Origin of the sequence: Candidatus Pelagibacter sp. HIMB1517 (assembly GCF_052047895.1) — a bacterium.
Classification (GTDB): domain Bacteria; phylum Pseudomonadota; class Alphaproteobacteria; order Pelagibacterales; family Pelagibacteraceae; genus HIMB114.
The window spans coordinates 57672-267052 of the sequence record NZ_JBNAIW010000001.1; the positions used below are offsets into that span (position 1 = coordinate 57672).

General features: G+C 30.7%; 248 protein-coding genes, 2 tRNA genes, 1 other RNA gene and 1 pseudogene (1 of these 252 only partly in view). 110 read left to right on the forward strand and 142 right to left on the reverse strand.

Going from position 1 to position 209381, the window contains the following annotated elements:
* On the reverse strand, nucleotides 1-4368 hold the 5' portion of the coding sequence (gene gltB, locus ACTTAT_RS00305; protein WP_440679048.1) for a glutamate synthase large subunit. Its footprint begins 141 nt before the window's first position; only the first 4368 of its 4509 coding nucleotides appear in the window; its start codon is at nucleotides 4366-4368; the stop codon falls past the left edge of the window.
* Nucleotides 4368-5807: an NAD(P)-dependent oxidoreductase gene (locus ACTTAT_RS00310; protein WP_440679049.1), complete on the reverse strand. Its 1440-nt coding sequence runs from the start codon at nucleotides 5805-5807 to the stop codon at nucleotides 4368-4370. Before ACTTAT_RS00310 ends, gltB begins: the two co-directional genes overlap by 1 nt.
* Before the next feature lie 225 nt (nucleotides 5808-6032).
* Between ACTTAT_RS00310 and ACTTAT_RS00315 the strand changes: the two genes are divergently transcribed.
* Complete coding sequence (locus ACTTAT_RS00315) at nucleotides 6033-6812, forward strand: undecaprenyl-diphosphate phosphatase (protein ID WP_440679050.1); 780 nt, start codon at nucleotides 6033-6035, stop codon at nucleotides 6810-6812.
* Here ACTTAT_RS00315 and ACTTAT_RS00320 read toward each other — a convergent pair.
* Nucleotides 6809-7762, reverse strand: a complete 954-nt coding sequence (locus tag ACTTAT_RS00320) for a complex I NDUFA9 subunit family protein (protein WP_440679051.1) — start codon at nucleotides 7760-7762, stop codon at nucleotides 6809-6811. The two genes, ACTTAT_RS00315 and ACTTAT_RS00320, sit on opposite strands and share 4 nt — an antisense overlap.
* Nucleotides 7763-7784: 22 nt before the next feature.
* Between ACTTAT_RS00320 and ACTTAT_RS00325 the strand changes: the two genes are divergently transcribed.
* Genes ACTTAT_RS00325 through ACTTAT_RS00340 form a run of 4 tightly spaced genes read left to right on the forward strand, consistent with a single transcriptional unit; the run spans nucleotide 7785 to nucleotide 10914 of the window.
* Nucleotides 7785-8405 (forward strand): ribonuclease D, encoded by a 621-nt coding sequence (locus ACTTAT_RS00325; RefSeq protein WP_440679052.1) that lies wholly within the window; start codon nucleotides 7785-7787, stop codon nucleotides 8403-8405.
* 1 nt (nucleotide 8406) lies between these two features.
* Entirely contained in the window at nucleotides 8407-9381 is a 975-nt protein-coding gene (locus ACTTAT_RS00330; protein ID WP_440679053.1) for an SIS domain-containing protein, read from the forward strand.
* Complete coding sequence (locus tag ACTTAT_RS00335; protein ID WP_440679054.1) at nucleotides 9378-9968, forward strand: hypothetical protein; 591 nt, start codon at nucleotides 9378-9380, stop codon at nucleotides 9966-9968. The genes ACTTAT_RS00330 and ACTTAT_RS00335 overlap by 4 nt, the downstream gene beginning before the upstream one ends.
* Nucleotides 9949-10914: an ATP-binding cassette domain-containing protein gene (locus ACTTAT_RS00340; RefSeq protein ID WP_440679055.1), complete on the forward strand. Its 966-nt coding sequence runs from the start codon at nucleotides 9949-9951 to the stop codon at nucleotides 10912-10914. The genes ACTTAT_RS00335 and ACTTAT_RS00340 overlap by 20 nt, the downstream gene beginning before the upstream one ends.
* Here the strand turns inward: ACTTAT_RS00340 and ACTTAT_RS00345 are convergent.
* A complete protein-coding gene (locus tag ACTTAT_RS00345) occupies nucleotides 10911-11198 on the reverse strand; it encodes a TIGR02300 family protein (protein WP_440679056.1) in 288 nt (95 codons plus the stop codon). The genes ACTTAT_RS00340 and ACTTAT_RS00345 overlap by 4 nt on opposite strands.
* A 54-nt stretch (nucleotides 11199-11252) precedes the next feature.
* On the opposite strand from ACTTAT_RS00345, the gene ACTTAT_RS00350 reads away from it, so the two are divergent.
* The 10 genes from ACTTAT_RS00350 to ACTTAT_RS00395 all read left to right on the forward strand — a co-directional run bounded on the left by ACTTAT_RS00350 (nucleotide 11253) and on the right by ACTTAT_RS00395 (nucleotide 21486).
* A complete protein-coding gene (locus tag ACTTAT_RS00350) occupies nucleotides 11253-13250 on the forward strand; it encodes a (d)CMP kinase (RefSeq protein WP_440679057.1) in 1998 nt (665 codons plus the stop codon).
* A complete protein-coding gene (locus ACTTAT_RS00355) occupies nucleotides 13250-14962 on the forward strand; it encodes a S1 RNA-binding domain-containing protein (RefSeq protein WP_440679058.1) in 1713 nt (570 codons plus the stop codon). Before ACTTAT_RS00350 ends, ACTTAT_RS00355 begins: the two co-directional genes overlap by 1 nt.
* A 52-nt stretch (nucleotides 14963-15014) precedes the next feature.
* On the forward strand, nucleotides 15015-15326 hold the full coding sequence (locus tag ACTTAT_RS00360; RefSeq protein WP_440679059.1) for an HU family DNA-binding protein: 312 nt from the start codon (nucleotides 15015-15017) through the stop codon (nucleotides 15324-15326).
* A complete protein-coding gene (gene pyrF, locus ACTTAT_RS00365) occupies nucleotides 15316-16002 on the forward strand; it encodes an orotidine-5'-phosphate decarboxylase (RefSeq protein ID WP_440679060.1) in 687 nt (228 codons plus the stop codon). Before ACTTAT_RS00360 ends, pyrF begins: the two co-directional genes overlap by 11 nt.
* Entirely contained in the window at nucleotides 15999-16613 is a 615-nt protein-coding gene (locus tag ACTTAT_RS00370) for a phosphoribosylanthranilate isomerase (RefSeq protein ID WP_440679061.1), read from the forward strand. Before pyrF ends, ACTTAT_RS00370 begins: the two co-directional genes overlap by 4 nt.
* Entirely contained in the window at nucleotides 16603-17835 is a 1233-nt protein-coding gene (locus ACTTAT_RS00375; RefSeq protein WP_440679062.1) for a tryptophan synthase subunit beta, read from the forward strand. Before ACTTAT_RS00370 ends, ACTTAT_RS00375 begins: the two co-directional genes overlap by 11 nt.
* Nucleotide 17836: 1 nt before the next feature.
* Complete coding sequence (gene trpA, locus ACTTAT_RS00380; RefSeq protein ID WP_440679063.1) at nucleotides 17837-18634, forward strand: tryptophan synthase subunit alpha; 798 nt, start codon at nucleotides 17837-17839, stop codon at nucleotides 18632-18634.
* A gap of 71 nt (nucleotides 18635-18705) precedes the next feature.
* Nucleotides 18706-19644 carry an acetyl-CoA carboxylase carboxyltransferase subunit beta gene (locus ACTTAT_RS00385; RefSeq protein WP_440679064.1) on the forward strand — a complete coding sequence of 313 codons (939 nt, stop codon included), beginning with the start codon at nucleotides 18706-18708 and terminating at the stop codon, nucleotides 19642-19644.
* Between the two features lie 4 nt (nucleotides 19645-19648).
* A complete protein-coding gene (locus tag ACTTAT_RS00390) occupies nucleotides 19649-20938 on the forward strand; it encodes a bifunctional folylpolyglutamate synthase/dihydrofolate synthase (protein ID WP_440679065.1) in 1290 nt (429 codons plus the stop codon).
* Complete coding sequence (locus tag ACTTAT_RS00395; RefSeq protein WP_440679066.1) at nucleotides 20935-21486, forward strand: histidine phosphatase family protein; 552 nt, start codon at nucleotides 20935-20937, stop codon at nucleotides 21484-21486. The genes ACTTAT_RS00390 and ACTTAT_RS00395 overlap by 4 nt, the downstream gene beginning before the upstream one ends.
* 32 nt (nucleotides 21487-21518) lie before the next feature.
* Here ACTTAT_RS00395 and trxA read toward each other — a convergent pair whose 3' ends face one another.
* The 5 genes from trxA to ACTTAT_RS00420 all read right to left on the reverse strand — a co-directional run bounded on the left by trxA (nucleotide 21519) and on the right by ACTTAT_RS00420 (nucleotide 27022).
* Nucleotides 21519-21842, reverse strand: coding sequence for a thioredoxin (gene trxA, locus ACTTAT_RS00400; RefSeq protein ID WP_440679067.1), 324 nt, complete (start codon nucleotides 21840-21842; stop codon nucleotides 21519-21521).
* A gap of 55 nt (nucleotides 21843-21897) precedes the next feature.
* Nucleotides 21898-23319: an exonuclease domain-containing protein gene (locus ACTTAT_RS00405; protein WP_440679068.1), complete on the reverse strand. Its 1422-nt coding sequence runs from the start codon at nucleotides 23317-23319 to the stop codon at nucleotides 21898-21900.
* On the reverse strand, nucleotides 23319-24224 hold the full coding sequence (gene rmuC, locus ACTTAT_RS00410; RefSeq protein WP_440679069.1) for a DNA recombination protein RmuC: 906 nt from the start codon (nucleotides 24222-24224) through the stop codon (nucleotides 23319-23321). Before rmuC ends, ACTTAT_RS00405 begins: the two co-directional genes overlap by 1 nt.
* Before the next feature lie 116 nt (nucleotides 24225-24340).
* The gene (locus tag ACTTAT_RS00415; RefSeq protein WP_440679070.1) at nucleotides 24341-25201 is read right to left on the reverse strand and encodes a DMT family transporter; all 861 of its coding nucleotides are present in this window, start codon (nucleotides 25199-25201) and stop codon (nucleotides 24341-24343) included.
* A gap of 42 nt (nucleotides 25202-25243) precedes the next feature.
* Nucleotides 25244-27022 (reverse strand): ABCB family ABC transporter ATP-binding protein/permease, encoded by a 1779-nt coding sequence (locus ACTTAT_RS00420; protein WP_440679071.1) that lies wholly within the window; start codon nucleotides 27020-27022, stop codon nucleotides 25244-25246.
* 45 nt (nucleotides 27023-27067) lie between these two features.
* Between ACTTAT_RS00420 and ACTTAT_RS00425 the strand changes: the two genes are divergently transcribed.
* The gene (locus ACTTAT_RS00425) at nucleotides 27068-27211 is read left to right on the forward strand and encodes a hypothetical protein (RefSeq protein WP_440679072.1); all 144 of its coding nucleotides are present in this window, start codon (nucleotides 27068-27070) and stop codon (nucleotides 27209-27211) included.
* An 11-nt stretch (nucleotides 27212-27222) separates the two neighbouring features.
* Here ACTTAT_RS00425 and ACTTAT_RS00430 read toward each other — a convergent pair whose 3' ends face one another.
* From ACTTAT_RS00430 to ACTTAT_RS00440, 3 genes are all read right to left on the reverse strand, one after another.
* Nucleotides 27223-28143 carry a pirin family protein gene (locus ACTTAT_RS00430; protein ID WP_440679073.1) on the reverse strand — a complete coding sequence of 307 codons (921 nt, stop codon included), beginning with the start codon at nucleotides 28141-28143 and terminating at the stop codon, nucleotides 27223-27225.
* Nucleotides 28144-28220: 77 nt separating this feature from the next.
* Nucleotides 28221-28868, reverse strand: coding sequence for a membrane protein YczE (gene yczE, locus ACTTAT_RS00435; protein WP_440679074.1), 648 nt, complete (start codon nucleotides 28866-28868; stop codon nucleotides 28221-28223).
* Between the two features lie 9 nt (nucleotides 28869-28877).
* Nucleotides 28878-29105, reverse strand: coding sequence for a hypothetical protein (locus ACTTAT_RS00440; protein WP_440679076.1), 228 nt, complete (start codon nucleotides 29103-29105; stop codon nucleotides 28878-28880).
* Nucleotides 29106-29164: 59 nt separating this feature from the next.
* Here ACTTAT_RS00440 and ACTTAT_RS00445 point away from each other — a divergent pair, with 59 nt between their 5' ends.
* From ACTTAT_RS00445 to ACTTAT_RS00455, 3 genes are all read left to right on the forward strand, one after another.
* On the forward strand, nucleotides 29165-29632 hold the full coding sequence (locus tag ACTTAT_RS00445; RefSeq protein ID WP_440679077.1) for a hypothetical protein: 468 nt from the start codon (nucleotides 29165-29167) through the stop codon (nucleotides 29630-29632).
* A gap of 215 nt (nucleotides 29633-29847) precedes the next feature.
* A complete protein-coding gene (locus ACTTAT_RS00450; RefSeq protein WP_440679078.1) occupies nucleotides 29848-29997 on the forward strand; it encodes a hypothetical protein in 150 nt (49 codons plus the stop codon).
* A gap of 63 nt (nucleotides 29998-30060) precedes the next feature.
* Entirely contained in the window at nucleotides 30061-30231 is a 171-nt protein-coding gene (locus ACTTAT_RS00455) for a hypothetical protein (RefSeq protein ID WP_009359728.1), read from the forward strand.
* A 4-nt stretch (nucleotides 30232-30235) separates the two neighbouring features.
* On the opposite strand, the gene ACTTAT_RS00460 is transcribed toward ACTTAT_RS00455, so the two are convergent.
* Nucleotides 30236-30475 carry a DUF6552 family protein gene (locus ACTTAT_RS00460; protein WP_009359727.1) on the reverse strand — a complete coding sequence of 80 codons (240 nt, stop codon included), beginning with the start codon at nucleotides 30473-30475 and terminating at the stop codon, nucleotides 30236-30238.
* Between the two features lie 50 nt (nucleotides 30476-30525).
* On the opposite strand from ACTTAT_RS00460, the gene ACTTAT_RS00465 reads away from it, so the two are divergent.
* A complete protein-coding gene (locus tag ACTTAT_RS00465; protein WP_440679079.1) occupies nucleotides 30526-31257 on the forward strand; it encodes a hypothetical protein in 732 nt (243 codons plus the stop codon).
* On the opposite strand, the gene ACTTAT_RS00470 is transcribed toward ACTTAT_RS00465, so the two are convergent.
* From ACTTAT_RS00470 to ACTTAT_RS00520, 11 genes are all read right to left on the reverse strand, one after another.
* Complete coding sequence (locus ACTTAT_RS00470) at nucleotides 31254-31853, reverse strand: CBS domain-containing protein (RefSeq protein WP_440679080.1); 600 nt, start codon at nucleotides 31851-31853, stop codon at nucleotides 31254-31256. The genes ACTTAT_RS00465 and ACTTAT_RS00470 overlap by 4 nt on opposite strands.
* 4 nt (nucleotides 31854-31857) lie before the next feature.
* Nucleotides 31858-31983: a hypothetical protein gene (locus ACTTAT_RS00475; RefSeq protein WP_440679081.1), complete on the reverse strand. Its 126-nt coding sequence runs from the start codon at nucleotides 31981-31983 to the stop codon at nucleotides 31858-31860.
* 37 nt (nucleotides 31984-32020) lie between these two features.
* A complete protein-coding gene (locus ACTTAT_RS00480) occupies nucleotides 32021-33592 on the reverse strand; it encodes a hypothetical protein (RefSeq protein WP_440679082.1) in 1572 nt (523 codons plus the stop codon).
* Nucleotides 33585-33914, reverse strand: coding sequence for a gamma-glutamylcyclotransferase family protein (locus tag ACTTAT_RS00485; protein ID WP_440679083.1), 330 nt, complete (start codon nucleotides 33912-33914; stop codon nucleotides 33585-33587). The genes ACTTAT_RS00480 and ACTTAT_RS00485 overlap by 8 nt, the downstream gene beginning before the upstream one ends.
* A gap of 32 nt (nucleotides 33915-33946) precedes the next feature.
* Nucleotides 33947-35041, reverse strand: coding sequence for a hypothetical protein (locus ACTTAT_RS00490; protein WP_440679084.1), 1095 nt, complete (start codon nucleotides 35039-35041; stop codon nucleotides 33947-33949).
* Between the two features lie 68 nt (nucleotides 35042-35109).
* On the reverse strand, nucleotides 35110-35613 hold the full coding sequence (locus ACTTAT_RS00495) for a cupredoxin domain-containing protein (RefSeq protein WP_440679085.1): 504 nt from the start codon (nucleotides 35611-35613) through the stop codon (nucleotides 35110-35112).
* Nucleotide 35614: 1 nt separating this feature from the next.
* Nucleotides 35615-36052, reverse strand: a complete 438-nt coding sequence (locus ACTTAT_RS00500) for a c-type cytochrome (protein ID WP_440679086.1) — start codon at nucleotides 36050-36052, stop codon at nucleotides 35615-35617.
* A 12-nt stretch (nucleotides 36053-36064) separates the two neighbouring features.
* Entirely contained in the window at nucleotides 36065-36790 is a 726-nt protein-coding gene (locus tag ACTTAT_RS00505; RefSeq protein ID WP_440679087.1) for an LrgB family protein, read from the reverse strand.
* A complete protein-coding gene (locus tag ACTTAT_RS00510; protein WP_440679088.1) occupies nucleotides 36787-37164 on the reverse strand; it encodes a CidA/LrgA family protein in 378 nt (125 codons plus the stop codon). The genes ACTTAT_RS00505 and ACTTAT_RS00510 overlap by 4 nt, the downstream gene beginning before the upstream one ends.
* Before the next feature lie 12 nt (nucleotides 37165-37176).
* Nucleotides 37177-37485, reverse strand: coding sequence for a DUF1476 domain-containing protein (locus tag ACTTAT_RS00515; protein ID WP_440679089.1), 309 nt, complete (start codon nucleotides 37483-37485; stop codon nucleotides 37177-37179).
* A gap of 283 nt (nucleotides 37486-37768) precedes the next feature.
* Entirely contained in the window at nucleotides 37769-38206 is a 438-nt protein-coding gene (locus ACTTAT_RS00520) for a hypothetical protein (protein ID WP_440679090.1), read from the reverse strand.
* Between the two features lie 134 nt (nucleotides 38207-38340).
* Here ACTTAT_RS00520 and ACTTAT_RS00525 point away from each other — a divergent pair, with 134 nt between their 5' ends.
* From ACTTAT_RS00525 to ACTTAT_RS00550, 6 genes are all read left to right on the forward strand, one after another.
* Nucleotides 38341-38547: a hypothetical protein gene (locus ACTTAT_RS00525; RefSeq protein ID WP_440679091.1), complete on the forward strand. Its 207-nt coding sequence runs from the start codon at nucleotides 38341-38343 to the stop codon at nucleotides 38545-38547.
* A gap of 47 nt (nucleotides 38548-38594) precedes the next feature.
* Nucleotides 38595-38792 carry a hypothetical protein gene (locus tag ACTTAT_RS00530; protein WP_440679092.1) on the forward strand — a complete coding sequence of 66 codons (198 nt, stop codon included), beginning with the start codon at nucleotides 38595-38597 and terminating at the stop codon, nucleotides 38790-38792.
* Between the two features lie 84 nt (nucleotides 38793-38876).
* On the forward strand, nucleotides 38877-39290 hold the full coding sequence (locus tag ACTTAT_RS00535; protein WP_440679093.1) for a SprT-like domain-containing protein: 414 nt from the start codon (nucleotides 38877-38879) through the stop codon (nucleotides 39288-39290).
* 246 nt (nucleotides 39291-39536) lie between these two features.
* On the forward strand, nucleotides 39537-39743 hold the full coding sequence (locus tag ACTTAT_RS00540) for a cold-shock protein (protein ID WP_440679094.1): 207 nt from the start codon (nucleotides 39537-39539) through the stop codon (nucleotides 39741-39743).
* A gap of 63 nt (nucleotides 39744-39806) precedes the next feature.
* Entirely contained in the window at nucleotides 39807-39962 is a 156-nt protein-coding gene (locus tag ACTTAT_RS00545; RefSeq protein WP_440679095.1) for a hypothetical protein, read from the forward strand.
* Nucleotides 39963-40142: a hypothetical protein gene (locus ACTTAT_RS00550; RefSeq protein WP_440679096.1), complete on the forward strand. Its 180-nt coding sequence runs from the start codon at nucleotides 39963-39965 to the stop codon at nucleotides 40140-40142. It abuts the gene before it with no gap.
* A gap of 6 nt (nucleotides 40143-40148) precedes the next feature.
* Here ACTTAT_RS00550 and ACTTAT_RS00555 read toward each other — a convergent pair whose 3' ends face one another.
* Nucleotides 40149-40307 (reverse strand): cytochrome oxidase subunit III, encoded by a 159-nt coding sequence (locus tag ACTTAT_RS00555; protein ID WP_440679097.1) that lies wholly within the window; start codon nucleotides 40305-40307, stop codon nucleotides 40149-40151.
* The gene (locus ACTTAT_RS00560) at nucleotides 40300-41448 is read right to left on the reverse strand and encodes an FAD-binding domain-containing protein (protein WP_440679098.1); all 1149 of its coding nucleotides are present in this window, start codon (nucleotides 41446-41448) and stop codon (nucleotides 40300-40302) included. Before ACTTAT_RS00560 ends, ACTTAT_RS00555 begins: the two co-directional genes overlap by 8 nt.
* A 20-nt stretch (nucleotides 41449-41468) precedes the next feature.
* Between ACTTAT_RS00560 and ACTTAT_RS00565 the strand changes: the two genes are divergently transcribed.
* Nucleotides 41469-41636 (forward strand): hypothetical protein, encoded by a 168-nt coding sequence (locus ACTTAT_RS00565; RefSeq protein WP_440679099.1) that lies wholly within the window; start codon nucleotides 41469-41471, stop codon nucleotides 41634-41636.
* Between the two features lie 5 nt (nucleotides 41637-41641).
* Nucleotides 41642-43096, forward strand: a complete 1455-nt coding sequence (locus tag ACTTAT_RS00570; protein ID WP_440679100.1) for a deoxyribodipyrimidine photo-lyase/cryptochrome family protein — start codon at nucleotides 41642-41644, stop codon at nucleotides 43094-43096.
* Here the strand turns inward: ACTTAT_RS00570 and ACTTAT_RS00575 are convergent, their stop codons facing one another.
* Nucleotides 43097-45589 carry an ABC transporter permease gene (locus ACTTAT_RS00575; protein ID WP_440679101.1) on the reverse strand — a complete coding sequence of 831 codons (2493 nt, stop codon included), beginning with the start codon at nucleotides 45587-45589 and terminating at the stop codon, nucleotides 43097-43099. It lies immediately after the preceding gene.
* Nucleotides 45586-46257, reverse strand: coding sequence for an ABC transporter ATP-binding protein (locus ACTTAT_RS00580; protein ID WP_440679102.1), 672 nt, complete (start codon nucleotides 46255-46257; stop codon nucleotides 45586-45588). Before ACTTAT_RS00580 ends, ACTTAT_RS00575 begins: the two co-directional genes overlap by 4 nt.
* Here ACTTAT_RS00580 and ACTTAT_RS00585 point away from each other — a divergent pair.
* The 5 genes from ACTTAT_RS00585 (at nucleotide 46256) to ACTTAT_RS00605 (ending at nucleotide 48942) form a co-directional block, all read left to right on the forward strand.
* Nucleotides 46256-46864, forward strand: a complete 609-nt coding sequence (locus ACTTAT_RS00585) for an arylesterase (RefSeq protein WP_440679103.1) — start codon at nucleotides 46256-46258, stop codon at nucleotides 46862-46864. The two genes, ACTTAT_RS00580 and ACTTAT_RS00585, sit on opposite strands and share 2 nt — an antisense overlap.
* Before the next feature lie 41 nt (nucleotides 46865-46905).
* Nucleotides 46906-47268: a hypothetical protein gene (locus ACTTAT_RS00590; RefSeq protein ID WP_440679104.1), complete on the forward strand. Its 363-nt coding sequence runs from the start codon at nucleotides 46906-46908 to the stop codon at nucleotides 47266-47268.
* On the forward strand, nucleotides 47265-47438 hold the full coding sequence (locus tag ACTTAT_RS00595) for a hypothetical protein (RefSeq protein WP_440679105.1): 174 nt from the start codon (nucleotides 47265-47267) through the stop codon (nucleotides 47436-47438). Before ACTTAT_RS00590 ends, ACTTAT_RS00595 begins: the two co-directional genes overlap by 4 nt.
* Nucleotides 47439-47447: 9 nt before the next feature.
* Nucleotides 47448-47855: a DUF2721 domain-containing protein gene (locus ACTTAT_RS00600; RefSeq protein ID WP_440679106.1), complete on the forward strand. Its 408-nt coding sequence runs from the start codon at nucleotides 47448-47450 to the stop codon at nucleotides 47853-47855.
* Nucleotides 47856-47940: 85 nt separating this feature from the next.
* The gene (locus ACTTAT_RS00605; protein WP_440679107.1) at nucleotides 47941-48942 is read left to right on the forward strand and encodes a S1C family serine protease; all 1002 of its coding nucleotides are present in this window, start codon (nucleotides 47941-47943) and stop codon (nucleotides 48940-48942) included.
* A gap of 91 nt (nucleotides 48943-49033) precedes the next feature.
* On the opposite strand, the gene ACTTAT_RS00610 is transcribed toward ACTTAT_RS00605, so the two are convergent.
* Genes ACTTAT_RS00610 through ACTTAT_RS00630 form a run of 5 tightly spaced genes read right to left on the reverse strand, consistent with a single transcriptional unit; the run spans nucleotide 49034 to nucleotide 52982 of the window.
* Nucleotides 49034-49930, reverse strand: a complete 897-nt coding sequence (locus ACTTAT_RS00610; RefSeq protein ID WP_440679109.1) for a DMT family transporter — start codon at nucleotides 49928-49930, stop codon at nucleotides 49034-49036.
* A gap of 37 nt (nucleotides 49931-49967) precedes the next feature.
* Complete coding sequence (locus ACTTAT_RS00615; RefSeq protein WP_440679110.1) at nucleotides 49968-50633, reverse strand: peroxiredoxin; 666 nt, start codon at nucleotides 50631-50633, stop codon at nucleotides 49968-49970.
* A 41-nt stretch (nucleotides 50634-50674) separates the two neighbouring features.
* Nucleotides 50675-50857, reverse strand: a complete 183-nt coding sequence (locus tag ACTTAT_RS00620; RefSeq protein ID WP_440679111.1) for a transporter — start codon at nucleotides 50855-50857, stop codon at nucleotides 50675-50677.
* Nucleotides 50854-52023, reverse strand: coding sequence for a YeeE/YedE family protein (locus tag ACTTAT_RS00625; protein ID WP_440679112.1), 1170 nt, complete (start codon nucleotides 52021-52023; stop codon nucleotides 50854-50856). The genes ACTTAT_RS00620 and ACTTAT_RS00625 overlap by 4 nt, the downstream gene beginning before the upstream one ends.
* Before the next feature lie 47 nt (nucleotides 52024-52070).
* On the reverse strand, nucleotides 52071-52982 hold the full coding sequence (locus ACTTAT_RS00630) for a sulfurtransferase (RefSeq protein WP_440679113.1): 912 nt from the start codon (nucleotides 52980-52982) through the stop codon (nucleotides 52071-52073).
* A gap of 250 nt (nucleotides 52983-53232) precedes the next feature.
* Here ACTTAT_RS00630 and ACTTAT_RS00635 point away from each other — a divergent pair, with 250 nt between their 5' ends.
* Nucleotides 53233-53691 carry an Lrp/AsnC family transcriptional regulator gene (locus ACTTAT_RS00635; RefSeq protein WP_440679114.1) on the forward strand — a complete coding sequence of 153 codons (459 nt, stop codon included), beginning with the start codon at nucleotides 53233-53235 and terminating at the stop codon, nucleotides 53689-53691.
* Here ACTTAT_RS00635 and ACTTAT_RS00640 read toward each other — a convergent pair whose 3' ends face one another.
* From ACTTAT_RS00640 to ACTTAT_RS00650, 3 genes are read right to left on the reverse strand one after another with little or no spacing between them, the layout of a single operon-like run.
* On the reverse strand, nucleotides 53692-54138 hold the full coding sequence (locus ACTTAT_RS00640) for a DUF4396 domain-containing protein (RefSeq protein WP_440679115.1): 447 nt from the start codon (nucleotides 54136-54138) through the stop codon (nucleotides 53692-53694).
* Complete coding sequence (locus tag ACTTAT_RS00645) at nucleotides 54139-54891, reverse strand: sterol desaturase family protein (protein ID WP_440679116.1); 753 nt, start codon at nucleotides 54889-54891, stop codon at nucleotides 54139-54141.
* Complete coding sequence (locus tag ACTTAT_RS00650; protein ID WP_440679117.1) at nucleotides 54891-55970, reverse strand: PQQ-dependent sugar dehydrogenase; 1080 nt, start codon at nucleotides 55968-55970, stop codon at nucleotides 54891-54893. The genes ACTTAT_RS00645 and ACTTAT_RS00650 overlap by 1 nt, the downstream gene beginning before the upstream one ends.
* A gap of 191 nt (nucleotides 55971-56161) precedes the next feature.
* Between ACTTAT_RS00650 and ACTTAT_RS00655 the strand changes: the two genes are divergently transcribed.
* Nucleotides 56162-56848, forward strand: a complete 687-nt coding sequence (locus tag ACTTAT_RS00655; protein ID WP_440679118.1) for an ion transporter — start codon at nucleotides 56162-56164, stop codon at nucleotides 56846-56848.
* On the forward strand, nucleotides 56848-57315 hold the full coding sequence (locus ACTTAT_RS00660) for a DM13 domain-containing protein (protein ID WP_440679119.1): 468 nt from the start codon (nucleotides 56848-56850) through the stop codon (nucleotides 57313-57315). Before ACTTAT_RS00655 ends, ACTTAT_RS00660 begins: the two co-directional genes overlap by 1 nt.
* Here ACTTAT_RS00660 and ACTTAT_RS00665 read toward each other — a convergent pair.
* Entirely contained in the window at nucleotides 57298-57603 is a 306-nt protein-coding gene (locus ACTTAT_RS00665; RefSeq protein WP_009373400.1) for an AzlD domain-containing protein, read from the reverse strand. The two genes, ACTTAT_RS00660 and ACTTAT_RS00665, sit on opposite strands and share 18 nt — an antisense overlap.
* Nucleotides 57600-58295: an AzlC family ABC transporter permease gene (locus ACTTAT_RS00670; protein WP_440679120.1), complete on the reverse strand. Its 696-nt coding sequence runs from the start codon at nucleotides 58293-58295 to the stop codon at nucleotides 57600-57602. Before ACTTAT_RS00670 ends, ACTTAT_RS00665 begins: the two co-directional genes overlap by 4 nt.
* A 50-nt stretch (nucleotides 58296-58345) precedes the next feature.
* On the opposite strand from ACTTAT_RS00670, the gene ACTTAT_RS00675 reads away from it, so the two are divergent.
* On the forward strand, nucleotides 58346-58978 hold the full coding sequence (locus ACTTAT_RS00675) for an SOS response-associated peptidase (RefSeq protein ID WP_440679121.1): 633 nt from the start codon (nucleotides 58346-58348) through the stop codon (nucleotides 58976-58978).
* 269 nt (nucleotides 58979-59247) lie between these two features.
* Here the strand turns inward: ACTTAT_RS00675 and ACTTAT_RS00680 are convergent, their stop codons facing one another.
* Both ACTTAT_RS00680 and ACTTAT_RS00685 read right to left on the reverse strand, forming a co-directional pair.
* Nucleotides 59248-59691, reverse strand: coding sequence for a thermonuclease family protein (locus ACTTAT_RS00680; RefSeq protein ID WP_440679122.1), 444 nt, complete (start codon nucleotides 59689-59691; stop codon nucleotides 59248-59250).
* Entirely contained in the window at nucleotides 59692-60279 is a 588-nt protein-coding gene (locus ACTTAT_RS00685; protein WP_440679123.1) for a transglycosylase SLT domain-containing protein, read from the reverse strand.
* A gap of 43 nt (nucleotides 60280-60322) precedes the next feature.
* On the opposite strand from ACTTAT_RS00685, the gene ACTTAT_RS00690 reads away from it, so the two are divergent.
* The gene (locus ACTTAT_RS00690) at nucleotides 60323-61774 is read left to right on the forward strand and encodes a protein adenylyltransferase SelO (protein ID WP_440679124.1); all 1452 of its coding nucleotides are present in this window, start codon (nucleotides 60323-60325) and stop codon (nucleotides 61772-61774) included.
* Nucleotides 61775-61890: 116 nt separating this feature from the next.
* A complete protein-coding gene (locus ACTTAT_RS00695; protein WP_440679125.1) occupies nucleotides 61891-62280 on the forward strand; it encodes a DUF4149 domain-containing protein in 390 nt (129 codons plus the stop codon).
* On the opposite strand, the gene ACTTAT_RS00700 is transcribed toward ACTTAT_RS00695, so the two are convergent.
* The 3 genes from ACTTAT_RS00700 to ACTTAT_RS00710 are packed head-to-tail and all read right to left on the reverse strand — an operon-like array spanning nucleotide 62277 to nucleotide 63068.
* Nucleotides 62277-62462 (reverse strand): hypothetical protein, encoded by a 186-nt coding sequence (locus tag ACTTAT_RS00700; RefSeq protein WP_440679127.1) that lies wholly within the window; start codon nucleotides 62460-62462, stop codon nucleotides 62277-62279. The genes ACTTAT_RS00695 and ACTTAT_RS00700 overlap by 4 nt on opposite strands.
* 39 nt (nucleotides 62463-62501) lie before the next feature.
* Nucleotides 62502-62804 (reverse strand): hypothetical protein, encoded by a 303-nt coding sequence (locus tag ACTTAT_RS00705; protein WP_440679128.1) that lies wholly within the window; start codon nucleotides 62802-62804, stop codon nucleotides 62502-62504.
* Nucleotides 62805-62834: 30 nt separating this feature from the next.
* Nucleotides 62835-63068, reverse strand: a complete 234-nt coding sequence (locus ACTTAT_RS00710; protein WP_440679129.1) for a DUF2061 domain-containing protein — start codon at nucleotides 63066-63068, stop codon at nucleotides 62835-62837.
* A 77-nt stretch (nucleotides 63069-63145) separates the two neighbouring features.
* Between ACTTAT_RS00710 and mntR the strand changes: the two genes are divergently transcribed.
* On the forward strand, nucleotides 63146-63562 hold the full coding sequence (gene mntR / locus ACTTAT_RS00715) for a manganese-binding transcriptional regulator MntR (RefSeq protein ID WP_440679130.1): 417 nt from the start codon (nucleotides 63146-63148) through the stop codon (nucleotides 63560-63562).
* Here the strand turns inward: mntR and ACTTAT_RS00720 are convergent.
* Nucleotides 63555-64568 (reverse strand): polysaccharide deacetylase family protein, encoded by a 1014-nt coding sequence (locus tag ACTTAT_RS00720; RefSeq protein ID WP_440679131.1) that lies wholly within the window; start codon nucleotides 64566-64568, stop codon nucleotides 63555-63557. The genes mntR and ACTTAT_RS00720 overlap by 8 nt on opposite strands.
* A complete protein-coding gene (locus ACTTAT_RS00725) occupies nucleotides 64565-65230 on the reverse strand; it encodes a DUF6134 family protein (protein WP_440679132.1) in 666 nt (221 codons plus the stop codon). Before ACTTAT_RS00725 ends, ACTTAT_RS00720 begins: the two co-directional genes overlap by 4 nt.
* A 54-nt stretch (nucleotides 65231-65284) precedes the next feature.
* Between ACTTAT_RS00725 and ACTTAT_RS00730 the strand changes: the two genes are divergently transcribed.
* Nucleotides 65285-66193: an AEC family transporter gene (locus ACTTAT_RS00730; protein ID WP_440679133.1), complete on the forward strand. Its 909-nt coding sequence runs from the start codon at nucleotides 65285-65287 to the stop codon at nucleotides 66191-66193.
* Here ACTTAT_RS00730 and ACTTAT_RS00735 read toward each other — a convergent pair whose 3' ends face one another.
* A complete protein-coding gene (locus ACTTAT_RS00735) occupies nucleotides 66194-66481 on the reverse strand; it encodes a hypothetical protein (RefSeq protein WP_440679134.1) in 288 nt (95 codons plus the stop codon).
* 407 nt (nucleotides 66482-66888) lie between these two features.
* Between ACTTAT_RS00735 and ACTTAT_RS00740 the strand changes: the two genes are divergently transcribed.
* Genes ACTTAT_RS00740 through ACTTAT_RS00750 form a run of 3 tightly spaced genes read left to right on the forward strand, consistent with a single transcriptional unit; the run spans nucleotide 66889 to nucleotide 67731 of the window.
* Nucleotides 66889-67203 (forward strand): nucleotide pyrophosphohydrolase, encoded by a 315-nt coding sequence (locus ACTTAT_RS00740; protein WP_440679135.1) that lies wholly within the window; start codon nucleotides 66889-66891, stop codon nucleotides 67201-67203.
* A 7-nt stretch (nucleotides 67204-67210) separates the two neighbouring features.
* Nucleotides 67211-67546: a hypothetical protein gene (locus ACTTAT_RS00745; RefSeq protein ID WP_009373368.1), complete on the forward strand. Its 336-nt coding sequence runs from the start codon at nucleotides 67211-67213 to the stop codon at nucleotides 67544-67546.
* Nucleotides 67546-67731, forward strand: a complete 186-nt coding sequence (locus ACTTAT_RS00750; protein ID WP_440679136.1) for a DUF4170 domain-containing protein — start codon at nucleotides 67546-67548, stop codon at nucleotides 67729-67731. Before ACTTAT_RS00745 ends, ACTTAT_RS00750 begins: the two co-directional genes overlap by 1 nt.
* A gap of 7 nt (nucleotides 67732-67738) precedes the next feature.
* Here the strand turns inward: ACTTAT_RS00750 and ACTTAT_RS00755 are convergent, their stop codons facing one another.
* From ACTTAT_RS00755 to ACTTAT_RS00780, 6 genes are all read right to left on the reverse strand, one after another.
* Nucleotides 67739-68377, reverse strand: coding sequence for an SCO family protein (locus ACTTAT_RS00755; RefSeq protein ID WP_440679137.1), 639 nt, complete (start codon nucleotides 68375-68377; stop codon nucleotides 67739-67741).
* Nucleotides 68377-68898 (reverse strand): copper chaperone PCu(A)C, encoded by a 522-nt coding sequence (locus ACTTAT_RS00760; protein WP_440679138.1) that lies wholly within the window; start codon nucleotides 68896-68898, stop codon nucleotides 68377-68379. The genes ACTTAT_RS00755 and ACTTAT_RS00760 overlap by 1 nt, the downstream gene beginning before the upstream one ends.
* Nucleotides 68899-70116 carry an MFS transporter gene (locus tag ACTTAT_RS00765; RefSeq protein WP_440679139.1) on the reverse strand — a complete coding sequence of 406 codons (1218 nt, stop codon included), beginning with the start codon at nucleotides 70114-70116 and terminating at the stop codon, nucleotides 68899-68901.
* Between the two features lie 6 nt (nucleotides 70117-70122).
* A complete protein-coding gene (locus tag ACTTAT_RS00770; RefSeq protein WP_440679140.1) occupies nucleotides 70123-70899 on the reverse strand; it encodes an MOSC domain-containing protein in 777 nt (258 codons plus the stop codon).
* Between the two features lie 141 nt (nucleotides 70900-71040).
* On the reverse strand, nucleotides 71041-72246 hold the full coding sequence (locus tag ACTTAT_RS00775) for an ammonium transporter (protein WP_440679141.1): 1206 nt from the start codon (nucleotides 72244-72246) through the stop codon (nucleotides 71041-71043).
* Nucleotides 72246-72584, reverse strand: coding sequence for a P-II family nitrogen regulator (locus ACTTAT_RS00780; protein ID WP_440679142.1), 339 nt, complete (start codon nucleotides 72582-72584; stop codon nucleotides 72246-72248). Before ACTTAT_RS00780 ends, ACTTAT_RS00775 begins: the two co-directional genes overlap by 1 nt.
* 90 nt (nucleotides 72585-72674) lie before the next feature.
* Between ACTTAT_RS00780 and ACTTAT_RS00785 the strand changes: the two genes are divergently transcribed.
* Nucleotides 72675-72920, forward strand: a complete 246-nt coding sequence (locus ACTTAT_RS00785) for a hypothetical protein (RefSeq protein ID WP_440679143.1) — start codon at nucleotides 72675-72677, stop codon at nucleotides 72918-72920.
* A gap of 121 nt (nucleotides 72921-73041) precedes the next feature.
* Here the strand turns inward: ACTTAT_RS00785 and typA are convergent, their stop codons facing one another.
* From typA to ACTTAT_RS00810, 5 genes are all read right to left on the reverse strand, one after another.
* On the reverse strand, nucleotides 73042-74865 hold the full coding sequence (gene typA, locus ACTTAT_RS00790; protein WP_440679145.1) for a translational GTPase TypA: 1824 nt from the start codon (nucleotides 74863-74865) through the stop codon (nucleotides 73042-73044).
* A gap of 247 nt (nucleotides 74866-75112) precedes the next feature.
* A complete protein-coding gene (locus tag ACTTAT_RS00795) occupies nucleotides 75113-76342 on the reverse strand; it encodes an MFS transporter (protein ID WP_440679146.1) in 1230 nt (409 codons plus the stop codon).
* A 7-nt stretch (nucleotides 76343-76349) separates the two neighbouring features.
* A complete protein-coding gene (locus tag ACTTAT_RS00800) occupies nucleotides 76350-76685 on the reverse strand; it encodes a thiol-disulfide oxidoreductase DCC family protein (protein WP_440679147.1) in 336 nt (111 codons plus the stop codon).
* Nucleotides 76685-76879, reverse strand: a complete 195-nt coding sequence (locus tag ACTTAT_RS00805; RefSeq protein WP_440679148.1) for a hypothetical protein — start codon at nucleotides 76877-76879, stop codon at nucleotides 76685-76687. The genes ACTTAT_RS00800 and ACTTAT_RS00805 overlap by 1 nt, the downstream gene beginning before the upstream one ends.
* Nucleotides 76872-77108: a hypothetical protein gene (locus tag ACTTAT_RS00810; protein ID WP_440679149.1), complete on the reverse strand. Its 237-nt coding sequence runs from the start codon at nucleotides 77106-77108 to the stop codon at nucleotides 76872-76874. The genes ACTTAT_RS00805 and ACTTAT_RS00810 overlap by 8 nt, the downstream gene beginning before the upstream one ends.
* 82 nt (nucleotides 77109-77190) lie before the next feature.
* Here ACTTAT_RS00810 and ACTTAT_RS00815 point away from each other — a divergent pair, with 82 nt between their 5' ends.
* Entirely contained in the window at nucleotides 77191-78156 is a 966-nt protein-coding gene (locus ACTTAT_RS00815) for an MBL fold metallo-hydrolase (protein ID WP_440679150.1), read from the forward strand.
* Nucleotides 78157-78204: 48 nt separating this feature from the next.
* Here ACTTAT_RS00815 and aceA read toward each other — a convergent pair whose 3' ends face one another.
* The 3 genes from aceA to ACTTAT_RS00830 are packed head-to-tail and all read right to left on the reverse strand — an operon-like array spanning nucleotide 78205 to nucleotide 79857.
* The gene (gene aceA, locus ACTTAT_RS00820) at nucleotides 78205-79488 is read right to left on the reverse strand and encodes an isocitrate lyase (protein WP_440679151.1); all 1284 of its coding nucleotides are present in this window, start codon (nucleotides 79486-79488) and stop codon (nucleotides 78205-78207) included.
* 28 nt (nucleotides 79489-79516) lie between these two features.
* Nucleotides 79517-79687 carry a hypothetical protein gene (locus ACTTAT_RS00825; RefSeq protein ID WP_440679152.1) on the reverse strand — a complete coding sequence of 57 codons (171 nt, stop codon included), beginning with the start codon at nucleotides 79685-79687 and terminating at the stop codon, nucleotides 79517-79519.
* Between the two features lie 2 nt (nucleotides 79688-79689).
* Nucleotides 79690-79857, reverse strand: a complete 168-nt coding sequence (locus ACTTAT_RS00830) for a hypothetical protein (RefSeq protein WP_440679153.1) — start codon at nucleotides 79855-79857, stop codon at nucleotides 79690-79692.
* A 128-nt stretch (nucleotides 79858-79985) separates the two neighbouring features.
* Here ACTTAT_RS00830 and ACTTAT_RS00835 point away from each other — a divergent pair, with 128 nt between their 5' ends.
* Complete coding sequence (locus ACTTAT_RS00835) at nucleotides 79986-81401, forward strand: helix-turn-helix domain-containing protein (protein WP_440679154.1); 1416 nt, start codon at nucleotides 79986-79988, stop codon at nucleotides 81399-81401.
* Nucleotides 81394-82065 (forward strand): uracil-DNA glycosylase, encoded by a 672-nt coding sequence (locus tag ACTTAT_RS00840; protein ID WP_440679155.1) that lies wholly within the window; start codon nucleotides 81394-81396, stop codon nucleotides 82063-82065. The genes ACTTAT_RS00835 and ACTTAT_RS00840 overlap by 8 nt, the downstream gene beginning before the upstream one ends.
* Nucleotide 82066: 1 nt before the next feature.
* Here the strand turns inward: ACTTAT_RS00840 and ACTTAT_RS00845 are convergent, their stop codons facing one another.
* The 3 genes from ACTTAT_RS00845 to ACTTAT_RS00855 are packed head-to-tail and all read right to left on the reverse strand — an operon-like array spanning nucleotide 82067 to nucleotide 84283.
* A complete protein-coding gene (locus ACTTAT_RS00845; RefSeq protein ID WP_440679156.1) occupies nucleotides 82067-82660 on the reverse strand; it encodes a superoxide dismutase in 594 nt (197 codons plus the stop codon).
* A gap of 15 nt (nucleotides 82661-82675) precedes the next feature.
* Nucleotides 82676-83566 carry a fumarylacetoacetate hydrolase family protein gene (locus tag ACTTAT_RS00850; protein ID WP_440679157.1) on the reverse strand — a complete coding sequence of 297 codons (891 nt, stop codon included), beginning with the start codon at nucleotides 83564-83566 and terminating at the stop codon, nucleotides 82676-82678.
* On the reverse strand, nucleotides 83567-84283 hold the full coding sequence (locus ACTTAT_RS00855; RefSeq protein WP_440679158.1) for a TVP38/TMEM64 family protein: 717 nt from the start codon (nucleotides 84281-84283) through the stop codon (nucleotides 83567-83569). It abuts the gene before it with no gap.
* Nucleotides 84284-84357: 74 nt separating this feature from the next.
* Here ACTTAT_RS00855 and rpmH point away from each other — a divergent pair, with 74 nt between their 5' ends.
* The 9 genes from rpmH to ACTTAT_RS00900 are packed head-to-tail and all read left to right on the forward strand — an operon-like array spanning nucleotide 84358 to nucleotide 91199.
* Nucleotides 84358-84492: a 50S ribosomal protein L34 gene (gene rpmH / locus ACTTAT_RS00860; protein ID WP_440679159.1), complete on the forward strand. Its 135-nt coding sequence runs from the start codon at nucleotides 84358-84360 to the stop codon at nucleotides 84490-84492.
* Between the two features lie 3 nt (nucleotides 84493-84495).
* Nucleotides 84496-84849: a ribonuclease P protein component gene (rnpA, locus tag ACTTAT_RS00865; RefSeq protein WP_440679160.1), complete on the forward strand. Its 354-nt coding sequence runs from the start codon at nucleotides 84496-84498 to the stop codon at nucleotides 84847-84849.
* The gene (gene yidD, locus ACTTAT_RS00870) at nucleotides 84849-85106 is read left to right on the forward strand and encodes a membrane protein insertion efficiency factor YidD (protein ID WP_440679161.1); all 258 of its coding nucleotides are present in this window, start codon (nucleotides 84849-84851) and stop codon (nucleotides 85104-85106) included. Before rnpA ends, yidD begins: the two co-directional genes overlap by 1 nt.
* On the forward strand, nucleotides 85096-86778 hold the full coding sequence (gene yidC, locus ACTTAT_RS00875; RefSeq protein WP_440679162.1) for a membrane protein insertase YidC: 1683 nt from the start codon (nucleotides 85096-85098) through the stop codon (nucleotides 86776-86778). Before yidD ends, yidC begins: the two co-directional genes overlap by 11 nt.
* Entirely contained in the window at nucleotides 86778-87638 is an 861-nt protein-coding gene (argB, locus tag ACTTAT_RS00880) for an acetylglutamate kinase (RefSeq protein WP_440679163.1), read from the forward strand. The genes yidC and argB overlap by 1 nt, the downstream gene beginning before the upstream one ends.
* Nucleotides 87635-88306, forward strand: coding sequence for a pyrimidine 5'-nucleotidase (locus ACTTAT_RS00885; RefSeq protein WP_440679164.1), 672 nt, complete (start codon nucleotides 87635-87637; stop codon nucleotides 88304-88306). The genes argB and ACTTAT_RS00885 overlap by 4 nt, the downstream gene beginning before the upstream one ends.
* The gene (dapD, locus tag ACTTAT_RS00890) at nucleotides 88306-89115 is read left to right on the forward strand and encodes a 2,3,4,5-tetrahydropyridine-2,6-dicarboxylate N-succinyltransferase (protein ID WP_440679165.1); all 810 of its coding nucleotides are present in this window, start codon (nucleotides 88306-88308) and stop codon (nucleotides 89113-89115) included. The genes ACTTAT_RS00885 and dapD overlap by 1 nt, the downstream gene beginning before the upstream one ends.
* 3 nt (nucleotides 89116-89118) lie before the next feature.
* Nucleotides 89119-90279, forward strand: a complete 1161-nt coding sequence (gene dapE, locus ACTTAT_RS00895) for a succinyl-diaminopimelate desuccinylase (RefSeq protein WP_440679166.1) — start codon at nucleotides 89119-89121, stop codon at nucleotides 90277-90279.
* Complete coding sequence (locus tag ACTTAT_RS00900) at nucleotides 90276-91199, forward strand: histone deacetylase family protein (protein WP_440679167.1); 924 nt, start codon at nucleotides 90276-90278, stop codon at nucleotides 91197-91199. Before dapE ends, ACTTAT_RS00900 begins: the two co-directional genes overlap by 4 nt.
* Here ACTTAT_RS00900 and ACTTAT_RS00905 read toward each other — a convergent pair.
* The 10 genes from ACTTAT_RS00905 to ACTTAT_RS00950 all read right to left on the reverse strand — a co-directional run bounded on the left by ACTTAT_RS00905 (nucleotide 91196) and on the right by ACTTAT_RS00950 (nucleotide 99604).
* A complete protein-coding gene (locus ACTTAT_RS00905; protein ID WP_440679168.1) occupies nucleotides 91196-93130 on the reverse strand; it encodes an acetoacetate--CoA ligase in 1935 nt (644 codons plus the stop codon). The two genes, ACTTAT_RS00900 and ACTTAT_RS00905, sit on opposite strands and share 4 nt — an antisense overlap.
* 1 nt (nucleotide 93131) lies before the next feature.
* Nucleotides 93132-93869 carry a tRNA pseudouridine(38-40) synthase TruA gene (truA, locus tag ACTTAT_RS00910; RefSeq protein WP_440679170.1) on the reverse strand — a complete coding sequence of 246 codons (738 nt, stop codon included), beginning with the start codon at nucleotides 93867-93869 and terminating at the stop codon, nucleotides 93132-93134.
* Nucleotides 93869-94759 (reverse strand): methionyl-tRNA formyltransferase, encoded by an 891-nt coding sequence (fmt, locus tag ACTTAT_RS00915; RefSeq protein ID WP_440679171.1) that lies wholly within the window; start codon nucleotides 94757-94759, stop codon nucleotides 93869-93871. Before fmt ends, truA begins: the two co-directional genes overlap by 1 nt.
* Nucleotides 94760-94772: 13 nt before the next feature.
* On the reverse strand, nucleotides 94773-95288 hold the full coding sequence (def, locus tag ACTTAT_RS00920; protein WP_440679172.1) for a peptide deformylase: 516 nt from the start codon (nucleotides 95286-95288) through the stop codon (nucleotides 94773-94775).
* Nucleotides 95289-95906, reverse strand: coding sequence for a recombination mediator RecR (recR, locus tag ACTTAT_RS00925; RefSeq protein ID WP_440679173.1), 618 nt, complete (start codon nucleotides 95904-95906; stop codon nucleotides 95289-95291). It abuts the gene before it with no gap.
* 2 nt (nucleotides 95907-95908) lie between these two features.
* Nucleotides 95909-96226 carry a YbaB/EbfC family nucleoid-associated protein gene (locus tag ACTTAT_RS00930; RefSeq protein WP_440679174.1) on the reverse strand — a complete coding sequence of 106 codons (318 nt, stop codon included), beginning with the start codon at nucleotides 96224-96226 and terminating at the stop codon, nucleotides 95909-95911.
* Nucleotides 96227-97888, reverse strand: coding sequence for a DNA polymerase III subunit gamma/tau (locus tag ACTTAT_RS00935; RefSeq protein ID WP_440679175.1), 1662 nt, complete (start codon nucleotides 97886-97888; stop codon nucleotides 96227-96229).
* 7 nt (nucleotides 97889-97895) lie between these two features.
* Nucleotides 97896-97993, reverse strand: an RNA gene (gene ffs / locus ACTTAT_RS00940) — signal recognition particle sRNA small type.
* 49 nt (nucleotides 97994-98042) lie between these two features.
* Nucleotides 98043-98888: a prephenate dehydratase domain-containing protein gene (locus ACTTAT_RS00945; RefSeq protein WP_440679176.1), complete on the reverse strand. Its 846-nt coding sequence runs from the start codon at nucleotides 98886-98888 to the stop codon at nucleotides 98043-98045.
* Nucleotides 98885-99604: a 3-deoxy-manno-octulosonate cytidylyltransferase gene (locus ACTTAT_RS00950; protein WP_440679177.1), complete on the reverse strand. Its 720-nt coding sequence runs from the start codon at nucleotides 99602-99604 to the stop codon at nucleotides 98885-98887. Before ACTTAT_RS00950 ends, ACTTAT_RS00945 begins: the two co-directional genes overlap by 4 nt.
* Before the next feature lie 74 nt (nucleotides 99605-99678).
* On the opposite strand from ACTTAT_RS00950, the gene ACTTAT_RS00955 reads away from it, so the two are divergent.
* Genes ACTTAT_RS00955 through ACTTAT_RS00965 form a run of 3 tightly spaced genes read left to right on the forward strand, consistent with a single transcriptional unit; the run spans nucleotide 99679 to nucleotide 102074 of the window.
* Nucleotides 99679-100221 carry a c-type cytochrome gene (locus tag ACTTAT_RS00955; RefSeq protein WP_440679178.1) on the forward strand — a complete coding sequence of 181 codons (543 nt, stop codon included), beginning with the start codon at nucleotides 99679-99681 and terminating at the stop codon, nucleotides 100219-100221.
* Nucleotides 100222-100257: 36 nt separating this feature from the next.
* A complete protein-coding gene (locus tag ACTTAT_RS00960) occupies nucleotides 100258-101715 on the forward strand; it encodes an AmpG family muropeptide MFS transporter (protein ID WP_440679179.1) in 1458 nt (485 codons plus the stop codon).
* 35 nt (nucleotides 101716-101750) lie between these two features.
* The gene (locus ACTTAT_RS00965; protein ID WP_440679180.1) at nucleotides 101751-102074 is read left to right on the forward strand and encodes an EF-hand domain-containing protein; all 324 of its coding nucleotides are present in this window, start codon (nucleotides 101751-101753) and stop codon (nucleotides 102072-102074) included.
* Here ACTTAT_RS00965 and ACTTAT_RS00970 read toward each other — a convergent pair.
* The gene (locus tag ACTTAT_RS00970; protein WP_440679182.1) at nucleotides 102064-102822 is read right to left on the reverse strand and encodes a sulfite exporter TauE/SafE family protein; all 759 of its coding nucleotides are present in this window, start codon (nucleotides 102820-102822) and stop codon (nucleotides 102064-102066) included. The genes ACTTAT_RS00965 and ACTTAT_RS00970 overlap by 11 nt on opposite strands.
* Before the next feature lie 31 nt (nucleotides 102823-102853).
* Here ACTTAT_RS00970 and ACTTAT_RS00975 point away from each other — a divergent pair, with 31 nt between their 5' ends.
* The 6 genes from ACTTAT_RS00975 to ACTTAT_RS01000 all read left to right on the forward strand — a co-directional run bounded on the left by ACTTAT_RS00975 (nucleotide 102854) and on the right by ACTTAT_RS01000 (nucleotide 108194).
* Entirely contained in the window at nucleotides 102854-103318 is a 465-nt protein-coding gene (locus ACTTAT_RS00975) for a hypothetical protein (protein ID WP_440679183.1), read from the forward strand.
* On the forward strand, nucleotides 103318-104073 hold the full coding sequence (locus tag ACTTAT_RS00980; RefSeq protein ID WP_440679184.1) for a C40 family peptidase: 756 nt from the start codon (nucleotides 103318-103320) through the stop codon (nucleotides 104071-104073). Before ACTTAT_RS00975 ends, ACTTAT_RS00980 begins: the two co-directional genes overlap by 1 nt.
* A gap of 83 nt (nucleotides 104074-104156) precedes the next feature.
* Nucleotides 104157-106628, forward strand: a complete 2472-nt coding sequence (locus ACTTAT_RS00985) for a helicase-related protein (protein ID WP_440679185.1) — start codon at nucleotides 104157-104159, stop codon at nucleotides 106626-106628.
* A gap of 3 nt (nucleotides 106629-106631) precedes the next feature.
* Nucleotides 106632-107045, forward strand: coding sequence for a TerB family tellurite resistance protein (locus ACTTAT_RS00990; RefSeq protein ID WP_440679186.1), 414 nt, complete (start codon nucleotides 106632-106634; stop codon nucleotides 107043-107045).
* Nucleotides 107042-107365: a ferredoxin FdxA gene (fdxA, locus tag ACTTAT_RS00995; RefSeq protein WP_440679187.1), complete on the forward strand. Its 324-nt coding sequence runs from the start codon at nucleotides 107042-107044 to the stop codon at nucleotides 107363-107365. Before ACTTAT_RS00990 ends, fdxA begins: the two co-directional genes overlap by 4 nt.
* 61 nt (nucleotides 107366-107426) lie before the next feature.
* The gene (locus ACTTAT_RS01000) at nucleotides 107427-108194 is read left to right on the forward strand and encodes a CarD family transcriptional regulator (RefSeq protein ID WP_440679188.1); all 768 of its coding nucleotides are present in this window, start codon (nucleotides 107427-107429) and stop codon (nucleotides 108192-108194) included.
* Nucleotides 108195-108571: 377 nt separating this feature from the next.
* Here the strand turns inward: ACTTAT_RS01000 and ACTTAT_RS01005 are convergent, their stop codons facing one another.
* Nucleotides 108572-110263, reverse strand: coding sequence for an AMP-dependent synthetase/ligase (locus tag ACTTAT_RS01005; RefSeq protein ID WP_440679189.1), 1692 nt, complete (start codon nucleotides 110261-110263; stop codon nucleotides 108572-108574).
* Between the two features lies 1 nt (nucleotide 110264).
* Nucleotides 110265-110347 (reverse strand) — tRNA-Leu (locus tag ACTTAT_RS01010).
* Nucleotides 110348-110429: 82 nt separating this feature from the next.
* On the opposite strand from ACTTAT_RS01010, the gene ACTTAT_RS01015 reads away from it, so the two are divergent.
* Genes ACTTAT_RS01015 through ACTTAT_RS01025 form a run of 3 tightly spaced genes read left to right on the forward strand, consistent with a single transcriptional unit; the run spans nucleotide 110430 to nucleotide 112040 of the window.
* Nucleotides 110430-111047 carry a YqaA family protein gene (locus ACTTAT_RS01015; protein ID WP_009373291.1) on the forward strand — a complete coding sequence of 206 codons (618 nt, stop codon included), beginning with the start codon at nucleotides 110430-110432 and terminating at the stop codon, nucleotides 111045-111047.
* Nucleotides 111047-111526, forward strand: a complete 480-nt coding sequence (locus ACTTAT_RS01020; RefSeq protein WP_440679190.1) for a disulfide bond formation protein B — start codon at nucleotides 111047-111049, stop codon at nucleotides 111524-111526. The genes ACTTAT_RS01015 and ACTTAT_RS01020 overlap by 1 nt, the downstream gene beginning before the upstream one ends.
* Complete coding sequence (locus ACTTAT_RS01025; protein WP_009373289.1) at nucleotides 111504-112040, forward strand: demethoxyubiquinone hydroxylase family protein; 537 nt, start codon at nucleotides 111504-111506, stop codon at nucleotides 112038-112040. Before ACTTAT_RS01020 ends, ACTTAT_RS01025 begins: the two co-directional genes overlap by 23 nt.
* On the opposite strand, the gene ACTTAT_RS01030 is transcribed toward ACTTAT_RS01025, so the two are convergent.
* Together ACTTAT_RS01030 and ACTTAT_RS01035 are read right to left on the reverse strand one after the other, a co-directional pair.
* Entirely contained in the window at nucleotides 112041-112610 is a 570-nt protein-coding gene (locus tag ACTTAT_RS01030; protein ID WP_009373288.1) for an HNH endonuclease, read from the reverse strand.
* A 44-nt stretch (nucleotides 112611-112654) separates the two neighbouring features.
* Nucleotides 112655-113299, reverse strand: coding sequence for an alpha/beta hydrolase (locus ACTTAT_RS01035; RefSeq protein ID WP_440679191.1), 645 nt, complete (start codon nucleotides 113297-113299; stop codon nucleotides 112655-112657).
* A gap of 42 nt (nucleotides 113300-113341) precedes the next feature.
* On the opposite strand from ACTTAT_RS01035, the gene ACTTAT_RS01040 reads away from it, so the two are divergent.
* A complete protein-coding gene (locus ACTTAT_RS01040) occupies nucleotides 113342-113545 on the forward strand; it encodes a twin transmembrane helix small protein (RefSeq protein ID WP_440679192.1) in 204 nt (67 codons plus the stop codon).
* On the opposite strand, the gene ACTTAT_RS01045 is transcribed toward ACTTAT_RS01040, so the two are convergent.
* The gene (locus ACTTAT_RS01045) at nucleotides 113546-114076 is read right to left on the reverse strand and encodes a TlpA family protein disulfide reductase (protein WP_440679193.1); all 531 of its coding nucleotides are present in this window, start codon (nucleotides 114074-114076) and stop codon (nucleotides 113546-113548) included.
* 19 nt (nucleotides 114077-114095) lie between these two features.
* On the opposite strand from ACTTAT_RS01045, the gene argH reads away from it, so the two are divergent.
* The 3 genes from argH (at nucleotide 114096) to ACTTAT_RS01060 (ending at nucleotide 117521) form a co-directional block, all read left to right on the forward strand.
* Nucleotides 114096-115484: an argininosuccinate lyase gene (gene argH, locus ACTTAT_RS01050; RefSeq protein WP_440679194.1), complete on the forward strand. Its 1389-nt coding sequence runs from the start codon at nucleotides 114096-114098 to the stop codon at nucleotides 115482-115484.
* Between the two features lie 116 nt (nucleotides 115485-115600).
* Nucleotides 115601-116833: a diaminopimelate decarboxylase gene (gene lysA, locus ACTTAT_RS01055; RefSeq protein ID WP_440679195.1), complete on the forward strand. Its 1233-nt coding sequence runs from the start codon at nucleotides 115601-115603 to the stop codon at nucleotides 116831-116833.
* A 1-nt stretch (nucleotide 116834) separates the two neighbouring features.
* Nucleotides 116835-117521, forward strand: a complete 687-nt coding sequence (locus tag ACTTAT_RS01060; RefSeq protein ID WP_440679196.1) for a lysophospholipid acyltransferase family protein — start codon at nucleotides 116835-116837, stop codon at nucleotides 117519-117521.
* Here the strand turns inward: ACTTAT_RS01060 and ACTTAT_RS01065 are convergent.
* Nucleotides 117518-118390, reverse strand: a complete 873-nt coding sequence (locus ACTTAT_RS01065; RefSeq protein ID WP_440679197.1) for a prephenate dehydrogenase/arogenate dehydrogenase family protein — start codon at nucleotides 118388-118390, stop codon at nucleotides 117518-117520. The two genes, ACTTAT_RS01060 and ACTTAT_RS01065, sit on opposite strands and share 4 nt — an antisense overlap.
* Nucleotides 118390-119463, reverse strand: coding sequence for a histidinol-phosphate transaminase (gene hisC / locus ACTTAT_RS01070; RefSeq protein WP_440679198.1), 1074 nt, complete (start codon nucleotides 119461-119463; stop codon nucleotides 118390-118392). The genes ACTTAT_RS01065 and hisC overlap by 1 nt, the downstream gene beginning before the upstream one ends.
* Before the next feature lie 154 nt (nucleotides 119464-119617).
* On the opposite strand from hisC, the gene metX reads away from it, so the two are divergent.
* Complete coding sequence (gene metX, locus ACTTAT_RS01075; RefSeq protein WP_440679199.1) at nucleotides 119618-120757, forward strand: homoserine O-acetyltransferase MetX; 1140 nt, start codon at nucleotides 119618-119620, stop codon at nucleotides 120755-120757.
* Entirely contained in the window at nucleotides 120741-121337 is a 597-nt protein-coding gene (gene metW, locus ACTTAT_RS01080) for a methionine biosynthesis protein MetW (protein ID WP_040747425.1), read from the forward strand. Before metX ends, metW begins: the two co-directional genes overlap by 17 nt.
* 1 nt (nucleotide 121338) lies before the next feature.
* Here metW and ACTTAT_RS01085 read toward each other — a convergent pair whose 3' ends face one another.
* Nucleotides 121339-122046 carry a methyltransferase domain-containing protein gene (locus tag ACTTAT_RS01085; RefSeq protein WP_440679200.1) on the reverse strand — a complete coding sequence of 236 codons (708 nt, stop codon included), beginning with the start codon at nucleotides 122044-122046 and terminating at the stop codon, nucleotides 121339-121341.
* A 1-nt stretch (nucleotide 122047) separates the two neighbouring features.
* Here ACTTAT_RS01085 and gloB point away from each other — a divergent pair, with 1 nt between their 5' ends.
* From gloB to ACTTAT_RS01140, 11 genes are all read left to right on the forward strand, one after another.
* Nucleotides 122048-122818 (forward strand): hydroxyacylglutathione hydrolase, encoded by a 771-nt coding sequence (gene gloB, locus ACTTAT_RS01090; protein ID WP_440679201.1) that lies wholly within the window; start codon nucleotides 122048-122050, stop codon nucleotides 122816-122818.
* Nucleotides 122819-122881: 63 nt separating this feature from the next.
* Nucleotides 122882-123271, forward strand: a complete 390-nt coding sequence (gene rplU / locus ACTTAT_RS01095) for a 50S ribosomal protein L21 (RefSeq protein WP_440679202.1) — start codon at nucleotides 122882-122884, stop codon at nucleotides 123269-123271.
* 14 nt (nucleotides 123272-123285) lie between these two features.
* On the forward strand, nucleotides 123286-123540 hold the full coding sequence (rpmA, locus tag ACTTAT_RS01100; RefSeq protein ID WP_009373271.1) for a 50S ribosomal protein L27: 255 nt from the start codon (nucleotides 123286-123288) through the stop codon (nucleotides 123538-123540).
* 43 nt (nucleotides 123541-123583) lie between these two features.
* Entirely contained in the window at nucleotides 123584-124555 is a 972-nt protein-coding gene (cgtA, locus tag ACTTAT_RS01105) for an Obg family GTPase CgtA (protein WP_440679203.1), read from the forward strand.
* Nucleotides 124552-125658 carry a glutamate 5-kinase gene (gene proB / locus ACTTAT_RS01110; protein ID WP_440679204.1) on the forward strand — a complete coding sequence of 369 codons (1107 nt, stop codon included), beginning with the start codon at nucleotides 124552-124554 and terminating at the stop codon, nucleotides 125656-125658. The genes cgtA and proB overlap by 4 nt, the downstream gene beginning before the upstream one ends.
* The gene (locus ACTTAT_RS01115) at nucleotides 125655-126914 is read left to right on the forward strand and encodes a glutamate-5-semialdehyde dehydrogenase (protein WP_440679205.1); all 1260 of its coding nucleotides are present in this window, start codon (nucleotides 125655-125657) and stop codon (nucleotides 126912-126914) included. Before proB ends, ACTTAT_RS01115 begins: the two co-directional genes overlap by 4 nt.
* Complete coding sequence (gene nadD, locus ACTTAT_RS01120) at nucleotides 126911-127492, forward strand: nicotinate (nicotinamide) nucleotide adenylyltransferase (protein WP_440679206.1); 582 nt, start codon at nucleotides 126911-126913, stop codon at nucleotides 127490-127492. Before ACTTAT_RS01115 ends, nadD begins: the two co-directional genes overlap by 4 nt.
* Nucleotides 127493-127496: 4 nt before the next feature.
* Nucleotides 127497-127841, forward strand: a complete 345-nt coding sequence (gene rsfS / locus ACTTAT_RS01125; protein ID WP_440679207.1) for a ribosome silencing factor — start codon at nucleotides 127497-127499, stop codon at nucleotides 127839-127841.
* A complete protein-coding gene (locus ACTTAT_RS01130; protein WP_440679208.1) occupies nucleotides 127841-128263 on the forward strand; it encodes a 23S rRNA (pseudouridine(1915)-N(3))-methyltransferase RlmH in 423 nt (140 codons plus the stop codon). Before rsfS ends, ACTTAT_RS01130 begins: the two co-directional genes overlap by 1 nt.
* On the forward strand, nucleotides 128263-129405 hold the full coding sequence (locus tag ACTTAT_RS01135; protein ID WP_009373260.1) for a S41 family peptidase: 1143 nt from the start codon (nucleotides 128263-128265) through the stop codon (nucleotides 129403-129405). The genes ACTTAT_RS01130 and ACTTAT_RS01135 overlap by 1 nt, the downstream gene beginning before the upstream one ends.
* Nucleotides 129402-129869, forward strand: coding sequence for an RNA pyrophosphohydrolase (locus ACTTAT_RS01140; RefSeq protein WP_440679209.1), 468 nt, complete (start codon nucleotides 129402-129404; stop codon nucleotides 129867-129869). The genes ACTTAT_RS01135 and ACTTAT_RS01140 overlap by 4 nt, the downstream gene beginning before the upstream one ends.
* On the opposite strand, the gene atpC is transcribed toward ACTTAT_RS01140, so the two are convergent.
* The 6 genes from atpC to priA all read right to left on the reverse strand — a co-directional run bounded on the left by atpC (nucleotide 129862) and on the right by priA (nucleotide 136707).
* Nucleotides 129862-130245 (reverse strand): ATP synthase F1 subunit epsilon, encoded by a 384-nt coding sequence (gene atpC / locus ACTTAT_RS01145; protein WP_440679210.1) that lies wholly within the window; start codon nucleotides 130243-130245, stop codon nucleotides 129862-129864. The genes ACTTAT_RS01140 and atpC overlap by 8 nt on opposite strands.
* A gap of 3 nt (nucleotides 130246-130248) precedes the next feature.
* Nucleotides 130249-131670, reverse strand: a complete 1422-nt coding sequence (gene atpD / locus ACTTAT_RS01150) for a F0F1 ATP synthase subunit beta (protein ID WP_440679211.1) — start codon at nucleotides 131668-131670, stop codon at nucleotides 130249-130251.
* A gap of 12 nt (nucleotides 131671-131682) precedes the next feature.
* The gene (locus ACTTAT_RS01155; RefSeq protein ID WP_440679212.1) at nucleotides 131683-132564 is read right to left on the reverse strand and encodes a F0F1 ATP synthase subunit gamma; all 882 of its coding nucleotides are present in this window, start codon (nucleotides 132562-132564) and stop codon (nucleotides 131683-131685) included.
* Nucleotides 132565-132566: 2 nt separating this feature from the next.
* A complete protein-coding gene (gene atpA, locus ACTTAT_RS01160; RefSeq protein WP_440679213.1) occupies nucleotides 132567-134099 on the reverse strand; it encodes a F0F1 ATP synthase subunit alpha in 1533 nt (510 codons plus the stop codon).
* A gap of 9 nt (nucleotides 134100-134108) precedes the next feature.
* Complete coding sequence (atpH, locus tag ACTTAT_RS01165) at nucleotides 134109-134657, reverse strand: ATP synthase F1 subunit delta (RefSeq protein WP_440679214.1); 549 nt, start codon at nucleotides 134655-134657, stop codon at nucleotides 134109-134111.
* Nucleotides 134658-134736: 79 nt separating this feature from the next.
* A complete protein-coding gene (gene priA, locus ACTTAT_RS01170; RefSeq protein ID WP_440679216.1) occupies nucleotides 134737-136707 on the reverse strand; it encodes a replication restart helicase PriA in 1971 nt (656 codons plus the stop codon).
* 37 nt (nucleotides 136708-136744) lie between these two features.
* On the opposite strand from priA, the gene fsa reads away from it, so the two are divergent.
* Nucleotides 136745-137401, forward strand: a complete 657-nt coding sequence (gene fsa / locus ACTTAT_RS01175) for a fructose-6-phosphate aldolase (RefSeq protein ID WP_440679217.1) — start codon at nucleotides 136745-136747, stop codon at nucleotides 137399-137401.
* On the opposite strand, the gene lpdA is transcribed toward fsa, so the two are convergent.
* The 19 genes from lpdA to ffh form a co-directional block, all read right to left on the reverse strand.
* Nucleotides 137402-138799: a dihydrolipoyl dehydrogenase gene (gene lpdA / locus ACTTAT_RS01180; protein WP_440679218.1), complete on the reverse strand. Its 1398-nt coding sequence runs from the start codon at nucleotides 138797-138799 to the stop codon at nucleotides 137402-137404.
* Nucleotides 138799-140055, reverse strand: a complete 1257-nt coding sequence (odhB, locus tag ACTTAT_RS01185) for a 2-oxoglutarate dehydrogenase complex dihydrolipoyllysine-residue succinyltransferase (protein WP_440679219.1) — start codon at nucleotides 140053-140055, stop codon at nucleotides 138799-138801. Before odhB ends, lpdA begins: the two co-directional genes overlap by 1 nt.
* Entirely contained in the window at nucleotides 140055-142988 is a 2934-nt protein-coding gene (locus tag ACTTAT_RS01190; RefSeq protein ID WP_440679220.1) for a 2-oxoglutarate dehydrogenase E1 component, read from the reverse strand. Before ACTTAT_RS01190 ends, odhB begins: the two co-directional genes overlap by 1 nt.
* A gap of 17 nt (nucleotides 142989-143005) precedes the next feature.
* Nucleotides 143006-143881: a succinate--CoA ligase subunit alpha gene (gene sucD, locus ACTTAT_RS01195; RefSeq protein WP_440679221.1), complete on the reverse strand. Its 876-nt coding sequence runs from the start codon at nucleotides 143879-143881 to the stop codon at nucleotides 143006-143008.
* Nucleotides 143882-145042: an ADP-forming succinate--CoA ligase subunit beta gene (gene sucC / locus ACTTAT_RS01200; RefSeq protein ID WP_440679222.1), complete on the reverse strand. Its 1161-nt coding sequence runs from the start codon at nucleotides 145040-145042 to the stop codon at nucleotides 143882-143884.
* A gap of 3 nt (nucleotides 145043-145045) precedes the next feature.
* A complete protein-coding gene (gene mdh, locus ACTTAT_RS01205; protein ID WP_440679223.1) occupies nucleotides 145046-146005 on the reverse strand; it encodes a malate dehydrogenase in 960 nt (319 codons plus the stop codon).
* A gap of 75 nt (nucleotides 146006-146080) precedes the next feature.
* Nucleotides 146081-147199: an aspartate-semialdehyde dehydrogenase gene (gene asd, locus ACTTAT_RS01210; RefSeq protein ID WP_440679224.1), complete on the reverse strand. Its 1119-nt coding sequence runs from the start codon at nucleotides 147197-147199 to the stop codon at nucleotides 146081-146083.
* A gap of 52 nt (nucleotides 147200-147251) precedes the next feature.
* A complete protein-coding gene (locus ACTTAT_RS01215) occupies nucleotides 147252-148745 on the reverse strand; it encodes a CoA-acylating methylmalonate-semialdehyde dehydrogenase (RefSeq protein ID WP_440679225.1) in 1494 nt (497 codons plus the stop codon).
* 13 nt (nucleotides 148746-148758) lie between these two features.
* On the reverse strand, nucleotides 148759-149541 hold the full coding sequence (locus ACTTAT_RS01220; protein WP_440679226.1) for a succinate dehydrogenase iron-sulfur subunit: 783 nt from the start codon (nucleotides 149539-149541) through the stop codon (nucleotides 148759-148761).
* 2 nt (nucleotides 149542-149543) lie between these two features.
* Entirely contained in the window at nucleotides 149544-151322 is a 1779-nt protein-coding gene (gene sdhA / locus ACTTAT_RS01225) for a succinate dehydrogenase flavoprotein subunit (RefSeq protein ID WP_440679227.1), read from the reverse strand.
* Nucleotides 151319-151648, reverse strand: coding sequence for a succinate dehydrogenase, hydrophobic membrane anchor protein (gene sdhD, locus ACTTAT_RS01230; RefSeq protein WP_440679228.1), 330 nt, complete (start codon nucleotides 151646-151648; stop codon nucleotides 151319-151321). Before sdhD ends, sdhA begins: the two co-directional genes overlap by 4 nt.
* Nucleotides 151648-152016, reverse strand: a complete 369-nt coding sequence (gene sdhC, locus ACTTAT_RS01235; RefSeq protein WP_440679229.1) for a succinate dehydrogenase, cytochrome b556 subunit — start codon at nucleotides 152014-152016, stop codon at nucleotides 151648-151650. Before sdhC ends, sdhD begins: the two co-directional genes overlap by 1 nt.
* Nucleotides 152017-152080: 64 nt before the next feature.
* Entirely contained in the window at nucleotides 152081-153181 is a 1101-nt protein-coding gene (leuB, locus tag ACTTAT_RS01240) for a 3-isopropylmalate dehydrogenase (RefSeq protein WP_440679230.1), read from the reverse strand.
* The gene (gene leuD, locus ACTTAT_RS01245) at nucleotides 153174-153782 is read right to left on the reverse strand and encodes a 3-isopropylmalate dehydratase small subunit (protein ID WP_440679231.1); all 609 of its coding nucleotides are present in this window, start codon (nucleotides 153780-153782) and stop codon (nucleotides 153174-153176) included. Before leuD ends, leuB begins: the two co-directional genes overlap by 8 nt.
* Nucleotides 153775-155181, reverse strand: a complete 1407-nt coding sequence (gene leuC / locus ACTTAT_RS01250) for a 3-isopropylmalate dehydratase large subunit (RefSeq protein ID WP_440679233.1) — start codon at nucleotides 155179-155181, stop codon at nucleotides 153775-153777. Before leuC ends, leuD begins: the two co-directional genes overlap by 8 nt.
* Nucleotides 155182-155188: 7 nt before the next feature.
* Nucleotides 155189-155692, reverse strand: coding sequence for a 50S ribosomal protein L19 (gene rplS / locus ACTTAT_RS01255; protein WP_440679234.1), 504 nt, complete (start codon nucleotides 155690-155692; stop codon nucleotides 155189-155191).
* A gap of 3 nt (nucleotides 155693-155695) precedes the next feature.
* Entirely contained in the window at nucleotides 155696-156391 is a 696-nt protein-coding gene (gene trmD / locus ACTTAT_RS01260; protein WP_440679235.1) for a tRNA (guanosine(37)-N1)-methyltransferase TrmD, read from the reverse strand.
* A gap of 7 nt (nucleotides 156392-156398) precedes the next feature.
* Entirely contained in the window at nucleotides 156399-156932 is a 534-nt protein-coding gene (gene rpsP / locus ACTTAT_RS01265; protein ID WP_440679236.1) for a 30S ribosomal protein S16, read from the reverse strand.
* A gap of 17 nt (nucleotides 156933-156949) precedes the next feature.
* The gene (gene ffh, locus ACTTAT_RS01270; protein WP_440679237.1) at nucleotides 156950-158311 is read right to left on the reverse strand and encodes a signal recognition particle protein; all 1362 of its coding nucleotides are present in this window, start codon (nucleotides 158309-158311) and stop codon (nucleotides 156950-156952) included.
* Between the two features lie 171 nt (nucleotides 158312-158482).
* On the opposite strand from ffh, the gene dapF reads away from it, so the two are divergent.
* From dapF to ACTTAT_RS01290, 4 genes are read left to right on the forward strand one after another with little or no spacing between them, the layout of a single operon-like run.
* Nucleotides 158483-159295, forward strand: a complete 813-nt coding sequence (dapF, locus tag ACTTAT_RS01275) for a diaminopimelate epimerase (protein ID WP_440679238.1) — start codon at nucleotides 158483-158485, stop codon at nucleotides 159293-159295.
* Nucleotides 159295-160548, forward strand: a complete 1254-nt coding sequence (gene mtaB, locus ACTTAT_RS01280) for a tRNA (N(6)-L-threonylcarbamoyladenosine(37)-C(2))-methylthiotransferase MtaB (RefSeq protein ID WP_440679239.1) — start codon at nucleotides 159295-159297, stop codon at nucleotides 160546-160548. The genes dapF and mtaB overlap by 1 nt, the downstream gene beginning before the upstream one ends.
* A gap of 5 nt (nucleotides 160549-160553) precedes the next feature.
* A complete protein-coding gene (gene ftsY, locus ACTTAT_RS01285; protein WP_440679240.1) occupies nucleotides 160554-161471 on the forward strand; it encodes a signal recognition particle-docking protein FtsY in 918 nt (305 codons plus the stop codon).
* Between the two features lies 1 nt (nucleotide 161472).
* Nucleotides 161473-161814 (forward strand): tRNA-binding protein, encoded by a 342-nt coding sequence (locus tag ACTTAT_RS01290; RefSeq protein WP_009373208.1) that lies wholly within the window; start codon nucleotides 161473-161475, stop codon nucleotides 161812-161814.
* Here the strand turns inward: ACTTAT_RS01290 and ACTTAT_RS01295 are convergent.
* The 22 genes and pseudogenes from ACTTAT_RS01295 to ACTTAT_RS01400 all read right to left on the reverse strand — a co-directional run bounded on the left by ACTTAT_RS01295 (nucleotide 161804) and on the right by ACTTAT_RS01400 (nucleotide 181896).
* Nucleotides 161804-162604, reverse strand: coding sequence for an alpha/beta hydrolase (locus ACTTAT_RS01295; protein ID WP_440679241.1), 801 nt, complete (start codon nucleotides 162602-162604; stop codon nucleotides 161804-161806). The two genes, ACTTAT_RS01290 and ACTTAT_RS01295, sit on opposite strands and share 11 nt — an antisense overlap.
* Before the next feature lie 2 nt (nucleotides 162605-162606).
* Complete coding sequence (locus ACTTAT_RS01300) at nucleotides 162607-163512, reverse strand: DMT family transporter (RefSeq protein ID WP_440679242.1); 906 nt, start codon at nucleotides 163510-163512, stop codon at nucleotides 162607-162609.
* 9 nt (nucleotides 163513-163521) lie between these two features.
* Nucleotides 163522-163746 carry a hypothetical protein gene (locus ACTTAT_RS01305; RefSeq protein WP_440679243.1) on the reverse strand — a complete coding sequence of 75 codons (225 nt, stop codon included), beginning with the start codon at nucleotides 163744-163746 and terminating at the stop codon, nucleotides 163522-163524.
* Nucleotides 163736-165079 (reverse strand): amidase, encoded by a 1344-nt coding sequence (locus ACTTAT_RS01310; protein WP_440679244.1) that lies wholly within the window; start codon nucleotides 165077-165079, stop codon nucleotides 163736-163738. Before ACTTAT_RS01310 ends, ACTTAT_RS01305 begins: the two co-directional genes overlap by 11 nt.
* A gap of 8 nt (nucleotides 165080-165087) precedes the next feature.
* Nucleotides 165088-166441 (reverse strand): annotated as a pseudogene (locus ACTTAT_RS01315) (TRAP transporter large permease).
* Nucleotides 166442-166451: 10 nt separating this feature from the next.
* Nucleotides 166452-167036: a TRAP transporter small permease subunit gene (locus ACTTAT_RS01320; RefSeq protein WP_440679245.1), complete on the reverse strand. Its 585-nt coding sequence runs from the start codon at nucleotides 167034-167036 to the stop codon at nucleotides 166452-166454.
* An 80-nt stretch (nucleotides 167037-167116) separates the two neighbouring features.
* Nucleotides 167117-168280: a TRAP transporter substrate-binding protein gene (locus tag ACTTAT_RS01325; protein WP_440679246.1), complete on the reverse strand. Its 1164-nt coding sequence runs from the start codon at nucleotides 168278-168280 to the stop codon at nucleotides 167117-167119.
* 140 nt (nucleotides 168281-168420) lie between these two features.
* Nucleotides 168421-169377, reverse strand: coding sequence for a 2-hydroxyacid dehydrogenase (locus ACTTAT_RS01330; protein ID WP_440679247.1), 957 nt, complete (start codon nucleotides 169375-169377; stop codon nucleotides 168421-168423).
* Nucleotides 169374-170678, reverse strand: coding sequence for a glycolate oxidase subunit GlcF (glcF, locus tag ACTTAT_RS01335; protein ID WP_440679248.1), 1305 nt, complete (start codon nucleotides 170676-170678; stop codon nucleotides 169374-169376). Before glcF ends, ACTTAT_RS01330 begins: the two co-directional genes overlap by 4 nt.
* Nucleotides 170678-171880, reverse strand: a complete 1203-nt coding sequence (locus tag ACTTAT_RS01340; protein ID WP_440679249.1) for an FAD-binding protein — start codon at nucleotides 171878-171880, stop codon at nucleotides 170678-170680. The genes glcF and ACTTAT_RS01340 overlap by 1 nt, the downstream gene beginning before the upstream one ends.
* Nucleotides 171880-173367 carry an FAD-linked oxidase C-terminal domain-containing protein gene (locus tag ACTTAT_RS01345; RefSeq protein WP_440679250.1) on the reverse strand — a complete coding sequence of 496 codons (1488 nt, stop codon included), beginning with the start codon at nucleotides 173365-173367 and terminating at the stop codon, nucleotides 171880-171882. Before ACTTAT_RS01345 ends, ACTTAT_RS01340 begins: the two co-directional genes overlap by 1 nt.
* Before the next feature lie 10 nt (nucleotides 173368-173377).
* Nucleotides 173378-174538 (reverse strand): pyridoxal phosphate-dependent aminotransferase, encoded by a 1161-nt coding sequence (locus ACTTAT_RS01350; RefSeq protein ID WP_440679251.1) that lies wholly within the window; start codon nucleotides 174536-174538, stop codon nucleotides 173378-173380.
* Complete coding sequence (locus tag ACTTAT_RS01355) at nucleotides 174538-175686, reverse strand: alpha-hydroxy acid oxidase (RefSeq protein WP_440679252.1); 1149 nt, start codon at nucleotides 175684-175686, stop codon at nucleotides 174538-174540. The genes ACTTAT_RS01350 and ACTTAT_RS01355 overlap by 1 nt, the downstream gene beginning before the upstream one ends.
* A gap of 4 nt (nucleotides 175687-175690) precedes the next feature.
* Complete coding sequence (locus ACTTAT_RS01360; protein ID WP_440679253.1) at nucleotides 175691-176254, reverse strand: acyloxyacyl hydrolase; 564 nt, start codon at nucleotides 176252-176254, stop codon at nucleotides 175691-175693.
* 37 nt (nucleotides 176255-176291) lie between these two features.
* Nucleotides 176292-176813, reverse strand: a complete 522-nt coding sequence (locus ACTTAT_RS01365; protein WP_440679254.1) for an NUDIX domain-containing protein — start codon at nucleotides 176811-176813, stop codon at nucleotides 176292-176294.
* Entirely contained in the window at nucleotides 176800-177153 is a 354-nt protein-coding gene (locus tag ACTTAT_RS01370) for a cytochrome c-type biogenesis protein (protein WP_440679255.1), read from the reverse strand. Before ACTTAT_RS01370 ends, ACTTAT_RS01365 begins: the two co-directional genes overlap by 14 nt.
* On the reverse strand, nucleotides 177150-177668 hold the full coding sequence (locus ACTTAT_RS01375; protein WP_440679256.1) for a redoxin family protein: 519 nt from the start codon (nucleotides 177666-177668) through the stop codon (nucleotides 177150-177152). Before ACTTAT_RS01375 ends, ACTTAT_RS01370 begins: the two co-directional genes overlap by 4 nt.
* Entirely contained in the window at nucleotides 177646-179508 is a 1863-nt protein-coding gene (locus ACTTAT_RS01380) for a heme lyase CcmF/NrfE family subunit (RefSeq protein WP_440679257.1), read from the reverse strand. The genes ACTTAT_RS01375 and ACTTAT_RS01380 overlap by 23 nt, the downstream gene beginning before the upstream one ends.
* Nucleotides 179498-179941: a cytochrome c maturation protein CcmE gene (gene ccmE / locus ACTTAT_RS01385; RefSeq protein ID WP_440679258.1), complete on the reverse strand. Its 444-nt coding sequence runs from the start codon at nucleotides 179939-179941 to the stop codon at nucleotides 179498-179500. The genes ACTTAT_RS01380 and ccmE overlap by 11 nt, the downstream gene beginning before the upstream one ends.
* Nucleotides 179941-180642 carry a heme ABC transporter permease gene (locus tag ACTTAT_RS01390; protein ID WP_440679260.1) on the reverse strand — a complete coding sequence of 234 codons (702 nt, stop codon included), beginning with the start codon at nucleotides 180640-180642 and terminating at the stop codon, nucleotides 179941-179943. Before ACTTAT_RS01390 ends, ccmE begins: the two co-directional genes overlap by 1 nt.
* Before the next feature lie 158 nt (nucleotides 180643-180800).
* Nucleotides 180801-181133 (reverse strand): heat shock protein HspQ, encoded by a 333-nt coding sequence (hspQ, locus tag ACTTAT_RS01395; protein ID WP_009373166.1) that lies wholly within the window; start codon nucleotides 181131-181133, stop codon nucleotides 180801-180803.
* Between the two features lie 34 nt (nucleotides 181134-181167).
* Nucleotides 181168-181896 carry a DUF3108 domain-containing protein gene (locus ACTTAT_RS01400; protein WP_440679261.1) on the reverse strand — a complete coding sequence of 243 codons (729 nt, stop codon included), beginning with the start codon at nucleotides 181894-181896 and terminating at the stop codon, nucleotides 181168-181170.
* Between ACTTAT_RS01400 and ACTTAT_RS01405 the strand changes: the two genes are divergently transcribed.
* From ACTTAT_RS01405 to ACTTAT_RS01415, 3 genes are read left to right on the forward strand one after another with little or no spacing between them, the layout of a single operon-like run.
* Nucleotides 181895-182440: a septation protein A gene (locus tag ACTTAT_RS01405; RefSeq protein ID WP_440679262.1), complete on the forward strand. Its 546-nt coding sequence runs from the start codon at nucleotides 181895-181897 to the stop codon at nucleotides 182438-182440. The two genes, ACTTAT_RS01400 and ACTTAT_RS01405, sit on opposite strands and share 2 nt — an antisense overlap.
* Nucleotides 182433-182762 carry a DUF2794 domain-containing protein gene (locus ACTTAT_RS01410; protein WP_009373163.1) on the forward strand — a complete coding sequence of 110 codons (330 nt, stop codon included), beginning with the start codon at nucleotides 182433-182435 and terminating at the stop codon, nucleotides 182760-182762. The genes ACTTAT_RS01405 and ACTTAT_RS01410 overlap by 8 nt, the downstream gene beginning before the upstream one ends.
* A complete protein-coding gene (locus ACTTAT_RS01415; RefSeq protein WP_440679263.1) occupies nucleotides 182759-182893 on the forward strand; it encodes a DUF2256 domain-containing protein in 135 nt (44 codons plus the stop codon). Before ACTTAT_RS01410 ends, ACTTAT_RS01415 begins: the two co-directional genes overlap by 4 nt.
* Before the next feature lie 36 nt (nucleotides 182894-182929).
* On the opposite strand, the gene ACTTAT_RS01420 is transcribed toward ACTTAT_RS01415, so the two are convergent.
* A complete protein-coding gene (locus ACTTAT_RS01420) occupies nucleotides 182930-183688 on the reverse strand; it encodes a Bax inhibitor-1/YccA family protein (RefSeq protein ID WP_440679264.1) in 759 nt (252 codons plus the stop codon).
* Nucleotides 183689-183767: 79 nt separating this feature from the next.
* Entirely contained in the window at nucleotides 183768-184343 is a 576-nt protein-coding gene (locus ACTTAT_RS01425) for a YjbE family putative metal transport protein (RefSeq protein ID WP_440679266.1), read from the reverse strand.
* Between the two features lie 46 nt (nucleotides 184344-184389).
* Between ACTTAT_RS01425 and ACTTAT_RS01430 the strand changes: the two genes are divergently transcribed.
* The 4 genes from ACTTAT_RS01430 to ACTTAT_RS01445 are packed head-to-tail and all read left to right on the forward strand — an operon-like array spanning nucleotide 184390 to nucleotide 187508.
* Nucleotides 184390-185436, forward strand: a complete 1047-nt coding sequence (locus tag ACTTAT_RS01430; protein ID WP_440679267.1) for an aldo/keto reductase — start codon at nucleotides 184390-184392, stop codon at nucleotides 185434-185436.
* A gap of 38 nt (nucleotides 185437-185474) precedes the next feature.
* Nucleotides 185475-185933 carry an invasion associated locus B family protein gene (locus ACTTAT_RS01435; protein ID WP_440679268.1) on the forward strand — a complete coding sequence of 153 codons (459 nt, stop codon included), beginning with the start codon at nucleotides 185475-185477 and terminating at the stop codon, nucleotides 185931-185933.
* A 3-nt stretch (nucleotides 185934-185936) separates the two neighbouring features.
* Nucleotides 185937-187124 carry an argininosuccinate synthase gene (locus tag ACTTAT_RS01440; protein ID WP_440679269.1) on the forward strand — a complete coding sequence of 396 codons (1188 nt, stop codon included), beginning with the start codon at nucleotides 185937-185939 and terminating at the stop codon, nucleotides 187122-187124.
* A complete protein-coding gene (locus ACTTAT_RS01445) occupies nucleotides 187125-187508 on the forward strand; it encodes a phosphate-starvation-inducible protein PsiE (RefSeq protein ID WP_440679270.1) in 384 nt (127 codons plus the stop codon).
* A gap of 388 nt (nucleotides 187509-187896) precedes the next feature.
* On the opposite strand, the gene ACTTAT_RS01450 is transcribed toward ACTTAT_RS01445, so the two are convergent.
* The 3 genes from ACTTAT_RS01450 to ACTTAT_RS01460 are packed head-to-tail and all read right to left on the reverse strand — an operon-like array spanning nucleotide 187897 to nucleotide 190135.
* Nucleotides 187897-188757: a bifunctional 5,10-methylenetetrahydrofolate dehydrogenase/5,10-methenyltetrahydrofolate cyclohydrolase gene (locus ACTTAT_RS01450; protein ID WP_440679272.1), complete on the reverse strand. Its 861-nt coding sequence runs from the start codon at nucleotides 188755-188757 to the stop codon at nucleotides 187897-187899.
* The gene (locus ACTTAT_RS01455; protein ID WP_440679273.1) at nucleotides 188754-189041 is read right to left on the reverse strand and encodes a YggT family protein; all 288 of its coding nucleotides are present in this window, start codon (nucleotides 189039-189041) and stop codon (nucleotides 188754-188756) included. The genes ACTTAT_RS01450 and ACTTAT_RS01455 overlap by 4 nt, the downstream gene beginning before the upstream one ends.
* Complete coding sequence (locus ACTTAT_RS01460) at nucleotides 189038-190135, reverse strand: mechanosensitive ion channel family protein (RefSeq protein ID WP_440679274.1); 1098 nt, start codon at nucleotides 190133-190135, stop codon at nucleotides 189038-189040. Before ACTTAT_RS01460 ends, ACTTAT_RS01455 begins: the two co-directional genes overlap by 4 nt.
* 66 nt (nucleotides 190136-190201) lie before the next feature.
* Between ACTTAT_RS01460 and tsaD the strand changes: the two genes are divergently transcribed.
* From tsaD to acs, 3 genes are read left to right on the forward strand one after another with little or no spacing between them, the layout of a single operon-like run.
* A complete protein-coding gene (gene tsaD / locus ACTTAT_RS01465; protein WP_440679275.1) occupies nucleotides 190202-191278 on the forward strand; it encodes a tRNA (adenosine(37)-N6)-threonylcarbamoyltransferase complex transferase subunit TsaD in 1077 nt (358 codons plus the stop codon).
* A complete protein-coding gene (locus ACTTAT_RS01470) occupies nucleotides 191275-191691 on the forward strand; it encodes an EVE domain-containing protein (protein ID WP_440679276.1) in 417 nt (138 codons plus the stop codon). The genes tsaD and ACTTAT_RS01470 overlap by 4 nt, the downstream gene beginning before the upstream one ends.
* A gap of 20 nt (nucleotides 191692-191711) precedes the next feature.
* On the forward strand, nucleotides 191712-193856 hold the full coding sequence (acs, locus tag ACTTAT_RS01475) for an acetate--CoA ligase (RefSeq protein WP_440679277.1): 2145 nt from the start codon (nucleotides 191712-191714) through the stop codon (nucleotides 193854-193856).
* Here the strand turns inward: acs and ACTTAT_RS01480 are convergent, their stop codons facing one another.
* A complete protein-coding gene (locus tag ACTTAT_RS01480; protein ID WP_440679278.1) occupies nucleotides 193857-194159 on the reverse strand; it encodes a DUF1674 domain-containing protein in 303 nt (100 codons plus the stop codon).
* 106 nt (nucleotides 194160-194265) lie between these two features.
* Between ACTTAT_RS01480 and ACTTAT_RS01485 the strand changes: the two genes are divergently transcribed.
* A complete protein-coding gene (locus ACTTAT_RS01485) occupies nucleotides 194266-196176 on the forward strand; it encodes a sodium:solute symporter family transporter (RefSeq protein WP_440679280.1) in 1911 nt (636 codons plus the stop codon).
* A 1-nt stretch (nucleotide 196177) separates the two neighbouring features.
* On the opposite strand, the gene ACTTAT_RS01490 is transcribed toward ACTTAT_RS01485, so the two are convergent.
* Nucleotides 196178-196801, reverse strand: coding sequence for an esterase (locus ACTTAT_RS01490; protein WP_440679281.1), 624 nt, complete (start codon nucleotides 196799-196801; stop codon nucleotides 196178-196180).
* 150 nt (nucleotides 196802-196951) lie between these two features.
* Between ACTTAT_RS01490 and ACTTAT_RS01495 the strand changes: the two genes are divergently transcribed.
* The 3 genes from ACTTAT_RS01495 (at nucleotide 196952) to ACTTAT_RS01505 (ending at nucleotide 199434) form a co-directional block, all read left to right on the forward strand.
* Entirely contained in the window at nucleotides 196952-197206 is a 255-nt protein-coding gene (locus ACTTAT_RS01495) for a DUF4212 domain-containing protein (RefSeq protein ID WP_440679282.1), read from the forward strand.
* Nucleotides 197206-199032, forward strand: a complete 1827-nt coding sequence (locus tag ACTTAT_RS01500; protein WP_440679283.1) for a sodium:solute symporter family protein — start codon at nucleotides 197206-197208, stop codon at nucleotides 199030-199032. Before ACTTAT_RS01495 ends, ACTTAT_RS01500 begins: the two co-directional genes overlap by 1 nt.
* Before the next feature lie 66 nt (nucleotides 199033-199098).
* Nucleotides 199099-199434, forward strand: coding sequence for a hypothetical protein (locus ACTTAT_RS01505; RefSeq protein WP_440679284.1), 336 nt, complete (start codon nucleotides 199099-199101; stop codon nucleotides 199432-199434).
* On the opposite strand, the gene ACTTAT_RS01510 is transcribed toward ACTTAT_RS01505, so the two are convergent.
* Nucleotides 199435-200106 carry a 3'-5' exonuclease gene (locus ACTTAT_RS01510; RefSeq protein ID WP_440679285.1) on the reverse strand — a complete coding sequence of 224 codons (672 nt, stop codon included), beginning with the start codon at nucleotides 200104-200106 and terminating at the stop codon, nucleotides 199435-199437.
* Entirely contained in the window at nucleotides 200090-201550 is a 1461-nt protein-coding gene (locus ACTTAT_RS01515) for a DUF294 nucleotidyltransferase-like domain-containing protein (RefSeq protein WP_440679286.1), read from the reverse strand. Before ACTTAT_RS01515 ends, ACTTAT_RS01510 begins: the two co-directional genes overlap by 17 nt.
* 358 nt (nucleotides 201551-201908) lie before the next feature.
* Here ACTTAT_RS01515 and rpe point away from each other — a divergent pair, with 358 nt between their 5' ends.
* From rpe to purH, 3 genes are all read left to right on the forward strand, one after another.
* Complete coding sequence (gene rpe, locus ACTTAT_RS01520; RefSeq protein WP_440679287.1) at nucleotides 201909-202565, forward strand: ribulose-phosphate 3-epimerase; 657 nt, start codon at nucleotides 201909-201911, stop codon at nucleotides 202563-202565.
* A gap of 135 nt (nucleotides 202566-202700) precedes the next feature.
* Nucleotides 202701-204206, forward strand: a complete 1506-nt coding sequence (locus tag ACTTAT_RS01525; protein WP_440679288.1) for a heparinase II/III domain-containing protein — start codon at nucleotides 202701-202703, stop codon at nucleotides 204204-204206.
* 21 nt (nucleotides 204207-204227) lie between these two features.
* Nucleotides 204228-205784 (forward strand): bifunctional phosphoribosylaminoimidazolecarboxamide formyltransferase/IMP cyclohydrolase, encoded by a 1557-nt coding sequence (purH, locus tag ACTTAT_RS01530; protein ID WP_440679289.1) that lies wholly within the window; start codon nucleotides 204228-204230, stop codon nucleotides 205782-205784.
* On the opposite strand, the gene ACTTAT_RS01535 is transcribed toward purH, so the two are convergent.
* The 3 genes from ACTTAT_RS01535 to ACTTAT_RS01545 form a co-directional block, all read right to left on the reverse strand.
* Nucleotides 205774-206115 (reverse strand): 4a-hydroxytetrahydrobiopterin dehydratase, encoded by a 342-nt coding sequence (locus ACTTAT_RS01535; protein WP_440679290.1) that lies wholly within the window; start codon nucleotides 206113-206115, stop codon nucleotides 205774-205776. The two genes, purH and ACTTAT_RS01535, sit on opposite strands and share 11 nt — an antisense overlap.
* Nucleotides 206115-207008, reverse strand: a complete 894-nt coding sequence (locus ACTTAT_RS01540) for an alpha/beta hydrolase (protein ID WP_440679291.1) — start codon at nucleotides 207006-207008, stop codon at nucleotides 206115-206117. Before ACTTAT_RS01540 ends, ACTTAT_RS01535 begins: the two co-directional genes overlap by 1 nt.
* A 5-nt stretch (nucleotides 207009-207013) precedes the next feature.
* Nucleotides 207014-207088 (reverse strand) — tRNA-Gly (locus tag ACTTAT_RS01545).
* A 54-nt stretch (nucleotides 207089-207142) separates the two neighbouring features.
* On the opposite strand from ACTTAT_RS01545, the gene ACTTAT_RS01550 reads away from it, so the two are divergent.
* Together ACTTAT_RS01550 and ACTTAT_RS01555 are read left to right on the forward strand one after the other, a co-directional pair.
* On the forward strand, nucleotides 207143-207799 hold the full coding sequence (locus ACTTAT_RS01550; RefSeq protein ID WP_440679293.1) for an LON peptidase substrate-binding domain-containing protein: 657 nt from the start codon (nucleotides 207143-207145) through the stop codon (nucleotides 207797-207799).
* Nucleotides 207799-207969: a Trm112 family protein gene (locus tag ACTTAT_RS01555; RefSeq protein ID WP_440679295.1), complete on the forward strand. Its 171-nt coding sequence runs from the start codon at nucleotides 207799-207801 to the stop codon at nucleotides 207967-207969. Before ACTTAT_RS01550 ends, ACTTAT_RS01555 begins: the two co-directional genes overlap by 1 nt.
* Here the strand turns inward: ACTTAT_RS01555 and rho are convergent.
* On the reverse strand, nucleotides 207966-209234 hold the full coding sequence (gene rho, locus ACTTAT_RS01560; RefSeq protein ID WP_440679296.1) for a transcription termination factor Rho: 1269 nt from the start codon (nucleotides 209232-209234) through the stop codon (nucleotides 207966-207968). The genes ACTTAT_RS01555 and rho overlap by 4 nt on opposite strands.
* Between the last annotated feature and the right edge of the window lie 147 nt (nucleotides 209235-209381).

Here is a 209381-nt window from a genome sequence, read left to right on the forward strand (position 1 = left end):
AAATTTGGCATGTTGCTCAACTAAATTTTTTAAATAACTTTTCCAATAATCAGTCTCTACTTTATTGTATGTTACACTATTTGGATTTATTAAATTTTCTAGTTTAGAATCTGGATCAAAAATAAAAGCCATTCCACCTGTCATACCTGCTGCAAAGTTATCTCCAACATCTCCTAAAAATACTGTTGTACCACCCGTCATATACTCACAACCATTCGTACCACAACCTTCGACTACTGCGGTTGCTCCTGAATTTCTTACCGCAAATCTTTCACCCGCCTGTCCCGAAGCAAATAACTTTCCACTTGTCGCTCCATATAAAACTGTATTACCTATAATTGTATTTTTCTCTGTTTCAATTTCTGTAACCCTAGCTGGTCTAACGATAATTGTTCCACCAGAAAGACCTTTTCCAACATAGTCATTGCAGTCACCAATAACTTCAAGATTTATACCTTTGACTATGAAAGCCCCTAACGATTGTCCAGCTGATCCCCTCAGTTTAATATTAATTTGATTTTCATTAAAGGATTTATCTTTAAAATCTGTTACTAAGGTTGAAGATAGTCTTGCTCCTACAGTTCGGTCTGTATTTTTAATATTATAACTTAACTCAACATTCTGACCACTTTGAATTAATGGCAATACATCATTAATAATTTTTTCATCAAGTGTATTTGGAACTTCATTTCTAATTTTGTCTTTACAGTACCTTGGGTTATCACCTGGGTCGGCTTGAACTAAAAGGGGATTAAAATCTAAATCATCTAAATTAGATGATCCTTTAGAAATTTGGGTTAATAAATCTGTTCTTCCTATAACTTCATTTAAAGATTTAAATCCTAGCTCAGCTAAAATTTCTCTGACTTCTTCAGCAACAAAGGTAAATAAATTAACTACTTTTTCTGGGGTACCAACAAATTTATTTCTCAAGTCTTCTCTTTGAGTGCATATTCCAACTGGACATGTATCAGAATGACATTGTCTAACCATAATACATCCCATGGCTATCAAACTAGTTGTTGCTATACCAAATTCATCAGCGCCCATCATCGCCGCCATAACAACATCTCTTCCAGTTTTAATGCTTCCATCTGTTCTTAATACAACTTTATGTCTCAAATTATTCATTGTTAAAATTTGATTTGTTTCCGTCAAACCCATTTCCCATGGTAAGCCTACGTACTTTACGCTGGTTTGTGGTGTTGCTCCTGATCCACCGTTATGGCCACTAATTAAAATTATATCTGCTTTAGCTTTTGCAACTCCTGCCGCTACTGTCCCTACACCAGTTGAAGCTACTAACTTTACTCCAACTCTAGCTTTTGGATTAATTTGTTTAAGGTCATAAATCAATTGAGCCAGATCTTCGATAGAGTAAATATCATGATGAGGAGGAGGTGAAACCAAAGTTACTCCAGGAGTTGAATGTCTTAGTTTTGAAATATATTTTGAAACTTTAAAACCTGGTAGCTGTCCACCTTCACCGGGCTTTGCACCTTGTGCCACTTTAATTTCAATTTCATTACAATGATTTAAATATTTTGCTGTAACACCAAATCTTCCTGATGCAACTTGCTTTACTCTTGAGTTTGCATTATCACCGTTTGCCCTAGGCACAAATCGTTCTTCATCCTCACCACCTTCTCCGCTGCAGGAAGCACCACCTATTCTGTTCATCGCAATAGCTAAAGTTTCATGAGCTTCTTTTGATAGGGCACCCATTGACATACTTCCTGTCCCAAATCTTTTTCTAATTTCAGTAACAGATTCAACTTCTTCTAAAGATATTTTTTTTTTCTTAGATTTGAATCCTAACAAATCTCTCAAATGTATTGGTGGCATATCATGAATTAACTTTGAGTATTTCTTGTAAGTATCAAAAGAGTCGTTTGTAACTGCGCTTTGAAGCAAATGCATTGTCTTGGCTTGATAACCATGCGTTTCACCACCATGACGGTACTTATAAATACCTCCGATTGGTAAAGAAATTATATTTTCTCTAAATGCTTTTTCATGATGTTTTTTAATCATACTTTCAATACCTAAAATTCCAATACCTGAAATTCTGGATTCAAGACCTGGAAAGTATTCAGAAACTAATGAACGGCTTAATCCTAATGATTGAAAATTGAGTCCACCACGATACGAACTAATAACTGAAATTCCCATCTTGGACATAATCTTTAATAAACCGTCATTAATGGCCTTTACATATCTTTGAACGCATTCATCAAAGCTTAATTTTCCAAATAAACCTTTTTCAAATCTTTGATAAATTGAGTCTATTGTTAAATAAGGATTAACAGTAGTAGCACCTGCTCCAATTAAAACTGCAAAATAATGCGTGTCTAAACATTCGGATGATTTTACGTGAATAGAAACAAACTTTCTGATTCCTAAATTTGTTAAATAAGATTGCACTGCTCCTTGAGCTAAAATTACTGGTATAGAAATTCTACTTTTAGATACATTTTCATCACTTATTACTAGATGTTTTGCTCCGCCTCTAACAAACTCCTCTGCTTCAGATCTAATTCTATCTAATTGATTTTTTAAATTATTTTTTTCATTAGTTTCATATGTTAAATCGATAGTTTTTATTTCTTTTTCAAATGTATCGTTTAATTTTTTAAACTGAGTATTTGTTAAAACCGGACTATCAAGTAAATAGCTTTTTTGTTTTGTTAATTTGTCATCAAGAATATTCTCTAAATTACCAAGTCTTGTATTAAGTGACATAACTCTATTTTCTCTAAGAGAGTCTATTGGAGGATTGGTAACTTGACTAAAGTTTTGTCTAAAAAAATGAGATAATGGCCTGTACTTACTTGATAAAACTGCAATAGGTGTATCATCACCCATGGATCCAACTGCTTCTTTTGCGTCTTCAATCATTGGATGAAGAATGATTTCTAAATCCTCTATACTTAAACCTGAAAGAAATTGCCTTTGCCTGAGCTCTTGACCTTCGTAGATATTTTTTTCTTTTAAATTTTTAAAATTTTTTGTTAATTCAATATGATTAGATGCAAACTCTTTATAAACTGGATTAGATGCTAAATGATCTTTAGTTTTTTTATCATTAAAATATTTTCCTTTATCTAAATCTAAAGAAATCATTTGGCCTGGACCAACCCTTCCTCTGTATTGAATATTATCTTCAGCAACATGAACCATTCCAGTTTCTGAACCAGCAAACAACATTTTATCTTTAGTGATTGTATAACGAAGAGGTCTTAAACCATTTCTATCAGAAGCGGCAACAATCCAACGGCCATCAAAAGCTGCAACTGCCGCTGGGCCATCCCATGGCTCAATAACTGAATTCAAATAGTTATACATATCTCGATGTAATTTAGATATTATTTTACTTTTTTTAGACCAAGCCTCAGGTATCAACATCATTTTAGCAATCGGGAGATCTCTTCCTCCCCTTACCAACAATTCAAATGCCGCGTCTAATGATGCTGTGTCGGAATTATTTGCTTTAATAATTGGTTTTATATCTTCAATGTTTTCAAAAAGGTTACTATCCATTCCAGCTTCATGTGTTTTCATCCAATTAACATTTCCCTTTAGAGTATTGATCTCTCCGTTATGAGCAATGACTCTAAATGGTTGAGCAAGCTCCCATGAAGGAAAAGTGTTTGTCGAAAACCTTTGATGAAAAATTGCAAAACGCGAAGCAAATCTTTGATCTAATAAGTCTGGATAAAAATCAGCAATATTTTCGGCCAAAAACATCCCTTTATAAATGACTGATTTTGAACTTAATGAACAAATATAAAAATCATTTAACTGTTCTTTTGCGGCATTATTTTCAATTTTTTTTCTAATTGCAAAAAGCTTTCTTTCTAAATCTTGAAAATCATATTTTTTTTCACATGCAAAAATAATCTGTTCAATTTCAGGCCTTGTATCATTAGCTTTTTGACCTAAAACTTTTGGATTTACAGGAACCTGTCTCCATCCAAAAATATAAAAATCATTATTTAAAAGTTCTTGCTCTATAAGCGTTCTGCATCTTTCTTGAGCTGAATAGTTGGTTCTGGGTAAAAAAACCATACCGAGGCAAATTTCTTGATCATCATTAACATCGTGACCTGTAACATTGATTTTTTCTTTAAAAAAATCTCTACTAAATTCAATATGAATTCCAGCACCATCTCCAGTTTTGCCGTCAGCATCAACCGCACCTCTATGCCAAACTGCTTTTAATGCCTCTATACCATTTTCAACAACTTCACGCTTAGGTTTTCCAGTCATAGAAGCAACAAAGCCAACACCGCAAGCATCATGATCTTCTATTTTTATGTTTGACGATTCTAATTTGTTTTTATTTGATAAATAATTTTTAACAGTCACTACGCCGCCTTATTTTTTTTCTTTTGTGAAATTGATTTTAAATATTCGCTTATTCCTATTGCCGCATCTCTTCCGTCTCTAATTGCCCAAACTACTAAAGAGGCACCGCGCACAATATCTCCTGCAGCAAAAATTCCTCTAATATTTGTTTTTAAAGTTTTTAAATCTGTTTTAATTGTACCCCATTTAGTAACTTCTAAATCTGGTTCACCAAACAATTTTGGTATTTCTTCAGGTTCAAAACCAAGAGCTTCAATGACTAAATCTGCATCAAGTGTCTCTTCCGCTCCATCTATAATTTTTGGTGATTGTCTACCAGATGAGTCTGGCTCACCAAGTCTCATCTTATTTATTATTACTTTTTCTACATTATTTTTTCCTTCAAATAATTTTGGACTCGATAACCAAATAAAGTTAACTCCCTCTTCTTCAGCATTAGCAACCTCTCTAGCAGATCCTGGCATATTCGCTTTATCTCTTCTATATAAACACGAAACAGATTTTGCTTTTTGTCTGACTGCAGTTCTAACACAATCCATTGCTGTATCACCACCGCCCACAACGATAACATTTTTTCCTTCAGCATTTAATGTGCCATTATCAAAATCCTTTACTTCATCCCCCAAACCTTTTTTATTTGATGCTGTTAAAAAATCCATTGCAGGGAAAATGTTTTTTAGATTTGATCCAGGAGTTTCGATCTGTCTTGCTTTATAAACTCCAGTTGCAATCAAGATAGCATCATGTTTTTCTTTCAACTTTTTTAACGTAGAATCTTTACCAACTTCAAAATTATTAATAATTTTAATATTGCTATCTTCTAAAAGTTTTGTTCTTCTTAAAACTACTGATTTATCTAATTTAAAATTTGGAATACCATAAATAAGTAATCCACCAGCTCGATCATATCGATCGTAAATCGTAACTTGATAACCTTCTTTTCTTAACTCCATGGCGGCAGCAATACCCGCTGGTCCTGCTCCAATTATTCCGACAGATTGCTTTATCTCATTTAATGGCTTTATTGGTTCAACCCAACCATTCTCCCACGCTGTATTAGTTATAAATTTTTCTACAGCTCCAATTGTTACCGTACCATGTCCTGACTGTTCTATAACACAGTTACCTTCACATAAACGATCTTGAGGACATATACTGCCGCAAACTTCTGGCATTGAATTAGTTGCTGATGAAATTTCATAAGCATCTCTCAATCTTCCCTCTGCGGTCAATTTTAACCAATCTGGAATATTATTTTGTAAAGGACAGTGGACTTGGCAGAACGGAGTGCCACATTGAGAACATCTGCTAGCCTGCTCCTTTGCTTTATTATTAATAAACTCTTTATAAATTTCTAAAAAATTTTCTTTTCTTTCACTTGAATCTATTTTCTCAGGCGTTTCTCTTTTTAGGTCTACAAATTTTAACATTTTTGACATGAGGAGTGGTTATTATATCATTAAAATAACTATGTCATTGTATTTTAGTAAATATTTATTTACTAAATAACTATTAATTTTTAATAATAATGACAAAAAACTAAGGAAAAATGAAAAATTTTAACAAATTTTTAATATTTTGATAGAATCACAAAAAATTAAAGTGATTTTGTTTGTTCTAAATTTATAGCTTTAAATGCTAAATGATAATAATTGAAAATCATAGTGAGTTTTTCAATTTATTTACCTTTAATAGCTTTAGCAATAATACAAGGAATAACTGAATGGTTGCCCATTTCTTCTAGCGGAATTTTAGTTTTTTTAGAACAGCTTATAAATCTGGAAGATAAAAATCTTAATCTTTTATTTAACATATCAGTTCATGCAGGCTCTCTTATTGCAATAATATTTTATTTTAAAAAAGAAATTCTCAATATTTTAAAAAATTTAAAGCTTTTACAAAATATAATAATTGCAACTATTCCGGTTGTTTTGTTTGGTTTAATAGTTAAGGTTTTGAATTTAAATATTTTCCTTCAAGATATAAAAGTTGTAGCTTTTGCTACAGTCTTTTTTTCAATTATTTTATACCTTTCAGATAAAACTAAGGTTACGCAACGCTATGAACAAAATATACCAAATAAAAATGCGTTCTATATTGGTTTAGCGCAAGTGCTTGCATTAATACCTGGCACAAGTAGATCGGGCATTACTATAACATGCGCAAGATACTTGGGGTACTCTAGGACTCATGCAGCAAAGTTTTCATTTATAATATCTATACCTGTATTATTGGCGGCTACAACTTTAGGAGCAGTAGAAACAATAACAAACCTTAACTCACAAGTTATAAATATTTTATTGATTGGGTTTTCTTTTTCACTAATCGCATCGCTTTTAAGTATTAAAGTCTTCTTATCTTTTGTTGAAAACAATAGCTTAACTCTATTTGTGATTCTAAGACTTATTTTAGGAGCTGGGCTTTTATTCTATTCTTTCTCTTAAGAAGAAAATTGTCCCTCTGGTCTAAATCGATATAAATAATTTGGAATAATTTTCCTTATACCTTCAAGATCAACTATAAGATCTTTTAAAGTTTTATTATTGTTGGTGGCTATATTATCTCCAGATTCTAAAGTTTTTATTTGATCCAGCGTTAGCATAGGTTTTGGCGCTAATTGCAAAATTCTACCTTGAATTCTTCCTGCCCAGGATGGAATTGGGATAATAATATTTTTTGCTCTAATTTCGTTTGATATAATTTTAACAAGCTCTTCCAAGGTAAATATTTCATCTCCTACAAATTCAAAAGTTTCTTTTTTAATTTCTTCATCAATAATTTTTTCAATACCTTTTGCAATATCTCCAACATAAACTGGTTGAAATTTTACATTTGAATTTGCCAAAGGAATAATTGGAAACAATTTTGCTAATTTAGCAAACATATTTGTAAAATCATTTTCTCCACCCCCGTAAACTACCGAGGGTTTGATTATGGTATAATTTTCTAAATTTTCTTTAATCAACTCCTCAGCTTTAAATTTACTTTCTAGATATTTTGATTCTGTACCACTCTTTACTCCAAGACTCGAAAAGTGAATAAAATGTTTTATTGAATTTTGTTTTTTAACTGCTTCAACTAGATTAGATACAAATTCAGTATGTATTTTTTGAAAAGTATTTTGGCTTTTTTCGTACAAAATACCAACCAAGTTGATACAGATGTTTGAGTCTTTTATAAACGTTTCTATCTGATCTTTTGAATTTATATTAACTTTGTGCAGCGATATTTGACCCGGATCTCCACATGAAGATTTTAATTGAATAACATCCTCATCATAGGGATTACGAGTTGCAATTTTAATTTCAAACCCTTTATTTGCTAAAATTTTAACTATAGAACTGCCGATGAAGCCAGCGCCACCAAAAAAACTAATTTTTTTTATAGGTTTCATGTATACAATTAATAATTGAATTATGAATAATTATAAATTTTATCTATCTGATATAGATGCTGATACAAGCTTAAAAAATGCCTCAAGCATTGCAGTTGACGGTGAATTCAGTGGCTTAGACCCAAAAACAGATAGGCTTCAGCTTCTTCAACTTTGTGATGGATCAGATTTTGTTCATCTGATCAAATTTGAGAATAATTATAATGCTCCAAATTTAAAAGAAATTTTAGAAAATAGTAATATTAAAAAAATATTTCATTTTGGTCGAGCAGATCTAGGTTTTCTAAAACAACATCTCAATATTAATGTAAAAAACATTTTTGATACAAAAATAGCCTCTAAAATTTGCAGGAAGTTTTCTCCTCATCATGGTTTAAAAGATTTATGTCGCGATCTGATAAGTGTTAATTTGTCAAAAGAATATCAAACATCAGACTGGGGTAAAAAAATTGAAGAATACAAAGAAGAGCAAATATCTTATGCCTGCAAAGATGTACTTTATTTACATAAAATCAAATCTGAATTAGAAAAAATTTTAATCAGAGAAAATAAAAAATATTTAGCTGAAAAATGTTTTCAATTTTTAGAAACTCGAACAGATTTAGATCTTGCTGGTTTACAAACAGATATATTTGAGCATTAATATGAAATCAGAAAAACAAATTCTAAACTTTGGTAAAAAATTAATTAAAGAAGAGATAAACGCACTTATAAAAATCAATAAAAATATCAATTCTAGTTTTTCAAAAGCTGTAAATTTGATTTTTAATACAAAAGGAAATATTGTTTTTACTGGTGTTGGAAAATCAAAATTAATATTAGAAAAAACTTGCGGTACCTTTAGTAGTTTAGGCATACCAAGTTATGTTCTTGATGCAAACCAAGCAAATCATGGAAGTTTAGGAAATCTTCAAAAAACCGATACTTTGATTATTGCATCAAATAGCGGCAATACAAATGAACTAATTACAATTTTTAGATTTGCTAAAAAATATAAAATTAAAATTATTGGAATATCATCAAATAAAAAATCTCAACTATTTAAAAATTCCGATATTAATATTATTTATCCACGCGTTAAAGAAATTGGAGATGATAATTTTAAACTTGTGCCAACCAGCTCAACAACTGTGCTCGCTGCTATTGGGGATGCCCTAGCTATTTCAGTTGGAAAACTAAAAAAATTTAAAATTAAAAATTTTGGTGAAACACATCCAGGTGGCTCAATAGGAAAATCATTGACCTCAATTAAAGATCTTTTGATAACTGGAAATAGTATTCCATTTGTAGATAGCAATGCATCATTCTCAAAAGTTTTATCCGTTATAGCTTCAAAAAGATTAGGATGTGCTTTAGTAAAAGATAAAAAATTTAAAAGAATTTCTATTGTTACAGATGGTGACACTGCGAGAGCTGCTTCAAAATATAAAAATATTAGTTCTTTAAAAGTAAGTCAATTTATGACCAAAAATCCCAAATATATAAATGAAAATACTTTGGCCACTGAGGCTCTTTCAATTATGAATGAGAAAAGGATTACAATTCTTTTAGTAAAATCTAAAAATAAATTTAAAGGATTAGTGAGTCTGCACTCTATTATTGAGTATTTGGGCAAATGATATCAAGAAAAAATATATCAAATTTTTTAATATTAATTACTGTGTTATTAACATTGGTATTCTATGGTCATTATTTAAATAAGAATAAAGGATCAATCAAAATTAATGACAGTGTAAGTGAAAATAAAGATATTGTTTCAAATTTAGAAGGTGGCATGACAAAATTTTCTGATGTGGAGTATAAAACTACGTCCAATAAAGGGACGGACTTTATTACGAGGGGTAAAGTAGCATATATTTCAAAAAAAAAGCCAAATCTAATAGAATTAGAAAATGTACACAGTTTTACCAAGCTTAAAGATAAATCAATTTTAAATATCAAATCTGAAAAAGCCACTTATGCTAAGAATTCAAAAAATATCAGGTATTATCAAAGGGTAATTATTTCAAATAAAGATAGGACGATAGTAGCAGTTGAAGCAATTTTTTATGCAAATAAAAACCAGATTAAACTAGAAGAAGTAATATATAGAGATGGCGTAAATTTGATCAAAAGTGATTTTGCTGAATTTGATGCCGAGACAAATAACTTGCAATTACTCATGAAAAATAAAAAAGATAGAGTTTATGGACAAAGAAAAAAATAAAATAAAAAAAACAAAAATTAAAATTAAAGCAGATACTCTTATAGAAAAAAAACTTGTTTTAAAAAAAAATTACTTGGTAAATGAAAAAAAAGATATTTTAGTTTTAAAACAAACTGTAAATGATAATCAAAAAAAAATTATAACTAAAATAAATAAATCTAATTTACATCTAGTCTCATCAAACATAATGAGATTTGGCGTTAAAAATAAAGAAAAAAATAATGAGATTTTAAAAATTTCACAAATATCAAAATCTTTAGGAGGAAAACCTATTTTAAAAAATATTTCTTTTTCACTCAATTCAGGACAAATATTAGGCCTATTAGGACCAAACGGTGCCGGAAAATCGACTTTATTTAATTTAATAGTCGGTAAAATATTTCCTGATCGAGGCAAAATTATATTAAATAATGAAATAATTAATGAACTTCCAATCCATAAAAGAGCTTTGCAAGGTATTAGTCTTCTAGAACAACATAAAGGTCTATTTGGAAATATGACAGCTTATGAAAATCTTTATGCTATATTGGAGCTTTATATTAAGGATAAAAATAAAATAGAAAGTAAAATTTTTCAACTCCTTTCTTATTTTGGACTTCAATATTTAGCAGATGTTAAAGCAAACAATATGTCTGGTGGTGAATATAAAAAAATTTCGACATTACAAAGAATTTGTAATAAAAATATAAAAATATTATTACTTGATGAGCCAATGGCTGCACTCGATCCATTAAGTATATCATCAATTAAAAAATTTATTCTAGAGTTAAGAGAGATGGGCTTATCAGTAATAATTACTGATCATAATTTTTTTGCCATTCAGGATATATTAGATCATTGCATAGTCATCAGAGATGGCAATATAATGGTAGAAGGTTCTCCTAAAATTATAATGAAAGATGAAAAAGCTATCAAATATTATTTAGGTAGCGGTTTTAAAATTTAATTTTTTGATCCTTCCTCTATGGCTGCATCATCTAACGAAATTACTTCTTCATCCTGATCTTCTGAATCACTATCTGCATTATCTATATCTGCAAACTCGTCTTTAACATTTGATTTATTTTGCTGCTGATTCACTTGTGGACTTTGCACAAAGGACAGCTCATCCTCAATTACAATCTCTGAATTACAGTGCGGACATGATAGAGGTGATTTCTTATTTAGATCATAAAATTTTACTTCACAGTTTGTGCAAACTCTTTTTTGTCCAAATTTTTTATCAGCCATTAAAATATCTTTTTGAATGTTATTTTAGTGGGTATATATTGATCTAATAATCCAATGGCAATTAAAAAATCAAATCAATTAATACCTGAGAATAATATTAGTATTAAAGGATTAGTTGAGCTTTCAAGCGATAAATCACTAAGTATTAGAGGTATAATTTTTGCAAGTATTGCCTATGGGATCAGTAAAATTAAAATCAAAAATCCTGGTGAAGATGCTGAGACTGCAATTAAAGCAATTAAAGCTCTTGGAATTAAAGTAATAAGAAATAAAGATCTTTATACAGTTTATGGTTTGGGAATTGGTTATTATAGCAAAAGAACACTTAAAATTTCATTTAATAATAGTGGAACTACATTAAGATTATTAACACCTTTAATAGCAGGCTCAAAGGTTAACGCAAAAATTATAGGTGATAAAAGCTTAAGTAAAAGGCCTTACCGATTAGAATTTTTAAGACAGTTTTTAATGAACTTAAAGCCCACAAATGGTCAATATTTACCGATTAAAATCAAAGGTCATGAAAACTGCATTCAATCATACGTAAAAATTGAAAAACCCTCAGCTCAAATGGTTAGTGCTGCTACTATTGCTGGAATGATAAGTTATGGCGAAACCATAATAGAGGCTCCAAAAAACATAAGAGATCATACTTCAAGACTTTTAAAGTACCTTAACTATCCAATTAAAGTTCAAAATAAAAAAAGCAAACAGATCATTAAAGTTCAAGGAAGACGTTTTTTAAAACCTCTTCAAAACTATAATATTCCGTCCGACCCATCATCAAGTGCTTTTTTAATTGCTATCGCAATTTTAACTAGAGGCTCTGAAATTAAAATTAAAAATGTTTGTCTCAATCCATATCGTATAGGATTTATAAAGGTTTTAAAAAAAATGGGCGCCAGAATAATGTTTACAAATAGGAAAAGCTATTTTGGTGAACCAATTGGCGACATAACAGCCTCATATTCTCCAAACCTTAAAGGCATCACAATTAAACCAAATGAAGTTGCAAGTATTATTGATGAAATTCCAATTTTATTGATAGTTGCATTATTTTGTAAGACTAAAAGTATTTTTAATAATCTTACAGAACTAAAGTTTAAAGAGTCAGATCGACTTCGTGTTATGTATGAAAACTTAATATTATGTGGTGCTAATGTTACTAGAGTAAAAGACAACTTAATAATTAATGGTATTAATAACAGGTTCTACTCTAGTGAAATTCCAATTATCAAGGATTATTCTAAAGACCATCGTATATGTATGGCTTTCTTTTGTTTAGCTGCAGTCTCAAGAAAAAAAATACAGATTAATGACTTTGACTCAGTAAATGTAAGTTTTCCAAATTTTTTAAAAACTATTAATGATTTAAAATATAATAAAGGTAAGAAAATTCTTGTTGCCGCAGATGGACCAGTAGCTTGCGGAAAAACATCAATATTAAAAAAATTAGTTAAAAAATTTGGATCAAAAAAAGCAACTTTTTTAGATAGTGGTTTATTATATCGCTACTTAACTTTAATTCATTTACAAAGTAAGAAAAAAAAAATTAACGCTAATTATTTAGTCAAACATTTAAAAAAAGTCAGTATTTCAAAATTACAAAATCCTAAACTTCATTCTATTGCTGTATCAAATAAAGTATCTGAAATAGCTAAAATTAAAATTATCCGTCAACAATTATTACCAGTGCAAAGAGACCTTATTTTTAATTGCCCTCAACAAATCGTATTAGTTGGTGGTAGAGACATAACATCAACTGTAATACCTAATAATTTTTCTGACATTAAGCTTTATATAGATTGTGATGTTAAAGTTAGAGCAAAACGAAGATATTTAGAGTTAAAAAGTAAGAAAAATGAGAAAAATGTTAATTATCAAGAGATCTTAAAGGCTCTAAAAGCTAGAGATTTAGCAGATTCTACCAGAGCTATAAGCCCACTTAAAAAAACAAAAGATAGCATCTTGATAGACAATTCTTTTAATGATATCAGCCGCTCAATTAATAAAATTTCGTTATTAATAGAAAGAGAGATAAAAAAACATTAGTGGGAACAGACAGTAGTTTAAAAGTATATAATCAAGATAATAATTCAGAATTCGCAAAATTAATTTCAGAAAATTTAGAAAACATAATTTTAAAAGACAATTCTATTGTGACAGGATCAGTAGAAAAAGTTGATGATAAATATGTTCACGTTTTTATTAAAGGAGCTAAATCTAGTGGATTAGTAGACATTAATGAAATTCCACATGCTGAACTAGATAGCTTAGAAGAAGGTAAAGAGATTGAAGTTTTTCTTGAGAGAACAGAAGATAGAAATGGAAACATTGTTTTAAGTATCGAAAAAGCAAGAAGAGCAAAATCTTGGAAAAAAATTGAAGAAGCTTTTGAAAAACAAGAAAAAGTTAGTGGTATTATTAAAAATACGGTTAAAGGTGGAGTAGTTGTAGAAATCTTTGGTGTATTTGCTTTTTGCCCAAATTCACAAGTCGCTGATAGGCCAATCAAAAACATGAATGAGTTCATGAATAAACCCATGGAATTTCAAATTATCAAAATTGATAATGTGAGAATGAATGTAATTGCAAGTAGAAGACAAGTCATTGAACAAGAAAAAAATAAAAATAAAGAAAAAGTAATCAAAAATTACAAAGTTGGTGATGTTGTGGAAGGTACTATCAAGGCAGTTCAATCATATGGATGTTTCGTGAGCATTGAAAGCTTGGATTGTTTACTTCACTCTTCAGAAGTTTCTCATCTTAAAATCACAAACTTAAACGATATGTTTACAGTTGGAGAAAAAATTAAAGTCAAAGTATTAGAAATTGATAATGAAAATATGAGAATGAGTTTATCTGTTAAAGCTATGCTTCCAGATCCATTCGAAACGATTAAAGATAAGTTTTCAATTGGCAATGAATATGAAGTTAAAATTGTAAAATTAACTGATTTTGGTGCATTTGCAGAAATGCAAGAAGGTATTGTTGGACTAATTCATTCCAGTGAAATTAAACATATGCAAAAAAATGTTAATCCTAAATCTGCATTCAAAATTGGTGATACTGTTAAAGTGAAATTAAAAGAAGTTGATACTGAAAAGAGAAAAATTGCTTTAAGTTACAAAGATTGCTTACCAAATCCAGTAGATGAATTTATTACAAAATATCCTATTGGAACTACTGTTAAAACAAAAGTAGTGACAAAAAAAGATTTTGGCATTTTCTGTAATACTGGTGACAGTGATATCGATATCTTTGTTCACTATAAACAATTAGATTATGCTGAAAGCTCTAAAGCTTTAGATAATTTTAACAAAGGTGATGAAGTAGAATTAAAAATAATTGATATTAAAGATGATAAAGTAAATGGATCAATCCGAGCGCTTAAAAAAGATCCTTTCTCATTCTTTGATGATAAAAAAATTGGTGATATTGTTTCAACAAGAGTTGTGGAAGTTCAAGACAATGGTTTAAAAGTTGATGTTGGTCCTGATAGATATCAGACAATTATTAGAAAATCTGAGCTTGCATTAGAAAAATCAGATCAAAGACCAAACCGTTTTTCATCAGGTGACTCTATTGATGCAGCAATCCTAGAGTTAGATGCTGATAAAAGAAGGGTAAAATTATCTGTAAAAAAACTAGAGCAACAACAAGCTGATGAAGCTATTGAAAAGTACGGTTCTACAAGTTCTGGTCAATCATTAGCTGGAATTTTAGGCGAAGCTTTAGAGAAAAAAGATCAGAAAAAAGATTAACCCTTCCTTTTCTTACAATCTAAATCTATAATAATTTCAATACTTTATTGAAATGTCTAAAAAAACATTTGTAAAATCAGATATTGTAAAAGATCTTCAAGGACATTTTCAAAAAATCCCTAATAATAATGTTGAACATATTATTGAGTCTATTTTTAAATATTTGAGTAATGCTCTCTCTGAAGGGAGAAACATAGAAATAAGAGGGCTAGGTACTTTTAAAGTTAAAAAAATGCCAGCGAGAAATGCAAGAAACCCAAAGACTGGAGAAGCAATTCAAATTGAAGAAAAAAATAAAGTAAAATGGAAAAGTTCTAAATTATTAAATTATAGAATCAATAAGGATAAAAAAATTGAAGAATAAAAAAATAATTTTTATTGCTCTTGATTGCTCAGTATTAAAAGCTAAATCAATCATCAAATCCATTCCAAAAATTAAATTAAAAAAATATGAGATTGGTATCAAGGCAGGTTACCAAATTCTTTATTCTGATAAGGGAAGAAATTTTATTAAATCATTAAAGGGATATAAAAAATTCATAGATTTAAAACTTAATGACGTTCCTAATACCGTTAAAAATGGAATATTATCTTTAAGAGATTTAAAAGCTGATTACATCACCATTCATGCAAGCGCAGGTTCTGATGCAATAAAATTAGCAAAAAAATATTCTGGCAAGACAAAGCTTCTAGCAGTGTCAGTACTTACTAGTATGAATAAAAAAAACCTATCTGAAATTGGTCATACTAAGAAATTAGATAAACTTGTTATTCATCTTAGTAAACTTGCAAAAAAAGCAGGTGCTTATGCAATGATTTGTAGTCCGCATGAATCTAAAAAAATAAAAAAGCTTTCTAAGTTGCCATCGATTACTCCTGGAATAAGACTTCCTGGCGACCAATCTGGTGATCAAAAACGAATTGCAACTCCAAAATTTGCTTTTGATAATGGTGCCATAGGAATTGTAATGGGTCGGTCTTTAATCAAAGGTAATATTAAAAATAATTTTAAAAGACTTTTTCAACACCTAGACTCATGAAACAAACTATAAAAGTTTGCGGTCAAACAGATCCAGAAATCATAAAACTATGCATTGAACAAGGGGCAAGACTGATAGGGTTTATTATCAACTATCCTAAAAGCCCAAGGTCAATTTCAATTGAACAACTAAAATCATTAACAAAAAATGTTCCAGACAATATTAAAAAAGTGGCTGTAATGGTAAATCCATCTATAGAACAAGTAAAAGAAATTTCAAACTACTGTAATGTTATTCAGTTACATGGAGATGAAACTGAAGGATTTATTCAACAAATAAAAAAAGAAACAGACCTTGAAGTAATCAAAGTAATCAAAGTAAACAAGAAAGAAGATCTTCAAACAAATAAAAAATTTATATCTGCTGATATTTTTCTCTATGATACGCCAAGTATGGGTCAAAATGGTGGGCCGTTTGATTTTGAAATGCTAAAAGATTTAGAAAATAGAAATTTTTTTATAGCAGGAAAAATAGATATAAATAATATTGAGACAGCTCTGCTCTATACTGATAAGATTGATGTAAATTCTGGTCTAGAAACAAAAAAGGGTATAAAAGACCCAGAAAAAATTAAACAATTTTTCAATAAATTAAAAAAAAATGAAAATTAGAAAAGGTATTCCAGTCATAGACCAGCATGACAAAAGTTATATGTATGGCGGAAAATTTGGTGGAAACTTTATTCCAGAGACACTTAAGAAGCCTGTAGAAGATTTAACAATACTGTTTGAAAAACTTAGAAAAAATAAAGAATTTTTAAAGCAAAGAGACTATTATTTTAAAAATTATGTTGGAGCTCCTACTCCTTTTATAAAACTTAATAATCTAACTAATCATTTAGGTGGAGCTCAAATTTGGGCAAAAGTTGTAGCTGAAGCAAATGGTGGTGCTCATAAAATTTATAATGCAACAGTACATGCATTAATTTGCAAAAAAGCAGGTAAAAAATATATCGTTGGCGATACCGGCGCTGGTTATGCTGGAAAAATGTTGTCTATGGCAGCAAAAAAATTTGGCCTTAAATGTAAAATATTTATGGGCGCTAAAGATATTGAGCGTCAAAAACCAAACTGCGATGCCATGAAAAAAAATGGTGCAGAAATTGTTCCAGTTCATACAGGAAGTAAAACACTAGTTGATGCAGTAAGTGAATGTATGAGATATTGGGTATCAAATTGTGATACTACTCACATGTGTGTTGGATCGACTGTTGGTCCTAATATTTTTATTAAAATTTGTGCATGGAGTACTGCGCAAATTTCAAGAGAGCTTATTGTTCAAGTAAAAAAAGAATTTGGGAAAATTCCTAAAAAAATGAAACTTATCAACTGTGTTGGTGGAGGAAGTTCTGCTTTAGGTTTTTGGAATTCATTTATGGATTATAACAAAAATCAAGTTGAAATGATTGGAGTTGAAGCGGGTGGTCCCAAAAATAGCAAACTTCATGCGGCACCGCTTAGCACGAATGCAAAAGTTGGAATCCTTCATGGTGCAGCTCAATATGTGATTCAAGATAAAGAAGGTCAAATCAGTAATACTGCAAGTATTAGTGCTGGCTTAGATTACCCTGGTATTTCGCCAGTACATTGTTTTTTAAAAGATACAAAAAGAGCAAGATACACAAGTGCTACTGATGAAGAAGCATTACACTCTCATCAACTCGTGACAAAATTTGAAAATATCTCACCTTCTCTTGAGCCTTCGCATGCATTCGCAGAAGCGATTAAAATCGCACCAAAGTTAAGCAAAGATACAGTAATCATTGTTAACAGTTGTGGTGATGCCAAAAAGGACAGGGATATTTTAAAAAAAAGATTAGGAAAGAAAATTTAATATGAGTCTTATTAAAAAAGCATTTCAAATTTGTAAAAAAGAAAAGCGCCCTGCTCTTTTAACTTTTACTGTTGCAGGAGATAATACTCACAAAAATTCATTGGAAATTTTAAAATCTATCTCTCCATATGTAGATATTTGTGAAATGGGCATGCCTCATAATACTCCAGTTGCAGATGGTGGTCAGATACAAAACTGCTCGCACCGTGCTTTAAAAAATGGAATTAAAATTAAAGATATTTTTAAAATTATAAATCAGTATAAAAAATTCAAATTTGCAAAACCAATCATTTTGATGGGTTACTTTAATACAATCAAACAATTTGGTGAACAAAACTTTATTAATCAGTGTAAAAAAAATAAAGTTGACGGCCTGATCGTTGTGGACCTTCCTTGGCCAGAAAATAAAAATTTTGCTGCAAAGTGTAAAAAAAAATCAATTAATTTTATTCAATTAGTCGCGCCAACAACTTCGAATGAGAGATTAAAAAAAATTGTCAGAGATTCTCATGACATGGTTTATTACATCAGTATGTTATCTACTACGGGGGGCAAATTGAAAGTTGCTCCAAAAAAAATTATTCAAAATTACCAAAAAATTAAAAGACTAAATAAAAATAAAAATGTTGTCATAGGTTTTGGTATTACAGAAAAAACCATCGCATCTCTTAAAAAATCAGATGGACTTGTTGTTGGAAGTGCACTTTGTAAAACAATTACAGATTCGGTTAATCGTAGAAAAAAGCCAGCAATTGCTGCCAAAAAAATGGTAATGAAATTGAAGTCTAAAATAGCATAAGAAAATCAACATTTTTACAACAATCACATTGTAGCCAAAGTTTTAAAGTTTATGCTAAAACAACTTAAATTATGACTAACTGGTTAGATAAAATTTTATCAAAAGCAAAAGCTGCTGGTGCAAAATTATCAGATTCATTTAAGAAAAAAACAATCGAAAACGCTGATCTGTGGAGTTCTTGTCCTGAATGTAAAAAAATGTTTTTAGGAAAAGAGCTTAAAAAAAATATGCACGTTTGCACCCAGTGCGATTATCATTTTAGAATAAGTGCGGATGATAGATTTAAAATATTTTTTGATAATGCTTCTTATGAAATGATAGATACAAAAAGACTAGCAGAAGACCCTAATAAATTTAAAACTGAACTCAAAGCTTATAAAGACCAACTTAAATCTGCAAAAAAGAAAACTAAACAAATTGCATCTCTTGTATCAGCCCACGGAAAAGTAAACGGATTAGATATGATTTGCTCATCATTTGATTTTAATTTTAACGGTGGAACATTGAGTATGCAGTCTGGTCAAAATTTTTATGAAGCTTGTGAATATGCAGTTAAGAATAAAGTGTCAGCACTCACAGTATTTATCACAACAGGAGGAGCGGCTCTTCAAGAAAACTTATTTGCGCTTTATCAAATGCCAAAAACAATTCTTGGTGTTCAAATGTTAAAAGAAAATAAAATTCCTTATTTTGTAGTCGCAAATGTAAATATTGGTGGAGTGAGTGCTAGCTTTGGTTCTCTTGGTGATTTTCATATTATGGAACCAGGTAAAAAAACAATCTGGGGATTTGCTGGAAAACGTGTTGTTCAAGGAACAATCTCTGAACCGTTACCGGAAGACTTTCAATCTGCATCACATGTGATTACAACTGGGGCAATTGATATGATTACACACAGAAAAGATCAAAAAAATGTTATTTCAAATTTAGTTTCTATTCTTCTAAAAAAAGAACACGTACAGCATTCTACACTCTCTAGTTCAGAAGAAGCACAAGCTGTAAATCAGTAGTGCAGTGTCTCACTCCAAAAAATTACAATTTATTTTAAATAAACTTTATGAGCTTAATCCTGATAAGATTGAACTTAAGCTTGATCGTGTTTTAAGGCTTGCAAATGATCTTGGTAACCCTCACAAAAAACTAAAAAATGTAATTACTGTAACTGGAACCAATGGCAAAGGAGGTACGGCATTTTATTTAAAAGAAATTTTACAAGCCCATGGTTATAGTGTTGCTTTATTCCAATCTCCTTTTCTTTATAATTTTTTGACAAGATTTTTAATTAATGGTGAACCTTTAGATGAAGAAAAATTTATTAACTACGTCATAGAAGTTGATAAGGCAAATAACAATCAAGATATTACTTTTTTTGAATACATAACTTGTATTGCATTTAAAGCATTTGCAGAAGCAAACTGTGATTTTAATATTATAGAGACTGGGCTTGGTGGAAAATATGATAGTACCAATGTTGATTATCAAGATCTAAAAGCACAAGTACTAACCCCTATTAGTATGGATCATAAAGATTTTTTAGGAGATACGCTTAAAGAAATCACTCATAATAAATGCGGAATTATTAAAGACAATTCCAATGTCATTATCACAAAACAAAGTAGTGAAGTTCTAGGTTACATTGATGAGGAATTAAAAAGAAAAAAAATAAAAAAATATATTTTTTCTGAAGATTTTAATGTCAACGTAGAAAATAACAGAATGATCTATCAAGATGATGATGGTTTAATTGATCTTGATATGCCAACTATGAAAGGCTCTTTTCAAATACAAAATGCAGCGGTTGCAATAAAAGCTTTAAAATCTATTGGTTTAAAACTTGATAATAAAAAGATTTCAGAAGGTATAAAAAACACCAAAGTTGAAGGAAGAATTCAACATATTACTAAGGGCAAATTACTTTCATATGTTCATGAAGAAACTAATACTTTAATCGTTGATGGTGGTCATAATGAACAAGCTGGAAAATCATTAGCAGAATACTTAGAAAAAATTAAAGGCAAGCGCTCAATCTATCTTGTCTTTTCAATGCTCACTTCCAAAGATTTAAAAGCATATCTTTCAAACTTTAGTTCACTAGTGACCGAGATTAAATGTTTTAAACTTAGAGAAAATTTTTATGAAACCAAAGATATTATCGCTCAAGCAAAAGAGCTTGGCATTCATGCAAATCCAAATAATTCAGCCACTGAAGCTATTGCTCAACTTGCTATACAAGATCCTAATGCCATCATTGTTGTTTGTGGTTCACTTTATTCTGCAGGTAAGGTATTAGAACAAAATATATGAAAAAGTTTTTAGTTTTATTCTTAATATTTTGCACAAGTTCAAACGCTAACGAAGAGCAAAAGTTTTTTGATTTATTAAAAGGAAATGACAAAATCTTATGGTTAAGACATTTCTCAGCTCCAGGTGGAGGAGATCCTGATAACTTTGATGTAAGAGTTCGTAGTACTCAAAGAAATTTAGGTAAATTTGGAATTAAACAAGGAAAAGCATACTCAAAGCTTTTTAAAAAAAATAAAGTTAACATTAAACACGCATTAAGTTCACAATGGTTTAGAGCAATGGAAACCTGTCAATTTTTTGGAGAGTTTAAAACTTTCTCAGCATTAAACTCTACATTTAGTTCGCAGTTTTCTCATAACACAGCAAAGCAAAGAAGGCAGTTAAGAGAATACATTAAAAATTGGAATGGTGATGGAAATTTATTACTTTGCGCTCATTATGTAATTGTTGGAGAGCATTTAGATTATGGGGCTAGCGAAGGTGAGATAGTTCTAACTGATAAGAATTTAAAAATTTTAGCGAAATACAGATTAAAAATTAAAAACTAGGAACTTTAAAATAAAATTCCTAGTTTAAAAAATTATCCAACTTTAGAATTAATCCAAGTTTTGATATCTTCTTTTGAAGCCGCTCCAACTTTAGAGTCTACAACTTCTCCACCTTTAAAAAGTAGCATTGTAGGAACTCCTCTTACACCAAATTTAGTTGGTGCATTTGGAGAGTTATCAATATCATGATCACCGATTACAATTTGATCAGACATTTCATCTGCTAATTCATTTAATACCGGTGTTACCATTTTACATGGTCCGCACCATTCTGCTCCGAATTTCACAAGAACTGGCTTATCTTTATTACCAATCGTTTCTTCAAAATTTTCATCTGTTACTTTTAATGCTGGCATTAAGAATCTCCTTGTTGTTATAATGAAAATGTAAGCATTAACCCCAAAGTGTCAACTAAGCTTCCTGATATTTTTTCTCTATTTCTTCAAGGAAGTTGTTGATATCATTTGTAATCGAAAGTCTCTCTTCATCTCCGTCTTCTTCATATTTAGCTCGAAGAGAATCAAGTTCGTTATAAGCTTTTGGAATGGTATTCCATTTTTCATCATTGGTACTTAAAATCCTTTTTGCAATCCCACGATGAATTTCATTATATAAATCTTTTGGCATGATATCTGGTGCTTCTTCATACATCAGTCGTTTTGCAAAATAATTATACCTTTCATCCTTCATCTTATCTGCAATCACTAACCTGTCTTTCCATTCTGCCTTTTGAAATTCTTTTAAAGCCATCTTGGTTTTATCATCTGGAAAACCACCAGAATAAATCGACTCTTCAGCTTGAACATCAAGTTGGCTATCTAAATCTTGTTTTTCTTGAGCTTCCTCTTGAAGAATAGCTGAAACTTTTTTTCCGAATTCTTCATTTTGTTTAATCTTCTCAGCTCTTTCGTTTAACTTCTTCATTCCAAGTTGCTTATAAGTATCAAAATTATTTGCATAAGTTGGGTTCATAATAATTGGGTGTTTATTATCTTTTACACTTCTTAAAATTTTAGGACTTTTTTTCATCGCTTCTTTTAGGGTAGACATATCCATATTAAAATAATCTTCAGGATCATTCTTTAAATCAAAGCACTGAGGCCAATTATAAACAGGATGATTACAAACAAAAGACACGACAAAGGGTCTTGCTTTTCCGTAAAAATATTCATTCACACAAAACAACTTTTCTTTTTGAACAATGTTTCCAACATCTTGTTTGCTCATCGTCATTAAACTTGCTTTCCAAACGCTTGGTGCTTTATCCGCAATAATTTTTGCCATCCCCATTGTTGCTAAAACATCCCCCATCGCATCGTGAGCATTATCATGTGAAATGCCATTCACGGATGCAATCTGATCAAGTTTAAATACAGCGTTTCCTTTTTCTGAAATTGGTGTCTTTAAACATTCTGGATAATAAAGATGAGCAGATCTGACTAAACCTAAAATATCTCCTCTCTTATTTCCATTGGTATTAGTTAAATACACATCGGTTAAAGATTTAAAAAAAGTTTTCCTTAAAAACTCTTCATCAAAACTAAGACTATTATAACCAATAAACATTGCTGGAGACCATTTCTCAAAAGTCTCTTTCATCATTTGCACCATTCCAAAATGAGATAAATTTGTTTTCTTAAGCATTTCAGGGGTTGTCTTGTTCACTAACAGTGCGCCAGGTTCAGGAACCGTTCCAGGTTTTAGTGAACACCTTGCTTCAAAACGATCTAAGATATCAAAGGTATCATTAACAAGAATTGCACCGACTTGAATAATCTGATCCCAAGTTGATGATCTTCCTGTGGTTTCAAAATCATAAAATACGTAATTCATTATTTTTCTATCTCCTCAACTTTAATGCCTTCTAAATTTTGAATCTTTTCAGCTCTGCTTTGAATTTTATCTGCTGAAACTTTTACGTTTCTAAATTGCTCAGCAACCAGATTAAAACGCTTTTCAATATCGGCCGTTCGTTCTGATAACCTTCCAATATCTTTTCCAATTAAACCAATTTCTTTAATTATCATTTGAGCTTTTTTATTCATTTCGCTATCTTTTAAAAAAACACGAAGGGTATTGAGTAATCCCCACAAATAAGACGGGGATACAATTAATACATTTTTCTCACGCGCTTTTCCCATTAAATCATTTTCGCTGTCTTGAATTGAACGGTATACACTTTCTGATCTTACAAACATAATAGCGTGTGGTGCTGTTTCACCTGGAATAATATAATCACCTGAAATTTTCTTAACATTCTTCATCACATCTTCTTCAAAGAGTTTTTTATATTTCTTAATTTCCTCTTCAGACTCAGATGATTTAAAAACTTTAAAATTATCTAGAACAAATTTACTATCAATTCCAATTCTTGAATTCGCATCTCCAAAATCAATTAAACAATCCACTCGTTTTCCATTACTTAATGTTTCTTGAAACTTTAAATAATTTGCAGGCAAACGATCACGTAACAATTTCTCTAGCTCTACTTCAGAAAATGCACCTCTTTCTTGTTTATCATCAAGCATATTCTGAAAGTTTTTAAATGTCGTATCAATGGAAGATTGCATAGTACCCATATTTTTCGCAGCTTCTTCAAGGACAGTAAAGCGACGTGACAATTCACTAAGCTGGGTACTTAAAACAGAGCTATCTCCCCCATCCTTTTTCTTTAAAAAAGAAAACAAGATAAAGCCAACAACTAAACCACAAGTAATATAAACAATTATTTCCATCATAATTTAATCAGCACATGTAAGGAAATATAATAAAGAACTCTAACCATTAGCTTCCCAATACAATGTTAACTAATAAATTAAAGTTACTATGATTCTTAAAAGTAGTAACTTTTAATTTATTTTTTTTCAATTAATCCATAAGCCACGCCACCAATAACAACTAAGCTGGCTAGGACGAGGTGAAGAGTTAGAACTTCGTCTAAAAGAAGTATGCCTCCAAATATTGCAAGGGGTGGAACACTCAGTTGAGCAAGGCCAGCTCGTGCAGCACCTAGATGGGGAAGGATGGTGTACCATAAAGAATAACCGCATCCGCTTGTAATCGCACCTGATATGATTGCTAAAGTTAAACCTGTTGTATCTGTGGGTGTTGGACTAGGCTGAGGAAACAAGAATAATGCCGTGACACAAATAATAAGGGCTACACAAAAATTCATAGCCGTTTCTGGGATAGGATCTTTTGCCTGTCGTCCAAGTAAGGAATAACCACCCCAACCAACTCCAGCTATAATCATCGAAAGAACTGCATTAAAAGGTAATATAATTTTACCTTCTGGTAACAACAACCAAACTAATCCACCAAGTGCAATCACAGATCCTAAAATTCTTCTCATCGTCAAGACTTCACGAAGTAATATGGATGCACCAAACATGGTCAGTTGAACCGAACCAAATAACAATAACGTTCCAAGTCCTGCATCAAGCTCAAGGTAAGCAAATGAAAATCCAAGCATATAGGTTGCAAGACAAATTCCACCATACACTCTAAGCTTTGGAGAAGAAAACAGGATGTTAACCACCTCTCTTTTTCTTAAAATCAAACTAATCAAAATTAAAACAACAGCCCCAGCACTCACTCTCCAAATGGCAAAATCACCCACACTAATATGACCACCCGCAACCGCCATTCGATTCAGAACAGAATTGGATGCAAAAGCAATTAAAGTTAAAACAGCTGCAATGGAAAGACGAAGCATTTAAATGAGATTACCAAATAACAAGTTAAACTCTAGATTTCTTTAATAAGAAGTTGTTGGTTTTTGCTTTCCCCACATTTCAAAGTATTTTCCTTTTTGCGATAACAACTCTTCATGTGTTCCTTGTTCGATGATTTCGCCCTGATTTAGTACAATAATTTGATCAGCGTTTGCTGCAGTAGAAAGACGGTGTGCAATTATAAGTGTTGTTTTATTTCTTGAGATATTTTCTAAGTTTTTTTGTATTTCTTTTTCCGTACTTGTATCAAGTGCAGAAGTTGCTTCATCAAAGAAAAATATCTTTGGGTTTTTGAGTATGGTTCTTGCTATTGCTACTCTTTGCTTTTCTCCACCAGATAACTTTAATCCCCTCTCACCAACAATCGTTTGATAACCATCTGGTAGACTCGAAATAAAATCATGGATATCTGCATTTTTGGCAGCACTTATGACTTCTTCTTCACTGGCTTTGGTATTACCGTAAGCAATATTGTAATGAATGGTATCATTAAATAAAACCGTATCTTGTGGCACTACACCTATAATTCCTCTTAAAGATTCTTGTGAAATTTTATTGATATTCATCCCATTAATAAAAATATTACCGGATTTAGGTTCATAAAATTTAAATAACAATCGACTAATCGTTGATTTACCTGCTCCTGTAGGCCCAACAATTGCAACTTTCCTTCCATCAGGAATGGTAAATGAAATATTTTTTATAATGGTTCTTCTTACATCATAATCAAAACTCACTTGCTCAAATTTAATCTCAGCAGTATTTCCTTCAGGAATTTTTTCATTCACTTCTTGAGTTGCAGGTTTAACTTCAAGCAAGCTAAACATATTTTCCATGTCTGTTAAGGATTGTCTGATTTCTCTATAAACTGAACCTAAAAAATTGAGCGGTTGGTATAATTGTAACATGTAGGCGTTTATTACGACAAATCCACCAACATCAATATCTCCATTTTTAATCCCATATGCAGACATGACTAACATAACAGTAATACCGGTCATGATTATGATTGTTTGTGATATATTTAATAATGAAAGAGCATGTCGAGTTTTGTTAGCAGCACTTTCATAATTTTCTAACGATTCATCTAATCTTTTAAATTCAAAGGACTCGTTGTTAAAATACTTAACCGTTTCATAGTTTAACAAGCTATCGATCATTTTGGTGCTAATATCATTATCAGCTTGGTTCATTCTTTTTCTAAATACATTTCTCCATTCTGTAATCGTAAAGGTTAAGTAAGCATAAAGACTGATAGTAGTTAACGTAATCACGGCATACCAAGGCCCATAAAGAAAAAATAAAATTCCTGATACTAGGAAAATTTCAAAAAAAGTCGGTACTACATTAAACAAAACATATCTTAAGAGAAAATCGATACCTTTTGTTCCTCGATCAATAAATTTTGCAAGTGCTCCTGTTTGACGATTTAAATGAAATTGTAATGATAAATTATGAAGATGTTTAAACATCGTCAAAGAAACTTGTCGTATAGAATGCTGTGAAACTTTAGAAAATAATCCATCACGAACTTGCACAAACGCAAAAGAAATGATTTGTGTAGCACCATATCCAACAATCAAAGCAATCGGCACTAACATAAATAAATTAATGCCTGAGCTTAATTCAGTTAGTGAATTTACGGATGCGCCTAAAACCAAAGGAGTACTGACACTTGCAATTTTAGCCAAAATCAATGCAATAATTGCAAAACTTACTCTTAGCTTTAAATCTTTTCTCTTATCCGGCCATAGATATGGAATGAGAAGTTTAAACGTTTTAAAGTATTTTGTATTTTGCACGCTTTACATATAACTGATTACTTATAATTTGTTACAATTAATCTTATGAACGAAAACGAATTACAACAACAACACGACAAAAAAGCTAGGCAGCGTGAGAAGGTGATCAAAACACTAATGTATCTAATGACCATGCTAGTTATTACTTTGGTTGTAGCTGGAATTTTAATAAAATTAGAAGTTATTTAAAAGAGCCAGTTTTATTTATGCTCTGGAAGTGGAATAAACTCTTTGTCATCTCCTGGAACGATAGCAAATTTTTTATTTTTCCAATCCTCTTTTGCTTCTTCAATTTTTTCTTTTGATGATGCAACAAAGTTCCACCAAATATGACGAGGACCATCCATTGCAGCACCACCTAACAACATCATACGAACATCTGTTTGTGCTTTAATCGTGATCGGATCACCCGGTCTTAACACCATCATTTGCTGCGGTTCGTATTGTGTATTTGAAATTTCAATATCACCATGAACCACATATAAAGCTCTTTCTTCATAAGTTTTTGGAATATTAATTTTCTGACCTGTCTTTAAATGTAAATCAACATAAAGTGTATCCCATTGAGTTTGGACGGGTGATTTTACTCCTTCAAAATCTCCAAGAATCACTTTGCCTTTAATATTTTCAAATTCAAACTCTGGAAGGTTTTGGCTATCAACATGAGTAAAACCTGGATCTCCATCTTCATCTTTCTTGGGTTGAGCAATCCAACTTTGAATTCCAAATAAATTTGAAGGTTGTTTTCGTATATCAAGACCTGTTCTTTCAGAATGGACTATACCCTTTCCAGCCGTCATTAAATTAATTTCACCAGGTTTTATTCTTAAATCATTTCCAAGTGAGTCTTTATGATCCATCGTTCCATTAAATAAATAAGTGATTGTGCTCAATCCAATGTGTGGATGAGGCCTAACATCTACTCCTTGATCTGTTAAAAATTCTCCAGGTCCCATCTGGTCCCAAAAAATGAAAGGTCCAACCATTTGCTTATCTTTAAATGGCAATGCTCTTCTGACTTCAAAGTTTCCAATATCTCCTACTCTTGGAACAATAACCATTTCTACTGCCTCGGGACAATTATAATCAACATTTGGATCTGCAGTAGGTAGCCAGCTCATTTTAAAATTTTTTTAAATTTCATTACTAATCGGTTGATAATTACGTAACAGATTTTATTTTTAAATTAAATACTAATCTAAATTTTATTTACTAAATATAAACTAGCAGCAACAGCTGGGCCTATTCCAAAGGCAAAGATGAGCGTTCCAATTCCAACGGTTCCTCCAAAGTACCAACCAATTAAAACCACACTAATTTCAATTGAAGCTCTGACAAACGCAATGGGCAAATTAGTAACTCGCGTAAGCCCTGTCATTAAACCATCACGTGGACCTGGTCCAAGGTTAGCTATTAAATAAATCCCACTTCCAAGTCCAACTAACAAAACAGAAACGATTGCTAATATATATTTTGAAACAATCGATATTGGTGGATCAAAATAAATTAACGTTAAATCAATAACCCCTGCAATAATGATAATATTCATTATCGTTCCAATGCCAGGCTTTTGTTTTAAAAATATCCAAAGTGATAAAACACCGACACTAACAAGAAACGTTGAAGTCCCAATCGTAATTCCTGTAATTTTAGTAATGCCTTCAGCTAATACAGACCAAGGTGAATTTCCAGTGGTTGAGACTAGTAATAATCCTTCACCTAATCCAAAAATAGCCAAACCAATGCAAAGTAAAAGAAAGGTGGAAACTTTTGGTTTAAAATTAAGTGGTTTTTCCGAGCTCCAGCTTTTTTGCGGGATGTTTTTGATTTTAAAAATTTCAAACATTAAAAGACTTTACTCTGGGTTTGCAACAAGCTCATCAATATACTTTAGCACATCATCATAAAGAGTATCAGGAATATCTTTATAACTCAGTTTAAATTTATTTTTCACACATAATGCAACATGCGCATATGGGTTTCTTCCCTTTGGATGGTTAGGATGATCTGGAAGTTTGCCTTGCAATTCATCTCCTGCTTGTTGAATACGCTTCCACAACTTTGATGCATTTTCTTTATTCATACAACTTAAAAGTTAGCTTTTATCATATTAATTTAATATGCAGTTGTTAAACTTATATTATGAAAAATTTTAAAGCATTAATTTTTGTATCTATTTTTTCTGTTACCGTTGGATTGATTGGGTTTTTAAACCATAATGATAATCTTATTAAACCCAATAGCAATTTAACTGCTTATCAAGTTCTAACTATTCAACTGCAATCATTAAAAAATAATAAAAAATTAAAGAATAACTTAGGTATCGTTCAAACTTATGAATTTGCACATCCAGAAAATAAAAAAGTAACTGGTCCTATTCAAAATTTTACTAAAATGATGAAGTCTGACGCCTATTCTATTTTACTAAATCACAACAAAACAAAAGTTGGAATTATTCATCAAGATAAATTTCATGAAGTTTATTTAATTCAAGTAAATAAAAACAATCAAACACGAACATTTGTATGGACGCTTATTACTTATATCGACGAGAACAAAAAACCTTTTTGGTATACGGTAAACGTCATTCCATATGATAAAAAAATATAATGTTTCAAAAAGAGGATATCATTACTTCACATTTGAAGAAAAAAGCTCAATCTAAGCTAACACTAGCGATTAGTGCATTTGCTGTCATTATCACTTCAACTGGATACCTGTTTAATTCAAAGGAAGTAATCTTTTTATTTTATATCTTTAATTTTATATTTTTTTATAATCTTATTATTTATTATTTATTAAAAAAAAACGATATTAACTAAATTATGATTATCAGAACTCTTATAGGTCTTAAAATTTTAAAAATGGCATTCATAGGTGGAATGGCTACTGCTTATACTATTCAAAAATGTTGTAATCAAAAAAATAAAGATAAGGCCGCTACACAAACAAAATCCCAAAAAAAAACAAAATAAATTATATATTTTTAGTCGACAAATTTATATTAGTTTACTGCAAATCTAATATGGAGGCTAAAAATGAACGGTTTATTTAAAGTATTCATGTATGCGCTTGGGAGTTTTTCAGACAAAAAAACTAAGCCATATGATAAACAAGTACTGATGGTGAGATCTTTTTGGGTCTTATTACATATCATTACTTGTTTAATGATTATAATTGGTAACGGCAGAGTAATGGGTTGGTGGTAACCAGTTATCCCAAATGATGATTAATTAATCCAACAAGATAAATGCTTGCTAACCCGGCATTTAGAAAAACTAAAGATTTTTCATTCCATAACCAACTCACAATAGCAAGTGATGTGTTACCAATTAAAAATATATAATTATAAAGCGGATAATAACCAAAAGCAGCCGTGATGGCACCAGCCATAATGGTGATCGTTGACGCCCACGCCCAAAGTTGAAAAGGTTTTGGTTTTAATTTTTCCATGACACTTAAGATTTAACTGTATTATAATATAACAAAAATTAAACGAATTTATGAAGACTGTTTTAATTGTAGGAAGTGCACCAGATGCTGCTCGAATTCAATCAATCGATTGTTCTTCAATTACTTATAAAGTTGCAATTAATAATGCATGGAGATTAAGAAAAGATTGGGACTATGTCATTTACCCAGAAGATTTTCCAAAAGAAAAACAACCCACTTCATTTGATAAAAATAAATTAATCAGCGCAAAACAATATGTGCCAGAACAAAATTCATTTGGTGGATTTATTTATGCAGGTGGAACCATGGCATTTACTACAGGCTATTGGGTCCTTGGTGCATTAAAGCCTGATGTCATTGCTTATATTGGTTGTGATATGGTTTATCCAAAAAATTCGCAAAGTCATTTTTATGGAACAGGACAAGCTGACCCTTTGAGAGATGACATTACCCTTCAATCATTAGAAGCAAAATCAGCAAGGCTTCTTGCCTTTGCAAAATCTCATGATTGTAGAATGATTAATTTAACAGAACAAAATCAATCAAGATTATTATTCCCAAAAATCAAAATGTCAGATTTTCTAAATCCAGATCAATTATCAGAAACTTTAAAAAACAAAGAACCTCAACTTAATTCAAAAGTAATGGATCAAGCTTTAAAAAAAGAAAAGGCTCTATCCTACATGGCGCCATGTGGGAGATATTGGAAAATTATAAAAGAATGTGATCCGCTCCAGCTTAAAAAATTAGATTCACTTTGGTTAGAAACTGTTTCGAGTTAATAATCGTCGGATTTATCACGCGTTGTTCTTATCGTTAAAACTGAGGTGATACCGATAATCAAAAATACGACGGATAAAATCGCAACAATATATTTTTTGTCAAAAAAATCTAAAAACAAACCTGCGAAAACTGCAAGGATCAATAATCCAGATGCAATGATTTGGTAACGCACAACATTTTTATGTTTTTGTGAAACTTGAGAATTATAATTCATTTCTGCATTTAAAAAATCTCGAATTGAAAAGAAGTCTGTCAAAGTTCCATTTTCATCAGTCACTGGCATATGTCTGATATTTTTATTTTTCATCACTCCAATGGTTTTTTCCAAATCATCTTCTAAATGAGCACTTACAATATCAGTTGTCATTATATCTTTTGCAGTTGTTAAATCTGCATCACGAGCTTCAACAACCATTTTTGTAACAATGTCTCTTTCTGAAACAATTCCAATTAATTTATTCTCATTATCAACTATAGGTACAGCACCAATCCTCTTATTTTTAATTTCGAGGGCAATTTCACTAACAGGTGTATCAGTATGATAAGAAAAATTTTCTTTAATATCTTTAAGTCCTCGAAGTAATTTAAGCTTCATTTATTTAGCATCCCCCTAATGATGTCCAATTATGTTTATCTTCGTATCTTTCAATTTCACTTTGATAAGGTGTGGCAAACACCCATCTAATCACCATAAAAAATAATAAACCTAATAAATACCAGGTCATACCCCTAGCTTACACTTTAATGAAAAGAAAAAAAATATTATTCTTTGGTGTGGAATCTAGACTTTTGAATAAACCAAACAGTTATGATTGGAATAATTAAAGTTAAAAGAGTAACGACGATTAATAACATTCCAAGTTCAGAGTAATCTGCCATGGATTGAATTTGTCCTGTAATTTTATCTTTTACTTCTCTCGTAATAATAAATATTTCATTTAAATATTTTGTCCCTAACGCATTTGCAGATAAAGCAAGATTAGTAAATGAAGCAAAGACTGCAAAGAAAGTTGCTTTTAAATGAGCCGGTGCATTTTTAGCAATCCAAGCTAACATAGGTATCATCGCAACTTGCCCTAGAGGACTTTCAAGTGCAGTATTTACAATTGCAATAAATCTAGCATCAACAATATTATTGGTAACCGATGCGGTCCATTCATGAAGCCCGTAATACATTCCAACACTTGGTAAAAATAAAACAGATCCTGCAATGGATAAAATGACAACAATTCTAGCAATGGAACTATTAGCCATAAAAGATCTAAATACCAAAATTCCAGTAAGGGTTAAGACAGATGCAATTAAAGATAGTTTTGAGAAAAATTGTTCATCAAACTTTAAAACATCAATCTCAAACCAAGAAAGCCCAGGTCCTGGTCCTGGCATCGCACGAAAAACAAATACAATAATGGCAGTTCCAACAATGGTAAAACGAAGATCATTTGGAAGCTCTTTAATCAGTTTCATCATAAGGAATAAAACAATTCCCATTGATCCTAGAAAAACAATTTCTTGTGCAAAAGGAACTCTAAATGATCCAATACTAATGGTGAAAACCACAAAGACAAAAGATCCACCTAAAATCCACCAGTTTATTTTTGTCTCTTCAGCCTCAACCCTGTTTGACAACTTTAGATAAAAAGAAAGAAAAACACCAAGGACAGATACAAAAGGAATAACAAGTGCCCATAAATAAACCGATCCATAAAGAGATACTTTTTCGGATTCATTTAATCCTTCGGTGTTACTAAAGATAATAATGTTCGCAACAGCAACTAAAACTGTTCCTCCAATAATTGCAAAACGACCAAGAGTTTGCATGGTGGTATGCATCAATTTTGTTTCTTCTTTTGAATACGCTTGCCCTTCGTGATTAACGGTAGGTACTGCTTCTACCGTCATTGCATCAGCAACCACATCTTGAATAACATAACCAACAGGCGATAATAAAACACTGATCACAAACCAAGTCTCAACAGATAAAATTTCTGCCATGGCCTTGGTATGCATAATCAATCCATACATCACTGCTAAACTGACTGCGATTAAACCTGCGCCTAGAAAAACTAAATAATTTTTTTGTCTCCAAATTAAATCAACTAAATGCCCAAGTGGCATTTTTAAAACCCAAGGTATACCTGCCCAAAAACCAAGTCCTGCTAAAAAAGCAGCAGATAAATTTAAATAATCTTTAATGAAAAACATTCCAACAATTCCAGTCAGTCCGCTCACACCAGCAGCTATATAAATCATCAGTGGTGGCAGGTAACTTAAACGAAACTGTTTACCTAGATCAATAAAGGTATGATTAAAAAACTGTAAAACTTTATTCATTTAACTCATAAATATAAGCTAATTGTTTAGATCCGTCTTTTAAATAAATTTCTGTAACAGAACGCTTATATTCTTCACCTTCAAACTCATCTAACATTTTCCAATTCTTATCAAGTTCATCAGACTCTAATAACCAGCCTTTAATTTGCTCACCTTTATTATTTAACCGAATAACTGGAAAGCCAATTTTACTTCCCCAACCTTCAGTCACTAAATTTCCACGGGCATACGCTTCTTTCCATTCACCTTTAATATGTTTTAAATATTTCTCATTTTCAGCACCAGGTTGAAGTGAGCCGTAAACAAAAAGAGCTTTAACCACTTTTTTAATTAAAATATAAATTTAAAGTAATTTTATTTAGCTAACTTAAAGAGTTTTTTACTATCAAAATCTCCAGCAATAGCATGAAATAATAATATTGATCCATTTTCTAAATTAATATGAATTCTCTGATTGCCATGTCCTCTCATTTGCACATGTCTTGACTTGATACCTCTATCAAACCAAAAATATCCTGCATAATTAGAATCTTTATACGCCTTAATCTTCATGCTCTCTATATTTCTTAGATAATTACCAATGCAACTTTGCGACTTCCAATCTTTAGCTATTTGTATAGCTATTCTTAAATAGTCCTCCCTTTCAGCATAAAACCAAGCAAATAACAGTGGCCAACCGTTTGAGTCTTCAATATAGAACATCTCAGATTTTGTGCCTGCTCTATTTGCTAAATTTTGATATGATTTTTGCAAACCGCCTGGAACTTGATTATCTACAGCTCTTGCAACAAAATCGGTGAGAAAATTATGATAATTAAATAATTTTTTTGATTTTTTTACTCCTTTAGAAGATAACAAATAATCCTTTGCAGTAGATTTTTTTCTTATAATTTTGTCAGCATAAATAAATTTTTTACTACCTGGTTTTTTTTTTGCAAAATTTAGATCCCCTGCAGACATATTGATAAGATCTTTGAATGATGAATTTTCATAAAGCGTTCCTTGAGCTTCAGGAACATAATTTACAATCTGATCATCTAAACCCTTGATATGCCCATTGCAAATTGCATCTCCAAGCATGTAACTTGCAATACTCTTCGACATTGAAAAACTATAAATTTTTGTATCTTCTTTTATCTTGTCAGATATTTGATCTATTACGATTTTTTCACCATCATAGTAAATCACACTCAATAATGAAGACTTGTCGATTATTCGATTTATTTTTTTATTTTTTTTAACGTCTTTGTTTATTTTTTTTAACGAATTTGAAGGTTTAATTATTACTTTTTTATGCTTATTTGGAATCTGTTCTATTCTAATCTTTAAGTATCGCTCTTTTTCACTTTTGCTTTTACCTTCTAAATGAGAGGCTACTAATATATTTGAAGCATAAATTTGAGTAATTATTAAATAAAATAAAATTTTAAATAAATTATTTCTAAGCATAACTGGTAATTTATACTTTGTATAAATAAAATAAACTAATTCTTTAAAATTATTTAATAACTAAAGAGTTAATTAATATTAATTTTAGAAATCATTCCAGCTTCTAAATGACCTGGAACATTGCAACCACCAAACAGCTCTGCATTTGATGTAAACTTCCATATCAGTTCTGCTTTTTGTTTAGGCTCAAGTAAAACTGAATTGGAGTGAGAATGAGCCATCTTATGGTTCATTTTTGCCATTTGTTTCATCTTCTCTTTATTAATTTTGTTTGGAAGTAAAATTTCATTCTTCATCATGTCAAGCATTTCAGGACCATGCTTTTTGTGCATTTTCATTGTTGCGATATTAAACTCATGTACCAACACACCTTTATTCTCAACAATAAATCTTACTGTTTCACCTTTTTTCACATTAATGGTTTTAGGCTCATAATAATTATCATACATATTTACTTTAATAGTTTTCGTCACATCAGAAGCTTTACCTTTCATGCCAACCATTTTCATTGCTGCTGCAAAGCTTTGTGCTGAAAATAATAATGTAAAAACTGTAATTAAAAATAATCTCATATTAATTTAATTTCATTTGATATTGATAATATTCATTAGACCAAAAAGACTTAATATAAGCAAGGACTGATTTAATCTCTTGATCATTTAACTTATCTTCAAATCCCATCATTTTACCTTCATATTTTGGAACCAGTTTAGCTAATCCATATTTGATAATATAAAACAAAGTTTTATCATCATGATGCCAGGTGTGCCCTGTCCCATTTAAAGGAGGTGCTAATCGGTGACCATCAGCATCAACTTTATCCTTCCAACCTTTTTGACCTGATAAATTAGGTTGATGGCAGGAAGCGCAATTTGCTTGGTATAATTCTTTTCCAAGATTAAACATCTCAGAACCCTTACCTGCTCTTTCAATGGTAATTTTTTCTTCGTGATGATTAGCGTATGCTGCATGAGTAAATAGCAATGATAAGATTATCAAAAAATACTTCATGACTTGATACTATTAATTAAAAATATTAATGACAATAGGAATTATTATCGAGACTGCAACACCGCTTAAAGCAAGTGCTAGAGCAGAGAATATACCAGCGGTTTTATTTCGTGACATCGCTCTTGCGGTTCCAATTCCATGTGAAGTTAAACCAATGGCAAAACCTCTTGCTGTCATATCTTTCACTTTCATAAAATCTAAAACAAAAGTTGAAAGTGATGCACCAATAATACCTGTTGCAATGGTAATAATTGCAGTGAGTGACGGAAGACCATCAATTAATTCGCTTATTCCCATGGCAATAGGAGCTGTTACTGATCTTGGTAACATACTTAAAATTAACTGCTCATCTAAACCAAAACTTTTTGCCAAATAGTATGTAATAAAAATTGCAAACAATGATCCAACTAAAAGTGTAATTGTAATACTTAAAGCTTCTTTTTGAATGAGTTTAATTTGATTATAAATAGGTATAGCAAGTGCAACAGTAGCAGGTCCTAATAAAAAATGGATAAACTGAGCACCATTAAAATAACGCTCATATTCAATATCAAATATGATTAAAATTCCAGAGACGATAAGAATTGAAATAGCAACTGGATTAACTAAAGGATTAATGTTTGATTTTTTGTATAAATAATCTCCAACTAAAAAAGCGCCAATCGTAATGGTTAACCAAAACAAAGGTTCAGTTTGTAAATAAACCCAAATTCGGTAAAGTGTTTCAACGCTATTCATTTCTTTTTTCTCTGAAGATAAAGGTTTAAATATTCCATTAATTTTGCAGTAATCCCAACGGTTAAGATCGTACCAATCACTACAACGCCAAGCACTTGGTAGAGGTTTTTTTCTAGGTAAGAAATATGCATCACCACTCCAACTCCAATGGGAACAAATAATAAAGATAAGTAACTCGTAATCGCTGTTGCTGTGCTCATCACATCTTTTTTAACATTTAAGATTTTTTTCATTTTTACTCTTCTTAAATAAATAAGGGTAAAGAGTAGAAAGATTAGACCAATTACCGGTCCTGGAATAACAAGAGCAAAAAACTTTTGAATTACTTCACCAATGAGCTGAAACAGTAAAATGACAAAAAAACCCCTAAGCATAATGGTTAGAAATTATTGAAAATCAGCTTGAGCTTTTTGATTAAATTCTGTGATTTTTTTTCTAATTTCTTCTTCAGTAATATGATGATTTTCAAGATCTGCTTTTAGTTTACGGATCACATCTTCATCACCTGCTTCTTCAAGATCAGCTTTAACAACAGATTGAACATATTCACTCTGTTTCTCATCTTTAAGCTGTAAAATACCTGCCGCCCACTCACCTAAATAACGGTTTCTTCTACTACTAACTTTAAACTTTAGCTCTTCATCAGTGACAAATTTTTTTTCAAATCCCTTTTTTCTATCGTCGAATGAACTCATAGTTAGAATATAATGTTAAATTATGACTTTAACAATGGTTTGTTATGACAAAATTCGATATCTAAACTTTGAATGTAAGGTATTCGCTATTACCGTTAGTGCTTTTTAACTGAATTAGTTAATTTATGTTTATGAAAAAAATTGTTTTGTTTGTCAGTTTATTAATCGCTAATGCCATCGCGATAACTGCAAACGCCATGTCATTACTTTAAAAGGTAATACGTTTTTCTCTATATATTCTCGAATAGTTATAACGTTGTGGCCCTGAAAAGGGCCACTAACTTTAAATTGTTTTGGATAAATATTTATTTTTATCTAGTTTTTCTAGCTGTTTAGCTAATTCTATTGCATCAGGTTTTACTTCTCGAGTAAGAATAACCTGATGTTGATTGCTTAACATATCAAAATTTATAGTAATACCATTATAGCGATTTTCACCAACACATTGAATAGAATTTGTACAATTCAATTTATCAATAACAGTTATAAGAAACACAAAATTTATCTCTGAGTTATACCTGAAATAGAAATTGTGGTGATTATCGACAATAGTATTTTTAATAACAACTGCGCCACCTTGGTGAATGGTGCTTTGAATATCAGAAATTAAAGATTTTTTCATTTCTATAATCTTGAGTATCCGTTTTGTCCACATGCCCATGACTTCATCTAATTCAGAAGCTAATTTGAAATGACGTTGATTAGAAAAAAAATTAAACATTTAAAATTATTTTAAGTTTTTTAATTAAATACAAATAAGTTTTAAACCAAAAATTTTTACAAAATTTTTTTTATTCACATTAATTTTAAAGTATTTTTATTTCTAAATAGGATGATACAATTAAACTTGGTTAAATGTTTAAAGTTCGTATTGTTGGAAAAAGTAATGAAAAAGAAGCACGATTAAGCGAAGAAGAGCTTCAAGGTTTTGTGAGTAAATTTGTAATCGATCAAGCTAAAACCATGGGGCATGCAAAAACGACCGTATTACAAGGTAAAGAAAGCTATCATTGGCATTTACAATACTTACCCCAAGGCGATGATAAAGATTGTCAAAGTTAATTTTTTATTTCATATTTATCCCTTAATTGCTATTAGGCTAGACAATTATGGGTTGGGAAGAATTTACAGAAGCGTTAGAAGAACTTTACATGGATGTTGAAGAGGTTGCTGAAAAGCTTGGCCTTGAAGTCGATGAAGTGAAAGCATGGGAAGAGTCTGATGATGAGATCCCTGATGAAGCCGTAGAACTCATAAAATCTGAACGCGAAAAGCGTTCATCTGAGCCAGTTGAAACTGAAGAATAATTCAGTTTAAGCCAAATTTTATTATCTAGACATTCTTAGGAATGGGCATATATACGCTCAGCCCAAATTGAGATTACAGGAAAAATGAGAAAAGTAAAAAAAGACATTTTTAAAAATTATACAAAGCGCATTTCACAAGCCGTGTTGACAGGAGAGATGCATTATAAAACGACCTATAAAGATATTAATAAATTTTTTAATATTTTTAATAAAGCGCTTTTTAAAAATAAGCTTATTCCATTTAATGATATCAAAATCAGAAAAATGAATAAGACTTGGGGTCAATTTGTAGAAGTTTTTAATAACAGAAAAAAAACAGTTTCTTATGAACTCGAAATGTTACCGGAATATCCAAATAAAAAAGAGTTCCTTTCAACATTAGCGCATGAGTGCATCCATTATTCTCAAATACTACTTAAAAAAGGTAATGTGGCGCACAATAAATATTTTTACAGCTTTAAATCAAAATTTAAAAAGTTAAACTTGCATTTGAATTAATGCAAAAGTTTAAAGAAATATTTCTTTGGACATTCTTTGTCCTACTCATGATTTGGTGCGCTTATCATTTAATTTACTCATAAAAGCCCGTAAAAGAGAAAATTGTTATTATTACTTTGACATTGAAGGTTTAACTCTATCTAAGGGGGCTACGTTTAAGTTTATAATTCAATTTTAATATTTCCATATTTAAGTTCGTTTTAAAGACCCCTAAATGCAAAACTAAAAATAAGACAAAGGAAAAGTATGCCGATTAACGGAAAAGTAAAATGGTATAACGATAGCAAAGGCTATGGTTTTATCGAACGTGAAGATGGAAAAAAAGATGTTTTTGTTCATTCAACACAAGTAAGAGATGCTGGCTTTGATTATTTAAATGACGGAGATGCTCTATCATTTGATATCGAAGAGGGAAAAAATGGTCCTGCAGCAACAAACTTAAAAAAAGTTTAATTCATTAAGGAGAATTTTTTGGGTATTCATTATAACTACAAATCAAAACGTGGTGAGCGAGCAATGGCGAAAGCCAAAAAAAGAAAAGATAAGCAAGCTTTAAGAAAATCCAAAAGAGCTCCTGTAAATAGAGAATTTTCAGAAAAAACGCTAGAGTATGCAGATATTAATAAAGTCATTACACTTGACGATTTAACAAATCCAGACGACAAATCTTAAATGAAACAAATTTTTGAATACCGTGTGCTTAATAGAAAAAGTTTAAATGAACTCGGACAAGGCGTTGAAAATGATAAAAAAACCTTTTTAGAAAACGGTCTTGACTATTTAGGTCAAAGCCACTGGGAACTGATCTCAGTTGCTAACGGCGAGTATTATTTTAAAAGACCTAAAGATTAATAAGACCTATTTTTTCAATAAATCTAAGATAAAAAACGTACAGGCGAATAAAAATAAAGCACTTCCAATTGTAGCTGCTGTATTACCAACACTTCCAATTAAAAAAGCAATGGCTGAAAGTTTAAATAAAATCCAACCTAATAATTGTAATTTTTTGTTATGCATTAATTTGACTGATAATCTTTGGAATAAAATTTTTAAAGTTAAAAAAACCTTTTTTACAATACGGATTGGTCATTTGATCTAGGCTTCGATATAAAAAGTTTAGATCAATTTGATTTTGTTTTAAATAATCAAGGTTTTCTCCAACTCCTGGATATAAAGCAATTTTATCGGTTAAATCTAAATTGTTTAAATAGGAGATATCACGAACTTCAACTTCTATATGATCTTTTAATCTATCTTGCTGATCATGAATAAGATCTAATTTAAATTTTATTAATTCATCATCAAGCTCGATAGATCGTGTAAGATTAGTATTTTGTAACAACATGATTTTTTTGAATTTATGATCTTTAAAATCAGAATTTTCAAAACAAAGTTGGTTATCAAAAATTAAAAGGGTTTGATCCTCTGCGATATTGGCATTGGTAAAATCTGGATCAATTTGAACGTATTCCTTATCGGATACGATTGGAACAGCATTTTCATTTAGTTTAACCTTGTCATATTTTCCATTCGTAAATTTTTTAATATTCCATTCTTGAGCAACATAATTTTTTCCCTTAGTTTGAATACCAGCAGTCCATCTCCAAGACAGTGTATTTGATGCTGGATCTCCATCTTTTAAATATTTCATAAAAAATTCAGCACCAAGTTGCCAAGGTAAATCTAATGTAAAAACCCAAATTGATGAAAACCACATTCTAGTGTGATTGTGTAAATAGCCTGTTTCTTTAAGTTCATTCACCCAATCATTAAAACAATCAATATCCGTATTGCCATTAACGGCAGCTTTTAAATTTTTATCACTTTCATAATCAACTTTGAGATATTTAAGATCATTAATAAAATCAGTCCAAACACTTGGCCTTCGTTCTAACCACCCTTTCCAATACGTCCTCCATAATACTTCTTGAATAAACTTTTCTATTTTCGAAAAAGAATATTGTTTTAAACTTTGTTTAATAATTTCATTTTCACTTAATATTCCGTGAGTGACATAAGGAGATAAACAAGAAGTATTCGTTCTTTTTTCAGGTCCAAAATCAAAATTACGGTCCCTTGCATATAACCCTAAATGATTTTCAACAAAGGATTGAAGTTGTTCTAATGCTTTAGATCTTGAAGGGTGAAATTGAATCATAATTTGTTTATAAAGGTTTTATGAAAAGACACAAAAAAGAATTAATTGGATTATATGTTATTTTAACAACAATCTCGACTATTCTGACTTTAACAAAAAATCAAAATACGTGGTTAGTATTTTTACCCTTTTTTATTGCAGGCTTTGGACTGTTTCATGTTTTGTCTGAAAACAAGAACAAAGATTAATTATCATGAAAAAAATATTATGGTTCAGACACGATCTGAGAGTTGAAGATAATCTTGCTTTTAATGCAGCATGTAAGGATGGAGAGGTATTGCCAGTATTTATTTATGATCAAAATTATTGGGCGTTAGAAACCTCAAGCTCGTATCATCTTAAATTTACTCAAGATTCTCTTGAAGAATTAAACCAAAATTTTAAAGATCAATTTAATTCTAATATTCATATCTTTTATGGAAATACATTAAAAGTTTTAGAAGAACTAATTGATAAATATAAATTTGAAGAAATCTATTCTAATCAAATCTTTCGTAATCAATACACTTTAGATTTAGATCAAAAATGTAAAAGTTTATTTAAAGAAAAAAATATACTCTGGCACCAAGAGCAGCAATTTGGAATACAGTTGGAAAATAGAAAACGTAACTTTTGGTCTTCACAATGGAATAATTTTATAGATCTTAATCCAGTCAAGGCTCAAATAAACTGTAAATTTTTAAAAATTGATACCCCATCACTTGATAAGATTAAAACTAAAGAAATTGATGGAACCAACATACAAAAAGGTGGAAGAAAACAGGCATTATCATTATTACAAAGTTTTTTAGATCAACGATCTGAAAACTATCAAAAAGAAATGTCTTCACCTGTTACTGGCGAAGTTGCTTGTTCTAGATTATCCCCTCACATTACATACGGAACCATCTCTTTAAGAGAAATTAATTTTGCCATTACGAGTGCCAAAAAAGAAAATATGTCATTTAACAAAGTTAAATCACTACGCTCTTTTAGAGGTAGATTAGCTTGGCACTGTCATTTTATTCAAAAAATTTATGATGAACCTGAAATTGAATGGCAGAATATGAATCGTGCTTATGATGGACTCAGAGAAAATTCATTTAATGAAGAATATCATCATGCCTGGAAAATAGGTTTAACAGGATATCCGTTTGTTGATGCATGTATGCGATATTTAAAAGCAAATGGTTGGATTAATTTTAGAATGAGAGCAATGCTTGTATCCTTTGCGTCTTACCAGCTTTGGTTGGACTGGAAGAAAACAAGTAAACATATGGCACAGTTATTTACAGATTATGAACCTGGTATTCATTATTCTCAATTTCAAATGCAGTCCGGTACAACAGGTATCAATACTATAAGAATTTATAATCCTATCAAACAATCTACAGATCAAGATCCTAATGGATCATTTATAAAAAAATGGGTTCCGGAATTACAAAACGTTCCTGATAAACTTGTTCATGAACCATGGAAATTAACTTACCTTGAGCAAAAGGACTTGGATTTAGAAATCGGAAAACATTATCCTCATCCGATTGTTGATCATCATTCGTCATCTAAAATTGCAAGAGATAAAATTTGGCAAATTAAAAAAACAGATGAAGCAAAATTTAATGCTCAAAAAATCTTACAAAAACATGCAAGTGCAAAAGGCAGAAGGTAACTACTCGTTTCTTACCATTGGATAAACGCTTGGCTTTAAGAAACGGTAAGTATTCACTAATATTAAAAATAAAGTTAACGCTCCAATAATGACAAGAACATTAAAGACTGGCATAAATTCTAACTGCCAACCTAATCTAAAAATAGTCTCAATCACAAATTCAGATGTAAAAATTCCAAATAATCCTGCAATCATAAATATAGAAACATAAGTAATTAAAAATTCAATTAGATTTGCTTGAATTAACTTACCTGATCTTAGACCTAAAATTTTAAAAATTAAATTTTGATAAATTCCAAGTCTTGCTTGAACAATCACAGCTGAAGCGATGACCATTAAACCAACAATCACAACTACGGAAGAAATAATGACTACGGCCATAAATATCTTGTTTACAAGATCTGTTATTTTTCCAAGATAAGTTGAAACTTTAATTCCTGATATGTTTGGAAAGTTTTGAACAAGCTTTGCTTCATTAATATATTTTTTATCTGAAAACTTTGCTGTGGCGATATATTCATGAGGTAATTGATTTGCAAACTTTGGGTTAATAATCATTGCAAAGTTGATAGATAAATCTCTGTAATCGACCTTTCTTAAACTGGTCACCACTCCAGTCATTTCTCTTCCATAAATTTTTAATGTCAGTTGATCATTTAAATTCACTCCAAAATTTCTTGCAACTTTTGCATCGAGTGAAATTTGTAACTGATCACTTTGTAGATCAAACCATTGTCCTTCAACAATTGGATTGTCTTCAGGTGGTGTATTGCTCCAAGAAATTCTTCTATCACGCTCCAAAACCCAAAAACTGTCATTCGATGGTTTAATATAAGTTAGTGGATCAACGCCATTAATTTTAGCAACAGAGGCTGGTGCAATAGGTACCGTTTCATATTTTAAATTCGGATCTTGTTTATTTAGATAACTAATAAAATTGTCTTTTACGTCTTTTTGAATACTGACATAAAAGAAATCTGGTGCAATTTCAGGAATAGATTTTTCTAATTCCCTTTTAAAGTTCGTCCCAACTAAAGTTAGTGTTAATAATAAAGTAGCTCCTATTCCTAGCGATAAAACGGTAATGGGGAAAATTGATCTATCTTGAATAATATTTCTAACCGCAAATCTTAAGGGCAAAGAATGGAATGTTTTAAATTGTTTTAGAATGTAAATAATCGTCTTTGATAAAAGGTAAAAAACACCACAGAAAATAAAGAAAAATACGAAGTAAGTTGTCGTGTAATAAAGTTTATCTGAGCGCAGTAAAAATATTCCTAAAAGAACAATAAGGCTAAATAAAATTAGAATAATATTTTTTGCTCCAAACTGAAAACGAGTGAGCTGAAAAACGTTTCTAAATAAACTTGTCGCTTTAATCTGTTCAATGGATGAGATAGTTGGAATACAAAAGATCACCACAACTAAAAAGCCTGTCATTAAAATAAGCCCGTAATTAACTAGACTAAATTGGCTTTCTAAAGAAATTCCAAGATTTGCAATAAAATGATTAGCTTGAGGAATAATTAATAAAGACATCACATAAGCTAGTGTGGTGATTAAAAATAACAGCAATAAAATTTCGATATAAAAGATTTGTTTAATATTTTGTGATTTAAAGCCAATCGACTTCATAATGGCAATACTAGTGTTTTTTTGGTTAATAAAAGAGATCAACGTATTTGAGATTCCAATTCCCGCAATCAACATAGCGCTTATTGAAACTAAAGATAAAAACTCAGAAAAATTTGAGATTAAACGCTTTAAATTATTTGCTGCATTTTCTGGCAACCTAATTTTATAAGTTGGAAATTGTTTTAACCTTTCGTAAACAAATTCTAAAACATCCTTGTTTGGTGCTTTAACTTTGTATTCATAGTTTACAAAGCTTCCAATTGAAGTCACATTTAACTTTTCAAATGCACGGTTGCTGACGATAGCAAAATCTCCAAATAACAAAGCTCGTCCTAGATCGGGAACCGTCTCAACATAACCAACGACTTTAAATGGTGCTTGTTTAACATAAACCGTATCATTAACTTTTAAATTTAATGTTTCAAAAATCTTACGATTAACCACGATGGTATTATCTTCAGATTGCAATCTTTGCATTGCATTTTCTGGTTTAGAAAACACTTTTCCGTATAGTGGGTATTGATCATCAACTGCTTTAAGTCTGATAAAAAAAGCATTGGTATCATCGGTTAACGATCCCGTTAACATCGTTGAAAATTCAATAGTTGATGAAACTGTACTTTTATCTTTTAATTCATTTAAAAAGTTTTGGTCAATTTGCTTAGTTCTTGTGTCAACTTCAAAATCACCACCTAATAAAACTTTTGCATTATTTTGAAGTTCCTTTTTTAATCCAGTTTCTAAATTAATGATTAAACTTAAAATAAACAGACTAATAAATAATGTAATAATAATAGAAAAAAGTTTCTTATAACTTCTTGATAAATCTCTTAAGGCATAAGAAAATTGATTAATCATGAACTAACGATAGTGCCGTCTTCAATTTTAATAATACGATCGCACTTTTCTGCAAATTTAAGATCATGGGTAACCAATACAAAACTAGATTGATTTTTATTAGCGTACTCAAACAATAAATTTGAAATCATTTGAGAATTTTCACTATCTAAATTTCCAGTGGGTTCATCTGCAAGAATAAGTTTTGGTTTTACTGCCATAGATCTTGCAATGGCAACACGTTGTTGTTCACCACCAGATAATTGTGTTGGAAAATGATGTAGTCTATCTTTTAGACCAAATTGAACTAAAAGATCTTCTGCCTTTTGCTTTGAATTATCAATCCCATTAATCTCTAAAATCAAAGATACATTTTCAAGTGCGGTGTAATTTGGAATTAAATAAAAAGACTGAAAAACAATACCAATTTTTTTCTTTCGAATATCAGCTAGCTCATCCTCATTAAATGTTGAGATGGGTTGTTGATCAAAAATAATCTCTCCTGATGTGGGCTGTTCAAGTCCAGCCATCAACATGATTAAACTCGTTTTACCAGAACCGCTTTTTCCAACGACTGCAACTTTTTCACCAGAATTAATTTTTAAATCTATTCCTTTGATTACTTCAACTGAGGTATTATAATTCTTATAATTTAGAGTAATTTGTTTTAATTCTAAAAGTGTGCTCATGAGAAAATTAGTATTTTATATATGGTGTTTAGTCAGCATAATACAAGTTTCAGCTGAGGCTAAAACCAAAGTTATGCTGTTTGGGGATAGTTTAATGGCAGGCTACGGTTTAACTCAAAATCATCACCTAGATAAAGTTTTACAAAAAAAATTTGAAGGACAAAATGTTACTTTTATTAACGCGAGTGTAAGTGGTGATACGACGAAAGGTGGATTAGATCGATTAGATTGGTCTCTTGGTGACAAACCAGATCTTATTTTTTTATGCCTTGGAGCAAATGATATGCTGAGAGGTATTAATCCTAAAGTGACAAAAGATAATTTAGATATGATGATTCAGAAAATAAAAAGTAAAAATATTAAAATCATTCTAGCTGGAATGATGGCTCAAGAAAGTTACGGAACAAGTTATGCAAAACAATTTAATTCAATTTATCCTGATCTATCTAAAAAATACAAAATCAAACTTTATCCTTTTTTATTAGAAGGGGTTGCTCTTAATCCTGAACTTAATCTTGATGATGGAAAACACCCTAATATTAAAGGGGTTCAGGTTATTGCAGAAAATATATTTCCAATCATCCAAGATGAGATTTTAAAGAAATAAACCCTATCAATTCATCTCTAATAGTTTAGTGTGATTTTCATATGAAGGATTTTTTATATGAAGCTGGCTTATTGTTGTTTGATGATAAGAAAAATGACTTAAGGGCACTTCCTAAAACAGTAAGGCTTCAAATCTTAGTTGTTTTATCTTTGATGTGGTCAGTCATTTTCACACTAATGTTCTGGTCATATAAAGTCTGGGGCTTGGTATTATCAACTTCAGTCATTGGTCACGTACTCGTCATCATTGGTGTTTACTTTACAATGAAGTCCTTTCAAAATGCGAGACAATTTAATCTTAGAAATGATGGTTACCATAGTACAACAAGATCTCGTCAAAATTTATGGGTCGATGGCAAAAGAGTTGAGCTTGATAAAAAAGATCCAGGTGGCGAACACGAATGAAATTAACATTATTGTTAATGCTTGCAGCATTTGGAATCTTTATGCTAGGTTTAAAAGTAACAGGCGACTCACCTGTTTCTAGAGACGGACCAATTATTCAATCAAAAGAAACCATGAAGGAAAAATGGGAAAATGCAGTTGATTGGTCGAAGAACAGAAATAAAAAATAGTCTTTTAGAATGCTAGATCAATTTTGGTATCCGTTATTCCTTTTTCCAGCAATTCCCTTAATGATGACCACTTTTGGAAATCGTTATGCATCTTTATCTGCACTCATTAGAAAAATGCATGACGAAATTGTCATTCAAAATATCGAAAGTCCAAATCGATCAAGATTTTTAGAGGAACTTAAAATTTTAAATCAAAGAATGACACTAGTTCGTTTGATGCAAACACTGTCTGCGATTAGTTTTATTTTTAATTTACTCACCATTTTTTTTGGCTATCTCAAATTATTTGATATTTCTGTTATATGTTTTGGACTTGCCGTTATTATTTTTACAACCGCTATTATAACCTTCATCATAGAAATACAGCTGTCTGTTAAAGCTTTAAAAAAACACCTTGAGGATCTTAAAGAAATCTAAGTTAATTCATAAGTATAGTTTATAGTTTTTCAACTAAACTAAAGCTTGTATTTATAATTTTTCTCAAAAAGATTAAGATTCAGTTATGAAAATAAAATATTTTCATTTCTTATTTCTATTCATCTTTTTTTTATTTCCAAATTTATCTTACTCTCAGCAAAAATTAAAAACATCAAAACAGTTTGAGCAAATTTATAAATCAATTGTTGAAGTAAGAAGTTTTGTTCCAGAAAATGCTAGAACGGCAAGGTCACTTGGTACAGAGCGCCTTGGTACTGGCGTCGTCATTGATAAAAAACATATTCTAACTATTGGTTACATTGTTATTGAAGCAGAAAAAATTGATATTCGTTTACCTGATGGAAGAACGGTTCCAGGCAAACTTGTTGGCTACGATCATCAAACGGGCTTTGGTATTTTAAAAACTGTAGTTCCAACAAATCTTGCACCACTTCGTATGGGTGACTCTGATAAAATTAAAGATGATGATATGTTATTTGTGATGCCCTATCCAACTCATGGACAAGGCTCTGCAGGAAAATCGGTTTCAAGAAGATCATTTACGGGTTACTGGGAATATTATTTAGATAAACCTATTTATGTTTATCCTATGAACCAAGCCTGGGCAGGAACTCCTTTATTAAATGATAGAGGTCAAATATTAGGTATCGGCTCACTTTATATCGCAGATACAGTTTCTCCAGGGCTTATGTCACCAGGCAATATGTACGTTCCAATCAATGCCTTGAAACCGGTTCTTAAAGATTTAATTAAAAATGGAAGAAGAACGAAAAATATTAACCCTTACCTTGGATTATCTGCTGATGATTTAACAGGTCAACTGAGTGTATCCAGAGTTAATGAAAATGGTCCTGCTGCTAACACCGGTATTAAAGCAGGTGATTTGATTGTTGCTGTAAATAATACAAAGGTAAAAACGATGAAAGAATTTTATCTCAATGCTTGGAAAGCGGGGGGACCTGGAAGCACTGTTAAAATCAAAATTAAAAGAGATGATAAGAATATTGATTACTCTATTAAGTCCATCGACCGTATGGACTACTTTGTAAAAAATAAAGGACTATAATTTTATCCTGTTAAGGTGAGCACAAGCCAAACGACAGGAATAATAAACAATAAAGCGGTGCCAATATAAACTGCAAAATCTTTCATAATTTTTATCTATTAACAGATTCTTGTTTTAAAATTAATAGTAAACCTATTAATGCGACAGGTAATCCTGTGAGAAAAAAAATATCTGGTTTTACATCTTCAAAAATCATTGAAATTGTTAGAGCTAAAATAGGCATAATTACGCCAATGTATCCACCAGTTGATGCAGACGTATTTTCAATAAATCGTATGTAACAAAGAAATGAAACAATGGATCCAAATATAATTAAATAAGCTTGTCCAAGAAGATAACTAAAATTGTTTATTGGAATATAAAATTCTGCTCCTTTTATAAATGAAACAATAAGGGCGACCAGCGCACCATAAATCATTGCAAACGCTACATTTTGTAAGAGTGGTATGTTGTAGTTTCGCTTGTTATATATTGCAATTAAGTTTCCAGCTGATGCAGATAAAGTTGCGAATAATGCAAACATTAATCCTAGTGTGGTTCCTGAGTTTAAATCAAAATTAACAAAATCTTGGTAAAAAATAATAGCGATCCCACTTATGCCGAGTAAGGCCCCAGATAATGTCATTGAGGTTAAAGGTTTTTTAAAAATGAATTTTTCACCCAAAATATTAAAAATAGTTATAAGACAAAATACGGTGGCTGGAATATTTGAAGGTAAATAAACATTTGAATGATAAAAAAAAATGTAATTTCCGCTGTATAAAAATATACCAAGAATAAAAAAATAAAGATGCTCTTTTAGAGAAAATATTAATTTTCTATTTGTTAAAATCACATAAGCTAAAATAATTAAACCTGCTAGAATAAATCTAATAAATACAGATATTGTTGGATCTAGATCAATATTAACTTGAGTTAATCCAATGATGCTCCATGTTGCTGACCAAAAAAAAAGTGCGCCAGAAAATAATATTAAATTTGATCGCATAAATTTCAACTATCAGAAATGATCTAAATTTATATATCTATTTAGATTTTGGGTTTTTAACTACTCGTAGATAAGGTTTTTTTGCGTTCCATCCACCTGGGAATATCTTTTTAGCTTCTTCGTCTTTGACCGCTGGAACAATAATAACATCTTCTCCCTCTTTCCAATCTGCAGGAGTTGCAACCTTGTGATCATGGGTTAACTGTAAAGAATCTACTACTCGTAAAATTTCTTTAAAATTTCTTCCTGTTGACATTGGGTAAGCTAGAATAAGTTTAATTTTTTTATTTGGGTCAATAATAAATACATTTCTAACTGTTTGATTATCAATTGGAGTTCTGCCTTCATATGTTGCGTTCAGACTTGAAGGTAACATTCGGTATAATTTTGAAACTTGAAGAAACTTGTCTCCAATTAATGGATAGCTTGGTTTGTAACCAGTTACATCTAAAATATCTTCGGACCATTTTGCATGGTCTTCTACAGGATCAACACTTAAACCAATAATTTTTACTCCTCTTTTATCAAACTCATCTTTTAAACCCTCTAATGAACCTAACTCAGTCGTACACACGGGTGTGAAGTTTTTTGGATGGGAAAATAGAATGACCCAGTCATTACCTGCCCACTCATAAAAATCAATTTTACCATGAGTGGTTTCTGCTTCAAAATTAGGTGCGTTTGAATTTATTTTTAAGCTCATTGTTTGTAATTTTTATTACAACTTCCTTTTTTTACAATAAGTTAATGTTTATGGTTTTCTGATCCACCAAGCCCACATGGCATAGAAATCGATTGTGATGCACCGTCTGTTTGGTCATCATGATTATGGAATAAGGGGTTATAAGCAACTCCGTTACTGTCATGATCGAGAAAAGCAAAAGTTAAACAAAGCGTTAAAACAACAAGGTAAACTATGCGTTTCATGAATAAAATACCCTTCTAAATCTGACACCAATCATTGAACCTATAAAGGCAAATAAAAACCAAACCCAGCCGTGTAAAGATCCTGAAGCAATACCACTAAATAAAGCGCCGACATTACAACCAAAACTAAGTCTTGCACCATAACCCATAAAGAATCCTCCAAGGATAGCGGCAATAAATATTTTTTTATTAATAAGCGAGGCTTTAAAAAAATTACCAGCAAGTGCAGAAGCTGCCAATGCTCCAAAAATAATACCAAGATTTGAAACTGTTGTTGGATCTGCAAGGAGACTGTTTTCTAATGCCGTGCTTGGATAAGAGAGCTGCCAAAAAGACCAACTGCTTACTTCAACACCGAAAAACTGTACAATTTTTGCAGCCCATAATCCAAAAGCGAATGTAATTCCCCATGGATGTCCTGCAGCTTGCAGCATTAAAACATTAAAAAAAACTAGTAAAACTGCACCTAAAATTAAAGGCCAAGGCCCTTTAAATAAATCAAAATTTGAAAAATCAAAAATATCTGAATGTTTAAAATTAACATTCCTTTTCTGATCGGATTTATAAATAAAATAATAAAGTAACGTTAAAACACTTAATTGTAGTAAAACTGAATTCACTTTTCCAAATTCATTCATAAGCGAAACACCTCCAAATGATGGAAGCGATTTCCAAAAATCAAAATGATAAGTGCCAACTAAAGAACCAATCATAAAAAATACTAATGTGATTGCCATTTTTCCGTTACCACTACTTGCGGTAAATAATGTTCCTGATCCACAACCGCCAGCTAACTGCATAGCAAGACCAAACATAAAAGATCCAACCACAACAGAAACGCTTACTGGTGCAACAGCTCCAATCATTTTACCATTATAAATCCAACTATTCGTGCCAATAAAAAAAGAAAATAAAATGACTGCAAGTCCTAGCATGAAGATTTGAGCTCGAAGTGAAGAACTGATCCTATGTTCAATAAAATTTCTCCATCCTCCAGTAAAGCCAAATGATGCATGATAAAGCGAAACCCCAAGTCCAATTCCAATTAAGAAAACATAAAGGTGTCTATTGCTAACTTGTGTAAAAAATAAAAAAGAAAATAATAACGTTGCTAAAACTGCGTAGCCAAGAACTGTTAGATCAATTTTTTTTGTAATTGCACTCATAATAAAAAATGCGCGGCTAAGGGTAACCGCACATTCATTTTTAAGTATTAGATTTGTCCGTTAATAACTTCGTTTTTTGGATTAAGTGTCCAGTGTGCTAAAGAACCGTCATATAATTTTACATTTTCGATCCCAGCAACTTCACTTAAAGCAAACCAAACCGTACTTGCAAACCAACCTGTGTTACAAAAAGAAACATAACCTTTTTTTCCTTTTGCATTTGATTTTACAAATAAAGATTTAATTTCATCTGCTGATTTAACTTTTAACTTTCCATCAACAATTGTTGCTTCTTCTAAATTCACTGCAGTTGGAATAGTTCCAGCTCTTTGAATTTTAGGATGTTTTTTTTCACCAATAAAGAAAGCTTTAGGTCTTGCATCAATTAATGCATAACCGTTTTTCTTTCTTTTTGCATTTCTAACATCTTTGTAGCTTGCAACATATTTGTCATTAAGCTTTACTTTGAAATTAGATGGAATGATTTGTGTTTCACCTTGAGCTAATTTGTAACCAGCTGCGGTCCAAGCTTTTAATCCACCATTTAAAATAGAAACATTGTCATGTCCTGCAACTTTTAAACTCCAGTATAATCTTGCAGCACTTCCAAAATCTAATGAGTTTACGCCAAGATAACTGACAACAACATGATCAGAATTTTTAACGCCAAGTTTAGAGAACAATGCTTCTAATTCTTTTTTAACAGGTAACTGTCCAATGACTCCTTTTTGAGTTGTAATTAATTTGTCACCAATATGATCAATGTAAACACTTCCAGGAATGTGACCTTGTTTAAATTTATCATAAGATCCATTTACAAATTTACTGCTGATCTCAATGACTTTAACATTTTTATTATTAATGTTTTCTTTTAGCCATGACGCTTCAACCAAAGGTGTTGCACTGTGAGCGGCTGTTACAAAGAAAAACAAAACTAATGTTGTTAATATTTTTTTCATTTTTTTTTCCTTTTTATAAGTTTTAAAAATTCGGTAGTTCAGTTCATTAGTTCAGTTTTTGACTACCTAGTGACGATAAGGGAGTAACCATAATTCACTAGGTAGCATTACCGAACTGATGCTTATGTAAAATAAAATCCTAAATAATCAATATTTAGTAGTAAAATAAGCTAATATTGAATAAAATAGTATATAAACTGATAAATTATTGCTATTATAACAAATATAATTAGTAAAATATTTTAATATTATGAAAGAAATCGATAAAAAAATTCTACAAATTCTTCAGGAAAATGGTGAGATATCAATGGAAGAGCTTGGATCTAAAGTTAATTTATCTCCTTCTCCTTGTTACAGAAGGGTTAAGAACTTAAAGGATGCAGGCTTTATTGATAAGAGCGTTGCAGTTCTTAATAAACAAAAACTAAATTTAGAACGCCCTTACTTTGTTCATATTAAAACCACAAGTCACAATAAAGAATGGACAGATCAGTTTAAAAAAATTGTAAAAGAAACACCTCAAATTGTTGAGTGCCACCGACTAATGGGAGAAGTGGATTATCTATTAAAAGTAAGACTTAAAAATTCTGAAAGTTACAATGAATTTTATTTTGATCTGATTAATAAAATTGACTTTGCAAGTGTGAGCGGATTTCCGTCTTTGGAAGAGTTAAAAGAAACAACCGTACTGCCTTTAGACTACGTTTAATTAGTGACAAGCCTGTCCAAATTTTTTTAATCTCCAATAATTATATGGCCAAGGAGTAATAAAACCGACAAATAGCATAATAGGAATAACCCACCAAGTTAACATCGCACCACCAGTTAAAAAATAATCTGTAAGGTTCATCGCAGCTTCCATAGAGATCATAGAGATAAAACTCATTCCGATTGCAACCTTAAATGCTTCTTTAAAATTAAAATTTTGTCTCATAAGAATAATGGTCTCAAGCATAATACTTGTCATTAATCCATTAATGATTGCAAGCGTCATAATACCTAAAACTGGAAAAGGAATTTGAGTTAACTGAAAAAATAATATGGTTCCAAAATCACCGATCGAACAACCTATTAAACACCACATGGTATTTTTTGCACTTCTTTTCCACGTATGTTTACAACGCCAATGAAAATTTGATTGTTGAACTGCTTCCATTTATTTTAATGGTCGAGTAATTAGCTTTGCAATAGGTTGATCTTTATCTTTTTCAACGCCTATTGGCATTCCTTTGTATCGTTTAAAATTTGATTTTGTTCCAAATAAAAAATCCCAAAAACTAAAAATAGCACAATAATTAGAGTCTGTTTCTTTTTGTCTTTTATGGTGATGCACCCAATGAATAGATGGTGTGACAATGACATAAGATAATATTTTTTCAAAATTTTTAGGTAACTTGATATTTGAATGGTGAAAGGCAGAACTTATTAAGACTAAAGCTTCAATCAATAATAAATTTACAAGAGTAATATTAAACGTAACGATGATAGCGCATCTGACTATAGTACTTAAAATAACTTCGCCAAAGTGAAATCTTAAACCTGATGATACATCAAGTGTTTCATCAAGATGATGAACATGATGAAATCTCCATAAAAATTTTATTTCGTGGTTCGCGCGGTGCCAAAAATATAAAAAAATATCATAAATAACTAAATGAAAGATAAAAAGGCCAATCGCATTATTAATAACAAAAGTATTATGTAAATTTAAAGTTGTTGCATAAATCGTGATAGGTAAAATTAATATTGGTGTTAAGCCAATATTGAGCAACCAAAGAAAAATATTTTTAAAAGATCTAGTTAATTTTTTTGTTAATGAAGCTTTTTCATTTGGAAACAGATTTTCACACAAAACAAATAAAAATAGAGCAACTCCAACAAACAGTACTTTTTGATTTAACAATTCCATTATTTTTTGCTCATCTCCCATAAGGCAGAATTGCCATTAGATAACAAATAAATTTTTCCCTTAGGCCCAATTTTTATATCTCGAATTCTTCCAATATTATCTTTAAAAATAATCATTTCTTTTCCTACTTTATTATCACTCACAAACTCTAATTTTCTTAATGATTGGTTTCTAAGTGATGTTATTAAGATATGACCATTCCATTCTTCAAATTCAATACCTTTGTAAATTTGTACCGCACTGACCGCAATAGATGGAACCCAAGTATATAAAGGTTTAGTAAATCTTTTATCCCACTTTTGAACTTCACCACATTTTGTCATGCTATAATTCGTTCCACCCCAGCACCAAATCTTCCAACCATAATTTTCTGCAAATTTAACTTCTCCAAAAAAATCTCCACCTCTTGCACCATGGTTTGAGATATAAACTTTGTTATTAAAAGGAGATAACGTCATACCCTGGGGGTTTCGAATTCCAATTTGATAAATCTCAGGTAACCAATTAGATTTACCCTTAAACTTTGGATTATCTTTTGGAACAGATCCGTCTAAATTAATTCTAATAATACTTCCTGGATGTTTCGTAGAATCTTGAGCAATATTATCTCCACCTCTTTCTCCTGCACTTGCATAAAGGTATTTATTATCTTGGATCACCATTCTGCATCCAAAATGGTAACCAGAGTTAATCGGTGGGTTTGCTTGAAAAATATTCTTAAAATTTAAATTTGTTTTAGAGAATTTTGCTTTTGCAATGGATGTACTGGTTTTGCCAGATCCTCTATCTTCAGTATAGCAAATAAAAATATCATCCTTATGCTTTAAAATCTCAAGTAAACCACCCTGCCCATCAACTTTATAATTTAAATTGTGCTTAACCTTTGATTGTGATCCATCTTTGATATTGATAATTAAAATTTCACCTTCTTTTTCACTAACCATGACCTCTTGATCATTAATAAATGTTAGTCCCCAAGGATTATTTAGCTCTGAAATTTTTTTTAGATGATAATTTTCACTAGCCTGAACAGGTTTTAGAATGAACCAAAATAATACAAAAAATTTTATAAATCTCACATTTTATTTATATCTATAAATTATATTTTTTGTAAAAAATTGTTAACCTCATCCTGTTAACCAGGGGAGAATTTATGTATTAAAAGAATGAGGTTTGAGCGGGTAGTATCAAAACTTCGTAATAACCCAAGTTAAAGTTTTGTTACAATCTTGTGACTTTCATTTTAAATAAATGTCCTTATATAGCTGTCATGACCCCTTTTTTTTCAAGTTTAAAAGATAATCGAATTTTTCAATTTACTGTCGTCTCAATTATCATCCTTAATGCAATACTTATTGGAGCAACGACTTATGAACTTGATCCTTTATTTTTAGAGACAATTCATCTTTTAGATTATGGAATTACAATCTTCTTTGTCATTGAAATTCTTATAAGATTTATAGGTGAGAAACAAAAAGCTGATTTTTTTAAAAGTGGGTGGAATATTTTTGACACCGTCATTGTTGCAATCTCGCTTATTCCAATTCCAAATAATTCAAGTTTTTTAGTTTTAAGATTACTTCGAATATTTAGAGTTTTGCGATTAATCTCTGTTATTCCTGAACTTAAACAGATTATTGAAGCTATTTTAGAATCTGTAAGACGAGTATTTTTTGTAAGCTTACTCCTTTTTATTATTCTTTATATTTATGCAACGATGGGAGCTATTTTATTTGGAAATGATGACCCTTCAAGATGGGGTGATCTTGGGATCTCTTTAATTACTCTTTTTCAAGTTTTAACTCTATCATCCTGGGAAACAGTAATGTTACCGATGCAAGAGATTTATTGGTGGTCATGGGTTTATTTCTTTAGTTTTATTGTTATTTGCGGCATCACAATATTAAACCTTGTTATTGCAATACTAGTTGATGTGGTAATACAAAAGAAATTGTAATGAGAATTTTATTTTTGATTTTTTCACATGGTGCAGTTCTTGGAATTGGTTTTGCTTTAGGTGTTTATTTTTTACCTATCTTAACAGCACCAAAATCAGCTAATCTCTCACAAATCGAGCAAGTAGTAGCAAATCCAGTTTACAAAGCGGAGTTTAAAAAAGGTCAACGTGGTAATGATTTTTTTCACTGGGGTGAGGGTCAATTGGTGATTACAAATAATGAAATTGCACTTAAAGGAAAGGTAGCGCCTGGTCCTGATTATAAAATCTATTTAACTAAAAAATTTGTAGAACACGAAGATGAGTTTTTGCCTATAAAACAAAATGCATTATATGTTGCTGATTTAAAAGTATTTGAAAACTTTATTGTACCACTTGATAAGAAAATTAATTTTGAAGATTACAATACTATTCTAATTTGGTGTGAAGCATTTAAAGAGTTTATTGCTTCAGCCAAATATAATTAAGATATAACTTAAAATTCCAACACTTACCGTCAAAAATATATTTTTAAATATTACACTGACGATAAACGCTAAGATAAAAGCTTGAATTTCACTTGAAAACAATACTAGGTTATTGTTTTCATAAAATACTGCTGGAAATATTAATGAGGGAAAAACTGCAGATGGCACATAAGACAAAACTTTTTTGGTTGTTTCACTATAGGTTTTTGTATTTGCATAAGCGGTAACCACATAACGTGATAGAAAAGTTAAAATTCCAATAATAATGGTGTAAGTCCAAATACTCATCGTATTAATTTTTTAAATTTTGTATTGATTAAGTAGGCAAGACTAATTCCAGCAATAGCTGCAACAATCACATAAGCTTTAAGTGGTAAATTATAAAAAATAAGTGAACATGTTGCAGATAATAAAATTACAAGAAAATGATCTAGCTTTCCAAGGTCTTTTGCAATTAAAGCTAAAAATGTAATAGCAACAAAAAAGTTTAAACTTAATTGATCGCTCACAATATCTCCTAACCAAATACCAACTAAATTTGAGAGTTGCCAAATTGTCCATACGGTCATACCAGATCCAAGCATATGATAATGAGCAAATTTACTTTTATAGTTTTTTTTTAGATAATTATTTGAAACAGCAAAACACTGATCTGTTAGAAAAAAACTTAAAACGATTTTCCAAATTCTACTTTTCTTTTCTATATATTTTGAAAATACTGCGCCGTATAAAAAGTTTCTCGTATTGTTCATAATCACAGAACCAAAAATAACCCATGGTACTGCGCCTGCGGTTAGCAATGTAATAAAAATTAACTGAGAGCCACCTGCAAAGATAATTAAGGATGTTCCCATTGCAAAATATGCAGAAAAACCAAGCTCAATGCATAACACTGAATAAAACATTCCAAATAAAGCAACAGGAATATTTAAAGGTAATACATCTTTAATTCCTTGAAAAAAAATTTGTCGTCTTTTCATACTCGTAGAAATAGATTGATACATCTTATAGATAAAATATTAAAGCAAGTATGTGTGGACGTTATGCTATTACAAAAACTGTAAAAAAAACTAAAAATATTGTTCAAAACAATGAAGGGGTTGAAGATACAGATAACTTCAATGCCTACCCGACCCAACAGTTACCCATTATTAAAAAAGATGATGATGCTCTTACTTTAACGAATTATCACTGGGGATTGGTTCCAAAATGGTCTGAGAAAATGCAAGATTTTAGACCTTTAAATAATGCAAGATTAGAAACGTTAATGGAAAAAAGAACCTTTAGTGGTTTGGTAGCAAAACAAAGGTGTGTTGTTCCAGCTGATGGATATTATGAATGGAGAAAAAATGATGAAGGAAAAAAGTTTCCTCAATTCATAAAACGAGAGCACAATGAACCATTGTTTTTTTGTGGCCTTTATCAAAAAAATACGAATATTGAATTTTCAATCATCACCACAGCAGCTAAAGGAGAGTTAGCGGATATTCATCATAGAATGCCAGTAATTTTAAAAGAAGAAGAAATTAATAATTATTTAAATGCAGCAGACCCTATGGTGTTTTTAAATAGTCACGAAAATCCAGAACTTGTTTTTTATGAAGTAAGTCGGGATGTAAACAATCCATCCAATAACCATCCTGGTCTTTTAGATCCCGCGTAAAAAAAAAACTTCGCTGCATAACTATTCCGAAGAACAGCTACACGCGAAGTTATTTGCCATGTGATTTAAGCACTACTCCCACGGCCTCACTCTGAAGAGTCGAAGTGCTACCTACACCTTCAGCTTTCTGCAGTGAGCAATCAGTTTGACCCTACTTCTCACTGTCAGCTAAGAACTTGCGCCCTCAGTTAAAATCATAATAATTTAACTAGTTTTAAAAAGGTATCGCTCTTTAGTTGATTCTATAATCGGTCTGTGAAGTGTGTGGATTATTTTTTTCTTCTGTAATCCCATGGATATTGAAATTCCATTGCCCATAAACCAAGTTTATTTTTTTTTGCAAAATTTTCATCTTCAATAAATTGTTTTGAATATCTTCGATATGCAAATGCATAACCATTTTTTACAAGAAAACTTGATAAACTTTCATTGTTAACAAAACACTCTGCTACAATTCTTTTATACCGGTCGGTAGTAATTTTTTTACAATTTACTTTTTGATTATTAATTTTCTCAACTAGTTTAACTTTAGATAATACTCCGCATTTTATATTTTTGTTATTTTGTTTACAGATTTGAGACATCTCTGGAGCATCTATTCCATGAAAGCGATATTTTATTTTACCAATATGAATCGTGTCTCCATCAACAACTCTTAAATTTTGAGCAAAAACAATAGTGGGTAAGAAAAAAAGAATTAAAAAAAATTTCATCTAAAAGATGATATATTTATTTCGGTTAAGTTTCGATTGGCACTTTCTGATTTGAGCTCTATACTTTTTAGCTGTTCTTGATACCTCTTTTGCATATGGGATAGACTCTGGTCTCGTTCTTTTTGTCCAGCCATTATAATAATAAAGATACTGTCTAAAATAATTCTTCTTTGAAACCTTCATTTTTTTATATGTCTGATTGACATACCAACCTATAAAATCAGATGAATCTTTAAACAAAACACGGGTGACATATTTCTTGCCTGTACTTCTTTTATAAGTCTCCCAAGTATCAACAACAGCTTGAGAATAGCCTAGTGAACTAGATTTTCTTTTCCAAGGAATAACTTTGAAAAGCTTTGTTCGCTCTGGTCTTGCTAGCCAGTCATAGCCACTTTCTTTTTTAATAATCGCCATTTGAAGCTCAACTGGTGCACCCCATTTTTTTTCAGTGGATTTTGCAAACTTATACCAAAGGTATTTTTCATCAAAAATAGCACAAGCATTCACCGTATTTTTCGGAACTGAGCTACAACCAATAAGAATAAAGAATAAAAAAAATAAAAAATATTTTTTTAACTGATTCATTAAATGTTATATTAAAAATCATAAACGATCAGTAAAGGAAATGATGAATAATTCTGGATTTAAATTTGATAATACTTACGCCAACTTACCAGAAATTATGGCAACAAAACTATCTCCAGTTGCTGTAAAAAAACCAGAATTGGTAATTTTGAATCATGATCTTGCTAAATCTTTAGGTTTAGATTTTTCAAAACACTCTGATCAAGAAAATGCTGAAATTTTTTCAGGTAATAAACTTATTGATGGATCACTGCCACTTGCACAAGCTTATTGTGGTCATCAGTTTGGTCACTTTGTGATGCTTGGTGATGGAAGGGCTATTTTATTAGGTGAGCATATTGATCCAAAAAATCAACGTTGGGATATTCAATTAAAAGGCTCGGGTAAAACACCTTACTCAAGAGGTGGTGATGGAAGAGCAGCATTAGGGCCAATGCTAAGAGAATATATAATTAGTGAAGCCATTCATTTTTTAAACATTCCAACCACAAGAAGTTTAGCCGTTGTAACAACGGGTGAAGATGTTTTAAGAGAAACAAAACTTAAAGGTGCAGTGTTAACTAGGATTGCATCATCTCACTTAAGAGTTGGTACATTTCAATATGTTGCCGCTAAACAAGATATCTCAGCACTTAAAACGTTAGTTGATTATGCTATTGAGCGGCATTATCCAGAACTCCTTCAAGCTCAAAATAAAGCCATTGCACTTTTTAAGTCTGTGATGAAACGACAAATTAAACTGATTGTAAATTGGATGCGGGTTTCCTTTATTCATGGTGTGATGAATACAGATAACATGTCAATTTCAGGAGAAAGTATTGATTATGGTCCGTGCGCATTTATGGATCACTATGATACCAAAACTGTATTTAGTTCTATTGATCATTATGGACGTTATGCCTATGGAAGCCAGCCTATTATTGGACAATGGAATTTAGCTAGATTTGCAGAAAGTTTATTTCCTTTACTAGATGAGGATGAGAAAAAAGCTGAGGGAATCGCTAATGATTTAATAAAAGAATACGAAGAATTATTTGCAGATAAGTTTCATGTGATGATGAAGAATAAGCTTGGTATGATTTCAGATGAAGACCAAGATAAACAAATGATGAGTGATTTGTTTAAACTCATGCACAAGAACCAAGCAGATTATACCAATACCTTTAGATACTTAATCAATGGTAAATTTCCTCAAGAAAAATTACTCAATGATCCTGATTTTATTATTTGGGAAGCGGAGTGGAAAAAAAGGTTATCTAAAAATCAAAATAGTGAAGATGGTTATCAATTAATGATGAAACATAATCCAGTATTTATTCCAAGAAATCATAAAGTAGAAGAAGCATTATCAGCTGCAGATAATGGAGATATATCTAAATTTTTATCTTTATGTGAAGTAATTAAAAAGCCCTATACTGAAGATGTAAATTTAGAAGAATACACAAAACCAGCACCTGCATCTGACCGTGTATACAAAACATATTGTGGAACTTGATTTTTATTTTAAAAGAAAATTATGGATATAAAAAAAATTAACCAAACAAGAAAAAAACTGACTAAATTTATAAATAAAATTAATCAAGCAGGTAAAAAGAAAAAGAAAGCTAAAAGATGAGTGAGCAAATTATTATGAATATGGTGTCCTTGGTTTTGGGGATCATGTTATTTTTTTCTTTTATTTTAGCGCCAATGATTTTTAAAGTTTTACCACCAGATAATGCTGGGGTTTTTATTCGTGCAATTTTCCCATATTACTATTTAGTAAATTTACTAATCCTTGGACTGGTCTCAGGATTTTATATTTTTTATCAAACTTTTATCTTAGACTTTTATCTAGTGTTAACTTCAGCTTTATTATTCTTTTTTAATTTAGTTTATTTAATGCCAAAGATTAATAAGTTAAAAGATGAACGAAATGAAAAAGCTTTTAAAATTTCTCACTTCATTTCAGTGGTTATAAACTTTGTACAACTTGTAATGTTAGGAATTGTGCTCGTTTAATTTGCGCCCATGTCAGCACCACAACATTGCGGTGATTTAATTTTACCTTCACATTTTGGACATTTAGAAATTTGAACTTGAGTTCCATTCACATCTAAATGATCATTAGCTAAAGGCTCATTACATTTTGCACATGATGCATTAACTGACATTCCGCATTTTTTACATTCGTATGTAGACATAACTAAATTATAATCAGTTTTGATTAGAGTTGCAATAAACTAAGCGATACGTTTTTTAAAATTATCTAAAATAGTTTCTACTTTTTTATAGTTTTCAGATAAAGCTTGTTTTGGATCAAAATAAAATTTATCTAATTGATCGAGATCGTAATTAATTTCTTCAAAAATTTTAATCGCCTCATCATGACTACGTTTTAATTCAAATGCTAAACCTTTGAGTTTTGCATCATTAGTCTCTTCTGCAATTTTTTTTGAGATGGCACTTGCTTTACGAAGTAAATTAAAAGCTTCTTCTTCCTTTTTTTTATTTTTTTTCTTAAAGATGTTTAAAAACGAAAACATCCTGAAGTTGTATAATGATTTGTTTTAAATTTAAACTGATTTTTGAATAAAGGTTTTGGTCCATAATTTATCTAATAGGTAATACCAAAAACCATTAATTGTTGGTTCAACTAAAGCTACCAAGCCAGCTTCAAATAAACTGGCACCTGTTAAAACAGACACGACTGTCATTGCAATAATTACATGACCACATGTATAGATTAATGCTCTACCAAAACTGGTTCCAGCAACAACATTAAAAATACCTTTTCTAAATTCTGTCATAAAGTTTAGCCTTGGCTAAACTTATTACTTGCCAAGATAATTTCAAGTGTTATTTAGCTTTTAAACATTAATTTTTTATGACAACCACTAGATCTAGTAGTCCTCAATTATTTAAAACTACCCAGAGTAGAAAAAGCATCGAACTTCTCGAAGATTATGTTGAAGCGATTGATGAAATTTTAAACACTAAAGGTTCAGTGAAGAACGTTGACCTTTGTAAATATTTTGGCGTATCGAACGCGACGGTGAGTAAAAATATTAAAAGATTAATTAAAGCAAAGCTTGTTGAGAGTGAAAAATATAAAAATATTTTTTTAACATCTCATGGAAAAAAATTAGCAGAACAATCTAATACAAGGCATGAAATATTATTTAATTTTTTAACTAAACTTGGTGTGCCTAGAAAAATTGCAGAAATTGATTCAGAAGGAATGGAACATCATATTAGCAAAGAAACTCTAAATATGATGAAAAAGTTTAATAACGCTAATTAATTACACTATACTGATAACCAAACCATTTAATCAATCCATCTTTGGATGGCATAGTACAATTTAATCTTCCCCTTCTCTTTTTAAAAGGTTCATCAAAAGTTAATTCAATTTCATTATTAGTAACAAAGTTAATTTTAGTATTTTTCCATTTTCCACCAGAATTATCAAAACAATTAATTCCTTTTACATTTTCGTTAAATTTTAATTTCATGCTTGATGGATTATTATTTTTATTAAGCAGAACTGTTTTGGGTTCATAAGAAGTAATATTAAATGCACGTGACTTTAATATATTTTTAAACCTTTCCATTTTTCCATAATTTTCGTTTAAACTAAATCTTGGCAGATAATTGATATTTTCGTTTTGACTAATCACTCCTGAGTGCTGTCCAAAAATAATTTTATAATTAAAATCTCTAATAATTTTTATAATATCTGAACTGGTCTCTCCAAAAGTATGCGCATAAAGATCAGGAATTTTTTTTAATTGCTTATTATAATCATCATGAGATTTTTGGATATCTTCTTTCACCTCTTCCAATTTCATATCGACAAAATACTCATGACTCCATGAGTGACCACCGATTGTGACTAATCCAGAGTCTCTTAATTCTCTAATTTGATCCCAGCTCATATAGTTTGGATGATTATTTGAAATCTCTCTTGTGTTTACAAACATAATAAATGGAATTTTGTTTTCTTTTAAAATAGGCCAAGCATTTTGATAAAAACTTTTAAACGCATCATCTACCGTTAATAAAATAAATCGTTTTGAAAATATTTTACCTTCTAAAATTTGGTTTTTAAATTTTTCTGGTTCAATGTAACTAAGCCCTGATGCTTTAATCGCTTCAAGATGTTGTTTGAACATTTCAGTTGAAACATTGGTACTTGGATACTTGCCTTCACCTACACGGTGATACATAAGTGAAATGACGCCTGGCTCATCTGAAAAAGATGGCAAGGAAAAATGCAGTAAAAATAATACTGTTAAAATTTTTTTCATTTATTTAATTTATAACTTTTAAGTTTATACTCCCATTTGCCTTTGCGGTGTAACACTTGATGTACAATCATTCTTGTTTTTTGATCAAACCATACCTGGGTATCTAAATCTTTTCCTTTAATATCAAAAACCCGAGTTTTAAATGTTTGGTCTAGTTTTTTAAAATCTTCTTCCTTTATAAAACTCACCTTTTGTTCTGTCACTTTACATGTAATGCCTGATAATTGGTATGGAACCGTTACAATGTCGTGGTTCCAATAAGAAGAGATTAAAAATGGCTTTTTAAATTCACCTTTAAATTTGGTTCCGTTCACTTCGTATTTATCTTTTTTTAAATCAATATTACAAAATTTTGGCTTTCCATTATCATCTGTATTCGAATTAAAATTAACTAACTTGCCTGCAGCATCATAAGTTTCAGTTCCAACTGACTGGTATTTATAAAAAGTGATCCCAAGTTTTTTTACGCCAAATTCAATAACATTTTTAACTTCAACACTCCCATCTTTGCCCCAATTAAAGTCAATAGTGTGAAAACCTGCATAAGCACCATTTCGATAAATATCGAATGATAAATTTTGAAGGTTTTTATTATGACCAACATGAGCGTCGACTTGTTCAAAATTTAATAAAATAATAAAAAAAACTATTAATTGTCTCATTTGTAATTGTTTATCTTGTAATGAAAAATCATAAAAGTAAAAGGTTTCAAAATTATGTCACTAGCGATCTATTTTAAATTATTTGAAGTTATATTTCCTGTCTTTTTTATTATTGGAATTGGCTATTGGTTTGGAAAAAAAAATCCAAAGTTTAATAGCGATATCATAACGACGTTTGCTGGTAAAATTGGTGTCCCTGCTCTTTTATTTTACTCTTTAGCAGCATCAACAACTCTAGACTTTAAAACTTTTTTTAAATTTGGGTCGTTTACTTTTTTATTTGTTGCTTGTTTTGCAGTAATTGGAGTTGTTATTTTGAAAATTTTAAAGCGAGATATTGTTTTAGAACTTAGTCCACTTATTTTACCTAATACCGGAAACTTAGGACTTCCAATATGTTTATTTGCATATGGTGAAAAAGGGTTTTCAGTTGCAAGCTCAATTGCTGCAGTCATCATGCTATTACATTTTACGGTTGGAATATTTATTGCCAGTAAAAAATTTAGTTTAAAACCATTAATCACTTCTATTCCAATGCATGTTTTATTTATTTCAGGATTTATGTTGTACTTTGAAATCAAACCGCCTGCATTTTTAGTGAATACCACTATGCTACTTGGTTACTCGACTATCTTTTTAATTTTAACATCTCTTGGAATTGCGCTCAGCACATTAAAGACAAAAAACGTTAATACGAATATTATTATTGCTGTTGCAAGATTAATTAGTGGACCTTTGATTGCTTTTTCAATTATTCGTTACTTTGGATTAAAAAGTTATGAAGCAGGAGTACTTTTGATTTCGGCATCAATGCCATCTGCGATTTTAAATTTTTTACTAGCCAAAATGTATTCAAAAAAAATACATGCAGATAATATTGCATCGGTGATTGTTATCTCAACAACGTTATCGTTTATTACAATTCCTATAGTAGTTTTTGTTGCGTTAAAATATTTTAGTTAATTATTTTTTTTGCTCGGTATTGGGAGCAGGCTGCTGAGGAGCGTTACTAATATTTTCTTGCAAATATTTTCCAACAAAACCTCTGTTATAAGTAAACAGGTAAGGGTCTTGTCTAATTAATCCAGCACAATACGCAATGGGATCATCAGTTTTAATTCCATTTGCTTTAATATCTTTTTTACAATTATTTAAATATCTTACATCGCGGTACTGCTCTTCAATTTGTAAACCAAAAAACAATGCTAAGATTAATGCAATGATACCTAATAATATATTTGTGCCCTTCATTGAAATTATTGGTAGTGGGTATTGTTTGAGATGTCAATTTAATTGGGGTGAAAGGGATCACCCCAATTTAAATTCTATAATTAAATGCCTTTTTGATTAGGATTAATTACGTTGTCTTTCGCTCTTGGGCGACTTTTTCGCTCAGTAAATTGTTTGCGAATTTGACGTAACGCATTAGTGGCACCGTCATTAACCTTACGCAACAATTTGAAGTCTTTGTAAAACATATTTACTCCTTTGTTTAATTGTTACGCCTTTTAACTCATGGCTATGAGTCACTTTTTAACCATGTGAAATGGTTACATAGCATGCATAGCAGCTATGCGTATAGCGCATATATAACAATTTATTAGCTTTTTTCAATAGTAAAAAAGTCTAATATTTCTCTAAATAATAAAGGGGAAATAATGAATTTTGAAAAAATAAAATCTGATATTGAAAAGTTTGTATCCAATAGAAAATGGCAAGATTATCATACGCCAAAAAACTTAAGTATGGCGTTATCTGTTGAGGCTTCTGAACTGATGGAAATCTTTCAGTGGCAAATGGAAAATGAAAAAGCATATCCAAAATCAGCCTCAAAAGAACAGGTTGAAGATGAAGTTGCTGATGTTTTTTTTTATTTAGTAAGGTTTTGTCAGATCATGAACATAGACCTCGAGAAGGCTTTTTATTATAAAATGAAAAAAAATGCTGAAAAATATCCAAACCAAATTAAATAGGCAAACAATGTTTTTTGTTTTTAAAATTTTACTTTCTGCACTTGTGATTGCTGGAGCAAGTTGGTTATCAGGGAAATACCCTAAACTTGCTGGATTTATTATTGCACTACCGCTCGCAACATTAATTGCTTTAGTCTTATCTTATACTGAACATAAAAATGCAGAAACAACGATAACCTTTGCAAAAAGTATTCTTGTTGGGGTGCCTGCAAGTTATTTTTTCTTTATTCCATTCTTTTTTGCCAAAAGTTTAAATATGAATTTTTGGCTTATTTACTCAACTGGCCTAGCGCTACTGGTCGTCGCATTTTTTGTTCATAAATATATTGTATCTCTCTTTTAATGAGTTTTCTTGTCATTGATGGTGAGCATAAAGATCCGAACGATATATCAACTTTAGATCAGTCGTCAAAAAAAGAATATGGACCTTTTGATACTGAAGCTGAAGCTGATGATGTTTGCAAAGGCTTAATACAAAGAAATATTGATAATTACTATCACCGCGCTTGGGTGATTAAAAAAGATTAGTTTTAAATTAAAGTTCTAATAATCTCTTTAAATTTTTAATGACATCATCTTTTGGGGTTTGAATCTTTCCATAATTATCGATTACGATAAATTTTGAAAAACCCTCATGTATCATCGTTCCTACTTTTTCGGCACCTTTATTTATCACCATAAAAGCTGCTGTATGATCGATGGTATAATTTCCTTTTCCTAAATCGACTTTTTGAATGTAAATATCAAGGGCGTTATAAAGTTTTTTAAGTTCTTCCTGCTTTCCAGTGATACCTAAAATTCTTTGATCAAATGAGCTTAGGTATTGTTTTAAAATTTTTATTGTATCCTTTTCTGGATCCGCAGTGACAAAATAATAATTAATTTTATCAGCATCTGGTCCAAGATCTTCGATTAAATTTGTTAATAGTTGTAAACTTGCAGGACATACATCTGGACAATGGGTAAAACCAAAAAATAATAAGCTTGGTTTTTGTTTTAAATGTTTTTGATTGAATTCATTACCGTTCATATCCTGTAAATTAAAATTAACTTGGATTTGTTGGGCTGCATTTTTTTTTTTATTAGCAAAATCATAGCCAATAAAAACAAGGACAATCGTAGTAACTAGTATGGATGGAAGTATTCTTTTTAAAAGAATATGCTTGGTAATCATTAATGATGTTTGTGGTGATTTTTATCTGGATGATAGTTACGACCAACAGCTTTAAAAAAGATGTCTACTGAACCTGCGTTTTTAAAATTTAATGTTGCTTTATATTCTTTGCCCTTAGAAATTTGTTCTTTTAAACCAATAAACATAATGTGATATCCACTTGGTTTTAAATAAACTTCGCTATCAGCTTTAATAATAAGACCTTTTTTTAATGGTCTCATTTTCATCACTTGGTTTTCCATTTTCATTTCATGAATTTCGACTTTTTCTGCAAAACTTACATTACTTACTGATTGCAAAATATCTTGTTTATTAGACTCATTTTCAATTTTCATATACCCGGCACTTACCTTTGCGCCATTTGGTGTAAAAAAAGTATAAGGTTTTTCAATTTCAATTTTTCCTATTTTATAATCACGATCCATTTCTTTATTTTTCTTATGACCATGAGAGTGGTGGCTACTTGCAAACGAAGAAGTCGAAAATAATAACAAAATAATAATTGTAAAAAATTTTTTCATTTAAACCGTGACTCTTTTAAGGGGGCGCTCATCTATAGGCAAATGCATTAAAGTCGCAAAAAGTGATAATGCAATTGAACAGTACCATGCATAATCATAACTGCCGTATTGATCAAAGAAATATCCACCAAGATAGGCTCCTAAAAAAGCTCCAATTTGATGAGAGAAAAAAACTAATCCAAACAACATAGTAATATGTTTTGTTCCAAAAATTTGAGCTACAATTCCATTGGTTGCAGGTATCGTAGCAAGCCATAAAAATCCAAAACAAACTCCAAATACGATTGCAAGACCACTTGATGCAGGAAGAGCTAAAAATAAAATAATGGTAATACCTCTTAAAAAATAAAGTCCACTTAACAATAATTTTTTAGAATATTTATCTGCCAAGTACCCCATGGTTAATGTTCCTGCGATATTAAATAGTCCAATTAAAGATAAAATTGCAGTTCCAGTCCAAGCTTCTAAACCTCGTTCAATAACATAACCAGGAACGTGAGTTGCAACTAAAGTAATTTGAAAACCACAAACAAAAAACCCAAGTGTTAAAAAAATATATCCTTTATGACCTAATGCCTCTTTTAATGCTGATAATGCTCCTTGATTATCAGGAACTGCGTTTGGACTGCTAGTGTCATCTGGTAATTTAATTAATAAAGAAAAACCTGCTGCAATAATTAAAAAGCATACTAAAATTAAATAAGAATTTTGCCAACTTGTTTGGCTTAAAGATAAAGCTGAAATCAATGGAAATACGAACATTCCAAATGAGCCAAAAGCAGTCACTAAACCAGAAGCTTTAGACCTGTTTTCATTTGGAAAATGTTTGCTAACAGCGCCAACAGCAAGCTGAGCTCCTCCTCCACCCATTCCAATTCCAGCAAGTACTCCAAGATTAAGTAAAAATATTAAACCTGAACTATTGGGTAAAGTTAAAGAATAGATTCCAAATGCATAAATCAATAATGCAAAACAAGACACTCTCCTTGCGCCAAATTTATCTGCAAGAATACCTAAGAAAAAAGTCATTACTCCCCAAGTTAAAGCTTGAATGGCAATGGCTAAACCAAAGTGTGTTCTTGAAACTCCAAGATCACTTTCAAAAAAATTAAAAAACATTCCAAAGGTTTGCCTGGTTCCCATCGCGGCAAACACCATAAAACAACTCGCAGCTAAAACGATAAATGCTAATCTGTTTCTAAAAAAAGGAGATTTCATTTGCGCTTAATTAATTACCTTTACCTCATTATTCAAGCTTATAGTACCATCCTCTATTGGTTTTAAATATATCCCAAAATCAATATGGTCATAAATTTCATTCAATTTTTGTGGAACATTAATATCTGAAGTGGTTGATTGATAAGGGTAAATGGTAGCTTTGCATCTTGGTGTATTTTGAAAGACTTCAAATAAAGTATTTCCAATTTTAATTTTTTTCTTTGCAAGTTCTAATTCTTGAAAAGGTTTCATTCCATCAATTACAATATTTGCTCTAAATCTTTCATGATCAACGCTCAGTCCTGACCGTGCTTCAAAGTCTCTTAGGCTTTCTAAATTAATTAGAGAAACAACATGATCATTAATCATGTCATAAAATGGAATATTTTGATTATAAATCATAAAAATCTCTTTATCTTTTAAATCAGTTTCTCGTTTTTTAATCTCTTTTGTAATGAATTGTAAATTTTCAAAATTAAATTCTGAAATTGATATAATCTCTTCGTTCTTTAAAAATACTTTGAGATTTTGGTTTTGGAATTCTAATCTGTAATTGTTAAGTATTGGTGTATTTTTTACGCTTAAATAACTTTGGTTATTTCTTAAATATTGTTTTTCTTGAAATTTGATTGATTCTTCTTTTGTTTTATTTCTCACAAAAGCAAAAACACGGTCATGCTCAATTCCTATATTTTTAATAATTTTTAAAGATTTGCTTTCAATAAAATTAAAGGATTTTATTGGTGAATAATAAAGTTTTTTTATTTGAATATTCTCACTCATTCTGATCTATTTAAATTAAAGAAAAACGCATGCAAGATTCAATACTTTCAAATTTATCCCAAGGTGAAATGATCCAAGCGGTAAGTATTATTTTAATACTAGCTTATCTAATTTTTAATTTTACGAGGAAATAAAAGCTACTTAGATATGGTAACTCTGCTCACCGTGAGTTCCAGAATCTAGACCTTCAGAAATTTCTTCTTCTTCACTTACTCTCAAACCGAAAATTGATTTTGTCATTAAACAAATAACGTAAGTAACAACTGCAGAAAATACGACGACAGATACAACACCAATAATTTGAACGATCGTTTGTTGCATCACAGTTTTTTCTAAACCAAGACCACCAAATGTTTCTGATGCTAAAACACCTGCTAGCAATGTTCCTAAAATTCCACCAACACCGTGTACAGCCATAACATCTAAACTGTCATCAATCTTTAAAGTAAATTTGAAAAAGATAACTGCATAATAACAAACCGCACCTGATAATAATCCTAAAATAAATCCACCCATAGGACCAATAAATCCAGAAGCCGGGGTTACTGTTGCAAGTCCTGCAATGGTACCCGTAATCATACCTACGATTCCAGGTTTGCCGTTTCTAAACCAATCAATTGCCATCCAAACTAAAGTTGCTGTTGCTGCACTAATATGTGTTACTAAAATTGCCATTCCAGCATTTCCGTTTGCAGCTAAAGCCGATCCACCATTAAATCCAAACCATCCAACCCAAAGCATTGAAGCTCCAATCATTGCAATAACAGGTGAATGTGGAGGATCAAAATATTCTGGGAACCCTCTTCTTGATCCTAACATTTTAACAATTACAATTGCTGAAATTCCTGCAGTTGCATGAACGACAAGTCCACCTGCAAAATCAAATACACCAAGGTCAGCTAACCAGCCACCACCCCATACCCAATGAGTAACAGGTGCATACACAGCTAAAATCCAGATTGCTGAAATAAATAATACTGCAGAAAACTTAATTCGCTCGACATAAGCACCAACGATTAATGCTGGTGTAATGATTGCAAATGTCATTTGGAACATGACAAATAAAATCTCGGGAATATCACCGCTTAAACTTTCAGTTCCAACACCTTTTAAAAATGCTTTTGACAGATCTCCAATGTAATTTCCTTCACCACTAAATGCGATTGAATAACCTGCAATAAACCAAACTACAGATGCAACACAAGCAATTCCAAAACATTGTGCTAATGTTGAAATTGTATTTCTAGATTTTACTAAACCAGCATAAAACAAACCAAGGCCAGGAAGAGTCATAAAAAGCACTAAAGCACTTGATGTTAAAATCCACGCTGTATTTGCACCGTTCATTATAATGCTTCCTCGTTTTTCTCACCTGTTCGAATTCGAACAACTTCTTCAAGATTATTAATGAAAATCTTACCATCTCCATATTTTCCAGTTTTAGCCGCTTCTGTAATAGCTGAAATTACTGCATCTTTTTTATCGTCTGAAACTGCTAAAAAAATCTGAGTTTTTGGTAAAAAATGGACCTGTACTGGGTTACCTCTATAAAATTCTGTTTTTCCTTTTTGATGACCAAATCCCTTTACTTCTGAGATCGTCATTCCTTTAACCCCGATTTCGTTAAGTTTTTCCTTAACGGCATGAAGTCTTTCTGGCTTAATAATAGCTCTTATTAATTTCATCGCCTATGCTTTTAACGAATAAGTATGGATTTGACCCATGATATATTTGAATACCTGCCTCCATGTATATAAATATGATAGATAGAAATTATGATTAAAAAACTAATCTTACTTGCAGCAATTCTACTTCCATTTGCTTTATATTATTTATCAGTTGTTATTATAAAAAAAGATACCAATAAGAAATTACCAGTCATTCCACTCTCACTTGCTAGCATAGTACTTTTGGCCGGTGTTTTAATTTTTTTTAGATTCACAGATACTGATCCATCGGATGGAAAATATGTTCCACCACAATTTAAAGATGGAAAAATTATATCCCCAAAGACTCGTTAGAGTTTAAAAAGACTCACATATAAACACTGTTTGTAAGTCATATATCGTAAAAGTTTAATTTTAGAATCAAAACTGAATCAAAACGAGAACATGGGATTTGATAATAACAGGATACTAACAGTTAAGCGGGAACGGCTTCTCTTTGCTGTCTTTTTCTTTCGTGTGCTAAGAGTAATTTTTTTCTAAGTCTTAAACTTTGAGGTGTCACTTCTAATAACTCGTCATCATTGACATATGCCATCATCTCTTCAAGTGACATCTTCACAGGCGGAGTTAAAGATACTAATCCATCACTTCCTGCTGCTCTCACGTTAGTAAGTTTCTTTCCTTTTAAAACGTTAATTTCAAGATCGTTTTCGCGGTTATGTTCACCTACAATCATTCCACCATAAACTTTAGTTTGTGGCTCGATAAACATTAAACCTCTGTCTTGTAAGTTATAGATTGCATACGCTACAGCTTCACCGCTATCTGTTGATATTAACGCACCGTTTCTTCTGCCTTTGATATCACCTTTAAATGGACCGTATGAGTCAAACACTCTATTCATAACTCCCGTTCCACGAGTCTCAGTTAAAAATTTGCTTTGGTAACCAATTAATCCTCTTGAAGGCGCTTTAAAGATAATTCGTTTTTTACTTTGCCCTGTATCCCTCATATCAACCATTTCACCTTTTCTTTGGTTCATCGAGTCAATCACAGTACTTGCATATTCTTCATCAACATCAATGGTCACTTCTTCCATCGGCTCTAGCTTATGTCCGTTTTCTTGCTTGAATAATACTTTTGGTCTTGAAACTGATAATTCAAAACCTTCTCTTCTCATCGTTTCAATTAAAACACCGATTTGAAGTTCGCCACGACCACCAATTTCAAATGAGTCTTTTTGGTCATTTTCTTTGTAAGAAATAGCAACGTTTGTTTCAGCTTCAGCTAATAATCTTTCTCTAATCATTGTTGAAGTTACTTTTTTTCCCTCTAATCCTGAGATTGGGGAGTCATTTACTGTAATCGTAACTGACATTGTTGGTGGATCAATTGGAGTTGATTTTAAAGGCTCATTAACTTCAGGATGACAAATCGTATCTGAAACTGAAGTAGTTTTTAATCCAGCTACACAAACAATGTCTCCAGCCATCACCGTATCTGTTGCAACTTTAGTCGTGCCTGAAAATGTGAATAATTTCGTTAATCTTCCATCTTCAACTTTTTCATTTTCTAAATTTAAAGCTTTGACCGTATCATTAACTTTTGCAATTCCATGAACCACTCGACCAATTAAACAACGTCCTAGAAAAGAGTCTGAATGAAGAAGAGTTGATAACATGGCAAATGGTTTACTTAAATCAACATCTGGCTCTGGTACATGGTTTAAGATCAAATCTAATAACGGATGTAAATTTTCTCTTGGTTGATCAAGTTCATAATTACACCATCCATCTCTTCCTGATGCATATAAAACTGGAAAATCTAATTGCTGATCATTGGCATCAAGCGCAACAAATAAATCAAAAATTTCATTTATTACATCTTTTGATCTTGCATCAGATCTATCAACTTTATTTATAACAACGATTGGTTTTAAGCCTTGAGCTAATGCTTTTGATAAAACAAACTTTGTTTGTGGCATTGGGCCTTCTGCTGCATCAACTAGTAGAATAACACCATCTGTCATTCCTAAAATTCTTTCAACCTCACCACCAAAGTCTGCGTGACCTGGTGTGTCTATAATATTAATTCTTGTATCTTTCCAAACTACCGATGTTGGTTTTGCTAGAATTGTAATTCCTCGTTCTTTTTCAAGATCACCGCTATCCATAACTCTTTCATCAACATGCTGGTTATCTCTAAATAAACCGCTTTGTTTTAAAAGATTATCAATTAACGTTGTCTTTCCATGATCAACGTGTGCAATGATTGCAATATTTCTTAAGCTCTTAGTCATAAAACTTGCGCTTGATACACTTTCTCCCTTTAATTACTACTTAAAAATAAAACAGCGAATTAACTGCCCTATTCCTTGTTTTTTTATCTTTGCACCTGTTCTGGGGAATCACTATTTTTGATATTTTGATGACTACTTACGATAGTCGAAGCAGTTGCTAAAAATACAAAAAATAGCATTACAATAATTTTTCTCATGCTTGATTTATAAAAAACAAATAAGACAGTGAAGAAACTGAAATGTGTCTCTAAAGTGACCGTGATAACGCTCTTCGATTCAACTTAGTTGCATAATAAAATGCACATAATCCAGCCAGTCCTAAAAATGAGAATGCATAAATCCAGTTTGTTTGCTGCGAAAGTGGTTGATGGTTATTTGAAACATCTAATATAAAACCGAAAATACCAGGTGTAATTGACCCAAAACCAATTCCAATAATAGATCGGTAAGCAAGTGACCTTCCAAGTACATTACGATTTGTACTATCTGTTAAGGCTGCAGTTAAAACACCTGAGTCTCCAATGGTAAAAAAACTATATAGAAAAGATATCAGTAAAATAATTAACCAAGATAGACTTGGTATCCAACCCATTAAAAAAGAAAATATTGAACTGATGAATGCAAAAATAATTAAAACATTTTTACTTCCAAATTTATCGGAAAAAACTCCACTAATCATATTTGCAAAAACGCCAGTGATATGAAGAGTGATTGAAATTACTAAACCTAAAATAATTGGATTCAATCCAGTTTTACCAATTAAAACTAAACTTAAAAAGACTGGCATCCATGCCCACATACCAAAAAGCTCAATACAATGAGCGGTATAACCTTTAACTAAATTTTTATTTTGTTCAGATTGTTTAGTAATAGTAAACTTTTTTAAAACTTTGAAACCAAATCTTTTGCTCGTCTCTTTATACGAGCATGCATAAAAACTAATAAATCCAAATATTGTTAAAACTGCGCAAACTAAAAATCCTGTGTGATAGTTATAAAAATTAGAAAAAATAAAACTGACTGATAAAGAAACTGCATAGCCAAGAGATTGTCCTCCAAGCATCATACCCATTGCAAAACCTTTGTTGCCCCGACTAAATTTTTCAGAAACCAAGATCATTGAAGGGCCATAAATTCCACCTGCTGCGGCACCTAAAATTGTATTAAAAATTAAAGCGGAAAGAAAATCATTTGCATAATAATAGAATAAAAATGCTCCAATTGAATTTGTCAGTGCTGAGAAAAGTAAAATTTTATTTGGATTAATAAAATCAGAATAATAAGAACTTAAATATAATGCGATAGCAAAGCCAACCACAAGACCAGTTTGAATAATTCCTGCATTTGTTGCAGATAAATTCCATTCTTGAATTAAGAATGACATCGATCCCACATACATAAAAAATGTTGCAGCAGTTAAAACCCTTCCAAAAAAAAGAAGGTACAACCAGTTCCAATCCAATTTTACTTTAGACATTAAAATTTTATGAAATTTTATTTTTTAAATATAAAAAATAAGCCACAATTTCATAAAAAAAAGAAAATATTTGAAAAATAATTGGCAATTTAAATATTCGGTATAAAAAATTTAATTTTGGTATTTTTGACCATAAAATTAAAAAAGCACTAGCTCCTTTATAAAGTTTTCCATCTTTCATCACATGCAATCTTCTAGATAATTTGTCTGTAGTTAAATTAGTAAGTTTTGCGTCTTCTTGATTTATATCAAACCATTCAAGGTTATTTTCCATTTTTTTATATAAATCTATTTCCTTCTTACAAACACTACAGGATTCATTAAAAAAAACTTTTGTGCTCATTATCTTTTTTTCTTAGTTTTTTTTGATTTTTTTTTCTTTTTATTCTTTTTCTTTCTTCTTAATTCTTTGGCTAATTCTCTTTGTTTTTTCTCAACATTATCTTTTAATAAAGATAAAATTCCAAAAACTATTAGAGCACCCGCCCCAAGTAAACCGTAAGATAATAATGCTTCGATTGGTAAAGGTTTAATCATCTTCCTCCTCTTCTAACCATTGTTCCATAAATACTTTATGACATGCATAACAAATAATTGGTATTGAACAAAAAAAACCAATTGTAACTCCAGTTTTAATTCCAAATTCTATACAAGAAAAATGAGTGAGCGTAATAGTTGGTACTGTGCATACCAAAATTAAATATGGAACACGCCATTTAAATGGTGGTTTAAAATATTTAATTAAATATATAATTTTTAAAAACATGAAATTTTACAATTTTTTTATATTTCTAATTTGCTATGGGTTATTTACAACCCCTAATTATGCAAAAAATATTTCGCCAAATATGATAAATGGTAAATTTCAAAATCCACCTGGAAGCCCAAAAAGATCAGATAGTTCAAAGTGGTCTTATTGGACATATTTTAAAGAGACAAAAAAATTAAAAATTAATGTTCCAAAAGATCATATTATTGATGAAAACCTTGTATTACAGAATCTAAAAAAAAATGAAAATGATGACTATGTTGCTTGGATTGGACATGCAACTTTTTTAATTAAACTCGGGAAAAATATTATTATCACAGATCCAATCTTTTCTAAAAATGCTGGTCCATTATTTTTAGGTTCATATCGTTTTGCAAAACCAGCGATACCTTTAAATGTATTACCCAAAACTAATATATTGCTGCTTACACACAGTCATTATGATCATTTAGATACAAGAACACTTAGTAAATTTCCCTACAAAGATACTAATGTTGTGGTTCCTTTAAAACTAGATAAATTTTTTAAATCTAGAGGATTTAAAAATATAAAAGAATTAGACTGGTATCAAAGTATAAGTATAAATGATGAGGTTAATATAACTCTACTTCCAGCAGTTCACTGGAGCAAAAGAACTCCTTTTAATACAAATAAAACTTTATGGGGGAGCTTTTTAATTGAGTATAAAGGCAAAAAAATCTTATTTGCTTGTGATACTGGTATCGGTAACATTTATAATGAGATTGGTAACAAATACGGGCCAATAGATATTTTGTTCATAAACATTGGAGCGTACAATTTTAAACCTATGTTTGATAGATCTGTTTATCATACAACACCTGAGGAAGCGGTAGAAATTGGAAAAATGGTGAAAGCAAAAAAAATAATAGGTATGCACTGGGGTACTTTTGTTTTATCATTTGAAGATCCGTTTGAACCACCAGTCCGATTTAAAAATTCAGCTGAAAAATACGGTTATAAAAAAGAGGATGCTGTTATTTTTAAAATTGGAGAACTCAAAACAATTAGTGAAATCATAAAATAAAAAGGGCCCAATTAATTAATTGAGCCCTTTTAAACTTCTTGGAGAAATTTAAGATACCATTTTTAAGTCAGCTTTTTTGTCAAAGAATTGTTCATCCTCAGTTGACCCTTTAAGTGCTGTAGTAGAAGAAGTTCCTGCACTTAAAATATTTGCAATCTGATCAAAGTAAGATGCTCCAACTTCTCTTTGATGTTTGGCAGCTGTATAACCTAAAGACTCAGCTTCAAACTCTTGTTGCTGAATCTTTGAATAAGCAAACATACCATCTTTTTTATATTTTCTTGCAAGATCAAAAATCGCAAAGTTTTGAGTATGGAAACCAGCAAGAGTAATAAATTGGAATTTATAACCCATTTCCGCTATCTTATATTGAAAGTCCAACATTTCTTTATCTGATAAATATTTCTTCCAATTAAATGATGGAGAGCAATTGTATGCCAAAAGTTTTCCAGGAAACTTTTCATGAATTGCTTGAGCATATTCCTTTGCTTCTCCTAAATCTGGAGTTGCTGTTTCACACCAAATAGCATCACAATAAGGTGCATATGCTAAACCTCTTGAGATTGCTTGTTCTAAACCTGGTTTAACATAATGAAAACCTTCCGGAGATCTTTCTCCAGTTAAAAATGGTTTATCGTTTTCATCAACATCTGATGTTAAAAGTTTTGCAGCATTTGCATCTGTTCTAGCAAAAATACAAAGCGGTACATCCATAACATCTGCAGCAAGTCTTGCAGATTTTAAATTACGTACTGCATTTTGAGTTGGGATTAAAACTTTGCCACCCATATGTCCGCATTTTTTTTCTGAAGCTAACTGATCTTCAAAATGAACTCCGGCTGTTCCCGCTTTGATGAACTTTTTTGTTAATTCAAAAACGTTTAATGGACCACCAAAACCTGCTTCACCGTCTGCCACGATTGGCATTTTATAATCAACGGCATCTTTTGGATCTAATTTTCCTTCCATGATCTCCATTTGCTGAATTTGATCTGCTCTCATTAGTGCATTCATCATACCTTCAGCTAATTTTGGAGCGCTATCCATAGGATATAAGCTTTGATCTGGGTACATTTCACCAGCGCTATTTGCATCAGCTGCAACTTGCCAACCTGACAAATAAATCGCTTTTAAACCAGCTTTAGCATGTTGAACTGCGTGATTACCTGATAAACTTCCTAATGTATTTACATAGTCCTCTGAATTTAGAAGATTCCATAATTTTTTTGATAATTCTTTTGAGACTGAATATTCGACGTTAAACGTACCTCTTAATTTTTTTACATCTTCATCAGTATAATCCCTTTTTATTCCTTTAAATCTATTTTCCATTTAACGTTCCTTTCATTTTAATTGTTTTTTATGCTGTTTTTCTTGTTCCAAAGTTAAAAATTCTTTGGAATAATTTTTTAAAAAAAGTCACTTCCTTTTTATCCATTTCAATAATGCTTGATTGGTAATTAGTTTCATCGAAACAAGCGTCATCAAAGGCAACACAGTTACTCTCTATATTGTTTTTTTCTCTTCCCATGGCTAATTTACCCTCTGAGGTTTTGCAGTGTAATGTTCCAATCCTGATGATCCCCAGTCCTGGTTATCTTCATTAATGAATAAGCCTTGATCTTGTCCCGGCTCTCCTCCAGCTGCTTTTTTTATTTTTTGCTCGATTTCTTTGATGAAATCTTCACTTGATTTACTCATTTTTCCTCCCTTTGTTAATTTTACAATATTTACAAATATAAAATTAATCAATAAAAATGGCTAATTTCCTTGTAAATTGAGTAAATATATATTGACTAAATATTTTCAATTTGTAAATTTTGTAAATTATGAAAAATCAAATTGGATTTAAAATTAAAAACACAAGAAGAAAAGCGGGAATTTCACAAGCTGATCTATCTGAAAAATTAGGAATTTCATCAAGCTACTTAAACTTAATCGAATCTGGAAAAAGAAATGTAAATGTCGATTTACTTTTAAAAGTTTCAGATGTCTTAAATATTGAGCTCAAAGATTTATCAAAAAAAGAAGATGCAAATCTATATCACGATGCGCTTGATCTTTTAGGTGATAATATTTTTGAAGATTTAGATATTACTAATATTGAGGTTAAAGATCTTGCAAATAACAATCCCCTAATAGCTAAAGCATTAATCCGACTTGGTGATTTTTACAAAAAAGGGAATAAAGAAATTTATTCAAAAGTCGAAAGCATCTCAGAAGATAATATTACAAAATTTAAATCTAGTTTTCCAGGAGAGGCCGTGTCTGATTTTTTGCAAAAATATAATAATTATTTTCAGGAACTTGAAGACTACTCCTTAAAAGTTTTCAAATCAGTAAATTCAAAAAATAAAACTCGTCATGTCTTATTAATTGACTATTTAAAAAATAAACACAAAGTTGATGTTGAAGATATTGTTCCTTCCGAAAAAGATAACTTTGCAAAAAAATATGATGATAATAAAAAGAAGCTATACCTTTCAGATTACCTTACCTTAGAGACTAAAAAACTTTATGCAGCTTCACAAATTGTTCAATTGGAAGCTATGGATATTATAGAAAAACAACTCAATGACTTTGTATTCCAAAACGAAGAGTCAAAAAATTTAACTATAATTGCACTTGTAAATTATACTGCTGCTGCAATTTTAATGCCTTATGAGTTATTCTTTAATGAATGTAAGAAACATAGGTATGATTTAGAATTAATTCAACATACTTTTGCAACATCTTTTGAACAGGTTGCACACCGTGTGACTTGTCTACAAAATCCTAAAATGAAAGGTATTCCTTTTCATATGTTGAGAGCAGATATTGCTGGAAATATTTCTAAACGTTTATCTTTATCTGGTATTCAAATTCCGCGTTATGGTGGGGCTTGTCCGAGATGGAATATACACTCGGCATTTATAACTCCTGGAAAAATTCATGCAGCATTATCAAAAATGACAGACGGAGAAAAGTATGTGTGTATTGCAAGAACTGTTGAAAAAGGGATAGGCCGATATGGTGTACATCGAAGTATGGTGAGTATTGGGCTTGGTTGTGAAGCTAAATATGCCAAAGATTTTGTTTATTCCGATCAATTAAATTTAAAAGAAGATCAAGCTGCTATTCCTATTGGTGTTAATTGTAGAACATGTACTCGATTAGACTGCCAACAAAGAGCTTTTCCTCCAATAAATAAAAAGTTCAAAATTGATCTAAATAAACGAGGAATTTCAGTTTACGTCAATGAATAAACAATTTTCATCATTTATAAGAAAAGTTCATAAGTGCAAAAAATGTCCGCGCCTTGTACAATTTAGAAATAAGATTTCATCGGAAAAAAGAAAATCCTATCAAGATCAAACGTATTGGAACAAACCTGTTACAGGTTTTGGTGAACTAGGTGCTAAATTAATATTAATTGGTTTGGCTCCAGCTGCACATGGTGCAACACGAACCGGTCGTGTTTTTACGGGTGATAAATCGGCAGATTTTTTGTTTCAATGTTTGTTTAAATCCGGGTTAAGCAACCAACCAAATTCTGATCATATCAAAGATGGACTTAGGCTAAAAAATACTTTTATTACCTTGGCTTTAAGATGCGTACCTCCCCAAGATAAACCAAAGCCTATAGAGTTAAAAAATTGCTCTAGTTTTTTTAAAGAAGAATTAAATATGCTTAAAAATAAAAAAGTTATTATCGCACTTGGTAAAATTGCCTTTGATGCATGTGTAAGATTTTATAAAGAAAATTATAATGTCTCTGGTTCATTTAAATTTGCTCACGGTGCAAAATATAAAATCAATGATGTTTATTTAGTTGGTTGTTATCATCCCTCTCCTCGAAATGTGAATACGAAAAGAATAGATATACCAAAGATGGTATCCTTATTTAAGAAGGCTAAAAAATTAGGTTAAATTAATCTAAAAGAGAAGCGACGTGTTCCCAATTTACAAGATCATTAATGAATGCTTTTAAATAATCTGGTCTACGGTTTCTGTAATCAACATAATAAGAATGCTCCCAAACATCGCATCCTAGAATAGGTTTCATATTATCTACTAAAGGGTTCGAGGCATTTGCAGATTTAGTAACAACTAACTTACCGTTATCAATTGCTAACCATGCCCAACCTGAACCAAATTGAGTAACGCCAGCTTGAATAAAGTCTTCTTTAAATTTATCGACACTCCCAAAATCAGATACAATTCTTTTTTCTAATTCTGAAGGAATCGCTCCACCACCTTTTGGTTTCATACATTTCCAAAATAAAATGTGGTTCCAGTGCTGTCCCGCATTATTAAAAATTCCAGCCTTTGATGAATCTTTTGCAGTTTTTTTAATGATATCTTCTAATGATGCGTCAGCTAAATCTGTATCTTTAACTAAGTTGTTTAAATTTGTAACGTAAGTTTGGTGATGTTTTCCATGGTGTAAGTCTAATGTTTCTTGCGACATAACAGGTGCAAGAGCATCGTTTGCGTAATCTAATTTTGGTAATTCAAAAGCCATAGTCAGCTTATATGATTAAATAACTTCATTTTCAAGTGTTCCAATAGGCTCAATAGAAACTTTTACCTTATCGCCTGGTTTTAAAAACTTTGGTGGATCAAAACCAATACCAACTCCAGCTGGCGTTCCAGTTGCAATAATATCTCCTTCTACTAATGTCATAGATTTGGTTAACGTTTCTATTAAAACAGGAATGGTAAAAACCATATCTTTTACAATTCCAACTTGTCTTTCTTCTTCATTTACAAAAGTTTGTAATTTTACTTCATCAATATTATTGTTGATTTCATCTTTAGTAATAACCGCTGGCCCCATTGGACAGTAAGTGTCTGGACTTTTTCCAATAAACCATTGTTTGTGATTATTCTGCAACTCTCTTGATGTTACATCATTAATAATTGTATAACCAAAAATAATATCAAACGCATTTGCCTTACTTATATTTTTTGCTCTTTTTCCAATAATAACTCCAAGCTCACCTTCATAATCTGTCGTTTTAGTTTCATCATTTTTAGTTTCAATTTTATCATTTGGTCCGATTACTGAGGTCGTGGCTTTATTAAAAATAATTGGTTTTGTTGGAACGGCTTGTTTTCCTTGCAATGTATTAAAGGATGACCTTTGAACTTCTTTTGCATGTTCAACATAATTTTTACCAACACATATAATATCTCTAACTGGTACTGGAATAGGTGCTAAAATTCTTACCTCATTAACTTTATAATGAATGTTACTAGGAGAGTTTAATGTTTTTATTTTTGACTCTAGAGATGAGAAATTTTTAATAATATCATTTAAATTATTTGGAATAGTGCTGTCTAAATGGTTTAAATCTATGATACCCTGGCCTAATAATTCTAAACCAACTTTAATATCTTTATCTTTTTTAAAACTAATAAATCTCATCTAAGTTCCTTTGTTAAAATATTTTTTTTTCACAAAATTTGCAATTAAAGACATCATTGCCAATGCTAGTAAAGGGAAAAATATTTCAGGTGAAAATAATAAATTAAGGTTTAAACCTTTATCACTTTCAAATGCATTACTTAAACCACTAAAAATACTAACAGAAATAATAATAGGTGCAGCCTCACCAAATAGAGTAGCTAGAAAAAAATTTTTTAACTTCATGTTAAATAATACTGGAAGTAAATTTTTTATTGGAAATGGTATACCGGGTATTACTCTTAAACTAAAAAAATAGCTTAATTCATTCTTATTTACGTTTTGTTTAATACTTGCATATTTTGTACCTAAATATTTTTCTACCAAATCTTTAAAATAATGATTTGCAAAAAGGTAAAGCAAAGTTGCGCCTATAGTGAACGAAAAAATTGATAATATTGATCCAAGAATTGTTCCAAAAGCGAAACCAGCAAAAATAACTAGAGGAGTTCCAAAACCCATTAAAAAAACCCAAATAATTGAAAAGAAAAAATATACCGAGCTTATGAGAAATAAATTTTGGTCTCTTAACTCAAAAATATAATTTTTATTTTCTACTAGGTATGACGGACTTAAAAAAGTATTTGCTCCAAAATAAAAAAAGGCAATGACAACTAAACTCACAATGCCCAAATATGCTAAACCAAGGAAAATTTTAATTTTTGATAGTCTATTCATTAGTAATATTGCCGATAATTTTTACTGTACATCCAAATAAGAATTTCTTATAATAGCCAAAATTTATTATAGCAATGAAAAGAACTTATCAACCAAGTAAAAAAGTTAGAGCCAGAAGACACGGATTCAGATCTAGAATGGCAACTAAGAACGGCAGAAAATTAATAGCTAGAAGAAGAGCTAAAGGTAGAAAAAGAATTTCAGCATAACAAATGCCGAGCACAATAGTCTTCCACAGTTTAAGCGGAAGCAAAGAATTTAAAGAAGTTCTCTCTGGAAAAAAAGTCAACTCAAATCTCTTTACAATTTTTTATAAAAATAAAAATAACACTGATCAAGACAAAGAAATTTTATTAAGCTGTGTTGCTGCAAAAAAACTTGGCAATGCTGTTAAAAGAAATCGAATGCGTAGAAGATTAAAAATGGCAACACGTAAGGCTATTATTGAAATTAAAAATAATTTTAAAAAAAAATTCAAATATGCAATTTTTGCTAAACCAAAAATCTATGATGAAAATTTTCAAAATATTGTTAATGAGCTCACGAGTAAACTGAGGTCTATCTAATGAAATTAATCGAACATTTAATATCAGGTTTACTAATTGTTATTATAAAAACTTATAAATATTTGATTTCCCCTCTTCTAGGACCGAATTGTAGGTTTTTGCCAACATGTTCTGATTATTTTATAGAGTCGATTCAAAAAAAAGGTTTTTTAAATGGGTGTTATTCAGGTATGAAAAGGATCTTAAAATGTCATCCAATTAAATTTTTGGGTGGTAATTCTGGATTTGATCCAGTGGAGAAAAAAAATGGAAAATAAAAATGTTCTTGCAGCCGTAGTCCTTTCGACATTTGTTATAATGATGTGGCAGTTTTGGTACGGTGAACCTGTGCCTCAAACACAAAATCAAGAACAAGTTCAGCAACAACAATTAAAAGGCGACAAACCATCAGCGCCTTCTATTTCACAAAAAAAAGTTGAAACAAAATTAACAAGATCAGATGCCATTAATCAAAGTGACAGAATAAAAATAGAAAATAGTGCTATTGTAGGCTCAATAGCTTTAACTGGTGCATTAATAGATGATGTTACTTTAAAAAATTATAATCAAGATAATACAGGTGATCAAACAAAAGTAATTTTACTTAATCCTAAAAAATATGACCAAGCATATTTTCTAGAGACAGGTTGGGCTACATCAGGAAATGAAATTGTGCCAGATAATCAAACTTTATGGATTGCAAAAGGAAATAAAACACTAACACCAAATACTCCTGTAGAATTAGAGTGGAATAATGGTCAGGGATTAACTTTTGTAAAAAAGTTTACAATTGATGATCAGTACCTCATTACAATTAATGAGGAGATAAAGAATAATTCAAACCAAACTGTAAATCTTTTTCATTATGCTCAAATTACAAGACAAGAAAAACCAGAAATCCAAGATTTTTTTATTCTACATGAAGGATTGCTTGGAATTGTTGATGAGACGTTAACTGAAGAGGATTATGATGATGTTGTTGAAAAAAAGAAAACATTTAATGGATCACAAGGATGGGTTGGTATTACAGATAAATACTGGTTAACAGCTGTAATTCCAGAAAAAGGAAAAAATTTTAAAGCAGAATTTTCTTACGATAAATCATTTAAGTCAAATTATATTGTTACTGATGCAACAACGGTTAATGTAAATCAAACTGCTTCAAATATTTCAAACCTATTTATTGGAGCAAAAGAAGTATCTGTCATTGATGGCTACGCTGAAAGTAAAGGGTTTCATAAATTTGATTTAGCAATTGATTGGGGTTGGTTTCACTTTTTCACAAAGCCACTATTTTTTATAATTGATTATTTATTTAAATGGTGTGGAAATTTTGGAATTGCAATTATTCTTTTAACAGCTGGTGTACGATTAATATTCTTCCCACTTGCAAATTACTCTTTTGCATCAATGGCAAAAATGAAAGCGTTACAGCCCGAGATGCAAAGGTTAAAAGATTTGTACAAAGAAGATAAGCAAAAAATTCAGATGGAAATGATGAATTTATACAAAAGAGAAAAGGTAAACCCTATCTCTGGTTGCTTGCCTGTGATGCTTCAAATCCCATTCTTTTTTGCAATTTATAAAATGTTATTTGTAACAATTGAAATGAGACATGCTCCTTTCTATGGTTGGATACAAGATTTATCTGCCGCAGATCCAACATCGATATTTAATTTATTTGGCTTGATACCTTGGGATCCTCCAGGATTTTTGATCATTGGTGCTTGGCCGATTATCATGGGTGTTACAATGTATATTCAACAAAAATTAAACCCTGCACCACCAGATCCTATTCAAGCAAAAATCTTTATGTTTTTTCCTTTTTTCCTAACAATCTTGTTAGCCTCTTTCCCATCTGGGCTAGTCATTTATTGGTCTGTCAATAACGTTTTAACAATGGCTCAGCAGTACGTTATTATTAGAAAAACAAAAGTTAAAACTGTTTGATGGATTTAAAAGATTTTTGGCCTCAAAAAGATGCTCCATTAATTGAAAAAGCACAACAATTTGTAGAGAAATACAAAGGTGAAAAAATTGTTTTAAAGTATGGTGGCCAAGTCATGGCTAGCGATCAATTAACAAAAGCTTTTGCTCAAGATGCAGCGATATGTAATTTAATTGGTATAAAAAATTTAGTTATTCATGGTGGTGGGCCTCAAATTAAAAAAAAACTAGAAGCGCAAAATATTCCAAGTAAATTTATTTTAGGCCTAAGGGTAACAGATGAAAATGTAATTAAAATTGTTGAAGATGTCTTGCTTAATGAAATAAATCCTGATCTAGTTAATACAATTAATTCGTTCAAAGCTAATGCTGAAGCAGTTACAGCAAGAAATACAAACAGTATTTTAAAAGTAAAAAAAGCTAAAAACCCGGAGCTAGGCTTTGTTGCAGATCCTGAAGAGATCGATATTGATAAGTTAAATCATATTCTTAATGATAACAAAGTACCAGTAATTGCACCGATGGGCCTTGGCGAAAATGATCAAGTTTATAATATTAATGCTGATACTGCAGCTGGAACTATTGCAATAAAAGTTAAGGCTAAGAGATTACTTTTAATGACTGATGTTCCTGGCGTTAAAGATAAAAATGGTGACTATATTTCAAAATTAACTGTGGCGGAAGCACAGGCATTAATTGATAATGAAACAATTACAGGTGGAATGATACCGAAAATCCAAACCTGTATCTCAGCGATTAATAATGGTGTAGGCGGTGTTGTAATAATAGATGGAACTAAACCACATGCGGTACTTCATGAGTTGTTTACAGATGAAGGCGCTGGTACATTAATTGTAAAATGAAAGATTTAGCAACAGTTAAACATTGGATCTTTGACTTAGATAATACACTGTATTCCGCTACTACGAATGTTTTTGGTAAAATTGATAAAAAAATGTGTGAATTTATCATGGAAAATTTAGATGTCACAAAACAAGAAGCTGTAAAAATAAAAAATGATTATTTTCATAAGCATGGAACAACTTTGAATGGTTTAATGAAAAAGCATGATATAGATGCACATCATTTCTTAGAATTTGTTCACGATATTGACTATGATTTTTTAAAAAAAGACCCAGATCTTAATGAGCAAATTCAAAATTTACCAGGCGAGAAAATAATATTTACTAACGGTTCAAGAAAACATGCAGAACGTGTAATCGAAAGATTAGGCGTTGAAAAAAACTTTCAAAAAATATTTGATATTGCAGATTGCGATTTTATTCCAAAACCGGAAGTTGAACCTTATGAAAAATTAGTCAAAACTTTTAATATCCAATGTGAACAAAGTATCTTTATCGAAGATATCGCAAAAAATTTAGAGCCTGCACATAAAATGGGTATGAAAACAGCCTGGATTGAAAATGACGATCCTTACTGTAAGAAAGGATTTGATGGAAATCACGTACATTATACGGTAAAAAATCTTACAGAATTTTTAAAAGAAACTAACAAAATTATAGGCAAATAATGGAAAAAATTATTAATGACGCTTGGGAAAACCGAGCTAAAATTGACGGCAATTCAGAGAAATCAATATTAGATGCAATAACTACAACCATAGAAAAAGTAGATAAGGGAGAAATCAGAGTTGCGGAAAAAAAAGGTGATGAGTGGGTTGTGCATCAATGGATTAAAAAAGCAATTTTATTAAGCTTTAAAACAAATGAAATGCAAACTCTTGCTGGCCCATATGCAACATGGTGGGATAAAGTCAAAGGTAAAACTGCTGGTTGGGGACGTGCAGAGTTTAAAGAAGCAAATTTTAGAATGGTTCCGAATGGAGTAGTAAGACATGGTTCTTACATTGCTAAGAACGTAGTGCTAATGCCTTCTTTTGTAAATGTAGGAGCATATGTAGATGAAGGAACTATGATTGATACATGGGCATCAGTAGGATCATGTGCGCAGGTTGGAAAAAATTGCCATGTTTCAGGTGGTGCCGGAATTGGTGGAGTTTTAGAACCTATGCAAGCTAATCCAACAATCATTGAAGATAACTGTTTTATTGGAGCAAGATCAGAAATTGTTGAAGGTGTTATAGTTGGAGAAGGATCAGTAATTTCTATGGGTGTTTTTATAGGTCAATCTACAAAAATTATAAATAGAGAAACTGGGGAAACTATTTATGGAAAAATTCCTCCTTACTCAGTTGTCGTGCCTGGATCTCTTCCTGATAAAAGTGGAAAAGGACCTAGTTTATACTGTGCTGTAATTGTTAAGACAGTTGATGAAAAAACTAGAAGTAAAACTTCTATAAACGATTTACTAAGAGATTAATTGATGAGTAAGCTAATTGATGAAATTAGATTTACTCAAGAGCTAATTAAAAAACCAAGCGTTACTCCAAAAGATTTAGGGGCAATGAATGTTGTTGTAAAACATCTAAAAAAACTTGGGTTTAAATGTAAATTAATGTCATTCCAAGAAAAAGGAACAGACAAAATAATTAATCTTTACGCAAAATACGGAAACCAATCGCCCAACTTATGTTTTGCCGGTCATACAGATGTTGTGCCAGCTGGAGATGTTTCTTCATGGTCTACTAATCCTTTTGGAGCCAAAATAAAAAAAGGCTACCTTTATGGAAGAGGTGTAAGTGATATGAAAGGTGGCATTGGATGTTTTATAGCTGCGGTTAGTCAATTTTTAAAAGAAAATAAAAATTTTAAAGGTTCTATAAGTTTTTTGATCACGGGTGATGAAGAAAGTGTTGCTATTAATGGAACAAAAAAAGTTGTTGAATATTTAAAAAAGAAAAAAGAAAAAATTGATTTTTGCATTGTTGGGGAACCATCTAATAGAAGTAAATTAGGTCAAATGATGAAAATTGGAAGACGAGGAAGTATTACAACTCATTTAACTGTTATTGGAAAACAAGGGCACATTGCTTATCCTCTGGAAGCTTTAAATCCTGCAACTCCTATAATTAAAATTTTGGATGAATTAAAATCTAAACCTTTAGATAAAGGAAACAAAAACTTTCAACCTTCAAATCTAGAAATCACAAAAATTAGCATTGATAATTCAGCTGACAATGTCATTCCCGCAAAAGCAAGTGCTACATTCAACATAAGATATAATACACTTCATACCTTTAGTTCTTTAAAAAAATACATTTCAAAAATTATAAAAAAATATGAAAAAAAATATAAATGCAAAACTCAAACTCAATTTCAAGGAACTGGTACGGCATTTTTAACTAAACCTAATCAGACAGTAAAAGAAATTCAAAGTATTATAAAAAAAGAAACAAAACAAAATACAGTGCTATCTACTATTGGAGGAACATCTGATGCTAGATTTATTAAAGACATAGCACCTTGCATTGAATTTGGTTTGGTTGGTAATACTATGCATCAAGTAGATGAAAGGTCATCTATTAAAGATATGAAAAAATTAAAATCTATATATCTTAAAATTATTAAAAGTTTTTTTAATTGAAAACTTCGGTCATTACATCACTAACATATCAAAATCATAATACAGGACCAGGTCATCCTGAGAGAGTCGATCGAGTCAAAGTGGTTAATGAAGAACTAAAAAAACTTGATGAAAAAATTAAATGGTTTGAACCAAAATTATTTGATCATACTATAATTGAAAAAGTTCATAATAAAAAATATTTAGAAAAAATTTCTATTTCATTTCCAAAAAGTGGAATTCAATTTTTAGATGGAGATACAATAGTATCGCCAGGATCTAAAGAAGCTGCCTTAGATGCTGTGGGTTCAATAATTCTAGGTATTGATCAAGTCGTTAATAAAGAATTTAAAAATACATTTTGCTCAGTAAGACCTCCGGGACATCATGCTGAAAGTGATAAAGCGATGGGATTTTGTATATATAATAATGTTGCTATTGGAGCTGCTTACTTACTACATCATTATCAATATAAAAAAGTTGCGATTATTGATTATGATGTTCACCATGGAAATGGAACGCAGGAAATTTTTTATAACAATCCTAACGTATTATATATTTCAACACACCAATATCCTTTTTATCCTGGAACAGGTTCTGTAAATGAGAAAGGTGCATCTAATAATATATTAAATATTCCTTTAGACCCTGGAACATCGAGTGATATATATTTTAATAGTTTTGAAAATGTTTTAAGAAAATTAAAAAACTTTAACCCTGAATTTATATTGTTATCTTCAGGTTTTGATGCTCATCAAAAAGATCCATTGGCACAAGTAAATCTAAAGTCTAAGGACTTTTATGAAATTACCAAAAGAATTATGAATGTTGCCGATAATATTTGTGATGGCAGAATAGTTTCAATCTTGGAAGGTGGTTATGATCTTGATGCACTTAAAGAAAGTGCCTATGAACATGTTAAAGCTTTGATTGAAAATTAAATTTTTAAGTTTTTAAAAAACTCTAATGCTTCTGGATTTGCAAGAGCTTCTATATTATTAATTTTTTGTTTATTTAAAATTTTTCTAACCGCAATTTCTACAATTTTTCCACTTTTGGTTCTTGGAATATCTGGGCAACTTTTAATAATTGAAGGAACATGTCTTGGCGAACAATTTTTTCTGATTTTAGATTTAATATTCTTAATTAATTCATCATTTAAAACCATTTCCTCTTTAAGCTTAACAAAGAGTACGATCCTTACATCATCATTATGGTTTTGTCCGATAACTAAAGCTTCTAAAATTTCTTCAAAACTTTCGACCTGTCTATAAATTTCGGCAGTTCCAATCCTAACTCCTCCAGGCTTTAATGTGGAATCTGATCTTCCATAAATTATATATCCCTGATTTTTAGTTTTTTGAATATAGTCAGCGTGATGCCAAATATTATTATATTTTTCAAAATATGCAGATTTGATTTTTGTCTCATCAAAATCATTCCAAAACTTTACAGGCATTGAAGGAAAAGGTTTTTTGACAACCAATTCTCCTTTTTCATCACTTAAAATTCTATTTCCATCATCATCTAGAATATCAATTTCAATCCCCAAACTTGGACTTTGAATTTCTCCTGCATAAACAGATTGCAAGACATTTCCAATTACTAAACATCCAACAACATCTGTTCCTCCGCTAATAGATGATAAATGAACATCTTCTTTAATATTTTTGTAAACATATTCAAAACTTTCGCTAACCAAAGGTGATCCTGTAGATGTAATAGTTTTTAGGTTACTTAAATCGTATTTCAAACCAACAAATTTTTCGTTCTTTAGATGATCGATATATTTTGCACCAACACCAAATAATGTGAATTTATTTTTTTCACAATATTTAATCAAAACATCAAGGGAGGGATAAAAAGGTGAACCATCATATAAATATATTGATGCCCCACATGATAAAGCTGCAACTTGCCAATTCCACATCATCCATCCAGTGGTTGTGAAATAAAAAATTTTATCGTTTTCTTTTACATCGCAATGAATCGATAGTTCCTTTTTTTGTTCAATTAAAGCATTGCCAGCGCCATGTACGATACACTTTGGAATCCCTGTAGTCCCGCTAGAATATAAAATGTAAATAGGGTGATTAAATTCAAATCTTTCAAAATTACTGTTCTCATCGGATCTTTTTAAAATTTCATCAAATTTATCATAATCATGTTTTGTAGAGTCTGACTTGTTGTAACTAAAAACTATAACTTTTTTTATTGAGGGTATTTGTTTTAAAATGTCTGGAATCCTATTGAGGACATCAATTTTTTTCCCATTATAAAAATAATAATCACAAGTAAAAAGAACTTTTGGCTCTATTTGTTTAAAGCGATCTACTACACCTTGAATGCCGAAATCTGGTGAACAGCTTGACCATATACATCCATTTTTAGCAGCTGCTAAAAAGCTTATTACTGTTTCAATAACATTGGGCACATATGCTGCAACACGATCATTTTTAACTAATCCAATTTTATTTAAAAAAGATGAAATTTTAAAAACTTTTTCACGAAGCTCTTTCCAAGTAACAGACTCATTTAGACCATTTTCTTTTAATGAATGAATTGCAATATCATTATTATTTTTAATTAATAAGTTTTCTGCAAAATTTATTTTAGAGTCAGAAAAAAATTTATTTTTGTAAAAAACTTTATCACTATCTATTATTTGATTACCTTTTTTTCCAATAATATTTGCATAATCCCAATACTCGCTCCAAAAATTAGAAGGATTTTTAATTGACCAATCATGTAATTTTAAAAAGTCATCACTAAAATCAATTTTATATTTCTGAGAAATTTTATCAGCAAAATTTTTTATATTGGAATTTTTCTTTCTAGTTTTATCTGCACTCCATAATAATTTATTTTCCATTTTAATATTCAACGTTCTCTAAATACAAACCACATGCAGGTGCAGGTGTTGCGCAATTATTTCTATTTTTTGATTTTAAAGCTTCATCAAGATCTTTCAATGACCATTTTTTTTCTCCAACAAATTTAATGGCACCAACCATAGACCTTACTTGATGCTGCAGAAATGATCTTGATTTAACTGTATAAATGATTTGATCATTATTTTTCTGTAATTCTGAATAAGTTATTTCTCTTATCGGAGATGTAGCTTCACAAGAAGAAGCTCTAAAGGTTGTAAAATCATGTGATCCAAGAAATGTTTGAGAAGCCTCCTGCATTAATTTAAAATCTAAATTTTTTGTTACATGCCAAACCTGATTTTCTAGAATTGCCGGCGAAGCTATACGGTTTAAGATTTTATATGTGTACGTTCTTAATTTTGCATCTCTACGGGACTCGAAATTATTATTTGTAAAATCTAAAGATAATATGCTTATATTTTTTTTTTTTAAAAAATGATTAAGTCCAAGTAATATTTTTTTACAATCAAGTTTATCCTCGTAATCAAAATGAAAAACTTGTCCTACGGCATGAACGCCCGCATCTGTTCTTCCTGAGCCAAAAATTTTTGTTTTATTTAATTGTATTTCTAAAAAAGATTTCTCTATTATTTGCTGAACTGTATTTCCATTGGGTTGTGACTGCCAACCCTCAAAATCTGTACCATTATATTCAACAACAGCTTTATAACGAGGCATCAACTAAATTTATAACCTTTAAGAAATTCTTTAATTTTTTGTTTATTTTTACCGGGTTTTTGGATTTCTAAAATTTCAATATATTTATCTTTGCAAGCAACAAAAAGACTTTCATCTACAATATGAATATGACCTGGTTTTTCCGCTATTTTATCTGATAACTTACATTCGAATATTTTTAATTTTTCATTATTATAATCAAAATATGACCCAGGGCTTGGAGCTAGCGCATGTATGCGAGCAACAACAGTTTCGGCTTCCATATTCCAAATAATTTTTTCATCTTCCTTTGTAATTTTTTTAGCGTATGTTTTTAAATTATGATTTTGTTCTTTAAATTCATATTTACCCTCATTTATAAGCTCAATAGCTTTTACAATTAAATCTGATCCGATTTCGGAGAGTTTATGCTCAACATCCCCATGCTTAGAGTAAATATTTATTGGAAGGCTTTGTTTTAGTAAAACTGGTCCACTATCAAGCTCTTTTTGAATTTTCATTATAGAAATCCCTGTAGATTTATCTTTATTCATTAATGATCGCTGTATAGGAGCTGCACCCCTCCAGCTTGGTAAAAGCGATGCATGAATATTAATAAACAAACATTCTTTTAAAAAATCATCTGGTATAATTTGTCCATAGGCAGCTACAACTACTAAACTAAATTTTTTTGATTTAAAAAATTCTAAATCATCATTTAATCGATTTGGCGTTCTGACGTCTAAATTTAATTGGTTTGATATTTCATGAACTGGGCTCGATAACTCCTTCATTCCCCTTTTAGATTTTCTTGGAGGTTGAGTAAATACAGTATCAACTTTAAAGACTTCATTAATTTTTTTAAGTGCAGGAACAGCAAAACTTGGTGTTCCCATAAATGCTATTTTCATAATATTTTGATTATTAAACTTGTTGTTCTTTTTTTGCTTTAATTAATTTTTTTATAATCATATCTTTTTTTAACTTTGATAAATAATCGATAAAAAGTACACCATCGCAATGATCCACTTCATGCTGAATACAAGTAGATAGGAGATCTTCAGCTTCAATCTCTTGTTGCTTGCCATCATAATCAAGATACTGAAGTTTGCATTTTGTAGGCCTAACTACTTCCGCAAAATATCCAGGGATAGATAAGCATCCTTCTTCCCTAGAGCTTAATTCATCAGACTTCCAAATAATTTTTGGATTTACAATAAATAATGGTTTTTTTGGCTCATCCTCTTTCGCAAGATCTATAACAATTACTTTCTTTAAAATTCCAACTTGAGGTGCTGCAAGCCCAATACCTGGTGCTTGATACATCGTCTCTAGCATATTATCCATCAACGCTCTAATATCATTATCAACTTTTGAAACTTCGTCAGACTTTTTTCTAAGAATTGGATCTGGCTCTTTTAGAATTTCTAACACTGACATTTATTTTTCTCCTATAGAATTTCTATATTTAAAAGCTGAAAATAATGTTCCATCATCTAAATATTCAATCTCACTTCCAACTGGTAAGCCATGTGCTAATTTAGTAATTTTAATGTTTAGATTTTTCAAACTATCATTAATATAATGTGCAGTAGTCTGACCCTCGATTGTTGCTGAAGTTGCAATAATTACTTCTTTAACATTATTTTTTTTTATCCTGTCTATAAGAGAGCCAATCAATAAAGACTCGGGATCTGAACCATTTAAGGCCGATAAAGTTCCGCCAAGAATATGATAATGACCCTTGTAAATATTCGTTGCCTCCATTGCCCACATGTCCGCTATATTTTCAACAATACAAAGCTGATCATAAGAATTATCGATATATTCACATTTACTAATCGTACAATTTGCATCTACAGATTTAATAGCGCCACAAATTTTACATCTTAAAATCTTTTCATGGGCAACACCCAGCGTATCCGCTAAAGGCTTCATTAAATTTTCTTTGTTCTTAAAAAGATGTAATGCAATTCTTCTTGCAGATTTTGGCCCTAAACCGGGAAGGCGTGATATTAGGCTAATTAAGTTATCTAATACAGGTTCAGTGAATTTCATCGTTACATCGGAAACTTAAATCCTGGTGGCATTTTAAATCCACCAGTAAGTTTGGACATTTCTTCTTGCGTCTTACCTTCAACTTCTTTTTTTGCATTATTAGTCGCGGCAACTATTAAATCTTCTAAAACACCCTTTTCTTCTTTTAAAATTTCATCACTAATATCAATTTTTATTACCTCAAAATGACCATTAATTTGTACTTTAATCGCTCCACCACCAGATACACCCTCTGCAATTACATTTTTTAGTCCATCTTTTGCTTCCATCATTTTTTGTTGCATTTCCTGCGCCTGCTTAAGCATTTTGCTAAAATCCATTTATATATCCTCTTCTTTCTTTCCTGCCTCTTTTACATTTGTTAATTCTGCATTAGGAAAAAGTTCCATAACTTTTTTATAAATTTCAGTTTTTTTGGCATCTTCAAATAGCATTTTTTTTACTTCATTTTTTTTTTCGTAAATTGTTTGATCTCCTTTACTTTTCGATAATGTAATAATCCATCTATTTCCAGTCCACTCTAATAATCGTGAAGTCAGGTTTTTTATAAAATTTTTTGATAATTTTTCATTGAATTCAATATCAATTTTTCCTTCAGAAAATTTTACAAGTCTTACATTTCTTTCAAGATCAAATTTAAGTTCAATTTCTTTATTTTTTTCTACTAATGAAATAAGTTCTTCAAAACTATTAATTTTTGAAGTCAAATTATTCTGATTTAAATTTTGCTTTGGACTTTCAATTTCTTGAGAAACATTTTTAATTTGTGTAGTTGATTGAAGATTAATTTTTTGATTTGAAGTTTTATTATGCTCAGTATTTATTTTAGATTCCTCTTTACTCTCATAAACTGATTGCGGATCAGGCATATTTTTTAAATGACACAATCTTGTTAAAAGCATTTGAAAAGCAATTGAAAGATTTGGATATAAGTTTAGATCTTCTAAACCTTTAATTAAGAAATGCCATAACATAGTAAGATAGGTCATGTCCAAATCTTTAACCATGGCGTTCAATCTTTCGGCATCAGACTCCGAAACGGATAAATCTTTTGAAATTTTTCCAAGAGTTTTTGTTCTTGTCATAAGATAACAAACATCTAGTAAGCTATGCAGTACTAATTTGGGATCAGCTCCAATATCAAAAATTTCCTCAACTGCATTAATTGATTTTTCGATATTGCCCTCAACAATGTAAGACATTAAATCTACAATTTTTGTATCATCAGCAAGACCTAACATGGTTCTAACTTTGTCTTCAGTAACCTTCTCGCCCATTAAATTATGAGTAATAATTGCTTGATCCAATATAGATAATGCGTCTCTAACTGATCCTTCAGAGGATTTAGATATTAAGGTTAAAGAATTTTCATCAACATCTGCTTCTTCTTTTTCACAGATTTTTTTAAGAAATGATTTCATTTCTTCAACTTTAATTCTTCTCAGATCAAATCTTTGACATCTTGACAAAATTGTAACCGGAATTTTTTTTACTTCAGTAGTTGCAAGAATAAATTTTAGGTGTAATGGTGGCTCTTCAAGAGTTTTTAGTAAGGCATTGAATGCTTGTTTTGAAAGCATGTGAACTTCGTCAATTATAAAAACTTTATACTCAGCAGTAGAAGGGTGATATTTTGAGGCTTCTAAAATTTCTCTTATATCATCAATACCAGTTTTGGATGCAGCATCCATTTCTAAAATATCGATATGGTTAGAGTTTGTAATAGACTCACAATGACAGAAATCTCCTTCACTGCATTTTTGATCTGAGGCAAAATCAACTTTGCAATTAATAGCTTTTGCTATAATTCTTGCAGTTGTAGTTTTTCCAGTTCCTCTAATACCAGTAAGTAAATATGCATTTGGGATTCTTTTTAATTTAATTGCATTTTGAATAGATATAACCATTGAATCTTGACCAATGAGTTCTTGAAACTTTTGAGGTCTATACCTTAACGCAAGTGGTTTTCTGTTATTATCCATAATTAAAAACGGGGAACTGAATAACAACCTGAAAAATTTACGGTACGGCTGCTTTCTTTCGAACCTGACCGGATTAGCGTAACATCCACCTGTTACCAATCCCCCATAGCAATATAACAACTTAGATTAAAATCTACAGGATTGAATCTGTGGACTAATGATTATTTCTATAATCAGAGGCCAAATAAACTCCCAAAATATCTAGACTTTCAGTATTTTTTTTTAAAGTTTGAAGCGCAGTTTCTACTTTGGGTTCTTTAGCATGCCCTTCAATATCTAAATAAAATAATGCCTGATCAAAAGAATTATTTACCGTAAAGCTTTCAAGTTTTGTAAGGTTAACATTGTTCACAGCAAAACCACCTAGAGAATTATATAACGCTGCGGGTAAGCTTTTTAATTTAAAAATACAAGTCGTAATAAATTTTTTATTTTTTTCATAATCTATCAAATTTATTTTGTCTGAAGACATTGTTAAAAACCTCGTAGTATTTCCTGAAATATCCTCAAAATTTTTTTCAATTATATTTAGATTGTAAATTTGAGCTGCCAATTCAGATGCTATAACAGCAACATCTAAAGATTTTTCCTCACTCAATTTTTTTGCAGCACCTGCTGTATCTGCTTCAATAATTGGACTTAAATTATATTTATTAATTTTTTGATGGCATTGTCCAATTGCATGCGAATGGCTTTTAACATACTTTATATTTTTTAAATCATTACCCTTAAGAGCAAGTAAACAATGGTTAACTTTATGAAAAGACTCACCAATCACACTTAGTTTATATTTTGGCAATAAATAATGTACATCTGCAACTCTTCCAGCAATTGAATTTTCAATTGGTATAACAGCTTTTATATCTTTATTATTTTTTACTAAATCTAATGCTTGGTCAAACGTTTTACATGGAACAACTTCAATATCATCAAATATTTCTGTTGCGGCTAAATGAGAGTAAGAACCAAGTTCACCTTGGATAGCAATTTTTTGTTTCATATAAATTTTCTAATTTTTTCTAAATCTTCTTTGGTGTCTACACTTAACGGATTATCATCCGTATATCCAACAAAAACATCAATATTATGATCTAAAAATCTCATCTGCTCAAGGCTTCTATTAATTTCATTTTCAGTTCTTTGCATATCTACAAATTTATTTAAAACATTTTTTCTGTAGGCATATAATCCAATATGATGATAATAAAATTTTTCATTAGATATTTCTCTTATGAAATTTAGTGCCTTTTGAAATTTATTTTTTTTTAAGTCATGCTCAGTGACTGCTTTAACAACATTTTTATCTTCAGTTTCATTTTTAGATATTTCACTAGCTACGGTAGAGACATTTACATTTGGGTTAGCGATCATAAAATTATTTATTAAATTAATTGTTTCAGGATTTATCATAGGCATATCGCCTTGAACGTTAATAATTATATCATGATCAAGTTGTAATTTGTCTATAGCTTCGTGAATTCTATCACTTCCAGTTGTATGTTGTTTGCCGGTTAATATAGCGTTACCCCCATTATTTTTTATTTCATTGAGAATCTCTGTGTCTGCAGTTGCCACGAATACATCTGTTACATTTGAGGCTTTAGACCTTTCCCATACATGTGTGATCATTGCTTTGCCGTGAATTTTCAATAAAGGTTTATTTGGAAGTCTTTTTGCTGCAAGGTGGCTTGGAATTATTATTGCTGTTTTATTCATTAAGTGCGACAACTGTTACGATATTTATACTCTAAATCTCTCAAAAAATAATATATGAATTCTCCAATTAAGTAATGGATAGTTTTGAATTTAATAAAATCGCAGCAGCAATTTTAACCACTGCATTAGTTTTCATTGGTATTAAAGAAATTGGAAATGTCATTTATCATGTCGATAAACCTGAAAAATCAGCATATAAAATTGAAGGTGTAGAGCAAACAACAACTAGCCAAGTAGCTGAAAAAAAAGTTGAAGCATCACTTGCCCCGATTACACCTCTTCTGGCATCAGCATCAATTGATGCGGGAGCAAAGGTATTTAAAAAATGTGCCGCTTGTCATAGCATTGATAAAGGTGGAGCCAATAAAATTGGTCCTGGTCTTTGGGGTATAGTAAATAAAAAAGTGGGAGCAGCAGAAGGATTTAAATACTCTGCAGCTTTAAGTGGATATGGAAAAAATTGGACATTTGAAGAATTAAACGGATTTTTACATAAACCTATGAAATATATAAAAGGTACAAAAATGGGTTTTGCTGGCTTAAAAAAAGACAGTGATAGAGCAAATGTGATTGCTTATATGAATAGCAAGAGTGATTCTCCTGCTCCTTTAAAATAATTTAAACTCCTTTAAGATCTTAATTTATAAAATTTGATGATTAAAGATCTATCTATATTTACAAAAAAAGAAGTGATGATTATGGGTGGTTTGGGATTTTCAGCCGGCTTACCTATCATGCTTGTATTTTCTACTCTGTCAGTATGGCTAGTAAAGGCAGGTGTAGAACGAAGTACTGTTACACTATTTAGCTGGGCTGGCTTTGCTTACTCCTTTAAATTTTTATGGAGCCCAATAGTAGATAAATTTCAAATCCCTTTGCTTCACAAAATTGGTCACAGAAAAAGTTGGTTACTTATTACACAAATTTTAATTTTTTTTTCAATTATATTAACATCATACTCTGACCCACAAAATAATTTAAAATTTATGGCATTTGCTATTGTGCTAATTGCCTTCTTTAGCGCTACTCAAGACATTGTAATAGATGCATTCAGAATTGAGTCAGCTCCTGAAAAAAAACAAGGACCCCTAGCATCTATGTATTTAGCGGGATATAGGATTGCAATGATTGTTTCAGGTGCAGGAAGTCTTTGGTTAGCGTCAATTATGAGCGATGAAAATTATCAAACCGAAGTATGGAAAAATGTTTATCAAATTATAGGTTTTTTTATGATCATAGGTTTCATTTCAACAGCCTTATGTAAAGAACCAACCAATAATAAAGTAAAAAAAATAAACTATAAAAATCAATTAAAATTTACTTTTTCTACTATTTTATCAATATTAATTTTTTTCGTATTTTTTCTTAATATTCCAGAAGTTAAAGTATTAAATCATTTTTATAATTTTTTTTATAATATTTTTAAAATAGTATTTAGCTTTGGGGTAGCTCTGATTTCTCTTTTAATTTTAGAAAAAATTAATTTTTTACCAAAAAAACAATCACGTGAAATATTTATTAATCCTATTATTGATTTTTTTAGACGATATAAAAAAATTGCATTAATGATACTTCTTTTAATTGGGCTATACAGAATAGCAGACGTCGTGATGGGAGTTATGGCAAATATTTTTTACTTAGAAAAAGGTTATGAAATTAAAGATATAGCAACATTCTCTAAATTTTTTGGATTAATTGCAACAATCCTAGGTGGAATATTTGGTGGAACGTTTGCGATGAAATTTGGAACTTATAAAAGCTTACTAATTGGAGCAATCACAGCTGCATTGACTAATGTTTTATTTGCTTTTCTTGCCATCATAGAAAAAAACTTATTTTATTTAGCAACAATTATTATTGCAGATAATTTAGCAAGTGGATTTGCTGGAGCAGCCTTTGTTGTTTACTTATCATCTTTAACTTCAATTAAATTTACAGCTACACAATATGCTCTTTTCACTTCTTTAATGCTTTTTATCCCAAAACTTATTGCTGGATATGCTGGTGGAATAGTTGATGTGATAAATTACCCAAGTTTTTTTATATTTACAGCCGTTTTAGGTTTTCCTGTAGTTTTTTTAATCATTTTTCTCAATAAAAGAAAATTATAATTTTACAGCTTTATTAAGCGATGATACTTGGGGTCATGAATATTTTAAGAAATTTAATAATTATTACGCTATTAATAATTACAAACGCTAAAGCTGAATTCAAAACAATCACAAAAAAAGAGTTTATTGATAGAAATGTTAAAGCATTAGAAAAAAGATTTGATCTTGTTGATACCAATAAAGACGGAAAAATTGATGCAAAAGAAAATGAGACTTATAAACAAAGAATAATCAATGCTAGAAAAGAACGAGCTAAAAGAAGAGCAGCATTGGCAAAAAAGATCGATACCAATAAAGACGGAAAGCTCTCAAAAGAAGAAATAGAAAATTTTAAGAAAAAACAAAATACTAAAAAATAATTTTAATTATTAATAAACCGCCCATAATAACCAACATCATATTAAATAAAGTTTTAAAAAAACTTTCACTAATTCTTTTTCTTAATACTGCACCGAAGTAAACTCCGATCAATATTGGAAAACATGCCAATAAAGAGACAAGTAGTTTATTAAAATTAATCATTTGATATGAGCTAAATAATACTAATTGCATGGAGGCAAATATAAAAAAACTTAAGCCCATTAACTGAATAACTTTATTTTTTGAGTAGTTGAGTGATTGAATAAGGAAAATAAAAGGCATCGTATAAATACTAGTTACCCCTGTAGTAAGTCCTGTCATTGAGCCAATTATTAATTGAATTTTTTTGGATTTATAATTCTTTATTTTAATTTCATACTTCATCAATGAAAAGAGTGAATTAATAATCAGTAATAATGCTAAAATTATTAAAATAGTATCTGACTTTAATATAGTTAAAAAATAAAAACCTGGAAAAATAAATAAAAATGACCCAATCAGAAAAAATTTAACATCACTAATAATTTCTCTTAAATAGTTACCATCTAACATTTGATAAAAATTTGTTAAAATTACTGGAATTAATATGATTGATATTGAATCTTTAATATCAAATACAAAACTTAACAACGTAAGCGTCACTGTTGGAAGTCCAACACCTATTAGACCTTTGACCATCCCGCCAGCTAAAAAAATTAAAACTACTTGAATTAATATTATAGAATCTATATTCGATATCGATATCATTAGGTTTTAAATTTTATAATACAAGTAATATATGATTATTGAATGCAAATGTAAGAAATACAAGTTTAAAATCCCACATGAAGAAATCATACCACCTGGAAGAACCTTGCAATGTTCAATTTGCAATGAAGAGTGGTATCAAGAATTTAAAATAAAGCCAGACAACACTCTAAACATTAAAGAAGATAATCAAAAAGATTTACTGAAAGAAATGAATCCCTCTAAAAATAAATCTAAACTATCAAACAAAAAAAAAGCGAAAGAAAAAAAAGAAAAAAGATCATATTTATTAATTTTAACTTTAATATTTTTTTTCTTAATTTTTATAATTTACAAATTGGCGTTTCATTATAAAGATTTAGTAATTTCTTCAAACCCATCTCTTATAAATTTCTATGAAAGTTTAGAAATTATTACTGAAATATTAAAAGCCAATATAAATTTTATTAAAGAGATAACATTAGAAGCTATAAAAAAAATACAAAATAAAATTTAATGAATAATATTTATTTTATAACAAAAAATAAATCCTCACTTTTTAAAAAAGCTAATACGAAATCAGAAAAGCTGAAAGAAGTAATTTTTGGTGAAAAATTTGTTAAATTAAAACAAATTAAAGATTTATATTATGGTTATACACAAAATGATAAATATTATGGTTATATAAGAAAAAGGCATCTCGATAATATTCAATTAAAGCAAAATTATATCGTAAACAGTGGTAAAGCATATCTATTTAAACGTAATAACGTACAATCTAAAACTAAAAAATATTTATATTTAAATTCCAAAATTTATATTTCAAAAATAGGTTCAGAATTTTCAATGATTGGTGATTTATGGATAAAAAACACTGACATAAAATTAATCGAGAAAATTAAAAAAATAAATTTTTTAGAAAAAATTAAAATTTTTATAAATGTTAAGTACGTGTGGGGTGGTAATACTATTGATGGTATCGATTGCTCTGGATTAGTTCAAGAACTAATGAAAAATAATTTTTTAAAATGTCCTAGAGATAGCAAAGATCAAGAAAAATTTTTTAAAAAAAAAATTAATTTAAAACAAATTAAAAAGGGGGATCTTTTATTTTGGAAAGGGCATGTGGCAATTTCAATTAATAAAAAAGAATGTATTCATGCATTTGGACCAAGAAAGAAAGTGATAAAAATGAAGATTCGCAATGTTATTTCTGAACTTGAAAAAAAATCTCTAAAACTCAGTTCTATAAAAAGACCATTGTTTAAATAAGAACATTTTTATGGTTGATTCGGTCGCCTTTTATCCATAATTTGTTCTTGTACTTTATCAAAATATAGTGGTTCAAAAATTTTATGACACAAATAACCAATTCTCAAATTTTAGCTATACTGGGTCCTACCAATACAGGCAAAACTTTTCTTGCTATCGAAAGAATGCTCGAGCACGGTAATGGAGTAATCGGATTTCCATTAAGGTTACTTGCTAGAGAAGTTTATGACAAAATTGTAAATAGAATTGGCCCAGAACGTGTAGCATTAGTAACAGGCGAAGAAAAAATTATACCTCCGAAATCCGATTATTATCTTTGTACAGTTGAATCAATGCCCCTTGATATTAATTTCGAATTTGTTGCAATTGATGAAATACAAATGTGTGCAGACCCAGAGCGTGGACATATTTTTACTGATCGCCTTTTAAATTTTAGAGGTGATAAATTAACTATGTTTTTAGGATCTGATACAATTAAAAAATTAATTACTACCTTAGTGCCTGAAACAGAATTTATTTACCGTGAAAGGCTCTCTAAATTAACTTATTCAGGTTACAAAAAGATATCTAGAATTAAACCAAGAAGTGCCATCATCGCTTTTTCTGTTGATGATGTTTATGCTTTAGCAGAATTTGTAAGGCGTCAAAAAGGTGGTGCGGCAGTAGTTATGGGCTCTCTAAGTCCAAAAACAAGAAATTCTCAAGTAGATATCTATCAGTCTGGCGATGTTGATTTTTTAATTGCTACAGATGCTATTGGCATGGGCATAAATATGGATATTGAAAATGTATATTTCAGTGGTTTAAAAAAATATGATGGAAAACAAATTAGAAATTTAAGAGATAGTGAAATCGGTCAAATCAGTGGACGAGCGGGAAGATATATGAATGATGGTTCGTTTGGAACTACGGGTGAATGCGAAAAATTGACTGATGAACAAATTGAAAAATTGGAAAATCATAAATTTGATGATGTATTAAATATATTTTGGAGAAACTCTGAATTAGATTTTTCATCAAGTTCTGCATTAATTAATAGCTTAAACTTAAAACCAAAATACGAAAATCTTGTTAGAAATAAAGATTTAATAGATGAAAGTACTTTTAGGTATTTAGTTTCAGAGAAATCAAATTTAAATTTTTCAAATAGTAATCACCAAGTAAAATTATTATGGGAATGTTGCCAAATACCAGATTTTACCAAAAGTTCATATAATGAACATACTGATATAATTTATAAGGTCTTCTCCTTCTTATCTTCAGATAAAGGAAAGATAACTAACGATTGGATGAAACAACAATTAAATAATTTAAATAATTTTGAAGGAAACATTGATAGCTTAGCAAATAGAATTTCTTATGTAAGAACATGGTCCTATGTTTCAAATAAAAGTAATTGGGTAGAAAACGCTGATTATTGGATTGCTAAAACTAAAGATATTGAAGATAAATTATCTGAAAAACTTCACGAAGAACTAACAAAAAGTTTTGTTGATAAAAGAATAAGTGTTTTATCTAAAGGGTTAAAACAAGATATTGAGCTTGATACTAAAATTGTTGAGCAAGATAAGATATTTATTAATGATCATTATATCGGGAAAATAAATGGTCTTAAAATTGAATTGGACTATTCTAAATCAAATTTAGACACAGATATTAAATCACTAAAAAAGGCTGCAAGATCTGGAGCTCAAGAAGAGTTAAAAAATAGAATTAATACTATTTCTAAAAATTTAAATAAATTAGAATTAAAGGAGGATTGTAAAATTTATTGGGAAAATAAAAAAGTTGCTGAATTAAAACCTGGAAAAAATTACCTTAATCCTTCAATAAAATTAATCACTGATGATACTCTTCAAGACCATGATTATGCTCAATTAAAAACTAATTTAGAAAAATGGCTTGAAGATGAAAAAAATATTCATTTAAATGACTTGCTTTCTATTGAAAAGGCAAGCTTAAAAAATTCATTTGCGCGAGGTCTGAGTTACCAATTATTTGAAAATAATGGAGTACTAGAGAGAAAAGAGGCAAATGAAATTATTAAAAATGTCTCAAAACAGGAAAGGTTTGAATTAAGAAAGAAAGGAATAAAAATAGGAAAATATCATATCTACCAACCAAGGATGATTAGGCCTAATGCAGTTAAGTTTAAAACTATTTTATGGAAATGTTTTAATTATAAGAGAGATATAAATTATCCAAATTTTGGATTAAATTTTTTAAAAAATTTTAAAAATAAGGATGATAAATTTTTAAGAATTTGTGGCTTCGAAACTTTTGGTAAATTTATTATCAGAGTAGATATTCTTGAAAGATTATTTCTTGAAATTTTATCAAGATCCAAAAATTTTAAATTTAAACTTGATGCAAAAATTATAAATTTACTTGGGTGTACAAAAGATGATTTTATTCAATTCATTAAAATTTTAGGGTACCAACTTATCAACTCTGAGAATGAAGCTGAGTTTAAATATTTACCTAAAAAAACCAAACAAACTAAAAAAAAGCAAGTATCAAATGCATTTTCAGTTTTAGAAAAACTAAAAATTTAATTAATGTTTTGGAATAAAGAAAAAGATCAAAAACAAAATTTTAAAGACATAGAAATTGCGACATGTATGCTTCTAATACACGCTGCAAGAACTGATAATCAACTGGATGATAAAGAAATTAGAATAATTAAAGAAAGTTTATTTGAACTTGGATTAAAAGATAAAAATTACATAGATAAACTTTATAATTACTCTGAAAAAAAAGAAAAAGATTCTATTGAAATACTAAATATGACTAAAGAAATTAAAAAATTACAATATGAACAGAGGTTAGAAATTATTGAAATGATGCTGAAAGTAATATACTCGGACAGTCAATTATGTGAGTTTGAAGATAGATTGGTGAGAAAAGTTGCTGGTCTAATTTATATTGAAAACAAAGATTTGGGAGAAATTAAATTAAAAATTAAAAAATGACTTATATAGTAAATGAAAAATGCATTAAATGTAAACTTACTGACTGTGTTGAAGTATGCCCAGTAGATTGTTTCTACGAGGGTGAAAATATGCTTGTGATTAATCCTGACGAATGTATTGATTGTGGAGTTTGCGAACCAGAGTGTCCTATTGATGCAATTGAGCCAGATACGAATGCTAACGTTGAAGAAATGTTATTAGTTAATAAAGAATATTCTCTAAAATGGCCAAATATTTCGAAAAAGAAAGAGCCATTGGATGATTGGGAAAAATATAAAGACGAAAAAGATAAATTTAATAAGTATTTCGAAAAAAAATAATATTACCTCTTTACTAATTAAGATTGAAAAGAATGTATTAATAATATAAGCCACTGCATCTATGCCAAAAAAGACAAAAGCAAAATCAAAAAAAGTTGTTAAGAAAAAAGTTACAAAAAAAGTAGTAAAAAAAACTAGTAAAAAAGTTGTAAAAAAAGTTTTAAAAAAAACAGCTAAGACGAAACAATCAAAAATATCTAAAAAAGATTTAAGTAAAAAAGTTGTTGAAAAGGCACCTATTCAGAATACTCAATTTAAATCTTCTCAACAAAATGAAATTATAGAAATAAAAAAAATAAAAAAACAAGAAACTGAAAAAAGGACATATAAAGTTAAAGATTATGTGATTTACCCAAAGCACGGAATTGGTCAAATTATATCTGTAGACAAACTTACAATAGCAGGTATCGAAGCCAGCGTTTATAAAATTGAAATCACAAAAGATAAATTAAATCTCACGATTCCAACTAATCAACAACAGCACCTAAGGCCCCTGTCTAGTTTAAACCAGATAAATAAAGCTATTTCAATTTTGAAAGGTAAAGCAAAAATTAAAAGGACAATGTGGAGTAGACGAGCAGCAGAATATGAACAAAAAATTAATTCAGGTGACATTTATCAAATTGCTGAAGTAGTAAGAGATTTAAATAAGAATACTGACATGCCAGTTGACCAGTCTTACAGTGAACGTCAATTATTTGAAAAAGCTTACGATAGATTGCTTGGTGAAGTATCTATTGTACTAAAAATTTCTGAAGAAGAAGGTAAAGCTAGACTTAATAAAGCTCTTGGTAAAAAAGTAGAAGAAACTTCTAATACACCTGCATAAAAAAAACGCCCTTCCGAATGAGAAGAGCGTTTTTTTATAAAAAGATTACTTAAAAGTAAAAAACTATCTTTTCTTTCTTCTTTTAGTAGCTTTTTTCTTTTTAGTTTTCTTTTTAGCTTTTTTAGCTTTTTTGGCTTTTTTCTTAGTAGCCTTTTTAGCTTTTTTTCTTCTTTTAGCCATCTCCGTTCCTCCCTTTAAAGTTTGGAGCATCACATAATTTAATATGTGATTCGTTATTAAGTTAATTTAAAAACTAATTCGCAATTAAAGTCAAATGTTTATAATTTTTAAAAATTTTTTAAAAATTTATTTCAATTCAAAGTTTAAATAAAAAAAAATTATTTTGTAAAAAAAGTTAATGTTTTCAGTGTTTTTAGTTAAATTTTATAAAAGTTTTCTAAAATATTTTTGTATTTAGTTTTTATTTTGTGCCTTCTTATTTTCATTGTTGGTGTTAGTAATTCATTTTCAATTGTAAATTCCTCTTTAACTATTTTAAATTTTTTTATTTTTTCAATAACTGTTAATGATTTATTTGTTTGCTCAATAAGTTTTTTTATAATTTCTTGATCTTGATTAAAATTTTTATTTAAAACTAACAAACATGATAAATATTTTTCATTATCACCATGAACATACGCTTGTTCAATTTCATCATGTAGACAAAGTAAATTTTCAATCTTAGATGGAGAAATATTATCTCCACCAAGTGTAACAATAATATCTTTTTTTCTATCAGTAATTTTTAAATAACCTTCGTCGTCAATTTCACCAATATCACCTGTATGAAGCCAGCCATTTTTTAGTACTTGGTTTGTGGCATCTTCGTTTTTCCAATATCCTAACATTATGTTTTCACCCTTAACAAGTATTTCACCGTCCTCTGCAATTTTCACCTCATTATTAGAAAAAATAGCTCCAACTGTTTCTATCTTAATTTTATTGACTGGATTACATGATACCACAGGAGAGGTTTCCGTTAGGCCATACCCCTGCAGTGTTTTTAGACCTAAAGAATTTAAGAATAATCCAACATTTTGATCTAGAGGGCCTCCACCTGAGACAAATGCTTTTAAATTTCCACCAAAATTTTTAATTACCTTTTTCCTCACCAAGATATTTAATAAATAATTTATAAATTTTTCTATTATAGAAAGCTTCCTATTTTCAAAATTCTTTGATCCCAATTCTACAGTTTTTAAAAACAATCCCCTTTTAAAAGAAGATGATTTTTTAACTCCACTCATCATTTTGTTATAAAGATTATTATAAAATCTAGGAACCGCGGTCATTACATGTGGTTTTGCAATTTTTATATTATCTAATAATTTTTCAATAACAGGCGAGTAAAATATTTTAGCGCCGAGTGCAATTTGTACGAATTGAACTGTATGCTCATAAGAGTGTGATAATGGTAACCATGTTATAAATCTAGGATTTTTAACCTGTAACTCATCAACTAAATTTTTTGAGTCTTCACAATTTGAAATTATTCCTCCATGACTTAAAACAACACCCTTGGGGTTACCTTGTGTTCCAGAAGTATAAATAATACAAGCTGGATCGTTTCTTAAAGATTTACAACTAATATTTTTATTTAAATCGTTTTTAAGTTCATGAAAATTCTGAACCTTTTCTATTTTGTCAAAACTTATAATAAATTTAAATTGAAAATTAATCTGGCTACATGCATCTAAAATAGTTTTTAATAATTTTTCGCTTGATACAATTAATCCTATTGGATCAGCATCTTTTAAAACAAATTCGAAATCTTTTTGAGTATAAGTAGTGTAATTGGGAACCGTAATCGCATCATTTGCTAATATGGATAGATCGCTAATCATCCATTCTGGTCGACCCTCTGAGACCAACATTACCCTATCTCCTTTCTTGACTCCCTGGATATTTAAGAAAGTTGAAAATATTCCTATCTTTTTGGATACATCAGACCATTTTAATGCATCTACTTTTTTATTTCTATCAATTGAATGTAAAAAATCTAAATTGAAAAATCTTTCACTTTGTATTTGGTATAACTCAAATAGATTATTTAATTTTTTAAATTCCATATGGTGGGCGAAAAGGGAGTCGAACCCTTAAGGTTTCCCGGCGGATTTTGAGTCCGCTGCGTCTACCAATTCCGCCATTCGCCCTATTTTTTGTTTTACGATTAAAAAAGGTTTTTGTACTGCTTTTTTAAATTTCATATATACATTATTATAATTCTTATAATTTATGTTTAAAGACTTGTTTAATAAAACTGTAGCTCTTGCAGCCCATAAAAGTGCAAGATTCTTTTTATCTTTTGTATGCATAATTGAGTCTATTTTTTTTCCAATACCTCCAGATGTCATGATTATACCAATGACTTTGGCTCAAAAAAAAAGATGGTTGCAAATTGCAACTATTGCCACGATATCATCTGTTGTTGGCGGTATTATTGGATATGCAATTGGCTATTTTTTTTACCAAGAAATAGGTATCCATATTTTTGAATTTTACGGGTTTGAAGGTTTCAAAAGTTTCAAGGATCAAGTTCAAGTCGGTAAAGGGTTCTGGGCCTGGATTATTTTGTTAGCAATTGCAGGATTTACGCCTGTTCCTTTTAAACTTTTAACAATTTCAAGCGGGTTAATTCATTTTAATTTTTTTATATTTATTTTAGTGGCTACTTTAACGCGTGGTTCAAGATTTTTTATTTTAGCAGGATTGCTTAGTTTTTTTGGACATAAGATACTTCCATATATTCAAAAGTTTTCAGGAAAAATAATGATTATAATTACAGGGCTTTTATTGATCGGATTTTATATTGCCTATCTAATTTATAATAATTATGAATCTTTTATTAATTAATGTTTAGTATTAGTAAAACGTATAAAATTTTATTTGTTATAAACATTTTAATACTTTCAGCAGTTTATTACATAGAATATGGCATGGATGTTTATGCTTGCAATCTCTGCAAATATCAAAGAATTCCTTATTTTTTAAATTTAATTATTTTAATTTTTTTAATTTTTGACAAAATTAAGTTTTTAAAACTTCTTTATGTTTTAATTTTATCAATTTCTATAAACATACTGATCTCATTTTATCACGTCGGTATTGAACAAAAAATTTTTTCTGAAACAGAAGTTTGCTCTATTAAGAAAAATACAAATAATACCAGCGATCTTTTGAAGCAATTAGAAAAAGAGGGTATGTCTGGCTGCTCTAAGGTAACTTTTAGATTATTTGGATTATCGCTTTCAACACTAAACTTGTTAACAAATTTATCTTTTTTGATAATATGTATTTATATTTTTAGAAATGAACAAAGACAAAAAAATTGAAGAAATTATAAGAGTAGATCACGCTGGAGAACGCGGGGCAGTCAATATTTATGATGGACAACTTTTGGCATTACAACTTTTAAAATCAGATCCAGAAATGGAAAGTAAAATTGCTGAAATGAAAGAACATGAAAAAGAGCATTTAAAGTATTTTGAACAACAACTTGCTGAAAGAAAAGTTAGACCTACATTATTAATACCATTATGGGATTTGCTTGGCGTAAGCTTAGGTTTTGTTACGGGACTAATGGGAAAAAAAGCTACAATGCTTTGTACAGCTTCGGTGGAAGAAGTAATAGATAAACATTATCTATCTCAAATTGAACATTTGGAATCTGAAGAAACCAAAGAGAAAGAATTATTAAAAAAAATAAAAAAATTCAGACAAGAAGAACTAGAACATCGCGATATTGCTTATGAAGAAGGTGCGACTAAAAAAGGAGCGTATGGTATCTTAGACTTTGCGATAAAAACAGGATCTAAAGTTGCTATTGAAGTAGCAAAGAGAATTTAATTAAGGTTCAAGCTTAACATCCCAATAAAGATAATCCAACCAACTTTCATGTAAAAAATTCGGAGGAAAGTGTCTTCCATTTCGATGGAGTTGCTCTTCTGTTGGTTTATAAGGTTGTACTGATGGAATCATTCCACATGCTTTAGGCATTTTACCACCTTTTCTTACATTGCATGGAGAGCATGCTGTTGCTACATTTTCCCAAGTTGTCAAACCTCCTAAAGATTTTGGAACAACATGATCAAAAGTTAAATTTTTTTTATCACCACAATACAAGCAAGTAAATTTATCTCTTAAAAAAACATTAAATCTTGTAAAATTGGGAAACTCTGATGGTTTTACAAAATGTTTCAATGAAATTACGCTGGGTAACTTCATAGAAAAAGATGGGCTTCTTATCTCTCTATCGTATGTTGATACGATGTTTACTCTATCCAAAAAAACATCTCTAACTGCATCCTGCCAACTCCATAATGATAAGGGATAATAACTTAAAGGTCTATAATCAGCATTTAAAACAAGCGCCGGACATTTTTCAAGCGGCAAATATTCACTTGATGATGCAATCATATTTAAAAATTACATATATTTATAACTAATCGCAAGTTAAACTTTTATGAAGTTAAGTTTTTTATAAAGTCTAGTCCATCACTCAAACCGTCGGGTGATATAGAATGTCCTAAGCTCTCATAAGCTTTACAATCAACTTCGAAATCTTTTTTTTTCAAAAATTCAACTGATTTATACATTTCATCTATTGGAACTATTTCATCAATATTGCCATGCAAAAATCTCATTCTAGGTTTAGAAATTAGTTCTTTTTCTAATAATTCGTAATTATAAATCTTGCCTGAATATCCCAGCACACCAGCAATTTTTTTCTTCTGTCTTATTGCATACTGGACGCTCATCATGGTTCCTTGGGAAAAACCAACTAGAATTAATTTGTTATGCTCTATTTTAAGATCATCTAATTTTTGATCAATTGTTTCTTGAAGTTTTTCTAAAGAAACTAAACTTTCTTGAGTAATTTTATCGTTATCTGTTTGCATCAAATCAAACCACTCAAATCCAGCCGGGTTAACTTGACATGGATTTGGAGCGTTTGGAACGCAAAAAAAAGCATCTGGCAAAAATCTTTGCCAATATGTGGCAATTGAAAACAAATCATTAGAATCTGCTCCATACCCATGTAAAATGAAAATTAATTTACTGCAATTCTCTGATGTATTTTTTAATTCTAAATATTTAAGAGACATTTTTTGTTATCTTTAATACTTTTTTATGCTAGAGACAAACCAATGTCAGAAAATACATTAAAATTTATTGCTATTTTAGCTATGATATCAGTAGCTGTAATTCTTATCAGAGGGTTAAAAACGTTTTTTAAAGGCGGTGATTTAGATAGCAAGAGAAAGAGTAACAAATTAATGCAAATGAGAATAATGCTTCAATTTTGTGCCATAGTGATTTTAATGTCTTTAGCATATGTAACGGGCAAATAACTAATAAGACTTAACCCATTCAATAAATTTTGGATCTGTAAAGTCAATATCGCCTATAACTCTTGCAACTTCTTTTTTGTCTGAATTTACAATTAATGTTATTGGTATACCTCTTAATCCAAACTCTCTAGTTAACTTTAAATCATTATCAAAATAACTTGTTAAATTTTTAATTGAAAGATTATCTAAAAAACTTTGAATATCCTCAAATTTCTTTTTTTCTATATTAATTAAAATTATTTTTAACTGATCTCGAGATGTTTGATCATACAAACGATCTAGCTTTGGAAGTTCTTTTTTGCAAGGAGCGCACCATGTCGCCCAGAAATTAATTAGAGTTAACTTTGAGGAAAAATCATTAAAAATGATTGTTTTACCATCTTTGTTTTTAACCTCGATGTTCGGTAGTAATTTTGGATTTTTTTGAAGTATTATGTTGGTAAACGATTTGCTTATATTGGGTTGTGAATATCCACTATTAGTATTAAGAATAAAAAATATAAATAAAAATAATATAAAATTGCGAAACATAAATTAATATTAAATTAATATGGGCAAAACTAAAACAAATAAAGTTTGGGGTACAAGAATGAAATCTAAACCTTCAGAACTTTTAACTAAAATAAATGCATCAATAGATATCGATAAAGAATTATATCAACAAGATATCAATGGTTCTATTGCTCATTGTAAAATGCTAGCAAAACAAAAAATTATCAAATCAGATATCTCTAAAAAAATTGTAAATGGACTTGAAAAAATTAGAAAAGAAATTCAATCAAAAAAGTTTAAATTTTCACAATCAAATGAGGATATCCATTTGAACATTGAAAAAAGACTTTTTGAAATTATTGGACCAAACGCAGGATTTTTACATATAGCAAGATCAAGAAATGACCAGGTTACTACAGACTTTAAATTATGGGTCATTGATGCCTCACAAAATTTAAACATAGAAATTAAAAAATTAATTAAAGCATTAATAAAATTAGCTGAAAAAAATAAAAATGTGATTATGCCTGGCTTTACACATTTAAAAAATGCTCAACCAGTTTTATTTTCCCATTATCTATTGGCGTATATTGAAATGTTCAAAAGAGATCATAAAAAATTTACAAATGTGATCAAAAATACATCTGAGAATCCTTTAGGATCTGCTGCACTAGCAGGAACAGGGTTCGCAATTGACAGATTTTATACTTCAAAACAATTAGGATTTTTAAAACCAACTGATAATTCAATAGATGGAGTGTCTGATAGAGATTATGCGATAGAATTTTTATTTGTATCAAGTCTTTGCTCCATGCACTTATCAAGACTTGCTGAAGAAATTATTTTATGGAACTCAGATATTATCAATATGATCAACATTAACGATAAAATGCTTACAGGTTCATCAATCATGCCTCAGAAAAAAAACCCGGATGGTGCTGAACTATTAAGAGGTAAATCTGGCGCAATATATGGAAACTTAAACTCTCTATTAGTTACAATGAAAGGATTACCTTTGTCATACTTCAAAGATATGCAAGAAGATAAGAAGCCGGTATTTGAAACTTTTAAAATATTAAATTTAAATCTTAAAATAGCAAAAGAGTTGGTAGAAAGTATATCTCCCAACAAAGCAATTATGAAAAAATTTGCAAATTATGGCTACACAACTGCTACGGATTTTGCAGACTATCTCGTAAAAAAAGGTTTAAGTTTTAGAGAGGCGCATAAAAAATCTGCAAAATTAGTTAATATCGCAGAAAAGAAAAATTTATCTTTAAGTGAATTAAGCTTCTCTGAAATTAAGAAAATTGACAAATTAATCAAGCCTGATGTGATAAAAGCTTTAAAAATTGAAAATTCTGTTAGTTCCAAAACCTCTTATGGTGGAACTTCAATAAAAAATGTAGTTAAAATGTTAAAGAAATTAAAAAAGGAATTTAAATGAAAAAAATATCTCTCTTAGTATTAATTTTATCATTTATGTTTACTTCGTGTGGAAAAAAGGGACCGCCTGTTTACCAAGAGAAAACTAATTTAATTTTAAAACAATCCTAAATCTAAATGGATTACTTAAAGACCAAAAATAAAAAGCTTTTTATAAATAATTTCGATTTAAAAAAAATTGCAAAAAAACATAAGACTCCATTTTATATTTATTCAGCAGACCAGATAAAAAAAAACATTAAGTTAGTTCAATCATCTTTAAAGAAAAGTAATCCACTAATTTGCTACGCTGTTAAAGCTAATTCCAATATCCAAGTAATAAGAGAATTAAAAAAAAATAATGTTGGAGCAGACGTTGTATCTGCTGGGGAATTAAAATTAGCACTTAAAGCGGGAATTAGTCCAAAAAAAATAGTATTTTCTGGAGTCGGCAAAACTGAGGATGAAATAAAATTTGCTATTCAAAAGGGAATATTATCAATTAATGCAGAGTCAGAAAGTGAGATTCTCTCAATAAATAAAATTTCAAAAAAATTAAATAAAATCGTTAAAATAGGTATTAGAATTAATCCTGACATAAAAGCTAAAACAAACAAAAAAATAGCAACAGGAACCAAGGTTAACAAATTTGGAGTAAGCGTCAGTGATTTTTTTCAAATTTTGAATTCAAAAAAAAATCTCAAAAATATCAAAATTCACTTATTAAGTGTTCATATTGGAAGTCAAATTAAAGATATAGGTGCTTATAAAAAAGTTTTGAAATTAATATCTAAACTTTTATTAAAATTAGGAAAAACTAATCATGAAGTTGATTATGTAGATTTAGGTGGAGGAATGGGAATTCCTTATTATAAAGGTGATAAAAATTTTGATTTTAAAAAATTTGGAAAAGAGGTTGCAAAGTTTTATAAGAAACAAAAAGTTGAAATAATTTTTGAGATAGGAAGATTCTTAACGGGTAATGCTGGAATAATAATCTCAAAAGTTATTTATGTAAAAAAAACAAGAGAAAAGTATTTTATTATTATAGATACAGGAATGAATGATATGGCAAGATCTGCTATCTATGAAGCTTTTCATGAGATTTTACCAATTGAAAAAAATTCTAAAAAATTCAATAAAAAAATTGAATTTGTAGGCCCTATTTGTGAAAGTAGTGATACTTTTGGAATTTATAAAAACTATTCAATTCTTAAAGAAGGAGACTTAGTATGCATTACAAACTGCGGTGCATACGGAAGAACTTTAAGTTCTAATTATAATATGCGCCCTTTAATAGAAGAAATTATTATAGATAAAAAGAAATTAAAGTCTGTAAGAAAAAGACAGAAAATTGAAAATATAATCTAAAGTGATTTTTTTTAGATCTTTAATATTTAATATATTTTTATATCTAGGAATTATTACTTGTTGTTTAATTGCAATACCGCTTTTGATTTTACCATCATCTTTTTTAAGGAAATTAAGTTCATTATTAGGCTGGTATTTTATTTTTTTGTGTAAGATTTTACTAAATACCAAAGTAAATATTATAGGATCTGAAAAACTAAAAACTGAACATAAATTTTTTATTGCTTCTGCACATCAATCAATGTTTGAAACTTTTGTATATAATTACGTAGTACCGAACAATTTTTTTGTTCTTAAAAAAGAATTAATGAGTATCCCAGTGTTTGGTTGGTGCTTAAAAAAACTAAATTGTATTCCAATTGAACGTGGGAAAACTACTAAAAATAATTTAAATTTTTCAGACCAAATCATGCAAAATATTGCTAAGGGAAAAACATTAATAATTTTTCCTCAAGGAACTCGAGTACCTTACAATGAAAATGTTCCACTTAAAAAAGGCGCTAGAAGAATATATGAAAACTTAAATATAGCCTGTCTGCCAATTAAACTAGATACTGGTAAGGTTTGGCCAAAAAAAAGTTTTTTAAAATATCCTGGAGAAATTAATTTTATCTTTAAAGATATTATTGAACCAAATCTGACAGGAGAAGAGTTTTTGAAAAAACTTGAAGAATCTTTTTATAATTAATTTTTATCTAAACCTGCTTCAATAATTTTTTCTCTTATTTCTTTTGTTTTTTTAAACTTTTCAAATAAAAACTTTCCATCATTATTTTTAATTGCATCTAAGATTTTAGATAAGTCACTATTAAACTTTTCTAACAATGAGATAATTTCTGTTTTATTGCTCAACATAATATCTCTCCACATAGTAGGGTCTGAAGAGGCAATTCTAGTAAAGTCCCTGAACCCACTGGCACTAAATTTTATAACTTCAGACTTAATGTCATCTTCTAACTCACTTGCAGTACCTACAATGTTATATGCGATCAAATGAGGTATATGACTTGTTATGGCCATAATAGAATCATGATCTTTAGAATTCATTGTTTCTATTTTTGATCCTAAATTTTTCCAAATATCATTAACTTTTTTTATGTGTGTTTCGTCACATAGTTCGCAAGTATTTGAAATAAACCATTTGTTTTTAAACAAATCTTTAAATCCATTTTCCGGACCACTTTTTTCAGTTCCCGCAATCGGATGACCTGGTACAAAAACTTTATTCTTTAGAAATTCATTCGCTAGCTTTATGACCTCAACCTTAGATGATCCAACATCTGTTATAATTGTTTGATCTAAATTAAGTTTTGAAAGATCATCAAAAATATTTTTGTAAGCACTTATTGGTGTACAAATAAAAATAAATTCTGATTTCTCAACGTCCGAGTTAATTTTAGTATTGTAACTATCTGCCAAAGATAAACTTTTACTTTTTTTAAGATTATCCTCTGACACATCAATAAAGTTAATCAAAACTTTTGAATAATTGTGCCTGATTGCTCTAGCAAGAGATGAGCCAATTAAACCAATTCCAATTATTGTAATATTATTCATTAAAAATTTTTATCCAAAATATCTAAAAAAGTTTTATTTTCCTCATCGGTACCAATAGTAACTCTTAATGAATTTTTTATACCATAGGTATTCATTTTTCTTAGTAAGATTTTATTATTTATAAATATATCAAAAGCTTGTTCTGAGTTAAGTTTAGCATTATCAAAATTTAATAAGAAAAAATTTGCTACAGGATCATTTGTTATAATGTTTTTTGAGGAAATTTTTTCAAAAATAATTTTTGACCATTTCTCATTATGTTCGACATTTTTTTTAATCCATTCATCATCTAAAATTGCAGCACATCCAGCTTTTTCAGCTATACCAGATATATTAAAAGGAGGTCGAAATAAGTTTGCAGCTTCTATAATTTCTTTGGAACCATAACCCCATCCTAATCTTAGATTGGCTAACCCAAAAATTTTAGAAAAAGTTCTAGAAACAACTGTATTTTTGGAATTTTTAAAAATATCTAAACCACTTTTATAATCATTTTTGGTCACAAATTCTGCATATGCATCATCAACCATCAGTAAAATATTTTCTGGCAAATTTTTTCTTAATTTCATAAGCTCATCAGAATTAATATACGTTCCAGATGGATTGTTAGGATTTGCAATGAAAACTATTTTTGTTTTATTTGTTACTAACTTTAAAGTTTCGCTAACAGAAAATTTATTATTTTCATTTTTTGCAAACCTGACTACTGCACCATTTAATTGCGAGTAAATTCTGTACATTAAAAATGAGTCTTCGGACACAATCACTTCATCATCTTTATTCAAAAATGATTGGCATATTAAACTTATTATTTCATCAGAACCTGAGCCAATTAGAATTTGATCTTCATTTATAGAGAACTTTTTAGCAATTGTTTCTTTTAATTTGCTACTTTTGCCATCAGGATATTTTTTTAAATTAAAACCACTCTTAAATATCTCTAGAACCTTGGGCGAAGGACCAAGAGCAGACTCATTCGCAGATAATTTAACTGGATTTGAAACATTTTGGATATTTGATAGTCCACCAATATACAAATCTACATTTACAGTTTTTGGCTTTGGTAAAGTCATTTTTCAAGTACTTACAACACTTCTAGAATACAATCAAAAGAAGTTGATAGTTTGACAAAGAATCAGCCTTTTAGTACAAAACGGCACCGCCGATTTACCGAATTGCGGGCGATAACAAACAGCTAAAGAGGAAATCGCTAAGCGATTTTTAAAAATGAATATTGATTACAGTAAAGTTAAAAAAATCACCATAAATGCACCTCTTAAATTAGATTGTGGTGAAACTTTAGAAAAATTTGATATTGCCTATGAGACATATGGCAACTTAGATGAAACTAAATCAAATGCGATTTTAGTTTTTCACGCTCTATCAGGAGATCAATTTGTAACTGGTACAAATAATGTGACTGGTCGAGAGGGATGGTGGAATCAAGTAGTAGGCTCTGGATTACCAATAGATACCGATAAATATTTTGTAATATGTGCCAATGTCCTAGGTGGCTGTATGGGCAGCACAGGTCCAAAAGAAATTAATCCGAAAACAAATAAACCTTATGGTCTCGATTTTCCAGTGATTACAATCAAAGACATGGTAAGTGCACAAACTCACCTATTAGATTTTTTAGGAATAAAAAAAACTTTATCAGTTTTAGGTGGATCAATGGGCGGTATGCAGGCTTTACAATTTTGCTCATTGTATCCTGAAAGAACTTTTTCTTCAGTACCAATTGCATGTGCAGCAAGTCACTCTGCTCAAAATATAGCTTTTAATGAATTAGCACGACAAGCTATTATGGCGGATCCTAATTGGGACTCTGGAAATTATTTTTTATCAGGAAAAGTTCCTAGAAATGGACTTGCTGTTGCAAGAATGGCTGGTCATATTAGTTATTTATCTGAGCAAGGACTTCAAAGTAGATTTGGAAGAAAACTGCAAGAAGGAGACGGTTTGAACTTCTCATTTGATGCTGACTTTCAAGTTGAAAGCTATTTAAAATATCAAGGATATGCATTTGTAGATCGTTTTGATGCTAATTCTTATTTATATATTACAAGAGCTATGGATTATTTTGATCTATATAAATTAAATAATGGTGATTTATCAAAAGCTTTCAAAAATACTAATGTAAAATTTTGTATTATTTCATTTTCAACTGACTGGCTTTACACAACTGAAGAAAGTAAAAAAATAGTCATTGCTCTCAATTCTATAGGTGCACAAGTTAGTTTTGTAAATATTGTTACAAATAATGGTCATGACTCTTTTTTAGTTAATGAACCAGAGTTTTTCCAAACCTTAAAAGGTTTTCTAGACTCTACATATGAGGACTTTAAAAATGAAAATTCAAGATGATGTTTTAGCAGGATTAATTGATATAAACTCTAAGGTTCTCGATGTAGGCTGTGGCGATGGTAACTTATTACTTTATCTAAAAAGAAATAAAAGAATTGACGGAAGAGGTTTGGAGATCAATCAAAAAAATGTTCAAGAATGCCTAGCTAAAGGACTTGCGGTTGTTGAGGGTGATGCTGAAAAAGACTTAGTAAACTATCCAAATCAATCATTTGATATAGCAATATTAAACCAAGCAATTCAGCAGTTTTATGAACCAAGAAAAGTTTTAAATGAATTACTAAGAATTGCTAAACAAGCAATAATTACGATACCAAATTTTGGTTATTGGAAAGTGAGATTAAATTTATTGGTAACAGGGACAATGCCAGTTACAAAAACACTACCACATTCTTGGTATGACACTCCAAATTTACATATGAGTTCAATCAAAGATTTTTATAATTTGTGTTCGTTAGATAATATCAATGTAATTAAATCAATTTCAATTTCTTCAAATAAAATCAGTGATATTACATCAAATAATTTAGAGATTAAAAATTTAGTCTCAGAATTAGGTGTATTTGTTGTAAGTAAATAGATTATATTTTTTTTATCACTTTTTTAACCAAGCTTGACTTAATTAAATCTTGTCTTTTTATATTTGCGTAAATTCTTTTTTTAACAACACAAAAATAAACACCATTAAAGTATTTAAATAAAATCGAGCCAAATTTTTCAATAAAATCATGATTAATTAATTTAATATTTAGGTTTGGAAAATAAATTAATCGTTCGATTGATTGTATATCAAAAAAACTTTCCTCTAATAATTGACTAATTTGTTTTTTTGAAAATCCATTACCAGAAGAAAAAGGGCTTTTATCAGATAAATACCAAGATGATTTTTTATTTGGTATAATAATATATAATTTACCTTCTGGAGATAATGATCTCCATATTTCTCTAAGACTCAATTTAGTATTATGATTATTTTCTAAATAATGAATTAAAAAAGCATGATCAAAAAAAGAGTCTTGAAAAGGTATTCTTTCTTCATCAATTAAAATTTTTTTACCTTTGATTACTGCCTCATCAGATATACCCATTCTTTTAGAATAACAGTAAGAAATTGAAAGATTGTACTCTTTTAAAAAACTTAAATAAGGATGAGCATAACCAAAACATCCAATATTCTGGTTGTCATATAGGTAACAATATTTTTTTAATTGGTTTTCAATACGATGAGCTAAAAACTTTCCAATAGCACTAACATAAAATTTCTGATAATTTAAAATATCTAAATACATTATGAGTTTATTGCAGGTAAATTTAGTTCATTGTCTATCAGATAACTATTCTTATATTATTTCTAATCCTATAACAAAAAAAGCTATTGTGGTAGATCCAGCTGAAGCTGAGCCAGTCATAAATTCAATAGAAAAACTTGGGTTAAAATTAGAGTATATTTTAATTACTCACCACCATGCTGATCATGTTGGTGGCAATCATGAATTAAAAGAAAAATATAATTGTAAAATAATTGGTTTTAAAAATGACTCTGACAGGATTCCAGGTATCGATATTCAAATTAAAGATAAAGAAATATTTAATTTTGAAGATGAAGAAATTGAGTTAAATTTTGCACCAGGACATACTAGCGGACATATCTTTTATTTTTTTAAAAAAAATAAATTAGCTTTTGTGGGAGATGTAGTTTTTTCTCTTGGATGTGGAAGAATTTTTGAAGGTACACCTGAACAAATGTATAAATCAGTTATGAAAATAAAATCTCTCCCTGAAGATACAAAAATATACTGCGGTCATGAATACACGGAAAGCAACTTAAAATTTTGCTTAGCATATGATGGTGATAATAATAATTTAAAAAAGAGAGAAGATGAGGTTAGAGAACTCAGACAAAAAGGATTGCCAACAATACCAACTACAATTTCTGATGAAAAAAAGAATAATATTTTTTTTAGATGTGATGAAAATACAATAATTGAAAAACTTGGTTTAAGAGGATCAGAACCTCAAATGGTCTTTAAAAAACTAAGAGAATTAAAGGATAATTTTTAATTAAGTATCCCCTGTTTTCTTGACATAATAACAGTGGTGGCTATAGTGCGCCAAATTAAAAATATGACTTTTGCAGTAATCAACACAGGTGGCAAACAATACAAAGTGAGCGCCAATGACAAATTAAGAATAGAAAAACTTCCTCAAGAAGAGGGCAAATCTATAGAGTTCAAAGAAGTGCTCTTGATTAATAATAACCAAGATATGGAACTAGGATCTCCTCTAATTGAAGGTGCAAAAGTTGAGGGAAAAATTGTAAAGCAAACAAAAAATAAGACAGTATTAATTTTCAAGAAAAGAAGAAGGCATAACTCAAGACGAAAAAATGGTCATAGACAAAAAATGAGTGTTGTACAAATTACAAAAATCTTTGGTAAAGGTGGAAAACTTTTGTCTGAAGCAAAAAAAACTGAAGTAAAAAAGGATAAAACTACTACTAAAAAAAGTGCGTAGTGGTATAAATAATTATGGCAACTAAAAAAGCTGGTGGTTCATCGAAAAACGGCAGAGATAGTGAAGGTCGTAGACTTGGCGTAAAAAAATATGGTGGCCAAAAAGTAATTCCAGGAAATATTATTTATAGACAAAGAGGTACTAAAATGTACCCAGGTCAAAATGTAGGTATGGGAAGAGATCATACTATTTTTTCTAAAATTGAAGGGACTGTGAAGTTTCAAAAGAAAAAATTTGGCAAAACTTTCATTTCTGTAGTTCCCCACTAAATCATATTAAGACATTAGTCTTAAATTAATTTAATATTTTATTATGAAGTTTTTAGATCAAGCTAAAATTACTGTTAAAGCTGGAGATGGTGGAAATGGATGTTGTAGTTTCCGTAGAGAAAAATTTATTGAATTTGGAGGTCCAAACGGTGGCGATGGAGGAAATGGTGGATCTGTAATTCTAGAAGCAGTAAATGGTTTAAATACTTTAATTGACTATAGATATATTCAACACTTTAAAGCACAGAGAGGAGAGAACGGAAAAGGTAGTAATAAAAAAGGTGCATCTGGAGATGATTTAATTTTAAAAGTACCAGTCGGAACACAAGTTTATGCCGAAGATAAAAAAACACTTTTGTACGATCTTGTTACTGAAGGAGAAAAAATAAAAATTGCAACTGGCGGTAAAGGAGGTTTGGGTAATACAAGATTCAAAAGCTCTACCAACCAAGCACCAAGAAAGACTACAAATGGATCTCTAGGAGAAGAATTTGAAATATGGTTGGAGTTAAAAATTATAGCTGACATCGGTCTTGTCGGTTTTCCAAACTCAGGGAAATCGAGTTTTTTATCTTTAACGACTAGAGCAAAACCAAAAATTGCAGATTATCCATTTACAACTTTAAACCCCAACTTGGGCGTTTTAAGTATTGATGAAAAAGAAATTGTTGTTGCTGATATACCTGGATTGATTGAGGGTGCACATCAAGGCGTTGGTCTTGGAGACAAATTTCTCAAACATATAGAAAGATGCAAAAGTATATTGCATTTAATTGATGCAAATGAGGATAATTTATTTGATCGGTATAAAATTATAAGAAATGAACTTGAGAAATATAGTCCAGAGCTTATTAACAAAAGAGAAATTGTGGCACTAAATAAACTAGATTTAATGGAAGACGAGGAAATTAAAAAGAAAGTTGAGGAGTTTAAAAAATCTTTTAAAAAAGATTTTTTTCAAATTTCAATTTTACAAAAGAACAATATTAAAGAATTATTAAGAGCATTAAAATGATATTAAATAAAACAAAAAGAGTAGTAATTAAAATTGGGTCTTCTCTTTTGATTAAAAATAACAAAATCAATAAAAATTGGGTTAATAAACTTTCAGAAGATATAACCAATCTCTATAAAAAAAAAATTGATGTAATTATTGTAACTAGCGGGGCAATTGCTTTAGGATGTAAATATCTTAAAATAAATAGGAAAAATTTAAAACTTAAAGAATTTCAAGCTGTTTCAGCTATCGGTCAAATTGAGTTGATCAATCTTTTTAAAAATTCTTTATCTAAAAAAAAAATAAAAATTGCTCAAATTTTATTAACTCTTGAAGATACAGAAGACAGAAGAAGGGCACTGAATGCCAAAGATACAATCGAAAATATATTTAAATTTAAAAGTATTCCAATTGTAAATGAAAACGATACGACGGCTACAAATGAAATAAGATACGGAGATAATGATCGATTAGCTGCTCGTGTAGCTCAAATATCGTCTGCTGATACACTTATTATGCTCTCTGATATTGATGGACTTTACACCAAAGATCCAAGAAAGTTTAAAAATGCAAAACATATTAGAGAGGTAAAAAAAATTACTAATAATGTTATAAAAAGCGCAACTAAAAGTATCAGTGACTACGGATCCGGGGGTATGATTACAAAAATTGATGCTGCTAAAATTTGCATGAATGCTGGATGTAAAATGATATTAACCCGTGGTACGGTAAATAATCCTATTCAAAAATTAGAAAAAAATAAATTTTATACAATTTTTACACCACTTACTAATAAGTATAATGCCAAAAAAAAATGGATATTAAGTAGTTTAAAAAATAAAGGATCCATTACAGCTGACACTGGAGCAATTAACGCTATTAAAAAAGGTAAAAGTTTATTGCCAGTAGGAATCACTGACGTAAATGGAAAATTTTATAGAGGTGACACAGTATTAATCATTAATAAATCTAAGAAAAAAATTGGAACAGGCGTTGTTTCTTACTCAAGTGAAGAAATATTAAAAATCAAAGGAGTGAAAAGTGAAAATATTAAAAATATTTTAGGATACACTTCTAGAGGTGAAGTGATACATATTGATAATATGGTGCTAAATAAATGAGTAAATTAAAATATATTCAAACATTAGGAAAAAAAGCAAAAAAAGCTTCGGAAGAGTTATCTAATATTAATGATAAGAAAAAAAATGCTGTACTCAAAACTTTTTACTCTGAAATTAAAAATAATACTAAGCAAATTCTAAATGCAAATAAAATTGATATTATTAATAGCAAAAAGAATAAGCTTAAGGATAATTTAATAGACAGGAGCATGTTAAATTTAGATAGAATCAAATCTATCCTAGCTTCAATTGAAGAAGTTATATCATTTAAAGACCCAACAAATAAAATATTAGCCAAATGGAAAAGGCCAAACGGATTAGTTATAAACCGAGTAACTATGCCAATAGGTGTGCTGGGTGTTATTTATGAAGCAAGGCCAAATGTTACTTCTGACGTATCAGTATTGAGTTTCAAATCAGGAAATGCTGCTATTTTAAGGGGTGGCAAAGAGGCCTTTAGGTCAAATATTGCAATTTCTAATTTATTTAGAGCTAGTTTAAAAAAAAATAAGATTAACCAAGATTGTATACAATTAGTAAATAATACAGATAGAAAATTAGTAGATCTAATGCTTTCTAAAATGTCTGCCTATATCGACATCATAATTCCTCGTGGAGGAAAAGGACTAGTTAAAAAAGTTTTGGACTTATCAAGTGTACCTACAATAGGACATTTGGAAGGTTTATGTCATGTATATCTGGACAAATCTTATAATTTAAAAAAAGCAGAAAAAATTATATTTAATTCAAAGTTACGTAGAACAAGTATTTGTGGTGCGGCTGAAACGCTATTAATTCATAAGTCTGTTAAAAAAAATGATATTAAACATATTTTAGAAAAACTTAATAATCGTGGTTGTAAAATTATTGGTGATAAAAATATAAAAAAAATATTTAGATTTACATTGCCAGTAAAAGAAAAAGACTGGAGCACAGAATACTTGGATTCAAAAATTTCAGTAAAAATTGTTGATAATATTGATGAAGCAATCAACCATATAAAAAAATATGGAACAAACCATACAGAATGTATAATTTCTAATGACAAAAAAAACATAATTAAATTTTCTAAGCAAATTCAAAGCTCAATTGTAATGACAAATGCCTCTACACAATTTGCTGATGGATATGAATTTGGTCTTGGCTCAGAAGTAGGGATTTCTACAAATAAAATGCATCCAAGAGGACCAGTAGGATTAGAACAGCTTGTTACTTACAAATATGTAGTTAACGGTAAAGGTCAAATACGTCCTTGAATAAAAGGGAAAAAGAGAGAATAGGAATTTTTGGAGGATCTTTTGACCCTCCTCATAAAGGACATCTTCACATAGCGAAATTATTTATTAAAAAATTAAAGCTTAATAAATTAATATGGTCTGTATCTAAAAAAAATCCTTTGGTAAAAAAAAAATATTTTTATAATTTTAGGCAAAGAAAAATTTTATCTAAAAAAATAACGAGTAAAATTAAAAATATAAAAATAAATGATTTTGATAAAAAATATTCTTATCAATTATTAAACACTTTAAAAAAGAAATATAAAGATAAAAAATTTTTTTTTCTTATTGGTTCAGATAATATTAAATTTTTACATAAATGGAAAAAATTATCATCTATTCTAAATACTAGTACTCTTGTTATAATAAGTAGGCCAGGTTATCTGAAAGAAATTAAAAAAACGGTTTTTTATAGAAAAAATCATAAATATTTAATAAAAAATTATAAAGCTAATGATATTTTCCCTAAAAAAGCATGGATTTATATAAAAGATAAAGGTGTAAAAATATCTTCATCAAATATTAAAAATAGATTATATAAATTAAAGACAGATTAATAATTTGAAAAATAAAATTATAGATAAAGTTCACCAAATTTTAGACGATAACAAAGCTCAAGATATTGTTATAATAGACCTTAAAGATAAGAGTTCAATTGCTGACTATATGGTTATAGCAAGCGGGACATCTTCAAGGCATATTCAAGCTATTTCAGAAATAACAGCACAAAAACTAAAGTCCTATGGAATTGATAATTGCAGAATAGAAGGGCAAGAAAGTAATGATTGGAAGCTAATTGATGCCATTGAAGTTATTATTCATATTTTTCATCCAGAAAAAAGATCTTCTTATAATCTTGAAAAAATGTGGGAAGATGTTTTGCCAAAACAGCAAATTACTGTTTAATGAAAATCTCCATCTTGTGTGAAGGCCGTTTAAACAAAGGGCTCGAAAATGAATTATGTAATATCTACATCAAAAGAACCCTCTCATTAAAAAAAAGTGGAATACTAAACTTAGAAATAAAGAATAAGCCAAATAAAACAAATAATAGTAAAAATACTAAAAATTTAATTTTAGATGAGAAAGGCAAAAATATAAATACTATGGACTTAGTTGAAATGATAAAAACACTAAACAACAATAGAATAGAATCATTAAATTTTTATATAGGTAAACCTGAAGGTTTTTCTAACAATTATGAAAAATACGAAAAAATTTCTTTAGGCAAAATGACCTTTCCACATTCCTTAGCCAGAGTTATTTTGTGTGAACAAATCTATAGATGTGCTACAATATTAACAAATCACCCTTATCATAAAAGTTAATGAATTTATTTTTAAAATACATTTTAGTCTTTTCTTTTAGCATACTGCTATGGGGTCCTGTAAAAGCCAATCCAAGTGATAAACTTTATGAAAAGTTAGATTTATTTAGTGATGTTTTAAATACACTTAAAAAAGAATACGTCGACGAAGTGGATCAAAGTGAAGTTATTGATTCAGCAATAAATGGAATGCTTCAATCCCTTGATCCTTATTCCGCATACATGAGTCCAGAGTCATTTAGAAATATGAATGATGATACTAAAGGAGAGTTTGGTGGATTGGGTATTGAAATTACTATGGAAGCCGGTCTTGTAAAAATTATAACCCCAATTGAAGGAACGCCTGCTGATAAAGCTGGTGTACAAGCAGGTGATTTCATTGTCAAAATAGATAATAAACAAGTAAAAGGGATGACGCTGTTAGATGCTGTCAAACTCATGAGAGGGAAAGTTGGAACAAAAATTGAAATTACAGTTCGAAGAGTTGATGTTGAAGATGAGTTAAAATTTCAAATTACAAGAGACATTATAAAAATTAGAGAGGTGACTGCAGAAGTTAAGGAAAATGTTGGTTATATAAGATTACGTGCTTTTAATGAGCAAAGCCATAATCAGTTGTTAAAACAGTTAAATAAATTACCAAACAAAAAACTAAATGGTTATATTTTAGATCTTAGAAATAATCCGGGCGGACTACTATCTCAAGCAATTAAAATTACAGAAACTTTTCTTGATGGAGGTGAAATAGTATCTACCAGAGGAAGAGATAAAAATGATATTAAAATTTATAATGCTAGAAAAGGCGACAAAATTAATAAAAAACCTTTGATTGTTCTTATTAATCAAGGATCCGCATCTGCATCTGAGATTGTTTCAGGTGCATTAAAAGATCATAAAAGAGCAATTTTATTAGGCGAAAAAAGTTTTGGTAAAGGATCAGTTCAATCAATTATTCCATTAAAAAATAGAGGTGGTCTAAGACTAACAACAGCCAAATATTATTTGCCATCTGGTGAGTCTATACATGAAAAAGGAGTCGAACCAGACATTACGGTTAAAAGAAATAAAGACAATTTTAAAATTAATACAAAAACAGATAACCAGCTCAAATATGCTATTAATCTTTTAAAAGAAGATTCATGAAGAATTTAAATGATTTACCATATCGCAATGGTGTCGGTATAATGATTTTTAATGATCAAAAAAAAATTTTTGTCGGCAAAAGAATAGATAATCAAGAAGCGTGGCAAATGCCTCAGGGAGGTGTTGATAAAGATGAGGATTTTGAAACTGCAGCTAAAAGAGAGTTATTTGAAGAAACTGGAATTCAATCAATAAGAATTGTTCAAAGTTCAAAACAAGAATTTATATATGATCTTCCAAATCATCTTTTGGGAAAAATTTGGAAAGGTAAATACAAGGGTCAAAAGCAAAAATGGTTTTTAATGAAATTTTTAGGACCAGATAGCGAAATTAATATCAATCAAAAGCACCCTGAATTTAATGAATGGAAATGGGTAGATCTAGATGAATTGCCAAGGCTAATAGTGCCTTTTAAAAAAAAACTTTACGAATCTATAATTAAAGAATTTCGAACTTCTATTTAGTTTTAAGAAGATTTAGCTCATCAATCAATGCATTAGAGATAAAAATATCATGATCAGTTGATTTTGTATCTTCTAATTTTTTGCTAGCTCTTTCTTTTAGGTTATTAATTTGTTCATCTGAAAAATCTTTAACATCAAACACTTCTTGGCAAAGTATACTTAGAGAGTTATTCTTGAAATCAACTACGCCGCCAGTTGTAAAAAAGTATTTATTTTCACTTTTTTCTACATTTATTACTCCAGGCTTCAAAAAGGTTACAACCGGTAAATGATCATCTAGTATACCCATCTGACCTTCAATACCTGGTATTGTAACCATTGAAATATCTTTTTCAGAAAAAAGAACTTTCTCTGGAGTAACAATATCAACTTGCATGGTTTACGCTGCTTCTTTCGCCATCTTCTCTGCTTTTTCTACAGCTTCTTCAATAGTTCCAACCATATAAAAAGCTGCTTCTGGCAAATGATCGTATTCACCTTTACAAATAGCATCAAAACCTTTGATCGTCGCATCCAATTCTACAAGTTTACCAGGTGAGCCTGTAAATACTTCAGCAACAAAGAACGGTTGAGATAAAAATCTTTGAATTTTTCTCGCTCTAGCTACGACAAGCTTATCTTCTTCTGATAATTCATCCATACCCAAAATAGCAATAATATCTTGTAAAGATTTATAAGTTTGCAAAATTCTTTGAACTTCCCTTGCTACTCGATAATGTTCATCACCTACTATTCTTGGATCAAGAATTCTAGATGTTGAGTCTAACGGGTCAACAGCAGGATAAATTCCAAGTTCTGCAATCTGCCTTGAAAGAACTGTAGTTGCATCAAGGTGTGAAAATGATGTTGCAGGTGCAGGGTCAGTTAAGTCATCTGCAGGAACGTAAATAGCCTGAACTGAAGTAATTGATCCTTTAGTTGTTGTCGTAATTCTCTCTTGTAGATTTCCCATATCTGTAGCTAAAGTTGGTTGATAACCAACGGCAGATGGAATACGTCCTAGTAATGCCGACACCTCAGATCCTGCTTGGGTGAATCTAAAGATATTATCTACGAAAAATAAAACATCTTGTCCTTCTTTGTCTCTAAAATATTCTGCCACTGTTAATCCTGTTAAAGCAACTCTTGCTCTAGCTCCTGGAGGCTCATTCATTTGTCCATAAACTAGCGCAGCTTTAGAACCAGAGCCATCTGTTTTAATAACACCAGATTCGATCATCTCGTGATATAAATCATTACCTTCTCTTGTTCTTTCTCCGACACCAGCAAATACAGAATAACCGCCATGGGCTTTCGCAACGTTATTAATTAACTCCATAATTAAGACTGTTTTTCCAACACCAGCACCACCGAATAAACCAATCTTTCCACCTTTTGCGTAAGGAGCTAAAAGATCTACCACTTTGATGCCTGTAACTAATACTTCCGTTTCAGTTGATTGCTCAACGAATTCTGGAGCCTGTCTATGAATTGGCCATTTTTCTTTAGTTTTTACATCACCTTTTTGATCAATACCTTCACCAATCACATTTATAATTCTACCTAATGTTTCTGGACCTACTGGGACTTTGATTGCATCGCCAGTATCAGTAACTTTATCGCCTCTTTTAAGACCTTCTGTTGTATCCATTGAAATTGTTCTAACTGTACCCTCACCTAAGTGTTGGGCAACTTCTAAAACTAATCTATTGCCATTGTTATCACATTCTAAAGCTGAGTTAATTTCAGGTAAGTGATCATCAAACTTTACATCAACTACCGCTCCAATAACTTGAGTGATTGTTCCAAATTTATTTTGCATGTTTAGCTCCTTTTATAATGACTCCGCACCAGAGATGATTTCAATCAGCTCTTTAGTGATAACGGCCTGTCTGCTTCTGTTATAGTTAATTGTTAGTTTATCTATTAAATCGCCTGCATTACGTGTTGCATTGTCCATAGCAGACATTCTGGATCCTTGCTCACTAGCAGCATTTTCTAAAAATGCTTTAAAAATTTGTGTTGTAATATTCTGAGGCAGTAAATGTTCCAAAATTTCATTTTCATCTGGTTCGAATTCATATTGAGTGTCATTAGTTTCTTCTATTTCTTTTGTATCTGAACTTTCTACTGGAATAATTTGTTGAGCTTGTGGCTCTTGAGAAATCACCGATTTAAACTTATTGTAAAAAATGGTACAAACATCAAACTCATTATTATTAAACATTGTTATAATTTTGCTTGTTAGCTCAGAAGCTTCATTAACAGAAATAGTCTTTGAATTTTTATAAGATATTTTTTCTACTATATAATCTTTAAAGTTTCTTTTGAGTTGATCAGAACCTTTTGAACCAACAGTAATAATTTTTAATTTTTGATTAGAATTTATTACTTGGTTAAAATGCTCCCTCGCTTTTTTAACTATATTAGTATTAAATCCTCCACACAAACCTCTATCAGCTGTCATCACCAAACAAAGGTGAACATCGCTCTTGCCTGTACCTGCAAGAAGTTTGGGAGCAGATGAAGCATCAGTTATTGAATTTTTAAGATTGTTAATAATCTGATTCATTTTTTCAGAGTATGCTCTTCCTTTTTCAGCATTTTCTTGTGCTTTTCTCAACTTTGCAGCAGCAACCATTTTCATAGCTTTGGTAATTTTTTGCGTAGATTTAACGCTAGTTATTCGATTTCTTAAATCCTTTAAACTTGGCATTTTTATTTTAAAAATTCCTTTTTAAAGTTTGTAATGAAATCTTTTAACTTAGCTTCATTAGCTTCGTCTAATTTTCCAGAAGATACAATATTGCTCAAAATATCAGGGGCTTGAGATTTAATTGAACTTAGTAGTTGATCTTCAAAATCTTTAATTTTTGAATTATCAATATCATCCAGAAAACCTTTAACTCCAGCAAAAATTGACACAACCTGTTCTTCAACTTTCAAAGGAGAGTATTGACCTTGTTTAAGGAGTTCAGTTAATTTTGATCCTCTGTTCAAAAGCTGTTGAGTCGATGCATCTAAATCAGAACCGAACTGAGCAAATGCCGCCATTTCTCGATATTGTGCTAACTCAAGCTTAATAGTACCCGCAACTTGTTTCATAGCTTTAATTTGTGCAGCTGAACCAACCCTAGATACTGAAATACCTACGTTAACTGCTGGTCGAACACCTTGGAAAAATAATTCAGTTTCTAAGAAAATTTGACCATCCGTAATTGAAATTACATTTGTAGGAATATAAGCAGAAACGTCACTAGCTTGAGTTTCAATGATTGGTAATGCGGTTAAAGATCCACCGCCATTTTCATCATTTAGTTTCGCTGCTCGTTCTAGCAATCTGCTGTGTAAATAAAACACATCCCCCGGGAAAGCTTCCCTTCCTGGAGGTCTTCTCAATAATAATGACATTTGTCTGTATGCTACAGCCTGTTTTGATAAATCATCATAAACTATCAAACTATGCATTCCGTTATCTCTAAAAAACTCACCCATGGCACAACCAGTATAAGGTGCTAAAAATTGTAATGGTGCCGGATCAGAAGCAGTTGCGGCTACGACAATAGAATACTCCATCGCTCCAGCATCTTCTAACGTCTTAACGATTTGTGCTACTGTCGATCTTTTTTGACCAATTGCTACATATACGCAATATAATTTCTTGGACTCGTCATCTGATTTATTAATTTCTTTTTGATTGATAATAGTATCAATTGCGATAGCAGTTTTTCCAGTTTGTCTATCACCAATAATTAATTCCCTTTGACCTCTTCCAATTGGAATCAAACTATCAATTGCTTTCAATCCTGTTTGCATTGGCTCATTAACTGATTTCCTTGGAATTATTCCTGGAGCCTTAACTTCAACTCTTTTTTTCTCTTTTGAATTAATTGGACCTTTTCCATCAATTGGATTTCCTAAGCCGTCAACAACTCGTCCTAGGAGTTCTTTGCCAACTGGGACGTCAACAATTTCACCAGTTCTCTTTACGGTGTCTCCTTCTTTAATATGTGAGTCATCTCCAAAAATAACCACACCAACGTTATCAGTTTCAAGGTTAAGAGCCATACCTTTTGTTCCTTCAGAAAACTCAACCATTTCTCCAGCTTCAACGTTATCCAATCCATAAATTCTCGCAATACCATCTCCTACAGATAGCACCTGTCCAACCTCAGAAACTTCAGCGTCTTTACCAAAGTTTTTTATCTGATCTTTTATTACTTTTGTTATTTCAGAAGGGTTAATATCCATTTTTATCTCCTACAAGTTATTTAATATTTTGTTAAATTTAGCTTTGGCAGTATCATCCACCATCAAGCTGCCTATTTGAAGTTTGGCTCCAGAAATTAAACTTGGATCAAATTTAAAATCTAGATTAACTTTCTTTTTAAGAACGTTATTAAGCATACTTTCAATTTCTTTAATTTGAGCATCTGACATTTTAGTTGGCATCGAAACGATTGCATTTAACTCGCCTCTGAAGTCAGATAAAATATTTTTAAAATCTTTAACAATTTTTTCTAAAAAAAAGAAACGATTTTTCTCAACTAAGATTTTTAAAAAATTTACAAATAGATTGTTAAAATTATTTTTTTTGCCAAGCTCCTCTATAACTTTTAATCTATCAATTTTTTTTAATGTTGGATTTTTCACAAACTTCTTTAAATCATTGGACTGATTTAAAGCAATATCAATAAATTTTATATTTTGCTCAATTTGATCTAAAACTTTTTCTTCACTACTTATCTCAAACAAAGATAGTGCATATCGCCCAGCTGCATCTGCAAAATTACTTGTATTTTGAGTCAAAATTATCCCTTTTTTGGGCTGATAATTACCATTGAGGAATAGCCATATCAAGCCAGATCTGGTGGACAAGATGTCATAATTAAACAAAATTTAACGGATCTACGTCGACTTGTAGTTTCAAATTCTTAGGTAATTGAGCAAGTTCAAGTTTTTTTTTAATTTGCGCTTGTGGGGTAACTTTAGGGTTGTATTTAATTAATAATCGAAAGCGAAAATCTGATTTTATTTTTGAAATCACTGCTGAAACTGGACCATATATTTCAATGAATTCATTCTTGGGCAAAGTTTGTTTTAATTGAATTGCATATTTTTGAACATGAAAACTATTTTTGCCCGAAACAACAATAGATATGAATTTATAAAAAGGAGGCAAATTAGAATATTTCCTAAAATCAATCTCTTTTTTATAAAAATTATCTGAATTAAATTTTTTTAAAGACTCAAAAATATTATTTTTATCATCAAATGTTTGTAAAAAAATTTTGGACTTTTTATTAAAACGACCCGCCCTTCCAGATAATTGAGATAATAATTGATAATTTTTTTCTGAGGACCTTATATCATTTCCAAGAAATGCGCTGTCGCAATTTACGGCCACAATACAATTCAAGTGTTTAAAATTAAAACCTTTTGAGACAATCTGCGTTGCTACAATTATTTTTGTTTTATTTTCTTCGATATTTTTTAATTTATCTGAAAATGTATTGTATTCAGTTAAATCACTTGAAAGAATATCTGCATTATAACCTTTGAATTTATTTTTTATTTCTTCAAATACTTTTTCTAACCCTAAACCATAAAACTTAAAGTTACATTTCGAATTATCCTTACATTGTCTTTCAAGTTTAGTTGAATAATTACAATAATGACATAGAGCAGTATTATCTCTTTTATGATAAACCAATCCAACAGAACATTTTGGACATTCTAATCTTTTCATACATTTGTAGCAAAAAACAAATGTTGAGTGACCTCTTCGATTTAAAAAAAACAAAACCTGATCACCAGTTTTGAGATAGTTTTTGACTTCTTTAACTACCAATTCAGAAATAAAATTATTTTCAGATATATTTTCTTTAGTTAATTTTATAGTTTGAATCTCAGGCAACTCAGATTGGTTAAAGCGATTTTTTAAAGAAAAATAATTATATTTTTTGTTTTTTGAATTATAAAAAGTTTCAACTGATGGAGTTGCGCTAACTAAAAAAATAGGAAATTGATCTATTGAAGCCTGCAAGATTGCCATATCTCTTGCATTGAAAGATATACCTTCTTCTTGTTTGTATGAGGCGTCATGTTCTTCATCAATGATAATTAACTTTAAATTTTGAAAAGGAAGGAATAATGCTGATCGAGCACCAAGGATAAGTTTAATTTCATTTTTAAAAACACCTTTCCAAATTTTTTTTTTAATTTTATCTTTTATTCCAGAATGCCAAATGGCAGGCTCATATTGAAAAAAATCTTTAAATCTTTTTGCAATTTGCTCACTCAATCCCTTTTCTGGAAGCAGAACTAAAACTTGATAATTTTCTTCTAGAGCTTTTTTGATAATTTCAAAATAAATATGAGTTTTTCCCGACCCTGGAATTCCTTGAAGTAAATTTGTTGAATATTTTTTAAAATCTATTTTTTTTTCAATATTTTTTAAAATATCTTCTTGCTCAGAATTTAAATTTTTATTTAAATTAATTTTTGGTTTAAACTCTGAAAAATCATTAATTTTTTTTAATCCTTTTTCAAAACTTTTGAGCCCGTTCTTGTATAAAAATAAGTTTAGAACCAATCCTTTTTTAATAAGATTGTAATTTGACATTTGTTTAATAAAGTTAATTTTATTTATTGAAAACGTAGGAAGATCTAAAATTTTAATAATTTTTTTTATTTTAATCCCTTTTTTTAAACTTTCAGAATTAAGGCTCCATATAACGCCAATAATTTCCTTATTTTTAAAGGATACTAATACTATGTTCCCAACTTCTGCTTTTTGATCTATTTTATATGTAAAGGTTTGATCAAAATTTAATGGTAATAGAACATCAACTAGCATAATAAATTTGTTAATTAGAAATTTTTAGCTTTTATTTATGAAAATATACATAGACTCTTCAGATATTAAAGAAATCAAAGAAATTAATAAAACAAAATTAGTGGATGGAATTACAACAAATCCTTCATTAATTGCAAAACAAAATAAAAATATAAAAACAATCTTAAAAGAAATATGTAACGAAATCAAAGGCCCTGTAAGTGCAGAGGTAACCGCGGTAGATTGTGAAGGAATGCTTAAAGAAGCTAAAATTTTAAAAAAAATTGCAAAAAATATAGTAATCAAACTTCCACTAACTTTTGAGGGTTTGAAAGCCTGTAAAGAACTTTCAGCAAAAGGAATTAAAACAAATGTAACCTTATGTTTTTCTGTCACTCAAGCATTAATGGCGGCCAAAAGTGGGGCAACATATGTATCGCCTTTTATTGGACGTCTCGATGATATTGGAAAAAGTGGAGTTGATTTAATACAAGATGTTAGAAAAGTATTTGATAATTATAAGGATTTAAAAACAAAAATTTTATCTGCATCAATCAGAAACATTGATCATGTAAAAGAAGTTGCAAAAGCTGGATCAGATATTGCAACAATACCTCCTAAAGTATTTCATGAAATGTATAAGCATGAACTTACTGATAAAGGATTGAAAATTTTTTTAGATGATTGGAATAGCACTAATCAAAAGATTAGTTAATTACATATGAATTGGTCTTTTATCTACTGCTAACGCAGCTTCCTTAACAGCCTCTGTTAAAGTAGGATGCGCATGACACGTTCTAGCAATATCTTCAGAGCTTGCACCAAACTCCATAGCTAATGCAAGTTCAGCAATTAGATTTCCTGCATCAGGACCTACAATGTGAACACCTAAAACTTTATCAGTTTTTTTATCAGCTAAGATTTTTACAAATCCATCAGCTTCATCGTTAACTTTAGCTTTTGAATTTGCCATAAAAGGAAATTTTCCTACCTTGTATTCAATTGAAACTTGTTTCAATTCCTCTTCAGTTTTTCCAACAGAAGCAACTTCTGGATGTGTATAAACTACTCCAGGAATTACATCATAATTTACATGTCCATATTTGCCTGAAATCATCTCAGCTACAGCAATACCTTCTTCCTCGGCTTTGTGAGCTAACATCGGTCCAACTACAACATCACCAATTGCATATACGTTTTCAACATTTGTTTTAAAATGCTTATCAATCTTTACTCTTCCTTTTTCATCTTTTTCAATATTTACATTTTCTAGCCCAAGGCCGTCTGTATTAGCCTTTCGACCAACACAAACTAATACCACGTCTGCCTCTAAAATATTATTTGAGCCATCTTTTTCAAACTCTATAGTGGCCTTTGACCCATCGCTATTAACTTTATTAACTTTTGATGAAAGATTGAATTTCATTCCTTGTCTTTTTAAAATTTTATGAAAGCTATCTGAAACTTCCCTATCCATTCCTGGAAGAATATGATCCATGTACTCAACAACTTCTACATCAGCACCTAATTTCATCCATGCAGATCCAAGCTCAAGACCAATTACGCCACCACCAATCACAACCATTTTATTTGGGACTTTTTCTAATGCTAAGGCACCAGTAGATGATACTATAACTTTTTCATCAATATTTATATTTGGTAATGTAGCCACAGAAGACCCTGTAGCTATAATTATATGTTTACCTGTTACTTGGCTATCAGATCCGTCTGAATTTTTTATATTTACTGTATTATTTGATGCAAAACTACCGTGTCCTTTAATGTATGTAACTTTATTTTTTTTAAACAAAAACTCTATACCTTTTGTTAATCCGTCTACAGTTTTCAACTTATGACTCATCATCTTAGATACATCTAAAGATAAGCCATTAGTCGTAATTCCAATTTTATCAAATTCTTTGTTAGCTTTATGAAACATCTCTGCGGAATGAAGTAATGATTTTGAAGGTATGCATCCTACATTCAAACATGTCCCACCAAGAGAACCTCTCGACTCAATACATGCTGTTTTGTGTCCTAGTTGTGCCGCACGAATTGCACATACATATCCGCCTGGACCACCACCGATTACAATTACATCAAAATTTTCCATTATAAATTTAAAAATAATCTTCTTGGATCTTCTAAAATTTCTTTAACACGTACTAAAAAAGAAACTGCTTCTTTGCCATCAATAATCCTATGATCGTATGATAAAGCCAAATACATCATTGGACGAATTTCTATTTTTCCATTAATTACAATTGGTTTCTGGACTATATTATGCATCCCTAAAACACCTGACTGGGGCGGGTTTAAAATTGGTGTTGATAACATTGAGCCATAAATGCCGCCATTTGTAATTGTAAATGTTCCACCTTGAAGTTCTTCAATAGATAATTGACCATCCCTAGCCTTGCTACCAAGATTAATAATTTCTTTTTCAATATCAGCAAATGACATTTGGTCTGCACTTCTAACTACCGGCACAACCAAACCTTTGTCAGTACCAACAGCCACTCCAATATTATAATAATTTTTATATACTATTTCCTCGCCTTGAATCTCTGCATTAACTGCTGGAAATGTTTGCAATGCATTTACACATGCTTTTACAAAAAAGGACATAAAGCCAAGTTTTACACCATAAATTTTTTCAAACTCCTCTTTGTTATCCTTTCTAATTTGCATTATCATTGACATGTCTACTTCGTTAAAAGTCGTCAACATCGCTGCAGTATTTTGCGCTTCCTTTAGCCTTTTAGCAATTGTTGCCCTTAGCCTTGACATTTTAACTCGCTCTTCAGGACCTTTATCTTGGAATTTTTTATCTAAACCAGGGTTTACTCCCATTAATCCAATCAAATCGCTTTTTAAAATTTGACCTCTTTTTCCTGTCCCCTGAATGCTTGCAACGTCTAAATTATTTTCTACAATTACTCTTTTTGCTGCAGGAGATGGGTCTACTGATTTTTTCTCTAAGTTAATTGGAACAACTTTTGCCGCTTCTTTTTGAGGCGCTTCTTTCTCCAAAATTAATTCTTCTTTTTTTGATATATCTGATATTTCTTCTTTTTTAATTTCTTTAACTTTGTTTTCTTCTTTTTTTACCGGGGCAGCAGAAACCGATCCTGCTTCACCAATCTCTCCAAGTTTTGCACCTACTCCAACTGTTTCTCCTTCTTTAATACTTATCTCAGATAGCACTCCTGATGTTGGCGAGGTTACTTCAACACTAACTTTATCTGTTTCAAGCTCTACTATAGGCTCATCCTCATTTACATTGTCTCCAGTTTTTTTAATCCACTTTGCAACCGTGGCCTCTGTAACAGATTCTCCAAGTGTAGGAACTAAGATTGGGGTGCTCATTATATTGTAATCGCTGTTGTAACAATTTCTTGCTGTTGGGCAAGATGTTTTTTGAGGTAGCCACTTGCTGGTGAGGCTGATGGCTTCCTGCCAGTATATTTTAATTTTTTAGACTTTGCGTTTATATACTCTAAAGTTCGATTTACATATCGCTCAACATGATTCCAGCAACCCATGTTTTGAGGCTCTTCTTGACACCATATGAAACTTTTTGCGTTTGAAAATCTATTCAAATGCCTTGCCAAGGTTTTAGCTGGGAAAGGATAAAGTTGTTCAATTCTAACTAGTTGAACTTTGTTTGCTTTTTGCTTTTCTCTTTCATCAACTAAATCATAATAAATCTTACCAGTACACAAAATAACTTTCTCAATTTCTTCATCCTTTGCCAATGGTATCATATTGTATTGAGAGTATTCTGCTTTATCTGAAAGCACCCTATGAAATGAATTTTCTTTTGTAAAATCTTCAATTTCAGAAATACACCTTTTGTGTCTCAATAATGATTTTGGTGTGAATACTACTAATGGTTTTCTGAAAGGACGATGAAGTTGCCTTCTTAGTGCATGAAAATAATTTGCTGGTGTTGTGCAATTTACTACTTGAATATTTTCTTGAGCACATGCCTGTAAATATCTTTCGACTCTTGCCGAAGAATGTTCGGGTCCTTGGCCTTCGTATCCGTGAGGTAAAAGCATTACAAGTCCACTAGCACGAGTCCATTTTTTTTCTCCAGAACTTATAAATTGATCAAAAATTACCTGAGCACCATTTGCAAAATCTCCAAATTGAGCTTCCCATAAAACCAATGTATCAGGATCTGTTAAAGAGTAACCATATTCAAAACCCAAAACTCCCATTTCAGACAATAAACTATCTACAATTTCTACTTTTCCTTGATTTGAAGAAAGGTTTTTAATTGGATAATACCTTTCGCCAGTTTCTTGATCATTTATGCCCGCATGCCTATGGCTAAAAGTTCCTCTTACAGAATCTTGTCCAACTAATCTAACTCCATAACCCTCATCAGAAATAGTCCCCAATGCCAGTGTTTCAGCAAGTGCCCAATCGATTTCTTTTCCTGTTTCAAGCATGTTTAATCTATTTTCAAATATCCTAGATATTGTTTTGTGAGGATTAAATGTTGTAGGAATTGTACTTAATTTTCTCCCTAATGTTTTTATTTTTTCAATATCAACACCAGTGACACCTCTTCTATCTTGCCCTAATTCAGAAGTAAATTTTGACCATACTCCAGTGAACCAATCAAATTCATTTGATTTATAATTTTTGGAAGCTTCAAATTCTTCATCTAATATTTTTTGATAATTTGCTAATTCATTTTTAAAATATTCTTCAGATATACTACCTTCATCAATTAATTGTTTTGAATATTTTGACAAAGTAGATTCATGTTTTTTGATTTTTTTGTACATTAATGGCTGAGTAAATGATGGCTCATCACCTTCATTATGTCCAAATTTTCTATAACAAAAAATATCTATAACAACATCTCTGTTAAATTTTTGTCTATACTCTGTTGCAATCTTTGCGCAGTAAGTGACTGCTTCAGGATCATCTCCATTAACATGAAATATAGGAGCTTGAACCATTTTAGCTACTTCTGATGGGTAAGGCGAAGATCTTGAAAACTCAGGCTGTGTAGTAAATCCAATTTGATTATTCACAATAATATGAATAGTTCCACCAATATTATGACCTGTTAACCCTGACATAGCAAAACACTCAGCTACAATACCCTGTCCTGCAAAAGCCGCGTCTCCATGAAGTAAAATTGGTATTACTTGCTTCCTATCTTTATCTTTATGAAAATCTTGTTTTGCTCTTGTTTGACCTAACACTACAGGATTTACAGCTTCTAAATGCGAAGGGTTTGCTGTTAAACTTACATGGACTAAATTTCCATCAAATTCTCTATTTGCAGATGCTCCTAGGTGATATTTTACATCACCAGATACTCCACCACTTGCTATTCCAGGATCTCCAGCGAATTCTTTAAAAATTTTTTTTAATGGTTTTTGAATGACATTTGTAAGTATGTTTAATCTTCCTCTGTGAGGCATACCAATTTTTACTTCCTTACAACCTAATGCGCCTCCTCTTTTAATAATCTGCTCCATTGCTGGAATAAGAGCTTCACATCCATCTAATCCAAATCTTTTGGTTCCAACATATTTTTTTGCAAGATATTTTTCAAAGCCTTCGGCTTCTATTAATCTATTCAATATTGCTTTTTTTCCTCTTTCGGTAAAATGTATCTCTTTATCTTTTCCTTCTATACGAGCTTGTATCCAGCTTTTTTCTTCTGGATCATTCATATGCATAAATTCAAAACCTATATTTGAACAATAAGTTCTTTTAAGAATATCTAATATTTCTTTCAAGGTGGCATACTTCAATCCTAGTACTTCATCTATAAAGATTTTTTTATTCATATCTGAATCAGTAAATCCATAAGTTTTAGGATCAAGCTCTGGTGCATATTCTTTTTTTGTTAATTCCAAAGGATCAAGCTCAGATTGAAGGTGTCCTCTAATACGATACGCTCTAATCATCATTATAGCCCTAACAGAATCTTTGGTATTGCTTTCGATATCACTTGAAGAGCTTTGTGGTTTCTCTTTGGCAATTTTGCTCTCGAGGGAATAATTTAAGTTTTCTGGAAGAAATTTTTCATAAATATCTGGATCAATATCAGAAGTATGTTTAAGTTTTTTTGGTGTCCATGATGCTCCGGAAACCTCTTTTTTTACTAAATCTTGGTTATCATTAATTCCTTCAAAATATTGTCTCCAGCTTTCAGGAACATTATCTGGGCTGTTACTATATTTCTCATACATCAATTCTATATAAGAAGAATTCGATTTGCTTAAAAAAGAAGTAGTTTCAAATATTTTATTTTTAGAAGCTGACATTATTAATTGGTATTATATCAACCATTTAATACTGATTTCAATGTTTTTCCAATATCAGCTGGAGAGTCTGTAACAGTTATGCCGCAAGATTGCATAGTTTTAATCTTATCTTTAGCGCCACCTTTCCCTCCTGCGATGATAGCACCAGCATGACCCATTCTTCTTCCTGGAGGAGCAGTAATACCTGCAATAAATCCAACCGTTGGCTTTTTTATTGGATTATTCTTTAAAAATTCAGCAGCTTCTTCTTCTGCAGATCCACCAATTTCACCAATCATAATAATAGACTCAGTTTTTTCGTCTTTTAAAAATAGATCCAAGCAATCAATAAAGTTAGTTCCATTAACTGGATCGCCACCAATACCAATACAAGTTGATTGCCCTAAACCTTCTGCTGTTGTTTGAGCTACCGCCTCATAAGTTAAAGTTCCAGATCTTGATACAATACCAACAGTTCCTTTTTTATGAATATGTCCTGGCATAATACCAATCTTACATTCTTCAGGGGTTATAATACCCGGACAGTTTGGTCCTATTAACCTTGAGTTAGAATCTTGTAATTTTTCTTTGACTTTAATCATATCAAGAATTGGTATTCCTTCAGTAATACATACAATCAAAGGAATTTTTGCATCTATTGCTTCAATAATTGCCGATGCTGCAAATTTAGCTGGAACATAAATCATTGTTGCATCTGCTCCTGTTTCATCAACTGCTTCTTTAACAGTATTAAAAACTGGTTTTCCTAGATGAACCTGACCACCTTTTTTTGGTGTAACACCGCCAACTAAATTTGTACCATAGGCTAAAGCTTGTTCAGAATGGAACGTACCATTTGCACCAGTAAAACCTTGGCATATCAATTTTGTATCTTTATTAACGAGTACTGACATTTATTTAATAGCCTCTACTATTTTTTTAGCAGCATCATTTAAATCATCTGCTGGAATAATTTTTAAACCAGAATTGTTTAATATTTCTTTCCCCTTTTCAAAATTTGTACCAGCCAATCTTACAACTAAAGGAATATTTAATTCTGTCTCTTTTGCAGCTGCAATTACACCTTCAGCAATCACATCGCATCTCATTATTCCTCCGAAAATATTAATTAAAATCCCTTTTACATTTTTATCTGATAAAATAATTTTAAATGCTGCTGTAACTTTTTCTTTTGAGGCACCGCCTCCAACATCTAAAAAGTTTGCTGGCTCAGATCCATAAAGATTGATAATATCCATTGTCGCCATCGCTAAGCCCGCACCGTTAACCATACATCCAATTTGGCCATCTAATTTAATATAAGCTAAATCATACTTACTAGCCTCAATTTCCATTGGGTCTTCTTCATTTAGATCTCTTAATTCTAAGATTTCAGGATGTCTGAATAAAGCATTGTCGTCAAAATTAATTTTAGCATCCAAACATATAACTTTATTATCTTTGGTTAAGATTAATGGATTTACTTCAATTAAGTTTGCATCAGTTTTAATTAATGACTGATACAGTGCTTGAACAATTTTTTTTCCATCTTCTAAAGCGTTTCCATCAAGATTGAATGGTTTTAAAATATCTAATACATCTTTATGATTCACTTTATCTTCGATGCCAACACGTGTAGTGATAATTTTTTCAGGTGTTTTAGCTGCTACCTCTTCAATATCCATTCCTCCTTCTGCACTGGAAATAAAAGCTATTTTCGAAGTAGCTCTATCTACAAGACAAGATAAATAAAACTCCTGATCAATTTCAGAGGCATCTTCTAAATATAACCTTTTTACTTCTCTGCCTTGCGGACCTGTTTGATGAGTAACTAGCACCTTTCCAAACAGCTCTTTAGCTTCTTTTTTTAATTCATCTAAATTATTTACTAACTTTACGCCCCCAGCTTTTCCTCTACCGCCCGCATGGATTTGAGCCTTTAAAACAATTTTATTAGTAGTAATTTTTTTTGCTGCCGATTCTAATTCATCTAAACTAAATACTGGACAACCATTTGGAACTGGTGCTCCAAATTTTTTTAAAATTTCTTTTGCTTGATGCTCGTGAATGTTCAATTTTTATTTTAAAGACGGATCGATATTTTTGGCAGCATCTAATAATTCATTAACTGCCGCAATTGAAATATCAAAGTTCTTTTTCTCCTCTTCATCTAAATCTAACTCAATTACTTTTTCAATGCCATTCGATCCAATAACTGCCGGTACACCTGCATAAAGATCACTTACTCCATATTTATTTTCCAAATAAACTGCACAAGGCAATGTTTTCTTTTGATCTTTTAAGTATGATTCTGCCATATCAATAGCCGAAGCAGCTGGTGCATAAAAAGCGGAACCGTTTCCTAAAAATTTAACAATTTCCGCACCACCTTTTCTAGTTCTATCAATGATAGAGTCTAATTTTTCTTTTGACAATTTTCCATCTTTAATAAAATCCATTAAATTTTTACCATCTACTGTAGTCCTATTTGGAACAGGAACCATTGTATCTCCATGACCGCCAAGAACGAAAGAGTCTATTTTTTTGATAGGTACTTTAAGTTCTTTTGATAAAAATAATTTAAATCTTGATGTATCTAACACTCCAGCCATCCCCACAACTTTGTTTTTTGGAAGTCCAGAATATTTTTGCAAGGCCATAACAATAACATCTAGGGGGTTTGTAATACAAATAACAAAAGCATTAGGAGATGATTTTGCAATTCCTTCTCCAACCTGTTTAATAATTTTTAAATTAGTTCCTAATAAATCATCTCTAGTCATTCCAGGTTTTCTTGGAATGCCAGCTGTTATAATTACAACATCAGAGTCTTTTGTATCGTCATAATTATTTGTTCCTACAAAATTAACATCAAAACCATCTATTGCAGATGATTGAGCAATGTCTAAGGCTTTTCCTTTTGCAACACCTTCTGCAACATCAAAAAGAACAACTTCATTTGCAAGTTCTTTCAATCCGATGAGATGGGCTAAAGTTCCACCAATTTGACCAGCGCCTATAAGAGAAATTTTTTTCATGCGGGATATATATTTAATGGATAACAAAAATCAAAGACTAAATTGAAGCAGTAAAAGTGTATATTTCTATGAAGTTTAATGATGCAAAACTATATTTAACATTCTTCTTAAAGGTTCAGCAGCTCCCCATAATAATTGGTCACCGACGGTAAACACGTTAAGATAATCATCACCAATATTTAATTTTCTTACTCTGCCAACAGGAATGATTAATGAACCACTTACTTTTGCTGGACTCAATTCTTTTACTGTAACTTCTTTTTCATTTGGAATTAACTTGGTCCATTCGCTGGTTTGTTCAATGATATTTTCAATTTCATTTAACGGTAATTTCTTGTTAAGTTTTATGGTTAATGCCGCACTATGAGAACGCATTGCACCTACTCTTACACAAGTTCCATCAATTGGTACAGGTTTTGAATTTCCTAAAATTTTATTAGTTTCAGCAAAAGCTTTCCACTCTTCACGTGATTGACCGTTATCTAACTTGGAATCAATCCACGGAATAAGACTGCCCGCTAATGGTACCCCAAAGTAATCAACAGGAAATTTTTTAGAATTCATTTCATTATAAACATTTTTATCAATTTCTAAAATTTCAGAAGCGGGGTTTTGCAAAAGTTCTTTTGAACTATCATAAAGACAGTGCATTTGGTTAAGCAACTCCCTCATATTTTGAGCTCCACCTCCTGATGCAGCTTGATAGGTCATTGAAGTTGCCCATTCTACTAACCCTTTTTTAAACAAGCCTCCAATACCCATTAACATACAGCTCACAGTACAGTTGCCACCAATAAATTCTTTTTTTCCTTTTTTTAACGCATCTTTAATAAGATTTTTATTAATAGGGTCTAATACAATTGTACTCGACTCTTCCATTCTTAAATTTGATGCAGCATCAATCCAAAAACCTCTCCATCCATTATTTCTTAAATCTTTAAAAATTTTTTTTGTATAGTCGCTACCTTGGCAAGTTAAAATGACATCCATTTTTTTAAGAGTTTCAATATCGAAAGCATCTTGTAAAATATTTTCACCTTTTCCAATATCAGGACCTTCTTTGCCAGACTGCGAAGTGCTAAAAAAAACTGGATCTTTAATCTTTTTAAAATCTTCTTCTTCGATCATTCTGTTGATCAAAACAGAACCAACCATTCCTCTCCAACCAACAAATCCAACTCGCGCGATGCTCATAAATTAACTATAAATCAATTTTAAAGAAATTGTAAAATAAATTAGAAAATTCTTACTTCATAGTTGGCATTGTAAATTCAGGATTATCTTTTATTCCTGAAGGCCATCTTGAAGTAATAGTTTTTAATTTTGTATAAAATCTTACTCCTTCTGGTCCGTGCATATGCTGGTCGCCAAATAAAGAGCGCTTCCATCCGCCAAAGCTATGAAAAGCCATTGGAACTGGTATTGGTATGTTAACTCCTACCATTCCCACTTTAATTTTGTTTGTAAAAGTTCTAGCACTGTCTCCATCTCTAGTGAAAATAGATGTTCCGTTTCCATATTCATGATTATTAATTAAATCAACTGCTGAATTAAAGTCTTTAACTCTAACAACAGATAAAACTGGGCCAAAGATTTCCTCTTTATAAATCCTCATTTTGTCAGTGACATGATCAAATAAACAGCCACCTATGTAGAAGCCATTTTCATATCCTTGTAATTTTAAGTTTCTGCCATCAACAACTAGTTTTGCACCTTCTTCAACGCCAAGATCTACATAGCCTCTGACTTTTTCTAAATGTTCTTTGGTAACAAGCGGACCCATTTCAGATGTTTTGTCCATCCCAGGACCTACTTTTAAGGCTTCAACTTTTTGAGAAAGTCTTTTTACTAACTCGTCACCTACATTTCCAACGGCAACTGCTACTGACTGAGCCATGCATCTTTCACCAGCAGAACCATATGCAGCTCCCATTAATCCATTTACTGCCTGATCAAGATCAGAATCTGGCATAACTACACAATGATTTTTTGCCCCGCCTAATGCTTGAACTCTTTTTTCAAATTTTGCTGCATTTTCATAAATATATTTTGCTATTCCTGTTGATCCTACAAAACTAACTGCAGCTACATCCTTGTGCTCTAAAAGTGCATCAACAGATTCCTTATCACCATTCACAACATTAAATACTCCATCAGGTAAACCTGCTTGTTTTAATAAGTCACCTAACATCATTGAACAACTTGGGTCTTTCTCTGATGGTTTTAATATAAAAGTATTTCCACATGCTATAGCCACTGGAAACATCCACATTGGAACCATAGCTGGAAAATTAAATGGTGTAATACCAGCGCAAACTCCCAAGGGTTGTCTCATAGACCAGCTATCCACTCCTCGTCCAACATTTTCCGTAAACTCTCCTTTTAAAAGATGAGGGATGCCACACGCAAACTCAACAACTTCTAAGCCTCTTGTTAATGAACCTTTTGCATCGTCATAAACTTTTCCATGTTCAGCAACTATAAGTTTAGTTAGTTCATCTGAATTTTTTTCGATGAGTTCCTTAAATTTAAATAATATTCTTGCCCTCGTAATTGGTGGAGTATCTGCCCATTCTGTAAAAGCCTGTGATGCAACTTTTATTGCTGCATCAACATCAGATTTTGATGCCAAATTAACCTTAGCCTGTACTTCACCAGTTGCTGGATTAAAAACATCAGCTAATCTTTTGCTTTCACCTTTAAACTCTTTTCCATCCACAAAGTGGAAAATATTTTTCATAATTTGAATATTACTACGCTGACTTTTCAGTCACCAGCATTTTTTTAATAGAACCAATTGCTTTAGCTGGATTCAATCCTTTTGGGCAGGCATTTGTGCAGTTCATAATAGTATGGCATCTAAATAACTTTAATTCATCAGCTACTTTTTTTAATCTTTTTTGTCGTTCCTCATCTCGACTATCAATGATCCATCGATAAGCTTGTAATAAAACTGCTGGACCTAAATATTTATCTCCGTTCCACCAGTAACTAGGGCATGAAGTTGCACAACATGCGCACAAAATACATTCATACAAACCATCTAATTTAGATCGATCTTCAACAGTTTGTAGGCTTTCTGTTCCGTTTGAACTTTTGCTTGATTGCATCCAAGGTTCAACAGATTGATATTGCTTATAAAGTTGCTTTAAGTTTGGAACCAAATCTTTGATTACTGGCATATGAGGCAATGGATAAATATTAATATCACCATCAATCTCTTTGGCTGACTTTGTGCATGCAAGTGTATTTGATCCATCAATATTCATTGCGCAAGATCCACAGATACCTTCCCGACATGATCTTCTAAAGGTTACAGTTGAATCAATTTCATTTTTAATTTTTATTAATGCATCTAAAACCATTGGACCGCAATTATCCATATCTACTTCGTAAGTATCTACACGAGGATTTTCATCTTTGTCTGGATCCCATCTGTAGACATTTACTTTTTTAATATTTTTTGAATCAGAATCTGATTTAAAATAGTTGCCTTTTTTTATTTTTGAATTTTTTGGAAGATTAAACTGTACCATAACTAGTATACTCTTGCTTTCGGAGGGAAATATTGAACGTCATTGGTTAAAGTATAATTATGAACATCTCTATAATTTAGTTTTACCTTTCCATCTTCATGCCATGCTAAAGTATGTTTCATCCAATTCTCATCATCTCTTTCTTTAAAATCTTCTCTAGAGTGAGCTCCTCTGCTTTCTTTTCTATTCTCAGCAGAAGCAACGGTCACCTGTGACTGTCTAATTAAATTATCAAATTCTAACGCTTCGACTAAATCAGTGTTAAAAATTAAAGATCTATCTTTGATAGATATATTGTTTAATCCTTGCCAAGGCTCTTGAATTTCATTTAAACCCTCTTTTAATGTCTTGTCAGTTCTAAAGACCGCACATTTACTTTGCATAGTTCTTTGCATTTTATCCCTTAAAATTGCAGTTGGTGTATCACCATCAGCATTTCGCATTTTGTCAAATCGATCCAAGCATTTTTGAGTTTCTGCATCTGAAATATCTTCATGTTTAGAATTAGGCTTTACTTTTTCAGCAGCTCTTACCGCTGCCGCCTTACCAAACACTACAAGATCAATTAAAGAATTTGAACCTAAACGGTTTGCTCCGTGCACTGAAACACACGCGGCTTCACCAACAGCCATTAAACCATCAACAATAGTATCTGAACCATTTGCGTCTTTAGTTAAAACTTCACCAAAATAATTAGTTGGAATTCCGCCCATATTATAATGAACCGTAGGTAATACTGGTATTGGCTCTTTTGTAACATCAACTCCAGCAAAAACTTTTGCGGACTCTGATATACCGGGTAATCTTTCTTTTAAGATTTTAGCATCTAAGTGATTTAGGTGTAAAAAAATATGATCTTTGTTTTTTCCAACACCTCTGCCTTCATTAATTTCAATTGTCATTGATCTTGAAACAACATCTCTGGAAGCAAGATCTTTTGCTGAAGGAGCATATCTTTCCATAAATCTCTCACCTTCTGAATTTACTAAAAAGCCACCTTCGCCTCTACTGCCTTCCGTAATTAAACATCCAGCACCATAAATTCCTGTTGGGTGAAACTGAACAAACTCCATATCTTGCAAAGGAAGTCCTGCTCTAAGTACCATTCCACCACCATCACCTGTACAAGTATGAGCAGAAGTTGCTGAAAAATAAGCTCTTCCGTAACCACCTGTTGCAAGTATGACCATCTTTGATCTAAAACGATGAATAGTTCCGTCTTGTAAATTCCATGCAATAATCCCTTGGCACTTTCCATTTTCCATAATTAAATCAAGTGCAAAATATTCAATGAAAAACTCAGTGTCTCTTTTAAGAGCTTGTCCGTAAAGAGTATGAAGTATAGCGTGACCTGTTCGATCTGCTGCCGCACAAGTTCTTTGAACCACACCGTTTCCGTAGTTCTTCGTCATTCCGCCAAATGGTCTTTGATAAATTTTACCTTCTTCAGTTCTACTAAATGGAACTCCATATTTTTCTAGTTCGATAACTGCTTGAGGCGCTTCCTTACATAGAAATTCAATTGCATCTTGATCACCAAGCCAATCAGCACCTTTTACAGTATCGTACATGTGCCATCGCCAATCATCTTCACACATATTTCCTAGAGCAGCTGAAATCCCACCTTGCGCTGCTGCTGTATGACTTCTTGTTGGAAATACTTTTGAAACACATGCAGTTTTTAAACCAGCCTCAGACAAACCAACGGCAGCTCTAAGACCTGAGCCTCCCGCACCTACTACAACTACATCGTATTCATGATTAATTACGTCGTAACTCATAATCCTAATATAACCATTGCTGAGATAGCGGCAATAGGAATTATTAAAGAAATTAATAATATTAAACCACTAGCTATTTTTTTTACTTTTTCATTATGGATGTAATCTTCGAATATTTCTCCCATTCCAATTCTCATATGAAAAAATGCTAAAAGAAATACCAAACTTAATATGCCTACATAAATCTTATTCTTTAAAAATATCACTGCATCTGAATAACTAAATGCCATTAAATTATCAAAATGAAATAAAAACCAAATTAAAAATGGTAATAAAATAACTGCTGCCACTCTTTGTAATAACCATTTTGAAACAACGTGATTCATTAAAACACCCAAGCCAAAAAAGTTAAAATAAACGATGATAATAATACTAAAATACCACTTAAATTTGCAGTTTTGATTTCATAACCATAGCCCATGTCCCAAAATAAATGCCTGATACCATTTAATAAATGATAAGAAAAAGACCAAGTTATGCCCACAAAAATAAACTTACCGATAACTGTAGCAGAAAAAATTTCAAAATATTTATAAACATTCTCTCCCAAAAAAAGCATGAAGATCCACAATGCAAAAAACATCATACCCATTAAGTTAAATATAGACGTCATTCTATGTGTAATGGATAGTAGAGATGACAACTGCCATTTATAAACTTGTAAGTGTGGAGACAAAGGACTTTCAAATTTCATAAAGATTAATCTAACTGAAAATAAAAATTATTCAAAATCACAATATGTCTCAATTTAAATTAAATTACTTTAATTTATCGATGATTGCCGATCCCATTTCAGAAGTTGAAACTTTTCGCTTTCCATCTTCCATAATATCTGGTGTTCTAAGACCGTCCTTTAAAACTGCCTTCACAGCAGAATCAATTTCATCAGCAACACCATCTAAATCTAACGAGTATTTAAGAGCCATTGCAAAACTAAGGATCATTGCAAGTGGGTTTGCGATTCCTTGACCAGCAATATCAGGAGCAGAGCCATGGCAAGGTTCATACATTGACCTAATTCTTCCATTTTTATCTTTTTCACTTAATGAGGCAGAAGGTAACATTCCTAGAGATCCAGTTAACATTGCAGCTTCATCCGAAAGCATATCTCCAAACAAGTTATCAGTAACAATCACATCAAATTGTTTTGGATTTCTAACAAGTTGCATCGCGCAATTATCAGCCAGCATATGACTTAGTTCAACATCTTTATAATTTTTATTTTCATCATAAAATTTTTGAACTTCTTCCTTCCAAAGCATTCCGGCTTCCATCACATTAGATTTCTCTGCTGATGTTACTTTTTTATTTCTTTTTTTGGCAAGATCAAAAGCAACCTTTGCAACTCTAATAATTTCTTTCGAAGTGTAAACATGTGTGTTGATACCTCTTTTTTCTCCATTAGCTATAGGTTCAACTCCACGAGGCTCACCAAAGTAAATTCCTCCCGTCAGCTCTCTTACAATCATGATATCTAGATCAGAAACAATTTCTGGTTTCAAGCTTGAAGCGCTTACAAGTTCAGAAAAGCATATTGCTGGTCTTAAGTTTGCAAACAATCTCAATTCTTTTCTTAATCTTAATAACGCTCTTTCTGGTCTTTTAGAAAATTCAAGCTGATCATATTTCGGGCCACCCACAGCTCCTAGCAAAACTGCATCACTATCCATTGCTTTATAAAGAACATCATCTGTCAATGGAGTTTTGTGTTTATCATATGATACTCCGCCAGCTAATTCTTCTGTTACATTTAGCTCTAAATTCTTATTTGAATTTAACCAAGAGATAATTTTTTTTACCTCGTCCATTATTTCTGGACCGATACCGTCTCCAGCAAGTAGTAATAAATTTTTAGGCACTAAATAACCAAGGCGTAGCTTTTTTTTGTTTTTCTATATAGTTCTCAACATCGCTTGTTTTTTTAAGACTCAAGGCAATATCATCATAACCATTCATCAAACATTCTTTTCTAAATGGTTCAACATCAAAATCGAAAGGTCTGTTATCTCCTTTTTCAATTTTTTGTTCTACTAAATTTATTGTAATTTCTTTTTTTTCCTTTGATAGCTCAGCTAATTCTTTAATTTCTTCATCTTTTAAAACGATAGGTAAAATTCCATTCTTAAAACAGTTATTATAAAAAATATCAGCAAAAGATGGTGCAATAACAACCTTAATACCAAAATCAAGCAATGACCATGGAGCATGCTCTCTTGATGACCCGCAGCCAAAATTTTTTTCTCCAATCAAAACTTTAGATTGATTGTATGGTTCTTGATTTAAAACAAATTCTTTTAAAGGATTTCCTTGCTCATCATATCTTAATTCAAAAAATAAACTTTTACCAAGACCGGTTCTTTTAATAGTTTTTAAAAACTGCTTTGGAATGATCATATCGGTATCAACATTTACAATTGGTAGATACGCTGGAATACTTTTAACTTGAGTAAACTTATCCATTATTAAACTTTCTCACATCAGTTAACTTTCCTTCAATAGCTGCTGCTGCTGCCATTGCAGGGCTACATAAATGAGTTCTTCCGCCTCTTCCCTGCCTTCCTTCAAAATTTCTATTTGATGTAGACGCGCATCTTTCTTGGGGTTTTAATTGATCAGGGTTCATGCCTAAGCACATTGAACAACCTGCATTTCTCCATTCAAGTCCAGAGTCTATAAATATTTTATCTAATCCTTCTTCCTCTGCTTGTTTTTTAACTAATCCAGATCCTGGAACAACGTAGCCAGTAACATTCTTTGCAATTTTTTTACCTTTTAAAATCTCTGCCGCTGCTCTTAAATCTTGAATTCTTCCATTTGTACATGATCCAATAAAAACCTTATCAATAGAAATTTCATCTAATTTAGTATCAGGGCTTAATCCCATATAATCCAAAGATCTTTCTACCGCTTTTCTTTTATCAGGATCAGAAAATTTTTCTGGCCCTGGCACTGAAGCATTTATTGGTAATACATCTTCAGGACTAGTTCCCCATGTTACGGAAGGAATAATTTCTTCTGCTTTTAAAATTAGTGTCTCATCATATTTTGCACCTTCATCAGATTTTAATGACAACCAATAGTTTTTTGCTTTCTCCCAATTTTCACCTTTTGGAGATAAAGGTCTATCTTTTAAAAATTCAACTGTTTTTTCATCTGGTTGAATAATTCCAGCTCTTGCCCCTGCCTCAATCGACATATTGCAAACTGTCATTCTTTCTTCCATTGTTAAATTCTTAATGGCCTCACCACAATACTCAATTACGAAACCAGTTCCACCCGCCGTTCCTATCTTACCAATTATTGTTAAGATAATGTCTTTAGCAGTTACTCCTGTTGGAAGTTTACCTTGAATTTCAATTTTCATGTTTTTAGATTTTTGTTGAATCAAAGTTTGAGTTGCTAATACGTGTTCAACTTCTGATGTACCAATTCCAAATGCTAAAGCGCCAAATGCACCGTGCGTTGCTGTATGACTATCGCCACAAACTATTGTCATACCAGGTTGTGTTAAACCTTGCTCTGGCCCAATCACATGAACAATTCCTTGTCGAATATCATTTAAACCAAAAAAATCGATACCAAATTCTTTGCAGTTATTATCTAAAGTTTCATATTGAATTCTTGAATCTTCATTTTCAATTGGCTTGCTACGATCTGTTGTAGGAACATTGTGATCAGCAACAGCCAATGTATACTCAGGGTGCTTGACTTTTCTATTATTCATTCTCAAGCCTTCAAAAGCTTGTGGGCTAGTTACTTCGTGAACTAAGTGTCTATCAATATATAATAAACATGTGCCATCTTCCTGTTTTGCCACCAAATGATTATCGAATAATTTGTCGTATAATGTTTGAGCCATTATAAGATTATTTTTTTTCTTGATTTGTATCTTTAGGATTTTCTGATTTTGTTTCAGTTGGAGTAGATTGCTTTTCTACTTCGTCTTTTATTGAATTTTCGCTAGCTACTTGCTCTTTTGTAGCTTCTTGAACTACTTCTATACCTAATTTCTTTTTGATTTTTTCGTTAATACGAGCAGATTTACCACTTCTGTCTCTTAAATAATAAAGTTTAGCTCTTCTTACTTTTCCAGAACGTATCAATTCAACAGAGTCTAGGTTTGGACTATATAATTGGAACACTCTTTCAACACCTTCGCCAAAAGAAACTTTTCTGACTGTGAATGAAGAGTTAATTCCGCCATTTTTCTTAGCTATACAAACTCCTTCAAAAGCCTGAACTCTTTGTCTCTTTCCTTCTACAATTCTAACGTTTACTTTAATTGTGTCTCCAGGAAAAAATTCTGTTATTTTTTTTCCAGCAGAAACTTGTTCTAAATGTTTTTTTTCAATTTCTTCAATTCTATTCATATTTTAATTTTTATTACTTTTATTACAGTGCTTAGTCCATAAATCTGGTCTACGGCGCTGAGTTATACTCTGTGATTGATTTAAACGCCAGTCTTTTATTTCCCCGTGATTCCCAGATAATAGAACCTCCGGAACCTCTAAATCTCGCCATTTTCTTGGCTGAGTATATTGAGGATATTCAAGTAAATGATTATTAAAGCTCTCTTCTTTAGTTGAATTTTCATTACCAAGAACACCTGGTAGTAATCTTATAACAGCATCAAGCACAACAACTGCAGCACTTTCTCCACCTGAGAGAACATAATCACCAACAGAAATTTCATCAATATTTCTGTGATCCAATACTCTCTGATCAACTCCTTCAAAGTGACCACATAATAAGTTTATTCCTTTCAATTTTGAAAATTCATTGGCAAGTTCTTGATTAAATACTTTGCCCCTTGGAGATAAATAATAAGTTTTATAATCGTTTGAATTTTTCTCTAAACATTCATTAAGCACATCAGCTTTCAAAACCATGCCGCTACCACCACCAAAAGGTTTATCATCTACTGTGGCATGCTTATCATATGCATAATCACGAATATTTTTAACATTTAATTCCCATATTTTTTTTTCTGAAGCTCTTTGATAAATTCCATGACCAAGAGCTCCAGGAAAAATTTCAGGATACAATGTAAAAATATTAGCTGAGAACATATCTAGTTTATTTTTTATCTTCTTCTTTGCTTTCAGCTTTTGGAGCTTCGGCTGCTTTTCCTTCTTTAGGAGCCTCTGCTTCTGGCTTTGTTTCAGCAGCAGCTTTTTCTTCTTTAGGCGCCTCTGTTTCAGGTTTAGCTTCATTCTCGGGTTGAGCTGGTTCAGCCGGTTTCTCAGCTTCTGCTTTTGCAGCCTCTTCAGCAGCTTTTTTTGCTTCTTCTGCTGCAGCTAATCTTTCTTGAGCTTTCTTTTTTGGTTTAGCTTTAATTGGGTTATTCTTTTGTGCTGGCTTAGGGATTACATTCGCTTCACCTAAAAACCTTGCAATACGATCAGATGGCTTTGCACCTTTTTCTAACCAATATTTAATTCTCTCAATATCTAAACTCAATCTTTCTTTTTTATCTTTTGGTAACAGAGGATTAAAAAAGCCAACTTTTTCTATAAATCTTCCGTCACGTGGTTTTCTAGAGTCTGCAATTACAATTTTATAAACTGGTCTTTTTTTTGCACCTCCTCTAGACATTCTTATTTTTAACATTGTGTTCCTTTCTTTTTTTATTTTAAGTTATTTAAAAGGTCCGGTGGAATACCATCCAAACCTTGTAAAGCTCCTCTTCCACCTTTTGACATTTTTTTCATAACATTTGTCATCATCTTGTGTTGTTTGAGAAGTTTATTTACCATTGAAATGTCTGTACCAGATCCATTTGCAATTCTTTTTTTTCTTGAGCCTCCAATAATTTTTGGATTATCTCTTTCTTTTTGCGTCATTGATAAAATGATTGCCTCCTGTTTATTTAGTAAGCTTTCATCTAGATTTGATTCATCAATTTGCTTTTTCATCTTTGAAACACCTGGCATCATACTAAGTACTCCGCTCATACCTCCTACTTTCTTCATCTGTCTTATTTGTTGAAGGTATGTATCAAAAGTAAAAGATCCTTTTTTTATATCTTCTTCAATTTTTTCAATTTTTTCTTGCTCTAGATCTTCAGCAACTTTTTCAACTAATGATACAACATCTCCCATGCCAAGGATTCGGTTTGCAATACGATCAGGATGAAAGGCTTCTAGTTGATCAATTTTCTCACCAGTAGCTAAAAATTTAATTGGACATCCTGTTACCGCCTTCATACTTAAAGCAGCACCACCTTTTCCGTCACCATCAATTCTTGTCAGAATAATCGATGATAAATTTACAGTTTTTTGAAATTCTTGAGCGATATTTACTGCGTCTTGACCTGTTAACGAATCTGCAACAAGCACAATTTCATGTGGCTGTATTTCATTTTCAAGCTGTTTTAGCTCCATCATCATCTGTTGATCAATTTGAGTTCTTCCCGCAGTATCAAAAATAACCACATCCTCACCGCTTAAAGAAACTGCATTCAAAGCTCTCTTTGATATTTCAACAGGTAATTGACCCTCAACAATAGGCAATGTTTTAATATCGTTATCATTTCCAAGCACCTGTAATTGCTGTTGAGCTGCTGGACGATAGATATCTAAACTCGTCATTAGAACTTTTTTTGATAATTTTTTTTGTAAAAAATGAGCTAATTTTGCTGTTGAAGTTGTTTTTCCTGAACCTTGTAAACCGACTACTAAAATTTTAATTGGTGGAACATTTCCTAAATTTAGTTCTGACTTCTCGCTACCTAATACTTTAATTAATTCATCATTTACTATTTTGATGATCATCTGGCCGGGGGTTACAGATTTTAAAACTTCTTGGCCGATAATTTTTGGTTTTACATCTTCAATAAATTTTTTAGTAACCGAAAGCGCAACATCAGACTCTAATAAAGCTTGTCTTATTTTTCTAAGACCCTCATCAGCTTGTTTCTCATCTAGCCTTGTTATCTTGTTAAAAAAGGAAAAGGCCGACTCAATTTTATCTGTTAAATTCTCAAACATAATTTTTCTTTACTTCCAGCAGGTATCGCACTAGTGGGCGAAAACTCGCTGACTAGTGTTGATCTCCCTTATTCAGGGACACCAGAAAAAGACTACCTTTTTCTTGGAAGTGGGCTGAAACTACATAGATATGTTTATAAAGTCAAGAAAACGGTCTAAAACTAAATAATTATGAAATTTAAAGCATTTAAAATGGATGGTTTAGGAAATGATTTCTTAATAATTGATAATAGAAACCAAAAAATCTCTTTAAATCCAGAACAAATTTTAAAGCTTTCTAACAGAGAAAAAGGAATTGGTTTTGATCAGTTAATTTATATAGAAAATTCAACTCAAGCTGATGCTGAAATAAAATATTTTAATTCAGATGGTCAAATGGCAGACGCTTGTGGAAATGGCAACAGATGTATCTCAGATATTTTAATAAAAGAAAAAAATAGAGATAATGTAACATTTAAAGTTAATAACTTTGTACATACCGGATCTAAAAATATTGATAATTTAATTAATGTTATAATGCCAAAACCAAAAATTAAACTATCAGAAATACCAGTCACTAATGATGTACAAAATAATCCTTTTTTAATTGAAATTAATAGTAAAAAATTAAAGGGTCATTTGATAAACGTGGGAAATCCACACATTGTTTTTTTTGAAAAAATATCTGATGAAAAATTAAAAAAAATTGGACCAATAATTGAAAGCTTAAAATATTTTCCAGATAGAATAAATGTTACTTTTGCAGATATACAAAATGAAGATAACATAGATATTAATGTGTGGGAAAGAGGAGCTGGCAAAACATTAGCTTGCGGAACTGCAGCATGTGCAACTGCTTATATAGCATCAGATTTAAAACTTACTAAAAATCCAGTTAATATACATTTTCAAAAAGGACATTTGCTGATTAAAATTAATTCTGACAAAACGATGATGATGACTGGCCCAGTATCAGAAAAAAAAGAAATAGAAGTTAGCTTATAATGTTAAGTAAAAATATCATAACTTATGGTTGTCGACTCAATATTTATGAATCTGAAGTTATGCAAAAACATTTAGAGAAAGCAAACCTAAAGAATTATATTTTGTTTAACAGTTGCTCAGTCACAAATGAAGCAAAAAAAAAAGTTATTGACGATATAAGAAAATTTAAAAAAAAGTATCCTAATAAAAAAATAATAGTGACAGGTTGTGCATCTCAAATAGACAGCAAAACTTTTCTTAGTATGAGTGAAGTTGATCATGTAATTGGCAATAAAGAAAAAATGGAGTTTGAAACATTTTTAAAAATTTCAAATGAAAAAATTGGAAATAAAATATCAGATATTATGGAGCTTAAAACGATAGCTCCTCAATTCATTGAAAGTTTTGAAAATCATTCGCGGGCCTTTATACAAATTCAAAATGGCTGTGATCATAGATGTACATTTTGTACAATTCCTTTTGGCAGAGGAAATTCAAGAAGCTTGCCAATTAATAATATTATAGAGCAAATTAAAATACTTAATGAAAAAGGTTTTAATGAAATCATTCTTACTGGTGTTGATTTAACCTCATACGGTCCTGATCTAGATGAAAAAGTAAATTTAGGAAAACTTGTTGAAGCGATCTTAAAAAATAATAAAGAACTAAAAAGACTTAGATTATCATCTTTGGACTCTATAGAAATTGATAGCTTATTATTTGAAATTCTTTCATCAGAAAAAAGGGTTATGCCGCATTTTCATTTATCAATGCAATCAGGTGATAATATGATTTTAAAAAGAATGAAAAGAAGACATCAAAGAGAGCATGCCATAGACTTTTGTAACAAAATAAAACTAGCACGTCCTGAAGTTATATTTGGAGCAGATTTAATTGCTGGTTTTCCTACAGAAACAGAAGAGATGTTTCATAATACTTTAAAAATTATTGATGAATGTGATTTAACACTCTTACATATTTTTCCTTTTTCTCCAATGGAGAAAGCGCCTGCTTCTAAAATGCCTCAAGTTCCTAAAAATATAATTAAAGAACGAGCAAAAATTCTTAGAGAAAAGGGTCAATTAAAAATGAAAGATAAATTTAAAGATACTGTAGGGAAAACTTTAAATGTGCTTACTGAAAAAAATTCTTTTGGTTACTCAGAAAATTACTTAAAGGTAAAAATATCTAGTAAAAATTCTTTAAAAGAAGGTCAAATAATACCTGCACAAATCACGGGGTACAACCCTAATCACCTCGAGGCAACAATATAAGTCTAATGCAAATTTTTCAAAAAATTTCTGAGGGATTAAAAAAAACATCAAAAAATTTTGGTAACGGAATTAATGATATTTTTAAAAAATCAAAACCATCAAATGAAATTCTCCAAGATCTTGAGGACTTTATGATTTCTTCAGATATTGGTCTTCCTTTAACTGAAAAAATTATTCAAAATATTAAAAATAAAAAATTTAGTGATGAAGAGTTAAATCAAAAAAATTTTTTAGAAATTTTAACTAATGAAATGCTAGAAATTTTAGAGCCTGTAGAAGAAAATATTTTTAACAAATCAAATGGACTTAAAACAATCTTAGTGTGTGGCGTTAATGGGACTGGAAAAACAACAACTATTGGAAAACTGTGTAAAATTTTAAAAGATAATAATTCTAAGGTAATTGTAGGTGCTGCAGATACTTTTAGAGCAGCTGCAATTGAACAATTAGATAATTGGTGTCAAAAAAATTCTATAGATATAGAAAAGTCTAATCCTGGTACTGATCCAGCTGCAGTTGCTTTTAAAACTTTGGAAAAGGCAAAGCAAAATAATTATGATTACTGTATAATTGATACAGCTGGTAGATTACATAACAAAAAAAATCTTATGGATGAATTTTCAAAAATCATAAGAGTAATGAAAAAAATTGACGAGAACGCACCAGAAAAAACAATTATTGTTCTAGATGCAACTACGGGACAAAATGCTCTTAACCAAATTGAAGAATTTAATAAAATTTCTAAACTCTCTGGTTTAATCATGACTAAATTAGATGGAACAGCTAAAGGCGGTGTTTTACTGTCTATTACTGAAAAATATAAATTACCTATATACGCAATAGGCGTTGGGGAAAAAGTAGATGACCTCCAGCCTTTTGTGGCAAAAGATTTTGTAAAAGCCTTTTTGGCAAAGAATAATTAAAATGAAAAAAGAAATCACATATGAGGACTATGATAAAATTCAAATATGTGTCGGTACAATTTTAGAAGCATCAATTAACGAAAAGGCTAGAAAACCTGCCTACGTTTTAAAAATTGATTTTGGAGAAAAAATTGGAATAAAAACTTCTTCTGCGCAAATTACAAGCTACTATAAAACGAATGAATTAATTAATAAGCAAGTCATGGCGGTTTGTAATTTTCCACCAAGAAATATAGCTGGAATTAATTCAGAAGTTTTAATACTTGGTGCAATAGAAGAGGATGGTAAAGTGGTATTGTTTCATCCCTCTCAAAAAGTGAAGAATGGCTTACCTATCGCTTAGCACTAAGATCTAAAAAACTTTTTAATGTATTAACCATATCTTGATCATAAGCCATCATATGATTATCAAAAGTTGGGAAATATGAATACTTCGGTTCATTAGCATTATCATAGATTTTTTTTCCCATATAGTAAGGGACAAGTGTATCAGCTTTTCCATGTAATACTAAAATAGGAGAATTGATTTTTTTAATTTTTTTTATGGAGTTATAACGGTCTCTTTGAAAAAGACTTACAGGGATAAAGGGATAAAACCTTTTTCCCATATCAACCATAGAAGTATAAGGTGACTCTAATATTACTCCTGAAAAATTATCTTTACTTGCAAGTTCTACCGCAATTCCTGTTCCTAAAGATTCTCCATAGAGAATAATGTCTTTCTTATTAATTCCTTTATTTTGAAGCCATTCAACAGCTTTTTTTGCATCTTGATACAAGCCTTTCTCAGTAGGTTTACCGTTATTACCACTAAAACCTCTCCATGAAATAATTAAAAAGTTTACATCAATTTCACTAAATTTATTCAATTTATAAACTCTTGCACTCAGTTCTCCGGCGTTTCCATGAAAAAATAATACAGTTTTTTTATTTTCTGGCTTAAAACTAAACCAAGATCTTAACTCAATGTTTTTTTCTGAAGGAATGAATACTTCTTCATATTCAAATGTAGTAGGGACTGGATCTAAATTTTTAACATTTGGATGATACATAAAAGCTCTTTGAAACAAGAACATAAGTAATAAGATTGAAATATAAGATAATAAGCCTAGTAAAAAAAAATATTTTATCATTTTCATTTATATTTTTTTTTAGCTAGAAATATTCCTAATAAAACCATTAAAGCACCATAAAAATGATAATTAACAAGATTTTCTGAAAACAAAATCATTCCATATATAGAGCCATAAATCGGCATCAAGTAAACTGTCAGTCCAGCTATTGAAGCACCAACTACCTGTTGCAATTTTGTGTACATCAAAAAAGCAATAATTCCTGGAAATAAAGCAGCGACTAATGAAAACTCTAAATATATCGTATCGAATGTAGTGGGTAAAAAATATAAATGCTCAATAATAAAAAAGGGGGCTAAAATAATTGATCCAATAAAGCTCATTAAGGTAAATCTCTCTATAATACTGAATTTGCTTTTCCAATTTATTAAAAAAATTGAAAATAATGACCACGAAACAGCTGCACCGAAAATCCAAAGATCTCCTGTAGTAAAGTTTAAATTTATAAAATTATTAAAATTACCCTTAAAGATAATAAATGAAACTCCAAACAAACTTAATATAACCCCGCTATATTGGAAAATTTTTAATCTCTCTTTGTAAATATAAGCCGATAACAAAACGATAAAAATTGGAGACAAAGCATAAATAATTGACATATTTGTAACTGTAGTAGTTAACCCTGAAATATAAGGAAGTGCACCACACCCCACATAACCTGTGGATGCCAAAAAAGTAAGTTTCCAGAACTCTTCTTTAAAATATTTTTTTTTCTTAAAAATAGATTGATAAATAAATGGGAATATAATCAAAAAAACTAATAGCCATCTTGAGAAAGCTAAAGAAATTGGGGGAATATTGCCTAATGCTCCACGAGCAATAGCAATGTTGCTCGTCATAAAAATAGGTTGAATAAACAATAATGAAAATTGAAAAAAAGACGAAATATTCTTTTTTTTATTTTTCAATTTAAAAAATTATTTTTTTTTAAGAAATTTTTTTGCCATTGCGTCCGCAACATGAATATCAAAAATCTCTAAAACTTCGATCATCATCATAAAAATTGCAGCACCCATGATTATCCATACTGGCAAAATATCAAAAAAAGTAATCATGTTCGAGGCGTTCAAAGTAATGGTTACGCCCAATAAAAAAATTATTGTTAAACCTGTTCCTAGAATTGCAGCTATTTTATTTATCATTACTGTCTCCTTTTACTTTATTAATTAACCAATTGGAAGTTCTCAATAACCTTGAATCGTCAAACTTTTCTCCAACAATTTGAATTCCCAGTGGCATTCCATTTTCTCCCTCGAGCAAAGGTAAAGATAAAGCAGGCATACCCAGATAAGTCCAAATAGTACAAAATTCTGGACTACCAGTCTGCTTCAAAGTTTTTGGTGCAACGCCTGTAGTAGCTGGCGTTAAAACTGCATGATAGTCTTGAAATGTTTCTTGAAATAATTTGTAGAAATAATCTCTATTCTCACAAGCCTCAACATACTCACTAGATTTATATTTTAATCCTCTTTCAATTGCTTCAACTAGTTTTTTTCCTAATTTATTTTTAGATTTTTTATAATAGTCTGAAAATGCATAAGCCATGTCTGTTTCATGAATGATTTGATGATATTTAAAAATATCTTCAAAGTATGAGGGAGCATCAACAATTTCTATATTTTTTCTATATTTTTTTAAAAATGCTTCAAAACTTTTTACTGCATCTTTATCCATATTTTTCCATTTTGAAGTTTTAATAAAAACAAAATTTGGATCAAACGGAGGCTCTTCTTTGCAAACTTCAGTAATATTAGAAATTGAATAAGGTATAGTTGATGTGTCATTTAAATCATGTCTAACTATCTCTTTTGTAATCAAAGCAATATCTTCGATGTGTCTTGCAAAAACTCCAACATGATCTAATAAATGAGACTGTTTTAAAACTCCGTTTCTTGATACCAAGCCATAAGTAGGTTTATAGCCTATAACTCCGCAGTATGATGCTGGACGAAGAACTGAGCCATTTGTCTGTGAACCGATAGCAACAGGACACATATATGATGCAACTGCAGCTGCTGAACCGCTGGATGATCCACCCGGAGTTCTTTGTTCATTATGAGGGTTAGTGGTTTTTCCTGGGTCAAAATACGCAAATTCAGTAGTCACTGTTTTGCCCATAATTAGAGCACCAGAGTTTCTTAAAAAGCTTACTACTGACGCATCATTTTTAGTATGCACTCCTGAAACTAAATTAGTTCCACACCTTGTTGGCATATCGTTTGTGCCAAAAATATCCTTAACTCCAATTGGTAGACCATGAAGAGGTCCAATTGGTCTTCCAATATTTTTATAATCATCAGCTTCACTAGCTTTATGTAAAATAAAGTCTTTATCGAAATGTTCCCAAGCTTTTACAGTTTCTTCAAATTCTGCAATTCTATTTGCAAAACTTTCTAAAACTTGTTCTGATTTTAAGTCACCAGACTGTAACCCTTTTGCAATCTCAGTTGCTGATAAAAAACAAAGGTCTTTCATAAATTATATTAGGCTGGGCCAAATAATGCTGTCGGTAGCCATAATGCTAAACCTGGGAAGTTATACATAATAATCATAGCTAAAATTACGATCGCTAAGAAAGGCATAATACCTTTAAATATATCCATTAATTCAACGTTACTTTTTTGAACACCTTTTAAATAATATGCCGACATTGCCATCGGAGGAGTTAAAAACGAGGTTTGTAGATTTAAAGCAATTAACATTGCAAAGAAATATGGATTTACTCCAAAAGTTTCTAATAAAGGTAAGAAAATTGGTACAAAGATAATTAAAATTTCAGTCCATTCTAGTGGCCAACCCAATAAAAAAATAATAATTTGAGTTATCACTAAAAACTGCCAAGGTTCTAAATCCATTGATTTAAAAAAATGTTCAAAAATCTCATGACCACCTAAATTAAGAAAACACTGATGCAAAAGTCCAAGAACCAATAAATAACCACATAATCATTGCTGACGTTTTTGCAGTCAAGAAAACTGATTCTTTAAAAGACTGCCATTTTAAAGTTTTATAAAAATAAGCCATGACTAAAGAGCCAAAAGCTCCAACCGCTGCAGCTTCTGCTGGTGTTGCAATTCCTGCAAGGATAGTACCTAGAACTAAAAGAATTAGAGTAAATAAAGGTAAAAACGATACAACAACTTCTTTTGCAATTACATTACTTGGCGGTATCTCTTCTGCTTTTGGTTTTGGAGCTAATTCTGGCTTCCACATTGCTAAACCAATTGCGTATAAAATATATAAACTAGCGAGTAATAATCCTGGTAACATTGCAGCGGCAAATAATCTAAGTGGAGATAGTTGAGCAATCACTGCGTAAACAATAAGCATAATGCTTGGCGGTATTAAAATCCCAAGACAACCACCCGAACAAATAATACCTGATGCAAATTTCTTGTCATAACCTGCTTTAATCATCGCTGGCCATGCGAGTAGACCCATCAGAGTAACAACCGCACCAATAATACCTGTTGCAGTAGAAAATAAAGTACAGGTAACCAATGCTGCAACTGCCATTGAAGCTGGTAATCTGTGAGAAGCCAATCGAATTGCGAAGAATAATTTTGCTACAATTCCAGCTCTTTCTACCAAATAACCCATGAATAAAAACAATGGCACTGCTGTAAGGACGTGATTATCCATCACAGAATATGTATTTTGAACAACAAGATCAAAAATCCTGTTATCAAATATACTTTCCATTGTTTCTGGGTTCCAATAAGCAAAGTAGCCAAATCCAACACCCATTGCTAAAAGTGTAAAAGCAATTGGGAATCCAAGTAAAACGAAGAACAAGAAGATGCACATCATAAATAGTGCTGTTTCTGGATTTGTCATTCCAAACATTTTATAATCCTTCTTTCTCTCTTGCTTCTCGCATTAATTTTTGTTCAGTCTCTAAAACATCATCTTGTCTTTCTGGCCACTCTCCAGTTTTAATTGCAATCACGCATCTCATAACTTCACTAATACCTTGATTAATAAGAATAAAACCTGCAACAGGGATTAAGGTTTTAATCATATAAATCTGAATTTGTGCTGGACTATTCCAACTTGTTTCTTTTGATTGCCAAGCATTACCTGCATAATCAATTCCAGAAAATGCTAAAGCGCAAATACCTGGAAAATAAAAAAGAAAATATAAAACTAAATCTATTTTTGCCTGTGTGGGAATAGAAAATAATCTATAAATTACATCTCCTCGCACATGCGCATCACATGATAATGTATAAGCACCTGCCATTAAAAATAAAGCACCATACATTTGTAAACTAAAGTCAAAGTTCCATAATGTTGGAGCATTAAATAAATAGGCCATAGTTACTTCATAAACAGTTCCTAGACATAAAATTACGATGCACCATGCAAATCCTTTGCCAACCCATCGACTTAGACTTTCTGCAAACTTGATGTAATTATTTACGAAATCCACGACGCTTTCTATATTTATAATTAGAGTTTTGCTATTAAAAAAAAGGGCCTCTAAAGAGGCCCTTTTTAAATTAGATCAAACTAAATTTTAACTTTAGATGGATCTCCGAAGGCTCTAGTATAAGCCAGTCTGTAATTAGGCTGGTTCATGAATAGATACTTCATTACTTTTTTAGCATATGCTTGTTGTGATCTTACGATCTCATCAAACAATGGATCTTTTCTAAAGTCCTTCATAACTACATCCCAAGCTGCTAATTGAGCATCTAAGATTTCATCAGAAGTTTGATACACATTAACTCCAGACTCTTTCATAAGTCTTCCTAAGTCATTTGAGTATCTCACTAATGCCATGAAGTAGTTTGAAGTGTTTGCAGCTTCAGCAGCGTGCTTGATAATAGCTTGGTGCGCTGGTGATAAGCTGTTGTACTTCTTCTTGTTGAACTGCATCTCAAACATCTCTTGAGATTGGTGGAAGCTTCCTAAGTGATAATGCTTAGAAACGTCTTGCATACCAAAGTCTCTATCAGATGTTGGGTTGTTAAACTCAGCAGCGTCAATCAAACCAGTTTTCATTGCTGGTTGAATTTCACCACCTGGTAACTGTCTTACAACCATTCCCATTTTTTGAAGAACGTTTGTAGCTAGTCCAACTGTTCTGTACTTAAGACCTTTAACCTGAGAAACTTTTGTAGTATGTTTCTTGAACCAACCAAAAGGCTGAGCAGGCATAGGCATAGCAAAGAAACCTACAACATCAAGACCGATTTTCTTTAAAGTCTTTTCGTATAAAGCTCTTCCGCCACCTTCTTCAATCCATCCCATTAATTCTTGAGATGAGAATCCGTAAGAAGGACCAGTACCAAATAAAGAAGCAGCAGCGTTTTTACCGTACCAGTATGCTGTCACTGAGTGAGAAGCATCTACTACACCTTTAGATACACCATCTGCGATTTCTTTAGTTTTTAAAACTGCACCAACAGGTAAAACTTCCATTTGTAGTGAACCACCACCCATAGCATTTACTCTGTCTCCATATTGCTTCGCCATCTCTAAAAAGATACCGCCGCCCCATGCAGCTTGCATTTTCAGTTTCACAGTTTTTCCGTGTGAACCTGACCAAGCACCAACGTTAGGCATTGCGACAGCTGCTGCTGTAGCACCCGTAACTGCTGCTGCTTTTTTGAAAAATTTACGTCTTGAATTTGACGTAACGTTTTTTTTTGACATGTGTTTTTCTCCCATGTTAGTTAAATTTAACTGACATAATTTAGCTCAAACAATCATACGTTGTCTATCTTATTCGCTTGCGACATTAGCTTAATTTATTGCAATAGCTAAATGAAATTACAGATAAATTAACTGCTCAAACAACCTTAGGTTGCTTAGTTGACTTTATCCTTGGGTACTTGGTTCTGATTTAATAGAGCATCTAAATTATCAATTGCTCTGTCACCCATTGCAATTCTAGTTTTTTTTGTTGCGCTTCCTAAGTGAGGTAACAAAAATAAATTATCTAAATCCAAATATTTTTTATTTATCTTTGGCTCACCTCTGTAAACATCTAGACCTAATGCAAATACTTTTCCACTTTTCATCGCTTTAATCATTGCATCATCATCAATTACTTCTCCTCGTGCCGCATTTGCTATGACAACTCTATCAGGAAAATTTTTAATTGTTTCCTCATTAAGTAAATTTTCTGTATCTTTTGAGCCTGGACAATTAATTGATAAGAACTCACTATTTCTAAATAAGTCGTTTATGTCTTTATGATAAATTGCACCCTCTTCTAGATCTGAGCTTAACTGATTTCTATTATGATAATGAATTTCCATATCAAAAGCTCTAGCTCGTTTTGCAACAGCTCTTCCAATCCTTCCCATTCCCAAAATACCTAATTTTTTTCCGGTCATTTGCTTTCCAATTAAATAATCACTTGACCATAACCAATTCTCTTTTTCAGCAGCCTTTCTTCCTTCATAAGCTCTTCGTGAAGCACCAAGTAATAATAAGATTGAAATGTCCGCTGTAGCATCTGTTAAAACCTCAGGTGTATTTGTAACTACTATTCCTCTTTTTTGTGCTGCTTCAACATCTATATTTCCATAACCAACTGCATAATTAGAAATTATTTTTACACTATCAGGTAAATTCATAATCATGTCTTTGTTAAAAGGTGTGGTCGTAAAAGCTAAAATACCATCACAATCTTTGCTAAGCTCTAATATTTCTTCTGATGAATATAATTGATCCTTTTCATTTAATTTTACATCAAACAAATTTTTAATTCTCTCATCATTTTCCTTTAACAGTTTTCTTGTAACTAAAATTTTTTTCATATATTCCCTAGCCCCTCTGGTTTTTTTCCGCCAGTAAACCAATCAATTAATTCAATCGTGTGAACAATCGGTATGTCTATACCTTTTTCTATTTGGGTAATACATCCAACATTTCCAGCAGCAATTAAATCTGGCTTAATCTTTTTAATATTTTCGCATTTTCTTTTTAATAATTCTGAAGCCATTTCTTCTTGCATTAAATTATAGGTGCCAGCAGAACCACAACATAAATGTCCATCAGGGACTTCTAAAATATTATTACCGGTCATTTTTAAAAGTTCTATAGGCTGACTGTGTACTTTTTGACCATGCTGCATAGAGCATGCGGAATGGTAAGCAATATTATACCTTTTTGAGTTATTTGTTCTTGTGAAATCAAGTTTTATCGATTCTTCCAAATACTCTGTTATGTCTAAAGCAATTTCACTGACCTCTTTTGCCTTTTTTCTAAGCGATTTGTCTGGGTGATTTTTGAAAATAAAACTATAGTCTTTAATTGTTGTTCCACAACCAGATGTATTTACTAAAATTGCATCTATTTTTTCTTTTTCAATTAATTTGTGCCAAGCATTAATATTTTCTACAAAATATTGATGAGAAGCTTCTTCCTTACCCATGTGATGGGTTAATGATCCACAACACTTTATTTCTTTTAAAACATGAACTTCAATTCCATGTCTCAAAAGAACATTTATTGAAGAGTCATTAATGTTGGGTGAAATTGCCTTTTGAACACATCCAGTTAACAATGCTACTTTTGAAATAGATTTTTTACTGGGTTTAAATACAATATTTTCTGGATATTCTGATTTCGGAAAAGATTTAGGCATAAAAGAAATCATATGCTTTAATTTTTTTGGCAAGACTGAATGAACAGGTTTTGTAAACATTGCTAAACTTCCTAAAAACTTAAATAATTTCGGCCTAGGTAATACAAAAGCTAACAGATTTCTTAACAACTTTTCAAATAATGGTCTTTTATAAGTCCTTTCAATGTGATTTCTGCCATGATCAACAAGATGTAAATAATCTACACCCGATGGACAAGTCGTAACACAAGCATAACAAGACAAACAACGATCTATATGTTTTACTATTTTTTCGTTTGCTGGTTTGTTGTTCTCAAGCATATCTTTAATCATATAAATTCTACCTCTCGGGCCATCTAATTCATCCCCTAATACTTGATAAGTTGGACAAGTTGCATTGCACATTCCACAATGAACACATTTTCTAAAAATTTTTTCTGAATTTTGTATTTCAGGATCAAGAAGTTGATCTTTTTTAAAATTAGTTTGCATTAAATTCCTGCGTACATTTTGTTAGGGTTCAGTATACCTTTGGGGTCAAAACTTTCTTTTAATTTTTTTGATAAAATCTTTATATTGGAATTTGAATTAGTCAAAAATTCCTCACTTTTTCTGAAGTTATCATTTGCTTTTAAAACTGTTAAGTGGCCATCATGTTTTAAACAGAAAATTTTCATTTTATCCAAATCACTTTGGTTTTCTAAAGAACACCAAGCAATATTACCGCCCCAGTCTAAAAAATATTTAAAATTAGTTTTTTCAAAGAATTTTAAAAAATTAACCATATTAGTAATAGGTAAAGAGACTTTGCATACAAACTCTTTAGAATTTGCATATCCCTCAAAATCTTTAATCTCTCTCCAAAAAATTGATGTTTGATAAGTATCAAGCATTGAAGTTGCTTTGTCTTTAAACATTTTATTTAAACTTTGCATCCTCTCAATCACAGAGGCCTTTGGCCCTTGAATTCTCAAGCCTAAAACAGATGTATCTTTTTTTACATCATTCAGAGTCAAAAAAGATGCATTTGCTGCAGGAAAAAAACATGCGCCAGAAATTTCTAGAGAAGAGTCTAATGCTATTCTAAAAATTTCAATAGCTTCTGCATAATCTATGTCATTTACTAAAAATGTTTCTTCAAATTCAGGTAGAGGTGACACTTTAAGATTTATTTCCGTAATTGCACACAATGTGCCGTAAGCACCACTTATAATCTTGCTTAAATCATAACCGGTAACATTTTTTACAACTGTTCCACCAGATTTGACTTTTCCGCCTGAGCCATTCACTGATTTAAAACCTAGCACATGATCTCTTAGTGCTCCATTTTTAAACCTACCAGGACCAGAAAGATTGCATGATACTACTCCTCCAATACTTCCTGAATTTGATTTTCCATCGTAGAGATAGCCTAAATCATTTGGCTCAAAACCAAAAAACTGATTTTTTTGTTTAAGCGTAGTCTCTATTTCTAAGAGAGGTGTTCCAGGCAAAACCTTTATGTATAATTCTTCTGGAAAATACTCAAGAATTCCAGACATACTGCTCAGACTAAGAGTTTGGGACGATTGAATAAGTCTTCCAATTTTTTTTGATCCATGCCCGACAATTTCAATTGGGTTACTTTTATTATAATTATCAAAAATAAAATCTGAAACATCTTGTTCAGTTTTAGGATAAAAAATATCTGGCATTAAAACCTTGGTAAATCTGGAAACTTATCTTTACCTTTATGTATATGCATTCTTCCGCCTTCTGCACATCTGTGAAGAATTGGAAATACTTTTCCTGGATTTAAAAGGTTTTCTGAGTCAAATGCATTTTTAATATTAAGCTGTTGTTGAATATCATTGTCATTAAACATCTCACACATTAATTCTCTTTTCTCTACTCCAATACCATGTTCTCCGGATAAGACCCCACCGACCTTTACACAATACTTTAAAATATCAGCTCCAAAGTCTTCTGCTTTTTTCATTTCAACAGGATCATTAGAGTCAAACATAATTAGTGGGTGCAAATTTCCATCTCCTGCATGAAAACAGTTTGCTACGTCTAATTTATATTTTTTAGATAATTTACTAATATAACTTAATACATCGGCTAATTTATTTCTTGGGATAGAACCATCCATGCAGATATAGTCTGGAGCCAGCACTCCACAAGCCGTGAATGCAGCTTTTCTTCCTTTCCAAAATCTCATTCTTTCTTCATCGCTATTACTTGCTCTGTTGTAAGAAGCTTTATTCATTTTTGCGATATCTAAAACTTTATCAATTAATGTATCAACTTCACTAGTTGTTCCATCTAATTCAACAATCAGTAAAGCTTCTACATTTCTTGGATACCCAGCTTTAGCATAATTATCTGTTGCAATAATTAGTGGCTTGTCCATGATTTCCATTCCAGCTGGAACTATGCCTTTTGCAATAATGTCTGCAACGCAGTTTCCAGAATCTTCAATGCTATCAAATCCAATCAAGACAGCTCTCACAGATTCTGGTTTTTTTAATATTCTAACTGTCACCTCAGTCACAACACCTAGCAAGCCCTCAGATCCTGTGACAAGACCTAAAAAATCATAACCTTCTGAATCAAGATGCTTTCCACCAAGTTTTAAAACAGTCCCATCCATTAATACCATTTCAACACCCATTAAATTATTTGTTGTTGTACCGTATTTTAATGAATGAACCCCACCAGAGTTTTCCGCAACATTGCCTCCAATAGAACAGGCTAATTGGCTTGATGGATCAGGAGCATAATAAAAATCTCTATGTTGAACAGCTTGAGTAATCGCTAGATTAGCTACACATGGTTGTGCTACTACACACCTATTATCAAAATCGGTTTCTAATATTTTATTGAACTTTCCCATTCCCATCAAAATACAATCGGCAAGAGGGATTGATCCACCTGATAAACCAGTACCTGCACCTCTTGGAACAACTTTGATTTTTTTATTATGACAATATTTTAAAATTTTGGAAACCTGCTCAGTTGTTTCTGGCAAAACTACCGCGATAGGTTTTTGTCTGTAAACAGACAAACCATCAGTTTCATAAGGTTTAATTTCTTCGTCTGAATGAATAATATTCCTAGTAATTTTAAATAAATCTTGGACAATAATTTTTTTATCTTGGATAATTGTTGTATCTGCTTCAGGTAATTTTAATGGCATAATTTATATATTAGAGAATTTTTTTTATTTTCTCCAATGCTTTTTCAATATTTTCATACGAATTTGCAAAGCTAAATCTCACGAAATTTGTACATGATTTACCAAAACTAGTACCTGGAACTAACGCTACGCCTGCATCATATAAACATTTTTCAGCAAAAGTATCTCCACTCATCCCAGTTTCACTCACATTAGGAAATGTATAAAAAGCTCCCCCTGGATTATTACATTTAATGCCGGGTAAGCTATTTAATCCATTTACAATTAACTCTCGACGCTTATCAAATTTTTCCATCATATCATCTAGAAAACCATGGGGTCCCTCTAGAGCTGCTAATGCTGCAACTTGATTGGCAGCGGATACACATGAATAGCTATTGATTGCCATTCTAGTAACTTTATCAATTAAACTTTCTGGCCACACACTCCATCCCAATCTCCATCCCGTCATTGCGTAAGTTTTGCTCCAACCATCCATAACAATTAAACGATCATAGAGTTCGGGATAGTAAAAAAATGACGGCATCTTTTTTCCATCATAAATTTGTCTTGAGTAAATTTCATCGCTCAATATTGCAACTTCAGGGTATTTTTTTAATCCTTGCACAAGCTTATCAATCTCATTTTTATCAATAAGCCCCCCTGTTGGATTTTGCGGATTATTTATTATTAGCAATCTTGTTTTATCGTTTATTAGCGAAAGCACTTCATCTGCATTAAATGAAAAATTTTTCTTCTCAGATAAATACATAGGAATTGCTTTTGCACCTGTATAATTGATTACCGACTCATAAATTGGAAACCCTGGCTCTGGATAAATAATTTCTGTACCAGGTTGTCCAAACATCATAATCGCAAAATACATTGAAGGTTTTCCACCAGGCGCGATAAAAACTCTTGCTGAGTCTATTTCAGCACCATACATTTTTTTTATATGCCTGCTTACACCATCTCTTAGTTCTTGTGTCCCGTTAGCGGGTGTATATCCGTGATGCCCATCGTCTAATGCTTTTTTTCCTGCCTCTACAATATGCTTTGGGGTTAAAAAATCAGGTTGTCCAATACCTAAATTTATAATTTCTCTTCCTTCGCTTTCTAATTTTTTTGCTTTTGCCAAGATAACAAAAGCATTCTCAGTACCTAATCTTGAAAAATTATCAGCTATCTTCATTATCTATACGCAATCTTATCTTTGGTTAATTCATTAACATTACGTGTTCCCATTAACGTCATCCCTCTAGTAATTTCATCTTTCATTTTTTGTAAAACTCTTTCGACACCCGGCTGACCTCCAGCGCCTAATGCATATAAATATGCTTTTCCCATAGAGCATGCTTTTGCTCCGAGAGCCAGAGCTTTTAAAACATGAGTACCTCTTCTAATTCCACCATCTAGAATTATCTCGATTTTATCTCCAACAGCATCAACTAGAGTCTCTAGTTGATCAAATGGTGCACGCGAACCGTCTAACTGTCTACCTCCATGATTTGAAATCATAATTGCGGATGCTCCAATATCAATTGCTCTTTTAGCATCTTCAACAGACATAACTCCTTTTAAAGCAAATGGTCCATTCCATTTTTTTGCAGCATATTCAGCATGCTTCCAGTTCATTGTCATATCAAATTGAGAATTAATATAATCCATAATTGATATCTCAATACTCGATCCTTTTTTTGTTAAGTGAGAAATATTTGCTAACTTAAACTTTGGACCCATCAAATATCTTAGGCTCCACTCTAGATGAGTAGCAAAACTAAACAAACTTTCTAATGTAAGTTTTGGTGGTGTTGTAAATCCAGTACGATGATCTCTTTCTCTATTGCCCGCTACAATAGTATCAACGGTTAAACACATAGCTTTAAACCCAGATCGTTGACAACGTTCTATCAAATTATCTGTAAGACCTTGGTCCTTATGAATATATAATTGAAACATTTTTGGGCCACCTGAAATATTTGAAACTTCTTCAATACTTTTTGTGCCCATTGTTGACAAACTAAAGAAAGTTCCAAACTTCTCTGCAGCTCTTGCTGTAGCTTGTTCTCCTTCATGATGGTACATTTGATGCATAGCTGTTGGTGAAAGAAATAATGGAAAATCAATTTTCTGGCCCAGTACTGTTGTTGAAGTATCAACATTACTCACATCAGTTAAAACATTTGGAACTAGGTCACATTTATTAAAAGAATCTGTATTTCTCTTTAAGGTACTCTCATCGTCAGCACCACCATCAATGTAATGAAAAATAGGGGAAGGTAATTTTTTTTTTGCGAGTTTACGAAAGTCATCTACATTGTGACAATCACTAATTTTCATCTCTTTAGAATTTTTCTTTAACTCTAAACAAAAATAAGATGTTATCTGAACCTGGGTTTTTAGATCCAATATCTGCATTTGAAATATGGTTCCATGAAACCCCTATTGTAGAATTTTTAAATAAAGAGTATTTTAATCCAAATTCAGTTTTGAACTCTATTGGGTAACCCATATCTTTACCCTCTTCAAACTCTTGGTACAAACCCAACGAGAAACTTGGGATAAAGTTTAATTTTTTACTTGAAGTAATTGGTAAAGGTTTTGCAAGTCCTGTTGCAGCATAAATAGACAATTCCGATCTCCAATCGTTATTGCTGTGTTCTAAATTTTTAAAACCATCATTAATATCGATAAAAAATGAAGCATCATAAGTTCTTTGTAGTTCTCCTAAAAATTTAGTTTTGACTGGGTTTTCATTATCAACAAATTTTAAATTAATTGCATATGCGTCTGTATCATGTTTATAATCCCATGCGCCAAACATCGGGTAAACTTCTAAGGAATTCGAATTCTTTACCAAGCCCAATAAAATTGAGACAATCAAAAGAAGTTTTTTTATTTTAATCATAGACCTCCCATATAATATTTAAAAAAAAATTAAACACTTAATCTTTGCCAAAAGTATGAAAAATTGGCAAACTTTTAGGCAATTTTTTAAATTTTTTAATGGCATAAGCTACGCTGGGGAAGGCTAAGTGTTTCCATGGTATCTCATCAAAACTAAAATATTTTGCCTCGAGAGTTTCAATGCCAGGTTTGTAGGTTTTGTTTAAGTGATCAGCCAAAAATACAAATTGAATTAAATTTTTTTTTCGAACAGTAAAAATAATGAATAATTTTTTTAATTTTATTTTAATATTTACTTCTTCTTTTGCTTCTCTAATCGCTCCTTCTTCCGGAGTTTCGTTGGCATCTAAATATCCAGACGGAAAAGTCCATTTTCCATAACTAGGCTCAATTGCTCTTCTACATAATAAAATTTTTTTATTTTTAACAACTAAGGATCCAGCTACGATTTTAGGATTTTTATAATCAATAAAACCACACTTTTTACAAACTTTTCTTTTTTTTTGCTCTAAATCAGTTTTTTTGTAAATATAAATATGACAACATTTATCTAATTTCATTTGATCTCCTAAAAATAAAAAAAATACCTATTAAAAAGAATAAGATAGGAGCTATCCAAAGAAATATAAATTTATTGGAAAAATCAGGATTTAATATTATTTCTTCTCCATATTTTGATATCAAAAATTCATAAATATCTTCATCAGTATTCTTTTCTTTTATCTTTTTTGAAACAAAGGTTTTTATATCTTTCGCAAAATCTGAATTGGATTCATAAACGGACTGTCCTTCGCACACAAGGCAACGTAAATTTTTAGTAATTGAATTTGTTCTATCCTGAACCTCATTAGCATATGCAATACTAAACCAAGAAATAATAAAAACTAAAAAAAACTTCATTTTAAATTTATAACCTTTTTAACAAATTTATTGTCAATTGGACCAATATGCTTTGCAATAATTTTAAAATTTTTATCAACTAAAAATGTTTCTGGAACTCCAAACGCACCAAGTTGAATTGATAAAGCGCCATCGCTATCAATTAAAACTTTTTCAAAAGGGTTTTGATACTTTTCAATAAATGCTTTGGCATTTTTTTGACTATCCTTGTAATTAATACCAATAATCTTAATTTTACTATTTTTTAATTGCATCAAAACAGGATGCTCAATTTTGCAAGGTGCGCACCAGGATGCAAAAATATTAACAACAAACTTTTCATTACTAACAATATTTGCAACCGACAAAACTTTATTTTTATACAATGTTTTAGATTGTAAATTTGGCATTTGACTACCAATCATGACTTTTGGATTAAATTTTTTTTCTTTAAATAAAGAATAATAAAAAAAATAAAAAATAATTATTGAAGCTAATATTAAGCTTAATATTTTAAATCCTTTTTTTAAATACACTCAAAAAACCTCCAAAAATAATTAACAATAAGCCAAGCCAAATGCCATGAATTAAATAATTATAATAATATCTCGCGCCTAAAATTATACTTTGAGAATCTGGAAAATTAATAGCTAAATAATAATTAGAAAAAAAAGTTGGTTTTATACTTGTCTCAGATGTGATTTGATTTGGTTGAAAATACTTTCTAACAGAGGGTTCTAAATTAAATACTTCTTTCCCACTTCTGATTTCAAATTTAGTTTTCATTTCTAAATAATTTTCTATTTTGCTAATACTGTGATCAACAAACTTTAAAGATAAATTATCAAAACTTTTCGTTTCATTAATTTTTATTTCAAAGTCTTTTGTGTAAGAATAATAAGAGTTAAGAAAAATAGATAAGAAAAATATACCCACGCCTAAGTGTGACAAAAGCCTCGGCAAATAAAAAGGCTTAACTCTAATACTGCCTTTATAAATTTCGCCCAAAATCGAAAATATTAAGAATAATGATGAGGCTATCCCTAAAAATAAGATCAAATCATAGCTATTTGATAATACAATTATGATTATAGATAAAACTAAACATAAAATAAAAATATAAATATAAATGTATAAAGCTTGTAGTTTAATTTTATTAGACCATTTTAACAATGGTCCGATGGACATAAGAACTAAAAAGATAAAAACAAATGGTGCGAGTATAGTGTTGTAATATACTGGTCCAACAGAGATTGTTTGATCAAAAATAGATAAAATTATCGGATAAATTGTACCTAACAAAACTACAAAAAGAAAAAACAACAAAAAAAGATTATTTAAATTCACAAAACTTTCTTTTGATAAAAAATAATTAGTAATTGGTTTATTTTTTTCTGAAAAAAGAATGTGAATTATTAAAGACGAAAGTGTAATTATAAATATTATCATCAATATAAAAACACCACGATCTGGATCGTTAGCAAATGCATGTACTGAGTTGAGCACTCCTGACCTCACTAGAAACGTACCTAATAAACTAAAAGAAAAAGTAATTATGGCCAATAAACTTGTCCAACTTTTCATTTGATTCTTTAGTTTTAAAACTAGCATAGAATGAATTAGTGCTGTGCCCGCTAACCATGGCATTAAAGATGCATTTTCAACAGGATCCCAAAACCAATATCCACCCCAACCAAGTTCATAATATGCCCATACTGATCCTAAAGTAATTCCAATAGTTAAAAATACCCACGCTATCATTACCCATGGCCAGCTAATAATTGCCCAATTTGAATTTAAATTTTTATTTACTAAACCAGATAAAACCAAACTAAGAGTTAAAGAAAAACCAACATAGCCTAAATACAAAAATGGAGGATGAATCACTAATAAAGGGTCTTGAAGTATAGGGTTTAAACCCAATCCTTCTATGGGTCTAGGAATAATCATGTCAAAAGGATTGGATGTAGTAATTAAAAAAATTAAAAAAATTAAAAATAAATTATTTTGAAAAAAAATTACCCATGATTTAAATTTCTCACTTTCTGCTTTGTTAAAAAAAATAGAAAATAAAGAACCGTAAACAGCAATAATAACTATAAAAAGCAATAAACTTCCTTCGTGATTTCCCCAGGTCCCAGCTATTTTATAAAAGATTGGCTTTAACGTATGTGAATTTTCATAAACTGCTGCAATACTAAAATTTGATGAGTAAAAAAAATAAATTAGCAAGAGAAAAGTAAAAATAATTAAAATTGAAGAAAAATTAAATAATCTGATTGATAAATTAAATTTTTTTTGAAAAAAAAATAAATTACTTAAAAAAGAAAAAAAAATACTTAATATTAGTACTCCATTAGCAAAATTACTTGCCATAATTTTTGTTCCAATCACCAGATTTTTTTAATGCATCAGCAACTTCTTTCGGCATATAATTTTCATCATGCTTAGCTAATATTTTTGATGCCATTAAGCTATTTCTTGTGCTTAATTTTCCTTCGACAACTGCACCTTGGCCCTCTTCAAATAGATTGGGCTTGATACCTATATAGTTTACTGAAATATCATTTTTAAAATCTGTGATAATAAAAGAATACTTGTTACCTTCTTTAATTAAAGAACCCTTTTTTACCATTCCACCAATGCGAATTAATCCATTTGGTAACTCTGTAGAAATATATAACTCGCTTGGAGAAAAAAAATAAACTGTATTTTTTGATAATGACTCATAAATAAATTTACCAATTATTATGAAGGCAATGACTGATACTAAAAAAAAACTTAATCTTTGCTTTGTTTTATTGTTCATTATCTTTTTGAATGAATTCTAAGATTTAAACTTTCAAGTTTAAATCTAATTAAAAAAATAATTACTGAGAATGCAAGAAAAGACAAAAACATGACTATAAGAGGAGTAAGCATTGATGAATGAATTGTAGAACTTTCTGTAAGTTTAATTGTTGCAGGCTGATGCAGAGTATTCCACCAATCTACAGAAAATTTAATAATTGGTAGATTAGCCAAACCAATTAATGCAATAATAGATGATAATTTTTCTGCTAAATGAAAATTTGTAATTATTTTCCAAGAAAGAATATATGCAATATAAAATATTACTAAAATAAGCATTGAAGTTAATCTTGCGTCCCAAGTCCAAAAAGTGCCCCAAGTCGGCTGGCCCCAAATTGATCCGGTAAAGAGTGATATTAATGAAAAAGTAAAACCAATGGGCGCAATACTTTTTGTTATTATTGTAAAAACTCTATTTTTAAAAATTAATGCAATAAAACTGCAAACACACATCACTGCATAAATTTGTAAAGCCAACCAAGATGCTGGCACATGGACATACATGATCCTTACCGTATCTCCTTGCAAATAATCTGCAGGAGATAAAAAGAGGGATAGTATCAGACCAAATATTACTAGAGTGAGAAAAAAAATTTTTACCCAAAAAAGATAATGGTCATGAAAGCTTTTAAAGTTTTTGGTGTTTAAATATTTAAACATTTCGCAAAAACTAAAGAAAATAATTTATTTTGGTATGTGTTAGTCTGTCCAGTTTGAAGAGGGAGAATGGGAAAAACTTCAAACTGGACTATGAATATTGATTTAGATTAGGAAAATGTCTGATTGCTGAAGAAAAAGTGTTTTATTTTAGGCGAATATTAATTTGTGGATCTAAGATACAGACCGTCTTTTCCTTGTCCATTAAAGATTTCTTTCACCAATGGATGGCCAACTGGCTCGTTTCTATCGTCTAAGACTAAATTTTGTTCAGATACATAAGCTTCATAAGTGATTTCATCATTTTCTGCCAGGATATGGTAGAATGGCTGATCCTTTCTTGGTCTCACATCTTTTGGTATAGATTGATACCATTCTTCTGAATTATTAAACTCAAAGTCTACATCGTAAATAATGCCTCTAAATTCAAACAAGCGGTGTCTTACAACTTCTCCAATAGAAAATTTTGCTTTTTGAGGAATTTTATTTTTCATTAGTATTTAATAGTTAATTATCATTACTCATAAATCAAGGGTTTAAAACTGTTGATAAATACATTTTCACGGGAATAATTTTTGATTTTGCCTCAAAGTAGGTTGGCAATACATTATTATTAAATTTTGAAAAATAAATATCTAAATACCTTGAATTCAATTTTTTTTCTCTTTTAAATTTATGTCCTGAAATTGCTTTATAATTTAGTCTACAAACAAAAATAATTTTATATTCTTTTTTATTAAATTTAATTTTTGATTTATTTTTTTCTTCAGGTGTTAAAAATATTTCGTACACATCATCGCCATCATATATTCTATTTTTAAAATTACATTTAGCATCTATTTTATTACTATAAAGAATTTCACTTACAGCTGTTAATGGATCTAGTACATTTCTTAAATCTGTTTTTTTTATTAATTTGTAATTTTTACCTTTATTGAGATTAATATTGCTCAAGTCAATATCACCATTTTTAACTTTAAATTGGTAAATTTTTTCTTTATTTTTTTTTTTTAAATTAAAATAATATTCTAAATTATTTTTATCATATGTTGTCTGAATTATATTTTCAAAACTAAAAAAGTGACCAGCTAGACCTTTGCTATGAATTATAGAATAAATCTTTCCATCCTTTATATTTAACTTCAAATTTAAGAAATTTAAATTTAAACCATAAGCCTCATAATTATATTCTCTTGAAATACACTGCGAAGTCTGAAAACATAGAACAATAAATAATAATAAAATTTTTTTACACATGAATAAATCAACCTTAAAGTTTATAGCAGACTTTGGTCCGTTATTAATTTTTTTTATTTATTACAAAAAATTTGGAATGACCGAGGCAATACTGCCACTAATAATAGCTACAATAGTAGCAACTGGAATATTGTATTTTGTCGAAAAAAAAATTCCTAAAGTTCCAATAATCAGTGCAGTGATAGTCTCCTTGTTTGGTGGATTAACTCTGTATTTTGATAATAAAATATTTTTTTATATGAAGCCAACAATTGTGAATTTGCTTTTTGCATCTGTTTTATTTTGTGGAAGCTTTTTTCTTAAAAAAAATTTACTAAAATCTTTATTGGAAAGTTCTATCCAGCTTGAAGAAAGGGGCTGGGAGTTACTAAATAAAAGATGGATGATTTTCTTTATTTTTTTAGCTATCCTAAATGAGGTTGTTTGGAGAACCCAAACAGAAGACTTCTGGGTTAAATTTAAAGTATTTGGTATAATTCCAATCACATTTATATTTATGATGTTTCAAATCAATCTAATTAAAAAGTATAAAATAAATGTTTAAATTAATAAAAAATAAAAATTTTAAAGAAGAAATTTTTTTTAACAAAAAAGAATTGGGAGAAATTTTAAATATATATGGAGCCATGGTTTCAAAAGGAGAATGGAAAGATTATGCAATTTTTATAAATAAAAACATTGTTGGTTTTGATATTTATAGAAAAGCAACTGAGAAACCTTTGTTCCAAATTATAAAAAGTTTAAAAAGTAAAGTTGGGCAAAAATATCAATTAAAAGATCAGTATGGCAAAGTTATTAAATATTCTGACGAAATTAAGAATATCATCTCAGTTTTGTACAAAAGAAATATTCGCTTAATTAAGTGAAAAAGAAAGAGCACCTTCCAGAAAAAATTTGCAAAACTTGCAACCGAACTTTTACTTGGAGAAAAAAATGGGAAAAAAACTGGATGAACGTTAAGTATTGTTCAAAAAAATGCTCAAATAAAAAACCCTAGTCTAAGATTATTATTAGAACTAGGGTTTTTAAAAACTTATCTTCTTTGACCAAAAAGTCTTAACAACATTATAAATAAATTAATGAAATCTAGATATAATGTTAAGGCGCCCATAACAGCTTTTTTTGATGAAACTTCTGTACTATCACTCTCAAAATACATGTTTTTAATTTTTTGAGTGTCATAAGCTGTCAAGCCTACAAAAATTAAAACACCTAAAACGGAAACAACAAAGTAAACAGCTGGTGATTTTAAAAAAATATTTACTAATGAAGCAATTAATATTCCTATTAATCCCATTAATAAAAACGAGCCCCAACCAGTTAAATCTTTTTTAGTTGTGTAACCGTACAAACTCATAGCTCCAAAAGTACCTGCTGTAATAAAAAACACTCTTGAGATACTAGCGCCAGTGTATTGCAAAAATATTGATGATAAAGACGCTCCCATTAAAGCTGCAAAAATCCAAAAAACTGTTTGAGCTCTTTGTGCACTCATTTTGTTAATTCCAAAACTCATGTAAAAAACAATGCCCAATGGCGCAAGTGCTATAACCCACATTAAAGCTGATGAGTAAATTGCATTTCCTAAAGACGTTAGTCCTACAATGTTACCGGCTTGATCAGTCACTACAGAAAACTTAAATAAACCTAGTGCAACAAAACCAGTTAATAATATGCCTGATGCCATAAAGTTATAAACTTTTAGCATGTAACTTCTTAGACCTTCATGAACACTATCATTTGCAACCGTTGCAGATGATTGAACTCTGGCCATTCTATCTTTTAAATTCATAATCTCCTTTTAATTTTATTTATAAACTTAACATATATATGAGAAAATTTTGTGACAATTTCAAGGTGTCAAAAACCCCTTAAATCAATGTTTTTAAGTCGGAGTAAATTAAATCTATTGCAACATATAAAATGGCAATCAAACCAAGCCAAGCAATCCAAGCATACTTATTTATTAATTTCGAAACTGCATTTGCCATTGTTGCCATAAGGATAATAGATAACACTAAACCAAATATTAAAAGATCGTAATGATGTTTGGCGGCACCAGCTACGCCAAGAACATTATCTAGACTTAAACTAACATCTGCCAAAGCAATTGTACCAATTGCACTTATTAAAGATTTGTTTTTTGGGTTTATGTTAACTTCTTTTTTTTCTTCTTTCTGAATTACATCTATATATAGCTTATAGACAACCCACAATAAAACTAGTCCTCCAACTAATTGTAGTCCGCTGATTTGCAAAAGATACGCAGTTAATAATGTAAAAATTATTCTTAAAACAACAGCAGCAGTAATACCCCAAAAAAATATTTTTTTTCTAATATTTGCATCGAATTTAGATGCGAGCATGCCAATTATGATAGCGTTATCTGCTGCCAAAACTAAATCTATAAGAATTATTTGAATTAAAATAGCAATTTGCTCAGACATTAGAATTTTTATTTATAATTGTTTGATCATGGGGTAAACATTTTTAATGCTGTATAAAAAATTAGGGCATTCTAATATTAAAGTTAGTTCAATATGTCTTGGAACTATGACTTGGGGAGAGCAAAATAACCAAGATGAAGCTTTCCAACAAATGGATATGGCTTTTGATTATGGTGTAAATTTTTTTGATACTGCAGAATTATATCCAATTCCTCCCAGTGCTAACACCCAAGGTGAAACAAGTAGAATTATTTCAAAGTGGATTAATAAAAAGAAAAATAGAGATAAACTTGTCATTGCAGATAAAATTGTAGGACGATCGAATATGGATTGGTTTCGGGATAATGGAGAAGAAACAAGATTAAATAAAAAACAAATACAATTTGCTTTAGATAGATCTCTTAAAAATCTTGATACAGATTACATCGATCTATATCAATTACATTGGCCGGATCGACCATTAAATGTTTTTTCAGGTTTAGAATATCACCATAAAGACTCAAATGATGTCACTCCAATTCTTGAAACATTAAATTGTCTAACCGATTTTGTTAAAGAGGGAAAAATTAAAACTATCGGTCTTTCTAATGAAACTGCCTGGGGAACTTTTGAGTTTATTAAAACCGCAGAAATGAAAAATTTAGAAAAAATAGTTTCAGTTCAAAATCCCTATAATCTTTTAAATAGAAGTTATGAAGTTGGAATTTCAGAAATTTCAATTAGGGAAAATGTAGGCTTACTAGCTTATTCCCCTCTAGCAAGTGGAACACTAAGTGGAAAATATTTAGATGGAAAATTACCAGACGGAACTAGATTAAAACTTTTCGGAGATAGATATCCAAGATACAGAACACCTAACTCTGAACCGGCAATAAAAGAGTACATAAAAATTGCAAAAAAATTTAATCTAGATGTATGTCAGATGGCTATAAAATTTTGTGAAATTCAACCATTTGTAACTTCAGTTATAATTGGAGCTACGAAAATGGATCAATTAGAAAATAATTTAAAAAGCCACGAAATCAAACTTGATGATGAAGTAATTCAAGCTATAAACGAAGTACAATTAATATATTCAAATCCATGCCCTTAAAAAAAATAATACCTATCTTAATATTTTCACTTTTTTTCATGAACAACGTGAATGCTGAAATTAAAATAGAAAAAAGATTCAAGATGTGGGAAAGCCAGTATTCTGGGAAAGGGAAAGATAAAATTTGTTTTGCAGTGACAATGCCGACCAAAATGTCCCCTGCAAATCTAAATCGAGCTGAAAGTAGAATATTTGTAACTTTTAGACCAAACGACGGAGTTTCAAATGAAATCAGTGTTACTAATGGATATCCTTTTAAAAAAAAGAGTGATGTAAATGTAAATGTTGGTAACGCTCAATTCAAATTTGAAACAAAAGGAAACTTTGCATGGATGACAAGCTTAGATGATGAGTTAAAAATGATTAGAGCAATGAAAAAAGCAAACAAGGCACAAGTCATAGGTGTTTCATCTCGTGGAAATAAAACTCGAGATACTTATTCCATGATGGGATTTACAGACGCATATAATACAGCAAGAAAAAACTGCAAAAACTAATACATGAAAAAAATAAAAAAAATTGTATTAGCTTACTCAGGTGGATTGGATACTTCTGTCATACTAAAATGGCTTCAAGATAAATATAAAGCAGAAGTTATTTGTTACACCTCAGATCTAGGACAAGAAATTAATCGAAAAGCAATTTATTCAAATGCTAAAAAATTAGGCGTAAAAAAAATTATTATAGAAGATTTAAAAGAAAAATTTGTAAAAGACTACGTATTTCCAATGATAAGAGGTAATGCACTTTACGAAGGAGTATATTTGTTGGGTACATCTATTGCCAGACCATTAATTGCAAGAAGACAGATAGAAATTGCCAAAAAATTTGGTGCTCAGGCTGTTTCTCATGGAGCAACTGGAAAAGGGAATGACCAAGTAAGATTTGAGTTGGGTTATTATTATTTTGGTCCGAATATAAAAGTTATAGCACCTTGGAGAGATTGGAATCTTAATTCAAGAACAGCATTGATAAAATATGCAAAAAAAAATGGGATTATTGTTCCTAAGGATAAAAAAGGTGCTCCACCCTTTTCAGTTGACGATAATTTATTGCATACATCCACTGAAGGAAAAGTTTTAGAAGATCCAAAAAAAGCTGCCCCTGAATATATTTTTCAAAGAACGGTATCTCCAGAAAAAGCACCTAATAGACCAACCTTTATTACTTTGGAGTATAAAAATGGTGATCCAATAAGTTTAAATAATAAAAAAATATCACCAGCAAAACTTTTGGATAGACTAAATAATATTGCTGGCAAAAATGGAATTGGAAGAGTTGATTTGGTCGAAAATAGATTCATTGGTATCAAATCTCGTGGTGTCTATGAGACACCAGGCGGTACAGTATTATTGTTTGCAAATAGAGCTATCCAATCAGTAAATCTTGATAAAGAAACTATGCACAAAAATGATGAGCTGATGCCAAGATATGCAGAATTAATTTATAATGGTTATTGGTATTCAAAAGAAAGATTCAAAATTCAAAAAATAATCGACAAAAAAAGGTCGAAGATAAAGGGAAAAATTAAACTTAAGCTCTACAAAGGTAATATTTCAATTATATCAAGAATTTCAAAAAGCCCTTTATACTCTCTAAAAAAAGTAAGTTTTGAGGAAAATAAAACTTTTAACAAAAAAAATGTAGAGAATTTTATAAAGAAACACTGTAAGTTATTAAGGAAATAAATGAAAGATTTCATAAGAAGAATTCAGTTAGCAGGTGCAGCTATAGTTTTGGTTGCTACATCTTTAGCATTTACTCTTGAAATTATTCAAATGTATAAAGTTCAAACTATTCAGCTAGCTGATTTACTATTGCTTTTCATTTATTTAGAGGTCATGGGTATGGTCGGTAACTACTGGAGTAATCAATCTATTAGGCTTACTTATCCTTTATTCATAGCAATTACTGCATTAGCTCGTTTAATTATTTTACAAAAAAAAGATATTGATGCCTCGGTACTAATCTTTGAGTCTGGTGCAATATTATTGCTTGCTATTGCAATCGTAGTCTTGAAACTAAGAAAAAGTAAAATGTTAAAGACTAGTGTGAGTAGAGAAGATTTATAAAAAAAAATTTACAATATAATAAACCTAAAAAATTTAATTAAAAGAATTTTAAGTTACTGAAAATTCAAATATTTAATTTTAATTTTTAGATTTAAAAAAATTAACCGCAAAAATACTTAATAAACTCACTGTGCAACAAATAGTTGAGTATCAAATATTTATTATGTTGATGAATTTATTTCATTTTTTTTTAGAAAAGAAAAAATTAAGCTAATTTGATTTTAAAAAAAAATGATGATTAAGTAATTTTTGGAGGAGGTGTTTATGTCACCACCTGAAATTTAAAGAAACGGTTTTATTTACCGTATACTTTAAGTTGAAATACTTAAAATGAATTCATTTTTCTAAATGAATTCGGTCGAAAGACTATACAATAAAGGGGGCTCCTCTATTGAGGAGCATTCCCCGAAATTTTATTAAAAGCTTTCAAGGTATTTTCTAATAAACATGCAATTGTCATAGGTCCAACTCCACCGGGAACTGGTGTTATAGCTTTTACTTTATTTTGCACCTCGTCAAAATCAACATCACCTACAATTTTATTTTTACCATCGACCTCAATTCTATTAATCCCTACATCAATAATAACAGCATCCTTTTTAATCCAATTACTTTTAACCATTTTTGGTATTCCAACGGCAGCAATAATTAGGTCGGCTCTACAGCAAATTTCTTCAATATTTTTAGTTTTAGAATGAACGATAGTCACTGTACAATTTTCCTTTAATAGTAATTGTGTCATTGGTTTTCCGTTAATATTAGACCTTCCAATAACAACAGCATTTAAACCACTAAGATTCGGTACGGCTTTCTTAATTAAATAATAACAGCCAAGAGGTGTACACGGCACTAATGCATCGTTACCAGATGACAAATTTCCAACATTAATTGGATGAAATCCATCTACATCTTTTTTAGGATCTATGGTTTCAATGATGTCTCTTTGATTAATATGTTTTGGTAAGGGTAATTGAACTAAAATACCGTGAACATTATTATCATTGTTCAATTTTCTAATTTGATTTTTTAAATCCTCTTCGGAAATGCTACTTTCAAATCTTATAACAGTAGAATTAATTCCTGCTTCATTTGCAAACTTTTCTTTATTTTTTACATATATTTGACTCGCAGCATCTTCGCCTATGAGAATTACAGTTAATCCAGGTTTTTGATTACCTGTTAACTTGTTTATATCTGATTTAATTTTTGCTCTTAATTCTTCTGCAACTTTTTTTCCATCAATTATCATAGTAGTCCTAGTCCATATTCTCTTAAAAGGTTTCTTAAAAATCCTAATAATAAAAATAATATTACTGGAGAAAAGTCTAGCCCACCTATATTTGGCATCACACGACGAATTGGATTAAGCAAAGGATCTGTGAGTTTATAACTAGCTTCTAAAACTGCATAAACAAATCTGTTGCTAATGTTAATAATATCAAATGTAGTAAGCCAAGATAAAACGATGTTTATAACTAAAACAATCGAGTAAAGATAAATAATATTATCAATTAAAATAATTAATGAATTCATTTATCAAATTTCTCAACATAAATAGATTGAGATGGAAAAGCAAAAGAAGCTCCGGCATCCTCAACAATTTTTTTAATTTCTATTATGAACTTATCTTTCACTTTTAACCATTCATAATAGCTATTTGTTTGAGTGTAACATCTGACCATTATATCTATAGAGCTTGCAGAAAATTGGTTTAAATTTACTGCGTGTGGAGTTTTGGTAGATATTAAAAAGTCGGGACTATTTTCAATATATTTTAAAATATTGTTTCTTACTTTTTCTAACTGTTCAGAAGTTGTTTTATATTCAAGACCTATCAGCCAATCAATTCTACGATTTGTTGTTTCAGTTTGATTAATGACTGCTTTTTCCGCAAACTGAAAATTTGGAATTGTAGCTAAAGATTTATCAAACTTTCTAATAACTGTTGATCTAAAACCGATATTTTCAACTGTGCCCTCTATTATTCCCTCAACTACAATCCAGTCACCAACTTTAAAACGTTTTTCAACTAGAACTAAAATTCCTGAAATTAGATTTTTAAATAAATCTTGAACACCAAGTGCAACGGCAACACCAAATAATCCAAGGCCGGCAATAATTGGACCAATTTTAATGCCCCAAATTTCTAGCGTTGCTGCAAAGCCTAAAATTACTATTAAAACTTTAAGCGCTCTTAAAATCCAATTTAGCAAATCTCTAGAAAGAATTTCTTCAATACTCTTAATTAGTAATGAAGCAGGGTAAATTAACTGATGAATAAACCAAAAAATTAATATTGTGACTAACGATCTATTCAAGTTTTCTATGAAAATTGCAGATCTGCCATCAAGGTTTAAAAAAGTAGACGCGAAGAAGAAACCAAATACAACAGGGAAAAATTTTATTGGACCCTCAAGAGAAGTGGTCAAACTATTATCAAAATTGTTTGTGCTTTTAGACACATAAATTTCAATTTTTTTTACAATAAATCTTGAAACAAAACTTCTTAAAAGAAGAAAAATAAAAAAAACAAATAAAGCGATTATTATATCTGTAAAACTCGCTCCAGATACACCTTCCTTCCAAACATTAGTCAAAAGAACAAAAAATTTGTTAAATACATCCATGTTAATTTTGAAATATACGTGTAAATTGTTCTAATCAAGACAAAATTCTAATAACGAGCATAGTTAATGAAAAAGGATTTAATTTTTTTAGGCATAGAAACTAGTTGTGATGAAACAGCCGCTGCATTAGTGAAAAAGTCAAAAAATGAAAAAGTAAAAATACTATCCAATGTTGTATCTAGCCAAGAGATAGTTCACAAAAAATTTGGCGGTGTTGTACCCGAGCTAGCAGCAAGAGCCCACTCTGAAAAAATAGACCTTATTATAAAAAAAGCGATTAAAAAAAGTAAAGTCAGCATTTATCAAATAGATGGTGTGGCTTGTACTGCGGGTCCAGGTCTTTTGGTTTGTCTAATGGTAGGGATGACCGCCGGCAAAACAATCGCAAGCGCTTTAAAAAAACCTTTTTTTGGGACTAATCACCTTGAGGGTCATGCACTTACTATGGGTTTAATCAAACCTATTAAATTTCCATACTTATTATTATTAATATCTGGTGGTCACTCACAATTTTTATCGGTTGAAGGAGTGGGAAAATATAAAAGATTAGGCACCACAATAGATGATGCATTAGGTGAAGCGTTTGACAAAACTGCTAAAATTTTAGGAATAGAATTTCCTGGTGGTCCTAAGATTGAAACATTTGCAAAATTTGGAAATGAAAATAGTTTTGATTTACCAAAACCTATTTTGCATAAATCAGGATGCAATATGTCATATGCTGGCTTAAAAACTGCAGTGCTGCATTCATCCAAAAATATTAAATCAAAACAAGATAAATATGATTTGGCCGCTTCTTTTCAAAAAACAATAAATGAAATTTTAAAAGTAAAATGTAAAAAAGCGATTGAAATGTTTTTAGAAAGACATAAAAAAGTTAAAAATAAAAATTTTGTCGTAGCTGGAGGAGTGGCGTCAAATCAATCAATAAGAAAAACGATCAAACAAGTTTCTTCTACATTAAAGTTTAATACGCACTTTCCACCATTAAATTTATGCACTGATAATGCTGCAATGATTGCCTGGGCAGGACTACAAAATTACGAAGCTGGAAAAAAACCCAACTTAAAAATAATTTCACAACCAAGATGGCCATTAGATCAAAAAGCGCCTTTCATGAAAGGTACAGGATTAATTCTATGAAAAATTATTGGTTAGTAAAATCTGAACCAAATGTGTGGTCAATTGATCAACAAAAAAAGTCAGGATCAAAAGGAACAGTTTGGGATGGCGTGAGAAATTATCAAGCAGCAAATAATCTTAAGGCAATGAAGAAAGGTGACTTATGCTTTTTTTATCATTCTAATATTGGAAAAGAAATTGTTGGAGTTGTAGAGGTCATCAAAGAACACTTCATAGATCCAACGGATAAAGAAAAAAGATTTGTTGCGGTGCAATTAAAATTTAAACAAAAATTAAAATCTCCAGTAACTTTAGAAAATATCAAGCAAAACAAAGAGCTTTCTAACCTAGCTTTGATAAAGCAAAGCCGACTTTCAGTGATGCCAATAGACTCTAAAAGCTGGAAAATAATATGTAAGTTGGGTAAAATTTAAAAAAAATTTAAGGGGGCACAGTGGCAAAAAAAAGAAAGAAAAAAAAAGTTTCTAAAAAAAAGAAATCTGTAAAAAAAGCGAAGAAGAAAAAAGTTTCTAAAAAAAAGAAATCTGTAAAAAAAGCGAAGAAGAAAAAAGTTTCTAAAAAAAAGAAATCTGTAAAAAAAGCGAAGAAGAAAAAAGTTTCTAAAAAAAAGAAATCTGTAAAAAAAACCAGTCAAAAATCAAGCGGGGAAAAGATATTTAAAGTTCCATCATCCTGGTCAAAAAATGCTTTGATAGATAAAAAAGGCTATGAAAAAAAATATAATGAGTCCGTTAAAAACAATGAAGCTTTTTGGGCAGAAGAAGGGAAGCGAATTGATTGGATTAAACCTTATACTAAAATTAAAGATGTAACTTACAGTAAAAACAAAGTTGATATTAAATGGTTTTATGATGGAACGCTAAATGTCTCATATAATTGTATTGATCGACACCTACCGCATAAAGCAAATGATACTGCAATAATTTTTGAAGGTGATGAACCAACTGTAGATAGCAAAGTAACATATCAAGAATTAAAGAATGAAGTTTGTAAATTAGCAAATGGAATGAAGGAAATTGGTGTTAAAAAAGGAGATAGGGTTACAATATATATGCCAATGGTTCCGGCTGCAGTTTATGCAATGTTGGCTTGTGCGAGAATTGGAGCAGTTCACTCAATTGTTTTTGGGGGTTTTTCTGCAGACTCACTATCTGGAAGAATTCAAGGGTGTGACTCTGAATATATCATAACAGCTGATCAAGGAGTTAGGGGTAAAAAATCTATTCCTTTAAAAGGTACAACTGATGAAGCATTACAATCATGTCCGTCTATAAAAAAATGTATTGTACTTAAACATACTGGTGCTGATGTAAACATGGTTGAAGGAAGAGATGTTTGGTACCACGACTTAGTACAAAACCAATCTACTGAATGTGAGCCAGAAGAAATGAATGCTGAAGATCCTTTATTCATTCTTTATACATCGGGTTCTACTGGAAAACCTAAAGGTGTTCTTCATACTACAGGTGGTTACTTAGTTTATGCATCAATGACACATGAATATATTTTTAATTATAAACAAGGAGATATTTATTGGTGTACTGCAGATGTTGGATGGGTAACAGGACACAGCTATATTGTGTACGGCCCATTATCGAATGGTGCTACAACATTAGTATTTGAAGGAGTACCGACATATCCTGATGCAGGAAGATTCTGGGATGTTATTGATAAACATAAAGTAAATATTTTCTATACTGCTCCAACAGCATTAAGGTCCTTAATGAGAGAAGGAGAAGCTCTAGTAAAAAGATCAAGTAGAAAATCTCTTAAGGTTTTAGGATCAGTTGGAGAACCTATTAACCCAGAAGCTTGGTTATGGTACCACAAGGTTGTTGGTGACTCTCGATGTCCAATTGTTGATACTTGGTGGCAAACAGAAACGGGTGGAATTTTAATTTCAGCCCAACCTGGTGCGATAGATTTAAAACCTGGTTCTGCAACAAAACCATTTTATGGTGTTCAGCCAGCTGTTGTTGACGATAAAGGAAACGAACTGAAAGGAGCTTGTGAAGGAAGACTTTGCATGAAAGACTCTTGGCCAGGTCAAATGAGAACTGTTTATGGTGATCATCAAAGATTTATTGATACATACTTTTCAACCGTTGACGGAATGTATTTTACTGGTGATGGATGTAGAAGAGATAAAGATGGATATTACTGGATCACAGGTCGAGTAGATGATGTGATTATTGTATCAGGTCACAATCTTGGAACTGCAGAGATAGAAAGTGCATTTGTTGCTCATCCAAAAGTAGCAGAGGCTGCTGTAGTTGGTTATCCTCACGACATTAAAGGTAACGGACTATATTGTTATGTTACACTTAATGCAGGAGAAGAAGGTTCAGATGAATTAACCAAAGAATTAAAGCAATGGGTAAGAAAAAATATTGGACCACTTGCAACTCCAGACTTAATTCATTTTACTCCAGGTTTACCGAAAACAAGATCAGGTAAAATTATGAGAAGAATTTTAAGAAAAGTTGCTGAAAATGATTATAGCAATTTAGGAGATACCTCGACTTTAGCTGATCCTTCAGTAGTACAAAGTTTAGTCGATAATAGATTAAATAAATAGTTAAAAATCGGAAACAATTCCTTTTTTTTCCCAATCTCCATAACGAGTTGGTTCAGGGCCTTCGGGCCCTCCATATTCTTTTTGAGTTTGCATTAACTTAGTAATTTCTTTCATTACATTTTCTCTTTGCTCTAATAGCGCGTTAAACTGTGCATCACACTTTGAAATTGGAACAGGATACCTGCTTATAGTTTCGTTAAGCTCCTTTAATTTATTTTCTAACTCACCCAAAGATAGGTTTTGTTTTCTAGATGAAGCCTCATTTAAAGCTATTTTAGCTAAATCATCAAAGTTATTGGACATTCTTCTTAATTATAATGAAATGCTGTATTCATCAAAATAAAAGTTTATATGTTGCTGGTTTTTTAACTAAAAGATATTAATCAAAACTAATAAAAAAGTAATTAATATGAATTATTGGATATTTGGGTTCTTATCAATTTTTTGGATAGCATCTATTGCAATAGGGTGGAAATTTAAAAGTTCTGAGCAAAATGTCTCTGACTTTTTAATTGGTAAGAGAAAGTTAAGTTTTTTTATTTTTATTTTTGCAATTACATCGATCTTGATCACGAATGTAAATTTTTTTAGCCAGTCAAGTTTAAATCTAGATATAGGTTTTATGGGTTCCTATCTCGCATTCACTGTAATTATAACATCAATAGTAAGTATATTTTTTATGAAGAAACAGTGGGTTTTAAGTAAAAGGTTTGGCTATATTACTCCGGCAGAAATGTATGGCGACTATTTTAAAAGTAAATTATTTCAATACATCATTATTTTAATCTCAATTTTTTTTATTATTCCATTTGTTGGACTTCAATTGTCTTTAAGCGGAAAACTACTTAGCATCATTACAGAAAATTTATTAAGCCCTGTGATTTCATCATGGGTAATAGGACTTATCATCTGTATTTATGTTGGTTTGGGCGGGACTAATTCAGTTGCGCATAATAATGCATTCAAATTTATAATCATAATTTTTGGTTTAATTATTTTAGGTCTTATCTCCTATAATCTATCCGGAGGTTTTATGTCATTAAACCAAACTTTAGCTAAACTATCTCAATTAAAAGAAAGTAGTGAAGCAAATACAATATCATTATTTTATATTCCTGAAATTATAAACTCTGGCTCTGGTTATAATTTAGAAGATGAAAAAATAAACTGGTCTGGAACTTTAATATTTGGATTTGTTGTTTCAACAATTGGTATTTTTTGTTCACCTGCTTTTTCGATGTGGTGTTTTTCAAGTGAAAGTCCTAAACCTTTTGCAAGTCAACAAGTTTGGGTTACTACTTTTTTAATAGGTTTTATCTTAATATTTTTTGTTACCTTTGTGGGTGTTAGCGCACATATTCTTGGGTCAAATTCAATCGTGAATGATGTGGGAATAAATGTTTCTAAATTTTTATCAGAGAATATTGAAAAAAATAATTTTGATTTAAATTTATTTGCAAATTACGGCATGACAATAAAAGAAACATCGCCATGGTTATTTTCAATTTTAGTCATAAGCGCATTTGCAGTTCTTCAATCAACAGCAGCCGCTTTCATTTCAACAACGGCTGGTATTTTTTCTAGAGATGTATACAAAAAAATATTTAACCCTAAGGCTTCGCCTCAATCTGAAATATTGGTAACGAGATTGTCTATTCTATTAATAGCTATACTATCCCTAATACTTGTAACTTTTGCTGATAAGATAATCTGGGTATTAAATAGTTTTTCTATTTCACTTGCTGCTCAGATGTTAATTCCGTTGATTGCCATTTGTTATGTACCCTGGTTTACCAAAGAAGCGGTTTTGTCAGGGCTAATAGGAAGTTTTTTTATTTTAATTCTTACAGATCCAGCGGGTCATTTAATATTAGGTAAATTTTTGCCGTGGGGGCCATGGCCACTTACAATTCATTCATCAGTTTGGGCGTTAGTGGTAAATTTAGGCCTAGTGGTTGGAGTTACCTATATAAAACAAAATCCAATAGACCGAGTTCATCGTCAAAAATATTTTGATTATATTGAGGACCAAGCGGGTATTGCCCACTCTAATCGTCATTTAATGGTGACCGCTTTAACACTAGGAGCCTTTTTAATATTATTTGGATTTGGACCAGGAGCTTCTACAGGAAATAGCCTGTTTGGAATTCCAGATGATCCTTCGACCTGGTCATTTGGTTTGCCTTCTATTTGGGTATGGCAAATATTATTTTGGGCTTTCTTTGTTGGTTACACATGGTTTCTTGCTTACAAACTGGAGCTGTCAACTGAGTCTGATAAAGAAGTTGTTTCTTTATCTGATGATTATGGTCAGAAATAAATTAAAAATTTAATAATTTAGAGAACTCTTTTTCAATATTTTTCCACTTAAGATGAATTGAATTAAGAACAATATTTCGATCCTGTTTTTTTAATTCGTCTGCTATCGGAGCCCAATAGTACAAAGCAAGTGAACTTTCTTTAAATGGTTTGTTTTGAAAAAAAGATTTCAAGTCAATACTTTGTAATCTTAAATGAAACTCTTTAATTTTATCATCTAGAAGTTCTTGCTTTAAACCTTTTTCAATTTCAGCATCTAAAATATCTTTGTAAAAATTTTCTAATTCTAAATTACTAAATTCTTTTTTATAAAGGTTTTCAATTACAGAATGTGAATATAAAGTTAGGTCCTGAAGTGCGACTGTATAAATATTCCACGTAGCAATATTTAAAGAGTCTATAAATTTTTGATCATCATGCATCTTTACATAGAGTGTGCCCATTCTATTTCTTACATACTCATACAATGTTTGTTGAACAACTTTTGCAGACTCGTTTCTTATGTATTGGGCTAATTCTTTATTATTAGAAATTTTTTTTGATTGAAACAAAGCGGCAATTGGATGAAGAAGGTACTCTTTTGTTGCATCAAATCCTTTTTTTATATCTTCAATTTTAAATTTCATTTTTTTAATTTTATAACGATATATAGTTTTGCGGTGCAAAAATATACCACCAAATAATGATTTTTGGTAAGACGTTACACTAGATTTTTAAAGCTCAGTAAGTAGTATTCTGATCCAAGTTATAACTTAACAATCAAAGGGAGAAAAAATATGGCAAACAAAGCCGAAGCGCATTGGGCAAAAACCAAGTCTCTGATGTTTTTAACATTGGCGATATGGTTCTTTTTCTCAATCGTTATCTTTATGTTTGGAAGTTCTCTTAACAATGCTTCGTTCCTTGGTTACCCATTAGCATACTACATGTGTGCACAGGGTTCTTTAGGTGCGTTCGTCATTTTAATTTTTTGGTCATCTGGCCGTCAAAATAAAATTGACGAAGAGCATGGATATGGGGAGGACGACTAATGTTTAAAGGTAACTTTATTGACAACTTACCTAAAATCTACGGTACATATACTGGTGGATTTTTAGTATTTTGTTTGTTGATGGCACTATTAGAAGCTAATGGTGTATCAGCAAAAACAATTGGTATCCTATTCTTAGTATTTACCATCGCAATCTACGCGTTGATCGGAATTTTATCACGAACAATGCAGGCCGATGCTTACTACGTTGCAGGAAGACAAGTGCCAACCGTATTTAACGGAATGGCAACGGCAGCTGACTGGATGTCAGGTGCATCTTTCGTAGCAATGGCAGGAGGTATCTTCTACGGTGGTTACACTTATATGGCATTCCTAGTTGGATGGACAGGTGGATACGTTCTAGTTTCTTCACTATTAGCACCATACTTAAGAAAGTTTGGTTGCTACACAGTTCCTGATTTTATCGGAACTAGATACGGTGGAAACTTCGTTAGAGCCTGTGCCGTGTTAGTATTAGTTTTAGCATCGTTCACTTACGTGACAGCTCAAATTAACGCTACAGGTACAATTGCATCTAGATTCTTAGGAATTCCTTTTGAATTAGGTGTATGGGTAGGATTAGTAAGTATCTTATTATGTTCTATGTTAGGTGGAATGAGAGCCGTGACTTGGACTCAAGTTGCTCAGTATATCGTTCTAATCATAGCTTATTTATTACCAATCTTCTGGTTATCAAATAAGTTTGGTTTCGGATTCTTCCCACAGTTTATGTTGGGAGATGAAGTTGCTAGATTAGGTGAGCTTGAACAACAATATGGTCTAGTTAAAAACTCTGCTGCAGCAGTAAAATCAGCTGGTGTACCAGGTGGATTAAAATCTATCTCTGTATCACACTCTGGCGTTGCTGAAGGCGGAATGGCTGCTTGGAAATTTATCTCACTTGCAATTTGTATGATGGTAGGAACTGCTTCTTTACCACACATCTTGATGAGATATTTCACTACTCCAAGTGTGAAATCAGCTAGAAGATCAGTGGCTTGGTCACTATTCTTTATCTTCTTGTTGTACTTCTCAGCACCAGCTTTAGCGACACTTGCTAAAATCTCAATCTTAGATCCAAACTTAGCGACTGGTATTATCGGTAAGTCAATTGCTGATGTACAGTCTATTGCTTGGGTTAAAGAATGGATTGCGGTGAAACAAGCTTACATAGCTGACTTTAACGGTGATGGAATACTTCAATTGAACGAATGGTTCATGAGAGGTGACGTGATCGTTTTAGCTACACCTGAAATGGGAGGATTACCATACGTAATTTCTGGACTAGTTGCTGCCGGTGGTATGGCTGCTGCAATGTCTACAGCGGATGGATTAATTCTTGCAATTTCTAACGCTCTGTCTCACGACGTTTACTACAAAATAGTAGACCCGAAAGCAGACGTTGCTAAGAGGTTAATCGTAGCTCGTATTCTACTTGTTGTGACAGGCGCTTTTGGTGCCTACATCGCATCAATGAGACTTACAGGAATATTAGGATCAGTAGCCTGGGCATTCGACTTTGCAATGTCAGGACTATTCTTCCCATTAGTTCTTGGAGTATGGTGGAAGAGAGCAACTAGACAAGGTGCAATAGCAGGAATGTTACTTGGACTTGGAGCTGGAACTGCATATCTAATTTATGTAGCTCCTGCATTCATGGGCCAGCCTCCAATTCTTGGAATTGACCATTTAAGATTTGGTCTAATTGGTGCACCTGTTTGCTTGATTTCGATGGTTGTAGTGAGTTTAATGACTCCTGAACCAGATGCGAAAACACAAGCAATGGTCGACGAAGTGAGAATACCTTCAGGAAAGACTGTCCTATAGGTCATTCACACTAAATAACTATTTACTCACGGGCGATATTTTATAGTATCGCCCGTGTTATTTTAAATGTCCCCAATTGTAATTTTAATAGACTACTTTTTAGGTTTAATTATGTGGACCTTAATTGGCCGAGTTGCCATGAACATCTTTCAAAAGGAAGATAGTAATTTCTTTTTTATGAAAGTCTTTGTCCAATTAACCAATCCATTTATTAAAATGTTTGATAGAGTTACACCATCTTTTCTAATCAAACCACTTGTTCCATTATATGTTGCATGGTTTTTTTATATGTTTAGATTTTATGTTATGCCTTATTTATTAGGCTATTCAGTTATGGGGATGCTATCATTTCCTCTTGAAAGTGAAATTGCAAGATCGCTATCAAATTTATTCAATAAATAATTAATTATTAATAGTTTTATTCAATAAAACCTTTTGACCAAATTTTGAAATATTTAAAATCTCTTTAATATTTTGCACCTTAGATTTTTTTAATAAATGAATGAACAATCTTGCAGTAATAATTGAATCTCCTAAAGAGGAGTGCCTGAGCTGATCATGATGGGTTATATTTAGTTCATCACAAAGTACGGATAATTCGTAGCTCTTTAAATCAGGATAAACACCCGCAGAAAATAAAACAGTATCTAACTTTACCGCCTCTCTTATTCGACTCTCAAGCTTAGTATGAGAAAGATTACTAATTAAAAAATTACAATCAAATTTCACATTATGCGCAACTAATACAGACCTTTTAAAAAAACCTCTGAACTTACTCTCTAAATCATAAATATTAGGTTTGCCCCTAACCATTCTATTTGAAATATGGTGTATCTGTTCATTCTCAGGTGTAATCTCAATCATTGGATCGCAAAATTCATCTAATTTTCCCTCTGTATCAATTTGAAAATTTTGCACTTTTACACCTGATACTGAAATAATTTTATCACCATTGTTATAATTAAGGCCTGTAGTTTCGGTATCAAATACAGAAAAAGTAACGTCAGATATGTCAATCTTATTTACAAATTCAATATTTATTAACTTCTTAATTGGACTAAAAATATTCCTCACTAAAATCTACCCTAACCTTATCTTTAAGTTTTTTAATTCTTTTTAAATACATTTTTAACATTCTAACTTCTCTGTCTGTAAGTTTATAAACATCTATATAGTTTCGCACTGATAGATTTTGCTTAGCTCTTTCAAACTGATTTTTTAATAGGATTAAAGATAAAAATTTGTGTGCATTACTAAAAAAATCAAACTCGTTTTCAGTAAAGACATCTAAGCTTTTTAATTTATCTAAACGTTCCTGCGTTGAAATTTCTTCGATTTGATACTTAACAGAGTAAAGTCTTATAGACTCTACTAGGGGGAGTGTTCCTGTATGTTTGAGGTTAAATAAACCTTTATTTTCTTCATCATCTTTTTCTAAAACAAAGTTTCCAAATATATTTAGTCCTGCATCAGAATTTTCTTCATTTTTATACATAAACTTTTGGAGATACTTATTATCTAAAACATTTAATAAAAATTTTCTTAAATCTTGCGCTAAACTAGCATCACCATACACCGATCTAAAATCATATAACATTTCAATATAACGCATGGACTGTTGTGATAAATTTTTAGTCCAGTCTTCAAGCTGGCTTTTCCAACCATTTAGACTGTGCCTCCAAAGAGGGTTTGAAGCCATAAGGTTACCTTTACAAAATGGAATATCACAATCGTCTAAAATTTTTGTAAAATGTTTTGAAAGTTCTTCAAAATATAAATCCGTTTCTTTACTTTCATCTCCAGAATAAATGATCCCATTGTCTTGATCAGGATGTAAAAAGCTTTCCATTCTTCCGCCAGATCCCATGGTAATGACACTAAAATTTGGAACAGTAAAATTTTTAAATTTTTGTGATATTTCTTTTTTTGCAATATTAACTGATCTTAAATAAATTAAATTATTTAAAAAACTTAACAGATAAGCAATATCACCTGGGGCTACATTTTGCTGCAGTAGATTCTCAACTAAGATTGGTTGGTATTTTTTAATATTGATCAATCCTTGAATATCATTTTCATCCTGAGTCAGTGAATCAATATGCGATATGGTATTACCTAACTCAGCAGACAATGCATCTGATAAATTTAAAATACCAATAACTTCTTTGCTGTAATCATTTATGACAGGAATATGAGTAAAATTATTTTTTCTCATTATTCCTACTGCATGAAAAAGTAAATCACTGATGTTTACATAAATTACTGGTGAAGTCATGATATCTTTGACTTTGATTTCTTGACCAAATTTTGGAACAAATTTTTTAAAAATATCTTTAAGTGTTACGATGCCAATAATTTCGTCATTTTTATTTTGGGCAAGAATTGTTTCTTTGTTTTGATCAACGGCTCTTTTTACAGCATCTACAACTAAATCATTTTCATTTAGACAAATGTAATTTGACGATACGAAATCACCAGATTTTTTTGTAAATAATTCAATAGTTTTTTTTTCATTCATTTCGTAATAAAATAGTATTTTAAATGATAAAAATTTTGTTTTGTATTTTCGTATTAGTTTTAGTCATACAATTTATCAAAAAAAATATTATGAAGATAGGTTATATAGATAACAGATTGAATTCAAATAATTTTTGGATGCTATCATATGATTTTAAAAATAAGTCAGAAAAAAATAGAGAGCTTATGATTATAAAATCAAAAAATTTTCGAGACAAATTAGTAATGATTTACTATTCACTTCACGTTTGCTTATTTATTGCAACTTGCATGCTATTTACAGTCTTAATCGATATAATTTTAGCCACTGGTTCTTAAAAAGAATTTTTCAAATTTTCAAAATAAGTTAAAAGATAATTATGAACCAAATCAAAATTTCTCCATCAATTCTATCCTGTGATTTCAGTGAAATTGGTAGTGAAATTGAGAAACTAAACAATTCAGGAGCTGATTTAATACATATTGATGTTATGGATGGCCATTTCGTTCCAAATTTAACTTTTGGACCTCCAGTAATTAGCAAAATAAGAAAATGCTCGAAACTTCCATTTGATGTTCATTTAATGATATCTCCAGTGGAAAAATATATTCAAGATTATGCTAATGCAGGTGCTGACATCATAACGTTTCATCCTGAAGCAACTGACAATATTCAAAGAACTATCGGTGTTATAAAATCCTGTGGAAAAAAAGTTGGTATTTCATTAAATCCTGAAACTCCAAGCACTGTTATAGAAAATTATCTTAAAGAAATTGATTTAATTTTGATTATGAGCGTTAACCCTGGATTTGCAGGGCAAAAATTTATGCCAAAAGTTTTGGAAAAAGTGAAATTTTTCAGATCTAAAATTAAAAGTGAAAATCTTAATATCGATATTGAGATTGATGGTGGTATAGATTTTAAAACTGCACCACTAGCGATAAAAGCAGGTGCAAATATTTTGGTTTCAGGAACAACTATCTTTAAAGGTGAAAATAATATTTCTGAAAATATTAAAAATTTAAGAAAGCAATAAATGAATCTTAGATTCATTAGGTTATTTATTTATTCATTATTTAATCTTTTTTTAGAGAAAGTGAGGAAAATATATTTTACCACACAATATTATAATAATAGTTTAAAGGTTACTCCTCCGTCTAGAAGTTATGACATGAATAACGTTCCTTTACTTTTAGAACTCGAAGATAAAAATAATAAAAGAATCGAATTGATTAAGCGATTTCAAAAAAATATTTGGAAACTTGATAATATTGGAGAAAAACATTTATCGGAGCTTCATAAATTTTCTTGGTTATCTCAACTCGATATAAAAAATCATAAAATACTTGCTAAAAATATCATAGTTGAATGGTTAACAAAAAATCAAAATTATAATGAAAAAAATTGGAACCATCTTATCACAGCCAATCGATTAATTTTTTGGATATGTTGTTCTCATTTTACAATAAGAAACAATGATATGGTTTTTAGAGCGACTATAACAAATAATATTGTAAAACAAGCTCTTCACTTAAATCGAAACCTTACATTTATACATAACAAATTAGAAAAAATACTCGTCCTTGCTTCTTTAATTTTAGTTAGTGTTACCTTTGAAGGTAACCAAAAATTATTTCAAAGTACGATAAAGAATTTATCAAGTGAGATTAAAAACATTATTGATCGCAATGGCTTTGTTGAAAGTAAAAACCCAGAAGATCAATTTTGGTTATTGCACCATTTAATTTTAGTTAGAGAATTTTTAATCTTCTCACAAAATACTGTACCTGAATTTTTAGACCAATATATTCAAAAAATTGGTGATAATTATAAAGGATTATTACTATCAAATAATTTTCTCCCACTATTTAATGGGGCTAAAAATAGAGATGCCACTGAATTTAATAAATTTTTAAAAGCCAAAAACTATAAATTCGATAAAAAAACAAAAACTCATTCTTACTTAATTTCAAAAATTAAAAAGTTTGAAATAGCTGTCGATGCCAATGATCCACCGTCTGATTTAAATTCACAGAATTACCAAGCAGGATGTTTATCTTTTGAATTTCTTTATAATGGAAAAAAAATAATTTCAAATTGTGGGTCTGCTCACAATTTTAGTGGTGATTTACCATATCTAAGTCAGACTACAGCAGCACATTCTGCATTAACAATAAATGACACTTCTTCCTGCTTATTTCAAAAAAACCCACTGGTCAGAACATTTTATGGAAATTCTCTTATACAAAAATTAAAAGTTTATAAAAAAGATTTAAACACCGACAAAGATACTATTTCTATTATTTCTGGCCATAATGGTTATCAAAAAAAGTATAATACGATGTATGAAAGAAAAATAGTTATTCATGAAAATGAAAATAAGTTGACTGGAGAAGAACTTATAATTGTTGCAAAAAAAGATTTGGCTTTCCTAAATTTTTCTCTTCGATTTCACGTCACACCTGAGGGTAAACTTATACAAACTCAAGGTGGAGATATATTATTAAGTGTGGATAATCAGGGCTGGAGATTTAAATCATCCCATCCTGTAAAAATCGAAGATAGTCTTTATTTCGCTTCTTATGACAAAATTTTAGAGTCAAAATGTATTCTTGTTGAAGGCACTTTGAAAGATAAGGTGAATAACATTAACTGGGCTTTGGAAAAAACTAATTAATAGACTATAAGAAATCATCCAATGAATAAAATTACTAAAGCTTTAATTTCAGTTTCAGACAAAACAAACCTTGAGACCGTTCTTGATGCTTTAAAAAAGCACAATGTTGAAATTATAAGTACAGGTGGGACCTTTAAATTCATAACAGATAAGGGTTTTGAGTGCACTGAAATTTCTCAATACACCGGTTCACCTGAAATATTAGAAGGCAGAGTTAAAACACTTCATCCTAAAATACACGGTGGCTTGTTAGGAGATATTGATAAAAAAAATCATCAAGATCAAATGAAAGAAAATCAAATTAGTGAAATCAACCTTGTAATTGTTAATCTTTACCCATTTGAAAATAAATTATTAGAAGGCGACGTATCATTTGAAGAAATGATCGAAAATATTGATATCGGAGGTCCATCAATGCTTAGATCATCTTCAAAAAACTTCAAACATGTAACCGTACTACCTTCTCCAAAATACTATGATGAATTTTTAAAAGAATTTGAAAAAAATAAAGGTTCGACATCCATAGAGTTTAGAAAAAAAATGTCAGCTATTACATTTAGCGAAACAGCTTATTACGACAGCTTGATATCGAATTGGATGTCAGAACAAAATGGTATTAAGTTTTTAGATAAAAAAACTATTCCTGGTAAAATTTTACAAAAACTTAGATATGGTGAAAACCCTCATCAAGAAAGTCGAGTATTTGAAATTGTTAATAATAAAAAAGGGTTCTCAAATTTAAATCAAATTCAAGGAAAAGAGCTTAGTCATAATAACTATTTAGACTCATTTAATGCCTATTCACTAGTAAATGACTTTGACAAACAAAGTAAAGTTTGTGCCATAATTAAGCATAATAACCCTTGCGGGTGTGCTTCAGATACAAATGGACTAAAAGCCTATCTAAATGCTCTCTCAGGTGACCCTACAAGCGCATTTGGAGGGGTTGTGGCGTTCAATTATAGTATTGACGAAGGCATTGCCACTGAAATTGTAAAAACCTTCTATGAGGTGATATTAACACCAAAGGTTAGTGATGAAGCAAAAAAAATATTATCATCAAAGAAAAACCTTAGAGTTTTAGAGTATGAGTTGGTAGAAAATAGCCCGTCGTTTTCAGTAGCTTTTATGCAAAAGACCTTTCTCCTTCAAGATGAGAATTTTTCATCTTTAACAAAAAAAGATTTAAAAATTGTAACCAAAGCAAAACCAACAGAAATAGAAATTGATAATCTTTTGTTTGCAAATCAAGTTTGCAAACACGTAAAATCAAATGCAATCGTTATTACTAAAGATAATAAAACTCTAGGTGTTGGAGCAGGCCAAACTAGCAGGGTTGGTTCTGCCGAAATTGCATGTAAAAATGCTTTAAAATTTTTTCCAAAAGAAATCGCAGGATCATCTGCGGCTTCAGACGCCTTTTTTCCGTTTGCCGATGGTATTGAAAATCTTATCCAGGCAGGTGTTAAATCTATAATTCAACCGGGCGGATCTATACGAGATCAAGAAGTTATTGATGCAGCTGATAAAGCTGGCATATCAATGGTGTTTACAGGAATAAGAAATTTTAAACACTAATTTCGTCGATCTTAGCCGCCAAGACAAAATCACTTTCAGCTAACCCATTTATAGCATGTGTCATAATAATAATATTAGCATATCCCCATCCGAACTTTAAGTCAGGATGATGGTTCTCGTCTTCAGCAATTTGTGAAACTTTGTTAATAAAATTTAAACTTGTTTCAAAATTTTTGAACTTAAAATCTTTTGATAGATAGAAATGACCTTTGTCATTTTTCATTATATTCCAATTTTCTACTTTAGTTTTAAATTCATTAATTTGCTCTTGTGTAAAAGCAGGAATCTCACCAGAACACGGTATGCATTTTTTTTTAGATAAATCACTCATTATAAAAATTTTTTAAACCATTCTAAAACTTTTTTTGGCTGTTCTTCTTGTAAATAATGACCACAATCTAATCCTTCTCCTTGAACTTGTTGATCACTATAATTCTGCCAAACATCTAACACGTCCCCCCAAACTTTTCCAGTATCACTTCTATTACCCCATAGTACAAAAATTGGGCATTTAATTTTGTTATTTTTTTCAAAGTCTTCATTATCATGATCAAGATCACAAGATGGTGAGGCTCTATAGTCTTCGCATGAGGCTCTGATAGTTTTATAATTAAAACATCTGACGTATTCATCAAATGTCTCCTTACAAAACTCTAAAGTTGCGCCTCTTTTAGATAATTTTTTTTCCATATAATATTTTGCTGGAACAGATGATAATAATTTTTCAGGCAAATCATAAGGCTGCATCATTAGTAACCAATGCCATTTTGACATTGCCCAATTTTTCTTTTGTACAGTCCAAATGTGTCTGTTTGGCATAATATCAAATATTCCAACTTTTTTTATTTTTTCTGGAAAATCTAAACACATTCTATGTGAGGTTCTTGCTCCTCTATCATGACCAACTAATTTAAATTCATCAAAACCCAATTTCTTCATTAAAGATATTTGATCATTTGCCATTGCTCTGAATGAATAATTTATATGATTATCTCCACCCTCTTCTGGTCCAATGCTTTCACCATAACCTCTAAGATCAGAGGCAACTACATAAAATTTATCTTTTAGATCATCAACTATCTTGTGCCACGTGATATGTGACATAGGATTGCCATGTAATAATAACAACGGCTCACCTTTGCCTCCATGTCTACAAACTATCTCCGCTTTTCCAAAACCTTGGTCTTCAACAGTAATTGTTTCCTTTTTAAATCCTGAGAACATTTTTTTGGAGCGGGTGAAGGGAATTGAACCCACGACCTAAACGTTGGCAACGTTTCGCTCTACCACTGAGCTACACCCGCTTTTATATTTTTTTTAAATTATTATTTATGTTAAAGTTTTTCAATAGATAAATAATGAAAAAAAAATTTAACATATCAGATTTACCAACTGAAATACCAATTTTCCCATTGAGTAATGCAATTTTTTTCCCCAAAACCCTTTTACCTCTAAATATATTTGAACCAAGGTACAAACAAATGACAGAGCATGCAATTGATGGTGATAATTTAATAGGAATGGTTCAATCGAATTTAAAAAAAGATTTAGATGGAAAGCCAGAAGTGTATTCTATTGGGTGCGTTGGTTACATAGAATACCATTCCTCGACGCCTGATGGTCGTTACTTGATTAACCTTAAAGGCATCACTAGATTTAAAATTAAAAATGAAATTAATACAAATAACTTGTATAGAAAATTCAAAGTTGACTATGAAGATTTTACAAAAGACTTTGGTGAAGAGGAAAAGATCAATATAAATACAATAGATTTAATTGATAAAACAAAGAAGCTTTTTGAGAAACATCAACTAATTACGGACTGGAAGATAGTTGAAAAAGTAGAGCCCTCCCAGTTAATTAATTCACTGGCAATGATATGTCCTTTTACAATTAGCGAAAAACAAAGATTGCTAGAAACGACAGATATTAAAGATAGAAATGATGTTCTTAATCAAATTATTAATTTTTATATTTTAGGAAATAATAATGACGAAAATAGGAACATTCATTAATGGAATTTGATAAAAATTTATTAAAAACAATTGTTTGTCCTCAATCAAAAGAAAAGTTAATTTACGATGAAAAAAACAATTGTTTAATTGCCAAAACTTCAAAGCTTGCTTATCCAATAAAAAATGGAATTCCTATAATGTTAATAGAAGAGGCTAAAAAAATCGATTAACCTTTATTCATAGAGTCAAAAAATTCTCCATTATTTTTTGTCTCTCTTAATTTGCCTATTAAAAATTCTATAGCATCCATAGACCCCATAGGATTAATAATTCTCCTTAGCACGTTCATTTTAGATAGTTCATCTTTTTCAAACAACAATTCTTCTTTTCTCGTTCCAGATTTGGCAACATCAATTGCTGGGTAGGTTCTTTTGTCTGCAACTTTTCTATCAAGAACAACTTCTGAGTTACCTGTTCCTTTAAACTCTTCAAAAATAACTTCATCCATTCTTGAGCCTGTTTCAATCAAAGCGGTTGAGATTATAGTTAAAGAACCACCTTCTTCAATGTTTCTAGCGGCACCAAAAAATCTCTTGGGTCTTTGAAGTGCATTTGCATCGACACCACCAGTTAAAACTTTACCTGAACTTGGAACAACAGCGTTATATGCTCTGCCCAATCTTGTTATTGAATCTAGCAATATAACAACATCCTTTTTATGTTCACAAAGTCTTTTTGCTTTTTCTATAACCATTTCAGCAACTTGAACGTGTCGTTGAGCCGGCTCATCAAATGTAGAACTTACAACTTCGCCGTCAACTGTTCTTTGCATATCTGTAACTTCTTCTGGTCTTTCATCGATTAGCAATACTATTAAATAAATCTCTGGGTGATTTGCAGTTATTGAATTTGCAATATTTTGTAAAATTACAGTTTTTCCAGTTCTTGGCGGAGCTACAATTAAAGATCTTTGTCCTTTTCCAATTGGAGAAACCAAATCAATAACTCTTGCAGTTACATCTGTCTTTTTTTCTATCTTTGTTTTTTCAATTTCTAACTTAATTTTTTCATCTGGATATAATGGTGTTAAGTTATCAAAGTTAATTTTATGTTTAGTTTTTTCAGGATCTTCAAAGTTAATTTTATTAACTTTTAATAATGCAAAATATCTTTCTTGATCTTTTGGAGCTCTAATTTCTCCTTCGACAGTATCTCCCTTTCTAAGACCAAATCTTCTTATTTGACTCGGGCTTACATAAATATCGTCAGGCCCCGGTAAATAATTTGACTCCATAGCTCTTAGAAAACCAAACCCATCTTGTAAAGTTTCTAATACACCTGTAGCAGTTATTTGCTCGCCTTTTTCAGCAAGTTTTTTTAATATCGCAAATAATATTTCTTGTTTTCTAAGTGTACTTGGATTTTCAATACCGAGCTTTTCAGCTTCTGAAATTAGATCAGCAGGTGATTTATCTTTAAGTTCTTGTAAATTCATAATGGAAAAGTTTTATTGTGGTGAAATACTCTTATAACTAATTTTCTAACAATTTGCAATATCTGATAAACAATAAAATAATAATATAATAATTATATTTATATAAATTAGTTTTGTTATTAGGTAATGTTTATAACGGGGTTAATT

Bases quoted from the DNA above. Each gene is read 5' to 3' on its own strand.
- ACTTAT_RS01440 (WP_440679269.1), top strand. From the start codon at position 185,937: ATGAAAAAAATAAAAAAAATTGTATTAGCTTACTCAGGTGGATTGGAT.
- ACTTAT_RS00325 (WP_440679052.1), top strand. From the start codon at position 7,785: ATGAATAATTATAAATTTTATCTATCTGATATAGATGCTGATACAAGC.
- ACTTAT_RS01030 (WP_009373288.1), bottom strand. From the start codon at position 112,610: ATGATTGCATCATCAAGTGAATATTTGCCGCTTGAAAAATGTCCGGCG.
- ACTTAT_RS00720 (WP_440679131.1), bottom strand. From the start codon at position 64,568: ATGAAAAAAATTTTAACAGTATTATTTTTACTGCATTTTTCCTTGCCA.
- ACTTAT_RS00930 (WP_440679174.1), bottom strand. From the start codon at position 96,226: ATGGATTTTAGCAAAATGCTTAAGCAGGCGCAGGAAATGCAACAAAAA.
- leuD (WP_440679231.1), bottom strand. From the start codon at position 153,782: ATGGATAAGTTTACTCAAGTTAAAAGTATTCCAGCGTATCTACCAATT.
- dapD (WP_440679165.1), top strand. From the start codon at position 88,306: ATGGAAAAAATTATTAATGACGCTTGGGAAAACCGAGCTAAAATTGAC.
- dapE (WP_440679166.1), top strand. From the start codon at position 89,119: ATGAGTAAGCTAATTGATGAAATTAGATTTACTCAAGAGCTAATTAAA.
- truA (WP_440679170.1), bottom strand. From the start codon at position 93,869: ATGCCTCGTTATAAAGCTGTTGTTGAATATAATGGTACAGATTTTGAG.
- ACTTAT_RS01450 (WP_440679272.1), bottom strand. From the start codon at position 188,757: ATGATAATTGATGGAAAAAAAGTTGCAGAAGAATTAAGAGCAAAAATT.
- ACTTAT_RS00580 (WP_440679102.1), bottom strand. From the start codon at position 46,257: ATGAGCACACTTTTAGAATTAAAACAAATTACTCTAAATTATAAGAAT.
- ACTTAT_RS00415 (WP_440679070.1), bottom strand. From the start codon at position 25,201: ATGCTTCGTCTTTCCATTGCAGCTGTTTTAACTTTAATTGCTTTTGCA.
- ACTTAT_RS00480 (WP_440679082.1), bottom strand. From the start codon at position 33,592: ATGAATAAAGTTTTACAGTTTTTTAATCATACCTTTATTGATCTAGGT.
- ACTTAT_RS00705 (WP_440679128.1), bottom strand. From the start codon at position 62,804: ATGTTTTCGTTTTTAAACATCTTTAAGAAAAAAAATAAAAAAAAGGAA.
- ACTTAT_RS01155 (WP_440679212.1), bottom strand. From the start codon at position 132,564: ATGCCAAGTTTAAAGGATTTAAGAAATCGAATAACTAGCGTTAAATCT.
- ACTTAT_RS00430 (WP_440679073.1), bottom strand. From the start codon at position 28,143: ATGAGCTGGCTACCTACTGCAGATCCAAATGTTGATTATAATTGTCCC.
- ACTTAT_RS00760 (WP_440679138.1), bottom strand. From the start codon at position 68,898: ATGAAAAAATTTTTTACAATTATTATTTTGTTATTATTTTCGACTTCT.
- fdxA (WP_440679187.1), top strand. From the start codon at position 107,042: ATGACTTATATAGTAAATGAAAAATGCATTAAATGTAAACTTACTGAC.
- mntR (WP_440679130.1), top strand. From the start codon at position 63,146: ATGACAACCACTAGATCTAGTAGTCCTCAATTATTTAAAACTACCCAG.
- priA (WP_440679216.1), bottom strand. From the start codon at position 136,707: ATGCTAGTTGATGTTCTATTACCATTAAATTTTGATCAAACCTTTACA.
- ACTTAT_RS01290 (WP_009373208.1), top strand. From the start codon at position 161,473: ATGAAAAAAGAAATCACATATGAGGACTATGATAAAATTCAAATATGT.
- ACTTAT_RS00690 (WP_440679124.1), top strand. From the start codon at position 60,323: ATGAATAATTCTGGATTTAAATTTGATAATACTTACGCCAACTTACCA.
- ACTTAT_RS00335 (WP_440679054.1), top strand. From the start codon at position 9,378: ATGATATCAAGAAAAAATATATCAAATTTTTTAATATTAATTACTGTG.
- ACTTAT_RS01400 (WP_440679261.1), bottom strand. From the start codon at position 181,896: ATGTGTAAAAAAATTTTATTATTATTTATTGTTCTATGTTTTCAGACT.
- ACTTAT_RS00555 (WP_440679097.1), bottom strand. From the start codon at position 40,307: ATGCATAACAAAAAATTACAATTATTAGGTTGGATTTTATTTAAACTT.
- ACTTAT_RS00520 (WP_440679090.1), bottom strand. From the start codon at position 38,206: ATGTTTAATTTTTTTTCTAATCAACGTCATTTCAAATTAGCTTCTGAA.
- rplU (WP_440679202.1), top strand. From the start codon at position 122,882: ATGACTTTTGCAGTAATCAACACAGGTGGCAAACAATACAAAGTGAGC.
- aceA (WP_440679151.1), bottom strand. From the start codon at position 79,488: ATGGAAAATAGATTTAAAGGAATAAAAAGGGATTATACTGATGAAGAT.
- argB (WP_440679163.1), top strand. From the start codon at position 86,778: ATGGATTTAAAAGATTTTTGGCCTCAAAAAGATGCTCCATTAATTGAA.
- ACTTAT_RS01330 (WP_440679247.1), bottom strand. From the start codon at position 169,377: ATGAAAAAAATTTTAGTTACAAGAAAACTGTTAAAGGAAAATGATGAG.
- ACTTAT_RS00370 (WP_440679061.1), top strand. From the start codon at position 15,999: ATGAAACAAACTATAAAAGTTTGCGGTCAAACAGATCCAGAAATCATA.
- ACTTAT_RS00935 (WP_440679175.1), bottom strand. From the start codon at position 97,888: ATGGATAATAACAGAAAACCACTTGCGTTAAGGTATAGACCTCAAAAG.
- rmuC (WP_440679069.1), bottom strand. From the start codon at position 24,224: ATGATGGAAATAATTGTTTATATTACTTGTGGTTTAGTTGTTGGCTTT.
- ACTTAT_RS00605 (WP_440679107.1), top strand. From the start codon at position 47,941: ATGAAAATAAAATATTTTCATTTCTTATTTCTATTCATCTTTTTTTTA.
- ACTTAT_RS01135 (WP_009373260.1), top strand. From the start codon at position 128,263: ATGAATTTATTTTTAAAATACATTTTAGTCTTTTCTTTTAGCATACTG.
- mdh (WP_440679223.1), bottom strand. From the start codon at position 146,005: ATGAAAAAAATTTCTCTTATAGGCGCTGGTCAAATTGGTGGAACTTTA.
- metW (WP_040747425.1), top strand. From the start codon at position 120,741: ATGAAAATTCAAGATGATGTTTTAGCAGGATTAATTGATATAAACTCT.
- glcF (WP_440679248.1), bottom strand. From the start codon at position 170,678: ATGCAAACTAATTTTAAAAAAGATCAACTTCTTGATCCTGAAATACAA.
- ACTTAT_RS00525 (WP_440679091.1), top strand. From the start codon at position 38,341: ATGTTTAAAGTTCGTATTGTTGGAAAAAGTAATGAAAAAGAAGCACGA.
- hspQ (WP_009373166.1), bottom strand. From the start codon at position 181,133: ATGAAAAATAAAATTCCTCAAAAAGCAAAATTTTCTATTGGAGAAGTT.
- ACTTAT_RS00385 (WP_440679064.1), top strand. From the start codon at position 18,706: ATGACTAACTGGTTAGATAAAATTTTATCAAAAGCAAAAGCTGCTGGT.
- ACTTAT_RS01485 (WP_440679280.1), top strand. From the start codon at position 194,266: ATGAATTATTGGATATTTGGGTTCTTATCAATTTTTTGGATAGCATCT.
- ACTTAT_RS00670 (WP_440679120.1), bottom strand. From the start codon at position 58,295: ATGAAAAGACGACAAATTTTTTTTCAAGGAATTAAAGATGTATTACCT.
- ACTTAT_RS01480 (WP_440679278.1), bottom strand. From the start codon at position 194,159: ATGTCCAATAACTTTGATGATTTAGCTAAAATAGCTTTAAATGAGGCT.
- yidD (WP_440679161.1), top strand. From the start codon at position 84,849: ATGAAATTAATCGAACATTTAATATCAGGTTTACTAATTGTTATTATA.
- ACTTAT_RS00570 (WP_440679100.1), top strand. From the start codon at position 41,642: ATGAAAAAAATATTATGGTTCAGACACGATCTGAGAGTTGAAGATAAT.
- ACTTAT_RS01005 (WP_440679189.1), bottom strand. From the start codon at position 110,263: ATGGAATTTAAAAAATTAAATAATCTATTTGAGTTATACCAAATACAA.
- ACTTAT_RS00905 (WP_440679168.1), bottom strand. From the start codon at position 93,130: ATGGAAAATAAATTATTATGGAGTGCAGATAAAACTAGAAAGAAAAAT.
- ACTTAT_RS01540 (WP_440679291.1), bottom strand. From the start codon at position 207,008: ATGTTCTCAGGATTTAAAAAGGAAACAATTACTGTTGAAGACCAAGGT.
- ACTTAT_RS00560 (WP_440679098.1), bottom strand. From the start codon at position 41,448: ATGATTCAATTTCACCCTTCAAGATCTAAAGCATTAGAACAACTTCAA.
- ACTTAT_RS00980 (WP_440679184.1), top strand. From the start codon at position 103,318: ATGAATAATATTTATTTTATAACAAAAAATAAATCCTCACTTTTTAAA.
- ACTTAT_RS00855 (WP_440679158.1), bottom strand. From the start codon at position 84,283: ATGAATAGACTATCAAAAATTAAAATTTTCCTTGGTTTAGCATATTTG.
- hisC (WP_440679198.1), bottom strand. From the start codon at position 119,463: ATGACTTTACCAAAGCCAAAAACTGTAAATGTAGATTTGTATATTGGT.
- ACTTAT_RS00545 (WP_440679095.1), top strand. From the start codon at position 39,807: ATGGCGAAAGCCAAAAAAAGAAAAGATAAGCAAGCTTTAAGAAAATCC.
- ACTTAT_RS00785 (WP_440679143.1), top strand. From the start codon at position 72,675: ATGATTAAAAAACTAATCTTACTTGCAGCAATTCTACTTCCATTTGCT.
- ACTTAT_RS00645 (WP_440679116.1), bottom strand. From the start codon at position 54,891: ATGGAATTGTTAAATCAAAAAGTACTGTTTGTTGGAGTTGCTCTATTT.
- atpA (WP_440679213.1), bottom strand. From the start codon at position 134,099: ATGGATATTAACCCTTCTGAAATAACAAAAGTAATAAAAGATCAGATA.
- ACTTAT_RS01365 (WP_440679254.1), bottom strand. From the start codon at position 176,813: ATGAAATTAGATAAATGTTGTCATATTTATATTTACAAAAAAACTGAT.
- ACTTAT_RS01305 (WP_440679243.1), bottom strand. From the start codon at position 163,746: ATGATAAATAAAATAGCTGCAATTCTAGGAACAGGTTTAACAATAATT.
- ACTTAT_RS00495 (WP_440679085.1), bottom strand. From the start codon at position 35,613: ATGAGATTATTTTTAATTACAGTTTTTACATTATTATTTTCAGCACAA.
- ACTTAT_RS01045 (WP_440679193.1), bottom strand. From the start codon at position 114,076: ATGTTTCGCAATTTTATATTATTTTTATTTATATTTTTTATTCTTAAT.
- ACTTAT_RS01190 (WP_440679220.1), bottom strand. From the start codon at position 142,988: ATGTCAGCTTCTAAAAATAAAATATTTGAAACTACTTCTTTTTTAAGC.
- ACTTAT_RS01405 (WP_440679262.1), top strand. From the start codon at position 181,895: ATGAATAAATCAACCTTAAAGTTTATAGCAGACTTTGGTCCGTTATTA.
- ACTTAT_RS00360 (WP_440679059.1), top strand. From the start codon at position 15,015: ATGTCTAAAAAAACATTTGTAAAATCAGATATTGTAAAAGATCTTCAA.
- ACTTAT_RS01505 (WP_440679284.1), top strand. From the start codon at position 199,099: ATGTCCCCAATTGTAATTTTAATAGACTACTTTTTAGGTTTAATTATG.
- ACTTAT_RS00730 (WP_440679133.1), top strand. From the start codon at position 65,285: ATGTCACTAGCGATCTATTTTAAATTATTTGAAGTTATATTTCCTGTC.
- atpC (WP_440679210.1), bottom strand. From the start codon at position 130,245: ATGCAAGTTGATATTGTTACTCCAGAGAAAGTTCTTTTTTCTGAAAAA.
- rpmH (WP_440679159.1), top strand. From the start codon at position 84,358: ATGAAAAGAACTTATCAACCAAGTAAAAAAGTTAGAGCCAGAAGACAC.
- ACTTAT_RS00345 (WP_440679056.1), bottom strand. From the start codon at position 11,198: ATGGCTGATAAAAAATTTGGACAAAAAAGAGTTTGCACAAACTGTGAA.
- ACTTAT_RS01390 (WP_440679260.1), bottom strand. From the start codon at position 180,642: ATGTTTAAATATTTAAACACCAAAAACTTTAAAAGCTTTCATGACCAT.
- ACTTAT_RS00700 (WP_440679127.1), bottom strand. From the start codon at position 62,462: ATGTCTACATACGAATGTAAAAAATGCGGAATGTCAGTTAATGCATCA.
- ACTTAT_RS00800 (WP_440679147.1), bottom strand. From the start codon at position 76,685: ATGAGCACAAAAGTTTTTTTTAATGAATCCTGTAGTGTTTGTAAGAAG.
- ACTTAT_RS01460 (WP_440679274.1), bottom strand. From the start codon at position 190,135: ATGGATGTATTTAACAAATTTTTTGTTCTTTTGACTAATGTTTGGAAG.
- ACTTAT_RS00825 (WP_440679152.1), bottom strand. From the start codon at position 79,687: ATGGGAAGAGAAAAAAACAATATAGAGAGTAACTGTGTTGCCTTTGAT.
- ACTTAT_RS01535 (WP_440679290.1), bottom strand. From the start codon at position 206,115: ATGAGTGATTTATCTAAAAAAAAATGCATACCGTGTTCTGGTGAGATT.
- sdhC (WP_440679229.1), bottom strand. From the start codon at position 152,016: ATGAAATTTGAAAGTCCTTTGTCTCCACACTTACAAGTTTATAAATGG.
- ACTTAT_RS01370 (WP_440679255.1), bottom strand. From the start codon at position 177,153: ATGAAGTTTTTTTTAGTTTTTATTATTTCTTGGTTTAGTATTGCATAT.
- argH (WP_440679194.1), top strand. From the start codon at position 114,096: ATGGGCAAAACTAAAACAAATAAAGTTTGGGGTACAAGAATGAAATCT.
- yidC (WP_440679162.1), top strand. From the start codon at position 85,096: ATGGAAAATAAAAATGTTCTTGCAGCCGTAGTCCTTTCGACATTTGTT.
- ACTTAT_RS00710 (WP_440679129.1), bottom strand. From the start codon at position 63,068: ATGACAGAATTTAGAAAAGGTATTTTTAATGTTGTTGCTGGAACCAGT.
- proB (WP_440679204.1), top strand. From the start codon at position 124,552: ATGATATTAAATAAAACAAAAAGAGTAGTAATTAAAATTGGGTCTTCT.
- ACTTAT_RS01130 (WP_440679208.1), top strand. From the start codon at position 127,841: ATGAAAATCTCCATCTTGTGTGAAGGCCGTTTAAACAAAGGGCTCGAA.
- ACTTAT_RS01550 (WP_440679293.1), top strand. From the start codon at position 207,143: ATGAAAAAAAAATTTAACATATCAGATTTACCAACTGAAATACCAATT.
- tsaD (WP_440679275.1), top strand. From the start codon at position 190,202: ATGAAAAAGGATTTAATTTTTTTAGGCATAGAAACTAGTTGTGATGAA.
- ACTTAT_RS00675 (WP_440679121.1), top strand. From the start codon at position 58,346: ATGTGTGGACGTTATGCTATTACAAAAACTGTAAAAAAAACTAAAAAT.
- ACTTAT_RS01525 (WP_440679288.1), top strand. From the start codon at position 202,701: ATGAATAACGTTCCTTTACTTTTAGAACTCGAAGATAAAAATAATAAA.
- ACTTAT_RS00960 (WP_440679179.1), top strand. From the start codon at position 100,258: ATGATTAAAGATCTATCTATATTTACAAAAAAAGAAGTGATGATTATG.
- ACTTAT_RS00490 (WP_440679084.1), bottom strand. From the start codon at position 35,041: ATGCTTAGAAATAATTTATTTAAAATTTTATTTTATTTAATAATTACT.
- ACTTAT_RS00540 (WP_440679094.1), top strand. From the start codon at position 39,537: ATGCCGATTAACGGAAAAGTAAAATGGTATAACGATAGCAAAGGCTAT.
- ACTTAT_RS01215 (WP_440679225.1), bottom strand. From the start codon at position 148,745: ATGAAAAATATTTTCCACTTTGTGGATGGAAAAGAGTTTAAAGGTGAA.
- ACTTAT_RS01140 (WP_440679209.1), top strand. From the start codon at position 129,402: ATGAAGAATTTAAATGATTTACCATATCGCAATGGTGTCGGTATAATG.
- ACTTAT_RS00750 (WP_440679136.1), top strand. From the start codon at position 67,546: ATGAGTTTTCTTGTCATTGATGGTGAGCATAAAGATCCGAACGATATA.
- ACTTAT_RS00680 (WP_440679122.1), bottom strand. From the start codon at position 59,691: ATGAAATTTTTTTTAATTCTTTTTTTCTTACCCACTATTGTTTTTGCT.
- ACTTAT_RS01085 (WP_440679200.1), bottom strand. From the start codon at position 122,046: ATGTATTTAGATATTTTAAATTATCAGAAATTTTATGTTAGTGCTATT.
- atpD (WP_440679211.1), bottom strand. From the start codon at position 131,670: ATGCAAAATAAATTTGGAACAATCACTCAAGTTATTGGAGCGGTAGTT.
- ACTTAT_RS00450 (WP_440679078.1), top strand. From the start codon at position 29,848: ATGATTATCAGAACTCTTATAGGTCTTAAAATTTTAAAAATGGCATTC.
- odhB (WP_440679219.1), bottom strand. From the start codon at position 140,055: ATGAGCACCCCAATCTTAGTTCCTACACTTGGAGAATCTGTTACAGAG.
- ACTTAT_RS00775 (WP_440679141.1), bottom strand. From the start codon at position 72,246: ATGAACGGTGCAAATACAGCGTGGATTTTAACATCAAGTGCTTTAGTG.
- gloB (WP_440679201.1), top strand. From the start codon at position 122,048: ATGAGTTTATTGCAGGTAAATTTAGTTCATTGTCTATCAGATAACTAT.
- yczE (WP_440679074.1), bottom strand. From the start codon at position 28,868: ATGTTTGAAATTTTTAAAATCAAAAACATCCCGCAAAAAAGCTGGAGC.
- ACTTAT_RS01455 (WP_440679273.1), bottom strand. From the start codon at position 189,041: ATGAATTCATTAATTATTTTAATTGATAATATTATTTATCTTTACTCG.
- ACTTAT_RS00515 (WP_440679089.1), bottom strand. From the start codon at position 37,485: ATGAGTTCATTCGACGATAGAAAAAAGGGATTTGAAAAAAAATTTGTC.
- ACTTAT_RS00740 (WP_440679135.1), top strand. From the start codon at position 66,889: ATGAATTTTGAAAAAATAAAATCTGATATTGAAAAGTTTGTATCCAAT.
- purH (WP_440679289.1), top strand. From the start codon at position 204,228: ATGAATAAAATTACTAAAGCTTTAATTTCAGTTTCAGACAAAACAAAC.
- ACTTAT_RS01515 (WP_440679286.1), bottom strand. From the start codon at position 201,550: ATGAATGAAAAAAAAACTATTGAATTATTTACAAAAAAATCTGGTGAT.
- ACTTAT_RS00630 (WP_440679113.1), bottom strand. From the start codon at position 52,982: ATGAAAAAAATATTAACAACATTAGTTTTGTTTTTCTTTGTAACAGCC.
- ACTTAT_RS00685 (WP_440679123.1), bottom strand. From the start codon at position 60,279: ATGAATCAGTTAAAAAAATATTTTTTATTTTTTTTATTCTTTATTCTT.
- ACTTAT_RS01035 (WP_440679191.1), bottom strand. From the start codon at position 113,299: ATGTCTCTTAAATATTTAGAATTAAAAAATACATCAGAGAATTGCAGT.
- ACTTAT_RS00810 (WP_440679149.1), bottom strand. From the start codon at position 77,108: ATGTTTTTAAAAATTATATATTTAATTAAATATTTTAAACCACCATTT.
- ACTTAT_RS00745 (WP_009373368.1), top strand. From the start codon at position 67,211: ATGTTTTTTGTTTTTAAAATTTTACTTTCTGCACTTGTGATTGCTGGA.
- metX (WP_440679199.1), top strand. From the start codon at position 119,618: ATGAATATTGATTACAGTAAAGTTAAAAAAATCACCATAAATGCACCT.
- ACTTAT_RS00975 (WP_440679183.1), top strand. From the start codon at position 102,854: ATGATTATTGAATGCAAATGTAAGAAATACAAGTTTAAAATCCCACAT.
- ACTTAT_RS00310 (WP_440679049.1), bottom strand. From the start codon at position 5,807: ATGTCAAAAATGTTAAAATTTGTAGACCTAAAAAGAGAAACGCCTGAG.
- ACTTAT_RS01355 (WP_440679252.1), bottom strand. From the start codon at position 175,686: ATGAAAATTAGTGATTGTCACAATGTAGATGACTTTCGTAAACTCGCA.
- ACTTAT_RS00510 (WP_440679088.1), bottom strand. From the start codon at position 37,164: ATGCTTAGGGGTTTTTTTGTCATTTTACTGTTTCAGCTCATTGGTGAA.
- rpe (WP_440679287.1), top strand. From the start codon at position 201,909: ATGAACCAAATCAAAATTTCTCCATCAATTCTATCCTGTGATTTCAGT.
- rnpA (WP_440679160.1), top strand. From the start codon at position 84,496: ATGCCGAGCACAATAGTCTTCCACAGTTTAAGCGGAAGCAAAGAATTT.
- lysA (WP_440679195.1), top strand. From the start codon at position 115,601: ATGGATTACTTAAAGACCAAAAATAAAAAGCTTTTTATAAATAATTTC.
- ACTTAT_RS01340 (WP_440679249.1), bottom strand. From the start codon at position 171,880: ATGCCAGATATTTTTTATCCTAAAACTGAACAAGATGTTTCAGATTTT.
- ACTTAT_RS01000 (WP_440679188.1), top strand. From the start codon at position 107,427: ATGCCAAAAAAGACAAAAGCAAAATCAAAAAAAGTTGTTAAGAAAAAA.
- dapF (WP_440679238.1), top strand. From the start codon at position 158,483: ATGAAATTTAAAGCATTTAAAATGGATGGTTTAGGAAATGATTTCTTA.
- ACTTAT_RS00610 (WP_440679109.1), bottom strand. From the start codon at position 49,930: ATGCGATCAAATTTAATATTATTTTCTGGCGCACTTTTTTTTTGGTCA.
- trxA (WP_440679067.1), bottom strand. From the start codon at position 21,842: ATGCCAGCATTAAAAGTAACAGATGAAAATTTTGAAGAAACGATTGGT.
- ACTTAT_RS00985 (WP_440679185.1), top strand. From the start codon at position 104,157: ATGACACAAATAACCAATTCTCAAATTTTAGCTATACTGGGTCCTACC.
- ACTTAT_RS00455 (WP_009359728.1), top strand. From the start codon at position 30,061: ATGAACGGTTTATTTAAAGTATTCATGTATGCGCTTGGGAGTTTTTCA.
- ACTTAT_RS00850 (WP_440679157.1), bottom strand. From the start codon at position 83,566: ATGAGATTTATTAGTTTTAAAAAAGATAAAGATATTAAAGTTGGTTTA.
- ACTTAT_RS00320 (WP_440679051.1), bottom strand. From the start codon at position 7,762: ATGAAACCTATAAAAAAAATTAGTTTTTTTGGTGGCGCTGGCTTCATC.
- ACTTAT_RS00500 (WP_440679086.1), bottom strand. From the start codon at position 36,052: ATGAAGTATTTTTTGATAATCTTATCATTGCTATTTACTCATGCAGCA.
- ACTTAT_RS01380 (WP_440679257.1), bottom strand. From the start codon at position 179,508: ATGGCAAGTAATTTTGCTAATGGAGTACTAATATTAAGTATTTTTTTT.
- ACTTAT_RS00665 (WP_009373400.1), bottom strand. From the start codon at position 57,603: ATGAGTATTTGGACTTACACCATTATTATTGGAATTTTAACTTTTCTA.
- ACTTAT_RS00835 (WP_440679154.1), top strand. From the start codon at position 79,986: ATGAAAAATCAAATTGGATTTAAAATTAAAAACACAAGAAGAAAAGCG.
- recR (WP_440679173.1), bottom strand. From the start codon at position 95,906: ATGAAATTCACTGAACCTGTATTAGATAACTTAATTAGCCTAATATCA.
- ACTTAT_RS00470 (WP_440679080.1), bottom strand. From the start codon at position 31,853: ATGAAGCTTAAATTACTTCGAGGACTTAAAGATATTAAAGAAAATTTT.
- ACTTAT_RS00735 (WP_440679134.1), bottom strand. From the start codon at position 66,481: ATGAAGGGCACAAATATATTATTAGGTATCATTGCATTAATCTTAGCA.
- ACTTAT_RS00530 (WP_440679092.1), top strand. From the start codon at position 38,595: ATGGGTTGGGAAGAATTTACAGAAGCGTTAGAAGAACTTTACATGGAT.
- ACTTAT_RS00330 (WP_440679053.1), top strand. From the start codon at position 8,407: ATGAAATCAGAAAAACAAATTCTAAACTTTGGTAAAAAATTAATTAAA.
- ACTTAT_RS00840 (WP_440679155.1), top strand. From the start codon at position 81,394: ATGAATAAACAATTTTCATCATTTATAAGAAAAGTTCATAAGTGCAAA.
- ACTTAT_RS01435 (WP_440679268.1), top strand. From the start codon at position 185,475: ATGAACAACGTGAATGCTGAAATTAAAATAGAAAAAAGATTCAAGATG.
- ACTTAT_RS00475 (WP_440679081.1), bottom strand. From the start codon at position 31,983: ATGACCTGGTATTTATTAGGTTTATTATTTTTTATGGTGATTAGATGG.
- ACTTAT_RS00655 (WP_440679118.1), top strand. From the start codon at position 56,162: ATGACCCCTTTTTTTTCAAGTTTAAAAGATAATCGAATTTTTCAATTT.
- ACTTAT_RS00375 (WP_440679062.1), top strand. From the start codon at position 16,603: ATGAAAATTAGAAAAGGTATTCCAGTCATAGACCAGCATGACAAAAGT.
- ACTTAT_RS00460 (WP_009359727.1), bottom strand. From the start codon at position 30,475: ATGGAAAAATTAAAACCAAAACCTTTTCAACTTTGGGCGTGGGCGTCA.
- rho (WP_440679296.1), bottom strand. From the start codon at position 209,234: ATGAATTTACAAGAACTTAAAGATAAATCACCTGCTGATCTAATTTCA.
- ACTTAT_RS01310 (WP_440679244.1), bottom strand. From the start codon at position 165,079: ATGAAAGACCTTTGTTTTTTATCAGCAACTGAGATTGCAAAAGGGTTA.
- ACTTAT_RS01410 (WP_009373163.1), top strand. From the start codon at position 182,433: ATGTTTAAATTAATAAAAAATAAAAATTTTAAAGAAGAAATTTTTTTT.
- ACTTAT_RS01425 (WP_440679266.1), bottom strand. From the start codon at position 184,343: ATGTCTGAGCAAATTGCTATTTTAATTCAAATAATTCTTATAGATTTA.
- mtaB (WP_440679239.1), top strand. From the start codon at position 159,295: ATGTTAAGTAAAAATATCATAACTTATGGTTGTCGACTCAATATTTAT.
- rpmA (WP_009373271.1), top strand. From the start codon at position 123,286: ATGGCAACTAAAAAAGCTGGTGGTTCATCGAAAAACGGCAGAGATAGT.
- ACTTAT_RS00575 (WP_440679101.1), bottom strand. From the start codon at position 45,589: ATGATTAATCAATTTTCTTATGCCTTAAGAGATTTATCAAGAAGTTAT.
- ACTTAT_RS01020 (WP_440679190.1), top strand. From the start codon at position 111,047: ATGTTTAGTATTAGTAAAACGTATAAAATTTTATTTGTTATAAACATT.
- ACTTAT_RS01495 (WP_440679282.1), top strand. From the start codon at position 196,952: ATGGCAAACAAAGCCGAAGCGCATTGGGCAAAAACCAAGTCTCTGATG.
- ACTTAT_RS00815 (WP_440679150.1), top strand. From the start codon at position 77,191: ATGATAAATGGTAAATTTCAAAATCCACCTGGAAGCCCAAAAAGATCA.
- ffh (WP_440679237.1), bottom strand. From the start codon at position 158,311: ATGTTTGAGAATTTAACAGATAAAATTGAGTCGGCCTTTTCCTTTTTT.
- ACTTAT_RS01015 (WP_009373291.1), top strand. From the start codon at position 110,430: ATGTTTAAAGACTTGTTTAATAAAACTGTAGCTCTTGCAGCCCATAAA.
- ACTTAT_RS00550 (WP_440679096.1), top strand. From the start codon at position 39,963: ATGAAACAAATTTTTGAATACCGTGTGCTTAATAGAAAAAGTTTAAAT.
- ACTTAT_RS00795 (WP_440679146.1), bottom strand. From the start codon at position 76,342: ATGTCTAAAGTAAAATTGGATTGGAACTGGTTGTACCTTCTTTTTTTT.
- ACTTAT_RS00755 (WP_440679137.1), bottom strand. From the start codon at position 68,377: ATGATTACCAAGCATATTCTTTTAAAAAGAATACTTCCATCCATACTA.
- sucD (WP_440679221.1), bottom strand. From the start codon at position 143,881: ATGTCAGTACTCGTTAATAAAGATACAAAATTGATATGCCAAGGTTTT.
- ACTTAT_RS01430 (WP_440679267.1), top strand. From the start codon at position 184,390: ATGCTGTATAAAAAATTAGGGCATTCTAATATTAAAGTTAGTTCAATA.
- ACTTAT_RS00635 (WP_440679114.1), top strand. From the start codon at position 53,233: ATGAAAGAAATCGATAAAAAAATTCTACAAATTCTTCAGGAAAATGGT.
- ACTTAT_RS00405 (WP_440679068.1), bottom strand. From the start codon at position 23,319: ATGAATTACGTATTTTATGATTTTGAAACCACAGGAAGATCATCAACT.
- leuC (WP_440679233.1), bottom strand. From the start codon at position 155,181: ATGGCTCAAACATTATACGACAAATTATTCGATAATCATTTGGTGGCA.
- ACTTAT_RS00425 (WP_440679072.1), top strand. From the start codon at position 27,068: ATGAACGAAAACGAATTACAACAACAACACGACAAAAAAGCTAGGCAG.
- ACTTAT_RS00395 (WP_440679066.1), top strand. From the start codon at position 20,935: ATGAAAAAGTTTTTAGTTTTATTCTTAATATTTTGCACAAGTTCAAAC.
- ACTTAT_RS00600 (WP_440679106.1), top strand. From the start codon at position 47,448: ATGCTAGATCAATTTTGGTATCCGTTATTCCTTTTTCCAGCAATTCCC.
- ACTTAT_RS00830 (WP_440679153.1), bottom strand. From the start codon at position 79,857: ATGAGTAAATCAAGTGAAGATTTCATCAAAGAAATCGAGCAAAAAATA.
- ACTTAT_RS01555 (WP_440679295.1), top strand. From the start codon at position 207,799: ATGGAATTTGATAAAAATTTATTAAAAACAATTGTTTGTCCTCAATCA.
- fmt (WP_440679171.1), bottom strand. From the start codon at position 94,759: ATGAAAATAGCATTTATGGGAACACCAAGTTTTGCTGTTCCTGCACTT.
- ACTTAT_RS00590 (WP_440679104.1), top strand. From the start codon at position 46,906: ATGAAGGATTTTTTATATGAAGCTGGCTTATTGTTGTTTGATGATAAG.
- ACTTAT_RS00340 (WP_440679055.1), top strand. From the start codon at position 9,949: ATGGACAAAGAAAAAAATAAAATAAAAAAAACAAAAATTAAAATTAAA.
- ACTTAT_RS01025 (WP_009373289.1), top strand. From the start codon at position 111,504: ATGAACAAAGACAAAAAAATTGAAGAAATTATAAGAGTAGATCACGCT.
- ACTTAT_RS00445 (WP_440679077.1), top strand. From the start codon at position 29,165: ATGAAAAATTTTAAAGCATTAATTTTTGTATCTATTTTTTCTGTTACC.
- ACTTAT_RS00350 (WP_440679057.1), top strand. From the start codon at position 11,253: ATGGCAATTAAAAAATCAAATCAATTAATACCTGAGAATAATATTAGT.
- ACTTAT_RS00535 (WP_440679093.1), top strand. From the start codon at position 38,877: ATGAGAAAAGTAAAAAAAGACATTTTTAAAAATTATACAAAGCGCATT.
- ACTTAT_RS01040 (WP_440679192.1), top strand. From the start codon at position 113,342: ATGTCAGAAAATACATTAAAATTTATTGCTATTTTAGCTATGATATCA.
- ACTTAT_RS00585 (WP_440679103.1), top strand. From the start codon at position 46,256: ATGAGAAAATTAGTATTTTATATATGGTGTTTAGTCAGCATAATACAA.
- rpsP (WP_440679236.1), bottom strand. From the start codon at position 156,932: ATGTTAAAAATAAGAATGTCTAGAGGAGGTGCAAAAAAAAGACCAGTT.
- ACTTAT_RS00465 (WP_440679079.1), top strand. From the start codon at position 30,526: ATGAAGACTGTTTTAATTGTAGGAAGTGCACCAGATGCTGCTCGAATT.
- trpA (WP_440679063.1), top strand. From the start codon at position 17,837: ATGAGTCTTATTAAAAAAGCATTTCAAATTTGTAAAAAAGAAAAGCGC.
- ACTTAT_RS00780 (WP_440679142.1), bottom strand. From the start codon at position 72,584: ATGAAATTAATAAGAGCTATTATTAAGCCAGAAAGACTTCATGCCGTT.
- ACTTAT_RS01350 (WP_440679251.1), bottom strand. From the start codon at position 174,538: ATGAAGATAGCTGATAATTTTTCAAGATTAGGTACTGAGAATGCTTTT.
- ACTTAT_RS00695 (WP_440679125.1), top strand. From the start codon at position 61,891: ATGAGTGAGCAAATTATTATGAATATGGTGTCCTTGGTTTTGGGGATC.
- ACTTAT_RS00565 (WP_440679099.1), top strand. From the start codon at position 41,469: ATGAAAAGACACAAAAAAGAATTAATTGGATTATATGTTATTTTAACA.
- ACTTAT_RS00885 (WP_440679164.1), top strand. From the start codon at position 87,635: ATGAAAGATTTAGCAACAGTTAAACATTGGATCTTTGACTTAGATAAT.
- ACTTAT_RS01325 (WP_440679246.1), bottom strand. From the start codon at position 168,280: ATGGGAGAAAAACACATGTCAAAAAAAAACGTTACGTCAAATTCAAGA.
- cgtA (WP_440679203.1), top strand. From the start codon at position 123,584: ATGAAGTTTTTAGATCAAGCTAAAATTACTGTTAAAGCTGGAGATGGT.
- ACTTAT_RS00970 (WP_440679182.1), bottom strand. From the start codon at position 102,822: ATGATATCGATATCGAATATAGATTCTATAATATTAATTCAAGTAGTT.
- lpdA (WP_440679218.1), bottom strand. From the start codon at position 138,799: ATGGAAAATTTTGATGTAATTGTAATCGGTGGTGGTCCAGGCGGATAT.
- rplS (WP_440679234.1), bottom strand. From the start codon at position 155,692: ATGAATAGAATTGAAGAAATTGAAAAAAAACATTTAGAACAAGTTTCT.
- ACTTAT_RS00990 (WP_440679186.1), top strand. From the start codon at position 106,632: ATGTTTTGGAATAAAGAAAAAGATCAAAAACAAAATTTTAAAGACATA.
- ACTTAT_RS01345 (WP_440679250.1), bottom strand. From the start codon at position 173,367: ATGCCATTAAAATTACCTGAAGCAGATACAACAATTATCCAAGATAAA.
- ACTTAT_RS01360 (WP_440679253.1), bottom strand. From the start codon at position 176,254: ATGATTAAAATAAAAAAACTTCTTTTGATTGTCTCAATTTTATTGGGC.
- trmD (WP_440679235.1), bottom strand. From the start codon at position 156,391: ATGTTCTCAGCTAATATTTTTACATTGTATCCTGAAATTTTTCCTGGA.
- ACTTAT_RS00595 (WP_440679105.1), top strand. From the start codon at position 47,265: ATGAAATTAACATTATTGTTAATGCTTGCAGCATTTGGAATCTTTATG.
- fsa (WP_440679217.1), top strand. From the start codon at position 136,745: ATGAAAATATACATAGACTCTTCAGATATTAAAGAAATCAAAGAAATT.
- ACTTAT_RS00620 (WP_440679111.1), bottom strand. From the start codon at position 50,857: ATGAAACGCATAGTTTACCTTGTTGTTTTAACGCTTTGTTTAACTTTT.
- ACTTAT_RS00725 (WP_440679132.1), bottom strand. From the start codon at position 65,230: ATGAGACAATTAATAGTTTTTTTTATTATTTTATTAAATTTTGAACAA.
- asd (WP_440679224.1), bottom strand. From the start codon at position 147,199: ATGAGCATCGCGCGAGTTGGATTTGTTGGTTGGAGAGGAATGGTTGGT.
- sdhD (WP_440679228.1), bottom strand. From the start codon at position 151,648: ATGAATCACGTTGTTTCAAAATGGTTATTACAAAGAGTGGCAGCAGTT.
- ACTTAT_RS00955 (WP_440679178.1), top strand. From the start codon at position 99,679: ATGGATAGTTTTGAATTTAATAAAATCGCAGCAGCAATTTTAACCACT.
- ACTTAT_RS00965 (WP_440679180.1), top strand. From the start codon at position 101,751: ATGAATATTTTAAGAAATTTAATAATTATTACGCTATTAATAATTACA.
- ACTTAT_RS00640 (WP_440679115.1), bottom strand. From the start codon at position 54,138: ATGGAAGCAGTTCAACAATCAAATTTTCATTGGCGTTGTAAACATACG.
- ACTTAT_RS01500 (WP_440679283.1), top strand. From the start codon at position 197,206: ATGTTTAAAGGTAACTTTATTGACAACTTACCTAAAATCTACGGTACA.
- ACTTAT_RS01065 (WP_440679197.1), bottom strand. From the start codon at position 118,390: ATGAATAATATTACAATAATTGGAATTGGTTTAATTGGCTCATCTCTT.
- ACTTAT_RS00660 (WP_440679119.1), top strand. From the start codon at position 56,848: ATGAGAATTTTATTTTTGATTTTTTCACATGGTGCAGTTCTTGGAATT.
- ACTTAT_RS01115 (WP_440679205.1), top strand. From the start codon at position 125,655: ATGAGTAAATTAAAATATATTCAAACATTAGGAAAAAAAGCAAAAAAA.
- ACTTAT_RS00765 (WP_440679139.1), bottom strand. From the start codon at position 70,116: ATGAAATCTCCTTTTTTTAGAAACAGATTAGCATTTATCGTTTTAGCT.
- ACTTAT_RS00625 (WP_440679112.1), bottom strand. From the start codon at position 52,023: ATGAGTGCAATTACAAAAAAAATTGATCTAACAGTTCTTGGCTACGCA.
- ccmE (WP_440679258.1), bottom strand. From the start codon at position 179,941: ATGAACAATAAAACAAAGCAAAGATTAAGTTTTTTTTTAGTATCAGTC.
- ACTTAT_RS01490 (WP_440679281.1), bottom strand. From the start codon at position 196,801: ATGAAATTTAAAATTGAAGATATAAAAAAAGGATTTGATGCAACAAAA.
- ACTTAT_RS00770 (WP_440679140.1), bottom strand. From the start codon at position 70,899: ATGAGTGAGAATATTCAAATAAAAAAACTTTATTATTCACCAATAAAA.
- ACTTAT_RS00805 (WP_440679148.1), bottom strand. From the start codon at position 76,879: ATGATTAAACCTTTACCAATCGAAGCATTATTATCTTACGGTTTACTT.
- def (WP_440679172.1), bottom strand. From the start codon at position 95,288: ATGTCAGTGTTAGAAATTCTAAAAGAGCCAGATCCAATTCTTAGAAAA.
- ACTTAT_RS00615 (WP_440679110.1), bottom strand. From the start codon at position 50,633: ATGAGCTTAAAAATAAATTCAAACGCACCTAATTTTGAAGCAGAAACC.
- ACTTAT_RS00945 (WP_440679176.1), bottom strand. From the start codon at position 98,888: ATGAAACAAAAAATTGCTATCCAAGGTGAACTTGGTTCTTACTCTCAT.
- ACTTAT_RS01295 (WP_440679241.1), bottom strand. From the start codon at position 162,604: ATGATAAAATATTTTTTTTTACTAGGCTTATTATCTTATATTTCAATC.
- typA (WP_440679145.1), bottom strand. From the start codon at position 74,865: ATGACTAAGAGCTTAAGAAATATTGCAATCATTGCACACGTTGATCAT.
- ftsY (WP_440679240.1), top strand. From the start codon at position 160,554: ATGCAAATTTTTCAAAAAATTTCTGAGGGATTAAAAAAAACATCAAAA.
- ACTTAT_RS01220 (WP_440679226.1), bottom strand. From the start codon at position 149,541: ATGGTACAGTTTAATCTTCCAAAAAATTCAAAAATAAAAAAAGGCAAC.
- sdhA (WP_440679227.1), bottom strand. From the start codon at position 151,322: ATGAGTTACGACGTAATTAATCATGAATACGATGTAGTTGTAGTAGGT.
- ACTTAT_RS00440 (WP_440679076.1), bottom strand. From the start codon at position 29,105: ATGAATAAAGAAAATGCATCAAAGTTGTGGAAGCGTATTCAACAAGCA.
- ACTTAT_RS01445 (WP_440679270.1), top strand. From the start codon at position 187,125: ATGAAAGATTTCATAAGAAGAATTCAGTTAGCAGGTGCAGCTATAGTT.
- ACTTAT_RS00845 (WP_440679156.1), bottom strand. From the start codon at position 82,660: ATGGCTTTTGAATTACCAAAATTAGATTACGCAAACGATGCTCTTGCA.
- ACTTAT_RS00505 (WP_440679087.1), bottom strand. From the start codon at position 36,790: ATGAATAGCGTTGAAACACTTTACCGAATTTGGGTTTATTTACAAACT.
- ACTTAT_RS00950 (WP_440679177.1), bottom strand. From the start codon at position 99,604: ATGAATAAAACAGCAATAATAATTCCAAGCCACCTTGCAGCAAAAAGA.
- ACTTAT_RS01420 (WP_440679264.1), bottom strand. From the start codon at position 183,688: ATGAATTTAAAAGATAGAATGGCCAGAGTTCAATCATCTGCAACGGTT.
- ACTTAT_RS01470 (WP_440679276.1), top strand. From the start codon at position 191,275: ATGAAAAATTATTGGTTAGTAAAATCTGAACCAAATGTGTGGTCAATT.